This is a genomic window from Providencia sp. PROV109 (assembly GCF_033681625.1).
In the GTDB taxonomy this organism is placed as follows: Bacteria; Pseudomonadota; Gammaproteobacteria; order Enterobacterales; family Enterobacteriaceae; genus Providencia; species Providencia hangzhouensis.
This window is the reverse complement of record NZ_CP096320.1, coordinates 1,384,117-1,614,802: the sequence shown is the minus strand read 5'-3', so window position 1 is coordinate 1,614,802 and position 230,686 is coordinate 1,384,117. Positions and strand designations below refer to the sequence as shown.

Annotated in this window: 211 protein-coding genes, 9 tRNA genes, 1 pseudogene, 1 riboswitch and 1 other annotated feature (1 of these 223 cut by a window edge); of the genes and pseudogenes, 93 read left to right on the top strand and 128 right to left on the bottom strand. The window is 40.3% G+C overall.

The genetic code is table 11. From position 1 onward, the window contains the following. The first annotated feature begins 36 nt into the window (after positions 1-36). The 5 genes from M1F25_RS07420 (at position 37) to artM (ending at position 4,525) form a co-directional block, all read left to right on the top strand. The gene (locus tag M1F25_RS07420; RefSeq protein WP_004256403.1) at positions 37-1,518 is read left to right on the top strand and encodes a DUF2867 domain-containing protein; all 1,482 of its coding nucleotides are present in this window, start codon (positions 37-39) and stop codon (positions 1,516-1,518) included. A gap of 98 nt (positions 1,519-1,616) precedes the next feature. Continuing rightward, complete coding sequence (gene artP, locus M1F25_RS07415; RefSeq protein WP_004256404.1) at positions 1,617-2,345, top strand: arginine ABC transporter ATP-binding protein ArtP; 729 nt, start codon at positions 1,617-1,619, stop codon at positions 2,343-2,345. A gap of 18 nt (positions 2,346-2,363) precedes the next feature. Further along, the gene (artJ, locus tag M1F25_RS07410; protein ID WP_004256405.1) at positions 2,364-3,107 is read left to right on the top strand and encodes an arginine ABC transporter substrate-binding protein; all 744 of its coding nucleotides are present in this window, start codon (positions 2,364-2,366) and stop codon (positions 3,105-3,107) included. Positions 3,108-3,119: 12 nt separating this feature from the next. Next, the gene (gene artQ, locus M1F25_RS07405) at positions 3,120-3,860 is read left to right on the top strand and encodes an arginine ABC transporter permease ArtQ (protein WP_004256406.1); all 741 of its coding nucleotides are present in this window, start codon (positions 3,120-3,122) and stop codon (positions 3,858-3,860) included. Beyond that, positions 3,857-4,525, top strand: coding sequence for an arginine ABC transporter permease ArtM (gene artM / locus M1F25_RS07400; protein WP_110591389.1), 669 nt, complete (start codon positions 3,857-3,859; stop codon positions 4,523-4,525). The genes artQ and artM overlap by 4 nt, the downstream gene beginning before the upstream one ends. Positions 4,526-4,584: 59 nt before the next feature. On the opposite strand, the gene rlmC is transcribed toward artM, so the two are convergent. The 3 genes from rlmC to M1F25_RS07385 form a co-directional block, all read right to left on the bottom strand. Then, the gene (gene rlmC / locus M1F25_RS07395; RefSeq protein WP_181489540.1) at positions 4,585-5,718 is read right to left on the bottom strand and encodes a 23S rRNA (uracil(747)-C(5))-methyltransferase RlmC; all 1,134 of its coding nucleotides are present in this window, start codon (positions 5,716-5,718) and stop codon (positions 4,585-4,587) included. Positions 5,719-5,727: 9 nt separating this feature from the next. Further along, positions 5,728-6,243, bottom strand: a complete 516-nt coding sequence (locus M1F25_RS07390; RefSeq protein ID WP_096864157.1) for a YbjN domain-containing protein — start codon at positions 6,241-6,243, stop codon at positions 5,728-5,730. Between the two features lie 139 nt (positions 6,244-6,382). Further along, on the bottom strand, positions 6,383-6,709 hold the full coding sequence (locus tag M1F25_RS07385) for a YbjC family protein (protein ID WP_004256421.1): 327 nt from the start codon (positions 6,707-6,709) through the stop codon (positions 6,383-6,385). Positions 6,710-6,869: 160 nt separating this feature from the next. Here M1F25_RS07385 and M1F25_RS07380 point away from each other — a divergent pair, with 160 nt between their 5' ends. After that, positions 6,870-7,133: a GrxA family glutaredoxin gene (locus M1F25_RS07380; RefSeq protein ID WP_004256424.1), complete on the top strand. Its 264-nt coding sequence runs from the start codon at positions 6,870-6,872 to the stop codon at positions 7,131-7,133. 247 nt (positions 7,134-7,380) lie between these two features. Here the strand turns inward: M1F25_RS07380 and M1F25_RS07375 are convergent, their stop codons facing one another. Then, on the bottom strand, positions 7,381-7,809 hold the full coding sequence (locus M1F25_RS07375; RefSeq protein ID WP_094960656.1) for a secondary thiamine-phosphate synthase enzyme YjbQ: 429 nt from the start codon (positions 7,807-7,809) through the stop codon (positions 7,381-7,383). 197 nt (positions 7,810-8,006) lie between these two features. On the opposite strand from M1F25_RS07375, the gene ybjG reads away from it, so the two are divergent. The 3 genes from ybjG to M1F25_RS07360 all read left to right on the top strand — a co-directional run bounded on the left by ybjG (position 8,007) and on the right by M1F25_RS07360 (position 12,226). Beyond that, positions 8,007-8,615 (top strand): undecaprenyl-diphosphate phosphatase, encoded by a 609-nt coding sequence (gene ybjG, locus M1F25_RS07370; RefSeq protein WP_004256430.1) that lies wholly within the window; start codon positions 8,007-8,009, stop codon positions 8,613-8,615. Positions 8,616-9,466: 851 nt separating this feature from the next. Beyond that, complete coding sequence (locus tag M1F25_RS07365; protein WP_004256437.1) at positions 9,467-10,783, top strand: serine/threonine transporter; 1,317 nt, start codon at positions 9,467-9,469, stop codon at positions 10,781-10,783. A gap of 75 nt (positions 10,784-10,858) precedes the next feature. Beyond that, positions 10,859-12,226 carry an L-serine ammonia-lyase gene (locus M1F25_RS07360; RefSeq protein ID WP_096864155.1) on the top strand — a complete coding sequence of 456 codons (1,368 nt, stop codon included), beginning with the start codon at positions 10,859-10,861 and terminating at the stop codon, positions 12,224-12,226. Positions 12,227-12,307: 81 nt separating this feature from the next. Here M1F25_RS07360 and M1F25_RS07355 read toward each other — a convergent pair whose 3' ends face one another. Continuing rightward, the gene (locus tag M1F25_RS07355) at positions 12,308-13,513 is read right to left on the bottom strand and encodes a serine hydrolase (protein ID WP_094960653.1); all 1,206 of its coding nucleotides are present in this window, start codon (positions 13,511-13,513) and stop codon (positions 12,308-12,310) included. 217 nt (positions 13,514-13,730) lie between these two features. Between M1F25_RS07355 and M1F25_RS07350 the strand changes: the two genes are divergently transcribed. After that, complete coding sequence (locus M1F25_RS07350; protein WP_004256447.1) at positions 13,731-14,354, top strand: glutathione S-transferase family protein; 624 nt, start codon at positions 13,731-13,733, stop codon at positions 14,352-14,354. On the opposite strand, the gene M1F25_RS07345 is transcribed toward M1F25_RS07350, so the two are convergent. Continuing rightward, positions 14,355-15,182, bottom strand: a complete 828-nt coding sequence (locus tag M1F25_RS07345) for an SDR family oxidoreductase (RefSeq protein ID WP_004256449.1) — start codon at positions 15,180-15,182, stop codon at positions 14,355-14,357. A gap of 268 nt (positions 15,183-15,450) precedes the next feature. Then, positions 15,451-15,578: a sequence feature (His leader region), on the top strand. 54 nt (positions 15,579-15,632) lie between these two features. Between M1F25_RS07345 and hisG the strand changes: the two genes are divergently transcribed. Genes hisG through hisIE form a run of 8 tightly spaced genes read left to right on the top strand, consistent with a single transcriptional unit; the run spans position 15,633 to position 22,709 of the window. Further along, the gene (hisG, locus tag M1F25_RS07340) at positions 15,633-16,532 is read left to right on the top strand and encodes an ATP phosphoribosyltransferase (RefSeq protein ID WP_004256451.1); all 900 of its coding nucleotides are present in this window, start codon (positions 15,633-15,635) and stop codon (positions 16,530-16,532) included. 6 nt (positions 16,533-16,538) lie between these two features. Next, entirely contained in the window at positions 16,539-17,855 is a 1,317-nt protein-coding gene (gene hisD / locus M1F25_RS07335) for a histidinol dehydrogenase (protein ID WP_004256453.1), read from the top strand. A gap of 3 nt (positions 17,856-17,858) precedes the next feature. Then, on the top strand, positions 17,859-18,929 hold the full coding sequence (hisC, locus tag M1F25_RS07330) for a histidinol-phosphate transaminase (protein ID WP_004256456.1): 1,071 nt from the start codon (positions 17,859-17,861) through the stop codon (positions 18,927-18,929). A 13-nt stretch (positions 18,930-18,942) separates the two neighbouring features. Then, positions 18,943-20,010 carry a bifunctional histidinol-phosphatase/imidazoleglycerol-phosphate dehydratase HisB gene (gene hisB / locus M1F25_RS07325; RefSeq protein WP_004256459.1) on the top strand — a complete coding sequence of 356 codons (1,068 nt, stop codon included), beginning with the start codon at positions 18,943-18,945 and terminating at the stop codon, positions 20,008-20,010. Next, the gene (hisH, locus tag M1F25_RS07320) at positions 20,010-20,603 is read left to right on the top strand and encodes an imidazole glycerol phosphate synthase subunit HisH (protein ID WP_004256463.1); all 594 of its coding nucleotides are present in this window, start codon (positions 20,010-20,012) and stop codon (positions 20,601-20,603) included. The genes hisB and hisH overlap by 1 nt, the downstream gene beginning before the upstream one ends. Positions 20,604-20,608: 5 nt before the next feature. Beyond that, on the top strand, positions 20,609-21,346 hold the full coding sequence (hisA, locus tag M1F25_RS07315; RefSeq protein WP_181489539.1) for a 1-(5-phosphoribosyl)-5-[(5-phosphoribosylamino)methylideneamino]imidazole-4-carboxamide isomerase: 738 nt from the start codon (positions 20,609-20,611) through the stop codon (positions 21,344-21,346). Next, a complete protein-coding gene (gene hisF, locus M1F25_RS07310; RefSeq protein ID WP_094960647.1) occupies positions 21,328-22,104 on the top strand; it encodes an imidazole glycerol phosphate synthase subunit HisF in 777 nt (258 codons plus the stop codon). Before hisA ends, hisF begins: the two co-directional genes overlap by 19 nt. Further along, positions 22,098-22,709 carry a bifunctional phosphoribosyl-AMP cyclohydrolase/phosphoribosyl-ATP diphosphatase HisIE gene (gene hisIE / locus M1F25_RS07305; protein ID WP_004256466.1) on the top strand — a complete coding sequence of 204 codons (612 nt, stop codon included), beginning with the start codon at positions 22,098-22,100 and terminating at the stop codon, positions 22,707-22,709. The genes hisF and hisIE overlap by 7 nt, the downstream gene beginning before the upstream one ends. Before the next feature lie 34 nt (positions 22,710-22,743). Here hisIE and M1F25_RS07300 read toward each other — a convergent pair whose 3' ends face one another. Together M1F25_RS07300 and M1F25_RS07295 are read right to left on the bottom strand one after the other, a co-directional pair. Then, positions 22,744-23,718: an ABC transporter substrate-binding protein gene (locus tag M1F25_RS07300; protein WP_405127823.1), complete on the bottom strand. Its 975-nt coding sequence runs from the start codon at positions 23,716-23,718 to the stop codon at positions 22,744-22,746. A gap of 67 nt (positions 23,719-23,785) precedes the next feature. Further along, positions 23,786-25,963, bottom strand: coding sequence for a TonB-dependent receptor (locus M1F25_RS07295; RefSeq protein WP_181489538.1), 2,178 nt, complete (start codon positions 25,961-25,963; stop codon positions 23,786-23,788). Between the two features lie 349 nt (positions 25,964-26,312). Between M1F25_RS07295 and M1F25_RS07290 the strand changes: the two genes are divergently transcribed. Continuing rightward, a complete protein-coding gene (locus M1F25_RS07290; RefSeq protein WP_136134480.1) occupies positions 26,313-26,789 on the top strand; it encodes a YbaK/prolyl-tRNA synthetase associated domain-containing protein in 477 nt (158 codons plus the stop codon). Between the two features lie 49 nt (positions 26,790-26,838). Here the strand turns inward: M1F25_RS07290 and M1F25_RS07285 are convergent, their stop codons facing one another. Continuing rightward, on the bottom strand, positions 26,839-27,480 hold the full coding sequence (locus tag M1F25_RS07285) for a CatB-related O-acetyltransferase (RefSeq protein ID WP_110591381.1): 642 nt from the start codon (positions 27,478-27,480) through the stop codon (positions 26,839-26,841). A 301-nt stretch (positions 27,481-27,781) separates the two neighbouring features. On the opposite strand from M1F25_RS07285, the gene M1F25_RS07280 reads away from it, so the two are divergent. Then, complete coding sequence (locus M1F25_RS07280; RefSeq protein ID WP_181489537.1) at positions 27,782-29,074, top strand: hypothetical protein; 1,293 nt, start codon at positions 27,782-27,784, stop codon at positions 29,072-29,074. Between the two features lie 8 nt (positions 29,075-29,082). Next, positions 29,083-30,933, top strand: coding sequence for a M66 family metalloprotease (locus M1F25_RS07275; RefSeq protein ID WP_336298031.1), 1,851 nt, complete (start codon positions 29,083-29,085; stop codon positions 30,931-30,933). Between the two features lie 87 nt (positions 30,934-31,020). On the opposite strand, the gene M1F25_RS07270 is transcribed toward M1F25_RS07275, so the two are convergent. Together M1F25_RS07270 and gndA are read right to left on the bottom strand one after the other, a co-directional pair. After that, positions 31,021-32,202 (bottom strand): multidrug effflux MFS transporter, encoded by a 1,182-nt coding sequence (locus M1F25_RS07270; RefSeq protein WP_181489535.1) that lies wholly within the window; start codon positions 32,200-32,202, stop codon positions 31,021-31,023. Between the two features lie 190 nt (positions 32,203-32,392). Continuing rightward, positions 32,393-33,799 (bottom strand): NADP-dependent phosphogluconate dehydrogenase, encoded by a 1,407-nt coding sequence (gene gndA, locus M1F25_RS07265; protein WP_004256481.1) that lies wholly within the window; start codon positions 33,797-33,799, stop codon positions 32,393-32,395. 242 nt (positions 33,800-34,041) lie between these two features. Between gndA and M1F25_RS07260 the strand changes: the two genes are divergently transcribed. Beyond that, on the top strand, positions 34,042-35,625 hold the full coding sequence (locus M1F25_RS07260; RefSeq protein WP_094960641.1) for a TerC family protein: 1,584 nt from the start codon (positions 34,042-34,044) through the stop codon (positions 35,623-35,625). A 183-nt stretch (positions 35,626-35,808) separates the two neighbouring features. Next, positions 35,809-36,354: a hypothetical protein gene (locus tag M1F25_RS07255; RefSeq protein ID WP_112307685.1), complete on the top strand. Its 546-nt coding sequence runs from the start codon at positions 35,809-35,811 to the stop codon at positions 36,352-36,354. Positions 36,355-36,436: 82 nt separating this feature from the next. On the opposite strand, the gene asmA is transcribed toward M1F25_RS07255, so the two are convergent. From asmA to apbC, 6 genes are all read right to left on the bottom strand, one after another. After that, the gene (gene asmA / locus M1F25_RS07250) at positions 36,437-38,275 is read right to left on the bottom strand and encodes an outer membrane assembly protein AsmA (protein WP_181489534.1); all 1,839 of its coding nucleotides are present in this window, start codon (positions 38,273-38,275) and stop codon (positions 36,437-36,439) included. Positions 38,276-38,402: 127 nt separating this feature from the next. Further along, entirely contained in the window at positions 38,403-38,984 is a 582-nt protein-coding gene (gene dcd / locus M1F25_RS07245; protein WP_004909269.1) for a dCTP deaminase, read from the bottom strand. A 38-nt stretch (positions 38,985-39,022) separates the two neighbouring features. Beyond that, positions 39,023-39,667, bottom strand: coding sequence for a uridine kinase (gene udk, locus M1F25_RS07240; protein ID WP_112307683.1), 645 nt, complete (start codon positions 39,665-39,667; stop codon positions 39,023-39,025). Between the two features lie 178 nt (positions 39,668-39,845). Beyond that, positions 39,846-40,802: a zinc metalloprotease HtpX gene (htpX, locus tag M1F25_RS07235; protein ID WP_181489533.1), complete on the bottom strand. Its 957-nt coding sequence runs from the start codon at positions 40,800-40,802 to the stop codon at positions 39,846-39,848. Positions 40,803-40,888: 86 nt separating this feature from the next. Next, positions 40,889-41,449, bottom strand: coding sequence for a LemA family protein (locus M1F25_RS07230; protein WP_004256501.1), 561 nt, complete (start codon positions 41,447-41,449; stop codon positions 40,889-40,891). Between the two features lie 206 nt (positions 41,450-41,655). Further along, on the bottom strand, positions 41,656-42,768 hold the full coding sequence (gene apbC, locus M1F25_RS07225) for an iron-sulfur cluster carrier protein ApbC (RefSeq protein ID WP_004256506.1): 1,113 nt from the start codon (positions 42,766-42,768) through the stop codon (positions 41,656-41,658). A gap of 259 nt (positions 42,769-43,027) precedes the next feature. Here apbC and metG point away from each other — a divergent pair, with 259 nt between their 5' ends. From metG to cdd, 4 genes are all read left to right on the top strand, one after another. Beyond that, on the top strand, positions 43,028-45,055 hold the full coding sequence (gene metG / locus M1F25_RS07220; protein WP_004256509.1) for a methionine--tRNA ligase: 2,028 nt from the start codon (positions 43,028-43,030) through the stop codon (positions 45,053-45,055). Positions 45,056-45,198: 143 nt separating this feature from the next. Continuing rightward, entirely contained in the window at positions 45,199-45,666 is a 468-nt protein-coding gene (locus M1F25_RS07215) for a CidA/LrgA family protein (RefSeq protein ID WP_004256512.1), read from the top strand. Next, positions 45,666-46,361: a CidB/LrgB family autolysis modulator gene (locus tag M1F25_RS07210; protein WP_004256514.1), complete on the top strand. Its 696-nt coding sequence runs from the start codon at positions 45,666-45,668 to the stop codon at positions 46,359-46,361. The genes M1F25_RS07215 and M1F25_RS07210 overlap by 1 nt, the downstream gene beginning before the upstream one ends. Positions 46,362-46,566: 205 nt before the next feature. Continuing rightward, positions 46,567-47,454, top strand: a complete 888-nt coding sequence (cdd, locus tag M1F25_RS07205; RefSeq protein WP_181489532.1) for a cytidine deaminase — start codon at positions 46,567-46,569, stop codon at positions 47,452-47,454. 157 nt (positions 47,455-47,611) lie between these two features. On the opposite strand, the gene M1F25_RS07200 is transcribed toward cdd, so the two are convergent. The 9 genes from M1F25_RS07200 to M1F25_RS07160 all read right to left on the bottom strand — a co-directional run bounded on the left by M1F25_RS07200 (position 47,612) and on the right by M1F25_RS07160 (position 52,713). Next, positions 47,612-48,001 (bottom strand): hypothetical protein, encoded by a 390-nt coding sequence (locus M1F25_RS07200; RefSeq protein WP_036957927.1) that lies wholly within the window; start codon positions 47,999-48,001, stop codon positions 47,612-47,614. A gap of 152 nt (positions 48,002-48,153) precedes the next feature. Then, positions 48,154-49,008 (bottom strand): hypothetical protein, encoded by an 855-nt coding sequence (locus M1F25_RS07195; protein ID WP_004256519.1) that lies wholly within the window; start codon positions 49,006-49,008, stop codon positions 48,154-48,156. Positions 49,009-49,015: 7 nt separating this feature from the next. After that, positions 49,016-49,273 carry a hypothetical protein gene (locus M1F25_RS07190; RefSeq protein ID WP_004256521.1) on the bottom strand — a complete coding sequence of 86 codons (258 nt, stop codon included), beginning with the start codon at positions 49,271-49,273 and terminating at the stop codon, positions 49,016-49,018. 15 nt (positions 49,274-49,288) lie between these two features. Beyond that, positions 49,289-49,540, bottom strand: coding sequence for a hypothetical protein (locus tag M1F25_RS07185; RefSeq protein ID WP_004256523.1), 252 nt, complete (start codon positions 49,538-49,540; stop codon positions 49,289-49,291). An 8-nt stretch (positions 49,541-49,548) separates the two neighbouring features. Then, a complete protein-coding gene (locus tag M1F25_RS07180; protein ID WP_110591372.1) occupies positions 49,549-50,271 on the bottom strand; it encodes a hypothetical protein in 723 nt (240 codons plus the stop codon). Between the two features lie 31 nt (positions 50,272-50,302). Then, positions 50,303-50,446: a hypothetical protein gene (locus tag M1F25_RS07175; protein WP_153673646.1), complete on the bottom strand. Its 144-nt coding sequence runs from the start codon at positions 50,444-50,446 to the stop codon at positions 50,303-50,305. Next, on the bottom strand, positions 50,439-51,188 hold the full coding sequence (locus M1F25_RS07170; protein WP_181489531.1) for a hypothetical protein: 750 nt from the start codon (positions 51,186-51,188) through the stop codon (positions 50,439-50,441). Before M1F25_RS07170 ends, M1F25_RS07175 begins: the two co-directional genes overlap by 8 nt. 143 nt (positions 51,189-51,331) lie before the next feature. After that, the gene (locus tag M1F25_RS07165; RefSeq protein ID WP_181489530.1) at positions 51,332-52,030 is read right to left on the bottom strand and encodes a hypothetical protein; all 699 of its coding nucleotides are present in this window, start codon (positions 52,028-52,030) and stop codon (positions 51,332-51,334) included. A 59-nt stretch (positions 52,031-52,089) separates the two neighbouring features. Further along, positions 52,090-52,713, bottom strand: coding sequence for a hypothetical protein (locus M1F25_RS07160; RefSeq protein WP_112307675.1), 624 nt, complete (start codon positions 52,711-52,713; stop codon positions 52,090-52,092). A gap of 430 nt (positions 52,714-53,143) precedes the next feature. On the opposite strand from M1F25_RS07160, the gene M1F25_RS07155 reads away from it, so the two are divergent. Together M1F25_RS07155 and M1F25_RS07150 are read left to right on the top strand one after the other, a co-directional pair. Beyond that, on the top strand, positions 53,144-54,841 hold the full coding sequence (locus tag M1F25_RS07155) for an NAD-dependent malic enzyme (RefSeq protein WP_004256541.1): 1,698 nt from the start codon (positions 53,144-53,146) through the stop codon (positions 54,839-54,841). A 161-nt stretch (positions 54,842-55,002) separates the two neighbouring features. Then, positions 55,003-55,884: a rhomboid family intramembrane serine protease gene (locus M1F25_RS07150; protein WP_094962442.1), complete on the top strand. Its 882-nt coding sequence runs from the start codon at positions 55,003-55,005 to the stop codon at positions 55,882-55,884. A gap of 65 nt (positions 55,885-55,949) precedes the next feature. Here the strand turns inward: M1F25_RS07150 and M1F25_RS07145 are convergent, their stop codons facing one another. The 5 genes from M1F25_RS07145 to M1F25_RS07125 all read right to left on the bottom strand — a co-directional run bounded on the left by M1F25_RS07145 (position 55,950) and on the right by M1F25_RS07125 (position 60,794). Beyond that, on the bottom strand, positions 55,950-56,732 hold the full coding sequence (locus M1F25_RS07145) for a sulfite exporter TauE/SafE family protein (RefSeq protein WP_181489529.1): 783 nt from the start codon (positions 56,730-56,732) through the stop codon (positions 55,950-55,952). Next, positions 56,732-57,577 carry a MurR/RpiR family transcriptional regulator gene (locus M1F25_RS07140; protein ID WP_181489528.1) on the bottom strand — a complete coding sequence of 282 codons (846 nt, stop codon included), beginning with the start codon at positions 57,575-57,577 and terminating at the stop codon, positions 56,732-56,734. Before M1F25_RS07140 ends, M1F25_RS07145 begins: the two co-directional genes overlap by 1 nt. Before the next feature lie 15 nt (positions 57,578-57,592). Further along, a complete protein-coding gene (locus M1F25_RS07135) occupies positions 57,593-58,954 on the bottom strand; it encodes a PTS transporter subunit EIIC (RefSeq protein WP_004256550.1) in 1,362 nt (453 codons plus the stop codon). A gap of 56 nt (positions 58,955-59,010) precedes the next feature. After that, positions 59,011-59,931 carry an N-acetylmuramic acid 6-phosphate etherase gene (gene murQ / locus M1F25_RS07130; protein WP_004256554.1) on the bottom strand — a complete coding sequence of 307 codons (921 nt, stop codon included), beginning with the start codon at positions 59,929-59,931 and terminating at the stop codon, positions 59,011-59,013. 167 nt (positions 59,932-60,098) lie between these two features. Further along, positions 60,099-60,794: a sugar-binding protein gene (locus tag M1F25_RS07125; protein ID WP_094962439.1), complete on the bottom strand. Its 696-nt coding sequence runs from the start codon at positions 60,792-60,794 to the stop codon at positions 60,099-60,101. A 367-nt stretch (positions 60,795-61,161) separates the two neighbouring features. On the opposite strand from M1F25_RS07125, the gene sanA reads away from it, so the two are divergent. Continuing rightward, positions 61,162-61,866 carry an outer membrane permeability protein SanA gene (sanA, locus tag M1F25_RS07120; protein ID WP_094962438.1) on the top strand — a complete coding sequence of 235 codons (705 nt, stop codon included), beginning with the start codon at positions 61,162-61,164 and terminating at the stop codon, positions 61,864-61,866. Between the two features lie 188 nt (positions 61,867-62,054). Here sanA and yeiB read toward each other — a convergent pair whose 3' ends face one another. After that, positions 62,055-63,200: a DUF418 domain-containing protein YeiB gene (gene yeiB / locus M1F25_RS07115; RefSeq protein WP_181489527.1), complete on the bottom strand. Its 1,146-nt coding sequence runs from the start codon at positions 63,198-63,200 to the stop codon at positions 62,055-62,057. A gap of 3 nt (positions 63,201-63,203) precedes the next feature. After that, the gene (folE, locus tag M1F25_RS07110) at positions 63,204-63,863 is read right to left on the bottom strand and encodes a GTP cyclohydrolase I FolE (RefSeq protein WP_004256561.1); all 660 of its coding nucleotides are present in this window, start codon (positions 63,861-63,863) and stop codon (positions 63,204-63,206) included. A 449-nt stretch (positions 63,864-64,312) separates the two neighbouring features. Between folE and moeA the strand changes: the two genes are divergently transcribed. The 3 genes from moeA (at position 64,313) to M1F25_RS07095 (ending at position 66,857) form a co-directional block, all read left to right on the top strand. Next, positions 64,313-65,554: a molybdopterin molybdotransferase MoeA gene (gene moeA / locus M1F25_RS07105; protein WP_181489526.1), complete on the top strand. Its 1,242-nt coding sequence runs from the start codon at positions 64,313-64,315 to the stop codon at positions 65,552-65,554. Between the two features lie 5 nt (positions 65,555-65,559). Further along, entirely contained in the window at positions 65,560-66,312 is a 753-nt protein-coding gene (gene moeB / locus M1F25_RS07100) for a molybdopterin-synthase adenylyltransferase MoeB (protein ID WP_172412275.1), read from the top strand. A 209-nt stretch (positions 66,313-66,521) separates the two neighbouring features. Next, positions 66,522-66,857 (top strand): zinc ribbon domain-containing protein YjdM, encoded by a 336-nt coding sequence (locus tag M1F25_RS07095; RefSeq protein WP_004909208.1) that lies wholly within the window; start codon positions 66,522-66,524, stop codon positions 66,855-66,857. Between the two features lie 67 nt (positions 66,858-66,924). Here M1F25_RS07095 and M1F25_RS07090 read toward each other — a convergent pair whose 3' ends face one another. The 3 genes from M1F25_RS07090 to M1F25_RS07080 form a co-directional block, all read right to left on the bottom strand. Beyond that, complete coding sequence (locus tag M1F25_RS07090; protein WP_036957930.1) at positions 66,925-68,523, bottom strand: ABC-F family ATPase; 1,599 nt, start codon at positions 68,521-68,523, stop codon at positions 66,925-66,927. 234 nt (positions 68,524-68,757) lie between these two features. Then, a complete protein-coding gene (locus M1F25_RS07085; protein WP_094962434.1) occupies positions 68,758-69,216 on the bottom strand; it encodes a GNAT family N-acetyltransferase in 459 nt (152 codons plus the stop codon). A 30-nt stretch (positions 69,217-69,246) separates the two neighbouring features. Next, a complete protein-coding gene (locus M1F25_RS07080; protein WP_094962433.1) occupies positions 69,247-69,822 on the bottom strand; it encodes a TIGR00730 family Rossman fold protein in 576 nt (191 codons plus the stop codon). Between the two features lie 323 nt (positions 69,823-70,145). On the opposite strand from M1F25_RS07080, the gene rhtA reads away from it, so the two are divergent. Both rhtA and dps read left to right on the top strand, forming a co-directional pair. Continuing rightward, positions 70,146-71,033 (top strand): threonine/homoserine exporter RhtA, encoded by an 888-nt coding sequence (gene rhtA, locus M1F25_RS07075; RefSeq protein ID WP_181489525.1) that lies wholly within the window; start codon positions 70,146-70,148, stop codon positions 71,031-71,033. Between the two features lie 338 nt (positions 71,034-71,371). After that, positions 71,372-71,875, top strand: a complete 504-nt coding sequence (gene dps / locus M1F25_RS07070) for a DNA starvation/stationary phase protection protein Dps (protein WP_181489524.1) — start codon at positions 71,372-71,374, stop codon at positions 71,873-71,875. 123 nt (positions 71,876-71,998) lie between these two features. Here the strand turns inward: dps and dinG are convergent, their stop codons facing one another. After that, positions 71,999-74,110 carry an ATP-dependent DNA helicase DinG gene (gene dinG / locus M1F25_RS07065; protein ID WP_181489523.1) on the bottom strand — a complete coding sequence of 704 codons (2,112 nt, stop codon included), beginning with the start codon at positions 74,108-74,110 and terminating at the stop codon, positions 71,999-72,001. A gap of 257 nt (positions 74,111-74,367) precedes the next feature. Here dinG and M1F25_RS07060 point away from each other — a divergent pair, with 257 nt between their 5' ends. Next, positions 74,368-74,529, top strand: a complete 162-nt coding sequence (locus M1F25_RS07060) for a hypothetical protein (RefSeq protein WP_004256593.1) — start codon at positions 74,368-74,370, stop codon at positions 74,527-74,529. A gap of 38 nt (positions 74,530-74,567) precedes the next feature. Further along, the gene (sseA, locus tag M1F25_RS07055; RefSeq protein ID WP_181489522.1) at positions 74,568-75,407 is read left to right on the top strand and encodes a 3-mercaptopyruvate sulfurtransferase; all 840 of its coding nucleotides are present in this window, start codon (positions 74,568-74,570) and stop codon (positions 75,405-75,407) included. A gap of 80 nt (positions 75,408-75,487) precedes the next feature. Here sseA and M1F25_RS07050 read toward each other — a convergent pair whose 3' ends face one another. The 3 genes from M1F25_RS07050 to rhlE form a co-directional block, all read right to left on the bottom strand. Further along, on the bottom strand, positions 75,488-75,736 hold the full coding sequence (locus tag M1F25_RS07050) for a GlsB/YeaQ/YmgE family stress response membrane protein (RefSeq protein WP_004256598.1): 249 nt from the start codon (positions 75,734-75,736) through the stop codon (positions 75,488-75,490). A 159-nt stretch (positions 75,737-75,895) separates the two neighbouring features. After that, entirely contained in the window at positions 75,896-76,837 is a 942-nt protein-coding gene (gene dusC, locus M1F25_RS07045) for a tRNA dihydrouridine(16) synthase DusC (RefSeq protein ID WP_181489521.1), read from the bottom strand. Between the two features lie 168 nt (positions 76,838-77,005). Next, positions 77,006-78,334: an ATP-dependent RNA helicase RhlE gene (gene rhlE / locus M1F25_RS07040; RefSeq protein WP_181489520.1), complete on the bottom strand. Its 1,329-nt coding sequence runs from the start codon at positions 78,332-78,334 to the stop codon at positions 77,006-77,008. Positions 78,335-78,619: 285 nt separating this feature from the next. Here rhlE and cecR point away from each other — a divergent pair, with 285 nt between their 5' ends. From cecR to M1F25_RS07015, 5 genes are all read left to right on the top strand, one after another. Further along, positions 78,620-79,318 carry a transcriptional regulator CecR gene (cecR, locus tag M1F25_RS07035; protein ID WP_181489519.1) on the top strand — a complete coding sequence of 233 codons (699 nt, stop codon included), beginning with the start codon at positions 78,620-78,622 and terminating at the stop codon, positions 79,316-79,318. Between the two features lie 153 nt (positions 79,319-79,471). Further along, positions 79,472-80,467, top strand: a complete 996-nt coding sequence (gene hlyD, locus M1F25_RS07030) for a secretion protein HlyD (RefSeq protein ID WP_181489518.1) — start codon at positions 79,472-79,474, stop codon at positions 80,465-80,467. 9 nt (positions 80,468-80,476) lie between these two features. Next, a complete protein-coding gene (locus M1F25_RS07025; protein WP_181489517.1) occupies positions 80,477-82,216 on the top strand; it encodes an ATP-binding cassette domain-containing protein in 1,740 nt (579 codons plus the stop codon). Beyond that, entirely contained in the window at positions 82,213-83,352 is a 1,140-nt protein-coding gene (locus tag M1F25_RS07020; protein WP_181489516.1) for an ABC transporter permease, read from the top strand. Before M1F25_RS07025 ends, M1F25_RS07020 begins: the two co-directional genes overlap by 4 nt. Positions 83,353-83,361: 9 nt before the next feature. Next, positions 83,362-84,468: an ABC transporter permease gene (locus M1F25_RS07015; RefSeq protein WP_181489515.1), complete on the top strand. Its 1,107-nt coding sequence runs from the start codon at positions 83,362-83,364 to the stop codon at positions 84,466-84,468. Between the two features lie 211 nt (positions 84,469-84,679). Here M1F25_RS07015 and M1F25_RS07010 read toward each other — a convergent pair whose 3' ends face one another. The 5 genes from M1F25_RS07010 to moaA form a co-directional block, all read right to left on the bottom strand. Then, complete coding sequence (locus M1F25_RS07010) at positions 84,680-85,387, bottom strand: Bax inhibitor-1/YccA family protein (RefSeq protein ID WP_004256664.1); 708 nt, start codon at positions 85,385-85,387, stop codon at positions 84,680-84,682. Positions 85,388-85,520: 133 nt separating this feature from the next. Beyond that, positions 85,521-85,973: a molybdopterin synthase catalytic subunit MoaE gene (gene moaE / locus M1F25_RS07005; protein ID WP_004256668.1), complete on the bottom strand. Its 453-nt coding sequence runs from the start codon at positions 85,971-85,973 to the stop codon at positions 85,521-85,523. 1 nt (position 85,974) lies between these two features. Continuing rightward, positions 85,975-86,220 (bottom strand): molybdopterin synthase sulfur carrier subunit, encoded by a 246-nt coding sequence (gene moaD, locus M1F25_RS07000; protein ID WP_181489514.1) that lies wholly within the window; start codon positions 86,218-86,220, stop codon positions 85,975-85,977. Next, complete coding sequence (moaC, locus tag M1F25_RS06995; protein ID WP_094962424.1) at positions 86,220-86,696, bottom strand: cyclic pyranopterin monophosphate synthase MoaC; 477 nt, start codon at positions 86,694-86,696, stop codon at positions 86,220-86,222. The genes moaD and moaC overlap by 1 nt, the downstream gene beginning before the upstream one ends. 24 nt (positions 86,697-86,720) lie before the next feature. Then, the gene (gene moaA / locus M1F25_RS06990; RefSeq protein ID WP_102138365.1) at positions 86,721-87,701 is read right to left on the bottom strand and encodes a GTP 3',8-cyclase MoaA; all 981 of its coding nucleotides are present in this window, start codon (positions 87,699-87,701) and stop codon (positions 86,721-86,723) included. After that, a riboswitch (molybdenum cofactor riboswitch) is annotated at positions 87,691-87,830 on the bottom strand. Its footprint overlaps the gene before it by 11 nt. A gap of 657 nt (positions 87,831-88,487) precedes the next feature. Here moaA and M1F25_RS06985 point away from each other — a divergent pair. Next, the gene (locus M1F25_RS06985) at positions 88,488-89,396 is read left to right on the top strand and encodes a gluconeogenesis factor YvcK family protein (protein ID WP_094962422.1); all 909 of its coding nucleotides are present in this window, start codon (positions 88,488-88,490) and stop codon (positions 89,394-89,396) included. A gap of 221 nt (positions 89,397-89,617) precedes the next feature. Here the strand turns inward: M1F25_RS06985 and uvrB are convergent, their stop codons facing one another. From uvrB to bioB, 5 genes are all read right to left on the bottom strand, one after another. Continuing rightward, positions 89,618-91,636: an excinuclease ABC subunit UvrB gene (gene uvrB / locus M1F25_RS06980; protein ID WP_004256681.1), complete on the bottom strand. Its 2,019-nt coding sequence runs from the start codon at positions 91,634-91,636 to the stop codon at positions 89,618-89,620. A gap of 627 nt (positions 91,637-92,263) precedes the next feature. Continuing rightward, entirely contained in the window at positions 92,264-92,941 is a 678-nt protein-coding gene (gene bioD / locus M1F25_RS06975) for a dethiobiotin synthase (protein ID WP_181489513.1), read from the bottom strand. Then, a complete protein-coding gene (bioC, locus tag M1F25_RS06970) occupies positions 92,934-93,719 on the bottom strand; it encodes a malonyl-ACP O-methyltransferase BioC (protein WP_094962421.1) in 786 nt (261 codons plus the stop codon). Before bioC ends, bioD begins: the two co-directional genes overlap by 8 nt. Further along, the gene (gene bioF / locus M1F25_RS06965) at positions 93,697-94,854 is read right to left on the bottom strand and encodes an 8-amino-7-oxononanoate synthase (RefSeq protein WP_164565416.1); all 1,158 of its coding nucleotides are present in this window, start codon (positions 94,852-94,854) and stop codon (positions 93,697-93,699) included. Before bioF ends, bioC begins: the two co-directional genes overlap by 23 nt. Then, positions 94,854-95,891 (bottom strand): biotin synthase BioB, encoded by a 1,038-nt coding sequence (gene bioB / locus M1F25_RS06960; protein WP_180312068.1) that lies wholly within the window; start codon positions 95,889-95,891, stop codon positions 94,854-94,856. Before bioB ends, bioF begins: the two co-directional genes overlap by 1 nt. A gap of 93 nt (positions 95,892-95,984) precedes the next feature. Between bioB and bioA the strand changes: the two genes are divergently transcribed. After that, positions 95,985-97,253, top strand: coding sequence for an adenosylmethionine--8-amino-7-oxononanoate transaminase (gene bioA / locus M1F25_RS06955; RefSeq protein WP_181489512.1), 1,269 nt, complete (start codon positions 95,985-95,987; stop codon positions 97,251-97,253). Positions 97,254-97,416: 163 nt separating this feature from the next. Here the strand turns inward: bioA and pgl are convergent, their stop codons facing one another. Continuing rightward, positions 97,417-98,403 carry a 6-phosphogluconolactonase gene (pgl, locus tag M1F25_RS06950; protein WP_094962417.1) on the bottom strand — a complete coding sequence of 329 codons (987 nt, stop codon included), beginning with the start codon at positions 98,401-98,403 and terminating at the stop codon, positions 97,417-97,419. Between the two features lie 299 nt (positions 98,404-98,702). Here pgl and M1F25_RS06945 point away from each other — a divergent pair, with 299 nt between their 5' ends. Further along, a complete protein-coding gene (locus tag M1F25_RS06945; protein ID WP_004256692.1) occupies positions 98,703-99,521 on the top strand; it encodes a pyridoxal phosphatase in 819 nt (272 codons plus the stop codon). 121 nt (positions 99,522-99,642) lie between these two features. Here M1F25_RS06945 and M1F25_RS06940 read toward each other — a convergent pair whose 3' ends face one another. From M1F25_RS06940 to M1F25_RS06925, 4 genes are all read right to left on the bottom strand, one after another. Beyond that, positions 99,643-100,818: an ROK family protein gene (locus M1F25_RS06940; protein WP_181489511.1), complete on the bottom strand. Its 1,176-nt coding sequence runs from the start codon at positions 100,816-100,818 to the stop codon at positions 99,643-99,645. A gap of 229 nt (positions 100,819-101,047) precedes the next feature. After that, positions 101,048-102,079 (bottom strand): N-acetylglucosamine-6-phosphate deacetylase, encoded by a 1,032-nt coding sequence (locus M1F25_RS06935; protein WP_181489510.1) that lies wholly within the window; start codon positions 102,077-102,079, stop codon positions 101,048-101,050. Positions 102,080-102,103: 24 nt separating this feature from the next. Continuing rightward, complete coding sequence (locus M1F25_RS06930) at positions 102,104-102,847, bottom strand: glucosamine-6-phosphate deaminase (RefSeq protein WP_004256714.1); 744 nt, start codon at positions 102,845-102,847, stop codon at positions 102,104-102,106. Between the two features lie 40 nt (positions 102,848-102,887). Next, complete coding sequence (locus M1F25_RS06925; RefSeq protein WP_004256715.1) at positions 102,888-104,225, bottom strand: MFS transporter; 1,338 nt, start codon at positions 104,223-104,225, stop codon at positions 102,888-102,890. A gap of 467 nt (positions 104,226-104,692) precedes the next feature. On the opposite strand from M1F25_RS06925, the gene M1F25_RS06920 reads away from it, so the two are divergent. Continuing rightward, entirely contained in the window at positions 104,693-106,177 is a 1,485-nt protein-coding gene (locus M1F25_RS06920; RefSeq protein WP_094962415.1) for a mannitol dehydrogenase family protein, read from the top strand. A 118-nt stretch (positions 106,178-106,295) separates the two neighbouring features. Here the strand turns inward: M1F25_RS06920 and modC are convergent, their stop codons facing one another. The 3 genes from modC to modA are packed head-to-tail and all read right to left on the bottom strand — an operon-like array spanning position 106,296 to position 108,856. Beyond that, the gene (gene modC / locus M1F25_RS06915) at positions 106,296-107,363 is read right to left on the bottom strand and encodes a molybdenum ABC transporter ATP-binding protein ModC (protein WP_181489509.1); all 1,068 of its coding nucleotides are present in this window, start codon (positions 107,361-107,363) and stop codon (positions 106,296-106,298) included. Between the two features lies 1 nt (position 107,364). Continuing rightward, complete coding sequence (gene modB, locus M1F25_RS06910) at positions 107,365-108,054, bottom strand: molybdate ABC transporter permease subunit (RefSeq protein WP_094962413.1); 690 nt, start codon at positions 108,052-108,054, stop codon at positions 107,365-107,367. A gap of 25 nt (positions 108,055-108,079) precedes the next feature. Then, positions 108,080-108,856 carry a molybdate ABC transporter substrate-binding protein gene (gene modA / locus M1F25_RS06905; RefSeq protein WP_096864111.1) on the bottom strand — a complete coding sequence of 259 codons (777 nt, stop codon included), beginning with the start codon at positions 108,854-108,856 and terminating at the stop codon, positions 108,080-108,082. Between the two features lie 276 nt (positions 108,857-109,132). On the opposite strand from modA, the gene M1F25_RS06900 reads away from it, so the two are divergent. Beyond that, the gene (locus tag M1F25_RS06900; RefSeq protein WP_181489508.1) at positions 109,133-110,176 is read left to right on the top strand and encodes an ElaD/SseL family deubiquitinase; all 1,044 of its coding nucleotides are present in this window, start codon (positions 109,133-109,135) and stop codon (positions 110,174-110,176) included. Positions 110,177-110,260: 84 nt separating this feature from the next. On the opposite strand, the gene M1F25_RS06895 is transcribed toward M1F25_RS06900, so the two are convergent. After that, the gene (locus M1F25_RS06895) at positions 110,261-110,413 is read right to left on the bottom strand and encodes an AcrZ family multidrug efflux pump-associated protein (RefSeq protein WP_004256731.1); all 153 of its coding nucleotides are present in this window, start codon (positions 110,411-110,413) and stop codon (positions 110,261-110,263) included. Between the two features lie 218 nt (positions 110,414-110,631). Between M1F25_RS06895 and modE the strand changes: the two genes are divergently transcribed. The 3 genes from modE to M1F25_RS06880 all read left to right on the top strand — a co-directional run bounded on the left by modE (position 110,632) and on the right by M1F25_RS06880 (position 114,067). Next, on the top strand, positions 110,632-111,420 hold the full coding sequence (gene modE / locus M1F25_RS06890; protein ID WP_181489507.1) for a molybdenum-dependent transcriptional regulator: 789 nt from the start codon (positions 110,632-110,634) through the stop codon (positions 111,418-111,420). Positions 111,421-111,566: 146 nt separating this feature from the next. Continuing rightward, entirely contained in the window at positions 111,567-113,036 is a 1,470-nt protein-coding gene (modF, locus tag M1F25_RS06885; RefSeq protein ID WP_004256733.1) for a molybdate ABC transporter ATP-binding protein ModF, read from the top strand. A 203-nt stretch (positions 113,037-113,239) separates the two neighbouring features. Next, positions 113,240-114,067, top strand: coding sequence for a CPBP family intramembrane glutamic endopeptidase (locus M1F25_RS06880; protein WP_181489506.1), 828 nt, complete (start codon positions 113,240-113,242; stop codon positions 114,065-114,067). A gap of 120 nt (positions 114,068-114,187) precedes the next feature. Here the strand turns inward: M1F25_RS06880 and M1F25_RS06875 are convergent, their stop codons facing one another. The 7 genes from M1F25_RS06875 to M1F25_RS06845 form a co-directional block, all read right to left on the bottom strand. Beyond that, a complete protein-coding gene (locus M1F25_RS06875) occupies positions 114,188-116,305 on the bottom strand; it encodes a metallophosphoesterase family protein (protein ID WP_094962408.1) in 2,118 nt (705 codons plus the stop codon). 32 nt (positions 116,306-116,337) lie between these two features. Further along, positions 116,338-117,045, bottom strand: a complete 708-nt coding sequence (locus tag M1F25_RS06870; protein WP_094962407.1) for an oligogalacturonate-specific porin KdgM family protein — start codon at positions 117,043-117,045, stop codon at positions 116,338-116,340. Between the two features lie 176 nt (positions 117,046-117,221). Continuing rightward, on the bottom strand, positions 117,222-118,772 hold the full coding sequence (locus tag M1F25_RS06865) for a fructose PTS transporter subunit IIA (protein WP_181489505.1): 1,551 nt from the start codon (positions 118,770-118,772) through the stop codon (positions 117,222-117,224). 17 nt (positions 118,773-118,789) lie between these two features. Then, positions 118,790-121,375: a glycoside hydrolase family 38 C-terminal domain-containing protein gene (locus M1F25_RS06860; RefSeq protein WP_181489504.1), complete on the bottom strand. Its 2,586-nt coding sequence runs from the start codon at positions 121,373-121,375 to the stop codon at positions 118,790-118,792. 91 nt (positions 121,376-121,466) lie between these two features. Beyond that, a complete protein-coding gene (locus M1F25_RS06855; RefSeq protein WP_181489503.1) occupies positions 121,467-122,585 on the bottom strand; it encodes a PTS fructose transporter subunit IIC in 1,119 nt (372 codons plus the stop codon). Then, complete coding sequence (locus tag M1F25_RS06850; protein WP_004256746.1) at positions 122,572-122,892, bottom strand: PTS fructose transporter subunit IIB; 321 nt, start codon at positions 122,890-122,892, stop codon at positions 122,572-122,574. Before M1F25_RS06850 ends, M1F25_RS06855 begins: the two co-directional genes overlap by 14 nt. A gap of 21 nt (positions 122,893-122,913) precedes the next feature. Beyond that, positions 122,914-123,360 (bottom strand): hypothetical protein, encoded by a 447-nt coding sequence (locus tag M1F25_RS06845; protein ID WP_004256749.1) that lies wholly within the window; start codon positions 123,358-123,360, stop codon positions 122,914-122,916. Between the two features lie 931 nt (positions 123,361-124,291). Here M1F25_RS06845 and gpmA point away from each other — a divergent pair. Then, entirely contained in the window at positions 124,292-125,044 is a 753-nt protein-coding gene (gpmA, locus tag M1F25_RS06840; RefSeq protein WP_004256752.1) for a 2,3-diphosphoglycerate-dependent phosphoglycerate mutase, read from the top strand. Positions 125,045-125,208: 164 nt separating this feature from the next. After that, positions 125,209-125,955: a hypothetical protein gene (locus tag M1F25_RS06835; RefSeq protein ID WP_004256754.1), complete on the top strand. Its 747-nt coding sequence runs from the start codon at positions 125,209-125,211 to the stop codon at positions 125,953-125,955. 47 nt (positions 125,956-126,002) lie between these two features. Here the strand turns inward: M1F25_RS06835 and M1F25_RS06830 are convergent, their stop codons facing one another. The 6 genes from M1F25_RS06830 to M1F25_RS06805 form a co-directional block, all read right to left on the bottom strand. Further along, positions 126,003-126,947 (bottom strand): hypothetical protein, encoded by a 945-nt coding sequence (locus M1F25_RS06830; protein WP_096864102.1) that lies wholly within the window; start codon positions 126,945-126,947, stop codon positions 126,003-126,005. 202 nt (positions 126,948-127,149) lie between these two features. Further along, on the bottom strand, positions 127,150-128,205 hold the full coding sequence (aroG, locus tag M1F25_RS06825) for a 3-deoxy-7-phosphoheptulonate synthase AroG (RefSeq protein ID WP_036957937.1): 1,056 nt from the start codon (positions 128,203-128,205) through the stop codon (positions 127,150-127,152). A gap of 353 nt (positions 128,206-128,558) precedes the next feature. Beyond that, positions 128,559-129,281: a nicotinamide riboside transporter PnuC gene (pnuC, locus tag M1F25_RS06820; RefSeq protein WP_136135598.1), complete on the bottom strand. Its 723-nt coding sequence runs from the start codon at positions 129,279-129,281 to the stop codon at positions 128,559-128,561. 66 nt (positions 129,282-129,347) lie between these two features. Beyond that, complete coding sequence (nadA, locus tag M1F25_RS06815) at positions 129,348-130,388, bottom strand: quinolinate synthase NadA (RefSeq protein ID WP_181489502.1); 1,041 nt, start codon at positions 130,386-130,388, stop codon at positions 129,348-129,350. Between the two features lie 503 nt (positions 130,389-130,891). Beyond that, the gene (locus tag M1F25_RS06810) at positions 130,892-131,374 is read right to left on the bottom strand and encodes a hypothetical protein (protein WP_181489501.1); all 483 of its coding nucleotides are present in this window, start codon (positions 131,372-131,374) and stop codon (positions 130,892-130,894) included. Next, positions 131,371-131,559, bottom strand: a complete 189-nt coding sequence (locus tag M1F25_RS06805) for a hypothetical protein (RefSeq protein WP_181489500.1) — start codon at positions 131,557-131,559, stop codon at positions 131,371-131,373. The genes M1F25_RS06810 and M1F25_RS06805 overlap by 4 nt, the downstream gene beginning before the upstream one ends. A gap of 420 nt (positions 131,560-131,979) precedes the next feature. Between M1F25_RS06805 and M1F25_RS06800 the strand changes: the two genes are divergently transcribed. Continuing rightward, positions 131,980-132,849 carry an aminoglycoside 6-adenylyltransferase gene (locus tag M1F25_RS06800; protein ID WP_094962399.1) on the top strand — a complete coding sequence of 290 codons (870 nt, stop codon included), beginning with the start codon at positions 131,980-131,982 and terminating at the stop codon, positions 132,847-132,849. A gap of 682 nt (positions 132,850-133,531) precedes the next feature. On the opposite strand, the gene M1F25_RS06795 is transcribed toward M1F25_RS06800, so the two are convergent. The 22 genes from M1F25_RS06795 to sdhC all read right to left on the bottom strand — a co-directional run bounded on the left by M1F25_RS06795 (position 133,532) and on the right by sdhC (position 153,568). Then, positions 133,532-133,607 (bottom strand) — tRNA-Lys (locus M1F25_RS06795). A gap of 37 nt (positions 133,608-133,644) precedes the next feature. Further along, positions 133,645-133,720: transfer RNA gene (locus M1F25_RS06790), tRNA-Lys, on the bottom strand. A gap of 36 nt (positions 133,721-133,756) precedes the next feature. After that, positions 133,757-133,832: transfer RNA gene (locus tag M1F25_RS06785), tRNA-Lys, on the bottom strand. Positions 133,833-134,016: 184 nt separating this feature from the next. Then, entirely contained in the window at positions 134,017-134,808 is a 792-nt protein-coding gene (gene cpoB / locus M1F25_RS06780) for a cell division protein CpoB (protein WP_004256777.1), read from the bottom strand. A gap of 22 nt (positions 134,809-134,830) precedes the next feature. Further along, positions 134,831-135,328 (bottom strand): peptidoglycan-associated lipoprotein Pal, encoded by a 498-nt coding sequence (gene pal / locus M1F25_RS06775; RefSeq protein ID WP_004909091.1) that lies wholly within the window; start codon positions 135,326-135,328, stop codon positions 134,831-134,833. Positions 135,329-135,372: 44 nt separating this feature from the next. Next, positions 135,373-136,665: a Tol-Pal system beta propeller repeat protein TolB gene (gene tolB, locus M1F25_RS06770; protein ID WP_004256782.1), complete on the bottom strand. Its 1,293-nt coding sequence runs from the start codon at positions 136,663-136,665 to the stop codon at positions 135,373-135,375. Between the two features lie 146 nt (positions 136,666-136,811). Next, positions 136,812-137,930 carry a cell envelope integrity protein TolA gene (gene tolA / locus M1F25_RS06765; protein WP_004256784.1) on the bottom strand — a complete coding sequence of 373 codons (1,119 nt, stop codon included), beginning with the start codon at positions 137,928-137,930 and terminating at the stop codon, positions 136,812-136,814. Between the two features lie 51 nt (positions 137,931-137,981). Then, on the bottom strand, positions 137,982-138,404 hold the full coding sequence (gene tolR, locus M1F25_RS06760) for a colicin uptake protein TolR (RefSeq protein WP_004256786.1): 423 nt from the start codon (positions 138,402-138,404) through the stop codon (positions 137,982-137,984). A gap of 18 nt (positions 138,405-138,422) precedes the next feature. Continuing rightward, positions 138,423-139,106, bottom strand: coding sequence for a Tol-Pal system protein TolQ (gene tolQ / locus M1F25_RS06755; RefSeq protein ID WP_004256787.1), 684 nt, complete (start codon positions 139,104-139,106; stop codon positions 138,423-138,425). Continuing rightward, positions 139,103-139,498, bottom strand: a complete 396-nt coding sequence (gene ybgC, locus M1F25_RS06750; RefSeq protein ID WP_004256789.1) for a tol-pal system-associated acyl-CoA thioesterase — start codon at positions 139,496-139,498, stop codon at positions 139,103-139,105. Before ybgC ends, tolQ begins: the two co-directional genes overlap by 4 nt. A 134-nt stretch (positions 139,499-139,632) precedes the next feature. Then, positions 139,633-139,920 (bottom strand): cyd operon protein YbgE, encoded by a 288-nt coding sequence (ybgE, locus tag M1F25_RS06745; protein WP_004256791.1) that lies wholly within the window; start codon positions 139,918-139,920, stop codon positions 139,633-139,635. Between the two features lie 5 nt (positions 139,921-139,925). Then, positions 139,926-140,039, bottom strand: coding sequence for a cytochrome bd-I oxidase subunit CydX (gene cydX / locus M1F25_RS06740; protein WP_004256792.1), 114 nt, complete (start codon positions 140,037-140,039; stop codon positions 139,926-139,928). Between the two features lie 11 nt (positions 140,040-140,050). After that, positions 140,051-141,190, bottom strand: coding sequence for a cytochrome d ubiquinol oxidase subunit II (gene cydB / locus M1F25_RS06735; RefSeq protein ID WP_096865175.1), 1,140 nt, complete (start codon positions 141,188-141,190; stop codon positions 140,051-140,053). Positions 141,191-141,204: 14 nt separating this feature from the next. After that, a complete protein-coding gene (gene cydA / locus M1F25_RS06730; protein WP_004256799.1) occupies positions 141,205-142,773 on the bottom strand; it encodes a cytochrome ubiquinol oxidase subunit I in 1,569 nt (522 codons plus the stop codon). Between the two features lie 839 nt (positions 142,774-143,612). After that, positions 143,613-144,485 (bottom strand): succinate--CoA ligase subunit alpha, encoded by an 873-nt coding sequence (gene sucD / locus M1F25_RS06725; protein WP_004256808.1) that lies wholly within the window; start codon positions 144,483-144,485, stop codon positions 143,613-143,615. Further along, positions 144,485-145,651, bottom strand: coding sequence for an ADP-forming succinate--CoA ligase subunit beta (gene sucC, locus M1F25_RS06720; protein WP_004256812.1), 1,167 nt, complete (start codon positions 145,649-145,651; stop codon positions 144,485-144,487). The genes sucD and sucC overlap by 1 nt, the downstream gene beginning before the upstream one ends. A 132-nt stretch (positions 145,652-145,783) precedes the next feature. Further along, the gene (gene odhB / locus M1F25_RS06715) at positions 145,784-146,995 is read right to left on the bottom strand and encodes a 2-oxoglutarate dehydrogenase complex dihydrolipoyllysine-residue succinyltransferase (protein WP_004256815.1); all 1,212 of its coding nucleotides are present in this window, start codon (positions 146,993-146,995) and stop codon (positions 145,784-145,786) included. A gap of 14 nt (positions 146,996-147,009) precedes the next feature. After that, positions 147,010-149,823: a 2-oxoglutarate dehydrogenase E1 component gene (gene sucA, locus M1F25_RS06710; protein WP_004256820.1), complete on the bottom strand. Its 2,814-nt coding sequence runs from the start codon at positions 149,821-149,823 to the stop codon at positions 147,010-147,012. Positions 149,824-150,321: 498 nt separating this feature from the next. Beyond that, complete coding sequence (locus M1F25_RS06705) at positions 150,322-151,038, bottom strand: succinate dehydrogenase iron-sulfur subunit (protein WP_004256824.1); 717 nt, start codon at positions 151,036-151,038, stop codon at positions 150,322-150,324. 35 nt (positions 151,039-151,073) lie between these two features. Further along, positions 151,074-152,840 carry a succinate dehydrogenase flavoprotein subunit gene (gene sdhA / locus M1F25_RS06700; RefSeq protein ID WP_042848296.1) on the bottom strand — a complete coding sequence of 589 codons (1,767 nt, stop codon included), beginning with the start codon at positions 152,838-152,840 and terminating at the stop codon, positions 151,074-151,076. Beyond that, on the bottom strand, positions 152,841-153,185 hold the full coding sequence (gene sdhD / locus M1F25_RS06695; RefSeq protein WP_004256832.1) for a succinate dehydrogenase membrane anchor subunit: 345 nt from the start codon (positions 153,183-153,185) through the stop codon (positions 152,841-152,843). After that, complete coding sequence (sdhC, locus tag M1F25_RS06690) at positions 153,179-153,568, bottom strand: succinate dehydrogenase cytochrome b556 subunit (protein WP_004256840.1); 390 nt, start codon at positions 153,566-153,568, stop codon at positions 153,179-153,181. The genes sdhD and sdhC overlap by 7 nt, the downstream gene beginning before the upstream one ends. A gap of 672 nt (positions 153,569-154,240) precedes the next feature. Here sdhC and M1F25_RS06685 point away from each other — a divergent pair. Beyond that, positions 154,241-155,527: a citrate synthase gene (locus M1F25_RS06685; RefSeq protein WP_004256842.1), complete on the top strand. Its 1,287-nt coding sequence runs from the start codon at positions 154,241-154,243 to the stop codon at positions 155,525-155,527. 85 nt (positions 155,528-155,612) lie between these two features. On the opposite strand, the gene M1F25_RS06680 is transcribed toward M1F25_RS06685, so the two are convergent. Further along, positions 155,613-156,374, bottom strand: coding sequence for an AraC family transcriptional regulator (locus M1F25_RS06680; RefSeq protein WP_181489499.1), 762 nt, complete (start codon positions 156,372-156,374; stop codon positions 155,613-155,615). Between the two features lie 130 nt (positions 156,375-156,504). Between M1F25_RS06680 and M1F25_RS06675 the strand changes: the two genes are divergently transcribed. Then, positions 156,505-157,638 carry a multidrug effflux MFS transporter gene (locus M1F25_RS06675; RefSeq protein ID WP_181489498.1) on the top strand — a complete coding sequence of 378 codons (1,134 nt, stop codon included), beginning with the start codon at positions 156,505-156,507 and terminating at the stop codon, positions 157,636-157,638. Positions 157,639-158,254: 616 nt separating this feature from the next. On the opposite strand, the gene M1F25_RS06670 is transcribed toward M1F25_RS06675, so the two are convergent. The 8 genes from M1F25_RS06670 to M1F25_RS06635 all read right to left on the bottom strand — a co-directional run bounded on the left by M1F25_RS06670 (position 158,255) and on the right by M1F25_RS06635 (position 165,368). Beyond that, positions 158,255-159,433, bottom strand: coding sequence for a TPM domain-containing protein (locus M1F25_RS06670; protein WP_181489497.1), 1,179 nt, complete (start codon positions 159,431-159,433; stop codon positions 158,255-158,257). After that, on the bottom strand, positions 159,430-160,026 hold the full coding sequence (locus tag M1F25_RS06665) for a LemA family protein (protein WP_181489496.1): 597 nt from the start codon (positions 160,024-160,026) through the stop codon (positions 159,430-159,432). The genes M1F25_RS06670 and M1F25_RS06665 overlap by 4 nt, the downstream gene beginning before the upstream one ends. Positions 160,027-160,143: 117 nt before the next feature. Further along, the gene (locus M1F25_RS06660; protein ID WP_112307263.1) at positions 160,144-160,413 is read right to left on the bottom strand and encodes a type VI secretion system PAAR protein; all 270 of its coding nucleotides are present in this window, start codon (positions 160,411-160,413) and stop codon (positions 160,144-160,146) included. A gap of 14 nt (positions 160,414-160,427) precedes the next feature. Next, positions 160,428-161,420, bottom strand: a complete 993-nt coding sequence (locus tag M1F25_RS06655; protein WP_181489495.1) for a hypothetical protein — start codon at positions 161,418-161,420, stop codon at positions 160,428-160,430. 11 nt (positions 161,421-161,431) lie between these two features. Beyond that, positions 161,432-161,899 carry a hypothetical protein gene (locus tag M1F25_RS06650; protein WP_004256890.1) on the bottom strand — a complete coding sequence of 156 codons (468 nt, stop codon included), beginning with the start codon at positions 161,897-161,899 and terminating at the stop codon, positions 161,432-161,434. A 154-nt stretch (positions 161,900-162,053) separates the two neighbouring features. Continuing rightward, positions 162,054-162,842 (bottom strand): hypothetical protein, encoded by a 789-nt coding sequence (locus M1F25_RS06645; RefSeq protein WP_004256893.1) that lies wholly within the window; start codon positions 162,840-162,842, stop codon positions 162,054-162,056. Positions 162,843-162,847: 5 nt separating this feature from the next. Beyond that, positions 162,848-163,597: a hypothetical protein gene (locus M1F25_RS06640; protein WP_004256898.1), complete on the bottom strand. Its 750-nt coding sequence runs from the start codon at positions 163,595-163,597 to the stop codon at positions 162,848-162,850. Further along, on the bottom strand, positions 163,578-165,368 hold the full coding sequence (locus tag M1F25_RS06635) for a lipase family protein (protein ID WP_232368726.1): 1,791 nt from the start codon (positions 165,366-165,368) through the stop codon (positions 163,578-163,580). Before M1F25_RS06635 ends, M1F25_RS06640 begins: the two co-directional genes overlap by 20 nt. A gap of 113 nt (positions 165,369-165,481) precedes the next feature. Between M1F25_RS06635 and M1F25_RS06630 the strand changes: the two genes are divergently transcribed. Continuing rightward, positions 165,482-166,650 (top strand): IS3 family transposase gene (locus tag M1F25_RS06630; protein WP_094963266.1). Its coding sequence is split into 2 segments (ribosomal slippage): positions 165,482-165,731 and positions 165,731-166,650, totalling 1,170 coding nucleotides; the frame shifts between segments, so codons are not numbered across the junction. Between the two features lie 135 nt (positions 166,651-166,785). Here M1F25_RS06630 and M1F25_RS06625 read toward each other — a convergent pair. The 8 genes from M1F25_RS06625 to M1F25_RS06590 form a co-directional block, all read right to left on the bottom strand. Continuing rightward, a complete protein-coding gene (locus M1F25_RS06625) occupies positions 166,786-167,550 on the bottom strand; it encodes a hypothetical protein (RefSeq protein ID WP_004256906.1) in 765 nt (254 codons plus the stop codon). Then, positions 167,531-169,477, bottom strand: coding sequence for a lipase family protein (locus tag M1F25_RS06620; protein ID WP_004256910.1), 1,947 nt, complete (start codon positions 169,475-169,477; stop codon positions 167,531-167,533). The genes M1F25_RS06625 and M1F25_RS06620 overlap by 20 nt, the downstream gene beginning before the upstream one ends. Next, positions 169,461-170,321, bottom strand: a complete 861-nt coding sequence (locus M1F25_RS06615; RefSeq protein WP_004256913.1) for a DUF4123 domain-containing protein — start codon at positions 170,319-170,321, stop codon at positions 169,461-169,463. The genes M1F25_RS06620 and M1F25_RS06615 overlap by 17 nt, the downstream gene beginning before the upstream one ends. Then, the gene (locus M1F25_RS06610) at positions 170,321-172,294 is read right to left on the bottom strand and encodes a type VI secretion system Vgr family protein (protein WP_004256915.1); all 1,974 of its coding nucleotides are present in this window, start codon (positions 172,292-172,294) and stop codon (positions 170,321-170,323) included. The genes M1F25_RS06615 and M1F25_RS06610 overlap by 1 nt, the downstream gene beginning before the upstream one ends. 34 nt (positions 172,295-172,328) lie before the next feature. Continuing rightward, positions 172,329-172,604 (bottom strand): PAAR domain-containing protein, encoded by a 276-nt coding sequence (locus M1F25_RS06605; protein ID WP_181489494.1) that lies wholly within the window; start codon positions 172,602-172,604, stop codon positions 172,329-172,331. A gap of 73 nt (positions 172,605-172,677) precedes the next feature. Beyond that, positions 172,678-173,196, bottom strand: a complete 519-nt coding sequence (locus tag M1F25_RS06600; RefSeq protein ID WP_004246976.1) for an Hcp family type VI secretion system effector — start codon at positions 173,194-173,196, stop codon at positions 172,678-172,680. A gap of 853 nt (positions 173,197-174,049) precedes the next feature. Further along, on the bottom strand, positions 174,050-174,793 hold the full coding sequence (locus tag M1F25_RS06595) for a type 2 GTP cyclohydrolase I (RefSeq protein ID WP_181489493.1): 744 nt from the start codon (positions 174,791-174,793) through the stop codon (positions 174,050-174,052). Positions 174,794-175,027: 234 nt separating this feature from the next. Next, on the bottom strand, positions 175,028-175,234 hold the full coding sequence (locus tag M1F25_RS06590) for a YbfA family protein (RefSeq protein ID WP_036957942.1): 207 nt from the start codon (positions 175,232-175,234) through the stop codon (positions 175,028-175,030). Between the two features lie 452 nt (positions 175,235-175,686). On the opposite strand from M1F25_RS06590, the gene kdpF reads away from it, so the two are divergent. The 7 genes from kdpF to M1F25_RS06560 all read left to right on the top strand — a co-directional run bounded on the left by kdpF (position 175,687) and on the right by M1F25_RS06560 (position 184,053). Next, positions 175,687-175,776: a K(+)-transporting ATPase subunit F gene (kdpF, locus tag M1F25_RS22455; protein ID WP_071585860.1), complete on the top strand. Its 90-nt coding sequence runs from the start codon at positions 175,687-175,689 to the stop codon at positions 175,774-175,776. A gap of 1 nt (position 175,777) precedes the next feature. Further along, positions 175,778-177,481 (top strand): potassium-transporting ATPase subunit KdpA, encoded by a 1,704-nt coding sequence (gene kdpA / locus M1F25_RS06585; RefSeq protein WP_181489492.1) that lies wholly within the window; start codon positions 175,778-175,780, stop codon positions 177,479-177,481. Between the two features lie 13 nt (positions 177,482-177,494). After that, complete coding sequence (gene kdpB, locus M1F25_RS06580; RefSeq protein WP_181489491.1) at positions 177,495-179,558, top strand: potassium-transporting ATPase subunit KdpB; 2,064 nt, start codon at positions 177,495-177,497, stop codon at positions 179,556-179,558. A 10-nt stretch (positions 179,559-179,568) separates the two neighbouring features. Then, on the top strand, positions 179,569-180,162 hold the full coding sequence (gene kdpC / locus M1F25_RS06575; protein ID WP_036957946.1) for a potassium-transporting ATPase subunit KdpC: 594 nt from the start codon (positions 179,569-179,571) through the stop codon (positions 180,160-180,162). An 8-nt stretch (positions 180,163-180,170) separates the two neighbouring features. Next, positions 180,171-182,858 carry a two-component system sensor histidine kinase KdpD gene (gene kdpD, locus M1F25_RS06570; RefSeq protein WP_181489490.1) on the top strand — a complete coding sequence of 896 codons (2,688 nt, stop codon included), beginning with the start codon at positions 180,171-180,173 and terminating at the stop codon, positions 182,856-182,858. Positions 182,859-182,874: 16 nt separating this feature from the next. After that, positions 182,875-183,561, top strand: coding sequence for a two-component system response regulator KdpE (gene kdpE, locus M1F25_RS06565; RefSeq protein WP_080544454.1), 687 nt, complete (start codon positions 182,875-182,877; stop codon positions 183,559-183,561). A gap of 96 nt (positions 183,562-183,657) precedes the next feature. Continuing rightward, a complete protein-coding gene (locus tag M1F25_RS06560; protein WP_165880299.1) occupies positions 183,658-184,053 on the top strand; it encodes a DUF5329 family protein in 396 nt (131 codons plus the stop codon). A gap of 207 nt (positions 184,054-184,260) precedes the next feature. Here M1F25_RS06560 and glnS read toward each other — a convergent pair whose 3' ends face one another. From glnS to nagE, 5 genes are all read right to left on the bottom strand, one after another. Next, complete coding sequence (gene glnS / locus M1F25_RS06555) at positions 184,261-185,928, bottom strand: glutamine--tRNA ligase (RefSeq protein ID WP_181489489.1); 1,668 nt, start codon at positions 185,926-185,928, stop codon at positions 184,261-184,263. A 168-nt stretch (positions 185,929-186,096) separates the two neighbouring features. After that, entirely contained in the window at positions 186,097-186,912 is an 816-nt protein-coding gene (locus tag M1F25_RS06550; RefSeq protein WP_181489488.1) for a sulfite exporter TauE/SafE family protein, read from the bottom strand. Between the two features lie 212 nt (positions 186,913-187,124). Beyond that, positions 187,125-187,895, bottom strand: a complete 771-nt coding sequence (locus M1F25_RS06545) for an SEL1-like repeat protein (RefSeq protein WP_181489487.1) — start codon at positions 187,893-187,895, stop codon at positions 187,125-187,127. Positions 187,896-188,090: 195 nt separating this feature from the next. After that, complete coding sequence (locus tag M1F25_RS06540; protein WP_004256948.1) at positions 188,091-188,345, bottom strand: colicin E3-like toxin immunity protein; 255 nt, start codon at positions 188,343-188,345, stop codon at positions 188,091-188,093. Between the two features lie 248 nt (positions 188,346-188,593). Next, positions 188,594-190,621, bottom strand: a complete 2,028-nt coding sequence (gene nagE / locus M1F25_RS06535) for an N-acetylglucosamine-specific PTS transporter subunit IIBC (RefSeq protein ID WP_164565432.1) — start codon at positions 190,619-190,621, stop codon at positions 188,594-188,596. A 416-nt stretch (positions 190,622-191,037) separates the two neighbouring features. Between nagE and nagB the strand changes: the two genes are divergently transcribed. The 3 genes from nagB (at position 191,038) to nagC (ending at position 194,315) form a co-directional block, all read left to right on the top strand. Continuing rightward, on the top strand, positions 191,038-191,841 hold the full coding sequence (gene nagB, locus M1F25_RS06530) for a glucosamine-6-phosphate deaminase (RefSeq protein ID WP_004256954.1): 804 nt from the start codon (positions 191,038-191,040) through the stop codon (positions 191,839-191,841). Between the two features lie 75 nt (positions 191,842-191,916). Next, positions 191,917-193,080, top strand: a complete 1,164-nt coding sequence (gene nagA / locus M1F25_RS06525) for an N-acetylglucosamine-6-phosphate deacetylase (protein WP_004256957.1) — start codon at positions 191,917-191,919, stop codon at positions 193,078-193,080. An 11-nt stretch (positions 193,081-193,091) separates the two neighbouring features. Beyond that, positions 193,092-194,315 carry a DNA-binding transcriptional regulator NagC gene (gene nagC, locus M1F25_RS06520; protein ID WP_181489486.1) on the top strand — a complete coding sequence of 408 codons (1,224 nt, stop codon included), beginning with the start codon at positions 193,092-193,094 and terminating at the stop codon, positions 194,313-194,315. 133 nt (positions 194,316-194,448) lie between these two features. Here the strand turns inward: nagC and M1F25_RS06515 are convergent, their stop codons facing one another. Both M1F25_RS06515 and M1F25_RS06510 read right to left on the bottom strand, forming a co-directional pair. Beyond that, positions 194,449-195,324 (bottom strand): AbaSI family restriction endonuclease, encoded by an 876-nt coding sequence (locus M1F25_RS06515; protein ID WP_110591320.1) that lies wholly within the window; start codon positions 195,322-195,324, stop codon positions 194,449-194,451. 115 nt (positions 195,325-195,439) lie between these two features. After that, complete coding sequence (locus tag M1F25_RS06510) at positions 195,440-196,108, bottom strand: hypothetical protein (RefSeq protein WP_181489485.1); 669 nt, start codon at positions 196,106-196,108, stop codon at positions 195,440-195,442. A 545-nt stretch (positions 196,109-196,653) separates the two neighbouring features. On the opposite strand from M1F25_RS06510, the gene M1F25_RS06505 reads away from it, so the two are divergent. From M1F25_RS06505 to M1F25_RS06475, 7 genes are all read left to right on the top strand, one after another. After that, positions 196,654-196,730: transfer RNA gene (locus M1F25_RS06505), tRNA-Met, on the top strand. A 7-nt stretch (positions 196,731-196,737) separates the two neighbouring features. Next, positions 196,738-196,822, top strand: a tRNA-Leu gene (locus M1F25_RS06500). 31 nt (positions 196,823-196,853) lie between these two features. Continuing rightward, positions 196,854-196,928: transfer RNA gene (locus M1F25_RS06495), tRNA-Gln, on the top strand. A gap of 31 nt (positions 196,929-196,959) precedes the next feature. Next, positions 196,960-197,034: transfer RNA gene (locus M1F25_RS06490), tRNA-Gln, on the top strand. A gap of 50 nt (positions 197,035-197,084) precedes the next feature. Beyond that, a tRNA-Met gene (locus tag M1F25_RS06485) sits at positions 197,085-197,161 on the top strand. A 10-nt stretch (positions 197,162-197,171) separates the two neighbouring features. Further along, positions 197,172-197,246 (top strand) — tRNA-Gln (locus tag M1F25_RS06480). Positions 197,247-197,792: 546 nt separating this feature from the next. Then, positions 197,793-199,148, top strand: coding sequence for a dicarboxylate/amino acid:cation symporter (locus M1F25_RS06475; protein WP_036957950.1), 1,356 nt, complete (start codon positions 197,793-197,795; stop codon positions 199,146-199,148). A 70-nt stretch (positions 199,149-199,218) separates the two neighbouring features. On the opposite strand, the gene ubiF is transcribed toward M1F25_RS06475, so the two are convergent. Further along, positions 199,219-200,406 carry a 3-demethoxyubiquinol 3-hydroxylase gene (gene ubiF / locus M1F25_RS06470; protein WP_181489484.1) on the bottom strand — a complete coding sequence of 396 codons (1,188 nt, stop codon included), beginning with the start codon at positions 200,404-200,406 and terminating at the stop codon, positions 199,219-199,221. Positions 200,407-200,885: 479 nt separating this feature from the next. Between ubiF and miaB the strand changes: the two genes are divergently transcribed. The 5 genes from miaB to lnt all read left to right on the top strand — a co-directional run bounded on the left by miaB (position 200,886) and on the right by lnt (position 206,911). Next, positions 200,886-202,316 carry a tRNA (N6-isopentenyl adenosine(37)-C2)-methylthiotransferase MiaB gene (miaB, locus tag M1F25_RS06465; protein WP_096864953.1) on the top strand — a complete coding sequence of 477 codons (1,431 nt, stop codon included), beginning with the start codon at positions 200,886-200,888 and terminating at the stop codon, positions 202,314-202,316. 39 nt (positions 202,317-202,355) lie between these two features. After that, the gene (locus M1F25_RS06460; RefSeq protein ID WP_110592563.1) at positions 202,356-203,414 is read left to right on the top strand and encodes a PhoH family protein; all 1,059 of its coding nucleotides are present in this window, start codon (positions 202,356-202,358) and stop codon (positions 203,412-203,414) included. Continuing rightward, complete coding sequence (gene ybeY / locus M1F25_RS06455) at positions 203,415-203,882, top strand: rRNA maturation RNase YbeY (protein WP_110591317.1); 468 nt, start codon at positions 203,415-203,417, stop codon at positions 203,880-203,882. A 615-nt stretch (positions 203,883-204,497) separates the two neighbouring features. Continuing rightward, on the top strand, positions 204,498-205,382 hold the full coding sequence (gene corC / locus M1F25_RS06450; protein ID WP_036958175.1) for a CNNM family magnesium/cobalt transport protein CorC: 885 nt from the start codon (positions 204,498-204,500) through the stop codon (positions 205,380-205,382). Continuing rightward, entirely contained in the window at positions 205,382-206,911 is a 1,530-nt protein-coding gene (gene lnt, locus M1F25_RS06445) for an apolipoprotein N-acyltransferase (RefSeq protein WP_004256995.1), read from the top strand. The genes corC and lnt overlap by 1 nt, the downstream gene beginning before the upstream one ends. 47 nt (positions 206,912-206,958) lie before the next feature. On the opposite strand, the gene M1F25_RS06440 is transcribed toward lnt, so the two are convergent. Both M1F25_RS06440 and M1F25_RS06435 read right to left on the bottom strand, forming a co-directional pair. After that, complete coding sequence (locus tag M1F25_RS06440; protein WP_094961808.1) at positions 206,959-207,882, bottom strand: sugar kinase; 924 nt, start codon at positions 207,880-207,882, stop codon at positions 206,959-206,961. Beyond that, a complete protein-coding gene (locus tag M1F25_RS06435) occupies positions 207,882-208,901 on the bottom strand; it encodes an SPFH domain-containing protein (protein WP_181489483.1) in 1,020 nt (339 codons plus the stop codon). The genes M1F25_RS06440 and M1F25_RS06435 overlap by 1 nt, the downstream gene beginning before the upstream one ends. A 151-nt stretch (positions 208,902-209,052) precedes the next feature. On the opposite strand from M1F25_RS06435, the gene M1F25_RS06430 reads away from it, so the two are divergent. Beyond that, the gene (locus M1F25_RS06430; protein ID WP_144140788.1) at positions 209,053-209,766 is read left to right on the top strand and encodes an NUDIX hydrolase; all 714 of its coding nucleotides are present in this window, start codon (positions 209,053-209,055) and stop codon (positions 209,764-209,766) included. A 48-nt stretch (positions 209,767-209,814) separates the two neighbouring features. Here M1F25_RS06430 and M1F25_RS06425 read toward each other — a convergent pair whose 3' ends face one another. From M1F25_RS06425 to M1F25_RS06405, 5 genes are all read right to left on the bottom strand, one after another. After that, entirely contained in the window at positions 209,815-210,342 is a 528-nt protein-coding gene (locus tag M1F25_RS06425; RefSeq protein ID WP_181489482.1) for a protein K, read from the bottom strand. Positions 210,343-210,452: 110 nt separating this feature from the next. Then, positions 210,453-210,953: a redoxin domain-containing protein gene (locus tag M1F25_RS06420; RefSeq protein ID WP_181489481.1), complete on the bottom strand. Its 501-nt coding sequence runs from the start codon at positions 210,951-210,953 to the stop codon at positions 210,453-210,455. 402 nt (positions 210,954-211,355) lie between these two features. Continuing rightward, positions 211,356-212,087, bottom strand: a complete 732-nt coding sequence (locus tag M1F25_RS06415) for a DsbA family protein (RefSeq protein WP_181489480.1) — start codon at positions 212,085-212,087, stop codon at positions 211,356-211,358. Next, positions 212,084-214,156 carry a protein-disulfide reductase DsbD family protein gene (locus tag M1F25_RS06410; protein WP_181489479.1) on the bottom strand — a complete coding sequence of 691 codons (2,073 nt, stop codon included), beginning with the start codon at positions 214,154-214,156 and terminating at the stop codon, positions 212,084-212,086. The genes M1F25_RS06415 and M1F25_RS06410 overlap by 4 nt, the downstream gene beginning before the upstream one ends. A 48-nt stretch (positions 214,157-214,204) precedes the next feature. Continuing rightward, positions 214,205-214,615, bottom strand: coding sequence for a metal resistance protein (locus M1F25_RS06405; RefSeq protein WP_096864958.1), 411 nt, complete (start codon positions 214,613-214,615; stop codon positions 214,205-214,207). 580 nt (positions 214,616-215,195) lie between these two features. On the opposite strand from M1F25_RS06405, the gene M1F25_RS06400 reads away from it, so the two are divergent. From M1F25_RS06400 to M1F25_RS06385, 4 genes are all read left to right on the top strand, one after another. After that, entirely contained in the window at positions 215,196-216,089 is an 894-nt protein-coding gene (locus tag M1F25_RS06400) for an amino acid ABC transporter substrate-binding protein (RefSeq protein WP_181489478.1), read from the top strand. Positions 216,090-216,204: 115 nt separating this feature from the next. After that, the gene (locus M1F25_RS06395; RefSeq protein WP_004257036.1) at positions 216,205-216,945 is read left to right on the top strand and encodes an amino acid ABC transporter permease; all 741 of its coding nucleotides are present in this window, start codon (positions 216,205-216,207) and stop codon (positions 216,943-216,945) included. 4 nt (positions 216,946-216,949) lie between these two features. Further along, positions 216,950-217,627 carry a glutamate/aspartate ABC transporter permease GltK gene (gene gltK, locus M1F25_RS06390; RefSeq protein WP_036958176.1) on the top strand — a complete coding sequence of 226 codons (678 nt, stop codon included), beginning with the start codon at positions 216,950-216,952 and terminating at the stop codon, positions 217,625-217,627. Next, positions 217,624-218,349: an amino acid ABC transporter ATP-binding protein gene (locus M1F25_RS06385; protein WP_004257041.1), complete on the top strand. Its 726-nt coding sequence runs from the start codon at positions 217,624-217,626 to the stop codon at positions 218,347-218,349. The genes gltK and M1F25_RS06385 overlap by 4 nt, the downstream gene beginning before the upstream one ends. A gap of 76 nt (positions 218,350-218,425) precedes the next feature. Here M1F25_RS06385 and M1F25_RS06380 read toward each other — a convergent pair. Beyond that, positions 218,426-218,836, bottom strand: a pseudogene (locus tag M1F25_RS06380) (GFA family protein). A gap of 452 nt (positions 218,837-219,288) precedes the next feature. On the opposite strand from M1F25_RS06380, the gene leuS reads away from it, so the two are divergent. From leuS to nadD, 4 genes are read left to right on the top strand one after another with little or no spacing between them, the layout of a single operon-like run. Continuing rightward, positions 219,289-221,871 (top strand): leucine--tRNA ligase, encoded by a 2,583-nt coding sequence (gene leuS / locus M1F25_RS06375; RefSeq protein ID WP_004257043.1) that lies wholly within the window; start codon positions 219,289-219,291, stop codon positions 221,869-221,871. Positions 221,872-221,901: 30 nt separating this feature from the next. Further along, on the top strand, positions 221,902-222,441 hold the full coding sequence (gene lptE, locus M1F25_RS06370; RefSeq protein ID WP_096864959.1) for an LPS assembly lipoprotein LptE: 540 nt from the start codon (positions 221,902-221,904) through the stop codon (positions 222,439-222,441). After that, positions 222,441-223,472: a DNA polymerase III subunit delta gene (gene holA, locus M1F25_RS06365; protein WP_004257053.1), complete on the top strand. Its 1,032-nt coding sequence runs from the start codon at positions 222,441-222,443 to the stop codon at positions 223,470-223,472. Before lptE ends, holA begins: the two co-directional genes overlap by 1 nt. After that, positions 223,465-224,130 (top strand): nicotinate-nucleotide adenylyltransferase, encoded by a 666-nt coding sequence (gene nadD, locus M1F25_RS06360; RefSeq protein ID WP_181489477.1) that lies wholly within the window; start codon positions 223,465-223,467, stop codon positions 224,128-224,130. Before holA ends, nadD begins: the two co-directional genes overlap by 8 nt. Here the strand turns inward: nadD and M1F25_RS06355 are convergent. Beyond that, the gene (locus M1F25_RS06355; protein ID WP_181489476.1) at positions 224,118-224,843 is read right to left on the bottom strand and encodes a YbgA family protein; all 726 of its coding nucleotides are present in this window, start codon (positions 224,841-224,843) and stop codon (positions 224,118-224,120) included. The two genes, nadD and M1F25_RS06355, sit on opposite strands and share 13 nt — an antisense overlap. A gap of 263 nt (positions 224,844-225,106) precedes the next feature. Here M1F25_RS06355 and rsfS point away from each other — a divergent pair, with 263 nt between their 5' ends. From rsfS to dacA, 6 genes are all read left to right on the top strand, one after another. After that, positions 225,107-225,433 (top strand): ribosome silencing factor, encoded by a 327-nt coding sequence (rsfS, locus tag M1F25_RS06350; RefSeq protein ID WP_004257063.1) that lies wholly within the window; start codon positions 225,107-225,109, stop codon positions 225,431-225,433. 2 nt (positions 225,434-225,435) lie between these two features. Then, positions 225,436-225,906, top strand: a complete 471-nt coding sequence (gene rlmH / locus M1F25_RS06345; protein WP_036957956.1) for a 23S rRNA (pseudouridine(1915)-N(3))-methyltransferase RlmH — start codon at positions 225,436-225,438, stop codon at positions 225,904-225,906. Positions 225,907-225,938: 32 nt separating this feature from the next. After that, positions 225,939-227,828, top strand: coding sequence for a peptidoglycan DD-transpeptidase MrdA (gene mrdA / locus M1F25_RS06340; protein WP_181489475.1), 1,890 nt, complete (start codon positions 225,939-225,941; stop codon positions 227,826-227,828). Between the two features lie 37 nt (positions 227,829-227,865). Next, entirely contained in the window at positions 227,866-228,978 is a 1,113-nt protein-coding gene (gene mrdB / locus M1F25_RS06335) for a peptidoglycan glycosyltransferase MrdB (protein WP_004257071.1), read from the top strand. A gap of 13 nt (positions 228,979-228,991) precedes the next feature. Then, on the top strand, positions 228,992-229,966 hold the full coding sequence (gene rlpA / locus M1F25_RS06330) for an endolytic peptidoglycan transglycosylase RlpA (RefSeq protein ID WP_036957957.1): 975 nt from the start codon (positions 228,992-228,994) through the stop codon (positions 229,964-229,966). A 172-nt stretch (positions 229,967-230,138) separates the two neighbouring features. Further along, positions 230,139-230,686, top strand: the 5' portion of a protein-coding gene (gene dacA / locus M1F25_RS06325; protein ID WP_094961795.1) for a D-alanyl-D-alanine carboxypeptidase DacA. It continues 664 nt past the right edge of the window; the window shows 548 of its 1,212 coding nt (coding positions 1-548); it begins with the start codon at positions 230,139-230,141; its stop codon lies beyond the right edge, outside the window.

Genomic DNA, 230,686 nt, shown 5'->3' with positions numbered 1-230,686 from the left:
CAATAGCTGTTAATTTGCGTGAATCAGGAAATTAACATGACAGATAAACAACGTGTTTTAGTGTTGGGCGCTAGTGGCTATATTGGTCAGAATCTGATCCCTAAACTCATTGAGCAAGGATATGACGTAACAGCAGGTGCACGTCGTGTTGATTGGATGTTATCTCAAGGCTGGCAAGATACCCAATGCATTTATGTGGATCTTCACGACCCTGAAACACTAAAAGGTGTCATGGAAGGCATCGATATTGTTTATTTCCTCGTTCATAGCATGGCCGACCAAGCCAATTTAGTCGAGCGTGAGCGTGCAGCCGCTCGCAACGTGCAACAAGCCCTTGAAGGCTCAAGCGTTAAACATGTTATCTATCTCAGTGCATTACAACATGGGCACACCTATTCACCACACCTAATTGCTCGACGTTTAACCGGTGATATTCTACGTGAAAGCCAAATCCCTGTTACCGAAATCCGCTCATCAATTATCGTTGGGTCTGGTTCTGCCGCATTCGAAATTATGCGTGATATGGTCTACAACTTAGCGATTTTAACGCCACCACGTTGGGTTCGTTCTAAATCGTCACCTATCGCTCTATCGAATATTTTGTATTATTTAACGCAACTGGCAAAAATACCAACAACTGAGAATCGGATTTTTGATGCAGGTGGCCCTGAGTTTATTAGCTACCAAGAGCTATTTAAGCGCTTTATTAAAGTCAGTGGTAAGCGGCGTTTACTTATTCCTATTCCGATCCCCATTAGTATGATTTCCGTGCATTTCATCAGTTTGATCACCTCCGTACCACCGTCAATCGCTAAGGAGTTAATTCAAGGCTTGCAGCACGACCTCCCCGCGGATGATAAAGCGTTACGAGAACTGATCCCCCAAACCTTAATTTCTTTTGATGATGCCGTTAGAACGACTTTAGCAGAAGAAGCCGATGCCGTTGATAACGCAGATTGGGGTTATGACCCAGAAGTCAGAAAACGCTGGCGTCCCGGCTATGGCTATTACCCAAAACAAGCGGGAGCAACCCTTGGAACAACAGCCAGTTCAGAATCGCTTTGGTATACAGTGCAACAAATCGGCGGAAAAAACGGCTATTTCTATGCCAATGGCCTGTGGAAAACTCGCGCCATCATGGACGATATGATGTTAAATAAAGTGAAGTACGGCCGCCCCGATCGTGAACAGCTCCAACTCGGTGATGAAATTGACGGCTGGCGCGTGATTAATCTTGAGCCTAATAAACAACTTAGCTTGTTATTTGGTATGAAAGCGCCAGGACTTGGCCGCCTAACTTTTACTATTCATGATAGCGGAAACCGCCGTTCAATCGATGTTCGGGCATGGTGGCACCCAGCTGGCTTTTGCGGCCTACTCTATTGGTTTGCCATGATGCCCGCACATTTATTTATCTTTAAGGGGATGGCAAAACGCATCAGCGAACTGGCTTATGAGCGAGATAAACAACTCGCTAAAGAACAGCAAGCAGAGCAACTGACCGTTAAATCGGAATAATTTTAGCGTAAAAACCAAATTTTTATGCAGAAATTATTGCATAAATATGCTCATAGGATTAATATCGCGGGTAGTGAAATAAGATATTATTGGTACACATGAGCATTCAATTAAAAAACATCAACTGTTTCTATGGTTCCCATCAGGCACTCTTTGATATCAATCTAGAGTGTTCTGCTGGTGAGACTATGGTATTACTTGGGCCAAGCGGGGCTGGTAAAAGCTCATTGTTACGTGTCCTCAATTTATTAGAAATGCCACGTTCAGGCCACTTGAATATTGTGGGTCAGCAATTTGACTTTTCTTCAGCTCCAGATGCGAAAGCGATTCGTGAGCTGCGTCAAAATGTAGGGATGGTATTTCAACAATATAATCTGTGGCCTCATCTGAGCGTTATGGACAACTTAATTGAAGCACCTTGCCGCGTGTTAAAATTATCAAAGCAAGAAGCGCAAGCAAAAGCGTCTAAGTTATTAGAACGCTTACGGTTGTCGCAATTTGCTGATCGCTACCCCTTACATTTATCGGGTGGTCAGCAACAGCGTGTTGCGATTGCAAGAGCGCTAATGATGGAACCAAAAGTTTTATTATTTGATGAACCAACCGCGGCACTTGACCCAGAAATCACCGCTCAAGTTGTTGATATTATTCGTGAACTATCTGCAACTGGGATTACACAAGTCATCGTCACTCACGAAGTGGAAATTGCTCGCAAAACCGCTAGTCGTGTCGTGTATATGGAAAACGGCCATATAGTAGAACAAGGGGATGCAAGCCATTTCACTGCACCTCAAACAGAAGCATTTGCAAATTATCTGTCACATTAATAGATATAGGATTAAGCAATGAAAAAAATTATATTAGCTGCACTGCTGGGCGCTGTAACCCTATCTGCAACTGCTGCGGAAAAAGAAACCATCCGTTTTGCAACAGAAGCGACTTACGCACCTTTTGAAATGTTCGATAAGAATAACCAAATCGTTGGCTTTGACGTTGATTTAGCCAATGCAATGTGTGAAAAAATGAATGCAACTTGTACATTTACTCACCAATCTTTCGACAGCTTAATTCCTAGCTTAAAATTCCGTCGCTTTGAAGCATTAATGGCAGGTATCGATATTACCCCTGAGCGCCAACAGCAAGTAGATTTCACTGAGACTTACTACCCTAACTCAGCAGAATTTATTGCTGTAAAAGAAAAAATCAGTTCAGTAGACCAATTAAAAGATAAAAAAATTGGTGTTCAAAACGGAACCACTCACCAAAAATACATCATGGAACAACATAAAGGGATGACAACCGTTCCTTATGATAACTACCAATCTGCTATTTTAGACCTACAAAATGGCCGTATCGATGCCGTCTTCGGTGATACCGCTGTTGCTGACGAGTGGTTAAAAGCTAAAGGTAACGAAAACTTAGCTGCTGTTGGTGAAAAAGTGACTGACCCACAATATTTCGGTATTGGTTTAGGTATTGCGGTTCGTAAAGGGAATAAAGAGCTGTTGGATAAAATGAATAAAGCCTTAGCCGAAGTTAAAGCAGACGGCACTTATGATGCTATCCACAAAAAATGGTTTCAACAGTAATTGATATAATTAATGAGCAACTTTCTATTTTTAACAAGTGCCGCCGGTATCACCGTCGGCCTTGCTGTTTCTGCACTGGTTTTGGGGCTGATCCTCGCCATGTTATTTACTGCGTGGGAGTCCGTTCGTTTTAAACCTATTGCCTTTTTAGGGACCTGCTGGGTTACCTTGATCCGCGGTCTACCTGAATTATTGGTCGTGTTGTTTGTTTATTTCGGTACATTACAACTGATCAATTTGTTTGGTGATGGGTTCGATATAAACCTTGGTTTCTGGCAAACCACTATTCAAATCGACCCCAGCATTTTTTTTGCTAATAGTGGCGAATTTGACTATACCCCATTTGTTTGTGGTGTTATTGCCCTTGCCTTGTTGTACGCCTCTTATGCATCACAAACATTAAGAGGAGCTTTAAAAGCAGTACCTTATGGCCAGTGGGAAGCAGGTTTTGCATTAGGTTTAAACAAACGCACTATTTTCTTTCGGTTCATTATGCCGCAAATGTGGCGCCATGCGCTTCCAGGCTTAGGCAACCAATGGCTTGTATTATTAAAAGATACCGCGTTAGTTTCACTCATCAGTGTTAATGATTTGATGCTACAAACAAAAACAATCGTCAATAGAACTCACGAACCATTCACATGGTACGCCATTGTGGGTTTGATTTACCTTGCCATTACGTTAGTCAGTCAAGTTATCTTAAAACGTATTGAATTGCGTACTACTCGCTTTGAGCGAGGTGAATCAAAATGATGGATTTAATTTTAGATATTCTTCCAGGGCTACCAACCAGCTTATCACTAACGTTTAGCGCACTCATTGTGGCTTTTATCTTAGCGATATTATTTACTTTAGTTCTCTCGCTGAAAACCCCTGTGGTTTCTCAAGCCGTTAAAGTCTATATCACGCTTTTCACTGGTACGCCGTTATTGGTACAATTTTTCTTAATTTATAACGGCCCAAGCCAATTTAAATCATTGCAAGATTATCCCATGTTGTGGGAGATTATTTCCACACCTTGGGTCTGTGCAATGGTTGCATTGGCCTTAAACAGTGCGGCTTATTCCACTTTGTTATTCCACGGTGCAGTTAAAGCCATCCCATCAGGCCAATGGCAGTCTTGCCAAGCCCTTGGTATGAGTAAAATGCAAACCATGCGTATTATTTTGCCTTATGCCTTTAAGCGTTCGTTATCGTCCTATTCCAATGAAGTCGTCCTGATTTTCAAGAGTACGTCACTTGCCAGTACGATTACAATGTTAGATGTCATGGGCTATAGCCAACTGATCTTTGGTCAAAGCTGGAATGTGATGGCGTTTGTTGCTGCGGGAATTATTTATTTAGTGGTCAATGCAATTTTGACCGTTCTAATGCGTTTAATTGAACGCAAAGCGTTGGAATTTGAGCATAGAGGCTAGTTTTATCTCACTTTAATAGAAAGCTTGGTATTAAAACCAAGCTTTTTTTATATTATCTATTAATGAGTTAACCGTTTTAATAAAGTCAATACCTCATAATGCGCCGTATGAGGAAATAAATCAAACAATCGTACCTTACAGACTTGATAGCCAGCCAACAGTTGTAAATCTTGCGCCATGGTTTGTGCATTACAGCTAGAATACAAAATATATTCAGGCTGCACATGGGAAAGGAAATCGCATAACTCTTTACCAATTCCTCGGCGTGGCGGATTGACTAAAATAAGCTGAGGGATATCCTGATTCGCCGTGGCAAAACGCGTTGAATCAAGGGCTTTAAACTCAACATGCTTTAATCCAAGTTCATCCGCTGATTGCTGTGCGCTGGCAATCGCTGGCGCACTGATTTCTATCCCTGTTAAGTGAGTGTCTTTTTCAGCACAGTGCAGCCCAAAGCCGCCCACGCCACAAAACAGATCCCACAAGCTATCGATATCTAACGCTTTAACCCATTCCCTCGCGGTTTGGTATAATTTTGCAGCCACTATAGGATTCGTTTGGAAAAAACTTTGCGGGCGGATAAACAGAGGAACTTGATTAAATTCTTCACGTAAAACGTGCTGCTCAGTTAGAAATACTTCCTGTTCCCCTTCCAATATTGCCATATGTATAGGTTGAATATTGGCGGTGATCACCTCAAGCTGTGGCAACTGTACTTGTAGCCATGGAAGTGCGTTTCTTAACTGCTCAATTTTTTTCTCTGAGCGCAAAACAAACCGCAGCATGAATTTCCCAGAGTAATGACTTTGGGTTAATAATAGGTATTTTAATTCACCGCGTTTGCGCTCAATGTTATAAGGCGTCAGCCCTGCCCTTGCAATAAAAGGAATAATGGCACTAAACACATCAGAAAAGGCATCTGGATACAACGGGCAGTCCGTTAAATCTACACCTTGCCCATCTCGCCCAACAATACCTAAAATTGGCTTCTCAACACTACCACTAACGACCATTTTAGCTTTATTGCGAAAAGCCGTTTGCGGCCCTGTAACTGGAGGCTTAAATAGGGAGGTATCAATAGCAGGTAAAAGAGCCTGTAGTTGGCTCTGCTTTTCAATAATTTGCTGTTCAGGAGTTAGTGTCAGCCATTGGCATGAATGGCATTGCCCAGTGGCATATTTTTCACAATGCATAGCAAAAACTTAGTGGAGAATAACTGAAGGTTTGTCATCAAGAGAAAGCTCAGAGCCTTCTTCAGAGCTGTCATCATCTTCACTAAAGTCATCTTGATTTGCATACAACAAATTATTGCTAAAGATTTCAAAGACAATAGCTGAAATTTGCTCTTCCGCTTGCTGTAAAAAATGGCAGAATTGACGATACGTCATTCCTGCTTCTAATGAAAATGATTGGCTAACAATCAATTTAGGCAAGTTTTCATTGTTTATTTCAAGGAAAACTTTTGCCGTTAATGAGCTGGCATTAATTTGGCTGATATTCGCCACTAACGTCACAATCGCTGTCGGTTTGAGTTCAGCTAATGCAGACAACACCAAAACATTATTTAAAATATCGAGCTTTGCATCAAAAATACCGTCTATATTTTGCATATGAGGTAAATGTAATGCAGAGCAGGAATCACACTCGAAATAAGAGGTTTTGAGTTGGTCTAACCATTCACGTAACTTAGTGATGTCAGGGTAACAAATAGAATCCATGGATAGTAACCTTCTTCAACTCAAAATAGTCGTGCAATATCGATTTGTTAGGGTTCTGGCACATTTCCCCCCTAACTAAAAAACGAATAATTCTCACACATTGTAGAGTGAAACACCAGTAAAACCACGCTCAATCTACTTATTCATCTGGTTTATTATCTGTAGAGTCTGGCTTTTTAGATACATTCTTTTCTGGTTGTTTATTATCAATGCCCAAAAAACTCAGGCCATGAATTGCTCGCCAGACAATATTGACCATTGCGGGGACCAAACAGCCAATGCCGACCATAATCATGCTCACGATCGCCCCTGGCTGCATTAAAGGCTCCGGCAATGTGATATAGTCATTTGTTGCTAACAAAACAATAATAAGCAGAATGATACCCACACCTTCTAACACGATAATGGGCTTTGGCATGTCCGCTAGTGAACGCATTGTCCCTTTAGACTGAGGTTTATTGCTCATTCTTTTTCTCCTCTCATTATTGTGTCACTTTCTCAAACTGAGAATTATATGTCATACCTATAGGTATAACAGGAAAATTCGACTTTTATTTCATAACTTATGTAGGCATAGTATTGAGCATTGCAATTAGAATCTGAGCTCAAGATAAAAAGGAGATACTATGTATACTGTTATTTTTGGTCGTCCTGGCTGCCCATACTGTGTTCGTGCAAAAGAACTCGCTGAAAAACTGAAAAATGAACGTGAAGATTTTGACTACCGCTACGTTGATATTCAAGCTGAAGGTATTTCTAAAGAAGATTTATCTAAAACTGTTGGCAAACCTGTTGAAACCGTTCCACAAATTTTTATTGATGAGCAACATATTGGTGGATGCACAGATTTCGAAGCTTACGCAAAAGAAAATTTGAATCTATACAAATAATTAGCCCCTTCTGTTTTTCATCTCAACAAGCAAAGTTGTTCACTTATTTATAGGTGTTAACACTTTGCTTGTTCTTTTTGTGCTATTTAAGCCAAATTTAATAAAAATATTGTACTTTTTTTCATCTAGGTGAGAACTTTCTTTTTTAGACGGGGTCTTAATTAGTGCCACTGCTTTTCTTTGATGTCCCCATATTGAGGAGCCCGATAGCCAACTATTTGTTTTCATGCTATCGGGTTTTTTGTTTCTAACGGCTGGGTTCGCCTTGCAATGTAATGATTAATCTACGTTTTCCACCATAATTTCGGTGCTCACATAAATAAATCCCCTGCCACGTCCCCATGTTTAAACACCCTTTAGTAATTGGAATAGTCAAACTTGCACCCAATAAACTGCTTTTTAAGTGCGCAGGCATGTCATCACTTCCTTCATAATCATGCTTATAATAAGGTTCATTTTCAGGAACGGCCTGATTGAAAAAGCTCTCGAAATCTTCCCTGACAGTGTAATCTGCATTTTCATTGATTGTTAAAGATGCTGATGTATGTTGAATAAAAATATTCGCTAAACCAACCTTGATTAAGCTAAGTTCAGGAAGTTGCTTGAGAATTTCTTCTGTCACTAAATGAAACCCTCTCGCTTTTGCGCTAAGTTGTATCTCTTTTTGCCACCACATCACTTTTTCTCCCTTGACTTATCTAAACTCATTACTGCACTAAATAATTATTGGGTAAATGTTAAACCGCAAGTAAATTTGTCGCATATAGCTTTCAATAATAAGACAAAGGGACTTTACCTGCTCATTAAGAAACTTTAATCTCCCCCTTTTATATCTATTCTGTCTCACTAACCATCTGACCGAGGTACTGAACTGTGCTGGAACAACTTAACCTTGATCTATTCAATTTGATCAATGCGACTCCAGAAACCGCTAGTGGAACCATTGCTGTAGCGAACGTGATTGCGAAACGCTTAATTCTATTATTTCCACTATTTACTGTTGCTTGTTGGTTTTGGGGCGCCCAGCCAAATATGACTCGCCAACGTGCCTTTGCTTGTAAAGCAGCCATTGCTATCGTCATTGGCTTAACCATTTCATGGCTAGTGGGCTATTTCGCGCCGCATGACCGCCCATTTGTCATGGGAATTGGCACTAATTTCTCCGAGCATGAAGCCACGCCTTCATTCCCAAGTAACCATGGCACGATTGTCTTTACATTCGCTTTTGCATTTCTTTTCTGGCTAAGAACTTGGGTTGGCCTCGTGATGATGATCCCCGCTGTCGTTATTGCTTGGTCACGTATTTACCTCGGTGTTCATTGGCCTTTAGATATGGCAGGTGCCTTTATACTGGCGATTGTCGCATGCGGTTTGGCCCAGATCCTCTGGTCTGTTGGTGCGTATAAAATTCAATTACCTATCACTCGGCTATATAGTTTTATTTTTGCCTCTCTTATTCGTAAAGGTTGGTTTCAACCATAACAACGTATATTCAAATACTGGCATTAATTAATGCCAGTATGTTTAGCATTATAAAAATTGCGCTAAATCAAAGTTTCTGTTTATTTCCATTCTCATGATTAAAACTTTTTTGAAGTTATCAATAAAATTATTAAAACAATTACTTAACAAATATCTTGTTACCTATTTTAATTATTTTTTTCGTTGCAAAAAAAGTGGCAAATATAAGCACAAAAAAAACGTAAAATAATTAATATATAGTTATCTTTCCTCCAATTTTTAAACTAATTAGTTACGCAATAAATCAATCTAAAAAATAAAAATATTTTATTTATTTTCAATAACTTACACCACAACCCTAACAATTAACTTGTACTATTGTTACAGTACAGTTCAATATTTATATTGATATGGATGATATTTTAATCAGCTCAATTTTAATCATTAATATAATAATATTTTTCTAACAGAATTTAATTCTGCTCACATTTAAGTAAAGCTTAACTTATTCACCCACTATTTAATTGCTAATAAAAACAAACTTAACACAAATTTATTTAACATTTTTATAAAATATAATTATATCTCGCAATCTTGGGGGATATTTCTCTTTTGAGATAATAATCACGGCATTTTATTCTGGTAAACTATAAATTCACACACTCAAAATCCAATGTTAAAATTTAATGATAAAAATACAAAACTGATTGAAAATCAATTTACCGTCAATTTTAGTTTTATTTCCAATCAGATTGTTACGCAAAAGAAAACAATTGTTATTGAGTAATTGTTCGTACCAAAAGATTAAAAGGTCGTAACGCATTTGCAGTTACGCTAAATGATTTTTTTGACTTATATTTTCGGAGACTATTATGGATGCAACAAAAGTTGGTTCCATCGACAAAACGGCCTCGCAAACAGTAAATAGTAGTGCTTGGCGCAAAACTGACACAGTATGGATGCTGGGTTTATATGGTACAGCTATCGGTGCTGGGGTATTGTTTTTGCCAATCAATGCAGGTATGAGTGGTTTATTACCTGTTTTACTGATGCTGGTATTAGCCTTCCCAATGACATTTTTTGCTCACCGTGGGTTAACACGCTTCGTTCTTTCTGGTTCAAAACCTGACGGTGATATCACTGAAGTTGTAGAAGAACATTTTGGTCGCACAGCAGGAAACTGGATCACCCTACTCTACTTCTTTGCTATTTACCCTATTCTTCTTGTTTATGGTGTTTCCATCACCAATAACGTCAATAAATTCTTAACCGAATTATTGGGCGTTGGCGCACCACCACGCTGGTTACTTGCCTTGATCCTTGTAGGCGGAGTGATGGCGATTGTGGCATTCGGTGAAAAATACATCGTAAAAGTCATGAGTATGTTAGTGTTTCCATTTATCGCCGTGCTGGTTGCATTCTCACTGTATATGATCCCACATTGGTCTGGTGATGTACTAAATACATTAACTTGGGAAGGTATCACTGAAGCAACAAAAAATACCGGCGGACAAAGCATCTGGGTCACTATTTGGCTAACAATCCCAGTGATGGTATTCGCATTTAACCACTCGCCAATTATCTCCGCTTTCTCCGTTGCAAAACGTGAAGAATACGGTGATGCAGCTGAACAAAAATGCTCACGGATCCTTGCTTCTGCACACATTCTGATGGTGCTGACAGTTATGTTCTTCGTGATAAGCTGTGTCTTTACCTTATCTTCAGCGGATCTTGCACAAGCTAAAGCACAAAATATCAGTATTCTTGACTACCTGTCTGGCTATTTTGACCAGCCATTCATTAAATATGCAGCTGCAATCATTGCCTTTATTGCAATTATTAAATCCTTCCTTGGTCACTATTTAGGTGCTCGTGAAGGTTTCAATGGTCTAGTTGAGCGTGCTTACCGTGCAAAAGGTAAAACAATTGATGTTCGCAAGTTAAACCGCGGTACTGCAATCTTCATGTTAGTCACAACTTGGTTAGTGGCAACATTGAACCCAGGTGTGCTAGATATTATTGAAAGCCTCGGTGGCCCAGTTATCGCTATCTTACTGTTCTTAATGCCAATGTATGCAATTAGCAAGGTACCAGCAATGCGTAAATACTCAGGTAAAATTAGCAATGTATTTATCGTAATTATGGGTCTGGTCGCTATCTCTGCGGCAACATATAAGTTATTCTTCTAATTGAAGCCACTAGGTAGCGACCAACAACGGAAGCTACCTAATTTCAATGACTTTCTACAAAAGGAAGCACTGAATATGATTAGTGTATTTGATATCTTCAAAATTGGCATCGGCCCTTCTAGTTCCCATACCGTCGGCCCAATGAAAGCGGGCAAACAGTTTGTTGACGACCTTATCCAGCAAAAATTACTCTCTCGCACAACACGAATTGCAGTTGATGTATATGGTTCGCTCTCTTTAACGGGTAAAGGCCATGCAACGGATATGGCGATTATTATGGGTCTTGCGGGTAACTTACCGGATACCATTGATATTGACGCTATTCCTGCTTTTATGCGTAATGTTGAGCAAACTGAAAGGCTCTCCCTTGCACAAGGGCAACATGAAGTTGATTTCCCTACTGAAGGGGGAATGAATTTTCATACAACCAATCTCCCCCTCCATGAAAATGGAATGAGTATTACGGCATTCAGTGGTGATGATGCTATTTACAGCAAAAATTACTATTCTATCGGCGGTGGTTTTATTGTCGATGAAGAACATTTTGGCCAGTCAGACGAAAATGCAGTTCAAGTCCCTTACCCATTTAAATATGCAGCCGACCTGCAAAAACATTGTAAAGACACAGGGTTATCACTTTCCGCACTCGTGATGCAGAATGAATTAGCGTTACGCAGTAAAGAAGAAATTCAGCAATATCTCTCGTCCGTATGGGATGTCATGAAATCCGGCATTGAACGGGGAGTGACAACCGAAGGTTTACTACCCGGACCATTACGTGTACCGCGCCGAGCAGCCGCATTACGCCGTCAACTCGTGACAACGGATAACACCAATATGGACCCAATGGCCGTCATTGATTGGATCAATATGTATGCGCTTGCCGTTAACGAAGAAAATGCAGCGGGTGGTCGTGTTGTAACGGCACCAACGAATGGAGCCTGTGGCATTATTCCTGCGGTATTAGCTTACTATGACAAATTCATTCGCCCTGTGAATGAAAATTCCTATACCCGTTATTTTCTAGTTTCCGGTGTCATTGGTGCATTATATAAAATGAATGCGTCAATTTCCGGTGCCGAAGTGGGCTGCCAAGGAGAAGTGGGTGTTGCTTGTTCGATGGCCGCTGCGGGGCTCGCCGAATTAATGGGCGGTAGCCCTGAGCAAGTGTGTATCGCAGCAGAAATTGCCATGGAGCATAACTTAGGTCTCACCTGCGACCCTGTTGGAGGGCAAGTTCAAGTACCTTGTATTGAACGTAACGCCATTGCTTCCGTTAAAGCCGTAAATGCCGCACGCATGGCATTACGCCGTGTCAGTGACCCACGTGTTTGCCTCGATAAAGTCATTGAAACCATGTATGAAACTGGTAAAGATATTAACGCTAAGTATCGTGAAACATCCCAAGGGGGATTAGCGATTAAATTGGCTCACTGCGAATAGCATTTGTTTATCTATCGTCTCTATAAAAATGCCTGCTAATGCAGGCATTTTTTTGTTCACATCATTTTCATTTAATCATTATTAACCGAAAATGGCACTCCACCAGCCGCTAATCGTTTTCATGATGTAATCCCAAATACGACCGAAGAACCCAGCCTCCTCAACGGCACTTTTTGCAACTAGAGGATGCTGTTCGACGATTTCATCATTCAGAATAAAGTTAATCGTTCCTACCGCTTGGTTTTTAGCAAGAGGCGCTTCAAGTGAATCGTTAGTTAGTTGAATATCCACTTTCAAGTTTTGCAATTGCCCTTTAGGAATCGTAATTGAAACATCATCGGCAACCCCTAAATCAACTTCTGAAGTATCACCAAACCAGACACGCTGCTTTTTCAGTGTGGCATCTGCCTTAATTGGCGTGACTGTTTCAAAGAAACGGAAACCCCAAGTGAGTAATTTTTCGCTTTCAGAAAAACGCACACGGTCACTTGGCGCTCCCAACACAACTGAAATCAAACGCATATCGCCTTCTGTTGCAGAGGCGACTAGGTTATGGCCTGCTCCACTCGTGTGCCCAGTTTTTACGCCATCCACTTTTAAATTTTGGTTCCATAACAGACGGTTACGGTTTGGTTGACGAATTTTATTAAAGGTAAACTCTTTTTCCTTGTGCAGTGCGTATTCATCGGGAACATCACGGATCATTGCTTGGGTTAACAATGCCATATCCCGTGCAGTACTATATTGCCCCTCTGAATCGAGGCCATGAACGGTTTTAAAATGGGTATTCTTTAAACCAATCTTTTGCACGTATTGATTCATTAAACTCACAAATGAGTCTTGGCTACCTGCAACATAATCGGCAAGAGCAATACTGGCATCATTCCCTGACTGGATCACAATCCCTTTATTTAAATCCAATACGGAAACACGATCTTTTGGCTTTAAAAACATCAAAGAAGAGCCTTTAAGAACAGGGTTTCCCGTTGCCCATGCATCTTCACCTACCGTAACCATATCCTGTGGGGTAATTTTCCCCGCATTCACCGCTTGCCCAATCACATAGCTGGTCATAATTTTTGTTAAACTTGCGGGATCTAAGCGTTCATCTGGATTCCCAGACGCTAAAATTTTGCCGCTATTATAATCCATCAAAACAAACGCTTTTGCATCGACTTGAGGAGCAACCGGTGTCTGCGCCGCATAAGCACTGGTACTTACGGCAACCAAAAGACTCAACCCAATACCAGCTCGGCGGGTTTTTAAAGACAACATTTTCTTACTCATCGGTTATTCCTTCACTTAATTCTACACATTTAAATTACTGTCATTGACTCAACATCACTAAACGAGAACCCATCGCTGTGACAAAATTTGATAACTAGACCTAATATAAGACTTTAATTTCACTGAGGCCACTGATAACAAATAAACATTTGCCTCTGAGTAAATTTAATCTATCTTAACCATGGTCGATGCCAAAAAATCAATTTAGGAGACTGCCATGTTAACTGTTTGGGGACGCGTCAACTCTTCCAATGTCAAAAAAGTACTTTGGTGCTTAGAAGAATTAAATATCGCTTACAATCAAAAAGATGTGGGTGGCCCATTTGGTGGGCTAGATACACCTGAATATATAAAAATGAATCCAAACAGCACAATTCCAACTCTACAGGATGATGACTTTGCGCTGTGGGAATCGAATGCGATTTTACGTTACCTTACGGAAAAGTTTGATCATTCTCACTTATTGCTCGCACAAGACCTACAAGAACGAGCTGCCGCAGATAAATGGATGGATTGGAGTGGTGCTAATTTATTCGACCACATTAAACAGATGATGAACAAAATTGTTCGTGTCCCAGAAGCGGATAGAGACCCAGAACAAGCTAAAATTATTTATGGCAATATCAATCGGTTACTAACCATTGCTGATAATGCATTAGCTAACCAAGCCTATTTCAGTGGTGATAAATTTGGTATCGCTGACATTGCTATCGCACCACTATTTTACCCTTGGCATGAAATTGTCACTGAACGCCCCGAATTTAACAATTTGGAACGCTGGTACCAGCAACTGACCACACGCCCTGCGTTCCAAAAAATTGTCATGATCCCGATTAAATAATCACAGGGTCATATTCATCAAACTTGGGTTTGGGTACTGGTATTCAAACCCGAGTTCTTGGCAAATTCTATTACCGTTAATGGTTTTCCCCACTAACGTATTCTTCTCTTCAATAAATTGAGGCGGGGTTAACCCGATAGATTGTGCTGCATGAGTATAAAATTCGGCTCGTGTTGGGTGGACTGGCGCACAGAGGTTATAAATATGTCCCCCTTGCGGTTGCTGGAGCAATAATAAAATGGCGGCAATCACATCATCTTGATGCACCATATTCACAGGTTGGTTTGCCCCCTTCACCCCGGTTTTCCCCGCTAAAAAACGCCCTGCATGGCGTTTTTCACCGACTAATCCCGCTAATCGCAGAATATCCACCGATATGTTCGGTAACTGATGCAACCACTGTTCTGTCGCCACCAAGGCTTTAGCTGATTCAGTTACCCCATCCAATGGGCTGTTTTCGGTCATTTCACCATTTTGTTCCCCATAAACCGCAGTAGATGACGTGAAAATAACTTTAGGCACCTGAAAGGCTATTGCGCTATTCACCAGTGTTTCAATCGCCATCACATAGTATTCGGTATTAATTTTAGAGGGCGGAAGCAAGATAACGATAGCATCACTTTGTTCCATCAACTGCGCTAAATCGTCGTCATCACATTCAAGTTCTGGGGTTAATTTCAATGCATAACACTCAATTCCAACCGCTTGAGCGGCTTCAATACCATCTGGTGTCGTTTTAGTTCCAACCACATGAATGCCTTGAGACAATAAGGCTTGGGCGAGCGGTAACCCAACCCACCCTAACCCGATGACAGTGACTTTTTTCATATGAAAACTCCCCAATCGTTCAACTGACTGAAATTAATCACAGAGTAGCTGAAAACCATAAAACTTCCGAATACAATTTCTGAGGGATTTATCACTATAAAAGCGCATCAACTAATTATTATTGGTTATTTTTTAAAAAAAGGTTGCATTCATAGGGGGAAATCGGATAGGTTGAATACCAATGAGTATTTAGTTAGCACAGTGAATGTTTAGTCATTCACTTAAATAACAGAACGGAAGACATTATGAATCGTATTTCACACAACCATCATCACCACCATCATCCTGACTAGTCTTTCGGGCGATGTGTGCTGGAAGACGTTCAACGAATCTTCCGGTGGCTGAAATGCGAATTGAGAGAACCCTCGGAAGATAATCTTCCGAGGGTTTTTTTATTCTTGAACAAAGAGTTACTAAACAAAAAATTTTAAAAGGGATAAGGGTAAAGTCATGTTGGATAAATCACGTTTACGTATTGCAATACAAAAATCAGGCCGTCTGAGTGAAGAATCAAGAGAATTGCTTTCTCGCTGTGGCATCAAAATCAATTTACAACAACAACGTTTGATTGCTTATGCAGAAAATATGCCTATTGATTTACTCCGCGTTCGCGATGACGATATTCCGGGGCTGGTCATGGACGGTGTCGTTGACTTAGGGATCATCGGTGAAAACGTTCTTGAAGAAGAGTTATTAAACCGCCGTGCTCAAGGGGAAAACCCGCAGTATAAAACCCTGCGTCGTCTTGATTTCGGTGGGTGCCGCTTATCTCTCGCTGCCCCATTAGATTTCAACTATACTGGTGCTGAGTGCTTAAATGGCTCACGCGTTGCAACTTCCTACCCTCACTTGTTAAAACGCTATTTCGACCAAAAAGGCATTCAATTTAAATCATGCTTGTTAAATGGTTCAGTCGAAGTTGCCCCGCGTGCTGGCCTTTCCGACGCTATCTGTGACCTCGTCTCTACAGGTGCAACACTTGAAGCAAACGGTCTAAAAGAAGTGGAAGTTATTTATCGCTCTAAAGCCTGTTTAATTCAACGTGATGGCGAGATGTCGCCGGAAAAACAACAGCTTATTGACCGCATGATGACCCGTATCCAAGGTGTTATTCAAGCACGTGAATCCAAATACATCATGTTGCACGCGCCAAGTGAAACACTGGAAGAGATCATTGCCTTGCTGCCGGGCGCTGAACGCCCAACAATTCTACCGTTAGCAGGCGAACAAAGCCGTGTGGCGATGCACATGGTGAGCTCAGAAACGCTGTTCTGGGAAACCATGGAAAAACTCAAAGCTTTAGGTGCAAGCTCTATTCTTGTCCTGCCAATTGAAAAAATGATGGAGTAAGCCGTCATGAAAATGGGATTTAACCAACCTGTTCGCTGGTCGGCTTGTAACCAAGAGCAACAAAGCGCTTTATTAATGCGCCCCGCAATAGCGGCTTCTGGTAGCATTAGTACTGCGGTTAGCCAAATTATTGACCAAGTCCGTAACGAGGGCGATATCGCTCTCAAAGCACTGAGCCGTCGTTTCGATAAAACTGAAATCGAAACAGTGCGTGTACCTGCAAATGCTGTTGACGCGGCAGAGGCTCGTCTTGGTGATGAAATCAAAACAGCAATGAAAACCGCCATTGGTAACATTCGTCGTTTTCACGAAGCCCAAAAACCCACTCCGATTACAGTAGAAACACAGGCAGGCGTCGTGTGCCAACAAGTCACACGCCCAATAGATGCGGTCGGTTTATATATTCCGGGAGGGTCTGCTCCCTTGTTATCAACGGTCATGATGTTGGGAACCCCTGCGAATATCGCAGGCTGTCGCAAAATTATTTTGTGTTCGCCCCCACCTATTGCCGATGAAATTTTGTATGCTGCGAAACTGTGTGGCATCAGTGATATTTTCCAAGTAGGCGGTGCGCAAGCGATTGCTGCAATGGCATTTGGTACCCAAAGTATTCCTGCAGTTGATAAAATTTTTGGCCCCGGTAATGCCTATGTCACTGAAGCAAAACGCCAAGTGAGTCAAAGCCATGATGGAGCCGCTATTGACATGCCTGCGGGGCCTTCCGAAGTGTTAGTCATTGCTGATAACGGTGCAAACCCAGCATTTACCGCATCTGATTTGCTATCTCAAGCAGAGCATGGCCCTGATTCACAAGTTATTTTATTAACTGATGATGAAAACTTTGCCCAACGCGTGATCGAAGAAACAGAAAAACAATTAGCGCAACTTTCACGTGCAGAAATTGCTCGAGAAGCATTGAGCGCCAGCCGTGTCATTATTGCTGATTCGATCGAACAATGCGTTGAAATTAGCAATCGCTATGGACCTGAGCACTTGATTTTACAAACACGCAATGCCGATGACCTAGTCGATTCTATCACTAGCGCAGGTTCCGTGTTTGTCGGAGACTGGTCACCCGAATCTGCAGGAGACTACGCTTCAGGCACAAATCACGTATTACCCACTTACGGGTATACTGCAACCTATTCAAGCCTTGGCCTCGCTGACTTTATGAAGCGAATGACGGTGCAAAAACTGTCGCAGCAAGGCTTATTAGGCTTAGCCAACACCATCGAAACTTTAGCGCAAGCAGAGCAACTCACCGCTCACAAAAATGCCGTTACCTTACGCGTTAACGAACTAAAAAAACAAAATCAGGAGTAAGTCATGAGCCAACCATTTAATGCCGCCAGTCTTGCACGTGAAAATGTTAAAACCATGACGCCTTATATGTCTGCACGACGTTTAGGGGGAAATGGCGACGTTTGGCTCAATGCCAATGAATACCCAATTGCACCTGATTACCAATTCAGTGAACGCAACCTTAACCGTTATCCTGAATGCCAACCGGTTGCGGTGATCAATAACTATGCAGCTTATGCCAAAGTTAAACCAGAACAAGTGCTCGTTTGCCGTGGGGCCGATGAGTCCATCGAGTTGTTAATCCGCGCATTTTGTGAGCCGGGGAAAGATGCGGTGATGTTTTGCCCGCCAACCTATGGCATGTACAGCGTCAGTGCAGAAACCTTTGGTGTTGAACAAAAGAAAATCATGGCGTTGCCAGACTGGGCATTAAACGTTAACGCGATCCGTGAAAATCTATCCAATACCAAACTGATTTATATTTGCAGCCCGAATAACCCAACAGGCAATATCATCGACAATAAAGATTTACGCGAAGTGCTAGATATGGCTGCAGGCCGTGCATTAGTCGTTGTCGATGAAGCCTATATTGAGTTCTGCCCACAATACAGTGTGGCAAACTGGTTAGCACAATACCCAAACTTGGTAATTTTAAGAACCTTATCCAAAGCCTTTGCATTAGCAGGTTTACGTTGTGGTTTTACTTTAGCATCCCCTGAAGTGATTGAAGTGCTATTAAAGGTTATCGCCCCTTACCCGTTATCAACCCCTGTTGCGATGATTGCAGCTCAAGCCCTTGAGCCCCAAGGTATCGAGACGATGAAAAGCCGTGTAGAAACGGTAACAGAAAACCGTATTGCACTTCGTGAAGCGCTACGCGACTTATCAGTGGTTGAACATGTTTATCCAAGTGAAACCAACTATATTTTGGTGCGTTTCACTGATGGAAATAAAGTCTTTAAAGCCCTGTGGGACCAAGGCATTATTTTACGTGACCAAAGTAAACAACCCGGTCTCATTAATTGCCTGCGTATTACTATTGGGACAGAAATAGAAAATACCCGTGTTATTGAAGCTATTGCAGCACTTTGCTAATTAGGAATGATTCATGAGCCAGAAAATTTTATTTATCGACCGTGATGGAACATTAATTACCGAGCCGCCAACTGACTTTCAAGTTGATAGTTTAAGTAAACTCGCCTTTGAAAAAGCAGTTATTCCTAGCTTACTTGCTCTGCAAAAAGCCAATTACCGTTTAGTGATGATAACCAATCAAGACGGCTTAGGCACCGATAGCTTTCCAACAGCAGATTTCGAACCCCCTCATAATTTAATGATGCAGGTATTTGAGTCCCAAGGCGTTAAATTTGATGAAGTGTTAATTTGCCCACATAAGCCCGAAGATAACTGCGCTTGCCGTAAACCTAAATTGCAGTTAGTTGAGCGCTATTTAGACAGCAACGTATTAGACAGCGAAAACAGCTATGTGATTGGTGACCGTGAAACAGATATTCAATTAGCTAAAAATATGGGTATCAAAGGGTTACGTTATAACCCAGCTGAACTTGACTGGGAAGCTATCACCCAGCAATTAACCAAACGCAACCGCCATGCACTGGTGAAGCGTGTAACAAAAGAAACCAATATCCAAGTTGAAGTGTGGCTGGACCAAGAAGGCGGCAGCAAAATTAGCACTGGCGTAGGCTTCTTTGACCACATGTTAGACCAAATCGCGACTCACGGCGGTTTCCGATTAAACATTGAAGTGAATGGCGATTTATTTATCGATGACCACCACACGGTTGAAGACACTGGTCTTGCACTAGGTGAAGCACTGAAAGTGGCGCTGGGTGATAAACGCGGTATCGCACGTTTTGGTTTCGTTCTGCCAATGGATGAATGCCAAGCGCGCTGTGCACTGGATATTTCAGGTCGCCCGCACCTTGAATACAAGGCCGAGTTTAAATACCAACGCGTCGGTGACTTAAGCACAGAAATGATTGAGCACTTCTTTAGCTCACTTTCCTATGCCATGGGTTGCACATTACACCTGAAAACCAAAGGGAAAAACGATCACCACAAAGCCGAAAGTTTGTTTAAAGTTTTCGGCCGCACATTGCGCCAAGCAATTCGTGTTGAAGGGGATACGTTACCTAGCTCGAAAGGGGTTCTGTAATGAACGTTGTCATCCTTGATACCGGCTGTGCAAATTTAGCCTCCGTGGCTTATGCGGTGAAACGCCTAGGCTATAACCCTGTGGTGAGCCGTGATACCAATACTATTTTACAAGCTGACAAAGTCTTTTTGCCGGGGGTTGGTACTGCTAGCGCAGCCATGGAAAAGCTCACTGAACGTGAATTAGTTCCGTTAATCAAAGCACTTACCCAACCGGTGTTAGGTATCTGTTTAGGCATGCAGCTACTCGGCTCTTTTAGTGAAGAAGGCCAATCTACAGTGCCACTACTGGGGTTAATTGATAGCCCTGTACAAAAAATGGATGCCAATGGACTTCCAGTTCCTCATAGCGGTTGGAACCAAGTCAAAGCCTTAGCAGGAAACCCCTTGTTTAGGGATATCCCTGATAATGCCTATTTCTATTTTGTACACAGTTATTCGATGCCTATTTCCAGCAATACCATCGCGCAAACGCAATATGGCAATCCGTTTAGCAGTGCCGTGAATTGCGATAACTTCTATGGTGTCCAATTTCATCCAGAACGTTCTGGCGCAGCAGGTTCACGTTTGATTCAAAACTTTTTGGAGATGTAATTACCATGATCATTCCCGCATTAGATTTAATCGATGGCACTGTGGTGCGATTGCATCAAGGGGATTACGCCAAACAAACTGATTATGGCAATGACCCACTCCCACGTTTGCAGCAATATGAAAAAGAAGGGGCAAAACTATTGCACCTCGTGGATTTAACGGGTGCGAAAGACCCGCAAAAACGCCAAATTCCACTGCTCAAAAAATTATTAGCTGGCGTGAGTGTTCCCGTACAAGTTGGTGGTGGTATTCGTACCGAAGAAGATGTTAAAGCCTTACTGGAAGCCGGAGCGGCTCGTGTTGTCATTGGCTCAACTGCGGTGACCAAACCTGAATTGGTTAAAACATGGTTTGAAACCTATGGTGGGGAAGCCATTGTACTTGCGTTAGATGTACGAATTAATGACAAAGGCGTAAAAGAAATTGCCATTAGCGGCTGGCAGGAGAATTCAAATTTAACCTTAGAGCAAGCCATTGAAATATATCGCCCTTATGGCTTAAAACACGTCCTTTGTACTGATATTTCCAAAGATGGAACATTGGCGGGTTCTAATGTGAATTTATACCAAGAAATTAGCCAAAAATTCCCTGATATTGCCTTTCAGGCATCAGGGGGAATTGGCGATCTAGATGATATCGCGGCTATTCCGCCATCTGGTGCAGCTGGCGTGATTGTTGGTCGTGCACTATTAGAAGGTAAATTCACCGTTACGGAGGCAATCAAATGTTGGCAAAACGCATAATTCCTTGCTTAGACGTCCGTGATGGGCAAGTGGTTAAAGGTGTCCAATTTCGTAATCACGAAATCATCGGTGATATTGTTCCATTAGCACAACGCTACGCCCAAGAAGGCGCAGACGAGCTGGTGTTTTATGATATTACCGCCTCTTCTGATGGCCGAGTGGTAGACAAAAGCTGGGTTGCCAAAGTCGCCGAAGTGATTGATATTCCTTTTTGTGTTGCAGGTGGGATTAAAAGCGTTGACGATGCCGCGCAAATTCTGTCTTTTGGCGCAGATAAAATTTCCATCAACTCCCCGGCATTATCCGACCCTACATTAATCAGCCGTTTAGCTGAACGCTTTGGCGTACAATGTATCGTTGTCGGTATTGACACTTGGTTCGATGAAAGCTCAGGTGAATATCTCGTTTACCAATTTACTGGCGATGAAAAACGTACCACACAAACCACGTGGAAAACCCTTGATTGGGTAAAAGAAGTACAACAACGTGGCGCGGGTGAAATTGTGTTAAATATGATGAACCAAGATGGTGTACGCCAAGGGTATGATCTACAACAACTCAAAAAAGTCCGTGAAGTCTGCCAAGTGCCCTTGATTGCCTCTGGCGGCGCAGGTGAAAAAGTGCATTTTCTTGATGCCTTCACTGACGCAGGTGTTGACGGTGCTTTAGCCGCTTCTGTATTTCATAAACAAATTATTAATATCGGTGACTTAAAACAATACCTAGCCGAAAACGGAGTTCAAATTAGAGTATGTTAACCACAGAACAATGCAGCCAACTTGCATGGCAAAAAGTCGATAACCTGATGCCTGTTATCGTACAACACGCCGTTTCAGGTGACGTGCTAATGCTTGGGTATATGAACCCAGAAGCATTGCAAGTCACCTTAGACAGCCGTAAAGTCACTTTTTTTTCTCGTACAAAACAACGTTTGTGGACGAAAGGCGAAACCTCCAATCATTTTCTAAATTTGGTGGATATCTACCCTGATTGTGACAGTGATACGCTACTGGCTCTCGCACTGCCGGATGGCCCAACTTGCCATAACGGTACACAAAGCTGCTTCGCGCCCGCACAAAGTGACTGGGGCTTTTTATTTGAGTTAGAAACATTACTAAAAGAACGCAAAACTGCCTCTCCTGAAAGCTCCTATACCGCGCGTTTATATGCTAGCGGTACTAAACGTATTGCTCAAAAAGTGGGTGAAGAAGGTGTTGAAACCGCTCTGGCGGCAACCGTTAATGACCGCGCTGAATTGACTAACGAAGCCGCGGATTTGATGTACCACTTATTAGTCTTACTACAAGACCAAGAGCTGGATTTAAGCACGATAATCAAACGTTTAAAAGAGCGTCATCAATAAATAACAGGCTGCCAGCCTCGCTGGCAGTTTTATTTTATGGGTGCAAAATATTATCGATTTGCGCATCGCTCAATGAAATACCAAAGAATTTCAGATAGAAATCAGCCGTTTCTTGTTGCATATCGATATCCACAAAGCGCTCTGGGTACAGTGTTTGTGCTAGCCACAGAAACTGCAATGCCTCCTCTGACGTTTCTCGGCACCACCAAAACATTCCCTTTGGGTTCACATATACCTGCTGGTTTTTTACCGCGCTAATTGCTTTCCATTGAGGAGATGTGAGTATGATATTAGCATCTTCTTTATTCATCGCAACAATCACATCAGGGTTCGCAGTAATAATGCTTTCCAACAAGACCTCACCTGAATTATTTTTTTTATCCGAAAACCAAGTCTCAGCCACATTTTTTGCCCCTGCTAAATCCATCCAATCTTGATTTAATGATGGGCGGCCAGACGTAAATAACACGTTCCCCATACTGTGGTATACCGTCCGTTTTTCTGCATCAGTGAGCCCTTTTAGTCGTTCATTAACTAATACGATATTACGGTCAAAATAGCGTTGATATTCAATAGCTTTACTTTGCGCATCAGGGCCCAGCTCTTTTGCTGTGGCTTGAACCCTTTCTTGTAACGATTTTAATGAATTCGCTGGGTATTCAACCAGTTTCATCCCTGCATTTTCTAATAAATCACGTTGTGGGACTTCCATTCCTTTAGCAATGAACAGTAACTCCGTACGTAATGAAATGATTTGTTCTGGGTTTAATTGATTGCTAATACTGATCACTGGAACATCATCAATATTGGGTAACATTTGGCGAAATAATGGAATTTTTTTCGCGATCATCGATGTGCCGACAATTTGCTCACCGTAACCTAGCATCATAATAATAGTATTTTGTGCTGGCCACGGTGTTGCAATACGCAATTCGGGGTTATCTGTCTTCGCCTGTATTGCGCTACTCATTAGTAGTCCAAACAGTAAAATGACCGATTGCAGAAAAATGGTTTTTCTCATATTTTTCACGCCGTTTCACCTTAACGTAAAACGGCATACTCCTAGACTGTTATAATTAGAAATCAAACGTAACCGTTGCGCGAACTTCACGCCCTGAACCTAAAAAAGCACTTCCCCCTTTCCCTTCTCCATTGATACCTGATGGAAAAATGGAAGCCCAATAGCGCTCATCCGTTACGTTATTGACGGATAATCTGACCGTCGTTGGAACTTGATTGATTTTTGTACTATAACGAGTTCCTAAATCCAATGTTGTGTAGCTACCTGCCCAACTAGTATTGGTGTCATTAGCAGCTCGTTTTCCTGTATAGTGCACATTAGCGCTGTACACCAGTTCTGGCATTGTCGGTAAACTGTATTCCACTAACATATTGGCTTGAACTTTCGGCACACCAACAACACGTTTATCACGCGTTGTCGTGAACTTGGTATCTTTGAGTTTTGGATCTAAGAAAGTCACGCCGCTATAGACATTTAGCCCTTGCCAAACATGGCCGGTTGCCGTGAGCTCTAGCCCTCGGTTTACTTGTTCACCTTGTTTGCGGAACACGTTGTCATCCCCCGCGTAGGCAAATGGCCGCTCCAAATGGAATACCGCAGCACTAAGGTTTAAATCTGCTACATCGGCTTTAATACCCAATTCATATTGTTTGCTACGATAAGGGTCTAAAGTCTGCCCTTCATTTTTCAGGTTTTGATTCATCGGCGCGGTATCCCCCTCTTCTAACGAATCAGCATAGCTAATATAAGTCATCACCTGAGGGGTAATTTTATACATCAATGCTGCTTGAGGGCTGAGGCCATGGTCATTGGTCTGGCTGGTTTTGTGGTTTTGTTTATCAAAGCTACGGCTTTCAATCCAACTTTGGCTGAGATAAAACATGGCTGACCATTGTGAATCAAACGTGATTGTGTCACCGACAGTGATACTTTGTTGGCTATTTTCAGCTGATTTATAACGTGAACCTCCCGTATGAATTTTGCCATCCGATGGCTCTTCCATTGGCGACGGGCGGTGCATATTGGTTTGCCCCAAATCACGTCTCACGCTCTTGTCTTTTGCACTATAAATCGACCAAACATAGCCATTCGTCGCTAATGATAAATCATGACCAATAGAGCCCGTGTCTACATGACCATTAATTACCACTGAATTACTCAACACACGAAAACGTCCCGATGCGGGGGAATCACTTAATGAGCGGCTAATGGTTCCATTGTTATCTTGAATGGCACTCGTCACCGTACGCATCGCCCTATCCGCTTGCTGATAACCAATTGCCGCTTTTAGTGTCCAATCCTCATTAAAATCATGAATTAATCGAGTACTAACGGTATCAGTGGTTAAATCATTTCCTGCGGTATGCAATGCTAAATTTTTATCTTGTGGATTAGGTGATTTTGGTAATTTGATAGCAGAGCCATAACTAAAACTACCCACATAACCTTTTTGCACAAAATTATAGTGGCTGGCATTAAACTGAAGCTGTGTACCCGGTTGAATATTCCAATCAAGCGCCACAGAGGCTAACTTACGGCGTAATGTGCTCTCTTTAAGGCTGCCTGTTCCCTCTTCATCCAACAAATTAAGGCGATATCCAAAACGTTTATCAGCATCAAAATAACCACCTAAATCAGCATGGCCACTATAGGCATTACGGCTTTGGTAACCTAAAGAAAAACGCTGAATATCCTCAGGGCGTTTTGTGGTGAAATTAAACTGCCCTGCGGGACTTGCAGGGCCATACAATGCTCCCGTCAAGCTATTAATAATGTCCACTCTATCCAACATTTCCACGGGAAATGCCGTTGTTGACACCATATACAGATCATCAATCCGGCTATTCGTTACCACGCCACCTTGCATGCCTCGGCTTTGTGGACGCCCTACATCCATCCCTCCACGGGCTTGCATTTGTGTACTTGGCGCATATTTCAATAACTCACTCAAACTTTTAGCTTGTTGATTATTAATCATTTCGCGGCTAATCGTGGTTGTAGAATACGGCGTATCAATCCACTCACGGTTGCCTAATGGACCAATATCAATTTGCGATGTGAAAAAGCCAGCACCAGCCTGTGCTTCCATGATTACATCACTTGGTGCTGCGGTGACTAACATTCTATCTTGCCTAGGTTTAGCCAGTTGCTCAGAAACTTGTGCTGCAACAATAGACGGTGCGATCCCTGCAATAAGCGGCATAATGAGATATAAATTAAATTTACGAGTCATATTATCTTTTCGTTATATAAATTTTTATATTACCTATAATAAAATGCAGCGTAAATGATCAAACTCAATTCTTAATAAGATGTATTCTCAACCATGATAAAAAAAAGGAAAAATAACTCATTGATTTTATTTTGAATAATTAATTCACCAGAAGATATGACAATAAAACCCAAGAATAGATTAACAATATAGTTAAAAACCGCATCTGATATGCAATTTATAATATTTCCCAAATTTATGTTTTTGACTCGCTATATTTCACGGTTGTATCTCTTAATTAACTTGTTATCATTTCTTATTATTGATGTGGTTTTAAAGGGAAAAAACAGTGTCTGAAAATTCTATTTTTATGCAACTCACACAATTACTTGATAAAAATAATGCAAAATATCGTGTGATGGAGCACCCCACAGCAGGGAAATCGGAAGAAGTGGCAAAAATACGTGGCACACAGCTTGGGCAAGGGGCAAAAGGACTAGTATGCCATGTAAAAGGAAATGGCGTTCGCCAACATGTACTGGCGATTTTACCCGCTGATAAACAGGCTGATTTAAATAAGGTTGCCACGGCCATTGGTGGAACCCGCGCATCTTTAGCAAGCCCAAAGGAAGTCGATGAGCTCACTCAATGTGTGTTCGGGGCTATTCCGCCTTTTAGTTTTCACCCTAACTTAAAGTTAATTGCCGACCCACTATTATTTGAACGTTTTGAGGAACTAGCTTTTAATGCCGGTACATTAGAGCGCTCTATTATTTTAAATACAGAAGATTATCAAAGAATAGCCGCACCGACTTTAGTTGAGTTTATTCGCACAGAAGAAAAATAGTTTTGTATTAAAAAAGGGTATTCCACAGAATACCCATCAATAAGTAAAATTAACCAATCAATCGCTGATCATATTCCTGACTGGCATTTTTTAATGCCACAAAATCTGATCCACAAATAAACCGCTTTAATGCGGTAAATTTATCCTCCGACCAATCATAGATTTTCAATGCTAATAGTTCAGTAATTACATCGTGTGAGAAGCGGTAGTTAATCGGCTTTGCAGGGTTCCCTCCCACAATGGAGTAAGGCTCGACATCTTTGACCACTACACTATTAGCAGCAATTACAGCTCCTTCACCTATTTTAACTCCGGGCATGATAAAGGCTCGCATGCCAACCCAGGCTCCGTCGCCAATCACTGTGTCGCCTTTTCCTACATAAGCTTCTTCAATAAATTCAAGAAAAGGATATAAGCAAAACCAATCCATTCGGTGAGTATGATTCCCTCCCATTAATATCACAGCTTCGCTACCAATACAGACATAATCACCGATATAAAGTTGGTCAACATTCCATGCTAGCTGCCAATCTCGGCTTTGTTCATCACCTTGTAGATAACGCACAACTGACCGCTCAAACCCGTTATCCCAGCAGTCGCTATAATAACTATGCTTACCTTTAATATGGATATTGGGATTTTGTACAACCTCATGAAGGAGCTCGTATTTTGACCAATGCTTTTGATTCATGGTACTAAACCTTTTAATTCGTTTATATTTACCATAGAACGCATTCTATGGTGATGTATCCGCGTTCAAAATACATCACACTAAGTAATCATTGGCTTTTTTAGTAATGAGTTATTCATTTTAACCTCACTAGTTCAAATAATATTAATTTCCTCACTCATGGTGAGCTTTCCAATACTTAGAGTATCATTTAGGAGTAACTATTAAACAATTCATCTTTTTTTTAAAGATATTTTATCTTACCATCAACTAAAAATTTGACCAGCTTCTACGAAACAACAAATAGATAAGATAATATTTTATGCCAAATAAAAACTTAAGTACGACTTCACCATCATTATTGATTAACAGTTTAAAAAGCCATATTTTATCAATAGGAAACAATGATTATTATATAGATACTATAAATAAGTCTAACTCCATTCTAGATTATTGGCATTTAATAACAGAAATAAACAAATCCTTCGGTAATCTCTCATTTTTTGAAAATGGGAAAACTAATCATTACTTTAATAATAACCTGCACTCTAGTGATGTAGATGGTGAATTAAAAGGAAATGTATTTTTCGCCCAAGCTAATATTATTCCATCTAAACTCCATATAGATGGAGATAGTAAGCCAAAACTAGTTAAGGAACGTAAGACTTTAATTATGTTTAAACCGCATACTCATATTCCAGAAGAAAATCCAATTCAATTAAATATTTATGATAAAAATAATAATTTAATCATGCAAAAACCGCTATCTCCCCCATCTAAACTACCAAAAATTGCAGATAATAGTATAAGAGAAACTAATTTATTACCTCGTGATTTCAAATCACCGGTAAATTTCGACCTTGTCATGAGATCTAATAGTGAATTAATTGAAATATCCAAAAATCAAAATTACTTACACGAAACAATTTTAGATAATAACAAAATAAATTTAAAACTTAATCATAACAATATAAAAACACCTTTCATTCTAAATAATAGCATCAAATATAAAGGTAAAACTATAAAATTACACAACACTGACAATAACGATATTGAAGTTAATTATGGCAATAACACTTCTATACTACCGTCAAAATCATCCACCCTTTTTATATGTGATGAAAATGGACATTGGCTAACAAAAAATGATGCTAAACAAATAAAATATTACAGCCCCCCTAGAAAAGCACCCTCAAATACTCTTCCAATTATTTATTTTGAAATTGGAAACCTGCCAGATATCGATATAAATAAAATAGACGCAGATTTTTTTGAGAAAAATCTAGAAGAAAACTCCACCTTAAAAATAATGAAAATGGATTATGATAGAGTCAAAAAATTCACACTAAAAAAGAATAAAAAATTCACATCTAAAAAAATCATTTTCACATCAGAAGCTAAAGAGTCAACATTCATCCACACTACAAATAAAGTTTTCGAGCTAAAAAAAGACAGTGTATTATTATTCCATTGTAATTCAGATGGCAAATGGGAAAACATTCCTATTTCTTCTAGTCACACATCAAAAATCAACAACTCATACCCTAATAAATTTGATATAACTTTAGATGAAAATGAATTAATCATTGAGGCTTCGAAAAAAAAAATTATTTAAATAATCTAATAAAGAATAATGACTCAATAAAAATATTGACTAGTGATGGTAATTGGAGTCGTGACTTCACATTAAATAAAAATGATGCATTCCATAATAAGAAAATACTGTTTAGCTCTAATGCATCGTATAACAGTTACATTCATTATGGAAAAAACACTATAAAGTTACAAACAGGTGAAAACGTCCTTTTTGTCTATGATTTAGATAAAAAATGGATCCCTATTAATCAGAATAACAAAGAAAATTTCATTAGCAACTTGGAATATATAGATAAAACATGGTCTACTACAATCCCAAAAGAATATATCCATCCAGAAATAAAACTTGAATTTAATTATCAAGGTCAGAAAAGCATATTATCTAACATTGATGTAGGTGCACCAAATGAATTACTCATTAATACTTTTGATATAGGGTTGCTTACACCACCAAGAGATACACTTCTATTTCTAGATAAATTTGAATTAAATCGCCAATATTATCAAACGATCCCAGTAAAAAAATTAATTGTCTCCCGCTACGAACCTATCCATTTGTTAAAAGTGGTCATGCCTAATGGCCAAGTATTTACAGATAATGCACCGGATGAAGGAGGAGGCCATAGTGGCAGCATGCGAGAGTGGATCACTAAATCTTTTTATGCTAATGGTGTTAACACCGCAAATTATGGCATAAATAGTTCAGCTCCAGATGCTGATTCCTTTGTTCCAACCTCCCAGATAACTGCCTATAACTCTGTCGGAATGTATAAAAATGGTAGAGTCGTCCACGGCTGGTCTGGTGGTGGAGGTAAAGCAACATTAAATAGGACAGATAGTAATGAGCTTAGCCATGAATTCGGTCACAATTTTGGTTTAGGTGATTATCATGGGGGAGATGAAGGCGGCTCCCATGCAGTTGCAAATAAAAAAAATTCAACCTGGCTATGGGATTCAGATAATAACTATTTTATTCCCAATATATACCAAGATGGTAAATTAAATCATGACGCAATGAGTGGAGGTGAATTTTATGATACTCGTTACAACGCTTATACTGCTTATACGCCTAACTCTTTCATTGCAATTCAAAATAGATTAGAAAGTAAATATGTATTTAGTACAGAATCAAAAACAGGATATAAAAAATGGGATCCAAAAACAAAAGAGATGGTAGATGCATATTTAGAGCTATCACAATTCAATACCGTCGAGTTTACTGCAATAAATGGCTCAGATATTACAACTAACGATTTAAATTCACTATTGAAAAAAAATAAAAATATTATTATTTATAATGGAAATGGTTATCACGCCCCAAAAATTAACATTCCATTAGCAAATGAAAATAATAAAAATGCTATTTTAAGAATAGAATCAGGCGCAGATTACAATAGTGAGCTTCATATTAACAACAAGATTGAATTAATTAAAAAAAATGATTCAATTTGTTATATTTCAGATGGCTACACTTGGAATCGAAAAGATAACAATGAAACAATCCTCTATAAAGTTCCCTATAAACAAGGAGTACCTGTTGTGACCTTAATGGGGTTCTATGACCCTAAAGACGTAATCGATAGCTATATCTACCCTTCTTTATATGGTTCTTATGGTATGGTTTATAGCCATGATAAAAAAATAGACACTCAAATGCCATATTTAGAGGTTATTTTTGAAGATGGGACAATAAGCCAGTACCAACTTCATAACTTCCGTTCAAATGAAGAGATGATGAATAAATTTCATGTTAATATTGAGCGAAGTTTAAACCCCATAAAAGCTAATCTTTATATTAATAATAAAATTGTCCATTCTAGAGAAATTGAAATAAAGAAGAATAGACTCCTAACAACGATTAATGGTGATATTGCATAATTTTATCTAAGTTATCACTAATTACTAAATTAATTAGTGATAACTATATACGACATAATGAAAAATAAAATCTTTAAACGATCTACTCTATGCTGATTTAACAAGAGATAAACTCGCTTTTCTTGCAAGTAATCCAAACAAACAACCAACCAGCATAACTAATGCTAATGATATTTTTGGTGCGATAGGCAAACCGATTGCACAAAGTCCGAGAGTTGCTCCTCCTGCCATTTGAACAAAACCCACTAAGGCAGATGCGGTGCCTGCTTCATTACCAAACGGTTCTAAAGCATAACTGGTTGCCGTTCCCATCATAAAGGCCAGCCCTGTACAAGCACAAGCGACAGGCAACATATAGACTAACCAATGGCTTTGTATTTCTATCGGTAATACGACAAAACCTAGCAATAATCCTAAGCAGCCAAGTGCCATCATTGAACTACCAACCAATAAACAGGTTGGCCGCCCTATTTTATGAATAAAATAATTAGCGATATAACTGGCAAACATGATCCAAAAACCATTAACACCAAATACTATAGAAAACGCGAGCGGAGTTAACTGGGCATCCCCCATCAGTACAGTTGGTGCAAGTGATACATATGTTAATGCCATACCCATCGTGCCTGCGTTCACTAAGGCAAAAATAATAAATTGAGGATTCCCCAAAATTCGCCAATAGGTTTTCAGTGGGATAACTTTTGCTTTTGGCAAATTAGCTGGGCGAGTTTCAGGTAAAAAGGCAACAATCAGCACTAATATGACTAACGCATACAAAGCAAGAAACCAGAACGGAGCTCGCCAGCCCCACGCTTCTGCTAACAGGCCTCCGAGCAGCGGAGCTAACGCAGGAACAATATTCAATGTCCCATTTAAGAAGCCAAAGGCACGAGCCGCTTCCGTGCCATTCATACGGTCACGTACACAACTAAATGCCACCACCGAAGAACAACAGACTGCAACCCCTTGCAATAAACGCGAGGCAATAAATACCACGGGTGTTGTTGCTGCAATAGCAACACCTGCCCCAATGATGTACAGCACTATGCCCAAAATCGCGATAGGTTTTCGGCCATACCTATCCACTAATGGGCCTGAAATTAACTGCCCTAAGCCTAAAACTAAAATAAACAAGGCAATTGTAGATTGAATCACCGACTCACTGCTACCTAAATCCTTCGCAATATCAGGTATTGTTGGTAAATATAAATCAATCCCTAGTGGACCAAGTAATACCAATAAAAGTAATAAGATAAGAAAATTACGCATAAACCATGCCCAGACTCGATAAAATTAATTTTTAAAATATTAGATACAATAAATTATAGAAAAGCTAAAGCCACCGTCGAATTAATGATTTACTTATAATGATAAATTAAATATTTTATGGCTCTTCAAAGTCAAAAAAGGCGCTAAACCTAGCGCCTTTTGTGTTATCAAAAATTAATGATAACGAATTTTATTCCATCCACTCAGTGTGGAAAACACCGTCTTTATCCGTACGTTTATAAGTGTGAGCACCGAAGTAGTCACGCTGGGCTTGGATTAAGTTTGCAGGCAACACCGCTGAACGGTAGCTATCATAATAAGAGATAGCCGCTGAGAATGTCGGTGTTGGGATACCATTTTGTACGCCATAGCAGACAACATCACGCAGTGCTTGCTGGTATTCGTCAGCGATTTGCTTGAAATATGGCGCTAACAGCAAGTTGGCAATTTTCGCATCTTGGTTATACGCATCTGTGATTTTTTGCAGGAACTGAGCACGAATGATACAACCTGCACGGAAGATTTTTGCGATTTCACCGTAGTTTAAATCCCAATTATATTCTTCTGATGCTGCTTTCAGTTGTTGGAAGCCTTGCGCATAAGACACAATTTTACCTAAATACAGTGCACGGCGAACTTTTTCAATAAAGTCTTTTTTATCACCTTCAACGGCTTTCAGAGTTGGACCGGTTAATACTTTAGATGCCGCAACGCGCTGGTCTTTTAAGAAAGAAATATAACGCGCAAATACAGATTCAGTAATTAAAGTCAGAGGGATACCTAAATCCAGCGCACTCTGGCTAGTCCATTTACCTGTACCTTTATTAGCCGCTTCATCGAGGATCACATCAACGAGATATTTACCATCTTCATCTTTTTTCTTGAAAATATCTGCTGTAATTTCAATCAAATAGCTGCTCAGCTCACCTTTGTTCCACTCAGCAAAGATACCAGCTAACTCTTCGTTGCTCAGGTTCAAAGAACCTTTTAATAATGAATAGGCTTCTGCGATTAATTGCATATCACCGTATTCAATACCGTTGTGAACCATTTTCACATAGTGGCCCGCACCATCTGCACCAATATAGGTCACACAAGGTTCGCCTTCGGCTTGTGCTGCGATTTCTTTTAAGATTGGCGCAACTAATTCATAAGCTTCTTTTTGCCCGCCCGGCATAATTGAAGGGCCTTTCAGTGCGCCTTCTTCACCACCTGAAACACCAGTACCGATGAAATTAAAACCTTGTTCGGATAATTCACGATTACGACGGATAGTATCAGTGAATAAGGTATTACCGCCGTCAATTAAGATATCCCCTTTGTCCAGATGAGGAGTCAGCGAGGCAATGGTTTTGTCCGTCGCTTCACCCGCTTTAACCATCAACAAGATGCGGCGAGGTTTTTCCAGAGAGTCAACAAACTCTTCAATTGTATAGTTGGGAACTAATTTTTTCCCTGGATTTTCGGCAATCACTTCGTCTGTTTTATCTTTAGAACGGTTAAAGATAGACACTGAGTAACCGCGGCTTTCAATATTGAGCGCAAGGTTACGCCCCATGACTGCCATTCCGACAACACCAATCTGCTGCTTTGACATGAACAACTCCTGTCTGATTAGGACCAAGTCAGCCTCGACCGTGCTGACATTCTGTTAACGGGATCACATATTAACCTAGGATTGGGCAGCATGGTAGTTATTGATGCAATCGATGACGTATACAAGGCCATTTTTGTCAAGAATTGTCCAATTAGCGTGATTTTTTATTGATATTTCATTCAACAAACCGCATTATTCATTCGTCGGTATAAGCCGTCATATCAGAAGGTAAAACAAACTGTATGGAATGGATCGCAGATCCTTCGATTTGGGCGGGCCTCGCTACCCTTATCGTTCTAGAAATCGTTCTTGGTATTGATAACCTCGTCTTCATCGCCATTCTGGCAGATAAGCTCCCGCCAAAGCTGCGTGATAGAGCCCGTGTAACTGGACTTTTATTAGCCCTGATTATGCGTGTTGTGCTTCTATTTAGCTTGTCATGGCTCATCACCCTCACGAAACCAATATTAACTCTCTTTGAGCATCCTTTTAGTGCTCGAGATTTAATCATGTTGGTGGGTGGTCTATTCCTCTTGTTTAAAGCCACAATGGAACTAAACGAGCGGCTGGAGGGGAAAGACGAACACACCAATACTCAAAGAAAGACATCGAATTTCTGGGCTGTTGTTGCACAAATTATTGTTCTTGATGCCGTATTCTCACTGGACTCCGTGATCACTGCTGTTGGTATGGTTGACCATATCGGCGTAATGATTGCCGCTGTAACCATTGCTATGGTATTAATGATTTGGGCAAGTAAACCGTTAACTAGCTTTGTTAACCAGCACCCAACCATTGTCATACTGTGTTTAAGCTTCTTACTGATGATTGGTTTCAGCTTAGTTGCCGAAGGGTTTGGCTATGCCATACCAAAAGGTTACTTATATGCTGCAATTGGCTTCTCTATCATGATTGAAGTCCTAAACCAATTTGCCCAATTTAACCGTCGTAAATTCCTTAAAGGCTCACGCCCACTACGTGAACGTACGGCAGAAGCGGTATTACGTATTCTTAGCGGTAATAATGAGCGTGGGGAATTAGACCCGCATACTTCTGACCTTATCGCTGATAATCAATCGGTTTTTGACCCACAAGAGCGCTTGATGATTGCTCGTGTGTTAGGTATGGCACAACGTAACGTAGAAAGCATCATGACATCACGCCATGATGTGGATTACCTCGACATTAATAAGTCTTCTGCAGATTTACTGCAATTAATGGAGAAAAACCCACACTCACGTTTAGTTGTCATTGATGAAACGATCAGTGATGAACCTGTTGGGGTGGTACATGTAATGGATTTGGTTAAACAGCAATTAAAAGGCCAGCCATTAAACTTACGAGCACTGATTACCCAGCCATTGATATTCCCTGAAGGGTTGTCTCTGTTAAAAGCGTTAGAGCAGTTTCGTAAGGCGCATACTCACTTTGCCTTTGTTGTGGATGAGTTTGGTTCTATCGAAGGTATCGTGACATTGACCGATGTAATGGAAACGATCGCAGGTAACTTGCCGGTTGGTGATGAAGAAAATGACTCACGCCACGACATTCAAAAACTGGATGATGGTACTTGGATTGCCAACGGCTTTATGCCACTTGAAGACCTGATCATGTTTATCCCTATGGAATTAGACGATAAACGTGAATATGAAACGATTGCAGGCCTTTTAATGGAGCACTTGCAGCGTGTTCCTGAAGTGGGAGAGCAAGTCACTATCAATGGTTGTATTTTCCAACCATTGGAAGTCAATAGCCACCGAGTCAATAAAGTGTTAATCACGCCACCTGCCCCTGAAGGTGATGGCTATGAATTTGAAGATGATTAATTAGTTTTATTTCTTTACTACAATACCGGCCTATAGAGCCGGTATTTTTTTGTCTAAAAACCGCAGATGTTATCTCTTTACCCGTTAACAATAAAAACAGTAGCGTTTTATTAAAGAAAATAGCATTGAAACACTGAATAATTCGACCAATGAAATACAATTAACTTTAATAAAGGTCATATCATGACAAACGTAAATAATAGCTCAAAAACAGTACTGCGACCGAATCCGTCTGCGATTAAAAATACAAATAACTCACCGAAAGGCCTGAGTGGAAATACTCACAGCGTTAGCAATGATAATCAAAAATGCCCCATTACTACATCAAAAAAAACCGTTCATAAAAAAGATGTTAAACAACTAAAGAATGCCATGACAAAGCTGTTAAGTGATATTACTTCAAAAATTAACGATATTAAAAACAACAAAGCAAATGGGGCCTTCTCTCAGGATAATATCAGAGAGTTAGGGGACAGATTAGATGCTGTACAAAAAAACATCGTTACATATCAAGGTCTGTTAAATAGCTCTTCATACAAGCATCATAGTTCGAAGCAAAAAACACTCGATGATGCACCAGGTCAAGTAAAAAACCTGAAGGCTCAGATAGCAGAATTAGAAAAACAAGATAATGACAAAATGAATCAAACTCACCAAGCTTACAAGAATAATAATCAAAAACACAAGGAATTTCTGATGGGCAGAAAAACACCATCCAAATTTGAATAATAAATTATTACCATCAAATGGAGCCACCTATTTTAAGCGGCTCCATTTTTATACTATTCATATATGAAATATGCATTTATCTTCACAATGCATTCAATAAATCATTAAGCCCTTTATTTTCTTCTTTCTTTAAGAAATTACCAAGGGCTTCTTTGGCTTGAGTCCGTAGCTCATTACGCAGTAGTTTTTCCACATCTAATTGGTATTTTAAATTATTCCAACTACCATAAATACGCAGTGGAATGGTCATCGCTTGCAATTGCTGGACTAAACGTGAATCACCGCCCCAGCCGTTAGCAATATTAACCCCTAAATTGACATCAATGGTTTCATTAAGGATATTTATACGGCCTTGCCCACTAATATTCACTAAGGATGACATTGCATTCATAGAGGAAATGTTCAAATTACCTTTATTTAATTTCCCTGCTACAGTGAAGGAATCAACCTCAGTGACGTTACCCGTATTCACTGGTGCATTAATTTTATTGGTTACTCTGGAAACGGATTGCTGAATTAATAAAGGAATATTCAACCCCTGCAATTTTGCATTTCTTAACTCAAAATTAACAGGCCCCTGCCATTGATTTTTTACTGCATGGTCATCATAACCTACACCCGATAATGTAGCATTTAACGAAATTACCCCACTTAATTTTTGTGGCATATTGAAGGCTTTTAATAGTGGTGTTAGGTCGATATTTTTAAAATCCGGCCTTGCGGAAACGTATGCAGGCGTTGAACTGTAATTAAACGTCACTGGTAATGAGAAGGCACCACCAAATGCCTTACCCTGTAATTTTGAAACCGTCAAACGAGGTGTTTGGTTTTGTGCCTCAAAAACTACGTCACTAACCATCATTCCACGATAGATTAACTGGTTAATGGCTAAATTGATATTGGCGGAAAATACCTGCAAGCCAGATAAATCATATTGTTGAGGATTTGCACCAGAAATAACCGGTTTAACACCAACACGGTTATTATTCACCTCTGATTCGATACGGGTACTGCTAGGCACAGTCCCCAGTAAGTTATCTAAATCTAATTTTTCGGCCACTAAATTGACCATTATTTTGGGGGTATCGGCTAATTGTATACTAGCATCGCCTGACAGGGCACTTTCATTAGCCGTTATCACCAAATGGCTTAAACTTGCACTTTCTACTTTCCCTTTGGTGTATAGAAAATCACTTGTTATTTGCCCTTCAATTCCACTTTCAGGCAAATCAACACCACTCAATTTATAATCAAATTGCGTTAATTGCCCACTAATCTTTTGATTAATATCCGATAAATCGATATCTGCACGTAGATTAAATACAAACTCTTGTTGGTTTTTATTTAGATTTCCACTGAATTTAACAGCGACCTGTTTTTTATCACTTTTCTTCAGTGATAGATCAATGTTACGTAGGTTAAACTCATCTTTAGATGTTTGCCAAATCACTAAGCTATTAGAAATATTAATTTTTTCTATATCTAATAACCAGCTATTTTTCTCTGGTAAAGGGGAGGATGTAGGCACACCACCTGGCGCGACAGGAGCATTACGGTGAGTTTGGATTTCGCTATCTGGTGTTTTGCGGATAACAGCACCATCAATCACAATTTGCTCAACAGAAAGCTTGTGGGAGATAAGTGGCCATAATTCAACATCTAAGCGCATATTATCTGCACTTAGTATGGGTTTAGCGGCATTCGGTGCAGTAAGGGAAACAGGGCCAGTAATAATGCTTAAAGTTGGCCATACATGCCAACGCATATCACCGTTGAATTCAAGTTGATAACCGCTTTTTTTCTCTACCTGTTCAACAATATAATGACGAAAATCATTCGGGTTCACCAACATTACAAGTGTGGTTAACCCTGCAACAATTACCACGAGTAAAATAATCAGTGTCGTCAAAAAACGTTTCATCCTTCCCTCTCTTAAATTCCGCTTGCGCTCGCCACAAAAATGAACTCACACCTATCCCTGAAAATGGGCGGAAATTACCTGTTTAATCTCCATTAAACACTGCAATTTCCGCAAAGTTCACCGGTTATCAGTCTTCGCTGATACGGCTACCAACAGCACCTTGTTGGTTTTTATATTTAGCGTCTTGTCGGCTATTATAAGGGCGATCAGCACTACCAGATAACGGCTCAAAACTTAATGCGCCAATCACCATGCCAGGACGCAACGCTAACGGTAATTTACCTGAATTGTAGAATTCTAGCACGATTTGCCCATGCCAACCGGGGTCAATTCGATGTGCTGTTACGTGCACCATCAAACCTAACCTCGCTAATGAAGAGCGCCCGTCTAGCCAACCGACAAGGTTATCAGGGAGCGTAACAGACTCAAGCGTCACTGCAAGTGCTAATTCACCTGGATGTAGGAAAAAGGGCTCATCTTCATCAAGCACAATTTCATCACTCATGACGCGATCTAATGCGGCATTAACCTCATCTTTAGGGCCACTAAGGTCAATAAATGCAGCCGTGTGTCCTCGAAAAACACGGAATTGATTTCCTAAACGAACATCTGCAGTTGCACCATTGATTCGTTCAACTGGTGGGCGTGGGCTAATAACTAATTTACCATCATCCATCCATTGAATAATATCGCGGTCACAAAGACGCATGGTTGTTTCCCCCTTCATTATTTTAATTTCTGCGCAGTTTAATCTTGACAGAACTCGCCAATTTTCGCTTTCAAGATATCAATCGCAACACGGTTTTTCCCCCCGCGAGGGACTATGATATCGGCATATTGCTTTGATGGCTCAATAAATTGCAAAAACATTGGGCGAACCGTTTTATTATATTGGTCAATAACGGAGTCGAGCGTTCTGCCCCTTTCATTTACATCACGTTTAATACGGCGCATCAAGCAAATATCAAGTGGCGTATCGACAAAAATAGAAAAATCCATTTCACCACGTAAGCGCTTATCTGTTAATAATAAAATACCTTCAATGATAATAACTTTTTTAGGTTTAAACTTGATGGTTTTCTGTTTACGGGTATGAGCGACATAGTCGTATTGCGGAATTTCTACTGCTTGGCCACTTTTCAGTGATTTGAGATGTTCATAAAGCAAGCTGTGGTCCATCGAGTTAGGATGGTCATAATTTACTTTAAGACGCTCTTCCATTGGGACATCGGCTTGGTCTTTGTAATAACAATCTTCTGGAATAACACCGATATTATGATCACCAACCTGTTCCCTTAATTCACGGTATAACGTGCTGGCAATTAAGCTTTTGCCAGATGCAGAGGCTCCCGATATACCTACAATGGTACAGTGATGCGCTATGTCAGTCATAAAATGATAACCTGGTTAAATATTAGAAATGAAAATACACAACAACAAAATGTTATGTTGGCGGAATTATAGGGGGTAATGGCGTGTTGTTCCAGCATACCTCAACAAAGTTCGCTAAAAAAACACCCATTAGATAGGAAATGCCGTAAATCAAAGCGTACAAAATGTCATTTATACACTAAAACTGTTTTTTTCCTTCTAATACCGCAATGCGATTTTCAATCGAAGGGTGAGTTGAAAACACAGAATCGCCCTTATTAAAAATATAAGCGGCCTTACGGTAAGCTTGGCCTGTACTCGTTTCATCATAATCATGGGTTTCATGCTTCCCTGATATTTTTTTCAATGCGCTGATCATCGCTTGGTTATCAGAAGTCAGATCAACCGCTGCGGCATCCGCCATATATTCACGGGTACGCGATAAATAAAAATAGAGAATTTGTGTTATCCACGGTAAAACAAAATTCAGAACTAATAGGATCATTTGCGCTTTGTTCGCCGCATTATTGCGACTGCGCCCTGCTGTTCGAATAAAAATCTGACTAAATAAATTGGTCACGGTTAAAATCACATTCGCCAAAATCCCCACGTACAGAGTTAATTTTGAATCACCGTGAATAATGTGCCCAACTTCATGAGCAAGAACGGCTTGAACCTCTTGCCGATTAAGTGTCTGTAATAAGCCTCTTGTCACCCCCACAAGTACATTACGATTATTCCACCCTGCTGCGAAAGCATTAGGCTCGTCCGTTTCTAAAATATATAAGCGAGGAATATAGCCTAAGCTGGCACTTAAACTTAATTCTTCAATAATATTAAAAAGTTGCTTTTCTTGGGGGATATTCGCATTTTCTTGGGTGATTTCTCTGGCATTCATCCCAGCTAACATCATTTTATGGCCTCTAAAATGAATATAAATTAGCCCAAGGAAGGTTAAACCTAAAACAATGAAAGTGGCGATAGGTAATTCATGAAGTGTCACAAACATCATCGCATTGTCGACCAAATCCAATTGTTCATTTGGATGTGTTGCAATATCCGCCAGTAATCCAATGATTAGCATTAAAAAAATATAGCTCATCACCACCAAACGTGTGCGAATATTATTTTTACGAATGACGTTTCTAAAATCCATAATGTAACCTGTTATCTACTACTCATAAAATATCGGAACACCATAAGGCATCCCGATGATTTATCACTTCAAAGGTTTAAAGGCTTTTAATCAAAATTAATTCGACGTGATTCCTCAGTCTTAATGGTTTCTTCATCAAGACGCCAATATTCCTTTGAAATTTTTAAGCTAGGAATAATGCCAACAATGAGTGCCGCAGGCATAGAAGCGATATACGCATTATAAGTTTCTAATGAACGGTTATAACCACGTTTAGCAAATGACAATTTATTTTCTGAAGAAACGATTTCTTCTTGTAAATTTGCCATAATTGCATCGGATTTTAGCTCAGGATAAGCTTCCACCGCGACATTAATTGCCCCACTTGTTACCATTTTTGATAACGCATCTTCGGCTTCACGGGCTTTATCCCCAGTCGCCGTTTGTGCTTGCGTCCGTAGCTCAGTAATTTTACTGAACACCTCGCTTTCATGGCTTAAATATTTTTTAACTGTTGCCAATAAGCTATCAAATACTTTTCCACGACGATCTAATTGAACTGAAATTTCTGTTTCACTCGAAATAACAGCTTCTCGCAATGCGACGATACGGTTATAAAAATAAATAACGATCAGCACCACGACAACAATAAAAATTAAAAATTTCATAGTCACCTTTTCGGGTTGCCCGTAGAAAGAAAACTGATTAAATAAAAGATGTGGTTATTCTACGCGAACATGACTCAATAAAGAAATGTTCCGCAAACAATTCAGAAAAATAGAAGGTTAAAAAAACACGTTTAGTAAAGAAAAGTATCAACAATAAATAAGGCTATCTAGTGATAAACTAAATAGCCTTTTTTCTCTATAACCGATTAAACGGCGCGGAAAGAAATCTCTGTTGGGATTTTATCCCCTTCCCAATACATCAAAGCTGAAATACCCGAAGCAATTTCACGGTAGATATCTGCAAATTCACCTTCAGGATCACGCATAACAGTAGGCTGGCCACGGTCAAGGTCTTCACGTAAAGAAATATGCAGAGGAACCTGCCCCAATAATTTAGTATGGTATTTTTCGGCTAATTTCTCAGCACCACCAGTACCGAAAATTGGCTCAACATGGCCACAATTACTGCAAATATGTGCGCTCATATTTTCAACAACACCCAGCACTGGGACATTGACTTTCTTAAACATCACAATGCCTTTCATGGCATCGACCAAGGCGATATCTTGTGGAGTCGTCACCACAACAGCACCGGTTACTGGGATATTTTGAGAAAGTGTTAGCTGGATATCACCTGTTCCCGGTGGCATATCGATAACTAAGTAATCCAAATCAGGCCATAACGTATCTTGCAACATTTGCATCAACGCTTTGCTTGCCATTGGGCCACGCCAGACCATCGCGTTATCATCAGTCACTAAGTAACCGATTGAGTTTGTCGCCAAGCCATACGCCATAATTGGCGCCATGTGCTGACCATCTGGGGAGGTTGGGCGCTCTAAAGTTGTGCCTAACATATTTGGAATTGATGGGCCGTAAATATCCGCATCAAGGATCCCCACTTTCGCCCCTTCTTGTGCCAGTGCTAGCGCTAAGTTCACAGAAGTACTGGATTTACCAACACCACCTTTACCCGAACTGACGGCTAAGATATTACGAACACCATTAATACCCGGCAAATCATTTGCACGTTTTAATGTGGTGATGTCATGGCGCAGTTTCCATTCAACAGCATGAGCCCCTGTTTGTTGCTTTAATTCAGCAGTTTTTTCGCTAATTAAAGTTTGAAACGGCCCTTTCCAAACGAATGGCATAACTAATTCGACATGCAGCACATTGTCCAACATTGCACAATGATGTAACGCTTTGATAGAAATCAAATTACGTTGCAGTGTTGGGTGTGTAAATGAAGCCAAAACTTTGGAGACTTGTTCAGTCAGCAGTTCTGGTTTGTTCTGCTCGGGGGATTTATCGTTCATCCCGGCTCCTTTATTTATATTTTTGAACTATGTATATCCTAGAATAAGTTACAGAAAATTGGGCGGATATACTTTGACTGAGATTAATCATAACAGAGAACAGGAAGAAAGTTATTATATCGAGATAGGAAAAGCCACGAAGAGGTAAAAATTCTTTTTCAAACAAATTTCCAATTAATATTTTATACCCCTAGCAGCGATGGTTTTGATCGGTTAACATCAAAGACCCTTTTCAAATAATGGAAGTAAGAAAGTTACTATGTCTCAAGTCGCGAATAAATTACTGGTAACCTGTGCGTTACCCTATGCTAACGGTTCAATCCATCTTGGTCATATCCTGGAACACATTCAGGCTGATATTTGGGTCCGTTATCAGCGAATGCGCGGCAAAGAGGTTCACTTTATCTGTGCCGATGACGCGCACGGAACTCCAATCATGCTTAAAGCTCAACAACTTGGCGTAACGCCAGAAGAGATGATTGCGGCAGTGAACCAAGAGCATCAGAACGATTTTGCTGGTTTCGCCATTAGTTATGATAACTACCACTCCACACACAGTGAAGAAAACAAAGTTTTATCAGAGCTGATTTACGGGAAACTAAAAAATAACGGTTTTATTAAGAACCGTACTATTTCACAGCTTTTCGACCCAGAAAAAGGCATGTTCTTACCGGATCGCTTCGTTAAAGGCACTTGTCCAAAATGTAAAGCCGAAGACCAATATGGTGATAACTGTGAAGTCTGTAGCGCAACCTATAGCCCAACAGAACTGATTAACCCACGTTCAGTGATTTCTGGCGCTACACCTGTAATGCGTGATTCAGAACACTTTTTCTTTGATCTTCCTGCATTTAGCGACATGCTTCAAGCGTGGACTCGCTCAGGCGCATTACAAGAACAAGTCGCCAACAAAATGCAAGAATGGTTCGAATCAGGCCTACAACAATGGGATATTACCCGTGATGCACCTTATTTCGGTTTTGAAATTCCAGATGCACCGGGTAAATATTTCTATGTTTGGTTAGATGCGCCTATCGGTTACATGGGCTCCTTTAAAAACCTGTGTGACAAACGCGGCGATCTTGATTTTGATGAGTTTTGGAATAAAAATTCGAAAACCGACCTTTACCACTTCATTGGTAAAGATATCGTCTATTTCCACAGCCTGTTTTGGCCTGCTATGTTAGAAGGTAGCCAGTATCGTAAACCAACAAACCTGTTTGTTCATGGCTATGTCACGGTTAACGGGGCAAAAATGTCTAAATCGCGCGGAACATTTATTACTGCGCGTTCGTATTTAGATCATTTAGATGCTGACTGCTTGCGCTATTACTATGCAGCAAAACTGTCTTCGCGTATTGATGACATCGATTTTAATTTGGAAGATTTCGTCCAGCGCGTCAACAGCGACATCGTCAATAAAGTGGTTAACTTGGCATCACGTAATGCGGGCTTTATTGCTAAACGCTTTGATGGCAAATTATCAGCAAACCTTGCTGAGCCAGAGTTATACCAACAATTTGTTGATGCCGCTAAAGTTATCGGTGAGGATTATAACAACCGTGAATATAACAAAGCGATCCGTGAAATCATGGCATTAGCCGATATCGCAAACCGCTATGTTGATGAAAAAGCACCTTGGGTTGTCGCCAAACAAGAAGGTAAAGATCAAGAACTGCAAGATATTTGCTCGATGGGCATCAACTTATTCCGCGTTCTGATGACGTACCTGAAACCTGTTTTACCAGGCCTTACTAAGCGTGCTGAAGCCTTCTTAAATAGTGAATTATCATGGGATGCGATTAACACCCCATTACTGAACCACAGCGTCGCACCGTTCAAAGCGCTATTTAACCGCATTGAAATGGCAAAAGTTGATGCAATGGTTGAAGCCTCAAAAGAGAGCATCAAACCCGTTCAGCAACTTACGGGGCCACTTGCCGATGACCCAATTCAAGAAACCATCACTTTTGATGATTTTGCGAAAATTGACCTGCGAATTGCGTTAATCAAGCAAGCTGATTTTGTTGAAGGCTCAGACAAGCTACTGAAATTGCAATTGGATATCGGTGGTGAAACGCGCCAAGTATTTTCTGGTATTCGCTCCGCTTATCCAGACCCTAAAGCTTTAGAAGGCCGTTTAACGGTGATGGTTGCCAACCTTGCGCCACGTAAAATGCGTTTCGGTGTTTCTGAAGGCATGGTAATGGCAGCAGGTCCTGGCGGTAAAGATATCTTCTTACTCAGCCCAGACAGTGGTGCACAACCCGGTATGCAAGTTAAATAACCCATACTTGCTCTAGTCTGTTATTCATCAAAAGTGGGAAGCTAAATACTTCCCACTTTTTTATTGGCTTTTTATTGTGATCGGTAGCACAATAATAAAGTTAATTGTATGATGAATAGATATTACATTACAGGACCAGTCTCATGTCATTTAAACAGGTACTGATAACGGGATGGCAATATTTGCGAGCTTTCGCAATACTCTACCTTTGCCTGATTATTGGAAACCTTATCTCAACACTACTTCCATTCTCCATCCCTGGCAGCATTGTCGGCATGTTAATTTTATTCATATTGCTTGCGTTACAAATTATCCCCGCGAAGTGGGCACAACCCGGTTGCAGCATTTTGTTGAAAAATATGACCATCCTGTTTGTTCCTATTGGTGTTGGCATAATGAATTACTATGAATTACTCAGCCAACAAATGGTTCCTATCATCGTTTCCTGTGTAGTTAGTACCTTAATCGTTATGGTGGTTGTCGCCATCAGTTCCAACTATATTCATAAGGAACGCCCTGTCGTTGGGGCTCAACCTGATGACGTTCCTTTACCCCCCGAAGACCCAATTTCTTCGGTCATTAATAATGATAAAACTAAGGGGAATGAATAATGTTAGAACATATTTGGTGGTCATTACCGCTGACCATTGTGGTGTTTTATTTAGCGCGTAAGTTGTCGACCACATTTAAGTTACCGATTTTAAACCCACTATTAATTACTATTGCGGTATTGATTGCACTACTAGTGATCACGAATACCTCTTATGAGCACTATTTTGCAGGTAGCAAAATACTCAATGATTTACTACAACCCGCAGTCGTTGCGCTCGCTTTTCCACTTTACGAACAAATGCACCAAATTCGTGCCCAGTGGAAATCTTTATTAAGCATTTGTTTTGCAGGTAGTTTAGTGGCCATGTTCAGCGGTGCTGCCATCGCACTATGGTTGGGGGCAACCCCAGATATCGCGGGTTCTATTTTACCTAAATCAGTAACTACTCCTATTGCGATGGCTGTCGCTGATTCTGTTGGTGGGATCCCTGCGATTAGTGCCGCTTGCGTGTTGTTTGTTGGGATCTTAGGCGCCATGTTTGGCCATAGCTTATTTGATGTGCTACGTGTACGAACCCACGCCTCAAGAGGGCTCGCGATGGGAACCGCTTCCCACGCCCTAGGTACTGCCCGCTGTGCCGAAGTGAATTACATTGAAGGTGCTTATAGCTCTCTTGCATTAATGACCTGTGGGGTTATCACCTCGCTTATTGCCCCGTTTATATTCCCTGTCATTTTACATCTTTTTAGCTAAGCTTAATTCATTAAACCAATAACCAAATATATGGGTAAGAGGAGTTCAATAGCCTCTTGCTCATACGCACACTGATAAAATATGAGATATATCTCACAACAAAAGAATATGTTTCACGTATTACATCCAAAATGGTGACAATTATCACACATAGTTCTACGTATTATTGAATAGAATAAAAACAATTAAATAGGGAGAGTAACTCATGCATTCAAGATTTAAGGCCGCTTGGGCCGAGCTTCCAGAAAAGTTACAGTCAGTACTTAGACCTATCATTGATAAATCTGATTTTCAAGGCATGTTAAAGGCGGAACAAGTTGAACAGATTAAAGCTGAAACAAGTGTAGACGACGCTGAGTTAGCCTTTGCATTATTGCCTTTCGCTGCTGCCTATGCCCTCACTCCTATTTCCCATTTTAACGTGGGTGCAATCGCACGTGGAGCAAGTGGTAACTTGTATTTTGGTGCCAATATGGAATTTAGCCATGTATCAATGGGCCAAGTGATCCATGCAGAACAGTGTGCGGTGACACACTCTTGGATGAAAGGTGAAACGCAGGTTACCTCAATTACTGTAAATTACACACCTTGTGGCCACTGCCGCCAATTTATGAATGAATTACGTGAAGGTGGTAAAATTATGGTGAATTTACCAGGTCGCACACCTGCGGTACTACACCACTATTTACCCGACTCATTTGGGCCGTCTGACCTCAATATTACCACTTTACTGCTAGACCCTGTTGACCATGGCTATAAAAACCAAAGCCGTGACCGGTTATTAAGTGCAGCAATTGAGGCTGCAAACCAATCCCATGCACCTTATAGCCAATCCCATTCGGGTATTGCGTTACAGTTAAAAGATGGCTCACTGTTTACAGGCCGCTACGCAGAAAATGCCGCATTCAACCCAAGTTTACCACCACTGCAAGCCGCTTTAATTATGATTAACCTTGCAGGTAAAGATATTCACGCCATCGACCAAGCTAAGTTTGTTGAAAAGCAAGATGCCATTATCAAACATTGGTATGTTACCGAAAATACATTACAGGCATTGGGTTGCCAAAATATTGAATTAGCTTATTTGGATTAATTTTATATTTATTTAAATATAACGGTTATTGCTGGGAGCTTGAATAAACAGCAATAACCGTATAGTTGCTATTAGAACTTTAATCTTGTTCACAAAACCATTTACCTGCAAAGTGGCCATCCATAATAGAACTCACTAGTGTTGATTAATATATGCTCTAGTAAGTGAATTCATTAAACAATTTTTCTGTTTCATTTATCGTCTCTTCTAATGTAATAACTAAAGGGATCTTTCGCATTTTCTCTAGCCAAGCTTGGCTTTGTTGCTGTTTTATCGATGCAGATTGCGCGGCTTCTTCTTTCATGCCTAGCCAAATGCTAGCAAATAACGCTGATTCACCATTAAGTGATTTATTAGAAAAGCTATTTAATAGTTTCCCTATAATTTTATTCTGTTTATCTATAGATAATACTTCAAATACATCTTTAAATAACCAACCTTCATAAGGAATTCCTGAATTTAACATCGCTTCTTTTTTTATTTTAATAAATTCTTGATGCGTAATATCACCAATTGGAATGTTATCACTTTCTTTCCGATTTTTCATAATTCGTCCATATGCTAATTTTACTTCTTTTTGATACCGACTCCGTTTTTCACTGGTAAATGACTCACCCCGTGCCTTCATATGATTATTTAAAAATTCTTTTTCTAGATAAATAAAATAATTTATTTTATTATAAGTAGACTTTTTAAATATTAATTAAAACTAAAAGATCCTCCAGAAGAATAACCACTATAACTAAATTCAGGTATACTTGGCATTGAGGGTATTGAGTATTTATCATCAAATGAGTCCATTGAATTATTCATTGATGACATATTATCTCTTAAATTATCAATCATATTTTCAAAATGAGGGTTATTTCTTATGGTATCTGTAGGGAAGTCTTTAAATCCTGGCGTTCCCGGAAGAACAACACTTGGGCGTTCTAGATAATAATTTGTTGGTGTTTCATTATCCTTAAACCTATCAAGTAGGTTTGTTGTACGAGGTGCTAATTGTCTATTCGGTTCGGCTTTTGGATAAGAGCTTTCCAATATTGATTTATCAACCATATTATGTGAATACTTAATTGGAGGTGTTGACTTGTTGTTTATTGATGGCATATTTCCCCTTAAATCATCAATCATACGGTCATAATGAGCAACATCTGGTTGATAATTAACTGATGGTGAATCAAATAAGCCTGCTTCTGGTAATATATAATCAGGTCTTTCTAAATAATATTCAGATAATAAATTTTTATGTGTAAATTCCGTTTGACCACGCCAATCTGTTTGTACTTGAAATGGTTCTAAATGTTGTGAAGGATAATCCCAAAATGAAAAACGCTCTGTTCCTCTATCGATTAAAGGGTTTCCTGTATTATAAATAATTGTATTTATTCTATCCATATTATCTTCTTCTATATGAGATATAATATTTTGATAAGATTTTTTGGCTGTAACCACCACGCCATCTACTACATTATCAATATCCAGAACTCGTTTAGTCCAACTATGTATTTTAGGCTGCATATGCGCTGGAGCTTCATATAATGCTCTAGACATTATATCTTTAGTATTTATACATTAATAATGTTTCACTTTCTATATCACCTACAGAATTTAAAGCTCTCTGCCAATAACTCTCTCTTTGTTCTCTAGGTAACACAAAAAATACAGGTTCTAAAGTCCATGCATCAGAAGGAAGATTATAATAAGAAAATACACTACTATGAAATAATTTAGCCTCTATGTGATTTATATCACCATAGATTACATCCTTTCCATCATCAAATCTATTTTTTAGGGTTTGAACATAAGCTATTGCCATATCATAGCGAATACGCTAAATTATAAACTCATCTTGCACTCCAATATGCTCTAAAATAGCTTCATCTAAATAATTAAGCGCAAAAGCACCTGAAAGAGAATCACCTTTAACCACACTATTAGCTAATTTAGCATATCGGTCTCCTTTACTTTCCAAATATTCATACATCAACTTTGGTTCTTTGGTTACGTATAAAATTTTAATTGCATTAGAAACATCACTACGAGTTAACTTTAAATCACCCTTTCTAATTTCTTGATTTCTCATATCATCTCCTAATTTTTAACATGGTCGAGTAAAAAAATTCGTATTTTTTCCCTCATTATATTGCTATTAGATAATTCTTTAGCATCAAAATAAAATTTAACCTTAGTTCCTATTTCTGGAATCAAAAAATATTGAAAACACTTATGATACTTCTCATCAATTGGTAACCATTCACACTCAATTAAAAAAATCACTTCATTATTAATTTCCTTCCAATAATATCCTTTTTTATTAAAATACATATCATCTTTATGACCAATACTTCTCCGTATTGTCACAGTCACTTCAGTAAAATAAAGATCCAACTCTTCATCATAATATAACTCCCCCTTTCTTTTGAGGTACCCCATATCTAAATACACGTGTTTTCTATAACTCAAATATTTTTCAGGGTTTCCTTTTAATGGTTCAGCATAAACCTCTATAATTTTAACATCATTACTTACCTCATTAGATGGTTTCAAATCAGACCAAGACATTCGCATTGGCAGCACTCTAAAATTAGCCTCACACCCTTTTTTATTTTCAAGAAACCTTGGGTCAAAATAGCTATACCCTTCATATTCAGCAAATGGAAAAACATACTCGCCAGGAACTTCTATAATATTCTTATTAAACTGCCCACAGACAAAACCGGGGCGATTATCAGCGAAACTATTTATGGAAATCAATAACACAAGACAATTAACTGTAAATTTAATTAGATAATTAATTATCATTTCAAATTTCATACTTGCACCTGTTGAAATAAATCAATATATTTTAAATTATAAAAACATCCTCACTAGGTATACTTGAAAAATTTTCTTCGCCCATAGAATTTGCAAATTTACTTTCTAATAAAATAACATTTAAACTTGCGATATCATTATAATTAATTGAAAAACTAGCCATATCTTTACTCATAATATTCATCCTTAATAAAACCGAAGACAAAAACCTTAGCTTCATTCATTATATCTCTCCATTGATTATACTTATCAAAACTAAATTTAATCTCTGCAAGTATACCTATTTCTGATATTGAAAAAATCATATTACAACTTGAATATTTATTTTCCAATGGTAGCCATAAGCATTCTAAGATAGCAATAATTTCATTTTCATTTTCGAACCAAAAAAAAGTTCTTTTCTTTTGAGTTCTTTTTCCACTATATAGTTTTTCAGATACATTATATTCATCAAAATAGTCAACATATTGAAGTTCGGAATCATCGTCATAAAATATTTGACTTCGCTTTCCTAAATATGATGCATTAAGATAATTTTTCATTTTTTGTGTTAATGAATAATCTTTCTCTCTAATTGGTCTCAATATAATTCTTATCGTTTTTTCATCTATTTCAAGATGAAATTTTTTTTGGGGATCAACACTTGTCATATAAGGCCAATGCGTTATTAATGTTAACTCTCTAAAATTAGCATCACATCCTTCTTTATTTTCAATAAACCTTGGATCAAAATAGCTATACCCTTCATATTCAGCAAATGGAAAAGCATACTTGTCAGGAACTTCTATAACCGTTCCGTTAAACTGCCCACAGACAAAACCGGGACGATTATCAGCGTAACTATTTATTGAGATTAATAGCATAAGACAATTAACTGTAAATTTAATTAGATAACTAATTATTAGTTCAAATCTCATACTTACACCTATTAAAATAAACTAATCATACATAAGCTCTGGATTTTTACTAACTATTAAAATTCGGGTAACATTAGATAAATCTATTGATATTAATTCTAAGTCTCCCTGCCTACGATCACGACCATTCATATTTTTAGCCCCTAATTTTTAATATATTCAGATAAAAATAGCCTTACCTTGTCTTGAATAGCTTCCCAATTAACAAGATTTGAAAATTCAAATGAAACACTATATTTAAGACCAAACTCAGGCATTAATGATAATAATTTACAATGCCGATAACTATCATCTAACTGTCTCCATGAACATTCCATTAAAATATTGACTTCATCATTATCTTCATCCCAATAGTAACCATACTTTATAATATTGACATGCACTTTATTTCCATTAATATGTTTAGACTCAATAAAAACCTCATTAAAATACAACTCTAGTTCTTCATCATAATATAGTTCACCTTTCCTTTTAATACTCCCCATATTTAAATATATATCTTTCTTATGACTAAAATACTTTTCAGGATCACTATTTAATGGCTCAACATAGACTTCTATCATTCTAACATCATGACTGACTTCACTAAATGGTTTTAAGTCTGGCCATGACATCCTCATTGGCAGAATTCTAAAATTAGCCTCACACCCTTTTTTGTTTTCAACAAACCTTGGGTCAAAATAGCTATATCCTTCATATTCAGCAAATGGAAAAACATACTTACTAGGAACTTCGATAATATTCCTATTAAACTGTCCACAAACAAAACCGGGGCGGTTCTCGCCATTAACAATGCAGGAAAATAATAATAACGGTAGAATTAAACAAAAATATAATTTCATAATAATTGACACCTTAATACTTATATAACATTTAGTTTTCAAACTTATTTAAATGAAAACTATGATTTAGCAGAAGCTAATGTTTTACTCATACGTTCATACCATTTATTAATAATGATCTTCTGTTTTTTAGTGGCCTTCTTTTCCTTTTCTAACATCACTTTCATCAAGCTGTATATTACCGATAATTCATGGCCACGGTCTCCGGAAGCTGCCATAATTTTTTGCCAATAAAATTCTTTTTCTTTTTCATCTAATACAGAAAATACCACACCTAAAACCCAAGCTTCTTCGGGTATTTTATTACGTAACATGACCAGATAGTGTATTTCATCTGCTTCTTTATAAGTCATATCATGAGAGACTTTTTCACCTGTACTCTGTTTCTTCGCTTTTCGCTTCAATACTTGAAGCATTTCTAATGCATGGTCATAATTTATTTTGTCTATCAATGTTTTATTAATTGTTTTGTTTTTTTCTTTCATCACCAAATAAAAATAATCTGTTATAACTCGACCAAAAATTGATGAACCATATTTGTTTTCATAGAAATAGCTGTCAATATTCCTTAGTGTTTCGATTGGGTTATAGTCTGCTCTTGAATGATTCATTCCTCCTAGAAATGCCATAATAAGTAATATATAAATACGCTTATTTCTTAACACCCCATTAATTAAATTCATAAAACTCCTTAGTGAAAAATGAAATATAAAATAAAATAAAATTCAACTTATATAAATTTAAAACTTGCAGCAATATATGATATTTAAAAATATAATTTAACTTTCAGTGAATCCGTTTTTTCTCTCTGTAACTGACTAAAAATAAGAAAAAACATGAAAAAATTGAACCCGCAGCAAAGCTAAACTAACGTTTGAAAACGTAAAAATAACGATGAGACATTCATTATTTGCCTAAGCGTGATCTACCTACCGTAATGCGTATGCCGTTATCGGCTTTCATTCCCTTCCGCGCATAAACTCCTTATCATATGCACAATATTTTTCAGTAAATTTTTTAACGCTTTTTTATCATTATTTACTGTACATATTTGCTGTTTAGCTTAGGATCTACCCTGACTTTGTTGATTAATCGTCCGAAGAGTGATATTTCATGGAACATGAGTACGAAACAAAACGCCCTCTCTATATACCCTACGCTGGCCCAATTTTGCTTGAATTCCCTTTGCTGAATAAAGGAAGCGCCTTCACCGAAGAAGAGCGTGCAAATTTTAACTTGCATGGTTTACTTCCTGAACAAGTAGAAACCATCGAAGAACAAGTTGAACGTGCCTACCGCCAATTAATTGATTTTAAATCAGATATTGATAAACACATTTATCTGCGAAATATTCAAGACACCAACGAAACCTTATTTTATCGCCTTATCGATGCTCACCTCACTGAAGTAATGCCTATTATCTATACCCCAACCGTGGGTGAAGCTTGTGAGCATTTCTCTGACATTTATCGTCGTGCACGTGGTTTATTTATTTCTTATCCAAATCGTGAATACATCGACGACATGCTACAAAACGCCACCAAACAAAATGTGAAAGTGATTGTTGTTACTGATGGCGAACGTATTTTAGGCCTTGGTGACCAAGGTATCGGTGGTATGGGCATCCCAATTGGGAAACTCTCTCTCTATACCGCGTGCGGGGGTATCAGCCCTGCTTATACCTTACCTATTGTTATTGACGTAGGAACCAACAACCCACAGCGTCTGAATGACCCTCTGTATATGGGATGGCGTCACCCACGTATTACGGGTGATGAATACAACGAGTTCCTTGATGAATTTGTTCAGGCAGTTAAACGCCGCTGGCCAAATGTATTATTACAATTTGAAGATTTCGCTCAGAAAAATGCGATGCCTTTATTAACCCGTTACCGTGATGAGCTATGCTGTTTCAATGATGATATTCAAGGCACCGCATCGGTTGCATTAGGTAGCTTAATTGCCGCCAGCCATGCCGCAGGCAGTAAGCTAAGCGACCAACGCGTGACTTTCTTGGGTGCAGGCTCAGCAGGCTGCGGTATTGCAGAACAAATCATCGCCCAGATGAAATCCGAAGGCTTGAGTGACGAAGAAGCGCGTTCACGTATTTATATGGTTGACCGCTTTGGTTTATTAACCGATAAACTACCTAACTTACTCGATTTCCAAGCCAAATTAACCCAAAACAGTGGGAATTTAACCGACTGGGATGTTAACAGTGACTCAATTTCACTGTTAGATGTGGTACGCAATGCCAAACCAACCATATTGATTGGTGTGTCTGGCCAAGCTGGATTATTCACAGAAGAAATCATTAAAGAGATGCATAAGCACTGTGAACGTCCTATCGTGATGCCGTTATCTAACCCAACATCACGCGTCGAAGCTCGCCCTGAAGACATTATCAATTGGACTGATGGCAAGGCCTTAGTCGCAACAGGAAGTCCATTTAGCCCTGTATCTTACAAAGACCAAGTGTTCCCAATTGCACAATGTAACAACTCCTATATCTTCCCGGGTATCGGTCTTGGTGTGATTGCCTCTGGTGCTAAACGCGTTACTGATGGCATGTTGATGGCCGCCAGCCGTGCGCTTGCCAGCTGTTCACCACTTGCCAAAAATGGTGAAGGTGCGCTATTACCTCTACTGTCTGATATTCAAGATGTATCTCGCATTATTGCTAAACAAGTGGCAAAAGAAGCACAGATCCAAGGTGTAGCAACGGTCACCTCTGATAGCGCATTGGATGAAGCCATTGAGCGTAATTTCTGGAAACCAGAGTACCGTACCTATAAACGGACCTCGTTTTAATTTGTCATAACGGTATTGATTGAAAGGGGCTCTTTAGAGCTCCTTTTTTGTTTTTTATAGATCCGAAAAAACGAATGTCTGTTTTCTCAGATAATGATAAATTGCGCTAAACAAATCACTTATTTAAGATAACGGCCATGACTGATTAATAGGATATTGACATGACTGGCGACCTCAATGCTGCTATTCCACAGAAACCTAAGTTTTCCCTATGGGCAATAGCCCTAACGCTTTTTATTGCGGTGCTGAATATTGTTGTTTATTTTTACCAGCTCAATTATGCCGCCCCACTCGATTCCCAAGAAAATAACTTATTATTATTTGGTGCCAATGTTTACCAACTTTCATTAACGGGGGATTGGTGGCGTTATCCAGTCAGTATGGTATTGCACTCAGGTGGTATGCACCTTGCTTTAAATACATTGGCCTTGTTTGTTATTGGGATTGAATGCGAACGCACCTATGGAAAATTTAGGATGCTCGCAATATACCTATTTTCAGGTATTGGCGCGGCATTTTTTAGCGCTTATTGGCAATACAGTGAAGCCATTAACGCCGCAGCAAACCGCGCGTCAATGAATGCATGGAATAGTTTATATTTACCTGATAACACGGTATATATTACCGTTGGTATTGGCGCATCTGGAGCCATTATGGGGTTAGCTGCCGCTTCCGTAATTTATTTATTAAAAGGGATAAATAACCCAAACCTCTCTCTTGAAGAGCGCAACCAATTAAAACGCCCGCTATATAATATTATTGGAATGATTGCGCTAACTCTCATCAATGGTTTGCAGTCAGGTATTGATAACGCTGCTCATATTGGTGGAGCAGTACTTGGCGCTGTTATTAGTGGCGCTTTTGTACTTGCGCCCCAAGCAACCGTCCGGACAAAACTACTCTCTAGCGGTGTCATTGTACTTATAGCTGCCGCCTTACTGGCCATAACACTAAGCCAGTTTTCTTCCCTACAAGACGAAGACCTGAACTATGAGCGCCAGTTTATTTACCAAGAAATGGCAAAAGAACTTAATCAGCGATAAAAATACCGTTTTTTCGTAAGAGATTAGTCCTATTATTGATACCGTCAATAATAGGACGCGTAAATCTAGAAAGTGAATAAATTCATTGTCATCATTACTGCACTACAGATAATTAATAACAATGTAATGTATTGGAAAGTACGTTCAGATAAACGGACCAGTAAATATTTAGCTAATGGCATCACAATCAATGCCCCTGCACACAATATCAGCGCCAGTTTTAAATCCGTATAGCCATCTTGCGCATAAGCTAAAGCAGAGGAACCAGACAACACGGTTGTTACAAAAATCGATGTACCAATTGCTTGCTTAATATTCAGTTGCATATAGCGCAGCAACATAGGGAGAACAACCACCCCACCACCAACTCCAGTTGCACCAAGTACAACACCCGCTAGGATAGCCGGCACAGCCATGGATTTTAGCTGATCCCCTTTTGCCGCTTCTTGCTTGATAATCGAAACAAAAAACATTCGCTGAACAAATAAATATAGCGAAAAAATAATGGCAGCAGCCACTAACAGGTTAATACCCCACTCGACTTGTTTTTCATACCCCGGTAATCCCCCCAACCATGTAACAAACAGACTTGAGAGAAATGTGCTCGGCAACATAATCGCTAATACAATCATAGCGCCTTTAAAGGGGATATTGCCTAATCGAAAATGCATATAAGAAGAAGAAACCTTCATTAGCATCGAAAGGAAATTGGCAGTGGCTACTGCTGCTAGTGCATTTAGCCCCAAAAAATAGGTCAGTATCGGTAAGACAATCACACCACCACCAACACCCGTTGTGCTGATAATCAGCCCAATAAGTGCGCCTATCGCTAACTCCGTTACAATCATTAACTCTTGCCTTGTATCAGTGCTCGTCGCCCTTTTTGTAATGCTTCATTTGCATCACTATCTGCTAACGTGAGGTATTTAAAAAATAATGTATCGAAAGTAATCATCTGTAACACTTGGGGGGTGATGATGCCTAATTGGGAATGTTGCTCATCATAAAAATAAGGCAAGGCGAAGTCCGCTAACTTTATCGCTTCATCTTGACCAAAACGTGTCAGTGCGACTGTCGGGCAACCTGTTTCTTTTGCAGCACGAAGCATACTATTGATTTCTTGAGTATTTCCACGCGCCGTTACTGCAATAGCTAGGTCTTCCGGCCCCAAATTTGCCGAGTAACTTAGCTGAACATGCAAATCATAACTAAACAGTGCGTGTTTATTAATGCGAATTAATTTATGGAAAATATCACTGGCAACAATGGCTGAAGACCCGACACCAAACAGCACGATACGTTTGGCCTGAAACATTTTTTGCGCGATGGTATCTACGACAGAGGGCTCAAGTAAATCCAGTGATTTTTCAATAGCCGAAATAAACATTTGCCCTGTTTTGGCGATAATCTGAGAGGTATCATCGTGACAACTCAGATTACCGTATAAACTTTCTGCTTTGTGTTGCTTCTCATCCGACAAATAATCAACTTTAAATTCAGGATAGCCACGGTACCCCATTTGGCGTGAAAAGCGGATAACAGATGCACTACTGACCCCAGCCGCCTGAGCCAATTCCGCTGCATTCATTGCGATAAGACTTTCGCGATTATCAAGCAAAAATGTGGCAATACGTTGTTCTGTGCCTTTACCTCGTGTCTGCAAGCTTTCCAGTTTTACCGTCAGTGTCGACATGGCTTTTCCTTCTAATTATTTTTCTGGATCAGTGAAGCCTATTATCATACTGGCAATGAACCCGACAATCCATGCACCTGCAACAGCAATTAAGAAATCCAATATTTGGCCATCACCCACTAATGGAATTAGCGATAACCCTGCTGTTCCAAAAGGAATGATGATCCCGACATGAAAGAACGCCATTAATGCCCCACCAGCTGCGCCGCCAATGCAACCTGCGATGAATGGTTTACCTAATGGTAATGACACACCAAATAAAAGCGGTTCACCGACACCAAAAATACCCACAGGTAACGCACCGACTAAGGTTTTCTTCAAGCGTTGGTTTTTGGTTTTTAAATAAACCCAGAAACACGAACCCACTTGCCCCATTCCCCCCATAGCTAAAATTGGGAACAAGTAATTCAGACCAAAAGTTTGTAAAATTTCAGCGTGAATTGGGATCAAACCTTGATGTAAACCCGTTAGTAATAAGAATAAGAAACTCCCCCCCAAGATACCGCCAGTCGCCACGGCACCACCGCCACTATTTAATAAAGCGACAGAAACACCTTGAGCCAAAATTTGGTTTAAGTAATGTCCTGCGGGTTGGAACACCACAATTGCGACCATCGCAGAGACTAAAATGGTCACAAATGGCGTCACGATAAGGTCTAAGCTTTCTTTAATAATGCTCCTAAACCACACTTCAAATTTAGAAGAGAAAACGACCACCATGAGCACTGCAAAAATACCCCCGCTACCCGGGACTAATTTCGAACCAAATAAGGTGATATCCGCTAACCCCGGCATCGAAAGTAACCCAGCCATGACCGCACCAATTGAGGTAGATGCACCAAGCTCTTTCGCGGTATTCACCCCAATCATAATTGAAAGATAAACAAAGACTGCGCTACCAATCAATTTTAATAACTTAAATAACTCAGGGAATTGGTCGACAACCCCCGGAGCAACCAAGCGGACGATATTGATTAGCCCCATAATTAGACCACAACCAATCAACGCTGGAATAGTAGGAACAAATATAGCGGCTAACGTATTCAACGTACGGCGAATGGAAAACGCTTTTTTCTCCGCCGGTGCTGCATTTTCTGATGTCGTAGAGGTGCTACCTTGCATACGTTTGTTCATCACCGAAAAAACTTTCGCTGCGGTTCCCATCCCAACAATCACTTGTTGCTGTTCACCATTAAAAATAACACCTTTTACGCCCTCAATTTGTTTCAAGGACTCAGCATCAAATTTACTGTTATCTTTTAAAACTAAACGGATACGCGTCATACAATGAGTTAATGTTGCCACGTTCTCAAAGCCGCCCGCATATTTTTCTATTTCTCTGGCGAGTACTTCCAGATGTTCTATCTTATTAGCCATATGATCCCCCTGATGTTGACTGAGCCAATAACCCTGCTCTTCAACATGCTATCCCATTACTTAACGGTAATTGCTAACATGCTATCCAAGGTGGTATTTGGATGTTGTTGAACGATATCCGTCGCTTGCTGTGCATTAATTTGTAGCTCATGCATTAAAATTGCGCGTCGTGGATGATAATCCACTTGCGCTAATAACCCTGCCGCGGTGTGTTCATCAATACCGCAGACTTCACTCACAATCCGTTCTGCGCGGCGCAGTAATTTGATATTACTGGCAACAACATCAACCATTAAATTAGTATGAATACGGCCTAGTCTCCCCATCACACAAGTACTTAGCATGCCTAAAATCATTTTTTGCGCAGTACCACTTTTCATACGAGTCGAACCCGATAACACTTCAGGGCCAACATCGGGGGCAATTGCCAATTTTGCTACGTCACTTAATAACCCTCTTCCTCGCGTGGTGATAGCCACCGTTAACGCACCGATTTCATTAGCGTATTCAATACCCGCTAAGGTAAATGGTGTACGTCCACTCGCAGCAATGCCCACCACGACATCTTTGGCACAAAGTTGGCGTTTTTTTAGCTCAGCAATCGCTGATTCTGCTGAATCCTCAATATTTTCAACCGCTTTTAGCATTGCATCTTGGCCACCCGCAATAATCGATTGCACCATTTCAGGTGAAGTACCAAATGTGGGTGGACATTCTGCACTATCTAATACGGCTAACCTACCGCTAGTCCCCGCGCCAATGTAAAACAAACGTCCACCTTGCTTTAAGCACTCAGCAACAGCGTCAACCACTTGAGCAATCGCAGGTAGAACAGCCTGAATGGCACCTGCAACCGTGCTATCAGCTTGGTTAATGACGTTCACCATCGATAGCGTATCCAAACGTGAAAACTGCTGCGTTTCCTGATTGAATTCATTGTGTAGACAGTTACTCAGAGTATTTTCGGCTAGAGACATTCAAATGCCCTCATGAAATTTAATTTCATTAAAAAATACATTAAATGAATTTTAATTTCAATTCAAATCACAGCAATTTCGTACCACTTAATTGCGGGTTATGATCTTACTCACAATAATAGGTTTGTATTGAAAAATATCGGTGACAAAAGCCACCGGCGATAATGCTATTTTACGAACTTACAGGTTCCGAAGGCTGATGGGATGTGAAAATCAGGTTTAACGGAATCAGGTTTGATCCAGCTAATCCATTTACGCACTTGCTTAGGTTCACCCGCGCTGAACTCTCCACGCAAAATGGCACACATTAGTGTCTGTTTGTCTGCGTCTTGCCATAAATCGAGTTTAGTGAATTCATCTAAATCAATTTTTCCCGTTAATACATAACCATTTGGCGTTATTTCACCCACGGTTTGTAATGTTTCCCAGTTCCAACTCGGGTCAACTTCACGGTAATAATTAGCTTTTGCATCGAAAGTACGCCCTTTCGGGTCCATTTCAGCCGTGTAATAAGGTTTTAATTCAGGGCTAGTCGCGAAAAAGAGTTCGACTCGGTCAGAATCTAACACCGCTTGGTCTTTATCTGGGTTATCACCTAACTGAATATCTTTATCATCTGCAATAAAACGGAAATATAGTGCGTCATCACTCCATAAAGCGCGAAAATCTGTTTTGGGAGCCACTTCCTTTTCCCATGGGTAAGTAAAATCGGTTAATACTTCTGCTTTTTCCCAGACTTCAGTACTTTTAGTCGCATCATTGAGTGATTTTAACTGATCGGTATGATTGATTTGGTACTCTTTTGCCGCCACACTTGCTGTAACAAGCACAGCGCTCGCGGCTAGTAATGTCGTTAATTTCATACTTTCCTCACCTATCTGATTAGAGAGCTGTTATTCACAAAAAACCGCCAAAGAAACAATATTTCATATAACATACAAAATATAGAATTAAAATTTCATAATATATAGCTTCATTCTATAAAAACTATCATGATGTGAAGCCGCTCACTCTTTAATGAGAATGTGATTTATCTTTTTCATTCAATGTCTGATTAATTTTAATTCAATTATTAGGCTTAATATTAGTCAACTTCGATTGGTATTCAGACATTGACATGACTTTACGTTACGCGACTTGCGTCACTAATTTAAGTCAAGTAGCCTAAAGACACAGGCCTATTGGGGCTGACAATTTCGGATTATGACTTTTTATTATCAAGGCTAGGACATGAGGAAACGTCTGTTTTTTGGTCTTATTATTATTGCAGGGATCGCATTTACGACCATAATGTTGCTTGATCGCTGGATAAGCTGGGATACCGCCCCCTATATCTATGAAGATGTAGAAAAATTGCCTGCACGCGATGTTGGGATGGTACTTGGCACATCCAAATATTATGCCTCTGGTGTTAATAACCTCTATTATACCTATCGCATTAAAGGCGCAGCAGAGGCATACCACAGTGGAAAAGTTAAATATTTGCTCCTCAGTGGTGATAATGGCGCTCATAATTACAATGAGCCAATCAACATGCGTAAAGATTTAATTAAAGAAGGGGTTCCAGCCTCTAAAATCGTGCTCGATTTCGCAGGTTTTAGGACATTAGACTCCGTAGTACGCACTAAAAAAGTGTTTGATACCGATAATTTTACGATTATTACCCAGCGTTTTCATTGTGAACGCGCAGTCTTTATCGCCAAACATAAAGGTATTGATGCACAATGTTTAGCAGTTCCGACACCTTCTGGGATGTATAGAGTGAGAGTGCGTGAAGTGTTTGCACGGCTAGGCGCTCTGGCGGATTTATATATCTTAAAACGGGAACCTAAATTTTTAGGTGAACAAGAATCCATCCCTGCCCCCATTAAGATGCCAGCAGGAATTAAAGGCTATCCGGCGGTTTCACCGGATGAAGTCAATAAATTGAAGTAGATATAGGTAGATGAATACTCATCTACCTATGAGGTTGTTGACAAAGCGGGATAAAAGCGTGGTTTTTCCCGCTTTGTGTTATCAGCCGAAAATCAATAAATTGATTTTCCTAGTTTATTTTCAATAACCTATTCGACTTGCCGCCAAACATAATATGTTTGTCAGCAGTCTGATAGGTAGATGAATACTCATCTACCTATCAGCTTTCTCGTTAATTTGCGCCAACACCATTCAAGTGGGCCTTGCCTGAAAAACATCAACCAATAATAAGAAAACAATAAATTTGCTCCCCAAATAATGGGAACCAAGACAAGTAATTCAACCCGCGTAAATTGACCAAAATAGCCGAATTGGTAAAACAACATGGTGCAAATTAGCGTTTGCAAAATATAATTACTTAGCGCCATCCGCCCCACATATTGCAAGCCAAGAGCGACTTTGCTGTTTGCCAGTATCGTCCAAAAGCCATACACCAGAGCTATGTATCCTAAAGATTGAAATGGAATAACTAGCTCATTAATAATGTAACCAATGATTGATGTTGAAAAATAACTCCAATTGAATTGGCTTTGCATGTATAGCGAAACTATTTGGACCAATATAGATGGCAAGATAAATATGTAGGCTACCTTGCGGTAGTGTTGAGCGCTAAATTGCCCTCGTAACCAACCATTTTTCATTAGCAGTGCGCCAATAATCATCAATGCCGCTAATTGCCAGCCATATTGGATAACCAACATTTCAACCATTTTGAGCATCTCTGACGCTCGATAAAGCACGCCATCCATTCCCCCTGAGGTATGTATCGCATATTCAAATGCCAGTTGCTCATCAGAGGTTTGCCAAAAACCGGAGGGGTCTACACTACTACCCAACACGAGCAAGATAACTAACCCAATCAAATAGATTGATAGTGCTATTTTCAATAAAAAACCATCTTCATATTGATTAAGCAGATAGGTTACCAACAAGCCCGTCAATGCATAAGCCAAAAGAATATCACCATCCCAAAAACCAACCCCATGAATCACCCCAAACAGGGCTAAAACGAATAGACGGCACCGGTTCCAACGAAGAGAACGGGGTTGTAATAAAGCAAGGGTTGCCCCAAATAGGATTGAAAAAATAGCGAGAACTTTGCCTTGGAAAAGGACATTGAAAATCCCCCAGAGGTAAGCCTCTGAGTCGGGTGTTTTATTGGTGTAATAAGGGTTTAAATACGCCGCTTGTGGTAAAGCAAAAGCAAAGATATTCATTAAAAGAATACCTAAAATCGCCATACCACGAACAGCGTCAAGTTGGCCAATGCGACTTGACGGCGTCGTTGCTGTCATAAATTATAAGTGACGCACTGCACGTAAAAATTCTTGCCGTGTATTTTGGCTTGATTTAAATAACCCGCCTAATGACGTTGTTGTTGTTGCACTTGTCGCGTCACGAATACCACGTGCTTTCACGCAATAATGCACTGCATCGATACAAACAGCTACATTTGTTGTTCCCAATAATGTTTGCAAAGCAACCAAAATTTGCTGTGTTAAGCGCTCTTGCACTTGTGGACGCTGTGAGAAAAATTGCACAATTCGATTAATTTTCGATAAACCAATGACTTTATCTTTTGGAATATAGGCAACCGTAGCCTTTCCATCAATCGTAACAAAATGGTGTTCACAGGTACTTGTCAACGTAATATCACGCACAGTGACCATTTCATCCACTTTCATTTTATTTTCAATTAAAGTGATTTTTGGAAAGTTTGCGTAATCAAGCCCTGAAAAAATTTCATCAACATACATTTTTGCGATGCGACGAGGGGTATCAGCTAAACTGTCATCGGTTAAATCCAAATTCAGTAGCGTCATGATCTCTGTCATGTGCCCTTCAATCAGTTTCTTACGTTCGTCGCCTGATTTTGGCTGGATACGTAAAGGCGTTTCTAAGCCTCTAGCCTCCAGCGCGGCATGAACTAATTCGGCCTCTTTACTCAGAGATGACATGTGATCCTCCACAAATGGTATAACTATTTTTATAAAATGCAGGTGTGCGGTACTCTAAAACAGCAGGTAGAGATAATCCAGTACAACATCGTTAATCGCTGTGAAATATTTGCATTTAGCCCTGTAATTTATTCACAAGATGAATACATACATTAAAAGGTTTTACACCTTATATAAGGTGATTAGTAGCACATTTTTTATCAATGTTTTAACCTTGAATGGCGATAAACGAATAAACTTGAAATGATTAACGCAATAAATAATCTAAAAATTGGTCATTTCATGTGTAATTTTGTCTACGTTAATGCCTCCCTGTTCGTTAAATCTAACCAAAAGCTATCTGTAATCAATTTCTATTCATTCACGCACTAATGGATTTCTGCCATAATATGCATCACGAACACATTTTAAAGCCTCAAGGCAGATAACAATAATGAGGGTCATTATTTATGGATCAGTGTCATACTAACGATTTGATTTCTCTAGATGTTGCATTGGAAAAATTACTATCTCAAACGAAAACCGTCACAGATACAGAAATCATTCCACTGACCTCCTCTGCACAACGTATCATTGCGACAGACCTGATTTCCCCTATCAATGTTCCACCATTTGATAATTCTGCTATGGATGGTTATGGCTTACGTTTCGCCGATTGGGATAGTAAAACGCCAATGCCTGTAGCAGGTAAATCTTTTGCGGGTAACCCGATGGAAGGTGAACTAAAAGCAGGTTGCTGCGTACGTATTATGACAGGCGCACCAATTCCACAAGGAGTGGATACCGTTGTGATGCAAGAATCTACACAACAAACGGACCAAGGTATTGTATTCACCCAACCAATTAAACAAGGTAGTAATATCCGCAAAGCAGGGGAAGATATCACCCAAGGCAGTGCCGTATTCCCTGCAGGCACCTTACTAACGACCGCTCAGCTACCTTTAATTGCTTCACTGGGTATTGCTGATGTCACCGTATATCGCCGCCTTAAAGTTGCCGTTTTTTCAACGGGAGATGAGCTACAAGCCGTCGGCCTTCCTTTAGCAGATGGGCAAATTTATGATACTAACCGTTTTACCGTTCGTCTGATGCTGGAAAAACTTAATTGTGAAGTGCTTGATTTAGGCGTAATACCGGACTCGCCCGAAAAACTCAAGCAAACCTTTATCGAAGCTAACCAACACGCTGATTTAGTGATCAGTAGTGGCGGTGTTTCCGTAGGTGAAGCCGACTATACCAAACAAATTTTGGATGAATTAGGCACCATTGGTTTTTGGAAGTTAGCCATTAAACCAGGAAAACCTTTTGCTTTTGGTAAGCTGAGCGACGCTTGGTTTTGTGGGCTGCCGGGGAACCCTGTTTCCGCCGCACTCACCTTCTATCAATTGGTTCAACCGCTGATTGCCCGCCTTTCAGGGCACAGCCAATGGCGTGCTCCGCTACGCTTCAAGGTTCCAGTGACCACCATGTTGAAGAAAAGCCCGGGCCGTTTAGATTTTCAACGAGGAATTCTAAGCACCAATGAGCAAGGGCAGTTGCAAGTCGCCACGACGGGTCACCAAGGCTCACATGTGTTTAGTTCATTTAGTTTAGCCAACTGTTTTATTGTCCTTGAAAGAGAACGTGGGCGCGTTGAAGCAGGTGAAATGGTTGAAGTCGAAATGTTTAACTATTTATTAAAAAGTGAATAATAACAGTGCAAGAGCTTAGCGATCCGGAAATGTTGCGGTACAACCGCCAAATTATCCTCCGTGGATTTGATTTCGATGGGCAGGAAAAACTTAAAGCTGGCAAAGTACTGGTTATTGGCCTTGGCGGTTTAGGCTGTGCCGCAACTCAATACCTTGCTGCTGCTGGTGTCGGTCATCTGACATTGGTGGATTTCGATACCGTGTCATTGTCTAACTTGCAACGGCAAATTTTGCACCGTGACGTCACCATTGGTACACCGAAAGTTGATTCAGCTAAAGCGCAACTTGCTGCCATTAACCCATATATTCAAATTGACACCGTCAATGCACAACTTGATGATGCACAACTTGATGAATTAATTATGCATCATGATGTGATCTTAGACTGCACAGATAACGTTGCCATTCGTGAACAGCTCAACCGCTTGTGTTTACCACGAAAAAAACCACTAGTTTCAGGTGCTGCTATTCGCATGGAAGGGCAATTATCTGTTTTCACTTATGAAGAAAACACCCCTTGCTATCACTGTTTAAGCCGTTTATTTGGTGAAAATAACTTAACTTGTGTGGAAGCAGGGGTTATGTCCCCTTTAGTCGGTACCATTGGTACGCTAGAAGCGATGGAAACCATTAAATTATTAGCTAATTATGGGAAAGTTAATTCAGGAAAAGTATTGCTATTTGATGCAATGACCATGGATTTTCGCCAATTTAAACTTAGCAAAGACCCGCATTGTGAAGTCTGTGCTAAAAGCTAACTGCTAAATTTTCGGGCAAGTTGGCTTTTCTCATCATTCAGGCGAGGCTTTTCTCGCCTTTTTCCTATTTTTATTACATCAAAATTAAGAATAATCCGAAAAAATAATTTAATTGCCCTTTCACCTTATACTATCTCTCTTTTGTGGTGCTTGATGGTTTAAATATCACCACTGTTTATTCTTTTGATAAAGTTACTGAGAGTATGAATATGCAATTCCCTCCTTGCCCGAAATGCCAGTCTGAATACACCTATACTGATAACGATATGTATATCTGCCCTGAGTGCGCGCATGAATGGAATGATGCCGAACCTGTAGCTGATATTGATGAATTGATTGTAAAAGATGCCAATGGCAACCTGTTAGCTGATGGTGATACCATCACGGTTATTAAAGATCTCAAAGTCAAAGGCAGCTCTTCTATGCTAAAAATTGGTACCCGTGTTAAAGGTATCCGTTTGGTCGAAGGCGACCACAATATCGACTGTAAAATTGATGGTTTCGGTCAAATGAAATTGAAATCTGAGTTTGTGAAGAAAAACTAAGTTTACTTCACCCATTAAAAAGCCCTCAAAATTTGAGGGCTTTTTGTTTCTAATCTAAAAACTCTATTTAGATAACCACACCTTGGCTTGTCAGGTATTCATCATAAGTACCTTTGAAATCAATGACTTTATCTTCTTTGATTTCTAAAATACGGCTCGCTAATGAGCTAACAAACTCACGGTCATGAGAAACGAAAATTAACGTACCTTTGTATAATTCGAGGGCTAAGTTTAATGACTCGATAGATTCCATATCCAAGTGATTGGTTGGCTCATCCATAATCAAAATATTTGGCTGTTGCATCATTAACTTACCAAATAACATACGCCCTTGTTCACCACCGGATAACACTTTAACTTTCTTTTTAATGTCATCTTGAGAAAACAGTAAACGGCCTAAAATACTGCGCACCGCTTGCTCGTCATCCCCTTCACTTTTCCACTGACTCATCCAGTCAAACACGGTTAAATCCGTTTCAAAATCTTCTGCGTGGTCTTGGGCATAATACCCAATGCTGCTGTTTTCTGACCATTTAACCATTCCACTCGTTGCAGGCTGTTCGCCCACCAGCGTTTTTAAGAATGTGGTTTTACCGATACCATTAGCACCAATAACTGCCATTTTTTCGCCAACTTCCAGTAATAAATTGACGTTTTTGAATAATGGCCCTTGGTCATAACCGTTCGTTACAGCTTCTAATTCAAGCGCATTTCGGAACAATTTTTTCTCTTGTTCAAAACGAATAAATGGATTTTGTCGGCTAGAAGCTTTCACTTCATCCAATTGAATTTTATCAATTTGACGTGCGCGTGAAGTCGCTTGTTTCGATTTAGATGCGTTAGCGCTAAAGCGGCTAACAAAAGATTGCAGTTCTGCAATTTGTGCTTTTTTCTTCGCGTTATCTGCCAGTAAACGCTCACGTGCTTGAGTTGCCGCGATCATATATTCATCATAGTTACCAGTGAATAAACGCAATTCACCGTAATCTAGATCAGCCATATGGGTACATACGGTATTTAAAAAGTGCCTATCATGGGAAATAATGATCATAGTACAGTTACGATCGTTCAGCACTTGCTCTAACCAACGAATCGTATCGATATCCAAGTTATTCGTCGGCTCATCGAGTAATAAGATATCAGGGTCAGAAAATAGGGCTTGAGCCAACAGTACCCGCAGCTTCCAGCCTGGCGCGACTTCACTCATCGGCCCATAGTGTTGTTCAACAGGAATACCCACACCCAGTAATAATTCACCTGCGCGCGCTTCCGCACTATAACCGTCCATTTCACCATAAGCGACTTCTAGGTCAGCCACACGGTAGCCGTCTTCTTCGCTCATTTCAGGTAAGGCGTAGATTCTATCGCGCTCTTGTTTGACGTCCCACAGCTCGCTATGGCCCATAATCACGGTATCAAGTACGGTAAATTCTTCAAATGCGAACTGATCTTGGCGAAGTTTACCAATACGCTCATTTGGATCAGTCGTGCTCACATTTCCAGCTGTAGGGGTTAAATCTCCCCCTAAAATCTTCATAAACGTGGATTTACCCGCGCCATTTGCGCCGATCAAACCATAACGGTTGCCTGTGCCAAATTTAACTGAAATGTTTTCAAACAGTGGCTTACTGCCAAACTGCATAGTGATATTGTTCGTTGTTAACACTGCTATGCCTTAAATTAAACGGTGTAAAATAGCCTGCGATGATTAGGGGTCTATGACTACAGCGTGCAAAACAACCCAAAATAGTGATTTGAGCAGCAAAATACACTCCATGTATGGTCATTAGAGTATGGCAGGTATAAATAGCGGCGCATTATGCCATATTACACCGCTTAGATCTTGTGCTGTTTTCAGCAAATTGATTAACACGAAAGGAAAGGCTGACTAAATGCCAAACTAAAGAGCGATCCCCATAGTACGGCTGATCTCGGTTAGCCCTTCTCGCTCATAAAATTTAATCGCTTTATGGTTTTGCGCTAACACTGACAACTCCAAGTGGCTTAGTTGTCGACTTTTTGCCCAGGCTTTCATCGCATTTAGTAATTTTTGCCCTGCTTTTTCACCACGGAAATTAGGAGCAACCACTAGGTCAAAGATATAACCAAAATTTCGAGGAACAACACAGTTATAAGGGTCAGCAGCTTGTTGTTGTGCAATACAAAACCCTTTAATCTCACTGTTAAATTCAGCAACTAATAAACAAAATTTATCGTCAATAATCGCATTTTCAATAAATTCCCTAGTCTGCTCCGCTGGTTGTAAACGTTCAGGGTCGAATAATGCCATTTCCGAAAACAAAATTTGGTAAAGCGATAAAATGGATTCTACATCACTTTTAATAGCTTCCCTTATCATGCATTCCTCTCTGTGATTTTAATATTAACGCTAGTCGTAGGTTTTAATTGGTGGGGCGACATAAGATTCAAAACTTTCTAATAACTCAGCGGGAGAATCATTCACAATCGCCATATGACGGTATTTTTCATGGAGGAAACCTTCATCTGCCATCTTATTTGTCATATCAATCAATGGTTGCCAATAATTATTAATATTAAATAAAGCGCATGGCTTAGCATGTAAACCAATTTGGCTCCAAGTAAATACTTCTGCATACTCTTCAAGCGTGCCATAACCGCCAGGCAAAGCGACAAAGGCATCCGCAAGCTCAATCATTTTACTTTTACGCTGATGCATCGTTTCAACTTTATACAACTCAGTTAAATTCTTATGAGAAATTTCACGTTCTTCTAGCAATAATGGGATCACCCCAATCGCTTTTCCCCCTAATGACAATACGGTATCAGCAACTGTCCCCATAATTCCCACGCTCGCTCCACCATAGACTAACGTGATATCACGTTTAACCATTTCTTTAGCAAACTCAATGGCTTTTTGCTGATAGACCTCATTTTTTCCCATACTGGAACCACAATACACTGCAATACTTTTAATTTTTCCCATTTGTTCCTCATTTTCCATTTTTATTGTGACTTTTTAGTTAAAGCACTGAATTATACGAGCCTAATACAGAAGCTCAAGCTTCACTCTTCGCCATAATAAAATGAGACTTACTCATGTTTATAGCACTGCTATTCACCTAAACCAACATGTTGACAACCAATAGAGCACATTTACCCCCTTATTCTCTATAGCTAAACCATAAACAAATATAAAGCCGTGCTGTTTTATGAGATAATCTTTAAGAAATTATTTTTCATCACTGAATACTTATTTTCTAAATATTTATTATCAATTAAGTTACGTTTTCCGAGGTTTACTTATTTATGTCTGCCGACACTAAAAAGAGCGCATTTCCGCTATTACCTATAGGGTTATTACTGCTTGCAATGACCTCTATTCAAAGCGGAGCTTCTTTAGCTAAAACTTTATTTCCTGTTATCGGCGCTCCCGGTGTTACTGGTTTACGTTTATTCCTTGCCACTATTATTTTGTTTGTTATTTTTAAGCCTTGGCGTTTAAAATTCAGAAAAAATTCGCTAGTTCCATTGCTTGCTTATGGATTATCCCTAGGTACGATGAATTATTTGTTTTACCTATCTCTTGAACGAATTCCATTAGGGATAGCTGTTGCTTTAGAATTTACTGGCCCTTTAGCCGTTGCGATGTTTTCTTCTCGCCGTCCGATTGATTTTTTATGGATAGCCCTTGTTATTGTTGGGTTATTATTCTTACTCCCAATCGGCGATAATATTGATTCCATTGATACACTCGGTGCTCTCTATGCTCTCGGAGCCGGTGTCTGCTGGGGGTTATATATTATATTCGGGCAACGTGCAGGAGCGGGTTACGGTGCAGCAACCGTTGCAATAGGTTCATTTATTTCTGCCATGATCTTCTTCCCTATCGGCTTAATGCAAACAGGTGTCGAGGTGATGTTCGACCCCTCAATTTTACCTATTGCACTAGCAGTCGCGATTTTATCAACCGCATTTCCTTATACATTAGAAATGATAGCGCTAACGCGTTTGCCTGCCCGAACTTTTGGTACATTGATGAGCCTTGAACCTTGTATGGGCGCATTTTTAGGAATTGTTTTCCTAAATGAGCACTTAACGATGACTCAATGGTTGGCATTATTATGTATTGTCTGTGCTTCTATTGGTTCCACCTCAACAGCGGTACCAAAGTCAAAAATCGAAAAAGTGTCCTAGCCACTAAAAACTATAAGCAAACAAAGACAATCAAGGTTAATAAATTCGATATATAGATATTTATTAACCTTTTTTCGTGTAAAGTTTTATTCACCAATTTGAAATAATCTATTTTTATTTCTAGTTTATGCTTTAAATAAAAATTTATTATCTCTATCGCACTTATTGTCAAAAACGATTAGTATCGAAGATCCACAATTAATTAACGGTTAATAAAGTATATCGAATAGACCTATTAAATTAATCGTTTATTACATTATGACAAATTAGTTCGGTTATTTTATATTTATTGACAGATGAGGTTACTAAACAAATTAATATTTAAGAGAGGATGAATCATGAGTACAGCTAAATTATTTAAAGCATCTTCAAATGAACTTTTATATACACGTAATGATATGGAAGACAGCGTAAAATTGGAAACCATTGGAATTCTTAATGTTATGGTAGTCCATTTTACCGATCTCTCTCTAATGACTAAACAAGCCCACTGGAATATGCGTGGCCGTAATTTTATTGCTATCCATGAAATGCTAGATGGCTTTAGAACCACGTTAGTTGAACATTTAGATGAATTCGCAGAGCGCGCGGTTCAATTGGGAGGCGTTGCTATTGGTACAACGCAAGAAGTTCACCGCTTCACCTCGTTAGAAGCTTACCCAATTAATATCCATAGCGTACAAGACCACTTAAAAGCGTTAGCCGACCGCTATGCTATTGTCGCGAATGATATCCGCAAAGCCATTGATGAAGTGGAAGACGAAGACACTGCGGATATGTTTACCGCGGCTTCTCGCGATATGGATAAATTCCTCTGGTTCTTAGAAGCAAATATTGAGTAATGTCGTAAATAGAGTCAATTAAAATTGACCAATGGCCACTGTAAAGTGGCCATTTTATTAGCGAGTCATTTACTATAATCAAACTGTTATTCAAGTACCTAAAAATAAAATGAGTTAACTTAGTTAGTTACTGTTTTTAGGTATTTCAGGTTGTTCTATAGGAAATACAGGTAATGCATTTAATAGCCTTTTACCATAGTTTTTAGTTAGCAAACGTTTATCATAAATAATAATTTCACCATAGCACTCATGACTGCGAATTAATCTACCTGCTTGCTGTATCAAGTTAAATGAGGCGCTAGGTAAACTTTGTACTTCAAATGGGTATCGCTTCAATGATTTCAACCAATCCCCTTCAGTGATAATCACAGGGTTTGTTACTGGTGGAAATGCAATTTTATGAATATGGACCTGAGTTAAATATTCCCCTTTTAGGTCTAACCCCTCAGCAAACGATTGTAAGCCAATTAAGGCACTAGATTGCCCTTGGTTAATTCTTTCGCAATGTGTTTCGACTAACCGATAACGTGGTTGATCTCCTTGAACTAAAAGCTGCAAACGCAAATCTTTTACATGCTCAAGAAAACCTTCCATCGCTCTTTGGCTACTAAATAAAACCAGTACTCCACGGTGAGTATTTTTAGCGAATTGTTCACGAAAAAATACTGCCATTTCCGCTAAGTGTTCAGCTTCATTGTTTATCGTTGGCTCATATTCCATTTTAGGAATAATAATTTTTCCCTGCTCAACATGGTTAAAAGGCGAAGATAATGTCACAAAGCGGTCATCACTTTTTTCGGATAACCCAGTGAGTTCCATAAAACGTGAATAACTGTTCAATGACCTCAGTGTTGCCGAGGTAATCACAATATGAGGAACATTTCTCCATAACAAATGTTGTAATTGTTCGCTCACTCGGATCCCTGCACAATGCATAAAGAAGCGAGATTGGTTTTTCTCATAACGCCGACTTAACCATTTTGATACAGGGGCACCTGAACTTTGTTCTAATGCCGCCAACCGCCAAAGCTTCGACATATTTTCAAAGTACCCCATAGCCCTACTAGTCACAATAATGGAGCGATGTAAGCGGACAATATCTTGCTTCGCAGTTTGTTCCGTCAAATCATTTAAGATTGCTTCCGCCAGCCCCTGTAATGCATCAGTTTGCTTAAACAAGGCCTGACAGCTCAGTTGCATTGCTTCAGGCAATACACCAAGCGGAAATAAATATTCAGTTTCTTTTGATGTTTCTGGTAATAATGCATTCGCTAATAATGAAAAATCACGAAATGTTTCACGTAATTTTTCTGCATGTTGCTGTAACCGTTCGGGGTTAGCTAACTTTGGTGGCTTCGCCGGACGAAATTGCCCCATGTACTGCCCAACATGCTGAATAAAGCTATCAAGCTGTGCCGTTAGTTGAACTAACGTAATTTCGCCTTCAACTTCAAGGGCATCCCTTGCAACATCCGGAACATGATGGCCTTCATCCAGCACTAATAATAAATTTTTCGGGTCAGGTAATACCGATTCACTTTCCATTGCAGCCATAACTAACGCATGATTAGCAACCACTACATCAGCATCTTCGATTTCCCGCCTAGCAATAAAAAATGGGCAACGCTGATAAAATTGACAATTACGGCCTAAACAATTCATTTTATCTGTGCTGACTTTGCGCCATAAGCTATCACTAAATGCACGTTTGTGGTGATCCCTTAGCCCATCCCATGCAAAACTCTGAAAGTCATGCCGCAGTTGCTGACAAATAGCCCGCTCTTCACTATTCGCAATTTCTGTTTTATCTTCCACCAATAACATTAAATCTATTTGTTCGCCTTCTGCGGCACAAATAGCTTCTAAATTACGAGGGCAAACATAACGAGCACGCCCAAATGCTCCTGTATATTTTAAGTCAGGAATAATTTTGCTTAATAAGGGTAAATCTTTACTATAAATTTGATCTTGTAATGCCACATTCGCTGTACTAACCACTAAGGTTTTACCTTCTTCCCTACCAACCGCTATCCCCGGTATTAAATAAGATAGCGTTTTACCCACCCCAGTAGGCGCTTCTATGACCAAATGGCGGCCGTCATCATCTGCTAAATTTTTTGCAACTTGCGCGATCATCTGCCGCTGCGGGGCTCGGGAAACAAACCCGTCAATTTGTACGGACAACCCTTTATACCACTGAGTTATTTGTTCTTTAGTTTTATTCGACAGGGACATAAATTATGCAGGTGACCAAAGTTAAAATGAAAGATAACGAAACTGACAACAATACGGAATATGTAAAAAACGCTTTTGCCAACCGCTTCGCAAAACTACTGTATTAATACCCATTATACATAAAAATTGGGAAGCTTTTTGCAAAACGCCCATTCTGCAACAGAAAAAATAGCTTTTAACTTGTTTGCAACACTCATCCGGTTATACTTTGAGTTCTTATATCATTTGGATTTTTATCACTAGGCAGGCTATAGAAAATGAAAAAGGTTGTTATCGCACTTTGCGCATTATGCGCTTTTGGTTCTGTAGGCGGTATTGTTTTAGCGGGTATGAACATTTATACACGTTCAACCACACCACTTGAGCAAGGGCAACCGCAATCCCCTTCAGCACTGCCAGCCCCCAATCAAATTCAATAATTTTAAAATAATTTATCAGCCCAGGATGGAGATAGCTTATGTACAACGATTATTTCGTAACCCCACAATGGTTAAATTCACATCTATTTGATAATAACATCATTGTACTCGATGCTTCTTCTCCACCACCGACCGCACCTTATGATTGCCGCCAACAATATTTAGAAGAACATATTCCTAACGCTCAGTTCTTTCATCAAGATGAAATTGCAGACAAAAGCTGTGATTTACCCCATATGCTGCCAAGTGCCGATGTTTTTAGCCAAGCAGTTAGTGCCATGGGCATAGGTAATGACACCCAAGTTATTATTTATTCACAGAATAACTTATTTTCATCCCCAAGAGCTTGGTGGACTTTCACCACTATGGGCTGCAAAAACGTTAAGATTTTAGCCGGTGGCATCGATGCTTGGAAAGCAGCAGGGTTTGATGTTCAGTCCGGGGAAGTCACTCCGCCAGCTACGAAACAATTCCATGCCATACGTAAAGACAGTAACGCACTGAATCAAGAGCACATGCTTGATATTGTAAATCAAGGAAAAATTCAAATTATTGATGCTCGTGCAGAACCACGCTTTCTTGCCCAAGCACCAGAACCACGTCCGGGTTTACGTATGGGGCATATTCCTGGGAGCAAAAACGTCCCATGGGATCTTCTCGTTGAAAAGGGTGAATTCAAATCACCGGAGCAACTTAAAGCTATTTTTACTAAGCAAGGTGTGGATATCCATGCACCTTCAGTGACGACCTGTGGTTCAGGAATGACCGCAGCTGTGGTATTAATGGCATTAACATTACTAGGTAACCAAAACGTGCGTTTGTATGATGGTTCATGGGCCCAATGGGGGCAAGATAACGGCATGCCAATCGAGTCGTAATCCTCTTCTTCCATAAAAATATAAGCCACTTGATATTTAAGTGGCTTATAGAATGAAGATTTACCAAGTAGAGGAAATGGTTATTTGGCAAATATCCCGGCTAAAAACAGTACGACAATCGCACCGATAACCGCGACAACAAAACTCCCAAAGTTGAAACCATCAACTTTTCCTTTACCAAAGAAAGTACTGATGTAACCACCCACAACAGCACCAACAATCCCCAGCACGGTGGTCATAATGAACCCCATGTGATAAGTACCTGGCATCAGCCACTTAGCTAAAACACCTGCAATTAGACCAAAAATAATCCAAGCAATTACACCCATCTTACGCCTCCCAGACTAGGTAATTTCACTATAATGTCAAAATGTTCTCATATAATAGTAGAGCTTTAAGTAAGTTAAATCGCTCTCCTACCAATTAAGTAAAGACCCTATAAGTTAATTTCGCAACTATAAAATTTTGCCAATCAATATTATTCATAATTAATTGCTCACAATTTCAGTTATCACTTGCGCAATCTGTTGAGCATTTTTTAACGATCGAACCTGAGAAAACAGTTCATCTGCTTGATGATATTCTTTACGTAAATAGCCTAGCCATTGCTTAATTCGAGCAGCATGGTAATGGCCTGTATCCCCTTGTTTTTCAAGTTCTGTATACTTTAATAACAATCTACCAACTTGCTCCCAAGGCATTTTAGATTCATTAAATTTGACTACCCGGCTAAGGTTTGGGGTATTTAGTGCCCCACGGCCAATCATCACAGCATCACAACCTGTGATTTCAAGGCAGCGCTGTGCACTTGCATAATCCCATATTTCTCCATTAGCAATCACAGGGATCGATAATTTACGGCGAATCTCTCCAATGGCAGACCAATTAATACTCTCTGCTTTATAACCGTCTTCTTTGGTTCTACCATGGACAGTAAGTTCTGTTGCCCCCGCCTGTTGAACCGCATCTGCAATTTCATAAGCAAATTCAGCGCTATCCCACCCCAAACGAACCTTAACAGAAATAGGTAATTCTTTTGGAACTGCTTCACGCATTGATTTCGCAGCTTGATAAATCAAATCAGGTTGCTTCAATAACGTCGCACCTCCACCGTGGCCATTAACTGTTTTTGATGGGCACCCGCAATTTAAATCAACCCCCCAAGATCCTAACTCGACCGCTCGGTTTGCGTTCTCTGCCAACCACTTAGGGTGTTGCCCTAATAACTGCACGCGAACTAATGTCCCTGAAGGGGTACGACTGCCATGTTTTAGTTCAGGACATAAACGGTAAAAAGTTTTTGCTGGTAAAAGGGTATCAACCACGCGAACAAACTCTGTTATGCACAGGTCATAGTCATTAACTTCGCTTAATAGACAACGTACTAAAGGGTCTAAAACTCCTTCCATAGGAGCTAATAAAACGCGCATAAATGGCTCGCAAAAAACGTAATAACACCTGCTTATCATACCGTTTATTGAATAGATGAGCAGGAAAATTCTAAGATGGGGGTGACCAGTTACAGGCTTGAAATAGTTTAACAAGTAGCTCTAGTTAATGCCATTAACATTAAAAAGAGCTACAAGCTTTATGGAATATTAGCTGTCACTTCGCCCTTGTTTGACTTTTTTCTGGGCGTTTTTCCATGGGGAATTTTCCCCCTTCCCTGAACTAGGCTTTGACGATGGCGAATTGCTGCGACGTGGTGGTTTACCTTGGTTTCTATCACCTGAACGACGTTCATTGCGTTGTGGTGTTTTTTGAATAGGCTCCGCCTTTATGGAGGGGTCGGGCTCATAACCTTCTATCGCCATCAATGGAATCGATTTTTTCAATAATTTTTCGATATCCTTGAGTAACTTAGCCTCATCGATACATACTAAGGAAACTGCCATACCAGTTGCTTCTGCACGGCCTGTACGACCGATACGGTGAACATAGTCTTCTGCAACATTAGGAAGCTCAAAGTTCACCACATAAGGAAGCTGTTCAATATCAAGGCCACGGGCTGCGATATCCGTTGCCACTAACACACGAATATCCCCAGATTTAAAATCAGCTAATGCACGAGTACGAGCCCCTTGGCTCTTGTTGCCATGGATAGCAGCAGCTTTGACACCATCTTTATTTAAATGCTCAGCGAGACGGTTTGCACCATGTTTTGTACGCGTAAAAACAAGGACTTGTTGCCAGTTTTCACGGCCAATCATAAACGAAAGTAATTCCGCTTTTCGTTTTTTATCAACCAGATGAACATACTGAGTCACTTGCTCAGAAGCTGAGTTTCGCGGAGCAACCTCAATAGTTACAGGGTTATTGAGTAATTTATTCGCCAGTTGTTTGATTTCGTCAGAAAACGTCGCTGAGAACAATAAGTTTTGACGTTTCTTGGGTAATTTATTAATCACCCTACGAATATCATGAATGAACCCCATATCTAACATACGGTCAGCTTCATCCAGAACAAAAACTTCGACTTGGGAAAGATCTACTGCATTTTGGTGTTCTAAATCTAATAAGCGCCCCGGAGTTGCAATTAAGATATCAACCCCGCCACGTAACTTCATCATTTGTGGGTTAATACTCACCCCACCAAAGACGACAAAAGAACGAATACGCAGGTGGCGGCTATATTCTTTTACATTTTCAGCAACTTGCGCTGCAAGCTCCCTTGTTGGCGTCAAAATTAACGCACGAATAGGCTTGCGATCCTTTCCTGCTCGAGGAGTTGTAATAAGCTTCTGTAAAATTGGCAATGTAAAACCCGCTGTTTTACCTGTACCAGTTTGGGCGCTAGCTAAAAGGTCGTTTCCTGCGAGCACGGCTGGGATAGCTTGTTGTTGAATAGGCGTAGGGCTTTCATAACCTAATTCATTAATGGCAAGCAAAATTTCCTCGTTTAACGCGAGGTCTGAAAAAGTAGTCAAATTAAATTACTCCGGGCTTCACCGCTTCAAATTGAATGTGGCAGTTATGGGGGAAGTGAGTCAGAAGAAAAAGCGCAAACTGCCGTGCGACACTGTGTAAAATTCTAACATTATTTACAGATGATAAATATATTAATTTAGTTTGGTTAATAAATTAATATAAAATCTGACTCACATAGTATATATACTTACATAGTACTATGAGATGTCGTTTTTTACTTTTTATAAAAATGAAAATCCATTAAGAGCTAATTAGGTGTTATTTAATTCTGAATTTTTAAAGGAATGGTTATGAATACAGGTTCATCGTCAACATTGCGAGGAGAAAATGCGAAAATGCAATTGCTTCTCACTGCTGCTGATGTATATGGAGAACAAGGGCTTGATGGCGCTACTACACGCAAGATCGCACAGGCATCAGGGCAAAATATTGCCGCAATTTCTTATTATTTTGGCTCAAAAGAAGGTCTTTACTTAGCGGTAGCTCAGCTTATCGCAAAAACTATTCGGGACGATTTCCATGATGTTTTTCAAGCAATTGACAACTTTCTAAATCAACCTTTGTCAGTACAAGTAACTGATGATGCACTTGATTTACTACAAAAAACAGTCATTGCCTATAATCATTTTCAGTTGGAAAAGAAAAATTTAAGTTTTTCTCGGATATTAGCACGTGAACAACTCAACCCGACCGAAGCCTATACGGTAATCCATGAACAGGCTTTAGGCCCAATACATTCGCGCCTAAACCGCTTGATTGCGATTTACATTGGTGCTGACCCCAATCATTTAACAACGCTAATCCACACACACGCAATCCTTGGCGAAACACTTTTATTTCGTATTGCACGAGAAACTTTGTTACGCCAAACGGGTTGGAAACATATCAATGAAAATGAATTTAAAATTATTAATCAAGTTCTTATTGAACATACAAATATATTATTAGCAGGCTTACGCCATCGCAAACAATATGAAAAGTGATATGATAAAATAATTAAAGTGATTCATTCACATTGATAATAACTAGAGGCTGGTGATTTTATTGCAGCTAGTGCCACATTTCTCCATTAAAAACAGCGGCCTCTAACAACAAAATTTGTTTTCATATCGTTGATTCTTTAAGTAAGGTTAGCTATGAGCAATAAAAACCGTTCTGTTGTTGTTTTCATTATTCTCATATTAATCGGTGCTGCAATTGGTGGTTATTACTACTATCAATCACAGCAAGACAAAACATTAACACTCTACGGCAATGTTGATGTCCGAACGGTAAATCTTGGTTTTCGAGTGTCAGGTAAGCTCAAATCCCTAAGCGTTGATGAAGGTGCAAAAATTATTGCAGGCGAGCAACTTGGTCTACTGGATGATGCTCCTTACATTAACGCGTTAAATAAAGCCAAAGGAGTACGTGACAGCGCCAAAGCCCAACTTGCTTTAAAAGAAAGTGGTTACCGTACTCAAGAGGTTGCACAAGTTGAAGCTGAAGTGGCTCAAAAACAAGCGGCTTGGCAATATGCCGATAACTTCTATAAACGTCAGCAAGGGCTTGCTGCCTCCCGCGTTATTTCAGCTAATGATTTAGATAACGCGAAGAATAATCGAAACCAAGCATTTGCCGCCCTTCAAGCGGCACAAGATAAATTGAATCAATACCAAAGCGGCTTTCGCCAAGAAGAAATAGCTGCCGCTCGAGGCGAATGGTTACAAGCTGAAGCAGCTGTCGCTCAAGCTGAACTCGACTTACAAGACACCGTTTTAACTGCACCTTCCTCTGGGACTATTTTAACCCGAGCAATCGAACCTGGCACAATCATCGGTGCAGGTAATACCGTATTTAGCGTCACTTTAACAAATCCTGTTTGGGCCAGAGCTTATGTTAGCGAACCACACCTCGGTGATGCCATTCCCGGTAGAGAAGTCTTGCTGTATACGGATAGCCGCCCAAATCAGCCTTACCATGGTACCATCGGGTTTGTTTCCCCTACCGCCGAATTTACCCCTAAAAGCGTACAAACACCGGATTTACGAACCGATTTAGTCTATCGACTACGTATCGTCGTCAATGATGCAGATGATGCGTTACGCCAAGGTATGCCTGTGACTATTCAATTTGCTGATAATAAACAGTAAGAGTTTGCTATGAGTGATGATTACAGTATCCGGCTATACAATGTCGAGAAAACATTTGTTGGCTTGGATACTCCAGCCGTTGAAAGCTTAACAATCGATATTCATGGGGGCTCTGTAACAGGCCTTGTCGGCCCTGATGGTGCAGGAAAAACAACTTTAATGCGCATGATTGCAGGGCTATTAAAACCAGATGCAGGGAAAATTAGCGTGATGGGGCTCGACCCTATCGACGACAGCATTGCTATGCGAGCTGGCCTTGGCTATATGCCCCAAAAATTTGGTTTATATGAAGACCTGACCGTACAAGAAAATTTAAATTTGTACGCAGATTTGCGTGGCGTACTCGGCGAAGAGCGCCAAAAAACCTATCAGCAACTGCTTTCATTCACCAGCCTAGCCCCTTTTACCAATAGGCTAGCCGGTAAATTATCGGGGGGGATGAAGCAAAAACTCGGGTTAGCCTGTACATTATTAGGAAAACCCAAGGTTCTTTTACTCGACGAACCCGGTGTTGGTGTTGACCCCATCGCTCGACGCGAACTATGGCAAATGGTTCATACTCTTGCCGATGATGGAATGCTCATTCTTTGGAGTACTTCCTATTTAGATGAAGCTCAGCAATGTAAAAATGTGCTGCTATTAAATAAAGGCAAACAGCTTTATGCAGGCAAACCCGAGTTATTAACTGAAAAAATGGCGGGACGCTCGTTTTTACTTGATGTACCAGCCACACAAAAACGCACTGTATTACAAAACGCACTCGTATTACCAGAAACCACCGATGGAGTAATCCAAGGCCGCTATATTCGCTTAATTTTGAAGCCTAATGCGTCACAGACAAATTTATTAACCGCATTAAATATGGCAGATGGAAAACTCATTGAAGCACAGCCACGTTTTGAAGATGCGTTTATTGACTTATTAGGAGGGGGCCCATCTCATCGTTCGGAATTAGCCGCTATCGTACCGCAAATTCCACCTAATCCTGAAGAAACCGTCATAGAAGCACGTAATTTAACCAAAAAATTTGGCCAATTTGCGGCAACTGATACCGTAAATTTCCAAGTTAAACGCGGGGAAATTTTTGGTTTATTGGGGCCAAATGGTGCGGGAAAATCGACAACTTTTAAAATGATGTGTGCGTTAATGAAGCCAACAGATGGGCAAGCACTCGTTCTTGGAATGGATTTAAAAACGAGTTCAAACAAAGTCAGGCAGCACCTTGGCTATATGGCACAAAAGTTCTCGCTATACGGTAACCTAAAAGTGGGGCAAAACCTGAAATTTTTTTCGGGTGTTTATGGTTTACATCATCAACAACAAACCCAAAAAATCCAAGAAATGGTTGAGGCCTTTAATTTCAAACCGATTATCAATCAGGTAACTGAATCCCTTCCTCTGGGGTATAAGCAGCGTTTAGCCCTCGCCTGCTCATTAATGCATGAGCCTGATATCTTATTTTTAGATGAGCCAACCTCAGGCGTTGACCCACTAACTCGTAGAGAATTTTGGTTACATATCAATGGAATGGTTGATAAAGGCGTTACCGTTATGGTCACGACTCACTTTATGGATGAGGCAGAGTATTGCGACCGTATCGGGCTAGTTTACCATGGAAAAATCATTGCGGCAGGAACCCCTGATGAACTGAAACAGCAAGTTGCAAGTGCTGAAAACCCTGACCCATCCATGGAAGATGCATTCATTGAGCTCATCATAAATTATGATAAGCAACAGGAGGCACAATGACTCACACCGCTTCTCATTTTTCATGGCGTAGGCTTAAAGCACTATGCTGGAAAGAAAGTAAACAAATTGTGCGGGATCCTAGCAGCGCTCTTATAGCTGTGCTTATTCCATTGATGTTACTATTTATTTTTGGTTATGGTATCAATTTAGACTCAAGTAAATTACGTATTGGTATTTTACTTGAGCAACAAAGTTCGCAAGCTCGTGAATTGGTTGATACCTTCACAGGCTCTCCATTTATCGATGCGACTATTAGTAATAACCGCCATTTATTAATCGATAAAATGCAAGCGGGTGAAATTCGCGGCATTATCGTCATTCCTGTAAATTTTTCAGCCCAATTGCTGCAAAAACAAGGTCATGCCGCAATTCAAGTCATTACTGATGGCAGCGAACCGAATACGGCTAACTTTGTGCAAGCTTATACCCAAGGTGTGTGGCAAACGTGGCTGGTGCAGCAAGGGGAAAATAAAGGCTACCCAACAGACCCACTAATTGAGCTCAATATGCGCTATTGGTTTAATGAAGCGGCAATTAGTCAGCATTTTATTATTCCAGGGGCAATTAGCATCATAATTACCGTAGTTGGTGCTATTTTGACCTCTTTAGTTATTGCAAGAGAATGGGAACGTGGCACGATGGAAGCATTGCTTTCAACCCAAATCACTAAAACTGAGTTATTGCTTTCAAAATTATTGCCTTACCAAGTGCTTGGTACTTTTGTGATGGTGTTATGCATGTTTGTCACCACTTTTGTCTTAGGAGTACCTTATCGTGGCTCTCTATTGGTCTTATTTGTCATTACCAGCCTTTATTTAGCAACCGCACTAGGGATGGGGTTATTGATTTCAACAATTACTCGTAACCAATTTAATGCAGCGATGGTTGCTCTGAATGCCGCTTTCTTACCTGCCATTATGTTATCTGGGTTTATTTTTGAAATTGATAGTATGCCAGCCATTATTCAAGCTGTGACTTATTTTATCCCTGCCCGGTACTTTGTCAGTAGCTTACAAACTCTCTTTCTTGCGGGTGATATCTATATTGTTTTATTGATAGATTTCCTGCTACTAATCGCTTCTGCAATACTATTTATTGGACTGACGGCGCTAAAAACTCGCCGTCGTTTGGATTGAGGTGACGTTATGTTTTATCGCCTATACACCTTAATTATGAAAGAGCTTCAATCATTACTTCAAGAACCACAAACACGAGTTATTTTAATTTTGCCCGTGATATTTCAGATGATTTTATTTCCTCTGGCTGCCACTCTTGAGGTCACTAACACCACCATTGCAATTTTTGACCAAGACAGTGGTGAGCATTCTATCGAGTTAACTCAACGTCTCGCCAAAGCCAGTGCATTTTCTCAAGTTTTATTATTGAAGAATGAACATGAAATTCGTGAAACACTCGATAACCGCAAGGCTCTGCTGGTTGTTCGTTTTGGGCAAAACTTTAGTGCTGATATTGCAAGCCGCCATAACGCTAATATGCTGTTACTCCTTGATGGACGTAATTCAAATAGTGCGCAAATTGCAGCAAATTATATTGCACAAATTGTCACTCAATACCAACATGAGCTAACGCAATCACAGACTCTGCCGAACAACAGTGAATTAATCGTTCGTAATTGGTACAACCCCAATTTAGATTATAAATGGTTTATTGTGCCTTCATTAGTAGCTTTGATAACTACGATCGGGGTACTGATTGTGACATCCCTTTCTATCGCGAGGGAAAGAGAACAAGGCACTCTGGACCAATTGCTCGTTTCTCCCCTTACCACTTGGCAAATATTTATTGGTAAGGCGGTGCCTGCATTGATAGTAGCGACTGCACAGGCAAGTTTGGTCCTAGTTATTGGGATCTTTTGCTATCAAATTCCTTTTGCTGGCTCCCTACTCCTCTTTTATGCCACCATGTTATTCTATGGGTTGTCCTTGGTGGGGTTTGGTTTACTTATTTCAGCACTGTGTTCAACTCAGCAACAAGCGTTCATTGGGGTATTTGTATTTATGATGCCAGCAGTGCTGCTATCAGGTTATATTTCCCCAGTCGAAAACATGCCAATTTGGCTGCAACAAATCACTTGGATTAACCCAATTCGTCATTTCACTGAAATCACCAAACAGATATACCTAAAAAATGCTGATTTTTCAGTTATCTTCCATAGTTTATGGCCATTATTCATCATTGCGATAATCACCAGTTCAGTGGCCTATTACTTATTTAGGAAGAAAATAGCGTGATCAAAAGAAATAATATTACACTTTGAAAATACAATTAAAAGCATTGGAACTATCATTAACGCCTTGAATCACAAACAAGTTAATAATATTCAAATCATATTTTACGATAGTATTTAGATCAAAAAACCCTTGTTACCGAAGTAACAAGGGTTTTCAATTTTAACGACTTCTATCCCCTCATTTCACTGAGTAATGAGGAAAGCCACTCAAATTAGCGACGGTCACCAAAGATACGCAGCAACATTAAGAACAGGTTAATGAAGTCTAAATACAGAGATAACGCACCCATAATAGAGTATTTACGCATTGTTTCTCTGTCATCTTCATCAATTTGTGAACCCATTTCTTTCAGTTTTTGAGTGTCATAAGCAGTTAAAGCAGCAAACAGTAAAACACCACCGTAAGTGATCACCCAATACATCATGGTGCTTTGCAGCCAGATGTTAACCAAAGAAGCGACAACAATACCAATCAGCGCCATAAACAGGAAGTTACCCATACCTGTTAAGCTACGTTTAGTGGTATAGCCGTAGAAGCTTAATGCACCAAACATTACCGCAGTAATGACAAATGTGCCCGCAACGGACTCACCAGTATATGCGGCAAGAATAACTGAAATCGTTAAGCCTGTGAGCAATGAATAGAGCATAAACATGCCCGTTGCTGCCATGCCACTAATTTTTTGCAGCAGGAATGAAATGCCCATCACTAAACCAAGTTCAGCAATAATCATTCCAAAAAAGAGAATTTTATTGGTTGCAATGGTGTAGTACAACCCACTGCTAACAGAATACCATGCCACAAAAGCTGTCAACAGCAGACCGACTGTCATCCAGCCGTATACTTGCGACATAAATGCCTGAACGCCAGTATTGGCACCCTGGACAAGAGAATCATTACGTTGATCAAACTGACCCATGATGGTTACCCTTTCGCTAAAAGAAAAATCGACCCAGTAAAAATACTGCAATCGGAGAAATTAACCAAAGTCTAACACATTCTTTTGACAATACCATTCAGCAAATTCGTATTTTTTAGCGGAAAAAATGCGATTACCAGCGGTTTGCAGACGCCTCGTCAGTTTCTTTCGCTTCCACCCAACGTTCATTTTCAGGTAAGGTTTCTTTTTTCCAAAATGGTGCTTTGGTCTTTAAGTAATCCATAATAAATTCAGCCGCTTGAAATGCAGCATTACGATGAGCACTCGTGACCCCAACAAAAACAATCTCTTCGCCGGGTTGTAAGGTACCAATACGGTGGATCACACTAACTCTCTGCAATGGCCAACGCTCTTTTGCTTCTATGACTATATTCGCTAACGCTTTTTCAGTCATTCCTGGGTAGTGTTCGAGTGTTAATGCCGCAACGCTGTCACCTAAATTATGGTTACGCACTTTCCCTGTAAAAGTCACCACTGCGCCATCACTATCACACTGTGCAAGCCATTGATATTGCTCACCAACACTAAAATTTTCAGTTTGTACTGCAATATGGGTATTTTCCATATTACCCCCCAGTGACAGGTGGGAAAAATGCCACTTCATCCCCTTCAGAGAGAGGGTGGTCTAGTGAAACAAATGATTGATTAACAGCGGCAAGTAATTTGCCATCTTCAAGTGCCAACGCCCAGCGATCCCCTTTTTGTGAAAGTGCTTGGCGTAAGTCTTCAACTTTTGGGTACGAGTCTGTGAGTTCTAAACGTTCCGTTCCAACTAGCTCACGTACCTGAGCAAAAAATAATACTGTGATCATTATTCCACCTTAAAATGTCCAGACTTACCGCCTGTTTTCTCTAATAAACGAACAGGGCCAATCACCATATCTTTTTGCACGGCTTTACACATGTCATAAATCGTCAACGCAGCAACGGATGCGGCTGTTAACGCTTCCATTTCTACCCCTGTTTTCCCTGTTAACCGGCAACAAGTTTCAATACGGACACGATTATGTTCAGGTTCCGCTTTCAAGGTCACTTCCACTTTGGTTAACAACAATGGGTGGCATAATGGGATAAGCTGCCAAGTGTTTTTTGCCGCTTGGATACCCGCAATACGTGCCGTGGCGAACACATCCCCTTTATGATGGCTACCATCGACAATCATTGTTAAGGTTGCTGGGTTCATGGTGACATAAGCTTCTGCGCGAGCTTCACGGACAGTTTCAGCTTTGGCTGAAACATCAACCATATGCGCCTCGCCCGACGCATTGAGGTGAGTCAGTTGGGACATATTTTCTCCTGAAATAAAAAAGAGTTAACCGCCGATTACGGATAAATTTGGTGTAATTCCGCTATCGCCCATATGCAGAAAATGGGTTTCTCGTTTATGGTGTAAGCCCCGTTGAATACGAGCTTTTAACGCCTCGTTTTGGTCATCTGCGCCCAATAAATCACGAAGTGGAATGCCATTTTCACCAAATAAACATAAATGGAGATTTCCTAGTGAGGAAACGCGTAAGCGGTTACAACTTTGGCAAAAATCTTTTTCGTAAGGCATGATAAGCCCAATTTCGCCTTGGTAATCTGGATGACTAAAGACTTGAGCAGGCCCATCACTACGAGAACGAGGAAGCATATACCAGCCTTCTTCGATTAAACGTTCGCGAATAGTTTCGCCTGAAATATGAAAGCGTTGGAAGATATCACTACCATCACCGGTTTCCATGAGTTCAATAAAACGTAATTGAATTGGTCGGTGCTTGATCCAATTTAGGAATGACTTCAACGCAATATCATTGACATTTTTCATGAGCACGGCATTGACTTTTACTTTTTCGAAGCCTGCTTCAAAGGCGGCATCAATGCCTTTCATCACCTGAAAGAATTTGTCTTGTCCTGTAATGGCCGCAAATTGGCGTGGATCTAAGCTGTCAACGCTCACATTAATCGCGTTCAACCCTGCTGCTTTCCATTCTTGTACGTCTCGCGCCATACGATAGCCGTTAGTTGTCACGGCTATTTTTTTGATTGATTCATTTTCATTGATGGCAGCAATGATATCGCTGAAATCTTTGCGCATAGTTGGCTCACCGCCAGTAATACGCACTTTTTCTGTACCTAATTCTGCGAATGCCGTACTGATACGACGAATTTCATCTAATGTTAAGAATTCATGACGACCGCTTGGCTTGTAGCCATCGGGTAGGCAGTATGTGCAACGAAAGTTGCAAACATCTGTTATAGAAAGCCGAAGATAGTAAAATTTTCGGTCAAATTGATCGACAAGTTGCTGCATAATCACACCTTTCCAAGTACGGGAGATGCAGACATTTCTATCTTGCACCCTGGTGGCTCTAGGCCACGGCCAGTGCATCATATTCAGTCGTTCAAACTTAGACGCAAAGGCTAGGAGTTTTATTTGGAACCGAGTTACTGATTTTAAACTATAAAATACGCCACTCTGTTCACTTAATTTATGTAAGGATTCTAGCCGATAGAAATTGAAAAAGCGAATTGCAATTCGATATATACCATTATATACAACGACTTACAAAAGACATAGTTGAATCACCGAAGCTATTATTATCAATGACAATTTTCCATTTTGAGTGGTCTCAAACCGTATAATTTCATACTAATTGATTAACATCTCTAACTATTTAATTAAACATTTATTGATATAGATCTAAAATGGGGAGCAAGCTCCCCATCTGATTGTTTACGTTATAAATATCAGCACTTAACGCTTATCAAAACCGATATTTCAAATTGAATAATTGGCATATCAATTAAAAATAAATAGTGAAGCACAGAATTCATTAATCAAAACGCTAAATAATTTGCGTTGTTAGTTGTGATTAGGCGACAGATGAGGATACCTTGGAAGTACACACCAATACAGAATCGTCTCTTTTATTGTTTTTTGTCACGGTACTTAAGCCAAGAATGATGTTTTATGGTAGATTAACGCCCAATTTATTTTAGTCGCCATAAAACGGGCATTAGCGTAAAAAACGTATTTCGTAACTCGCTGGTTTACTTGCTTTTATAAGTACTGAAAATTAACTGATATAGGAACACTATGCCGAATTGTAGTCTGGCGGATCTCAAACATGTTGTCGCTTTAGGTGGCGGCCATGGGCTTGGTCGCGTGATGTCTTCACTTTCTTCTTTAGGTTCTCGTTTAACGGGTATTGTCACCACAACCGATAATGGGGGCTCGACTGGTCGTATTCGTCGCTCTGAAGGTGGGATAGCTTGGGGAGACATGCGTAACTGTTTAAATCAGCTAATTACTGAGCCGTCCATTGCTTCAGCGATGTTTGAATACCGTTTTAGCGGAAATGGTGAGCTTTCAGGCCATAATTTAGGTAATTTAATGTTAAAATCATTAGATCACTTAAGTGTGCGCCCACTAGAAGCCATAAATCTTATCCGTAATATGCTAAAAGTCGATGCGCAATTGATCCCGATGTCGGAATCTCCTGTTGATTTAATGGCTGTCGATGAAATGGGTAATGAAGTGTACGGTGAGGTGAATGTTGATGCCTTACATGAAATCCCACAAGAGTTACGTTTGTATCCAACAGTCAAGGCAACTAAAGAAGCCTTGCAGGCTATCCACCAAGCAGACTTAATTATTATCGGCCCTGGCAGTTTTTTTACTAGTTTAATGCCATTATTACTTTTGGATGAAATTGCGGCTGCACTACGCGAATGTAAAGCCCCGATGATTTATATTGGCAATTTAGCGAAAGAAATTAGCTCCCCTGCTGCAAACCTGTCTTTACCTGACAAACTAAAAATGATGGAACAGTATATTGGCTGCCAAAAAATTGATGCGTTAATCCTTGGCCCACGCACACAAACCAATAATATCAGCCCTGACCGCAAAATAATCCAACGGGTACTCGAAGCTGACGATATTCCGTATCGCCATGATAGAAAGCTGTTACTGCAAGCCATCGAAGAAACCATCAACTTGTTATAATCCCCAACCGCCATTCCGCTGCTAAATACCCGCAGCGGAAAACCTTCCCTAAAATTAGCCCTTTGTTTCCCGTATTTCCACAAAATCTATTTTCAAAATACTTTGCGTTGTGGGTAGGCGGCAAGTGAAGGCAGCTCGGGGAGCATACATAAATATGTGACCCGAGTGACTGAACGAAGCCAACCCCCCCACAACGCGAAGTATGAAGAAAATGATGAAAATTAGGAATTAGCGATAAACTGGGAGCGTATCTCCTGCAATTCGTCTCTGACTCGCGCAGCCGCTTCAAATTCAAGATCTTGAGCATGTTTATACATTTGCGCTTCAAGTTGCGAAATCCGTTGCTCCAATTCTTTTGTTGACATTGATTGAATATCAACCGAATTATTATTTTTGGTATTGTCTTTCGTGCGGCTTTTTCCTTTGCCACCCACTTTGTGACCAATTTGCAGAATATCACCGATTTTCTTATTCAACCCTTGTGGAACAATGCCATGTTCTTCGTTGAACGCCATTTGTTTAGCACGGCGACGCTCTGTTTCTGCAATCGCTTTTTGCATGGAGTTGGTGATCCTGTCTCCATAGAGGATTGCCTTACCATTTAAGTTACGAGCCGCACGCCCTATGGTTTGAATAAGCGAACGTTCCGAACGCAAGAAACCTTCTTTGTCCGCGTCTAAAATAGCCACCAGAGATACCTCTGGCATATCCAAGCCTTCTCTTAATAAGTTGATCCCAACCAGCACATCAAACTCACCAAGCCGTAAGTCGCGAATAATTTCCACGCGCTCGACTGTATCGATATCTGAGTGAAGATAACGAACTCGCTCCCCGTGTTCTTCGAGATATTCCGTTAAATCCTCGGCCATACGTTTAGTTAATGTGGTGACTAACACACGTTCATTTTTCTGCACACGTATACGAATTTCAGACAGTAAATCATCTACTTGGGTAGAAACTGGGCGAACTTCAATTATCGGGTCAAGTAGGCCTGTAGGCCTAACAACTTGCTCAATCACCTCATTGCCTGATTTATCAAGCTCATAGTTACCCGGTGTTGCTGAAACATAAATAGTTTGCGGCGCTAAAGCTTCGAATTCTTCAAAACGCATTGGCCGGTTATCTAATGCAGAAGGAAGACGAAAACCATATTCAACTAAGGTCTCTTTTCTTGAGCGGTCCCCTTTGTACATCGCGCCTATTTGTGGGATGGTAACGTGAGACTCATCTACCACTAGCAAGCCATCTGCAGGCAAGTAATCGAATAATGTCGGAGGTGGTTCACCGGGCGCACGACCCGATAAGTAGCGCGAATAGTTTTCGATACCTGAACAATAACCGAGCTCATTCATCATTTCTAAGTCGAATTGTGTTCGTTGGGTAATACGCTGTTCTTCAAGTAGTTTATTGTTTTCCAGTAATACTTTTCGCCTATCCGCTAATTCAACCTTAATTTGTTCCATTGCTTCAAGGATACGTTCTCTCGGTGTGACATAGTGCGTTTTTGGATAAACGGTAAAGCGAGGAACACGATGTTGTATTTGACCTGTCAATGGGTCAAATAATGATAACCGTTCAACTTCGTCATCAAATAGCTCAACGCGTAAGGCATATTCGTCTGATTCCGCTGGGAAAATATCGATAACTTCGCCGCGAACACGGAAAGTCCCTCGCGTGAAGGCTTGGTCATTACGCGTATATTGTAAGTCCGCTAAACGCCTTAAAATTGAGCGCTGGTCGATGATCATGCCATCCGTTAGGTGCAACATCATTTTTAAATAGCTGTCAGGGTCACCCAAACCATAAATAGCTGACACAGAAGCCACCACAATTACATCGCGGCGTTCGAGTAAGGCCTTAGTCGCAGATAGACGCATTTGCTCAATATGTTCGTTTACAGAGGCGTCTTTTTCAATGAAAGTATCTGAGCTTGGGACGTAAGCTTCAGGCTGATAATAGTCATAGTAAGAAACGAAATATTCCACGGCGTTATCTGGGAAGAAGGCTTTCATTTCACTATAAAGCTGTGCCGCTAAGGTTTTATTATGCGCCATTAGCATGGTTGGCCGGTTCTCTTGCGCAATGACGTTGGCAATAGTGAACGTTTTACCGGACCCCGTTACGCCTAATAGAGTTTGATGAGCAAGTCCATCTTGTAGCCCTTCCCTTAATTTATGGATAGCTTCGGGTTGGTCCCCTCCCGGCTGAAAATCAGAATACAGCTTAAAATCCTTACTCATATTAACGCCCCTTAACAAGTTTCTTCCAATATGATACTGGATAAAAAACCAGCTTCAAGTATTGAAGCTAAATTTTCTGTTAATCTCCGCTCTGATATGTTTATAAAAATGTTATCCCCAAAAAAGTACTTGACCTTTTTGAAACTTTATATTTTATGCTATTGCATTTTTATGCCATACCTCAAATACAAATTGAAGGCTTGATTTTATTTAACCATTTGTATTTATTATAGATTAATTTAAAGTCCAGAATCACATCAAATAAACCCAAAGCCGCTTGTCACCTAGCGTAGAACTTGTTTTATAACGTTAATACACAAGGTTATCCACAGAAATGGTGGATAACTCTTGAAGCCCTTAGAGCTCATGGATTCACAGGATCTCTAAGATTTGCTCGATGGAGGCAAAATGACAAAAAGATGGCAGTTTAATGAAAAAATTTTTAAGTAGTAACTGCTATGAAAAACAGATTTTATATTTTTTATTAAGATCTGAGTGGTATTTTTACTGAAATACTTGACAGTATTTTAGTTGAGAACGTTAAAAAAGATCGGCTCCCTATTTAACAATTGATCAGCCCCAAGCATTGAGTGTGGCTTGGGGAAAAGTATTGATATTTTTATATAATCAAATAGTTAATAAAGAAAGATCCAAATAGCTTCCTAATTTACCGTTGAGTGTTTTTTGGTGTGGGATCACCCCTAAACAAGGTGCTTTGATCATTCGGTTAAGTGTTGACAAATATTGCTCTTGGAAAATACCTGCGGGTTCAACTTCATTGGCAACCCAGCCGGCTACGGGTAAACCTGCAGCTTCGATAGATTCCATGGTTAACAATGCATGGTTTATACAGCCTAACTTAACACCAACAACTAAAATAACGGGGAGTTGCTGTTCAATCACCCAATCTGCATAAGTTTTTTCTACAGATAACGGGGTATACCATCCACCAGCCCCCTCGACTAATAACCAATCCGCTTGGGACTTCAAATAAGCCAACCCTTTATTTATCACTGAAAATTCAATGGGTTGATTTAATTTCTCACTGATAATTTGCGGTGAAGTTGGCGCTTCAAATACAATAGGATTAATCGCCTCATAGGGTAATTTTACTCGGCTATTGGCTTGTAATAACAACGCATCGCTATTACGTAGGCCATCCGCCGTGAGCTCACTCCCAGATGCGACAGGCTTATAGCCCACCGTATTCAAACCTTGATAACCCGCAGCTTGCAATAAAGCACAACTTACAACGGTTTTCCCTACTTCTGTATCCGTTCCTGTTACAAAATACATTTTAGTCACGGTAAATCGCTCCAAACACCGTATGATAAGTTAGAGGTAAGCCTTGCTCTGTCATTGGATAGAGCAAAGCAAGTTGCTGCAAATGCTGGCGGGTCATTAACCCTGCTTTACGCCCAGCAGTCAAATGTGTCGCCCCAATGCCTTTCAATGAATGAAGCAACGCTATTAATTCAGGAAAATAGACGGTATCCTTCTGAAAAATAAGTTTATGTCTCCATGACTGACAACTATTTTGTATCTGCTGAACACTGAGAAAGGAATTCACATGTGAATAGCCGTCAAGTGAATGCCAAGCTGAAGACAATTCTGCGAGAGAATGCTCTGCAAGTGTGGTGAACACCACAACTCCCCCCGGTTTTGTCACTCGATATAATTCACTTAATGCTTTGCTGAGATCTTGGCACCATTGGACCGATAAATTGGAAAAAACCACATCAAAGGTTTGTGAATCTAACGGAATGGATTCTATGTCAGCACATAAATAATGATCAGCCACAGCTTTCGTTTGCGCCATTTCGAGCATACCAGCAGAAAGATCTAAAGCCGTGATGTGATATCCTTGATTTTTCAGTTTATGGCTAAAATACCCCGTACCGCACCCTGCATCTAAAATATGTAATGGTACTGTGAGTTCTGAACTGTTTAAGACTGAAGTCAGTTGACCAAGCAGTTGTGTTCCTGTTGATCGTTGATAACTTGCCACTGAGTCATAACTTTTAGCCGCACGGCCAAATGCCGCTGCAATTTTATGCTTTTCACGACTGAGCGATAAAGTCATGTAAAGCCTCCAATAATTGATCGATATCTTGACGTTGATGCGCAGCGCTTAATGTGACTCGTAACCTAGCACTCCCAGGCGGAACCGTTGGCGGCCTGATCGCTTGCACCCAAATATTTTTTTTGCGTAAGAAATTGGCTAACTGTTGGCTAGCTTGGTTTTCCCCGATAATTAATGGTTGAATAGCCGTCATTGAATTAGCCAGCTGCATGCCATTAAAATCAGCATTATTTCTAAAATACGCAATATGTTGGTTAAGGTCTTCTCGTGCTTGATCTGCGAGCTGAATTTGCTCAACTGCCGCTAGAAGCGCGACAGCCTGAGCCGGAGGCATTGAAGTGCTATAAATTAAATGGCGTGCGGATTGGACAAAAAATTCAGCCGTTGGCTCATCACACAATACCGATGCACCACTTAAACCAAACGCTTTACCAAATGTCACGACTAAAATTTCAGGTTTAACCCCATTCGCGAAGCAACTACCACGGCCTTGTTCTCCGATAACGCCAATACCGTGTGCATCATCAACCATCAGCCAAGCATGCTGATTTCTAGCGATTTCCTGCAATTGTTGAAGTGGAGCACTATCGCCATCCATACTAAAAACGCCTTCTGTGACGACAAGCGTTTTTCCCGAAACCGGTTTTTGGATTAAGTTATCAAGTGATAGAGGGTTATTATGCTTAAAGCGCCTCAATTGAGCCCCTGAATGAATCGAGGCCTCCATTATTGATGCATGGCTAAGTTTATCCGCTAAAATACGATCATTTGCCGTCATTAATGCCGTGATCACCGCATGGTTCGCGGCAAAACCTGAAATAAACAATAAAGCTTTTGGGTAGCCGAGCCAATCAGCGAGAGCTTGCTCTAATTTATCATGTGCTTTGGTGAACCCTGTAATATGGCCCGATCCTCCACTACCCACACCATATTCATCAGCCCCACGTTGCCACGCGGCAACCACTTGAGGATGATGGGCTAATCCCAAATAATCATTGGATGAGAAATTAAGAAATTCTTTTCCAGCCAGAAAAAGCGAACGACCATTGGCACTATCAATACACTGCCGTTGACGCCAGATAGAAGCCTGCTTACGCTGCTCTATCTGGTTTTGTATAAATGATTGCCAAGTCATTATACTGCTGCGTTATAAAATTGAGGGTTATCGGCGGTTAACAACGTTTCGGCTAACTTAGCGGCTTGATGGTTATCCCCTTCGTCAGTTTCAATTCGCTCAGGGTTAATATCCAGTTTTCTAAATAGTGCTAAATCTTTGTTTTCATCAGGATTTGGCGTCGTTAATAATTTACACCCATAGAATACTGAGTTCGCACCAGCCATAAAACATAATGCCTGAGTTTGCTCATTCATGTATTCACGGCCTGCCGACAGCCTAACGTATGACGTTGGCATCATGATACGTGCAACGGCAATAGTACGAATAAAATCAAACGCATCGACATCTTCGTTATCTGCCATCGGGGTTCCTTCAACCTTCATCAACATGTTGATCGGCACACTTTCTGGCGGTTTAGGTAAATTTGCCAGTTGCACCAATAAGGCCGCTCGGTCACTGACTTTTTCGCCTAAGCCTAAAATCCCACCAGAGCAGACTTTGATCCCTGCGTCTCGGACATTTTCGAGTGTATTTAAGCGGTCTTGATAACTGCGAGTCGTAATAATATTGCCATAGTATTCAGGAGAGGTATCAAGGTTATGATTATAATAATCTAACCCGGCTTCTGCTAAGCGTTGAGCTTGAGAATTATCAATCATCCCTAAAGTCATACAGGTTTCCATCCCTAATAACTTCACTTCTTTTACCATCATTTCAAGATAAGGCATATCGCGTTCTTTCGGATTCCGCCATGCCGCGCCCATACAAAAACGCGTTGAACCTGCTTGCTTAGCTTTTTTCGCAGACTCCAGAACTTGCTGAACTTCCATTAGTTTTTCAGTTTCTAGTCCTGTTTTATAGCGCGCGCTTTGCGCACAATACTTACAATCTTCTGGGCAAGCCCCAGTTTTAATCGATAGCAAAGTACTGACTTGCACTTGCTGGGGGTCGAAATGTTGGCGATGAATTTGCTGTGCCTGAAATAATAATTCAAAAAAAGGCATTGAAAACAGTTCATTAGCTTGTTTTATTGTCCACTGTTTTAATTGGCTCACGGAAACTCTCCAGTTGAAAAAGTTGTTGCCAGTTTAAATATTGCGATTATCATGTCAACTAAAATGATCTAAAAAAGTTGACGATGATAGCAAATGGATAACGTAGATATTCAGTTTGATGCCAAACATATTTGGCACCCTTATACCTCGATGAGCCAGCCAATTCCGGCTTATCCGATTATTGAAGCCCATGGAGCCGAGCTAGTCATGGCCGATGGAGTAAAATTAATTGATGGTATGTCTTCATGGTGGGCAGCCATTCATGGTTACAATCACCCTGTATTAAACCAAGCGGTAATAACGCAATTAGCGAAAATGTCCCATGTGATGTTTGGCGGGATTACGCACCCACCCGCAGTGAATCTATGTAAACAGTTGGTTGCCATCACACCAGAGCCACTCGAATGTGTCTTTCTTGCCGATTCCGGGTCAGTGGCGGTTGAAGTTGCTCTGAAAATGGCATTGCAATATTGGCAAGCCAAAGGGGAAAAGCGTCAACGGATCCTCACATTACGTCATGGATATCATGGTGATACCTTCGGTGCGATGGCCGTTTGTGACCCAGATAATTCAATGCATGGCCTGTATAAGGGGTATTTACCTCCACATATTTTTGTGGAAGCCCCTCAATGCGGTTTTTACGACGAATGGGACAGCGCCGATTTGCATCCTCTTGAAGTTCAACTTGCCGAAAATAGCGACAAAATTGCGGCGATCATCCTTGAACCGATCGTTCAAGGGGCTGGTGGAATGCGTATCTATCACCCTGAATATTTAAAGGGAGTCCGCCATTTGTGTGATCAATATGGTCTACTGTTGATCGCTGATGAAATTGCGACTGGTTTTGGTCGTACGGGTAAATTGTTTGCTTGCCATCATGCTGATATATCACCCGATATTATGTGTTTAGGTAAAGCACTAACTGGGGGCTATATGACACTTTCTGCCACTCTCACAACTCGCCATGTGGCAGAAACCATTAGCAATGGTGAAGCAGGTTGCTTTATGCATGGACCAACCTTTATGGGTAACCCTCTTGCCTGTGCGGTGGCGGATGCCAGCCTGAGTTTGTTACTCAATAGTCCTTGGCAGAAAATAATTGCCACTATCGAACAACAACTTAAGGCTGAACTGATGCCTTTAATATCCCACCCTAGTGTTGCAGATGTACGTGTTCTTGGTGCAATTGGCGTGATTGAAATGAAGCAGCCAGTCAATACAGCCGCTTTACAAAAAGTATTCGTGGAAAATGGTGTTTGGGTTCGCCCATTCGGCAAACTTATTTATGTTATGCCACCGTATATCATCACCCCCGAGCAACTCAGTAAAGTAACAAATGCAATGGCAAAAGTGTTGGGATAGCACAATAAATGCAATGATAATCGAAGTGATTGTTACTGAATTTTTAATCTAGAGTATTTCATAAATCATTTGAGCTGTAACAAGGCGGCAAGTGAAACTAAGCCCTAGGAGCATACACAAGTATGTGACTAGGGTTAGTAAACGTAGCCAACACAGTTACGGCTCAAAGGATGACTGAAATAACCCACATAGGACCTTTCCCGACCATATACCTTCCTATTTGTGTCAATTTCCCTGTAATCGGGTCAATTTCAGAAACTGAAATATGGTCTGATTTTTGCCCACTCGAAATTAAAAAGCGCCCTGTTGCATCGATATTAAAGCCCCTTGGGTGCGTCTCTGTTGGGTAACGTGCTTCTAATGTTAGCTCGCAACCGTCATCAGAAACCAGATAGTGGCTGAGGTAACTTTCAGAACGTTCACTAACATACAAATGGCGGCCATCTGGCGTAATGTGGATATCTGCAGCCCAGCGCTGACTTTCGTTACCTAATGGGTAATTTGCCAAAGTTTGCATGTTACGATAGCGAGTAAATTTACGATACACGCCTACCGTTGAGTCTAACTCATTCACACAATAAATGACTTTTTCAGTAGGATGGAAAGCCAGATGACGGGGGCCGGATTTCGCAGCTGTGGTAATTTGATCTGCGGTTGCTTCGGTTAAATAACCATTTTCATGTAAATCGAATAAACGGATATGATCTTCGCCTAAACAAGGAACCCAAAGCTGTTGGTTATCAACATCAACATGGGAAGAATGTGGATTACGCAAGCCTTCAATCACTTGAACAACGCGATCTGGGACGCCTTCTTCATTAATGGTTAACACTGACAAGTTATGTTGATGATATGAAGGAACAAATAGATATTTGCCATTGTTATCAAGGGATAAATGAACCGGTGTACCTGGAATTGATGTCTCCGCTTTTAAACGTAGTAACCCTTTCTCTTCAATTTCATAGGTTACGACACGGAAATTCGGGCGCACACCAATATAAAGGTGTTTTTTATCATGGCTTAATACCATAGGTTGCACTTGGCCCGGTGTTTTTACCGTTTGCAGAAGAGTAAGCTCCCCAACCTCATTCATCGACCACACGTGAATTTGCTGACTCTCGGGGCTCGCAATATAAACAACCTGATTCATCCTGACTCCTTAATTCATGATAAAAATACAAAACCGCATCTATAATCCACTATATTGGCTTCACTATACTTTATATTATGCAAATTACACTGGGTAAATAGCACTGACGCGGCTGTTACATATCGTACCAAGAACAAATAATAATGATACTAAAACGGTTCAGTTAACGTTATGATGATAAAACATATCAAGTTGACTATTTTTATAGCAATAATTTCTCATTATTCGTTAAATTCATCATCTCCCTATCTCTACCCCTTTAGTAAGATAGGTAACAACTAAATCACGTGGAGCCGTTTATGTCATACCGCGTTATTGCGCTCGATCTTGATGGAACACTGCTTGATCACCAAAAGAAAATTCTGCCTGAATCTTTAGCAGCCTTACAAGAAGCACGCCGCCAAGGCGTCAAAGTGATCATTGTCACAGGCCGCCATCATGTTGCGATTCATCCGTTTTATCAAACTTTAGATCTCGATACTCCAGCCATTTGTTGTAATGGAACCTACCTATACGACTATTTAGGCAAAAAAGTTCTAAAATCAGATCCTATGACCCTCGATTCTGTCACACAAATGATAGACAAACTGCGTGGAACAGATATTCAGCATTTAATGTATGTTGATAATGCAATGCTCTATAACGCACAAACAGAAGGCATTAAACGTACATTGAATTGGGCCGAATCCTTACCTGTTGCACAGCGCCCAACCATTGAATTTGTTGAAGATTACGCTGATGTGATGCATAACTATGATTCTATTTGGAAATTTGCTGTTAGCTCGCCAAATACGGAGCAACTTCATCGAGTCGTTAGCGAAATTGAAAATGATTTTGGTTTGGACTGTGAATGGTCTTGGATGGATCAGGTTGATGTCGGCCGCAAAGGCAATAGCAAAGGCCAACGCTTAAAAGAGTGGGTCGAATCCCAAGGGATGACGATGAATGATGTTGTGGCTTTCGGTGACAATTTTAATGACTTAAGTATGCTGACAACCGCAGGTTTAGGTGTAGCGATGGGCAATGCGGTTGATGAAATCAAGCAACAAGCCAAGCTAGTCACTCGCATCAACACGGAGCCGGGTATTGCTGAAGTTATCCGTAAATACGTTCTCTAACGGGGTTATGAAATAACAAGAAAACTTAGTTCAATTCAGGTTACTGACACTCTCCATACTTTTCGGTTAAAGATTGTCAGTAACCGGAAAAAACTCTACATAATTGATGAATCAATACAACTTATTGGGTAAGTAATTCGATTAACGCTTGCTCTAATACAGGTAAGGCCGCGCCATAAATTCGTGAGTTTCGGCTCATCTGACTCATTGAGAGTTCCGGTAATGATTGGCCAAAAAAACGATTTTGCTGTTGGAAGCTCTCACAAAACGCAGCCCAAATTTGCGGGTTTTTCACAAAAGGCCCCGACACAATTAAACGTGAAGGGAAAAATACACGACAAATATTTGATGCTGCATTTGCCATATGAGAAACAGCTTGCTGCATCGTTGCATTATTAACTAGATCATGAGTAGCCAAAATTTCTGCCACATTTTCTTCATCATCATGGGCTTTAAATTTACCAGCAAGCACATCTGGACCAATTGCCCATAATGCAGTAACCGTTTCTAAGCACCCAACTTGCCCACACTGACACGGCTTATTTTGCCCTGGGATATGCCAATGCCCTATTTCACCAAAAGCATGTCCACCTATATTGATGTAATTATCTGCGGTACTAAAGGCAACCCCGACACCGTACCCCCAATGCAGTAATAACGTACTTTTGCGACGCTCAAGTACATGTAGCATTAACTCGTCGTCCAAAGTTCTTGATAAAACAACACGATACTCAGGGGGAAATAAACTTTTGATATCTAAATCATTCATTCTAGGCCAACGAGATGCATGTATCCAATGATAAGTTTTGCGATCAAATAACCCCCCTAAAGAGAAGACACACCCCGAAACTTCCGCTGTTCTCGGTATTTTTTGCAGAATATTTTTGTGAAGTTGGCTAATTTTGCTGGCTAATGCTTGGCTATCACACTCAGGTGATGCTTCAAGCTGCTCATGCGCAATGACATTAGAAACTAAATTGATAGCAAAAACATGTAATGACAAACTAATGACTTGGAAAACTAATGTTACTAAACGATTAGGATTCACTACCAGTATCATTGATGGCCGACCTCGCCCTGAATGTTGGCTGATTGTTTCGGTCAATAAACGGTTATCTAAAAGCTCAGTAACATGTTCTGATACGGTAGTTGAGCGGATATTCAGAAATTTTACTGCTTCACGACGTGTCGTGATTTGGCCATTTAAAATGGCATAAAAAATACGTTCCTTATCATTTGTAATAGACTGAGTGATCGGTAAATGTGATAAAAAGCCAGTCGTTGTTTTTAATATCATAATAATTCGATATAAAGCCGTTTAATCTAGGTCCCTGCACCATTCATCAAATAGGAATAGGCAACCTACCTACAGCTTACCCCTTCTCAAGTCAGAAAAATGGTAAATAACTATCGATAAAGTATGCCTCAAGGGTCTATCGTCAATCAATCCTTATTAATAAAAGAAAAAAGCCAGAACGCGGTAAGGCAGCCTGGCTTTTGCTGGTTAAAACAATACGCTAAAGTAATTAATATGTATATTCACGCACAACTTCACGATTGATAGTGCTCTTTACAATATTTAGTTGATCATCCCAGGTAATTGCTGATACTGGAGGGGTTATTCCACACCTCATCAATGCGGGCTGTAAATAATGGCGTGGATTAGTGGTCGCCATCATAATAGCTTCATCAAAGCTTGCTATCTTATTGTTCACTATATTACGTACCGCTTGGTCTAATGTCAGGCTAGACCCCGCTAAATTAGCTTCCCCGGGAACCCGCACGGTGCCATCATCAGTACGTTCAATTGACATCGCTGCAAATTGGTAATTCCCTGCTTTATTACAACCTGCAGCGCTGACAGCGTCTGTCACTAAAATTGACCTAGCGACCGTCTTAGTTCGTAATAAATTTTTTAATGCGGGAAATGGAATATGTATTCCATCAGCAATAAAACTGGCACCAATAGCATCGCAACTTAATTGAGCTTGAAGCGTATTTTCCAATTTATGTAAATATTGAGGAATACCATTTCCTAAGTGTGTACTCATGCAAACACCCTCTTTGGCCGCTTCCTCCATTTGGCTAAAATTGATATTAGAGTGCCCTACCGCCACACACTTCCCCATGACAACTAACTGTTTTACAAATTGAAATTGCCGGTCAAACTCTGGAGCATAAGTCACTAGCAATATCGGCTTGCTAACCTTTCTTTCTAAACTAGCAACCAAATTAATATCTGGTTTAATAATATCGCAGGGAGGATGACATCCCGCATACCCCACTTCTGGATTAATAAATGGCCCCTCCAAATGGTAACCAGGAACCATAAGTTTACCAAGATGGCTTTTCGATACGGCCTTATCTAATGCCCGAAAACGCTCTATAAGAGAAGACTCCGATGCTGTAATTAACGTTGGCAAACAAAATGTTACTCCTGTTTTTAACATTTTATCTAGTGCATAATCTAATGCTTCTGCAGTAATATTTTCATCATTAAAATCAATACCTGCAAAACCATTTACCTGAATATCAAATAGTCCACTGGTTACCTTCATCGTTTGATCCCTCAATACTTTTCCTTAATAGCGCCCTGTTAACAAGGAAGCAGAATCTTTATCCAAGAATATTCGGCAATCTTGATGTTGTTGAATAATTGACGCAGGAACTTGGTTGGTTATTTCACCTTCTATTGTATTTTTTACTGCAATAGATTTACGTAAGTCAGGTACGCTAAGTATTAAAGTTTTTGAACTTAAAATATGCGAAATACTCATAGAAATAGCTTGCTTAGGTACTTCATTCAAATGGGCAAACCACTTTTCGCCCAATTGCTGTTTTCTACATGCTTCATCAAGGTTAACCACAAGATAAGGCGAGCTCACGTTAAAGTCTGCAGGTGGGTCATTAAACGCTAAGTGTGCATTTTCTCCTATTCCTGCAAAACAGACATCAATGTCATACTGGCGAATAATATGATTTAGCCTCTGAATTTCTTTTTCTATATTCTCAGCAGAACCATTTACCCCAATAAATTGCTTCAGTGATGGCAATTTATTGACAAGTCGTTCTTGTAAATAACGGCGAAAACTAGCCGGATGTCCTTCATTCAGGCCAATATACTCGTCTAAATGAAAAATAGTAATGCGAGACCAATCAATATCTTCATTAATTAAATTTTCCAGCATTTCAAATTGGCTAGCTCCTGTTGCGACGATAATGGCGACATCTGCTTTTTTACTAAGCGCCTGTTTAATCGCAAGTGCTCCCGCTTGGCTGGCCTTTTTACCTAACATTTGTTTATCTTCAGAAACAATAATATCCATATGAACCTCATACTAAATAAGTAAAAATTTAATCTGTATCTTATTGGTGTTGTTTTAATTTTCTGGCCATTTGCACGGCGATTAATGTCAGCACACAGCAGAAAATCAAGTAGTAAACAACATAAGTCGGTTTTCCATCTCCAACAGAAACTAAAGCAGCTGCAATAACTGGGGTTGAGCCTGCAAAAATAACACTGTTTAGTTCACGAGAAAGTGCAATACCTGAATAACGATATTGTGTTGGGAATAGATTAGCTAAGAATGCGCCTTGAGCTCCTGATGTCGCGCCATGGCCAATACCATAAGCAATACACATACCCAGTGTTGCCAGTACTAAACTACCACTGCCAAGGAACCAAAATAATGGGAACGCAAAAGCCCCTAAGAAAATAGCGCCGAATGAGAAGATTGTAGTTGTGCCATATTTATCAGTTAATTTCCCCATAACAGGCGTCATGACTGTATTAACAAGTACAGCGACCATTAATGCCATCAATCCATCAGATTTTTCCATTCCTAACGTATTAGTGAGGTAGCTAATACTGAATACACTAAGTACATAACCATTTGCTTGATGCCCCGCCAAACTAAAAAAACCACAGAGTAAATTTTTTCGACTATGAATAAATAATTCTTTAATCGGAATTTTTTGCTCTTTTTTATCTTTCTCTGCTTTTTCGACTGATTTAACATATTCAGGGGTTTCATCCAATTGCTTGCGAATATAAATAGCGACAATAAATAAAACGATAGATAGCAAGAAAGGAACACGCCAACCCCAGCTCATAAAGGCATCATCAGGGAGTTGTGATACAGCAAAAAAAGCGGCAGTCGACAATAGAATGGCGATCCCTGTAGATGCATTAATTAACGAGGTATAAAACCCCCGCTGCTTCATAGGGACATATTCCGCAACAAAAGTTTGGGCACCTGCTAGCTCAGCGCCTGAACCAAAACCTTGCATTAATCTGATTACAACTAATGCAATCGTGGCCCAAATGCCAATGTGGTAATAAGTCGGAAGTAATCCAAGAGCGAGTGTTGCGATCCCCATTAAAACAATGGCAAAAATAAGAGCTGGTTTGCGCCCGTATCTATCTCCTATATGAGCTATTATTACCCCCCCTAAAGGACGTGAAATAAAGCCTACAGCAAAGGTAAGAAACGCTGCTAATGTTGCAATTGTGGGTGATAGATTCGGAAAGTAAAGTTTATTGATCACTAGCCCTGCTGCTGCACCATACAATGAATAGTCGTACCACTCTATGACCGTTCCTGACACGCTAGCCATCATCACTTTTCTAATCGTTTTTTTATCTGCAGCTGGCTTATCAGCTGCAGTATCGGTAGCTAATTGTTCTGAAATAGTGTCACTCATACTGCCCCCTACATTTATTTTAGGAATACATTATTTGAGGTATGTTTTGTTCAAACAAAACGGACAAAAAGCGCGCACTATTGAAATTAGCACTATTAAACTGAATTTAGAACATGATCGTTCTTAAATTATTTAGAAATGAGATCGAAATCATATTTCAATGAGAAAACATATACTTTTATTTAAAATAATTTATTTTAATTTTATTTTAATTTTTTATTAAAAACACAAACAAACAATTAACATTATAAGCAAAATCAAATATATACAACAAAGAAGACATTGTAACCATTAAAATAACCCCTGCTCAATTAAAAATATATTTATAATATAAAAGATATTTGATTATAAATAATCTCTCTATAACCGCCAATCAATTTAAAAACAGATTTGTTTTTTAATTATTAATTTGCCATATTGAGATGTCTTTACTCTACATTGATTGCTTCTATTATAAGGACCGAGTTATGCCACATACCCCTCACTTAAATAATCAAACTTTCCAGCCCGTTCAAGAAGTTAAACCATTGCTCATTCCCCGTATCGTTCACCTTGGTTGTGGTGCATTTCATCGAGCTCATCAAGCTCTTTACACTCACTTATTATTTGAACAATTTCTCTCTAATTGGGGATATTGTGAAATTAATTTGATGTCCGATAGCGGAGCTGTGTTAATTAATCAATTAAATAAATATAACGGCCATTACACTTTACTTGAAAAAGACGAAGAAAAATCGACCGTTAGAACGATTAAGGTGATAAAAGAAGCAATGCATCCACGCATTGATGGCATAGATGCTGTGGTAGAAAAGATGGCTTCCCCTGATACAGCAATTATTTCATTAACGGTCACAGAAAAAGGCTATTGCCTTTCTCCTGCAACAGACCTGTTGAATTTGTCACACCCCAACATACAACATGACATCGCACACCCAACAAAACCACGATCGGTTTTAGGTTATATCGTCGCGTCACTTCGTTTACGTTTTCAACGACAACAACCCCCTATTACCATTCTTTCTTGTGATAATATTCGTAAAAACGGTGAGGCCGCACGGCGTGCTATTGTTGGTTTAGCCGCTCAACAAGATAAACAACTAGCGCAATGGATTGATCAACACATTTCATTCCCAAGTACAATGGTTGATCGAATTGTCCCAGCCATGACTCAAGAATCATATGCAGAAATTAAACAATTAATTGGCAGAGATGACCCATGTGCCATCATTTGTGAATCATTTCGCCAGTGGGTTATTGAAGATAATTTTGTGAATGGTAGACCAGACTGGCAGCATGTCGGTGCTCAATTTGTGCCTGATGTCACACCCTATGAAATGATGAAATTACGTATGCTAAACGGAAGCCACTCTTTTCTTGCTTATCTAGGTTACTTAGGTGGCTATGAATTTATTTCCGATGCTATGCAAAACTCTGATTACAGTAGAGCGGCGTACAGCTTAATAATAAACGAACAAGCACCTACACTTTTCATCCCTGACAATACAACCCTATTACAATATACACAAACTTTAATAAAGCGTTTTTCTAACAAGACAATCAAACATAAAACTGCACAAATTGCGGCTGATGGGAGCCAAAAATTACCTCAACGCTTACTAGACTCAATAATGTGGCATCAAAAGCACGGCTCAGACTATACATTTCTCGCTCTCGGAGTTGCTGCCTGGATGAAATATGTCAGTGGACAAGATGAGCAAGGTAATGCAATAGATATTAAGGATCCTTTACAACATAAATTTGCTGAAATCTATCACCTATGTGGGGTTGGTTTGGAAGCTGTTGATAGGCTTTTAGCGATTAACGCTATCTTTCCACTTGAGTTTTCTCAAAATCAAGATATCGTCAAAAATGTAAAAACAGCCTATCAGCAGCTAATCTCTGTTGGCGCTCGTGAAACAGTTAAGCACTATCTACAGCAAACAGTAAAGTAGAGATTAACTTTATTTATACATAAAAATTAATCTATGAAAGGAGATATCGTATTTTATACGTAAGCTGCGATATCTCTTATTGATTACTTTTTGGATAGAAGAGAAAAATATGTCCTTGCTATAAATGGCGGGAAAGTGACACCGACTTCACTTGCGCATAAACTTTACGCCCTTTGCGAATAGAAAGCTCATCCCTTGCCCAGCGAGTGATCCGCGCCCATAAATAATGTTCTTCGCCTAAATCTAGCTTCACATCTACTTGCTCGCCATCTTCAATCCATTCAACCACTTCTGCGGCTAAAATATTACGAATACTGCTCACTTGCGGTTTTTCAAGCACCAAAGAAACATCAGCGGCGTCAATACGTATACGCACATCAACACCTTGTTGGGCTTCAACGCGTGGGATCCACAGTTTTTGGCTACCTACAATCACCGCTGTCATTTCATAATCAGGGTGTTGGCTATGCACCTTTGCACTTACCACACTGCTTAACGTTTCTTGCTGTAACCAAGGGCGCAAAGCACTGCTTGCCCAAACATCTTCCAAAGCGCCAAAAGCTTTAACTTTTCCTTGCGCCATGACAATCACTTTGTCAGCCAGACGCAAAATTTCATCCAAACTATGGCTAACATATAAAATGGGAATTTTCACGTCTTGAGAAAGCTTTTCTAAATACGGCAGCAATTCACGCTTTCGAGGTAAATCCAAAGAGGCTAACGGCTCATCCATTAGGAGAATTTCAGGGGCTGTAAGTAATGCGCGGCCAATGGCGACTCGTTGTTTTTCACCACCAGAAAGGGTTATCGGGTAGCGATTGAGTAATTTTTCAATCCCTAATAATTCAACAATATCATCGAAGCGATCTTTCATTACGGGTGACATGCCATAACGCAAATTGCTTTTCACCCGATAATGGGGAAATAGCCGTGCATCTTGAAATACATAACCGATATGGCGTTGTTCAGGTGGTAAGCAAATACCTTTTTCCATATCCACCAATGTGCGGCCATTTAATACAACACGCCCTGTATTAGGTTTAGTTAACCCACCTATCACATTGATAAGCGAGGTTTTACCAGCGCCTGAAAGCCCAAAAACGGCAGTAATACTTTCCGTTGGCAATTGCGTTGTGACTTCAAGCTGTAAGTCCCCTAGTTTTTGAGAAAAGTCGAGTTCTAACATGCTAAGCCACCCCCAAACGCTTTTTACCCCAACGGGTGAGCCACTCTGAAATCAGTAATGAAATCAAGGCTAAAATAATCGCAATCACACATAATCGCGCAGCGTCTACTTCCGCCCCTGGCGTTTCAATTAAGGTGTACATCGCTAATGGGATGGTTTGTGTTTCACCTGGTATATTCGAAACAAAAGTAATTGTGGCGCCAAATTCACCAAGTGAACGTGCAAATGCTAATACTGTTCCGACAATAATACCGGGAAGAGAAAGCGGAATGGTGATCGTGAAAAAGACACGTAACGGTGTTGCGCCTAATGTCCTCGCGGCTAATTCCAATTTTTGGTCAACCGCTTCAAGCGCTAAACGGATCGCACGTACCATCAGTGGAAACGCAACCACGGCAGACGCAAGCGCAGCCCCCCGCCAACTAAAGGTAAAACTAAATCCAAACCAGTTATATAGCCATTCACCGATAAAACCGCGTTTACCCATACTGATCAATAATAAATACCCCACTACCACTGGCGGCAATACCAGTGGTAGATGAATAATACTATCGAGCAGTGTTTTTCCAGGAAAATTACAGCGAACCAATACCCATGCCATTAAAATACCCAATGGCAAACTGAAAATTACAGCCACACTGGATACTTTTAGACTTAGATAAATCGCTTCCCATTCATAAGGACTTAACATCTGCAAAAAAATACTCTCTTAACATTTATTTAGTACGAGGTTCAAAACCATAACGTTTGAATACTTCTGAAGCCGCTGGGGTTTTCAAGTATTCATAATAATCACGGGTTGCTTTGTTATCTTGATCTTTAACAATTGCCATTGGGTATTCAACAGGTTTATGGGTATCAGCAGGGAAGACACCTACCACTTTGACTTTTTGGCTAGCGACAGCATCAGAGCCATATACAATGCCTAAAGGCGCTTCTTGGCGCTCAACCAATGCCATACCACTACGCACGTTATTTGTACGTGCTAACAGCGGGTCAACCGTTTCCCATGCACCTAAGTTGCTTAATGCTTCTTTGGCATAAATACCAACAGGGACATGGTCAGGGTCACCAACGGCTAAACGGCCACCATCTAACAGTTTTTTCCAATCAGTTTGTTTATTAATTTCAACTTTATCAATTTTGGCATCTTTCGGTGCAATTAACACCAATTCATTACCTAATAATGTATAGCGCGTATCTTCTACCATCAATTTTTTATCGATGGCGTAATCCATCCATTGCTGGTCAGCAGAAATAAATAAATTAGCGGGTGCACCTTGCTCAATTTGACGAGCCAGCGTTGAAGAAGACGCATAGGATGCAACAACCTCTACTTTAGTGTCTTTCTTATATTGCTCAGAAATTTCATTCAGTGCATTAGTTAGAGAAGCCGCTGCAAAAACCGTAATTTTATCAGCTGCAAAGCTATTGCTAGCCATCGTTAACGTTAATGTTGCGCCAGCGAGAAGTGATACCAAACCTTTTTTCATTTTTATCTACCCTAGTATTAATCGACACGTTATATATAACAGGACACAGCGATAACTTAAAGTCAAACTCGTGATAAAAGTGTGCTGGCGCAAGAAATGATGCAATTTTGTTGCATGTTTTCTCTAAAACCCCACTAACGATGAAAAATTCCTCAGCCGTAAAATCGTTTTTATATAGAGAACAATTTATATCCTTTGTAACTTTATCGGCACAAATCGTACACAATTGAATATTTTATCCAACTTTTGCAGATAGATAAAAACAGAGGAGATAATATGGCTATTCAACCGACAGCGCTTTCTCCAACCCAAGCTCACTATATGAGTGGATTAACCATTGAGCAATTTAATGGGTTATTTGAAAAAAATATTTCCCCTGAAGCTTTAGCTTCCTTAGCAGAATCAGCGGGTAATGGGAACTTAGAGAGTATCGATTTATTACACAATATCGCTCTACGGCAAGACAACGAAGGAAGAAAAGCAGAAAATATTCTGTTTGATTTATTTAGTGGAAAGCTGCCTGCAAAGAAAGGTATAGATAAAGAAATACAAGAAACTAGCAAAAAATTATATCAATTACACCTTAATACAAAAATCAAAAAACACCTAAAAGATTCGAAACTAACGACCCCTTCTAAGCTCCTTTATATTGTCGGATCTGCAATAGAAAAAGTTATTGATAAAATTAGTTTAACTAAACTATTGATGAAAAATGAACCCGCGGAATCTACTCTTTGGGATAATAACAGGATGACAACAAGTGATGAGATTGATTCAAGTAATAAAAATAACCCAACTTTGCCATCAAACATGACCATCAATTGCTCAATAGGACTCATGCAAAATGGCTACAACTTATTAGCCGATGTAATTGAACAAAAAATTTTAAATAATAAAACATTAGATAAATGTGAGTTATTTCCTATCAATATCAATGATAACCATTGGGTCTTAGTTGTGTTCTATCAGCCGGAACATAAGCAAGATATGAAATGTGTCGTCTTTAATTCATACCAAAATGTCAGCCCTGAAATTACTAATGAAATAGCAAAAGCCGCAGAAAAGGCAGGTATCATAGAAAAAGATATAACCTATATTGAAGGGAATATCCAACAACAAGTCCCTAACGGATGTGGATTATTCGTTGTTGAAGCTATTAAGCAACTCACTGAAAATACTCAGCAAGATCCTTATGATACATTAAAAGAATTTCAAGAAAGTTTTATAAAAAAGACGATGGCTGAACAAAAAGAGTTTAATATTCAAAACCGCAGACAGCTATATTCAAATTACCATGATAGCAAATATCCATCATTATAATGCCCACTGCTATATGAAAAACCCCCTGACTGCATTTACAATCAGGGGGTCTATAATCAGTCAGACAAGAAATTTTGTTAAAAATTACTTGTTTTCAGTATTATGATGATGAGGTACGTGTGCTTTAGACAGTAAGTTAAAGAACGCGCCCAAACCATAGATCAAACCCATGATCAAAAACATAACAACTGGAACCATCATCAGGGCAAAACCCAAACTTTTAATTAGTTCTAACATAGGAAAAAGCCTCTTCAGTGATACTGTACCCACCAGCCTACAAGATACGCTGACGAGGGAAAACTTGACTCTCAGTATATTGAGTATAAATCAAATCAAAATAATAACGCACAATTACGTTATAATGGAGACTATTTTAGACAAAATATTATACTAACGACATACTAAACGTGCTTTTTACGTCTGTCATCACCAGCCACGCCGGAAGGGAGAAATTTATGCAGGCCGAAATTTTACTCACACTGAAACTACAGGGCAGTTTATTTGCTGATCCTCGCCGTATCGCGCTACTAAAACAAATTAAAGCGACAGGGTCAATCAGCCAAGGCGCTAAACTCGCAGGGATCAGCTATAAAAGTGCTTGGGATGCCATCAATGAAATGAATCAACTCACTGATGATATCCTTGTTGATAGAGCAACAGGTGGTAAAGGCGGTGGCGGCACAACACTCACCCACTATGGTGAAAGATTACTTCAACTTTATGATTTACTGGCGCAAATTCAACAAAAAGCCTTCGATGTACTCAAAGAAGATAATCTCCCTTTAGACAGCTTATTGGCGGCTATTTCACGGTTTTCATTGCAAACCAGTGCCCGTAACCAATTTTTTGGTACTTTAATTTCCCGTGACCATATGCAAGTTCAACAACATGTACAAATTCGCTTAGCCGATAACAGCACTGTGATTAATGCCGCACTAACAGAGCAAAGCGCTAACCGTTTAGGGTTAGCCGAAGGAAAAGAAGTGCTTGCATTGATTAAAGCACCTTGGGTCAAAATTACTAAACAACCTAACCCAACAGGCTTTGATAACCGCCTTGAAGGCAAAATTACCACTTTAGAGCGGGGTGATGAGAACAGTGAAGTGATTGTGACACTCACAGGCGGTGAAACTTTATGTTCAACTATGCCAAATAGCGAAATCGATGCCCAATCTTTGAAAGTGAATAATAGCGTTATGGCATTATTCAATGCGGACCAAGTGATTGTTGCCACACTTTGCTAATTTGCTAGTTTGCCCTGCTTACTTACAATAAAAGTAAGTAAGCATTCACCTTTTTTCCTTATCATATCGTTCTGTTGTTGACTTTAGCTTCAATCCTGATTATTTGTGATAGATGACAAGGTAAATAATCATGATAAGGAAGCTTGATGAGCACAATAACAATACAACATGGCAACTTTAAGCTCAGCGAAATTCAGACTTTAGACATTCAGCAACTTAACATCGAAAAAGGGGAAAATTGGGCTTTTATTGGTGCCAATGGTAGTGGTAAATCATCACTTGCTCGAGTACTTTCCAATGAGCTCCCTCCTCTTTCTGGTGTCGTAAAAAATACATTCACCTCTCCTGTTCGTCTATCATTTGAACAATTACAAAAAATCATTAATGAAGAGTGGCAGCGCAATAATACAGATATGCTCAGTGATGATGAAGATGACACGGGATATACAGCAGCTGAAATCATTCAATTTAACCATAAGGACAATGAATACTGCCTTGAGCTTGCCGCTCGCTTCGGTATCAGTGACTTGTTGTCTCGTCGGTTTAAGTACCTTTCTACGGGTGAAACTCGCAAAGTACTGTTATGCCAAACATTGATGGGTAATCCTGACTTACTGATCCTTGATGAGCCATTTGATGGCCTAGATGTTTATTCAAGAAGTCAGCTCAGCGAACTACTATCAAGTTTGTCTGAAAAAGGCTTAACTTTAGTGTTAGTGTTGAACCGCTTTGATGAACTCCCTGATTTTATTGAAAACATAGGTGTTGTCGCTGATTGCAAACTAGCAATGGTGGGAAATAGGGAGTCAGTACTTGCTAACACGCTAATAACGCAATTACAGCATAGTGAGAAAATTAAACAGCTTTCTATCCCTGAAACTGAGGCTCCAACCGCAGATGAAAAACTGGATGACACGACACCTCGTATTATTTTGAAAAATGGAACTGTTAGCTACAATGACAAACCGATCTTGCACGGTTTAAATTGGCAGGTAAACCCAAACGAACACTGGCAAATTATCGGTGAAAATGGCGCTGGAAAATCCACCTTATTGAGCTTGATTACAGGAGATCACCCTCAAGGGTATAGTAATGACTTAACCTTATTTGGTCACCGTCGTGGGTCAGGAGAAACCATATGGGATATTAAGCGCCACATTGGTTACGTCAGCAATAGCATTCACCAAGAATACCGTGTCGCAACCAGTGTACTCAATGTCATTATTTCCGGTTTTCATGATTCTATTGGCTTGTACCAAACCCCCTCTGATCGTCAAATACAATTAGCGTATGAATGGCTAGCGCTGTTAGGTTTTTCTACGCAAACAGCTCAACAACCTTTCCACAGTCTTTCGTGGGGGCAGCAGCGCTTAGTCTTGATAGCTCGAGCACTAGTTAAACACCCTGCTATGCTTATTCTAGATGAGCCATTGCAAGGGCTTGATGGCCTTAACAGGTTGTTAGTTCTGCGGTTTATTGATGTAATGCTAAGACAAGGTAACACACAACTCTTATTCGTCAGCCATCATCAAGAAGACGCCCCTGCTTGTATTACACATCGGCTCACTTTTGTCCCTGATAATGGGAAATACCGTTATGATATTGAAAAACTTTAATTTTTGACTTATTTGCCAATAGACACGATGAAACTGTTGGCAAATTAATCTAATGTTTAATAGATGGTAACTAAGTTATACACAAATAACTCTTTGATTTTATTTTATTTATATTTTTTAGGTTATTTTAAATTAGAAAATTCACATAAAATCATTACACTGCGCCTATTCTAATAATTTAGACATCATAATGGATATTTTTTATGGCTTGGTTAATGTTAGCCTCTTCACTTGCAGTACTTGCAACACACCGTTTAATTGCTCTTTTTTTACTCGCTTGCACAATTATTACCGCAGCACTTACACACGTTATTGATTGGCAAGCGGTTCTACTATTGGTTTGTATTACAATAATTGCCATTATTCGTTTGCGTTTCCAACACTATCTATCCACCAAAATTATTAGTGAAATCATCTTACTAATCTGTACGATTGGGTTATTTATTCACTTATTCCCTGGGTTTAATAACCTGAGATATCTCGATAACGTTACCGTAGGGGAACATAGCGCCCCTTTCACAATGTATTTTAATTTTGATAAGGCACTCGTCCCTTTTATTTTACTCGCCTGCTTACCAACGTTATTTGTCTGTCGGCCAGCCAAGCATGCAGCTAAAATTCAATGGGCACTGCTGGTTATTTCTATGCCACTTTTATTGCTGGTCGCAACTGCTGCTGGCGGATTAGCCTTTGAATGGCATTTTCCTAGTTGGTTACCTGCTTTTGTGCTCTGTAACCTACTTTTTGTTTCATTAGCTGAAGAAGCGCTATTTCGTGGCTATTTGCAACAACGTCTAACCCTTTGGTTGAGGTCTCCTTACCTAGCACTAGTGATTACCTCACTGTTATTTGGCGCCGTGCATTTTGCAGGTGGAGCACTGTTAATTCTCTTTGCTACATTAGCGGGTTTGATTTATGGCCTAACTTGGATGTGGAGTGGTAAATTATGGCTGGCTGTATCGATTCACTTCGGGTTAAATTTGGGACATCTGTTATTTTTTACTTATCCAATTAAGTTGGTTTCTAATTAATGTTAACTAATTAAAAATTCATAATCACTCAAAAATTGGATGATCTTCACCGTAAAAAATCACTAACACGAATAATGTTAGTGATTTTTCATTATTATAACCATGTTATCTATCGTTAATCTAATGACTAGTTTGATTAACATTCATTGGCTTAATTTCCCCAGACTCAATATTAAGATAAAAATCTCGACTTGGATTTCCTTGTAGATATTTATCAATTACAGTGAAAATACTGCCAAAGCGTAATTTAAAAATATTCTCAAATGAACTATCCGCGTTAATTTTATCAGTCTCATTTGGTAATGACGATAACAAGGTTCCTGTGAGGAATCGATATTGGTTTAATCTTTCTACAGGTATATCTTGCAACGCAAGCTCGTCTGCATTACGTAAACGATAAAAATCCACAGCAAGGTCAAAACCATTCCATTTTGCAAAATCATTTAACTGATACCCTGTATTTTTAGCAAGAGTAGCAGCTTTATCACTGGCTTTTTTCCATGCATCGGAGTCTTTATTCAAGTAGATTTCGGTGACATTGACAGTTCCCGGGTCTTTAGCGCAAATTTCATGATTTTGACTCAATGGTGCCGTTAATACTTCATTATAAGCTTTCTTAGTATCTAACTGGCTTAAAATAAGCATCTCTTCGCCATTCAAACTAAATAACATTTGACGAATTTCACATGGCCATTCCTCAGGAATAAAACGTAAACGTGTCAGTTCAGTAATATGCCAGTTAGTGAAGTCATAATAATTATTTGCGCTTAAGATATCTTTATTCCAAAGATGCGACGAATTAGTATTTTTGAGGTGTTCCCACTCTTGCTGATAGTGCTCAAATAACTCATCAAACCGAGGAACATCTTCTATTACAATGGTTTGTACATCAATTTCATTCGCATTTCTAAAATTCAATATTTTATAAGCAGGAACATATGCGGCCATTGAAGGAGCTTGAATATTAAAAAGTAAGCTGCCATCCGAATACTTACGTACACCTGTATCATTAAAATGCATATGACCGCCAACATGAACACCGATACCTGTTTTTGCCATTGCATGGCTAGTGTCTTCTTTTGGTGCCCTTTCTAACTGAAATTTACCTTTGCCAAAAATGGTTTCAAGGTCATCTGCTGCACCATTATCAAATTCAACCATCGGGAAATGGCTAAACGTGATTAATGTTTTATTTTGCTCTTTCGCGCGCTTTGCAACATCCGCCATCCACTCAACAGTCTGTTGTTTATGTGTCAACATTTTGTTGTAACCCGCATTCCCCGACCCTGCAAAGTTTTTAGCTGCTTTAGGGTGATTAATATCTGCTTTTTCAGAAGGAACATAGACATTGGCATCAACGGCCATTAACCACAAATCAGGAATAGGCTCAACAAGGTAACTGCTGTCTGCAACATTAAAACAAGGCCCATATCCCTCTTGTTTATATTTACCGCCTGTTCCTTGAGTACAAATTTCATACTGCCTTTGGTTAAAATCACTGGCTTTTAAGGCTGCTTCATAGTTGTAACCTTGAGAACCATAGTTTGAGTATGGTGTTTCCCAATAAATATCTTCTGGTAACGGATTAATACCAAATGATTTCATTGCATCCATCACTCGACCATAACCACTATATACCATCTCTTCAGAGCAAATTGTTGGCAGCTCAGCTCCCGTTTCTATAACGGCAGTCTTTCCTTTATATCCCGTACACTCACTTGCCCCTAAACTAAAGATACGCTGCGTTTTACCATCAGTTCCAAGAAAATCTTCTTTTCCTGCTGGCATATCAAATGGACGGTTCGGATCATGATTCCCTGGTGTAGCAAAGAAACGCATACCATATTTTTGCTCGTACTCTTGCAATACTTTTACTAACCCACGTAAGTGAATAGGTTGGCCGTCATCAGTAAAATCACCAGGTAATGCAATAAGTTTAATACCTTTCTTACCTGCATCATCAAGTGCAGCACGTAGAGCAAAATAGTTTTCATTAAATAAACGCGTAGATGTTAATTGTGCATACATAGAACGAATAACGGCATTTTGACCACTTTTACTATTTTTTAATCCTTCAAATGCATTATCAGCAAACTGCCCATATACATCATGAAAATGGATATCAGGCATAAACGCGACGCGATAATTATAAGGTTGAGCCGTAGGGGCATTTGCCATTGCGACAGTTCCAATGGACATTAATGCAAGGGCAAAACTATATTTTAATTTATTGTTCATATTTGTTCCCTTTAGATAATTAACTATTTCTATCAGAAGTTATATGCAATGCCAACGCGATAACGCCACTGCCATGCATCACGGTAAGTTTGTCCATTTTTGACATATGAACCATCATCATAGGACACATACCCTAATTCAACATAAGGAACCCATGTCTTATTACCAACCCAAGACACATTCAGATTATGTGCATAATCCTTTTCTTTACCTTTATATGCAGGATAATCAGTATTAAATTTATATTCAAAGTCATAACTTAATGAAAAATCTTGCAGCTTATAACCTAAATAAAAATTACTCTGCCAATAATGCTGATTATCTTTTTTAGGCTTATTAGAGTTATCATAATGTCTTACGCCATAACGTAAACGAGTTCCAATATTAAAATCATCCGTTAAATTATAGGCAGCTTTGACACTGAATTTATAAGCCGTATCTTTATCTCCTGAATCTAAAGCAAAAGAAGGTGTTAAAACAAAATCTTTTGTGGCTTTATATTTATAACCAACTTCAACCTCATTTCCTTTTGATGATAGGTTTTCACCAAAACCACCATCTCGACTTCTCCATTTTCCTTCAAGGCTAAAATAAGTTCCATTTTGCATGCTATGGCCAATTTTGACACGGTCTTCATGGCGATGTTCATCCCCTAACCATTCATGACGATAGTCAATATATGTCGCATTCGCTGCTGTGCAAAATAATAATGTAGAGATACCTAGAGTTAAGTTTTTCATAAACTGATTCCTATAATTAATATTTATTTTTTATTTAATCGTTAAAACAATGATTCATTATCTATCTTTTATTTATAGATATACCCCTTATATTTTTAGAAAAAAACCTTCCCATCCTTTTAAATAACTTAAAAGAAAATTAATTTATTAAAATTTTAATTTTTTATATTCTTATCTCATAATTCTAATTCCAGCTTCAATAATTCAACAATATCCTCTGATTTTTTAGCATTTAACATTTCATTTCTAAAAGACTCATGCATTAATTTACGTGCGAGAACAGAAAAGATTCGCATATGCTGATTTTCATCTGAATCATTAATTGTTAGCATAATTACTAATTTAACATTAACACTATCTCCCCACGCTAACTCATTCGGTAAACGTAATACAGAAATACTACTGTGTTTAACAAAAGGTGATTTACAGTGCGGTATTGCAATTGAGAAACCTAATGCCGTACTAAAAATCTCTTCTCTTTGCCATATTGCTTGTTCAACTTGTGATCCAGAGTCAGTTCGGTGATTAACTTCTAAATTATCAGTTAATCGTTTAATAACTTCCTCTTTACTTTCCATTCTTTCATCAAGAAAAATTAAAGACGGATCCAATACTGAATAATCATTTTTTGGCGTATTAGCAGAGATAGACAAACGAGATAGTTTATCTTTTTCAAACTTGAACCAATTATCTGCATATGTATCAGGCTCAATAATTAATAAATCGTATTGCGTATCTAATAATAAAACATGAGCAGATTGAATTGATTCAATTATGGAAGATGAAAGACATATTAAAGGAAGAGAGAAAGATTGTGCTAAAATAGCGGTATGTGATGTTTCTGCCCCTGAAGCCATCACAATACCTTGCAAATACTCCCCTCTCAATGCCAATAATTCGCTTGGTGTCAGTAATCCTTGGCAAATAATAATCGAATCTTCTGTTAATTTAGGAAGTTGTATTTTAGATTCGATACCAAGATGCCTTGCTATACGCAATCCCAGATCCTTAATATCTAACTCACGTTGGCGTAAATATTCATTACTACTGCTTCGAAATGGTAAGCTGAGCTCTTCAATTGCCATTGATAACGCAGCAATCGCATTATTTGCCTCTCTTGGTTCAAGTAAGCACGCTTCAATATCCTCATCATCCAATAATTGGCTTTGTGCCTCTAAAATATCAACCGCTGTTTTATCAGCTTGCTGAATATCTAGACTAAATTGTTGACGAGCACTTTGTAACGCACGTTTTAGTATTTCACATTGTTCTGATTGTGAATTTGATGGCTCTAATAATGAAATCTTTTGTAAATCAAAAGATTTCATATAGATAGCCCTACCTTTTGCAATCCCTTGGCTAACACCATAACCCTGAATAATTTGAGATGATGTCCGACTCAGATATATAGGGATCATTCCTTGCTCTGGTTTATCTTTTTTTGGCATTAATCCATCACAATGAATAAATTCTTGTTCAATAAATACCTTTAGTTTTTCATAAGCCAGATTTTCATCATCTCCACTGATTGTAAAATAACATTCATCACCAACAGCGACATCTGCCCCAACAAGAGCCAAAACACTTTTTGCATTGGCTTGGCGTAGTTTGCTTTTATTAAAAAGTAAAATATCTGATTGAAAACAAGCTGTTTTTTGCTCAATTGCACTCGCTGGTCTTGCATGAATACCATTAGGTAACTCACAACGAAATGGAAGTATTTGCATAATTTTTCCTTTATTAATTAGTCAATTAACCAAGACACAGGTGTACAAGGAGCTGCTTTATCTGTGTTTATGCATATAGACTCCGATAAAGTAACTTGATGTATCAACGTATTCGACTTAGGTTCTGTATAGGTTTTGGTTTCACTACTTGGGTTCCACCCACGTAAAATCAGTGACTCTTGATTCTGTGCTTTTTTCAACGTGCTGAAGTGCAGCTCACTATCCCACGTCAATAAACTATAATTATCAGGAAAAACAATATAATGAGGATTCGTTTTAAATTGAGACCAACCGGAATCTAGGTAACCAAATGCAGGTAAACGCCAATGCTCAATATCACGCCATAGTTGAGCGCTTTGGCCATTTTCTATCGGCAATATAGCAAAATGGAAATGATGAAGCCCCTGAATTTGTGATTCCGGTGACGGCAAAACCATACCTGATGCACGCCCTGGCCGCCAAGTTAGTTCTGCTTGGCCTAGCCAACCCACACTGCGCAAAAGTGTTATTCTTATCATGTCAGGTTGATTGGCTGGGATTTCATACTCTCTTAGTCCTTCAGTAACGATACAAATACCTTTTTTATCATCATGTTGCATTACCAGACTTTGCATTGGATAAAGCGCTGTTGGTGCCTCTACCCAATTTTCACTTTGCCAAATATCCATATTGGCTGGATTATTTTCTCGCTGAATTAAACCAAAAGGTTGGTCTGCAAAGTGAAATGTCTGTTGAATTTCCGTAGGAATTTCAACCTGAATTCGATGGTCTTCAATGGTATTATCAATTGTGATTTCAACATCTAGCCATGCCTTATCATGAGGTAAAGAAACCTGCATTGTGGCAGATAAATGCGCATTAACCTGTTTGGTTTGGCGAGCAATTGCATTCTGTGGTACTGGAATTCGCCAATTTAGAATAAATGAATCCATTAACGATGCTCTTACACAGTTAAATTGCTGTAAGTGTCCATCACTACTAATTAACCAATCATCTTCAGGTGGCGAATAGTTATAATTATCTCCTTCGTCTCCACCATCAATTAATCTAAGAATATTTGGGTATTGTTGTTGATTACGTTTATCAGTTAATAACAATCGTCCTTGGTGCAGTTCAAGTTTCAGCCATTCATTCTCTAATGTATTTTCAGTTTGAATGTTTTGTTGAATTTCAAAACCTGAATTTTCCCCTTCAACCAAATAAAAAGTCTGATAACCGCATGAAGGTAACTCTTTCACTTCAAGCAAGACTTCGCATTTCCGGTACCATGTCGTTGTCGTGCTATTCGCCAATTCTTGTACAATCAAAGACATATCTTGTTTTTCTTCATGAATAAGTTGCCAGCGGCAAGGTTTTCCTGCATCGTCTTTAATACAAAAATCATTTTCAGGTGTATAAAGTGTAATACAAACTTGAGCATCTCTTTTATGTGGCAACGAATTGAAAATGATAATTTTTTTACCATCTTGTTTTGCTTCAATCCCGCGAGCAAGCATCTTCATATTAAGGTCAAACAGTTGATTTGCACTTTCTAAACCATCTTGTAAGCGTGCTTTCACCATGCTATTAACACGATCAGAATTACATCCGCCGATACTATCATGAGCGTGTGACTGCATAGCTTTACGCCAAATATTATCAATCGCAGTTTGTGGATAAGGTAAACCAAGCCGCCAGTTAATGGATAGAAGAGGCTCAAGTTGTTGACTAACAAATTGTTCTAATTTTGCATTTAATAATTTAATGTCCATTCGAGTAGAAAAAATACCACGATGTACACGCATATATTTCGGGCTCAGCAATTCACCATTAAATTCAGGTAGTTCAGTGCTATTTACTTGTAAAGCATCAAAAAATGCACTGAAACTACTTTTGACAAAATAATATTCCTTTTGAACTTTATTTAATTGCTCAAGCATCGCAGGTACGGCATATTCAAAAGGGGATTGGTCATTACCATTAGGTAGTAATATTTGGTCTGAGTGAGCAAAACGGGCTTGTTTTTCCAAGATAGCAGGTAAAACGGCAGAGGCTTTTTCTGGATTATCAGGTAACCATTTCGCGCAGCCGTAGCCCCAAGGTAATACAGCAGTAGCCACACTATGACCTGACTGCGATTTCCAAATAAATTCACTACTTGCGACATCATGTTCACACCATCCACGCCATACGACCGCATGTTTGATACCAAACTCTTGCAAAAACATAGGTAGCTGTGCACTTTGTCCAAATGAATCAGGCACATAGCCTATTGGCATATAACCGCCCCATTGCTCACAATCTACTTTTCCCAACAGTAAGTTTCGCGTGATAGATTCCGCTCCAACGACTAAAAAATCAGTTTGTGTGTACCAAGGGCCAATAAGAATTCGGCCTTGTTTAATTAATTTCTGTAAGCAATCACGCCTTTCTGGTGCAACCTGTAAATAATCTTCCAGCACCACGGTTTGCCCATCTAAAACAAAGGGGCCAAGAGAAGGATCTTCTTCTAAATGTTTAATTAAATCATTCATGAAATAATAAAGAACAATTTTTGAATCATTCTCAGTGAAATACCATTCACGATCCCAGTGCGTATGTTGAATTAAATGTACCGTTTTCATTTTATGACCTTAAAATATTTTTAGCAGAACAGCCCCGTCACGTTATTCACGCTAATTAACACTGTACGACATTATTAAAATAACTCTCTAATTAACGACCGACTTTAAATTTAGGAATAGCTGTTTCTGTTTTTTTAGTTTCTATCGTTTCATTACCACGAAATATTAATAAAGAGCCAATAGTAATAATTGCAGATCCCACAGCAACCGATAATATATATATCGGCCATTTATCTACGGCTAACCACCCATAAAATCCCGAAATAGGAGCATGATTTATCGCACCTAGACCGACCGCCATAGCTGCACCTGTTGCTGCACCAATAATGTTAATGATAATAGTCTTTGGATTAGCAAGAGCAAATGGGATCGCGCCCTCAGAAACGCCAATTAACCCCATTAGCGTAGAAGCTTTTCCTGCTTCTCTTAATGATTCAGGAAAACGTTTTGACCAAATTAGCGTTGCTAAACCGATCCCAATTGGGGGAATAATAATAGCAACTTGAGCTGCTGTATTTGGCTCGTAAATTTCCGATGCTAATAATGCCATTGCAGTGGTTACTGCGGCTTTATTAACCGGGCCACCAAGGTCAAATCCAACCATTGCGCCAATAACGGCAGCAAGAATTACTTTATTAGATCCCGACATTGATAAAAGCCATTGCTCCATACCATGATTAAGTGCCGCTAAAGGTGCACCAATCACAAATGCCATAATAATACAGGTGAGTAATGTACCACCTACTGGCAAAATAAAAATCGGTCCTGCTGATGCAAGTGATTTTGGTAATTTCGTATATTTAGCTAATAAACGTACAATATAACCAGCAATAAACCCTGCTGCTAAGGCCCCTAAAAACCCGGTGCCTAAATTACTTGCCAACAAACCACCGACCATTCCAGGCGCTAAACCAGGCTTATTCGCGATAGCAAAGCTGATATACCCCGCGACGATAGGTAACATAAGAGAGAGTGCTAATCCTCCAAAACCATCAAATTTATGAAGCACTTGGACGACGAAATTTGTAGCTTCCAGATGGCTAGAATCCCAAATATTATCAATACCATATAAAGATGCACCAATACGAGATATCCCCATAATCACTGCACCTGCGATAACAAATGGCAGCATCCATGACACACCCGTCATAATGGCATTTTTTATTTCCGTACCAATGCCTAGTTTCGATGTTCCATTAGACTGCCCCATTTTTCATTTCCTCCTCAATTGCATCAATAATTGCATCGCCATACTTGATTGGGTCTGCAACACTGCATTCAAGCTTAATCATCCCATTAAATCGCTCCTTATTAATAACAGCGACATCAGCAGCCAAAATGACCGCATCTGCTCTTGCTAAATCGTCACTGGTAATCTCATTTTCAATTCCCATACTCCCTTGAGTTTCAACTTTAATTTCATGGCCTCTTTTTTTTCCTATGATATCCAACGATTCAGCAGCCATATATGTATGAGCAACACCAGTAGGACAAGCCGCAACACAAACAATAAACATAACAACTCCTTAAAATTTAATTCAGACAATAAAAAAAGCACAATGGCATAAATGCGCATTGTGCTTTTTAAAGGCAGCTAAAGGTAAAGAAATAATATTTCCAGGTGCACCACTAGAATGACGACAAATCATTATGTGGCGCAAACTGGACACAAGGAATAAAAAGATCAATTCGTGACGTTTACGAATATTTAATGATATTAAAGGATTAACATAAGCATTTCTTTCTAATTTAGTTAAATCGCTATCAAATACAGAAATATAAAGCTTCTGTGCACTCTGCCATAACTGCGACCAATTAACTGAGAAATCATTTTCAGATTGATTAGAATTCTCAGATTCATCTTTTTCAAGGGAAGCAATTGGTACAAACCAGCAAATTTTGCTTAATAAAGCTTTCATTTTGCTATCAAGTGATAGCAAAAATAAAATGCAGCCTTTAAAAAATAAAGCAAAATGTAAAGACATAGTGTCCCCCTTTAGAAACTAGTACCATTCTAAACGTATAAAATAGAAAATTACTGTGATTCCACCCTCATTTATTAAATTAAATAAAAATTAAAATGCTAAAAATATTAATGGCTATTTTCATTCTTCAATAAAAACCTGATTATCAAAGATTTATCTAAAATAAATTTTTTAGATAAATAATAACCTCACTGAAAGCCTAAAAGTATAATAATCTAAGAATTTCGCAATACTATTAATTATTAATCTGAGCTTTTTATATTAATCCAATAGAAGCTATTTTTATATGTTTTTATATAGAATGCCATTTTTCTTATTGGCTAAATTTAAAGAGATACAATGAAACAAAAAAATCAAAAAACAATTAATTTAGGATAGAGAAATATAATAATTCGATTGATACCCCTAAAGCACCTAAATGATATTACTCAATATAAGATTATAAAATAACGCATAAATAAACATTAAAAAATTCAACCTTATCAATCCATTAGTCACTTTCATGCTCATTTTTCTTAGCTATATCATTAAAAAATTTAGAGTGAATGCATCCTTGAACAAAAATCATACGAAAAGAGAATCTAATGCTGTAAAATTATAGATAGAAGCAATAATCTCCAATAACTCGTAAAAAATAGCCATTACCGGTTCTTCTTGTTAGAGGTAATTGAGTGCTTAGATTGATATCTATCATGGGAATGCACAAACAATCATTTTACCACTTGCTGTATCGATTCAATTCGAGTTAAATTTAGAGTATCCACAGGATCTATGAACCTAGAAAACAAGTCATCACTCTCGTGTAAAATTTGTTTTTCGCATTGATAGGGAGAAAATGCAAGTTGCTACTAGCGTTCGAGTTGACTATCCCTATAATGTAGGTCAGCAATAATTCATTTTTAATTTGAGTGTACTGATAGGAGTTTTAGCTATGGCTGTAACTAAACTGGTTTTAGTAAGACACGGTGAAAGTGAGTGGAACAAAGAAAACCGCTTCACAGGTTGGACTGATGTAGAACTGTCCGATAAAGGCCGCGAAGAAGCAAAAATTGCAGGCCAACTGCTAAAAGACGAAGGTTTTGTGTTTGATTTTGCTTACACTTCCGTTCTGAAACGCGCTATTCATACTTTATGGAATATCCTTGATCAAGTTGAACAATCATGGCTACCCGTTGAAAAAAGCTGGAAATTAAATGAACGCCACTACGGTGCTCTGCAAGGTTTAGACAAATCAGAAACCGCGGCAAAATACGGTGACGAACAAGTTAAATTATGGCGCCGTGGTTTTGCTATCACACCTCCAGACCTAGAAAAAGATGATGAGCGTTACCCAGGGCACGATCCTCGCTACGCGAAACTGTCAGATAAAGAATTACCCGTTACTGAAAGCTTAGCAACCACTATTGAGCGTGTCGTTCCTTACTGGGAAGAAGTCATCAAGCCTCGCGTTACTAGTGGCGAGAAAGTCATTATTGCCGCTCATGGTAACTCTCTGCGTGCTTTAGTGAAACACTTAGACAACTTAAGTGAAGATGAAATTTTGGAATTAAACATCCCAACTGCGGTACCAATGGTTTATGAGTTCGATGAAAACATGAAACCAATCAAACGTTACTATTTAGGTAACCAAGATGAAATTGCTGCAAAACAAGCCGCAGTAGCAAACCAAGGTAAAGCGAAGTAATTATTAACTTTATCTCTAAATATTGAAGGGCTAAGCCATATGCTTAGCCCTTTTTTCTTATCCATTTACTTCTATTCCTCAAAAAAACTTAACTCACAGTGTAAGAAATCCCAATAACCGATTATTATAGGGAAAACACATTGAAAGGTTGATAAAACAATAAAATGAACAAATTTAATATGTATGTTTGGGTTGGCCTTGTACTTAGCGCCAGTATCTTGGGTTCCCTGCTGTATATGATCCAAGGTGGCGAATTAGTCGTTGATGGTTCAAATGGTGCTGCTAATGCCGAGCTGATGAAAACCTTAATGATCATTGCTTGTATCAGCTTCCCAGTACAAATTATTAGTATGATGGTGATGACTTATAAACCTCGGTTATCCATTGTCCTTGCCGTACTCAGTAGCCTAGCATTAATGCCAATCACCATTGTATTTACCATGGGAATGATTTTCTCTGCGATCCGCTGGCGTTACCATCAGTTAACCCAATTTGATACCTCTTTAAATGTTCAATTTGACCAACGCGTTGAGTTCAACAAACGCAATAACCGTATTTTAGTTGTTGCACTTGGCTTAATCAGTATCACCTTTATTATATTAAGCCAAAGCTTAGGGATGTTCCTGTTTGTTTTCACCATTTTCCTTGGTTACTTTGGCAAAAAAGCGGGTGATGGTGTCTATTTAGCGATTAAAGACTCATATTTCTATATTCGCCCAAACATTTTCGCTTACTGTTATCGTATTCCATTAAAAGAGGTGGAATATACAAAAGGCGAGAAAGGCAAAGTACATTTTGATGTCCAGACCGATACTGAACGATTGCAATTAACGGCAACTCCGGCAAATGCAACACCTGAAGAACAGTCAAAATTGAATACCTTCATTAACCAAATTCAAAAAAAACAGTAAGTGGGCGACACAATGACTGCCGCTTGACAAGCCGGCAGTCGTTACGATTAATTTGCGTTAGGTATCATAGGCATTACAGGTGGAGTCAAGTTAATAATATTCACTTCATTAGGAGAACCTATACTAATAAAGTGATTATCTATGAACGAAACAGTCCATTCTCCCAAAATATCTACTGGAGAAAAACCACTATTCCCACTTAAATGAATTGTACTATTAGGATTTTTAATTACATATTCTTTAATAGTTTCATTAATAATAGAAACTATTCTTTTATCTTCTTTAACTTTATCTTTTAAACTTGATATAAATTCATTGTAATATTCAGCGCTAGGAAATGATTCTTTGTCCGATACATAGTCTGCCTCATATTCTAAAATTGATTTCTCAATGCGGGGGATTCCTTCCCGAATATATTTAACATCCTCCATATAATTATAGACATTATTGGAAATATATCCATTATCGTTATCTATTTCTGCATTCATTAAATTAAATATATATTCAACTTCATACTTGAAATCATTATTTAATTTAGGTCCAGAAATATTCGCTTTCAAATCATACCAAATTGCTGAATTCATTGAAGGATAATTTTTGCGAGACAAAATAGGCACTTCATCTAATTGACTTACCTTTTCAGCGAGAGGGCGGATTTGTTCTAAGATAGCCGTTCTTTTATCTGGGTTTTCAATGTACTCATTCATTAACTCAGATACCTTAATATTATCCTTATATTCACTTGCTCTTATGTTAAGATAATCATTTAACGAATCAATATATTTAAATGAATCGGTTTTATCTTTATCATTCCCCCAGCCTCCTCTAATGCTAATATCAATATCATTATTCAGTCTTACACGATCTTCCTCTAACTCTTTTCTAGCATTCATAATACTTTCTTGCATTATTTCTGCATTCTCTTTCAATTTATTAGAAAGTACTCTAAGATTGATTTCATAATTAATTCTTGATTTATCAGTTAATGCCATTTTATATACTCCTTTATATGAAAACTTAACTAACTTTAAAGAATGCCATTAATAAAAATGACAAAAAAATAATAATGCAGCTTAGAATAAAAAACTAATTTATTTTTTGTATAATAAAAAATATAAAATTCCATCGTGCTGTATATATATAAAAAAAGCCAGATATTAAAATATCTGGCTTGATGTACTTATTATTCTTAAATTATTTATTTCGACGAGCGATCACCGCATCTGATAACTGACGCAATACTTTTTCAGTATCACTCCAACCAATACACGCATCCGTCACACTTTTACCGTAAACTAATGGCTCATCAGATTCGAGATTCTGGTTACCTTCAACAAGATTACTTTCAATCATAATCCCTGTAATCGAACGGTCACCTTGGCGGATTTGCTCGCTAACGTCCGTCGCCACTTCCATTTGTTTTTCGAATTTTTTGCAGCTATTTGCATGGCTAAAATCAATCATGATACTAGGCACAAGCCCCGCTTTCTCTAGCCCTTCACGGACTTCTTGCACATGCTTAGCACTGTAATTTGGTTCTTTACCACCACGTAAAATAATATGGCAATCTGGGTTTCCGCTGGTGTTCACTATCGCAGAATGGCCCCACTTAGTCACTGACAAGAAACAGTGGGCTGAACGCGCTGAGTTAATTGCATCAATGGCAATTTTAATTGTGCCATCTGTACCATTTTTAAAACCAACAGGGCAAGATAAACCAGACGCTAGCTCACGGTGAATTTGTGATTCCGTGGTTCGAGCACCAATAGCTCCCCAACTCATCAAATCTGCCACATATTGTGGGCTGATGACATCTAAGAACTCACCCGCAGTTGGTAAGCCTTGGTTATTGATTGTCAGCAATAATTCACGAGCAATACGTAAACCTTCGTTAATATCAAAGCTACAATCCATTTTAGGGTCATTAATTAGCCCTTTCCAACCTACCGTTGTGCGTGGCTTTTCAAAATACACGCGCATCACAATTTCCAGAGAACCTTTTAATTCCTCACGTAATTTACCCAAGCGCTCTGCGTATTCTAAAGCCGCTTTAGTATCATGAATCGAGCAAGGGCCAATAACTACCACTAAACGGTCATCTTTACCGGCTAAAATATTGTGGATTGCCAGGCGTGCTTCATGAACGGTAAACGCAGCTTTGTCGGTTGCTGGAAATTTTTCAAGTAGAGCAATTGGTGGTAATAATTCTTTTATTTGTTTTATTCTGACGTCATCGTTCTGATAATTCATACCTGTATATCCAATGTTTATTATTTTTACTGTAGTTGATTTACATGCCAAATTTATCCAAGTTGGTTTCGCCCGAACAAAGCGCAGAGTAGACAGCTGAATTCCTTCACTGTACTCGAAAGGATAAAAGATAATTAGCATCGAAATTTTAATCTAACCGTTCAACAGACATCTGTAAACAGGCAAGCGCACGATAAAACTAGGACTTTATTAGTAGCCAATTATAAAATGAGGTGAAATGTTGAAATTTAGCATGATAAGTAGGCAAAACTGGCATTTTTCAGAGCAAATAATAACTAAAACAGCTAAATGACGATAATGCCACTTTAGCTGTTTTAGATGATTTTTTCTGTCTAAGTACGAGAAATGGGCATGGAGCCGTTTTCTTTTGCTGATTTTATCCAAAGCCTAGAGCCATTTAGGGCGATACCTAATAAAATTAAGTATTCTAAGGACATGGCATAAACACCTTGAATAAAGAAAATCACAATACTGATGACGTTAATAATGACCCACAACAACCAGTTTTCTACATATTTACGTGTCATTAAAATCATCGCGACAACGGAAAGAATGGTCATCGTCGAATCCCAGAATGGGAAGGCATCAGGTTCTATTGCAGGCATTGCGAGGTTAGCGCCAAATAGATTTAATAACTCGACGGCCCATTTCGCCAACACACCAAATACCGCATCAATATTAAATGTCAGATAAATAATCGCGATAATTGAAATAACCAGTGCTATAGCTGCTTTTGGTAAGCTCAACCAACGAATTTTTAGCTCTGCTTGCTGCGAACTAGTAACTCTGCTCCATGCGTACCAGCCATAGATATTGGCGGCAAAGAAAAATATCTGTAATAATAGATTTGCATATAGCTGAATTTGAAAGAAAATAACTGCAAACAGAGAAACGTTAATTAACCCAAATAGATAATTAATCGTTTTTTCTAGACTCGCAAGTAGAATACAAAGTAAACCAGCAATGGTCCCCACGGCTTCAATGTAAGATAAATCATAAACTGATCCCCAAAGCGGGATCTGCACTAACGTATTGGCTGTACTAAAGAAATCCATCCCAAAATCCTTTATAAGTGATCGTTAATGTTGTATTGCTCAGTATTTCATTCAAATTATATTTTATTATTTTAGACTCTCTGCAAAATCTAGCATTTTATTTAATGGTCGTAATGCTTTTTCTCGTAATATCTCACTGACATGAATTTGATGGTCTTGCGAATTCCCTTCCAAAGCATCAGCAATCGCTTTTAAGCCATTCATTGCCATCCAAGGGCAATGTGCGCAAGTTCGACATGTTGCGCCCTCACCCGCTGTTGGAGCGATGTAAAGCGTCTTCTCCGGGCAAGCTTGCTGCATTTTGTAAAAAATACCTTTATCCGTCGCCACTATCATCAATGGGTTAGGCAAATTTTGTGCTGCTTTAATTAACTGACTTGTAGAACCGACCGCATCTGCAAGGTCGACTATCGCTTGTGGTGACTCAGGGTGAACCAATACCGCAGCTTCAGGGTATAGAGCTTTCATTTTTTCTAATGATTGTGTTTTAAATTCATCATGAACGATGCAAGCCCCTTGCCAACACAGAATATCAGCCCCAGTTTGTTGTTGGACATAACGCCCAAGATGGCGGTCTGGGGCCCAAATTATTTTTTCACCTAAGCTATCAAGGTGCTCTATTAATTCAACAGCAATACTGGATGTGACTACCCAATCAGCCCGAGCCTTTACTGCTGCTGAAGTATTAGCATACACCACCACAGTTCTATCTGGATGCTCATCACAAAAACGGATAAATTCTTCTTCAGGGCAACCTATATCAAGGGAACATTGGGCTTCTAATGTTGGCATTAAGACTTGTTTTTCTGGACTGAGAATTTTTGCGGTTTCACCCATAAATTTCACTCCAGCAACAACTAAGGTAGATGCCGAATGTTTAGCCCCAAAACGCGCCATTTCAAGTGAATCTGCAACACAGCCCCCAGTTTCTTCTGCAAGTGCTTGAATTTCAGGATCAGTATAGTAGTGTGCAACGATTACCGCATTTTTCTCCACCAATAGCGACTTAATCTTCTGCCGATAAAATTCTTTTTCATCCGAGCTTAATCGTGCTGGTTTTGCTGGGAACGGATAAACTGACTGGTCAAAATCGATAAACACGCTCATTGGTTGCCTCTGTTTAGCAAAAAGCGATTTTATTACCTTATGCAAGTTTAAAACCGCAAGTTTACACACATTTTGTTTTATATACTAAACACGATACGCTAGTTTGCTCAATAAGTCTTCACTATTTTTACTTATCTAGCATCATTTCCTCCCTATTACCGATTTACCTCAAAGGATATACCAGACATCAAAGTAAAAGTTGATTGATCTTTGATTTATCAATAAATGGTGTTTAATTAGAAGGTTAATTTGTATATGTAATAGGGAGCGTACAAGTTAATTTTACATAACCCAAATAATTCGAACTGTGATATGCGACAAAGGAAATAGACGGGATGCATAGATAAACTCTGTGACTCGGCGAGCGTAGCCCAGTCACTTATACCTCAACTAAAAGCGCTGCAACTTGAAGAATTACGGTTATAAATGTCATGAAATGAAAAAGTAACAACCTACCTACTTGCATTGTAGGCAGGTATGATGAATCAAAGGAAGATATGCAACTAATATATTGGTATAGGTAGAAGAATGGATTCTACAATATTATCATGACTTACTACATTAGATAGAATTTGCTCTCTGCTATAAAGTCCTGCAATATTATCTGTTAAATTACCACCATCAATATGCCATTCTGATTTTATTTTATTTTTATTACTAATAACCTCACCTTCTTTAGTATTATCTTGTATTAATTTATCACTCGACATGTCCATTTCTTGTCTACATTCATCAACAATTTTAAGTTCATCATTCTCAGAATTACTAGTATTTAAACTCTCATCTAATTGGTTATTATAATGTAAATATCCTACCATATAAGATATATCATTTGCAGTGTATCTTACTTTAGCCAAGGAACCGTGAAAAGCTAAAGTATCCCCTTTAGCATCAATGACCAACTGGCTAACCCTGGCATCAGACTTGGATAACAGTCGGTGTAATCTAGAGCCAATATATGGATAATTACGAATTTTTTCTGTCACATTATCATAATCCTCAGCGATGTTTGGTGTAATGTTTTTTTTCTCTGCTGGGTTTTTAATATTTTTTCAGCTAACTCACCTAGTTCTGCATGAAGTTCTTGTATAATTCCATTCATATATTCATAATGTTTTTTTAATTCCAAAAAACATTCATCTCCGTTTAGTTCCTTTGTTCTCATTCCCATTTTAATTCCCTCTTAAAAAAACAAATAATAATTTGTTAAGCAATTAAATACAAATTTCATTTTAATATATAACAAAGTAAATTATACCTTATAAATATAGATGCAAATAATAAAACACAGAATAATTTCAGAGTGCTTTCAAAAAAAAATAGAATTTAAAGTAAATTTAGATTAGTTATCATCATTGTAATCTTTCCCATCTTCATGTTTAATGCAATATACTTTTAACAATTAAGACAATTTTGGTACTAACACTGCTGAATTTCTGATACCTCTCCTATAAATGTTAACGACTTTCCCTCACTTTAGAAAAAACTTAGTCATTTAAGTACTCTTTTCATACTTTTTACGTTTGAACCTTCGCTTTTCTACCTCTTTATCGGTATCGTAGCCATCCTTACTTAATTCATTAGGTCAGTTATGGAATCACCTGCATTATTAATAAATAAAATTATTTCAGTTTCATTGCTCGATCCAAGAATTGAAGCCGTGGTATTAACCGGCTCTCGAGGGCGAGAACAACATATCGATAGTTATTCTGATATTGATATCGAATTGATTGGCCACGGGGTGACAGAGCTATTCCAACAAACACATTGGATTAATAACTTTGGTACCCCCTTGGCTGCTCTTCATTTACTTAACGAAGAAAATGATGCGCCAGACTGGCCTACTTGCTTGGTGATCTATGAAGAAGGCCGCAAAGTTGATTTCACTTTTGCAGAACCTGAGCGTCTCGAAAAAATGAAGTGTGAAGGTTTAGATGCGACATTTTCACGGGGCTTTACTGTTTTATTGGATAAAACAGGGATCGCTAATGGACTACCTGAAAATGCCAACTCAACATCTTTACAGCCAAAGCCTGTTAGTGCCTCTGAATTTGCCGAGATAATCACCGATTTTTGGCATGAGGCTCATCAAGTCGCCATCGCACTCACACGAAATGAGTTATGGGTGGCATGGTCGCGAAGTGCAGATATGAAGCAGTATTTTCTCACACTAGTTGAAAACCTAGTTTCTCTGCAAGGTAAGCATGTTTGGTATAAAGGCCGTCAATATCACGAATGGATGCCTAAACCCTATATCGAGGCATTGGAGGTTATTTTTAATTGTGGAACGGCTCACAGCGCTTCATTGTCTCTTCAGTGTTTGATGCGCTGCTTTAATGAAGTAGCTACCGAGCTCGCTAGCCTTCAAGGCTTCAATGATATGCAGCTTATGGCAGAAAAAATGCAAGAACTGCTTATTGGCATTTTGCAGGATAACGCCCTACTCCCTGAAACACTGTAAAATAAGATAAATATAAATGAAGCACAGCAAAGGAATGCGGTGCTTTTATTGTTGTGAGCGATTAGACAACTAAGTACTTACTTAGGTAAATATTACTTGGATTGCTTGCTTGATAATGGCTTGAAATGGTGGGTCGTGCAGGATTGAAATCCTTCGGATTTGCCCTACGGGCTGAACCTGCAACCAGCTTGTCGAGGTCTGGCTTAACGACTGAATGTTTACTTAGGTGATTGTTAAATTGGATTATTTGCTTAGGAATGCCTTGAGATGGTGGGTCGTGCAGGATTGAAATCCTTCGGATTTGCCCTGCGGGCTAAACCTGCAACCAGCTTGTCGAGGTATGGCTTAACGACTGAGTGTTTACTTAGGTGATTGTTAAATTGGATTATTTGCTTAGGAATGGGTTGAGATGGTGGGTCGTGCAGGATTGAAATTCTACGAATTTAGCCTTCGGCCTGAACCTGCAACCAGCTTATCGAGGTATAGCTTGGCGACTGAGCGTTTGCTTGATTCGGAGTTAGCTTAGATTTAATGCTGAGATGGTGGGCCGTGCAGGATTTAAATCCTTCGGATTTACCCTACGGGCTGAACCTGCAACCAGCTTGTCGAGGTATGGCTTAACGACTGAGTGTTTACTTAGGTGATTGTTAAATTGGATTATTTGCTTAGGAATGCCTTGAGATGGTGGGTCGTGCAGGATTCGAACCTGCGACCAATTGATTAAAAGTCAACTGCTCTACCGACTGAGCTAACGACCCATCTAAATTGCTTTTTTTTACTACAATAGGTTTTAGATGGTGGGTCGTGCAGGATTCGAACCTGCGACCAATTGATTAAAAGTCAACTGCTCTACCGACTGAGCTAACGACCCATCTAAATTGTTTTTTTTACTACTATAGGTTTTAGATGGTGGGTCGTGCAGGATTCGAACCTGCGACCAATTGATTAAAAGTCAACTGCTCTACCGACTGAGCTAACGACCCATCTAAAACTAAATTTCTTTCTGTTTTTCGAGATTTTCGGCTAACCGTATTCTCGTATCAACGGCGGCTTATATTACTGATTTCTGACGAGGGTGCAATGATTTTTTTGCAAAAAAAGATTAAACGCACACTTATCATACTGATAACCCCGAAATATTCGGTAATATTGCTTCGGGGCCATAAATTAAAGTGTACTCAGCTTTTTTTCGGCTAATTTTGAACCAGCACTGTTTGGATATTGTTTCAATACCTGTTGGTAAACAGCTTTCGCTTTATCTTTTTGTCCCTTATCTTGCATGATCAGCCCAACTTTATATAAGGCTTCGCTGCTTTTTTGGGATTTAGGATACTGCTTAACTACAGTGGCGAAATAAAAAGCAGCATCGTCTTTGCTACCTTTATTGTAGTTTAACTGCCCCAGCCAATAGTTGGCGTTAGATTGATACCCAGACTTAGGGTAGGCTTTAATAAAACCTTGTAATGCACCTATTGCTTGGTCAATTTGAGCTTTGGATTTGCTTTCCATCGCTAATTTGACTGCAGCATTGTAATCATCTTTCTCATTTCCACCTGTATTGGCCGCTGCCGTAGGTGTCGCTGAGGAAGATGATCCATTTGATGCGCTAGTGTCAGGTGTTGCTGTATCGCCTGAGGTTGCTGAATTACCACCGCCCGCATTGTCTAATTGCATGTATAAATCTTTCTGACGCTCAATGACTTGATTCAATTTATATTCACTTTCTTGAATCTGACCACGTAACATGTCGATGTCGCGTTGATTGTCAGCGAGTTGCTGTTGGATTTGATACAGAATTTGACCTTGAGAGCTAACTGCTGTCTCAAGTTGGGTAAGGCGGTCTGCTGTTGAACCAGATCCGACATTGTTGATTGGCGCTTGGGCAATAGCGGCCCAAGGGGCCGCTACGCCAACCAATAACGACAGACCGACTAGTAAGTGTCTGAAGTTACTGTTCATAATAGATAATTTCGCTTATCTATTAGTATGCAATGACTGCACGACGGTTTTTCGCGTAGTCTGCTTCAGTGTGACCTAACACAGCTGGTTTTTCTTTACCGTAAGAAACCAGTGAAACTTGGTCACCAGAAACACCTTTGCTTTGCAGGTACATTTTAACTGCATTAGCACGACGCTCGCCCAGCGCGATGTTATATTCTGGAGTACCACGCTCATCCGCATGACCTTCAACAACAACACGTACAGATGGGTTGCTACGCAGGAATGCTGCGTGTGCATCTAACATTTCAGCGTATTCTGGAGATACGTTGTATTTGTCAAAGCCAAAGTAAACAGTGTTGTTTTGTTGCAGCTGTTCCATTTGCTGACGTGCCAGCTCTTCCGCAGACAGACCAGTATTAGTTTGGTTAGTAGAAGTATCTACGCCATCTTGGTCATTGTTTTTGTTAGAGCTACAAGCTGCGACTGCCATGATTGGTAACGCGATCATCAGCCCTTTAAGCACTTTATTCAGTTGCATCGTTTTGATCCTTAATATTTTTTGCCACACATTATTATTATGCATCACAGATACGGCGACCAGGCAGGAAATTTAACCTGTCCATCGGTAGCCGGAAGACGCGCTTTGAAACGCCCGTCGGTCGAAACTAGCTGCAATATAGTCCCCAAGCCTTGAGAGGAGCTATAAATTACCATAGTGCCGTTAGGTGCGATACTCGGCGTTTCATCTAGGAACGTTTTCGTTAAAAATTCAACGTTATTCGTTGCCAGATCTTGTTTGGCGACATGTTGCTGACCGCCACCGGAGCTGACCATCACTAAGAAAGTACCATCCGGGCTAACATCAGCGTCCTGATTTTGTGTTCCTTCCCAGGACACACGCTCAGGGCTGCCACCATTAATATTCATTTTATAAATCTGCGGACGTCCTGCCTGATCTGAAGTATAGACTAAAGTTTGGCTATCTGGCATCCAGCTTGGCTCGGTATTGTTACTACGACCATCGGTTACCTGACGAATTTGCCCACTCGCTAAGTCCATTACATATAAATTCAAGCTGCCTGTTTTAGACAATGCAAATGCCAGTTTAGTCCCATCCGGAGAGAATGCAGGTGCCCCATTGTGACGAGGGAATGATGCTACCTGACGAACCGCTCCTGTCGATAAGGTTTGAATGACAAGTGCTGAACTGCCGCTTTCAAATGTAACATAAGCCAGTTTTTCACCATCTGGTGACCATGCTGGCGACATCAAAGGTTCTGGTGAACGGTGAACCGTAAACTGGTTAAAACCGTCGTAATCAGAAACACGTAATTCATATGGATACTGACCGCCTTTGTTGACAACAATATAAGCAATACGTGTACGGAATGCACCACGAATACCTGTCAATTTTTCAAAGACTTCATCACTTGCAGTATGCGCTGCATAACGTAACCATTCTTTTGTTACTTTATATTGGTTCTGAGATAAAACAGCACCTGGATTAGCCGCGACATCGACTAACTGATAGCTAACAACAAAGCTACCATCTGCTGCAGGCTGTACTTGCCCCACAACAACTGCGTTAATACCTAACGCTGTCCACGCTTCAGGAATCACTTCAGAAGCGGTACCTGGTTGTTGAGGCATACGGCTTGGTTCGATAGGGTTAAATTTCCCGCTATTGCGTAAATCAGCACCGACTATTTGGCCGACTTCTTGTGGTGGTGCACCAGCACCTGACCATTTAAACGGAACAACACCAATAGGTTGAGCTGAGTTAACGCCTTCAGTGATCTCAATACGTATTTCAGCCTGAGCCACTGTCGCCCATAGCATTAGGAACCCTAAAACTACTTTAAAAGCCTGCTTCATTCTTATCTCCCTTACTGCGGATTATTTACTACCGCAATAATTCGCTGAATTTTAACAAAGGTATAATAACAAAACTAGATACCACACAAACTATTTATGCTATTGCCTTAATAATATCAATACAGACTGCTCTGAGTTATTGAATATTAAGGTTTAAACACAACCGTGCTACCTGCTTTATTAAACGTATCATAGACTTCTCTGCTAGGTGGTTTAGGCATCGTTGCAAGTTTTGCTGCTCGGATTGCTGCATCACAGAGTGCCGCGTCATTGGCCGGGCTATTTTTTGGTGTAATACTCACCAATAACCCATCTGGCGCGAGCTTCAATTGAAGTTCACAAGTACGCCCACGGAAAGTATCTGAATCATAAAACTTACTTTGGATAGCCGCTTTGACTTTACCAGCATAGCTGTCCACATCAGCATTGGATGCCCCTGATTTTTTACCGCCACCTTTTCCAGCTGCAGCTTCGCCACCTTGCTTGCTAGGGCCTGATGCCGTTAAATCACCAAGCAAATCGTCAACGGAAGCCGCATTTTTTGCAGCCTCAGCCTTAGCTTTTGCCGCTTTGGCTTTCGCTTCTTTATCTGCTTTTTCTTTGGCTTCCTTATCGGCTTTAGCTTTAGCTTCTTTCTCAGCTTTTACTTTAGCGTCCTTTTCTGCTTTTTCCTTGGCTTCTTTTTCGGCTTTCTCTTTAGCTTCTTTTTCAGCTTTGGCTTTCGCCGCTTCTGCTTCTTTCTGAGCTTGTGCCTCAGCTTTTGCCTTTTCAGCGGCTTGCTCTTTAATTAATTTTTCTTTTTCTGCTTTCGCTTTCGCGGCAGCTTCTTCAGCTATTTTTTGCTCTTCCTTCGCTTTTTTAGCCGCTTCTAACGCTTTTTTCTGTTGTTCTTCGGCTTGCTTTTGTTGCTCTGCCGTTGCACGCTCAGTTTTAATACGCTCTTCTTCAAGCTGCTGAAGACGCTTTTGTTCCTTTTCTTGCTGCTCTCTAAGCTCAGCCTCTTGCTTTTGTTCTTGCTCTTTACGCTCTTTCGCCGCTTGTCTGACGTTATTTTGCTGCCTTTGCATTTCTTCATATTGCTCAACAACCACGCCAGGGTCAACCATCACCGCATCGATGACAGTTCCCTCTTCCCCGCCACCACCAAGTTTGACGACGGAAACTAAAGAGCCTATAACAATCAAGCCGATCAATAGGACGTGCAATACAATTGACATCACTAATGATCGATTTAAGTTATCTTTTTTCTCTTTTGTCTTTCCCACTCTGGTATCCAAAAAAAGAATTGTGACTTATTCAAACGACAATAACCCAGCCTAAATAGGCTGAGTCATCAAGCCAACCGATTTTATCCCTGCGCTGTGTAATATATTCAGCGCCTTAATCACTTCTTCATAAGGGACTTCTTTTGCTCCACCAATCAAGAAAATCGCTTTTGGATTTTTCTCTAATTGAGATTTTGCTTCTGCCGCAATTTGCTCTGGTGGTAACAATTCTAAAACCTCACCATCAAGACGCATATTATATTGGCCAACCCCCGACACTTCTAAAATAATCGGTGGGTTATCACTTGATGAGACGGTTTGTGTATCTGTTGCATCCGGCAATTCAACTTCCACACTTTGAGAAATAATCGGTGCTGTTGCCATAAATATCAGCAACAGTACCAACAATACGTCCAGTAATGGAACAATGTTGATTTCGGATTTCAGCTCACGTCTGCGACTTGTGCGCGCCATTCGCTTATCTCCCCCGTCTTATTTCTTATCAGCAGAGAAAGCTTGACGATGCAAGATGGCTAAAAACTCTTCCATAAAGTTATCGTAGTTTTGCTCTAATTTGCTGACACGTAAGTTCAAACGGTTAAATGCCATAACTGCAGGGATCGCTGCAAACAAACCAATTGCGGTTGCAATCAATGCTTCAGCAATACCCGGTGCAACCATTTGTAATGTTGCTTGTTTTACCGCGCCCAATGCAATAAATGCATGCATAATCCCCCAAACGGTACCAAATAAACCAATATAAGGGCTAATTGAGCCAACAGTACCTAAAAATGGGATATGCGCTTCAACTGATTCAAGTTCACGATTCATTGAGATACGCATTGCACGAGAAGCCCCCGTGACTACCGCATCTGGCGCATGAATATTCGCTTGGTGTAAACGAACGAACTCTTTAAAACCAGAATGGAAAATTTGTTCGGCACCACTCAATTCATCACGGCGAGCTTGACTTTCTTTATATAAGCGCGATAACTCGATACCTGACCAGAACTTATCTTCAAATGCTTCAGCCTCACGAGTTGCCGCATTTAAAATTTTCGTTCTTTGAATAATGATCGCCCATGATGCGATAGAAAAACCGATCAAAACGAACATAATGAGCTGAACCAAAAGGCTCGCTTTAAGGAATAAATCCAGGATATTCATGTCAGTCACTGTTTAAACTCCGCGACAATAGACTTAGGAAGCGCAATCGGCTTCATTTTTGATGTGTCCACACAAGCAATAAGGGCATTTGCCCCACAAAGCAGGTTACCTTGCGAATCAACTAACCTTTGCTGAAAAGTTAATGACGCGCGTTTCATTTCAATAATTTGCGTTTCAACTTCCAGCAGGTCATCTAGCTTAGCGCCTTTGACAAAATCAATTGTCATGCTTCGCACAACGAAGCCAAGGTTTTCAGCAAGCATACTTTGTTGATTGATACCTTTATTTCGCAGCATTTCGGTTCTTGCTCGCTCAAAAAAGGCTAAATAGCGTGCATGATAAACAACACCGCCCGCATCTGTATCTTCATAATACACGCGAACAGGCCAGCGAAATAACATAACAATCACTCCGTCTTAGGTTAAATTAATTAACGGTGCCACTATACGCAAGACAGTGCCAGTTTGGAATCACTTTGAAAGTAAAGATATCAAAAATAATTATGGGTCCATTGACCCATAATTAGCAATTAGAATTATCTAAAGACCTGAAAAAGTCCCCAAATAAGAATGATGGCAGCTGGCAATGGATGGAAAATTGCACGGAAGATAACTTTTTTAGGTTTAAAACCCACACCAAAAATCATCGCGGTACATGTTGCCCATATTAACAACAGCCCTTGCCATATCTGAAATGAACTCGTTTTCGCAGCAAATAGGGTTGGATCCCACATGACTGCACCTGCAGTTACTAAAGCTAAAATAAGGATAAGGGCCCTTATCGGCCCCTTATCCAATAGCTGATAGGTTTTATCCACCAGCATTTTTATTACTCACCATCTTTAGCTGTTTTAGAGTCTTCTGAGTGCTCTAATGCTAATGCTGCAATCACTGCAAAACTACAAGCTAACAGCGTGCCGAGGATCCAGGCGAAATACCACATAGTTATGCTCCTTAATACAGTGAGTGCTTGTTGCCTTCGATGAAGTTTTTGTCCAAACGACCGAACATTTTATAGTAACACCATGCGGTGTATGCCAGTACGATTGGAACAAAGATAATAGCAACAACAGTCATCACTTGCAGTGTAAACAAGCTAGATGTTGCATCCCACATGGTCAAACTTGCGTTTGGCATGATGCTTGAAGGCATGATGAATGGGAACATTGCTACACCACAGGTTAAAATGATACAAGCGATAGTTAATGAAGAACTCACAAACGCCCAACCATTTTTGTCTGCTTTACTAAACAGCATTGTGACTAACGGTAGTGCTACACCCAGAGCAGGCAACGCCCACAGAATTGGGTAAGTGTTGAAATTAGTCAACCAAGCACCTGATTCAACTGCGACTGTCTTGTTTAGTGGGTTAGAAACACTCAATGTATCGATAGTTGAAGTAACAACATAACCATCAATACCCATTACTAACCAAACACCTGCGCCTGCGAAAGCAACTAAAGTAACTAATGCACAGATATAAGTCGCTTTACGAACACGTAAGTACAGTTCACCCGTGGTACGCATTTGCAAATAAGTTGCACCTTGCGTCACAATCATCATTAAGCCGACAACACCCGCTAACAGACCATATGGGTTTAGCAGACCAAACAGGTTACCTGTATAAGTCAGGTACTGCTGGTTATCGATTTGTAGTGGAACACCTAATAACAGGTTACCAAACGCAACACCGATAACTAATGGTGGAACGAAACCACCAATAAACAGACCCCAGTCCCACATATTACGCCATTTTGGGTTCTCCAGTTTTGAACGGTAGTCGAAACCAACCGGACGGAAGAACAATGCTGCTAATACCAAAATCATAGCGACATAAAAGCCGGAGAATGCCGCAGCATAAACTTGTGGCCATGCAGCGAACATAGCACCACCCGCAGTGATTAACCAAACTTGGTTACCATCCCAGTGAGGTGCAACAGCGTTAATCATGATACGGCGTTCAGTATCTGTTTTACCTAAGATAGGTAATAAGAAGCCAACGCCCATGTCAAAGCCATCTGTGACAGCAAACCCAATCAGTAATACACCGATAAGGATCCACCACACAAATCGAAGAACTTCATAATCAAACATAAGTGGACTCCTATTTACTGAACGTCGTGTGCAGAAGTGTTTTTCTGTTCAAAGTGGTAACGACCGGTTTTCAGGCTACTTGGCCCTTTACGAGCGAATTTGAACATTAAGAACATTTCAGCAATTAAGAACAGTGTGTACAGACCACAGATCAATACCATAGAGAAGATCAGGTCATGGGTTGTCAAGTTGGAGTGTGCAACCGAAACCGGTAACACTTCACCAATTGCCCATGGCTGACGACCATATTCAGCAACGAACCAACCCGATTCAATTGCAATCCATGGTAATGGAATACCGAGTAGTGCAATACGCAGCAATAGTTTATTTTGACCAATACGGTTACGAACTACTGACAGGAATGCCCAGCCAATAATCAACAGTAACAGGAAGCCAACACCAACCATGATACGGAATGCCCAGAACAGAGGCCCAACGTTAGGAATACTATCTTTCACTGCTTTTTGGATTTGAGCTTCAGTTGCATCAACAACATTTGGTGCATATTGTTTTAACAGAAGACCATATCCAAGATCTTTTTTGCTTGCTTCGAATGCCGCACGCAGTTCAGGATCTTTATTACCTGCAAGAAGTTCTTGTAACTGACCGTATGCAATCATACCGTTACGAATGCGAACTTCGTGTTGTTTCATTAGGTCTTTCAAGCCTAAAACAGGTGTGTCGACAGAACGGGTTGCAATGATACCCATCGCCCAAGGAATCGAGATAGCAAATTTATTTTCTTGTTTCTCGGTATCTGGCCAAGCGATTAAGTTAAACGCGGCTGGAGGAGCATGAGTTTCCCACTCAGCTTCAACGGCTGCAAGTTTCGTTTTTTGTACGTCACCCATTTCGTAACCTGATTCATCACCAAGAACGATAACAGATAGAACCGCTGCAATACCAAAACTTGCCGCAATTGCAAAAGAACGCTTAGCAAAAGCAACATCACGACCTTTAAGCAGGTAGTAAGAGCTAATACCTAAGATAAACATTGCACCGGTACAATAACCTGCAGCAACTGTGTGGACGAATTTAACTTGTGCGACTGGGTTCAAGACTAGCTCAGAGAAGCTAACCATTTCCATACGCATGGTTTCAAAGTTGAAATCAGCAGCGATTGGGTTTTGCATCCAACCGTTCGCGACCAAAATCCACAGAGCAGAGAAGTTAGAACCTAAAGCAACTAACCATGTTACAGCAAGGTGTTGTTTTTTGCTTAAACGATCCCAACCAAAGAAGAATAAACCAACAAAGGTAGATTCTAAGAAGAACGCCATCAAACCTTCGATTGCAAGAGGTGCACCGAAGATATCTCCAACGTAGTGAGCGTAGTAAGACCAGTTAGTACCGAATTGGAACTCCATGGTCAAACCCGTTGCAACACCCAGAGCAAAGTTAATACCAAATAACTTACCCCAGAACTTAGTCATATCTTTATAAATTTGTTTGCCTGACAGTACATATACCGTTTCCATGATCGCAAGCAAAAACGCCATACCTAGCGTTAATGGTACGAACAGGAAGTGATACATCGCAGTTAAGGCAAACTGTAATCGTGACAGTTCGACAATATCAAACATCTTGACTCCTTGCTCCTAGCAGGAAGACACCGACTTGCGGCAACCCAGCTTCCAGTTTTAAATACTTAGAAAGCCTCTTAACTACCAGCAAAAAATGCCTCAAAACAACAAATAATTAACAAAATTAAAAGAACAAACGTTACTATAATAATAGTACGCCTATCTTCACACACAATAAACTTCTTTTACGTGACTCATATTTGAATTCTGAATTTACATCAATAATTATACCCTTTAATAGAAAACCGAGTATTTGATCGAGCACCAATTTAAGCAATTTGAACAAATAAAGCCAGAGGCAATGAATTGATTTACGTCAATTTTTTTCCTGTTGTTAATTGATATACCTGTCAGTCAATTAATGGTTATTTACTTGTTAAAATGCTGTTATTGATAATGATACAAATGTTCTTAATTTTTCCAAAGATTAACAAAAAATATAATCATTGAATTAAAGCCTCGAAAAAAGAATATTTAATTTGTAATAGTATCTTATTTTAAACTTATTATGAATTTTATTAATATAGCCGTTTTTATCAACTAAACGGTTATATTGGTTTAATTGAATTGTCGTCAATATTATAAAATTGACATGCCGCAATTTTGCTATTTTTTGCACAAAATGCGATTAGCGCCCCCTACTCGTCTAGTTGCCCCTCATTATCAATTTTCCTTCATATAAGCCTGTAATACGCATTTTTAAGTATAGACACTCTTTTCAGAAAACCGCATAACCACATAAAATTTGTTTGAAATGTTTTTGTAAACCATAAAAAAACCCGCGCTCACATGAGCACGGGCTTTCGTCTCTTACTCTTGCTAGTTGCCTAGCGAATCACTTATTTGTTCAGTAATGATTTTACTGCATCACCGATGTCTGCAAGGCTACGAACGGTTTTCACACCAGCCGCTTCTAATGCAGCAAATTTCTCATCAGCTGTGCCTTTACCGCCAGCGATGATTGCACCTGCGTGCCCCATACGTTTGCCTTTTGGCGCAGTTACACCTGCGATGTAACCGACAACAGGTTTAGTGACGTGCTCTTTAATATAAGCCGCCGCTTCTTCTTCTGCGTTACCACCGATTTCACCGATCATGACGATAGCTTCAGTTTGCGGATCCGCTTGGAATAATTTCAGGATATCAATGAAGTTTGAACCTGGGATTGGGTCACCACCAATACCTACGCAAGTTGATTGACCTAAGCCTGCATCTGTTGTTTGTTTAACAGCTTCATAAGTCAACGTACCTGAACGCGAAACGATACCGACTTTACCTGGCATATGGATATGACCAGGTTGGATACCAATCTTACATTCACCCGGAGTGATAACACCTGGGCAGTTAGGCCCAATCATACGAACGCCTGCTTCGTCTAATTTCACTTTCACTGTCAGCATATCCAACGTTGGGATACCTTCAGTGATGGTGATGATCAGTTTAATGCCTGCATCGATAGCTTCTAAAATAGAATCTTTACAAAATGGTGCTGGAACATAGATAACAGAGGCTGTTGCCCCCGTTGCTTCTACAGCTTCACGAACAGTGTTAAACACAGGTAGACCTAAGTGAACAGTGCCACCTTTACCTGGAGTCACACCACCGACCATTTGCGTGCCATAAGCAATCGCTTGTTCTGAGTGGAATGTACCTTGACCACCAGTGAAACCTTGGCAAATTACTTTAGTGTTTTTATCGATTAAAATAGACATTATTTAGCCTCCGCTGCTGCTACTGCTTTCTTAGCTGCATCTGTCAGGCTATTTGCAGCGATGATGTTCAAGCCGCTATCTGCCAGTTTTTTAGCACCTAACTCTGCATTGTTACCTTCTAAACGCACAACTACCGGTACATTTACGCCAACTTCTTCAACTGCACCAATGATGCCGTCTGCAATCAGGTCGCAACGAACGATACCACCAAAGATGTTAACAAAAACCGCTTTCACGTTTTCATCAGAAAGAATGATTTTAAATGCTTCAGTTACACGCTCTTTTGTCGCGCCGCCGCCAACATCTAAGAAGTTAGCTGGTGCGCCGCCGTGTAATTTAACGATGTCCATCGTACCCATTGCAAGGCCTGCACCGTTAACCATACAACCGATGTTGCCGTCTAATGCAACATAGTTCAGTTCCCACTGAGCTGCTTGTGCTTCACGCGCATCTTCTTGTGATTCATCACGCAGTTCACGGATTTCAGGTTGGCGATATAACGCGTTGCTATCGATACCTAATTTACCATCTAAGCAAACTAAATCACCCGCAGTGCTGATAACCAGTGGGTTGATTTCAGCTAATGCTAAATCACGTTCTAGGAATAATGTTGCTAGACCCATGAAAATTTTTGCAAATTGGCTAACTTGTTTGCCAGTTAGACCTAATTTGAATGCTAACTCACGACCTTGGAAAGGCATTGGGCCAGTCAATGGGTCGATAATCGCTTTGTGAATTAACTCTGGGGTCTCTTCTGCGACTTTCTCAATTTCCACGCCACCTTCGGTAGAAGCCATGAACACAACGCGGCGAGTGCTACGGTCAACAACAGCACCTAAATAGAGTTCTTTATCAATGTCAGTCGCAGTTTCAACTAAAATTTGGTTTACTGGTTGGCCATTAGCATCTGTTTGATAGGTAACTAAGTTTTTACCTAACCAGTGTTCTGCAAACGCTTTAACTTCATTGATATCGCTAGTGACTTTCACGCCACCCGCTTTACCACGTCCACCAGCGTGAACTTGGCATTTAATTACCCATGGGCCGTTACCAATTTTTTTAGCTGCATCGACGGTTTCAGCAACTGATGAACAGGCATAACCTGTCGGTGCAGGCATCCCATAACGTGCAAACAACTGTTTTGCCTGGTACTCGTGTAAATTCATGATGTTCTATCCATAATTGAGTCTGAAGAGGCGTTTATTCGCCTCCTGCAATTGTTACTGATTTAGCAACCCGCGAACGGGTTGCATCGGTTACTTCAGACCGGGCAAGTTGTACCCTGCCCTGTTATGTTGCTATACGTCCAGCAGTAAACGAGTTGGGTCTTCCAGCATATCTTTGATAGCGACTAAGAAGCCAACTGACTCACTACCATCGATTAAACGGTGGTCGTAAGACAGTGCTAAATACATCATAGGAAGAATTTCTACCTTACCATTTACAGCCATAGGGCGGTCTTTAATCGCATGCATGCCTAAAATCGCGCTCTGTGGTGGGTTAATGATAGGTGTAGACATCAGAGAACCGAATACGCCACCGTTAGTGATAGTGAAGTTACCACCACTTAAGTCTTCGACAGTTAATTTACCGTCACGACCTTTGACAGCCAGTTCTTTAATTTTCTTCTCGATATCAGCCATGCTCATTGCATCGACATCACGCAGCACTGGCGTTACCAGACCACGTGGTGTTGATACAGCAATACTGATATCGAAATAGTTATGGTAAACCACATCATCGCCATCAATAGAAGCATTCACTTCTGGGTAGCGTTTCAGTGCTTCAACCGCAGCTTTAACATAGAAAGACATAAAGCCTAAACGGACACCATGACGTTTTTCGAATACTTCGCCATATTGTTTACGTAAGTCTTTGATTGGTTGCATGTTGACTTCGTTAAACGTCGTCAGCATTGCAGTCGTATTTTTCGCTTCTAACAGGCGCTCTGCGATACGTTTACGTAAACGAGTCATTGGAACACGTTTTTCACTACGGTGCGCTAATGGCGCTTGTGGCGCTTCTGGTGCTTTCGCCGCAGGTGTCGCAGATTTATTTGCCGCTAAATGTTTTTCAACATCTTCACGAGTTAAACGACCTCCAACGCCAGTCCCTTTGATATCCGCAGGGTTTAAATCGTGCTCTGCAATTAAACGACGAATAGCTGGTGTCAGCGCATCGTTGCTTTCTGTTTCTAAACTTGCAGTTTGACGTTGTGCAGGTGTTGACTCTTGTGCTTCTTTCACTTCAGCTGGAATGCCAGTGCTATCGCCTAAACGAATGCGACCCAGTAACTGCTTAGACAATACTGTTGCACCTTCATCTTCAACGATAGCTTCTAATACACCCGCTTCGCTTGCAGGAACTTCTAAAACGACTTTATCTGTTTCGATCTCAACCAGTACTTCATCACGCTGAACACTGTCACCTGGTTTTTTATGCCATGTGGCAACCGTAGCATCTGCAACGGACTCAGGAAGATCGGGAACAAGAATTTCTACGCTACTCATTTTCTATCCTTTAATTATTCAATGTTCAAAGCGTCATTAACCAGGGCTTTTTGTTGTTCCTGGTGTACGGACGTATAGCCAACTGCTGGAGATGAAGAAGCAGCTCGACCTGCATAACGTAAAGTTGCCCCAGCTGGGATAGCTTCACGGAAATTATGTTGACTGCAATACCAAGCACCTTGGTTTAATGGCTCTTCTTGACACCATACAAAGTCTTTTACATCAGTAAATTGCGCCAACGCTTTTTGGATATCTTCGTGTGGGAACGGATATAGCTGTTCGATACGCACGATAGCAACGTCAGTTTGTTCATTTTTACGACGCTGTTCTAACAGATCGTAATAGACTTTCCCTGAACACAGAACGACGCGTTTCACATTTTTCGGATTGATTTCATCGATTTCACCGATAACTGGCTCAAATGTACCATTAGCCAATTCTTCCATGCTAGAAACCGCTAACGGGTGACGCAGCAGAGATTTTGGTGACATCACAATCAGAGGACGGCGCATGCCACGTAAGGCTTGGCGACGTAACATGTGATAAACCTGAGCTGGTGTTGATGGCACACACACTTGCATGTTTTGGTCAGCACACAGTTGCAGGTAACGTTCTAAACGTGCAGATGAGTGCTCTGGCCCCTGACCTTCATAACCATGAGGCAGTAGCATTACCAGACCACACATACGACCCCATTTTTGCTCACCAGAGCTAATGAATTGGTCGATAACCACTTGCGCACAGTTAGCGAAGTCACCGAATTGTGCTTCCCAAATAGTCAATGCGCGTGGTTCTGTCGTTGCATAACCATATTCGAATGCTAATACGGCGTTTTCAGTCAGAACAGAGTCCCAAACATTAAAAACACCTTGCCCGTTATGGATATTCTGCAGTGGGACGTAAACTGAACCATTCGTTTGATTGTGAATAACTGCATGGCGATGGAAGAATGTACCACGGCCCGCATCTTCACCCGATAAACGTACAGGAACACCTTCATCAACCAATGTTGCGTACGCTAAAGTTTCAGCGGCGCCCCAGTCGAGAAGTTTTTCACCTTTCGCCATTTCGGCACGGTCTGCATAGATTTTCTCAACACGAGATTGCGCAACCACGCCTTCTGGAATAGTACTGACTTTAGTTGCCAGTTCAGTTAGGCGTTTAATATCAACGGTTGATTTGTATGATGCATCCCATTCATGGTTTAAATATGGAGCCCATGTGTATGAGTTCAGACCCATTTCACGGTATTCTTCAACCACACAGTTACCCGCATCTAACGCATCACGATACAGATTAACCATTTCAGTGACATCATTAGCACTTAACACATTTTCTGCAATTAAACGGTCTGCATAAATTTTACGTGGTGTTGGGTGCTGTTTGATTTTTTGATACATCACTGGCTGAGTTGCACTTGGCTCATCCGCTTCGTTATGACCATGACGGCGATAGCATACTAAATCAATCATAACATCGCGTTTGAACGTGTTACGGAAATCCAGTGCCAAACGTGTTACAAATGCCACTGCTTCAGGGTCATCTGCATTCACGTGGAAAATTGGCGCCTGCACCATTTTAACGATGTCAGTACAGTATTCGGTTGAACGTGTATCTTTTGGATTTGAAGTAGTGAAACCAATTTGGTTATTAATTACGATACGTACAGTACCGCCAACTTCATAACCACGTGCTTGAGACATATTTAATGTTTCTTGCACAACGCCTTGGCCAGTTACTGCTGAGTCACCATGAATGGTAATTGGCAGAACCATATTGCTGCGGCCTTCATCCAGACGGTCACGACGAGCACGTACTGAACCAATAACTACAGGGCTAACAATCTCAAGGTGAGATGGGTTAAATGCTAATGCTAAGTGAACACGAGAACCTGCGGTTTCAAAATCAGAGGAGAAACCTTGGTGATACTTAACGTCACCCGCACTAGAGTGGTCTTTATGTTTCCCCGCGAACTCATCAAATAATTCGCCAGGTTTTTTACCTAAGATATTAACTAGAACGTTTAAACGACCACGGTGAGCCATACCCAAAACAACTTCACGGGTATCTTGCTTGCCTGCGTGGTGGATTAAATCTTTCAGCATTGGGATTAGTGAATCACCACCTTCCAATGAGAAACGCTTGGCACCTGGGAATTTAGCCCCAATGTAACGCTCAAGCCCTTCAGCTGCCGTTAATTCTGCTAAGAAGCGTTTTTTCTCTTCTACTGAGAAAATTTTAGATACGTCTACAGATTCAAGACGCTGCTGAATCCAACGTTTTTCTTCTGTATTTGTGATATGCATATATTCAGCACCGATAGAACCGCAATAAATACGTTTCAGGTGCTCATATAGCTCACTCAGCTTCATAGTTTCTTTGCCAATAGCAAATGAACCCACATTGAAGGTTTCGTTGAAGTCTTCTTTCGTCAGGTTGTGGAATGCTGGGTCTAAATCTGGAACAGATTCACGTTTCCAAAGACCTAACGGGTCAAGATTCGCATTTTGGTGCCCGCGGAAGCGGAACGCATTGATTAATTGCAAAACTTTGACTTGTTTTGCGTCGATAGCTGGATCGCTAACAGAGGTGTGATAACGTGTAGAGTCTTTTGCTAAGCGACGGAAGTAATCGCGCGCTTGGGAGTGGAATTGTTCACCGCTAGTACCTAATGCCGCACCAGGTAGTTGATCAAAAATTGCTTTCCACTCGGCATCGACAGAGTTAGGGTCAGTCAGATAATCTTCATAGAGCTGTTCTATATAAGTCTGGTTCGCGCCTGCCAGAAAGCTTGAATCCAGCCAGTCCTTCATTACGCCGTTCTGCATTGTGATCCCTTAAGCTTTTAAAGCTTTAGTTTTCGCCGTGGTTAACTAATCGCCGCATTTAAGCGACCTCGATAAAGGTTCTCTTGGACGTGCTTTATGCATGTTCTCTCTTTGGGAGGCCCTTTATCAGTAAGGGTTTCCCTTTTAAGGAACCTTTAAAAACTGGCTGCGGTTTTTAAAGGCCCCTATGCTTGGGCTGTCGTCTTCATCTTTTTTTGCAGTTGGCTATTTTTTCTACTTTTTGCTGTTACTTTCTTTGCTTTCACTTTTTTACGCTTTTGTAATGACAACGTTTTAATAAGTACTACTTTTTATGGGTGACAATGTTACTTTCTGACGCTCTTTGTTGGTATTTCGTTTTCGCGCTTTTGTGAGCTTCCGCGCATTTAAATCATGTCATTGTTTTTACTTTACGCGCTTCTTTTAACTTATGTTTTTATTTTGTGCTATTTCATTTTAACCCACAGCACCTGAGCACTGCGGGTTAAATATGCATCATTAAGCACTATGTTTTAGTAACATAGATTTAATATGACCGATAGCTTTCGTTGGATTTAGTCCTTTAGGGCATACATTGACACAATTCATGATGCTATGACAGCGGAAGACACTAAAAGCGTCGTTCAGATCATCTAATCGCGAATCGGTTTCTGTATCACGGCTATCAATTAAGAAGCGATACGCCGCCAGCAAGCCTGCAGGCCCGATAAACTTGTCCGGATTCCACCAGAAAGATGGGCAAGAAGTCGAACAACATGCACACAAAATACACTCATATAAACCATCGAGTTTTTCACGTTGTGCAGGAGTTTGTAAATTCTCACGCGCCGGTGGGTTCTTATTATCATTAATAAGATATGGACGAATTTTTTCATATTGGGTATAGAATTGTGTCATATCGATAATCAGGTCACGTACAACAGGCAGACCTGGTAATGGACGAATGACAATTTTCTTCCCACCACGGATTAACGCGGATAATGGCGTAATACATGCCAACCCGTTTTTACCGTTCATGTTCAGACCATCAGAACCACATACCCCTTCACGACAAGAACGACGGAAGGATAATGTTGGGTCTTGCTCTTTAATTTGGATTAACGCATCCAGCAACATCATGTCACGCCCTTCAGGAACTTCTAGCGTGTAATCTTGCATACGTGGTGCGTTGTCCACATCAGGATTGTAGCGATAAATCGAAAATTGTAATTTCATAGTTTATTTCTCCGCAACTGGATTAACACCACGCATTAGTAGGTACGAATTTTCGGTGGGAAGGCTTCACGCAGTTTTGGCTGCATGTTGACTTCACGACGCGTCATCGTTTCAGATTGCGGTAAATATAATGAGTGACATAACCAATTCGCATCATCTCGCTCTGGGTAGTCAAAGCGGCTATGCGCACCACGGCTTTCTGTACGGAAGTTTGCAGCTTGTGCCGTTGCATAAGCCGTTTCCATCAGGTTATCCAGTTCTAAACATTCGATACGCTGAGTATTAAACTCAGTCGAGGTATCATCAAGACGTGCATTTTGCAGGCGCTCACGAATCACTTTCAGCTCTTCTAAACCTTTCGCCATGGCATCACCTTCACGGAATACCGAGAAGTTATGCTGCATACAGGTTTGCAGTGCTTTACGGATTTCAGTTGGGTCTTCACCAGTACGTGCACCTTCCCAACGGTTAAAACGAGTCATCGCTGCATCGATATCAGATTCAGACGCATCACGCATTGAACCTTGTTCCATGATGGACTCTTTCAAATGCAGACCCGCTGAACGACCAAATACCACTAAGTCGAGGAGTGAGTTACCGCCTAATCGGTTAGCGCCGTGTACTGATACACAGGCAATTTCGCCGACTGCAAACAAGCCAGGAATGACTTCATCTTCACCTTTTTCGTTATAACGAATGGCTTGGCCTGTAACTTTAGTCGGAATACCGCCCATCATGTAGTGGCAAGTAGGAATTACTGGGATTGGCTCTTTGATTGGGTCAACGTGAGCAAAGGTACGAGATAACTCAAGAATACCCGGTAAACGAGATTCCAGAACTTCTTTTCCTAAGTGATCCAATTTCAGTTTAGCATGTGGACCCCATGGGCCATCGCAACCACGACCTTCACGAATTTCAATCATGATAGAACGCGCAACAACGTCACGCCCCGCAAGGTCTTTCGCATTCGGCGCATAACGTTCCATGAAACGCTCACCGTCTTTGTTCAGCAAGTAACCACCTTCACCACGGCAGCCTTCAGTAACGAGAACACCCGCACCTGCGATACCCGTTGGGTGGAACTGCCACATTTCCATATCTTGTAGTGGAACACCTGCACGAGCAGCCATCCCCACACCATCACCTGTATTGATGTGTGCGTTAGTGGTTGATTGGTAAATACGCCCAGCACCACCGGTTGCTAAAATAGTTGCTTTCGCTTTGAAATAAACTAATTCGCCTGTTTCCATACAAATTGCAGTACAACCTACAACATCGCCATCTTGGTTTTTAACTAAATCAAGGGCATACCATTCAGAAAAAATGGTCGTGTGGTTCTTTAAGTTCTGCTGATACAAGGTATGTAACAGTGCGTGGCCAGTACGGTCAGCCGCAGCCGCAGTACGTGCAGCTTGCTCACCACCGAAGTTTTTAGACTGACCACCAAATGGACGTTGATAAATACTTCCGTCATCAAGGCGAGAGAATGGCAACCCCATATGCTCTAATTCAAGGATAGCCTCTGGCCCTGTTTTACACATGTATTCAATAGCGTCTTGGTCACCGATGTAGTCGGAACCTTTCACGGTATCGTACATGTGCCATTCCCAGTTATCAGGGTGAGTATTACCTAACGCAACAGTAATACCGCCTTGCGCTGAAACAGTATGAGAACGGGTTGGAAAGACTTTTGACAGCAGAGCACATGACAGACCCAACTGTGAAATTTGCAGTGCAGCACGCATACCTGCGCCACCAGCACCGATAACGATAGCGTCAAACTCTCTGATTGGCAGATTCATTTATGCACCCCACACAACAATTGTTCCGTAAATTAAATAAGCCAACAGACCTACAACGATAGCCAGTTGCAACACTAAACGAATTGCTAAAGGCTTAACGTAGTCAGTCAGCACTTGCCACATGCCAATCCACGCATGGACAAGAATCGAGAACAACGTGAGGATAGTGAATACTTTCGTCACAGAAGAGGCGAAAAAACCACGCCAGACGTCATAGGTAATGTCATTAATAGCAACAAAACCAACAATGTAGAGTACATAGAGCGCGATGACAATCGCAGAACCACGGATTAATAGCCAGTCCTGGATACCAGTACGGCCTAAAGCTGAAGCATTACTTACCATACTAAAACCCCCGCCAGAATTGCTAAAATCACGGTAATGACAAATGTAATTTTTGCAGATGAGTTACCAGCAGCAAGCGTTTCATCAACACAACCGAAATCCATTAGCATATGACGAATACCACCACAGATGTGGTAAGCCAAAGCCGTCAAGATGCCCCAAAGAATGAACTTAGCAAAAAAGCCAGTCATTATTTCAGACGCGTATTGAAAACCTTCTGGAGAGGAGAGAGATGTCCCTAACAACCAAAGCAGAATACCAACTGCGATGAGAGTAATGACGCCAGAGACACGGTGCAAGATCGAAGATATTGCAGTGATCGGGAAGTGAATCGTCTGCAAATCAAGGTTGACAGGTCTTTGTTTTTTCACAATTTTGCCCACACAGCTCTTTATTATTTTCCATCCTCCGGACCTGGGGTGGAAATCAGACAGCGACAGGGGGTACAAAATGCAACTTAACACAAACTCTAATCCATCATGTTTAAATAAAGTTGCATACTGATCACGCTGGGAACTCCTACTACAGGGTAATCCGGAGACCTGCCGCTAGTATAAAGTCTTCACAATGCCATTACAATTCCCACACAAAATGTTTGGAGACATTTAGCCCGAACAGTGAGAAGGATCACGATTTAAACATTTTGTATAAATGTGCTTATCTTATTTGACAATGATTCAACATTTATCTTACATATAGGTCTGGCAGAATTATCTTAACGGTGCTGTTGACACTTCATCGTAAAAGAAAAAAACGTGAATATTGCAATGTTAAATACTCTTCAATTTGAACTATGATGGGTATTAATAACAAAAGTTATGAAAGTTGTTCCTCTTACCACAAATAATGATATTGTAGGGAAAACAACAAAAAGAACATAACATCTACACACTCATAAACAACCTAACTACATTGTCATCGGTCTCAGATTTCAGGTTTTATGTGATAGCTAGCTGATTTCCAAAGCATACCGGTAGAACAATGCACGAAGACGCAGTATAACGCTGAGCTTCTGGGTTGTTGGGTGTCGATTATCAAGCGCTAAGGAGACCGTAATGGCTGATAACAAAGCTAAGCTAACGACTGGTAGTAAGGGTGATATTGACCTAGATATTTTAAGCCCAACGATTGGTCAAGACGTTATCGATGTCCGAACTTTAGGTTCTAAAGGGTTCTTTACCTACGACCCTGGTTTTACTTCTACTGCATCCTGTGAATCAAAAATCACCTATATCGATGGTGAGCAAGGCATTCTGTTACACCGTGGTTTCCCTATCGATCAACTCGCTACTGAAGCCTCTTATCTCGAAGTTTGTTATATCCTGCTATACGGTGAAGCACCGACTCAAGAACAATATGACGTATTTAAAAATACGGTGACTCGCCACACCATGATCCATGAGCAAATTACTCGCATGCTTAATGGTTTCCGCCGTGACTCACACCCAATGGCTGTATTATGTGGTGTTACAGGCGCACTAGCTGCCTTCTATCACGATGCATTAGACGTGAATAACCCACGCCACCGTGAAATTACGGCTTATCGTCTGCTATCAAAAATGCCAACAGTTGCAGCGATGTGTTACAAATATTCAATTGGCCAACCTTTTGTTTATCCACGTAATGACCTGTCATACGCGGGTAATTTCTTGCACATGATGTTCTCTACACCATGTGAAGAATACACAGTTAATCCTGTTTTAGAACGCGCAATGGATCGTATTTTGATTCTGCACGCTGACCATGAACAAAACGCCTCAACATCGACAGTTCGTACTGCGGGTTCATCTGGCGCAAACCCATTTGCTTGTATCGCAGCGGGTATCGCTTCACTGTGGGGGCCTGCTCACGGTGGTGCTAACGAAGCTTGCTTACGTATGTTGGAAGAAATCCAAACTGTTGAGCACATCCCTGCATTTATCGAGCGCGCTAAAGACAAAAATGACTCTTTCCGCTTAATGGGCTTCGGTCACCGTGTTTATAAAAACCATGACCCACGTGCAACCGTAATGCGTGAAACTTGCCATGAAGTTCTAAATGAACTTGGCTTGAATGACAGCTTGCTGGAAGTCGCTATGGAGCTGGAACGTATCGCATTAAACGACCCGTATTTCATTGAGAAAAAACTGTACCCGAACGTTGACTTCTATTCAGGTATCATCTTGAAAGCAATGGGTATTCCATCTTCAATGTTTACTGTTATTTTTGCCATTGCACGTACCATTGGCTGGATTGCACATTGGAATGAAATGCACGATGACGGCCTGAAAATTGCACGTCCTCGCCAGCTATATACCGGCTATGACAAACGTGAATTCAACTCTGAATTATCAAAAAAATAATATTTAATTAAATCTGAACCCCTACATATGCTAAGGCCTCGAATTTTCGGGGCTTTTTCATGTTTGTTTACCAAAGTCATTTAGCTTACTGCTGCTGATATTCCCTTGGGGTCATCCCACTCATTTTACGGAAAAAACTAATAAACGCACTATCACTTGTTAAGCCAAGTTCTTGAGTAATATAATGATATGGCTTTTCTTGTGCGAGTAATTCAATGGCTTTAATATAACGCCACTGTTGGCGCCATGCTTGATAACTCATTCCTGTTTCTTTAAAAAAAATCCGTGTAATCGTCTTCTCACTCGCACCGATAGTTTGCGCTAATTGGTTTAAATTCGGTGGTAATTGTTCGATATCAACCCCTTTAAAGCGCCTATCTTGCGGTAGTGCTAACAGTGTTGGTTCTAAAGCAGCACTCTGTAATTCATCAATAAATACCGGTAATAAGTTGGCCAAACGCCCCTGCTGCCAATCACTATCAAACGGAGCAATAGCAATACGTTCTAACACTTCCCTTAGCAATGGGGAAATATTTAAAATAACCACATCGTTCCCGATTTCTTTGGCATATTCTTCTGATAAATAAACCGAACGATACCCCACTGATGCCCTCATTTGCGCCCGATGAAGAACAAATGGTGGGATCCAAGCCATCCTACCAGGGGGAAGCAAAGACAGGCGATTTTCCAGTGAAATCCGTATACACCCTTGTTGTGTAAACAAAAGCTGTCCCATTTCATGTCTATGAAAACCTGAGTCATGCTGCCCCATTTTTGCTGCAATTCCCAATACTGGGGCATGGTACCAGTGAGTTTGAAATTCATCTGTTTGATTTAACCAAGCCATAATGTCTCTTTTTTGATATTTATAGTCTTTATTATTGTAATAAGACAATAAAAATAACACTAAACTGCCTGCTATTAAATAGTTGTATCCGATTAGCCCCTTTATTTTTAGTAGATTGGCAGGAAAAAGTATGAAACATCCTCTCTCATTATGGCTTGCTGTTGCCTTAATGATGTTTCCTCAAATTGTGGAAACCATATACAGCCCCGCTCTCACTGATATCGCCAGTGCTTTCTCAGTAAATGCGGAACAAGCTTCACAAACACTGTCGCTTTATTTCTTTGCTTTTGCATTAGGCGTGGTGTTTTGGGGGCGTATGTGTGACACCTTAGGGCGCCGCCCGACTATTTTGGCGGGTTTATTGATTTATGGTATTGCCTCTGTTGGCGCGTTATTTGTCACACATTTTTATTTATTATTATTAATGAGAATGTTGTCAGCATTTGGCGCTGCCGTAGGTTCAATTGGCACACAAACTGCCATGCGCGATAGCTACCAAGGCCATGAATTAGCGAAAGTTTTTTCTATTATGGGAGTTGCTTTAGCAATTAGCCCCGCTTTGGGAATGTTATCTGGTGCTGGGTTAGCCAATTTTGGTGGCTATCGTGCCGTTTTTATCGGCTTAGCGATTTTAGCAGCGGTGCTTTTTCTCTGGTCCGCCTGCCGTTTACCTGAGACCAAGCCTGAAAATGTGACGCAGATCTCATTTATTGAGACATTTTTACGCATGATTGCAGATAAAGAAATTATTAGAAATGTGATCTTGATTGCATTTTTCAACATTAATTTATTTAGCTATTATCAGCTGGCACCTTTCAGTTTTGAACAATTAATGCTCACTCAACAACAGTTTGGATTAACTGGGATATTATTAGCGCTTGGGGTCGGTTTAGGTTCGATATCAAATCGCTATTTATTGGCTAAAAAACACACATCTGAACAACTTGTTAAGCTATCGAGTATCATTTCTTTAGTTAGTGGCTGCTTAGTTTTTGCTCTAATGGACTCTATTTGGTTTGTTTTACCAGTTATTGGTGTCGTTATTGGTTACGGAATTGCGATCCCGAACATACTTGCCCATGCATTAAACCGTTATGGTGAGCAAAAAGGCACCGCCGGAGCAATTTTAGGTTTATTTTACTACATCGGACTCGCCATCGGTCTAATGGTCGCTGGTTGGAGCCAACACTTAGGTTTAGTACTAACTATTTCGGGTTTGGTGTTGGTTTTTTCGTCACTAAGGTGGAGTAGCCAAGTACACTAAATAGATTTAGAGAAGCCCTTTTAGGTAGCTGTACAGCTCAAAAATTAGCCAGGCAATTATTAAAAATATTTCTGCCTGGCTATTACGGCTAAGCTCACCAGTATAATATGCTTTATTATAGACCCATATACTTATTTTTCTTTGTTAAAGTATGGAACATATTTATCTAAATATTTTGGAGGGCTACTGCCTTGTTCATTATACGAGTCATAAATGCTTTTGTTATAATTAATTGCATCCTGAAATGCATACATTTTAGATGAGTGTCTATCCATAAAACCCCAAAGTGTATAAAAAGCCATAAAGAGTAACACGATAAAAAATGGGATCGTATTGGTTAGTTGACTATTACGCTGTGGTAAGTTATCACTCAATGCTGTTTATTGACCGCATCTAAAAAATACCAGTTTTTGAAGCTCCAACGGATCATCGTAGCGATGACCTTCCTCATCAATGGAGGTATTCAAAATTTACTGAAATACATGACAAGATTATTGGTACTCTTACTGAAAGGGAACATTAATTTAACCAAATCAATACATTTAATACACGACCAGCTAGGTGGGATTCACCTGACGCTTACTTATAAACCTAAATCAAGACCTTAGTAGACACTTTACCAATGCCCCGAAGCACCGCCACCACCGCTAGAACCGCCTCCCCCACCGCTTGATGAACTTGACGAACTTGATGAACTTGATGAACTTGATGAACTTGATGAACTTGATGAGCTGAAATCGTGACTGGAAGTAAAATTAGAAGCGTGTTTATGGGATGTGTTTACTGAATATGAAGGTTGATAAAAAGGTGAACCAAATCGACTGAACTCACAAATCGCTTTCCATTCTTTTCTCTGCTGTCGATAAATCGGAAATAAGATATTGATGCCAATAAACAACACGGTTAATGAAATAAGGTTAAAGAATAATGATAACACCACCATCAGTAATAAGATAAAAGGGTTAACAATACCACTAAGAATTATTTGTGTATAAAAAATGACAACGACTGAACAAAACACTACAGGGAAATACAGCGAAAATGATGTTGGAAAATAGAATGAGTAATTCAGATAATTTTTTAACCGTTTTAGCTGATTTGCACCTATCTTATATCCTCGCTTTTCTGAATTTTTCTTTTTTTTACCTGACGGCGCTATCACTTGATTAATTTTTCTTTTTAATTTTTTCGTTGAAAATACAAGCTGAAAACAATAAATTAGCCCTAATATTATCACATAAATTAAAATAAAATGTGTTTGTAATATTTTAAGAGGAATAAGATCTGTCAAAGAATTCGTTGAGCTTATTGGCCTATCATTAGCTACATGAATGGCATTTATAATCCCTTGCTCAATCCCCGTATAATAGTTTTCTGCTCTAAAATACGGCAACATATTTTTTCGAATAATTCTCCCAGCAAGAACATCGGTAAATGTCCCCTCATAGCCGTACCCGACTTCAAAGCGAACACTGCGGTCATTTATTGCCACAACAAGCAGTAATCCATTATCAAGCCCCTTTTTACCTATCCCCCATTGATTAAAAACACGATTTGCGAAAGTTTCGATATTTTCACTCCCAGTAGTCGGAACGATATAAACAACAAATTGTGAACCATCATTCCGATTATTTTCAAAATTAATCAATAAATTATTTAGCGTTTTGAATTGCTGCGCCGTTAATAAATTTGCACGATCAATGACCCTATCTATTTTTAATGGGGGTGTATTATTCACTGATGCGCTCGCAATAGCACTAAATAAAAGCAAGGAAAATAAAATATTACGTATCATGAGTTAAAATCCACCGTTGGTGTTCTTTTGATTTCATGCCCATTCTCAACGTTAAAATTAATTTTTTTATCATACCCCATAGATTCCGCAATTAAGTTATAGGGGAATTGCCTAATTTGAGTATTATAATGGCGTACCGCCTCTATATACCGCCCTCTCGCAACTGAAATACGATTTTCAGCTCCCTCCAACTGTACCATCAGGTCTTGATAGAGTGAGTTTGCTTTCAATTCAGGGTAATTTTCTGAAATGACTAATAGACGTGATAGAGATTGCCCTAAATTATCTTGAGCTTTTTGATAGCTCGCAGAAATTTCAGGATCATCAAATACGCGACCATCCACATTAATTTTCCCGACAGACGCTCTCGCCGTTACAATTTCTTGTAACACATTGCTTTCATGACTTGAATATCCCTTAACTGTACTGACCAGATTAGGGATCAAATCAAATCGACGCTGATATTGGTTTAATAATTCTGACGCTGCCGCAGAGACTAACTCATCATTTTTTTGGATTGTATTGTAAGAATTAACTAACAGAGTAAAAATTACAATCATCACTAATACTAAACCTATCGCTAACTTGCGCATTAAATATCCTTATATTAACCACTTAATGTTAATATTGACTATCTGATATAACACTAATTTCTTTACTATCATCAATCCTAGCGAACTCAATTATTATCCGTCAGAACATCGTATTTTCTAACCAATTTTTACCGTTGAATTACCAATTAATACGCCACCGCAACTTACTGTATCACCTGTTCTGGCCGCAGGCTTGCCATCAATAAATACACTACTTGAACCATCAACGATAGTTCTTGAATGCCCACCGTGAGGCGCTAATGCGTCTCCTTGCCGAGCAACCGCCTTACCATCGACTTTTACTGTTGGAGAACCTGTAATCACTTGGGTTGGGCCATGTTTACCATGGCCTGTATCAGAATCACCAATAAGAATAATGTTTGGCATATAATAGTACCCGACTATATGACTGGAATGAATTTTCCATTAACAAATGAAAAGATAGGAGAAAAGCTATATAATAGCTCATCACCATTCTCATCTTTATATGTCATAGTGATAGGTGAATAAGAAAAATCCTCTTTGTAAACAAGTTTAACCATTCTTCCTTTATTCATCAAGATTACTTTAAAATTATCCCAATCAATGGGAATCATTTTTGATGAAGGCTCATTTATTAATTCAATTATATCATAAGACTTAAAAATAGCTTCTTCAGTCGAGTTATTAGAAATAGCCCACGCATTATTAGCTGCAGAGTTTAGTTCTTTAATTTTATTAATATCCTTATCATTAAAGGAATGCCATAACTCCTCATATGCAGATTTCAAACTGTTAATTTTTGATTCATCATAAGGTTCAGATTTTACCCATAACCAATCTGGGATATTATGAAAAAGTATATCTTTTTTGAAAGTCACAACCTCCATATCCTTAGGGTATTCAAACTCACCTACAACATACCTAATTTTATTATTAGTAACTTTTTCAGTATTATCTAAATAAGCAACACTTTTCTTAATAGAATCATCAGTTTTATTAAATGAATAAGCTATAGGATTTCCTTCTTTATCAATTTCTATTTTTATTTTAGCTACATAATTTAAATCGTCTGTTGAGTTTTCCGTAATATATAAACTAACATTGCAAACAGCATCTTTATCAAATTCTTTATTGCCATTGTTATCACTAAACCAAGATATTGGAGCAACTTCCAACTCGATATTATTAACACCATTTTCAATAAGCATTTGAACGTTTGTATTGGTTGTAACAATACCTTTATCAAAAAAAACGTACTGCCTATTATCAAAACTCGATACTCCATTCACCTTAAAATCACAAAACATATAAGCGACATCAATGCTCGCTCTAACTGTATAGTTATTACCCTGCGCATGAACCATGTTAACCCCTCCTAAAACAAATAAAATAAATAATATAATATTTTTCATATTTACACACCCTAGTATTTAAGCTTAAATCCTGGATTTGCCCCAGGAGGAATAACAGTTTTAATATGCTGACGTTCTCTCTTAGGAACTTGTTTTATTGCACCAATTAAATTAAATCTTAAATCTGAATCCTCTCTCTTCAAAGGATCTGCGAGAGCGTAAAACTCATAGTTTTTAGGTTTAGCTGAATATTGTTTTCTAACTCTTGATTGACCTCTAGTTTCCTTTTTTATATCAGCTGACAACCCTAACCCTAGAACAATACCATCATGGCAAACAACTAGGTCAATTCCATTTTTATGAGATTCAAGTTCAATTGATGCAGCTGTTTTTAATTCTAATTCAAAATTAAAAGATGCTGTCATGAAAAATACATTCGCTTCTGCATGGGCTTTGATGCCGCCACTAATTGTAATTTTAAAATTATTATCTCCATCAATACAAAACTCAGTACTATTACTACCTGATAATTGAGCCATTCCAATGAAACAATTAATTTCACAGGATAAAACTAGATCAATATTAAATTCAGCGCTAACGGCTTGGCCTTCTCTTTTTTCAACGCATCTTGCAAAGTGTTCACTAACTTTTTGGTCAGAACACCTCCATAGCTTGCGGCAATTTGCAATACATCTATTTTAATTTCGCCGATATAGTTTCAGATATCTCGATCAGTTTGTTGTATTCAGGAAAAAGCCATCTGGTTTTTTCTTGTTCTCCGTTAGGGTAAATAAAGGTTGCTATTGAATTTTTATCTTTAGGTCCAACATTATAAGTTTTCATGTCTGATTTATAATCAATATTAACATTGATATTCTTTGTGTTTTTTACTTTATAGGTCATGGTTTCGTATTTTGCGATTAGCCAGAATGACTTCTCGTGACCACCAATAAAATCTTCTGTAATTAAAGGGAATAATGTTAATGTTTCATTAAAATCCCCAGATTTTTTTTCATAACCACCATCAAATGTAGCGGGGGAGTTATTATCCAACACAAAGGTGATTTCTGTGCCTAAACTATCTGATATCAATGGATCGATTTTTGATGGCTCCTTGAGTTTTATTTCAAATTTAATATTACTGAGTTTCCAATCGCATTGACCGCCACCTGATTCAGGAATAGTCGTTTCTACTTGGTTTGATTGCACGATTTTCAATGGATAGCTGGCTCGATGAAATCCTGGGATAGTATACGTTTCCATGATTGAGTTTCGACGTTCTTTACGACAAACCTCAGAACGATAAGTGGCTAAAATGGGTAAGGCCTCTAATTCGTTAGGCACAGTAGCTGTAAAATGAATATTTTCTCCGTCTAATGGGGGTGAAAACGTACTATTATTGGCTGCACAGCCATGTAAAAACAAACTCAGAAAACTGAGGCTTAATATAATGAGTAACCACATCTGCTTGCAATAATTCATACAAATTAGTCCAAATACTCAGAGTAGGAAGTATATTCTTTTTTATTGCTATTTTTTATAATTTCATCAAAGCTAACAAACTTACTATATACTTCAGACCCACCGTGCTTAGTACTTCCATTAGGAAAAATAATTTCATTTTTATTCGATACAATTGTTTTTAAATCATGATCAACATTATAATTAAAATATATTTCTCCATTTTTTTTATTTGAAATTTCCCTAGCATCCCTCTTTGATAACGAATAATGAATAGTATCTTTACCCTTAGTCTTAGTTATTATTGGAGCCATGGTTATAAAATATTTAATTTTAGATTTCTCATTATCAATTACAGGAATTCTAATATAGGTTATTGATGAACTTTCACTTACCACTGAAATTGGGGCTAATTCTATTTCTATTAACTCCCAATTACACCACCCCCCACCATTAATGGGTAAAAAAGAAGCTGATTTTTTATTATCAATATCGTCTACACTTTCTATCACAACTTCTTTTTTTATCGGTGAGTACGAAACTTTTGTGTAGGCGGCATTAAAGTGTGAACGTTCACACTTAGTCGAAGCATACGTTCCTCTAACTATAACCTTTGTTTCTGGCGTTACATCTGCATAAATGGAAATTTTATTCCCATCATTTTTTGTATTAAGCGGAAATTGACCATCAAGAAAATTATCCAAAATCTCACCACAGCCTGTTAATAAGAAAAACGAGGTTGCAACGATAACGAACTTAATAGATGTTATTTGCATATTTGAACCTCTCCAATGAGTGAGCCCCTTCTGACTGTAACAAAGTTGGGAGTAACGTATCTGCAACCATTAAATCTAAATCAAGTAAATAACTGGATTCATCGTATTCTGATTTTGATATCCCCTTTTGTTTTATCAACTCAGCTCGAATTTCATAAGCAGAATCTGTTAATACTTCATCTTTAAGCAAATTTATCAGCCTATATATGATAAAATTCGCATAGTTAACACTTGAGTGGTCAAGCGCCCCAAGTAAGTCTGGAGAAGCTTTCTTCGGCAGCCGATACAGTTCAAAAAACTCTTGCTTAAGCCTATGATCTTCCAATAACTCGGAGACAAGGTATAACTTTTCTTCAGTTTTTATAGGGATAATATTACCATGCCCGCCGTACGAGTACCTTGAAAACGTTTTTTTATAAAAATGTACCGCATCTCCATGATGAACAAACTTATCGTTCTTTGCACTGAGTCGTTTCTTTTGATAATCAATCGCTTTACTAGATAGCCCTTCTGTTTTCCAATCTGCATATGTTAATGCTATTTCAATGGAATACCCTAACCAATCACTATCTTCTTTAAATGCAAAATTGTTCATATCCTTTTCAAAAGGAAGGGCTGGTACTGCATCATTTTCATTTACATGACGGTGGTGAATTATATCTTTTAATTGTTCTGCAACTGAAATCGTGAGCACCCTAGGCATTCCAACAGTATATAACACTGGGTTATAATTTTTTAATTGAACCGCATGCAATAACGCCAATGCGCCCCCTAGACTGTGCCCTGCAATGAATAATTTTCGATTTGAAGCTAAATTGTCTATAAAAGCTAATATATTTCCCCCATCTACATCGCTACTATCTGAATTCATATCTTTTCTTAGCAAATAAGAATTATCCATTGTTTTAAACGAATTATAAAATCCCGAGTGAACATAACCTTGAACCCCCATGTCATCTTGTAGCTTTACAGGTTTGAATCTCATATCGGTAAATACATCATTCATACTTGCCGTTCCCCGCCAAACAACGATCATCTCTTGACTATTGGCAATATAAAACAATTGGGTATCTAAATTCTTCCCAGAATCAATAAATTCGATTTCAGTGTATCTATCCTTAAATGGCACATCATAAACCACTGGTGTGAAAGAATTCATTTCAAATTGAGTAGGGATTTTGGATAAATCAAAAAATTGATTCAAGAAAACATCTTCAATGGAACCAATGTAGTTGCCTGAATCGGGCTCTTTATCATTATTTGATGTTAAACTCGCATAGGACAATACCGATAATATACTCAAATTACACGCATTAGTAATCGAATAATCTTTTTGATGGTGCAGCATGAATGACCATGCCCTAAATGGGCACACTTCAAACACCCAACGTTCATTACGAAACATTACACGATACCCATTCGGATTTTGTGTTTTAAAATGGTGTTTCGGTAATTCAGGCTCATTCCAATTCAATATGTTAGGCTTAGAATCACATAAATCACCCACCGTAACATATCGATAATTATCCTTTCGTTGAATCGCTTCATGGTGGGGTTTAGAGCGCCCATCCCTACGCACCCTTAAGGGGCGTGTTTCCATTTCATCCACAAGAGATTGAGCATCAATAGAGAAACGCCCCACCGTAGGGGGTAAATTCTCTTCTCTTGCAATACCGTTATGGTCTGTTCTCCCCGTTCGGGTAGCACCTCTCGACACCTCCAGAGTATAAGGCATATTGACTATTGGCTTATTTAACTCATCCACTAACACAATTTCAATCCATGCTTGATGCTTAGAACAATCTGCACAATTGTAGTGGTTTAATAAATTTGGCCACCTGAACAGAGGTGATATGCTCACCTCAGAACAACACAGGTGCCTTAATGAAAAAACGAAATTTCAGTGCAGAATTCAGACGTGAATCAGCCCAGCTGGTTGTGGATCAGAACTATACAGTTGCAGATGCCGCGAAAGCCATGAATATCGGGCTTTCCACCTTGACGCGGTGGGTAAAGCAATTACGGGACGAACGGGCAGGCAAAACACCGAAAGCATCCCCTATCACGCCGGAACAAATTGAGATACGTGAGCTGAAGAAAAAAATTCAACGTATTGAAATGGAAAACGAAATATTAAAAAAGGCTACCGCGCTCTTGATGTCAGACTCCCTGAACAGGTCTCGGTGATCGGGAAACTCAGAGCGCATTATCCTGTGGCCACTCTTTGCTGCGTGTTCGGAGTTCACCGCAGCAGCTATAGATACCGGGAAAACCGGCCTGACAATCCGGACGGCAGGAGAGCCGTATTACGTAGTCAGGTTCAGGAGCTGCACGGCCTCAGTCATGGCTCAGCAGGTGCAAGAAGTATCGCTGTAATGGCAACACACAGGGGCTTCCGGATGGGACGATGGCTTGCCGGACGGCTAATGAAGGAGATGGGGCTGGTGAGCTGTCAGCAGCCTGTTCACCGGTATAAACGTGGCGGTCATGAACACATTGCTATCCCGAACCACCTTGAGCGACAGTTCGCAGTGACAGAGCCCAATCAGGTATGGTGCGGCGACGTAACGTATATCTGGACCGGTAAACGCTGGGCATACCTGGCCGTTGTACTCGACCTGTTCGCAAGGAAACCCGTGGGCTGGGCAATGTCATTTTCTCCGGACAGCAAACTGACAACCAAAGCGCTGAAAATGGCATGGGAAATACGAAATAAGCCATCCGGGCTCATGTTCCACAGTGATCAGGGTAGCCACTATACAAGCAGGCAGTTCCGACAGTTACTGTGGCGATACCGGATAAAACAAAGTATGAGTAGGCGTGGTAACTGCTGGGATAACAGCCCGATGGAGCGCTTCTTCAGAAGTCTGAAAAATGAGTGGGTGCCGGTGACCGGCTACATCAGCTTCAGTGAAGCAGCCCATGCAATAACGGATTATATCGTCGGGTATTACAGCGAAGTCAGGCCGCATGAATATAACGGTGGATTACCACCAAACGAATCAGAAAACCAATACCGGAAAAACTCTAAAACCGTGGCCAATTTTAGTTGACCACTACAAATAGGGGGCATTATAGAAATAGAGCGGCTTTACCGCGATGCTCACGCCAACGGCGTGCTTATGTTCTTTAAGTCAAAACACCCCATAACGTCTTCTTATGGGAACTTGAAAATGTACGTCCTATTTTTATTTAGACGGCATAGACTCTGATATCTTGAGCAGTTTTTTGTATTGAGGTCTAACTTCACCATAAACGATATCTCCATTCGGGTAAGTCATAAATGGTCTATTATTATTAAGCCTGCCTGTCCAAACTGAAAGGTATTGTTTTTTATAATTAACATTTATATTAACTCGCTTGGCATTGGTTATTTTATATGTTAAAGGATCATTTTTCCCTATGAGATAAAATGTCCCTTCATATCCATCTAAATAATTTTTTGTTAAAAGAGGGAAAAAAAGTAACGTTTCGTTAAAATCTCCTGATTTTTTTTCATAGCCACCATCAAATGTGGCTGGCGAGTTATTGTCTAATACAAAGCTAACTTTTTTACCTAAATTATCTGATATTAAAGGATCAATTTTTGACGGATCTTTGAGTGTGACTTCAAAAACAAAATTGCTGAGTTTCCAATCACATTTTCCTCCCCCAGATTTCGGAATATCCGCATCTACTTGATTCGAGGCATTCATCGTTAACGGATATTGCTCGCGATGATATCCCGGGACCGTGTAAACCTCCATATTGGAGGTTCGGTTTTCTTTGCGGCAGACTTCAGAACGATATACCGCATAAATTGGCGATGATACTAATTCTTGGGGGATAGTTGCTGTAAAGTGAATACGTTCCCCATCGGTTGGGGGTAAAAATGACTGATTTTGCGCACACCCTTGTAGAGTAATGATACTGAGCAATGCCGCTAATCCAGTTCTATGACACAGGTAGTTCATGAGTCTCTTCCTTATAACGTTCTAGCGCATCTTTTAAACGGGAATTTTGGTTTATTTGCTGGGTAACACCCTTGGTAAGTTTACTTTCAAGGGAAATAAATGTGGTATTGCGTTCGGCATTTAATTTGTAAGCGTCTTGATGATGCGTGAGCGCTTCAAATCGTTGTTTTGATGCGACGTGTTTGGGGGTTTTCTCAGGAGAAACAGTAAAGAGTAACTGATTATTGATAATCGCTTGATATTGACTCCCCATAAAATGATCTAGCGGCATGGTGATAATCGTGTCTAGATTGGGGTTATTACGCTGAGGAAATGTATCATCTAATCGTTGTTTATCAATGCCTAACGATTGTACCAGTCCGGTTTGTTCTTTCTGTAATTTATCATTTAATACGTTCGCTATATTTGGCACGAGATAAAATTTATATTCGCCATTCATGCGCCAGCGTTTTTTCCCGACAGTCACGCCAGTGTGCGTGTATTGTATTTCTTCACCAATTTGTCGGGCTTTAAAGAGACTGACTGGATTACCTTGGTGAGAATACACTTCACCAAAATCCGGTAGGCTTTTTTGCAATGGAACGGTGGGAAGGGTGGCGACCGTCCAGAGTACGCCTAATGTGGTCCCTAATCCGCCGCCTATTTCGAAGAGCCAACTGTCCATATTGGTATCAAACGGTACGCTGGTGACCGAGTCAGCGTCGTTGACGTGGCGGTAATGATTGAGTGAACTAAGTGATTTAGCCCCGCTGATGGTGAACACGCGAGGCATCCCGTAGGTGTAAAGCAGAGGATTGTTTTTTCTTAACTCAGAACTATGCAGCAAAGCTAGTGCTCCACCTAAACTATGACCGCAAATATATAATTTTTTATTATCAACATCTTGTGATAAGTCTTTAATTTTATTTGTATTTTCTTTAAAATACTTTTCAACACATTGATAGGCTTCTAAAAAACCACGATGGACGTTAGATTTTCCTTCGGGGATTAATGTGGTTGGGCAAGGGATCGGTTGATACGTCGTATCGGTGAGAACACTCCGCAAACTGGCTGTTCCTCGCCATGCGACAATGATTTGAGTCTCATTTTCCACAAAAAAGAGTTTTGTATCATGATCGCCTTTTTGGTGATTTTCCGATTGAGTGACATCTAAAAATATCACTGGACGATAACGTTGGTTAAAGGGCACATCCGTCACAATAGCGGGGTAATCGTGACTGTCTTTAATCACAGGGGATTGAGACAAATCAAAACACTGCTGATAGAAAAAGGACGTGGTGGTATCCGGTGTGTTGATAAAATCCCGCATGTCTTCGGTTTTATCAGGATCAACCATGACCTCGTTTTTATACACAAGCAATGACATTAACCCTAAATTATAAGCATTGACCATGTCATACTCTGGGGTGTGATTGAGAATTAACGACCAGGCTCTAAATGGACAGACTTCTATCACATGACGTTGGTTAAAATCTTCGCCCATCAACTTCAATCCGTTGAATTCATTTTCTTTCGGAAAATGATAATACGGCAGCCCAAAACGAGCGGATTCCCATTTATCGATATCCGGGGCTTTATCGCATAATTCCCCGATAACCGCATACCGATAAGAATAGCCTTGTAATAGTGCATCCGGTTTGACGGTCGAGTGAGCCTCCCCTCGAAGGGTTCTCAGTGGGCGTTTTTCCATTTCATCGGTGAGTTTTTGAGACTCAATGGTCAATGTCGCCACCGTACGAGGTAAGTCTTCTTGCCTCAAATACCCTTGTGCATCAGTAACACCTTTTCTAATGACACCGTTGCGAACTTTTAAAGTGTACGCCATTTCTGCTAACGGTTGGTTAAATTCATCAACCAGCACGCATTCAATCCATGCCTTGCGCTTAGAACAATCTGCACAATAGGGGTCATTATACTGATACGGCATTGGTACTCCTTGTCATGTCGGGTAAATAGCCTTTTTCATCAAGGTAACGCAAAAACAAATCATCAAAGAGGTGAGCAGTGTCTAAGCGCTTTTGTTGGCACTCGTCCATCCATTCACGGATAAGCGCAATTAAACGCCCCTCTGGCTCATCTAACGGGTCAGCTAAGGTCGGATGGTTTTCCCAAAATTGAATATAAAAATTATCAATCACATTAATATACGCCTGCTCTGAATTTCGCCAGACCTTAATCAACGCTTCACTGAGAATATAATCAGCAGGGCTAATGAACGGCTCCGCATATGGGGGGCGCGAATAAATGGTATTTGTCTCCCCACACTCAATAAAGCAATCCTCAATCGGCATCATCAAAAGTGACCAATCCCCTCTATCCAAATTGGGTAAAAGCGTACGCGCAATACGCGCATCAAAGAAGCGAAAAATGATTTTATCCTCACCCATCAAGGCAAATTGGTATTTTTGCCAGTGGGTAATTTGGGTACGCCAATCCAATTGACTTTGATACGCCCAGCCCCAACTGGGGTCGCTGAAAGGCTCACTGTCTAACATTTTACCGAGGTGAAATAATTGTGACCGCTTGACTTTCACGAGCCATGGGCTCACCTCGACCAAATGTGCTAATGCCGTTCCGTGGTAAATCGGGAAGGCTTCCTCAATCCAATCATGGGCATAAAACCGTTTAACCGGATTGGGGTCTGATAGGGTATTAATCAAAAAATACACATCATTTTGTGGGGTAGCCGTTAACCAGGATAACCAGGTTGAGCATGGGGTCGAAATTGATGTTTGTGTGAGCATATGCTGTTGTATAAGTGTCTGTGGCATTACTCATCCTCACTCGGCTTCACGGTTAATCCCCCCGCTTGCTGCGCTGCCATGGCACAGTATTTTTTGACGGGGTACGGTGGCAGTTCAAACGGTGCGACGCCTTCTGGCAATTCCAAAGCAACTGGGGCGCCACTGCCTGCACTGCCACCACCGACCACCATATCGCTAGAAGTAAATATCGTGCCGGGGGTAATACGAATAAAACTGCCCCCCACTTTCAATGTGATTTCCGTATTCGCTTCCAGAACGATTTTCCCGCCACTGACTAAATGGGTTTGTTGACTACTTTCATGCACCGTTTTCCCGTCAACTTGTGTCTGCTGGTCACCTTCGATATGCAAAGAGGCATTGCCTGTAATATTTTCTTTTTGGCTGCCTTTAAGGACTAAGTGCTCATTGCCCGCAATTTCTGTAAATCGGTCATTATCAATACGATGTTTAGCGTCATGCTGAACATGCCAATGCGTATCGTGTTCAATGTGCACATTCATGTCGCGCTGGGCATGGAAATAAATTTCCTCTTGGCCGGCTCTGTCTTCAAAACGTAACTCGTTAAAACCATCCCCTTTGTGGGTTTTGGTTTTAAACGTAGTGCGGGTCATCTCATCAGGGAGATTTAACGGCGGTGCATTGCGCCCATTATAAGTACATCCCGTGATAATCGGCCTATCAATATCCCCATTTAGATAGCTGACAAGCACTTCCTGACCGATTCTGGGTATCGCCATAAACCCATATCCATCCCCATTCCAACCTTGTGCGACACGTACCCAGCAAGAGCTGCTTAAATCAGGTTCACGATATCGGTCCCAGTGAAAATAGATTTTCACTGCCCCGTCTTTGTTCGTGTAAATTTCTTCCCCATCCGGCCCAACCACCGTCGCCAATTCATCACCATCTGCGGTGGGTTTATGAATAAACGGCGGGCGCCAATCTAGCTCACTCGGAATAAAAGTCAGTTGATTGGATAAAGTCGTACCTTCGCCACCACTGTTATCTGCTAAAGGTTGGACTCCGTGATGAGAAACCGACACCACTTGCCAAGGGCGGTTCATATCAAGGCTCGGGTGGGATGACAACGAGAAAATTTTACCCGGCATCAAAGCAAAGCAGTTAGTGGTCGCACTACCTACACAACGGTATTGCTGACTCCCTTCATGACGAAGTGCCGTAAAGCGGTCTGCATCCTCTTGGGTTTGAAAACGTCCATAACTTTCGTAAAAGGGGTGCTGGCCATGGATATCCCCTTTTATTTCATGTTCTAATGGGTAAGAGGGGCGCTCAGGATTGTAATCCTTATAGAGGGTTTTGCCCGATAGCAACGACTCGCGATAGCGCCAGTGATACGCCGTATGGTCATGGGTATCGGTATCGTATTGGGGGTTATACACCAAATCAATTCCCGCAGTCACCCCTAAATGAGAATCGCTGTAAAACAGCTGAGGCTCTCGTCCTGTATCCTCAAACCAAAAACTAATCCCTTCCTCAGCGGCTAAGCGACAAAAAAATTGGTAATTGGATTCACGTTTCTGCGTGATGTAATCGCGTTGTGGGTAAGGCGTTTTTGCGTAAAACTTGCAACTTGCTTTAATGTGCGATTCTGACAATAACTGTTGAAGCAAATCCGGCACGGTCATCCGACGAAAAATGCGACTATTTTGCCCTAATGACATGACCCAAATTTCAGGGCGAATAACAAAATGATACCACGTTCGATTACCGTCCGTATTTTGTTGCTCTGCGCTGGCTAATAACCCGCGTACAGTGCGTACTGGTTTACCATTACGCGTCACAGTTAATGAACAAGCAAACCCCAACATGTCATCAAACGGAATGGAAGGAAGCGCACTGACGGCAGTGAGCGATAAGGTGAACAACTCTGACAAGTGCTCTGTCAGTTGAAACTCAGTCACCGCAAACGTATCGGGTGGCACACCTTTAAATTGACAGGTAAAAACCAATCCATCCATACCGAAATACCTTTATAAATTCAACAGAAAAAACTCAACACACCAAGCGATTAGCCCCGTAGGGACAGCCACATTGCACAATCGAACCTTCAACGGCAACACGACATCCATGCAATATCATGCCTTCCTCTCCCGTTACCAACGTCCCCTCTTTTTTACAGTGTGGGCAACGTGTGGCTTTATCACCGACCCGTAATACACGAGTGCCATCATTGGTAACCGTTGAGATACTGGCTAGGCAAGTTGCCCCTGTGGTCGTTTTGTCTTGATGTAACCCGACTTTTTTTCCTTGGACAATGCTTCTTGCCATGCAAACCCTCCCGCGTAAAATGCGTGGGCCACATAAAAATCATCGCTCACGCATTGGAAAACGCTATTGTCAATTACGCTTCGAGCGGTGCGCGCCAGTCATCGGCACCGGATGTGCCTGCAACGGTGTGTTCCCAATCGATTTTGCGGTAAGACAGAGACACTTCGATTAACTGTGTAAAGTCCGCTTTGGCCGGGTCTTGGCAGTGCGGCATTTGGCAATCGATATTGACGATGGTTGCATCGGTTAACGTGGTGGTGAAGAAATGCTCTTGCTTCCCTTCAACCGATGTGCGGTACCATTTCAGTTCCACTTTCGGCAACATTTCACCGGAGGCTAATGCGTTATACAGCAGCGGAACGGCTTTATTTAACGCCACGGTGAAACGGAACGGCTTGTGCGCACGTTGGCCTGAAGGTTGGCCGGATTGTGGGTCTGTCGGTACAGTCACAACGTGAGAAAACTCTTGCACTAACATTTGGTCTTCATGACCTTGTACATAGATGTTACCGACAGAATCGGCAGTAAATGCACCGGCAGTGATGTTACCTTGGGTTTTTCCTTCAATGGAAATATAACATGGAGTTGGCATAGCGATATCCTTTATCCAGAATGACAAATTAGGTTAGGTAAATATAATTACCCGTTAATTTCCGTCATCTCAGCCAGTGCGCACGGTAAGATTTCAGTTAAGGATAATAAAAGCTGATGAATGAACTGTAAACCGGAGGGCCAGTTTGTATCTCCCTAGGATAAGTGACTTCGCGTAAACGGGTTGAAATATCGCTATATAATTCCAGAAAAACACCAAAAACGAATCATAACAAAACAATCATCGAGCAAAAAATAGACCAAACTGCGATAAGCCCAGTAAGTTCTAATGTACATAGAAATAAACTATGTAACCAAATATTTCAGCTTAAGAGGTTATCGCAACCACATGATTTAAAATAAATAAAATAGAAAATTTAAGCCATCTTCACTGACAGTGAAATTATCGGCCTAATTTTATAGTGTATTTAACTATTTATCATGAAATTACTAGTGATTAATATTGATAAATATGCTAACCAACTGTAAGTTTTACGTTTTTCCTGTGTGACATAGGAGCGGTACAATAATTTAGCAAGAAAGCACTATATTAAAGAATAATAGTAAAAAAACAAAGGGATACTTATCTAAGCTTATGATAAGTATCCCTCATATTGATAATACGTTCAAATATCAAACTAAATCTTAGGTACATACATATTAAGTGAAGCCAACACCGCCACCGCTCGAATAAAACGAAAATTTAATTCTATAAATATATTATTAATCCATCTTCTATGCTTTTCGAATCACAGCTAGGCGGCAAGAGAGCGAAGCCCTAGGAGCATACATAAGTATGTGACTAGGGTTCGTGAATGCAGCCAACAACGCAGTGATGTAAAAGGCGACGAAAATTAAGCCGGATTATCGATATCGATAAATTCGGCATCTAATCCATGTTCATCCACCAGCCACTGAGTCAGTGCTTTGATCCCATAACGCTCTGTTGCGTGATGCCCTGCACTATAGAAATGGATACCCATTTCTCTTGCTATATGAATGGTTTGCTCGGAAACTTCCCCTGTTACAAAGGCATCTACGCCAAATTCCGCCGCTTGTAGGATGAAACCTTGCCCTCCTCCTGTACACCATGCAATTTGGCGAATTTCTTCTTTTGCATTATCACCACAATGAAGAACTTTACGGCCAAGGCGAGTTTCTAAGCGAGACGTTAATTCTGAAGGTGTAATGGGTTGATCAAAAAAACCAAATGGCATTAATGGGTCAATTTGGCCGTTCACCTGCACCCCCATAATATAAGCAAGCTGGGTATTATTACCTAACTGGTGATGTGCATCTAATGGGAGGTGATAACCATACAGGTTTATATCATTCGCTAATAATGTTTTTAAGCGATTTCTCTTCATGCCTTTGATAATGGCTGGCTCATTTTTCCAAAAATAGCCATGATGAACAATGACGGCATCAGCTTTCTTTTCAACAGCAACATCCAGCAATGCTTGGCAAGCTGTCACCCCTGTGATGATTTTATGTACATGGGGTCGCCCTTCAACTTGCAATCCATTCGGTGCAAAATCTTGGAACTCACTAACTTTCAATTCTTCATTAATGATTTCTTCTAATCTTAAATTATGCATTATGTTGTCCTTTTTACTGCACAGCTAAACGGTTTATCCACCAGTTTGAACGTAATTGACTGATAATCAATAAGCATAAACGGAAACATAATTTTTTTCTGTGTTATTTAAAGCAAATCGAGGGCATTAATCGATAAAAATTCAGCTGGATAGTAAATGAAAGTAAGAAAATAAAAAAACAAAACCCCCACAATTCAACATCGTAGGGGTTATTACTCGCCATTAAGTACTAAATTAGCGGTGGCTTTCCAGCGTTGTCTCTGAACGTTCTAGCCAAACCGGTTTATCACTGGTTTTTGCCCAAACTTTATGTAAATGGCTATAAAACTTTGCTCTTTTTGGATAAAAAACCATAACCGGAAACGCAATAATGCCAGCTGTTACAGCAGCAGTGCGGCGTGCAAGTACCTGATTACGGGAATATTCGCGATATGTGGACATCGGTATCCTCCTTCAGTTGCCACTTTATTTGTCGATTCCAGCTTTGCTCTACCATTCCCCATTAACACACATTTCCCATTAACACAGTAGTAAAGAGCGACTAAAACCGAACAGATAATATGAAATATATTGACTGTAGATAGGATATCGCAAATTGTGTAATAAAACTACTCATCTGACCACTTAGTATGTAAATTTTTCTAAAAAATCTGTTCATTCCGTATTTTTATTACATTTTTTAACCAATTAATGTTTTATTTGTACATTTAAATTACAATTATTTAACAAATAAATTAATAAAACCACACGCCACTTTCTCTATTAAGCACTCTCTTCTTGCTCGACAAATAACCATTTTTATGCTTTTTTTACACCCTACCCGTGATTTTTATCAGCTTCTTTACAACGAACTCTTTAGCCTTATCTCATGGAAATAATAAGGAGAAAATACTGTGTCATTACTTTCCATTATTGGGGCAGTTCTCGTTGTTTTACTGCTGGCGTATCTGATTTATGCCCTGCTTAACGCGGAGGATTTCTGATATGACTACCACTACATTGTTATTTTTAGGTAGTTTTTTACTGATCTTATTCATCTTAGCAAAACCTTTAGGTAACGGTATTGCTCGGCTAATCGACAATGATATACCTCGTCGGTTAGCAAGCAGTGAGTCCTTACTTTGGCGCCTTGCTGGAGTCAAACAACCAGGGCGTGAAATGGCTGAGATGAATTGGCGACAATATGCCTTAGCAATTGTATTATTTAATCTTTTAGGCTTTGTTTTATTATTCGTTATTTTAATCTGCCAAGGCCGTTTACCTCTTAACCCTCAACACTTTGAAGGGATGAGCTGGGATTTAGCCTTTAATACCGCGGTTAGTTTTGTTACTAATACTAACTGGCAAGCCTATAGCGGCGAAAATACATTAAGTTATTTAAGCCAAATGGCAGGGCTGACTGTACAAAACTTTCTTTCCGCAGCGACAGGCCTTGCTGTGGCCTTCGCAATTATTCGTGCTTTTTCACACCATGGCAATAAAACTGTCGGTAATGCGTGGTTAGATATTTACCGCATTACTGTGTATTTGCTTTTCCCTTTAGCGATTATTTTTGCGCTATTTTTTGTCAGCCAAGGTGTGATCCAAAATTTTTCCAATTATTTACTTATTCATCCTTTAGATAGCAGTGAACAGCTATTACCGATGGGGCCAGTTGCGTCCCAAGAAGCGATAAAATTGCTCGGCACAAATGGTGGCGGGTTCTTCGGCTCTAATTCATCGCACCCTTTTGAAAACCCAACTGCACTGAGTAATTTTGTGCAAATGTTAGCGATTTTCCTAATCCCTACTGCACTTTGCTTTGCCTTTGGTCGTGTCGTTGGTAACAACAAGCAAGGCCATACCTTACTCTGGGTTATGGGGATCATTTTTGTGGTTGCTGCCATAGTCGTAGTTAAAGCGGAATATGTGGGAAACCCATTTTTAGCCGAACTGCATGCCACTAGCTCTGCCAATATGGAAGGAAAAGAGAGTCGTTTTGGGATTGTCGGCTCCGCTTTGTTTGCCGTCGTCACCACCGCAGCCTCTTGTGGAGCGGTTAACGCCATGCATGACTCCTTTACTGCAATGGGTGGAATGGTGCCGATGTGGTTAATGCAAATTGGTGAAGTGGTATTTGGCGGTGTCGGTTCCGGTTTATACGGCATGTTGCTATTTGTATTACTCGCAGTCTTCCTTGCTGGTCTCATGATTGGCCGTACACCTGAATACCTGGGTAAAAAAATTGAAGTGCGTGAAATGAAAATGGTCGCACTGGCGATTTTAGTCACCCCAACCTTAGTGCTACTTGGTACAACTATTTCATTAATGACCGAAGCTGGGCGTGTAGGGATTTTAAACTCAGGCGCGCATGGGTTTAGTGAAGTGCTATATGCCTTTTCTTCTGCCGCCAATAATAATGGTAGCGCTTTTGCAGGGCTCAGCACGAATACGCCGTTCTACAATGTGCTACTTGCAATAGCCATGTTTATTGGTCGTTTTGGTGTGATCCTTCCCGTCTTAGCGATTGCAGGCTCAATGGCCAATAAAAAGCCACAAGCCCAAAGCCATGCCACTTTACCCACAACAGGACCTTTATTCATTGGGTTACTTATTTTCACCGTGCTTCTCATTGGCGCACTCACCTTTGTGCCGGCTTTAGCATTAGGGCCAATCGCTGAACAATTACACATTGGCTTTGCAGGATAATGAGGGGAAAAAAATGAAAAATAAACAAACTAAATTATTCAATAATCAATTAATTAAACAATCTATTATTGAATCAATAAAAAAATGTACTCCGCAAGCGCAATGGCGTAACCCAGTGATGTTTGTAGTCTTTATTGGCAGTATTATCACTACGTTACTTTGGTTAGCCATGGTAATGGATTACACACAAGATAGTGCTTGGTTCAGTGGAATGATCACCCTTTGGCTGTGGTTTACGGTTATTTTTGCCAACTTTGCGGAAGCACTCGCTGAAGGGCGTAGCAAAGCACAAGCCCAAAGCTTAAAAGGCGTAAAGCAACAAAGTAGCGCAACGCGTTTAGCGTCTGCTTCGCTGGATGCCAATCAAGAAATAGTGAATTCAGATCAGTTACGTAAAGGCGATATTGTGTTGATCCGTGCCGGAGATACCATTCCTTGCGATGGGGAAGTCATCGAAGGCGGCGCCTCTGTGGATGAAAGCGCAATTACAGGGGAATCCGCTCCAGTGATCCGTGAATCTGGTGGTGATTTTTCCTCTGTAACAGGGGGAACTCGCGTACTTTCCGATTGGCTGATCGTGGAATGTACGGTCAACCCCGGTGAAACCTTCTTAGATAGAATGATTTCCATGGTGGAAGGTGCGCAACGCCGTAAAACACCCAATGAAATCGCACTCACCATTTTGTTAACTGCATTAACGATCATTTTCGTCCTTGTCTGTGCAACTTTGTACCCCTTTACCTCTTTTGCCGCAGATTATGCCGGTGCTGGCGATGCAGTTTCTATTTTAGTGTTGATTGCCCTATTAGTTTGTTTAATCCCAACCACCATTGGTGGCTTGCTTTCGTCTATCGGTGTAGCAGGGATGAGCCGCATGCTAGGAGCCAATGTTATTGCCACCAGCGGGCGTGCCGTAGAAGCTGCGGGAGATGTTGACGTTCTATTACTCGATAAAACGGGGACAATTACACTGGGAAACCGCCAAGCCTCAGAGTTTTTACCGCTAACGGGTATCACTGAACAGCAACTGGCTGATGCAGCACAATTATCTTCTTTAGCCGATGAAACACCAGAAGGCCGCAGTATTGTGATACTGGCAAAACAAAAATTCAATTTACGTGAAAGAGATATTCATGCCCTGAATGCGACTTTTGTTCCTTTTTCTGCAATGACGCGTATGAGTGGAGTCAATATTGGCGAACGGATGATCCGCAAAGGCTCTGCGGATGCGATCCGTCGTTATATTGAAGCTAACCACGGTAAATTCCCAGTAGAAGCCGATCAACTGGTCGAAAAAGTTGCTCATTTGGGAGGAACCCCACTCGTTGTCGTTGATAACCAAACTGTATTAGGGGTTGTGGCACTCAAAGATATCGTTAAAGGTGGAATGAAAGAGCGTTTTGCTCAAATGCGCAGTATGGGCATAAAGACCGTGATGATCACGGGGGATAACCATTTAACCGCAGCTGCTATTGCGGCAGAGGCTGGGGTTGATGATTTCCTTGCTGAAGCCACACCGGAAGCCAAACTGGCGTTGATCCGCCAATATCAATCTGAAGGCCGCTTAGTTGCCATGACAGGTGACGGCACCAACGATGCGCCAGCACTGGCGCAAGCGGATGTCGCAGTGGCAATGAACTCTGGCACCCAAGCGGCAAAAGAAGCCGGTAACATGGTTGATTTAGACTCTAACCCAACCAAGCTAATCGAAGTCGTGCATATTGGTAAACAAATGTTGATGACTCGCGGCTCATTAACCACCTTCAGTATTGCCAATGATATTGCTAAATATTTTGCCATTATCCCTGCAGCTTTTGCGGTGACATGGCCACAATTAAATGCATTAAATATTATGCAATTACATTCACCTGCGTCCGCTATCCTTTCTGCGGTTATCTTCAACGCATTGATTATTATCTTCTTGATCCCTTTAGCCATTAAAGGTGTCCATTATCGCCCAATGAGTTCCCAATCATTATTGCAACGTAATTTAGGCATTTATGGCTTAGGCGGGTTAATTGTGCCATTCGTTGGGATCAAACTGATTGATCTGCTTATTAGTTTTTTTGGAATATAAGGAGTTGATTATGAATATGATCCGTTCGTCGATTATCATGTTACTAGTACTCACCATTTTTACCGGTATTGCTTACCCATTAATGGTAACTGGTCTCGCTAACATCTTTTTTCCATGGCAGGCTCACGGCTCTCTACTTATGCAAGATGAACGTACTGTTGGCTCAGCCTTGATCGGGCAAAATGTGGGTGATGTCCGCTATTTTCACGGTCGCCCCTCTGCGACGGTTGATAGCCCCTACAACGCATTAGCTTCTGGCGGAAGTAATTTAGCGGTCAGTAACCCGTTATTACAACAAACGATGATTGAGCGTAACGAACAACTGCGCGCAGCAAACCCCGATGCAGATAACGCCACCCCAGTGGATTTACTCACGGCGTCTGCCAGCGGCTTAGACCCCAATATTTCTATTGATGCAGCATTATACCAAGCTCCACGCATTGCAAAAAGCAGGCAAATTCCTTTGGATGCGGTAAAATCATTGATAGAAACACATACTGAACAGGCGCTGTTACCCTTTTTAGGCGAATCAGTCATTAATGTGCTAAAACTGAACCTAGCACTTGATGAATATCAACAACAAATAAACAGTCAAACTCACTAGGGGCTGTGATGAACAATCAGGAACCTATTCGCCCTAACCCCGATGAACTCTTGGTCAAAGCCAATGAAATTGGGCGTGGCAAATTAAAGATTTTTTTCGGTGCCTGTGCAGGTGTTGGAAAAACGTATGCCATGCTGCAAGAAGCGCAAAGGCTTAGAGCCCAAGGGCTAGATGTTCTGGTTGGCGTGGTAGAAACCCATGAAAGAGAAGAAACAGCCGCGTTACTTGACGGCCTTTCTCTGTTACCACCCAGACGCATTACCCATCACGGCCGCCGCCTAAATGGCTTCGATATTGATGCTGCAATTGCTAGGCATCCTGCCATAATTTTAATGGATGAATTAGCATTTAGTAATCCTAATGGCAGCCGACACCCTAAACGTTGGCAAGATGTCGAAGAGTTACTTGATGCTGGAATTGATGTACTGACGACCATCAACGTTCAGCACATTGAAAGCCTGAATGATATTGTTGGAAGCATTACAGGTATTCGAGTCCGTGAAACGGTTCCAGACCATATTTTTGATGCCGCTGACGAAGTGGTGTTAGTCGACCTTCCCCCTGACGACCTACGGCAACGTCTTAAAGAAGGTAAGGTATACATACCAGGGCAAGCCGAACGCGCCATTGAGCATTTTTTCCGCAAAGGAAATTTAATTGCACTTCGTGAACTCGCACTTCGTCGCACTGCCGACCGAGTTGATGACCAAATGCGTGAATTTCGTGGCGGTAAAGGCCAAGCGCCCGTATGGCACACTCGCGATGGGCTATTGTTATGCGTTGGCCATAATACGGGAAATGAAAAGTTAGTTCGTACCGCGGCTCGGCTTGCCGCAAAATTCGGTAGTGTCTGGCATGCTGTTTATGTTGAAACCCCTTCGCTTCATCAGCTACCTGAAACACAGCGTAGAGCTATCTTAAAAGCATTGCGACTTGCTCAAGACTTAGGGGCAGAAACAGCGACCTTATCAGATCCTTCTGAAGAAAAAGCCATATTGCGTTACGCACGAGAACATAATTTAGGGAAGATATTAATTGGCCGACGTAATAAAACAAATAAATGGTTTAAGTTCAATTTACGCCCCGGTTTTGCCGATCGCCTAGGTAAGCTCGGCCCAGATCTAGACCTAGTGATCGTCGCACTTGAAGAAAAAAGTGAGTGGGACAAAGAACCCGAAAGAAAACCGTTCTCTGAAAAATGGCGATCGGATATGAATGGCTATTTAATGGCCATTGTGATGTGCGCCGCTATCACCTTATTTTCACGTACCTTTTTATTAGCACTCGATAAAGCCAACCTCGTGACACTCTATCTATTAGGTGTCGTGTTAATCGCATTATTTTATGGTCGACGCCCCTCTGTCTTTGCCGCCTTGGTTAACGTGATCAGTTTTGACCTGTTCTTTGTTCAACCCCATTTTTCCCTTGCTATCATGGATATGCAATATTTAGTCACTTTTACGGTGATGCTAATTGTTGGGGTTGTTGTGGGGAATTTAACTGCGGGTATGCGCTACCAAGCTCGTATTGCTCGGTATCGCGAACAACGGACCCGTCATTTATATGAAATGACAAAAGAATTAGGCCAAGCCATCACCACTGATGATATTGGAAAAACAGGATATCATTTTCTCAATAATGCCTTCCAAGCCAAAAGTTGCTTGTTATTACCTGATGAGGATGGGCAATTAACACCGTTGCAATGTGATGGCTACACGGCAATGCAAATTGATAAAGCCATTGCTAAGTGGAGTTTTGATAAACGCCAGCCAGCCGGTGCTGGTACGGATACTTTGCCAAGTGTTCCTTATCAATTACAACCTATCACTACTGCCGACCAAACCCTTGCCGTTCTTGCCATTGAGCCAAGAAACATGCGCCAGTTATTGATCCCAGAGCAGCAACGCATGCTGCAAACCTTTACGGGGCTGATTGCAAGCTCGCTTGCTCGTCTACAATTGACCAAACAAGCTGAATTAGCCAAATTAAACATTGAACGTGAACAACTGAGAAACTCGTTACTTGCCGCACTTTCCCATGATCTAAAAACGCCACTTACCGTTTTGTTCGGGCAAACTGAAATTTTAATGTTGAACTTATCAGCGGAAAATTCACCATTAACAGAGCAAGTCAACCAAATGCGCCAACAAGTACTAAGCACCTCTCGCTTAGTTAATAATTTACTGGATATGGCTCGTTTGCAATCTGGCAGCATTCAACCCAACTTAGCGTGGGAATCACTACAAGAAATTACCAGTAGTGCCGTTAGAACCTTAGATTACACCTTACACAGTCACCCTTTAGAGATTGATATTCCAGCAGATTTATTGCTTTATTGTGATGCCAATTTGATTGAACGAGTGCTAATCAATCTCTTAGAAAATGCCGTAAAATATAGCAATAACAATACCCCGATTGGTATTCGAGCCGCAGTTGAAGGGCAAAAAATTCATATTGAAATATGGGATGCCAGCAATGCGATCCCAAACGGGCAAGAAAAAACCATTTTTGATAAATTTTCTCGGGCACAAAAAGAATCAGCAATCCCAGGCGTTGGCTTAGGGCTTGCCATTTGTCGTGCTATTATCCAATTGCATGAAGGCGAAATTTGGGCGCAAAACAATAATAAAGGTGGAGCCAGTTTCCATTTTGTTTTACCTTTAAAACAACTGCCTGATATTGAGGCAGAAATATAGAAGGACCCTCGATATTGTGAGTACTAACCATCAAATACTGGTTATTGAAGATGAAAAAGAAATCCGTCGCTTTGTTCGTTTAGCGTTGGAGGGTGAAGGCTGGAAAGTGTTTGAAGCCGAAAATTACCACCGCGGCCTAATCGAATCGGGTACTCGGCAACCTGATTTATTGATTTTAGACCTTGGCTTGCCCGATGGTGATGGGCTTGATTTAATTCGTGACCTACGTCAGTGGAGCAGTATTCCGATTATTGTTTTATCCGCTCGCGAAGAAGAATCACAGAAAGTGGCTGCATTGGATGCAGGCGCTGATGACTACCTCACAAAACCCTTTGGGATTAGCGAATTACTGGCTCGTGTTAGGGTTGCTTTACGGCGTTTCGGCAAATCCACCCAAGAAAACTCAAAATGCCAGTTTGGGGATATCACTATCGATTTTATTAATCGAATTGTTACCAAGCAAGGTGAAGAGCTCCACCTTACCCCGATTGAGTTCCGTTTACTCAGTGAACTCGTGGCTAATAGCGGTAAAGTATTAACTCAACGGCATTTATTACTGCAAGTTTGGGGGCCTAATTATGTGGAACATAATCATTACTTACGCATCTATATGGGCCACCTACGGCAAAAATTGGAAAATGACCCTGCTCGCCCTATTCACTTATTAACCGAAACAGGGATTGGTTATCGGTTTATGCCCTAATGGATTACCATTCATTGAATTCTAGGAATCTTACCGATAGTTTAAATTAAAAGGCTGCCTATAATTTACTCACCTTTTTTCTATGGAGAGAAATTCGTGCAGTCACTCACAGCCCAACTATCAAACCGTTTTTCATCTGCTTTAGTTCTTTTTTTGAGCGTTTTTGTTACCACCCAAGCGCTTGCGCTAAGCCCTGAAGAAAAAATTCGTACTGAATCATTATTAGCAGAGCTTGGTAAGCAACAGAATCTTACTTTTACTCGTAACGGAACTGAACATTCTGCTGCCGACGCAGAATCTCACTTACGTTTAAAACTACGTAAAACAGAAAAACGTCTCAAAACTACAGAACAATTTATTGATAATGTTGCCTCAAAATCGTCCATTACTGGCGAAGAGTACCAAGTCAAAGATGCTCAAGGTAATGTGATCCCAGCCAATAAATATTTGCATGGTTTACTGAAAGACAAAGTGGATAACAAATCTGAGTAAATTCTGTAGGTTCTGTTGATTACGATAAAAAACGCTGGCAAATAAATGTCAGCGTTTTTTGTTCTAATACTCGATCTAGCCCCTAAATAATTTGTACCACAGGTAGGCGGCAAATTAAGTTATCCCGTGAGTATACATAAGTATGTGACTCGGGTAACTTAATGAAGCCAACACCCCTGTGGTGCAAAGTATGACAGGGACATCAAGTTAAGAGTTCTCAATCTTAGCCCAAGTATCACGCAACCCAACAGTGCGATTAAACACTAAATGATCTGCACTACTTAACTTATTATCCGCACAGAAATACCCTTCACGCTCAAACTGATACGCTTTTTCTGCCTCTGCATTTTTCAGGCTTGGCTCAACAAAACCGTGGCGAATAATTAACGATTCAGGGTTGATAACGGATAAGAAATCGTCTTCTGCACCTGGGTTTGGCACAGTGAATAAACGGTCATACAGACGAATTTCTGCAGGTAATGCATGCGCTACGCTAACCCAATGAATAACGCCTTTCACTTTACGGCCATCTGCTGGGTCTTTATTTAATGTGCCTGCATCATAAGTACAGTAAATGGTTGTAATATTACCATCCGCATCTTTTTCAACACGCTCTGCTTTAATGATATATGCATTACGCAAACGAACTTCTTTGCCTAATACTAAACGCTTATATTGGCGATTTGCTTCTTCACGGAAGTCCGCACGGTCAATATAAATTTCGTTACTAAAAGGCACTTGGCGTGTTCCCATCTCCGGTTTATTTGGATGGTTTGGCGCTGTTAAAATCTCTTCACCAGCAGGCATGTTTTCAATGACAACACGAACTGGGTCGATAACCGCCATAGTACGTGGTGCTGACTCATTCAGATCATCACGAATACAAGATTCTAAAGAAGCCATTTCGACGTTGTTATCTTGCTTCGTCACACCAATACGTTGGCAAAATTCACGAATAGATGCTGCGGTATAACCACGACGACGCAAACCTGAAATGGTTAACATCCGTGGGTCATCCCAACCATTTACGTGTTTTTCGGTCACTAATTGGTTCAGTTTACGCTTAGACATCACCGTATATTCCAGATTCAGACGAGAAAACTCATACTGACGAGGGTGACAATCAATCGTGATATTATCTAAAACCCAATCATATAAACGGCGATTGTCTTGGAATTCTAAGGTACATAAAGAGTGAGTAATGCCTTCTAATGCATCAGAAATACAATGCGTGAAGTCATACATTGGATAAATACACCATTTATTGCCAGATTGGTGATGTTCCGCAAATTTAATACGATATAAAACTGGGTCGCGCATCACCATAAATGGCGAAGCCATATCGATTTTCGCGCGTAAACACGCTTTTCCTTCTTCGAAGCCGCCCGCACGCATTTTTTCGAATAGTGCTAAGTTGTCTTCAATTAGGCGCTCACGGTATGGGCTATTTTTACCAGGCTCTTTGAGTGTCCCACGATATTCGCGAATTTCGTCTGGGCTGAGCTCATCAACGTAAGCTAAGCCTTTTTTGATCAACTCGATCGCGTATTGATACAAGGTATCAAAGTAGTCAGAGGAATAACGAACATCGCCGCTCCACTCAAAACCAAGCCATTTAACGTCTTCTTGAATAGAGTTAACGTATTCGACATCTTCTTTTACAGGATTTGTATCATCAAAACGTAAGTTACATTGGCCCTGATAATCCTTGGCAATGCCAAAATTCAAGCAGATTGATTTCGCATGACCAATATGTAAATAGCCATTCGGTTCAGGTGGAAAACGCGTATGCACTGACGTGTGTTTTCCAGTCGCCAGATCTTCATCTATGATCTGACGGATAAAATTTGTTGGGCGAGCATCTGCCTCATTCATTGTCATCATTCCTCAATGCCAAAAGCGCGCAAAAGCGTATAGTAATTAAATATATTCTACCATAATCAATCAGGAAACAACCGTTTGATTGCGCGAAGTGCAGCAAAAGCGATGATCAGAAGGAATTTAGGGTAAAAACCTCATCTTTACCCACCGATATACGCGATTCTAAGCCAGTATCATGACGGCTAAAACGACGAGTAACAGTAACGGATAGCTTTGGGCATGACGTTTATCGCTCAGGTAAGGCATTAATAAAGAAGCAAAACGGATCCCTAACCACGATGTCACAATTAAAATTAATGCCCCTTTGATATAGATCATCCCCAGAAATCCTGCTCCGAGATCAATGTGCTTATCAATAGCGAAATAAAAATAGGTTAATGTGCCCGTGATTGCCATTGGTAATGTCAATGGGTTCGCAAATGCGGCTGCTTGGATCATACTGGCACCACGGCGCCGCATTAGTGGAACAGTCATCACACTGCCGCCAACACCTAAAAATGCCGCCACCGCACCAATCACCACGCCAATCGGGGTATCGGCAAAAATACCGCCACGGGAGGCTTGTATACCTATAGATTCTGTTTTCATAAAACCGGGACGAATAAAGCAATCTAAAATAGTGATAATTAAATAACCAATAAATATCCAATGAATTAATGCACTATCTACGGATAGCGCCACTATTGCCCCTAGAATTCCGCCAATTGAAATAGGGATAATAAAAGGGCGAATAATTGGCCAACTCAGGTTGCCTTTAAGGTAATGAGCACGACTCGAAAGCGTCGATGAAAAGATCATCACACAGGTTGATGTTGCCACCGCAATTTGCATTGCCACACTGCCTGCATCGCTTTGCGGCCCCCACACTAAGGTAATCAAGGCATATAACAGTGGAACCGTAATAAAACCGCCACCGAAGCCGAATAGTGCGGTGGTGATCCCCGAAATAAAGCCAAATAAACACAGAAGCAGTTCCACAGATAACCCCTCTCAGTAATTGAGAAAATATTTTATCGATGAAAAAAGCCCCTTGCTTATGCAAATTTGACAACCTTGTTTGAGATTTCGCCAATGTTATTAACAAATGCAACTTTTTTAACACAGAAAATTAAAGTATTCTTTGTACTATACTTTTAACTTATTATTTATAATGACCTTTCACACTAGTCATAAAATAAAACTTTACTAAATCAACCAATCGCATCTTTCTCTTTCTGATTTCCTCTATGTTTTTTTAGGTATGTCTCTATTTGTTTTTCTACTTTATCATTACATTCTTTAACCCAAATACGATTATTAGGATCCTGTTGTTTACATTTATCACCCTCATTTGATATTTTGAGTAAATCAACATAGGTATCAAAATTCTTGAGGTAATATGCATCTTGCCCCTTTGGATTATCTCTTGCTACCATTTCTAAGTAGTATTTTGCTTTATTAAAGTCCTGAGGGATCCCGCCGAGTCCATGTAAATAAATCGTCGAAAGATTTTTTCCTGCTACAAGTACCTTATTACCATAAAGGTGATAAGCGCGTTTATAATATAAAATTGCTTCTGACATATTTTTTTTCGAGCCTTCATTACCATGCTGATGGTTTACCCCTGTAAATAACAGAGCTAACCCATTATTAGAATTAATTTCTAATACTCTCTTCAAAAAGAAATTAGCCAGAGCACACTCCTCTTTTGCACCTTTCACATTATGTAAATGCTTAAAATCGGTACAACCAATTCTGAAAAAAGAAAATAAGGCATAATTATCATCTTCATTATTGTTTTTTAATGCCCGATGATATAACTCAACCACTTGTTGTTGGTTTTTGGGATAAGGAACTCGCTTAGGTAGGTCTGGATCATAACGAAGTTCTGTTTCATTATATTCAATGGTATATAGACGATCCCTCACAGTTGGAATTGAAGGAGGATTTATATTTCCCCCCCAAGTTGGAGTCCCGATCATGAACGCTCCTATAACGATAAACCATGAAATCAACCTCACGAAATTTCTCCTAAATCATAAGCCGAGAGTGAAGTTATAAGTATTTCACTAATTCAGTAATATTACATATTCCTTATGTTTTTGTTTTAGATAAATATTAATTTGTATAAAACAAGTAAATTAAATTATTTACTAATAATTTATAAATATAGATAATTACCATTCATCTCGATAATCGAATGAAACTTGATAATCATATTTACTAAATTCAATGTTATGTTTTATATGATTTTGAAGATTAGAAACCCAGTCAGAAACCATATCAAAACAACCATTATTAATAATATTTTCCTCAGGATTAATGGTTTCCTCTATAATGCTATCATTATCGCCTAGATCTAGAGAATACTCTTCACCAACATATTCCTCTGTTTGTTTATCAAACCAAACCAAATGAATTTTTAATCCCATTTCTTTCTCCTTATAGATACTTTTTTATAATTATTTTAGGCGCTTTAATTTTAATTATTCGCGTATTTTAGAAAAAACACCTCCCCACAAAGCTAACAATTAATTATATTTTCTTTATAAACTAAACTCAATTGATAGTGATTATCATTATTTGTTATACCCTGTATGATTATCTTTTTCTTATTTAACCACCATAAAAAAAGGGTGGCCTAAGCCACCCTCTTACTAACTTATAATATTAAACTGAACTATTTCAGAACATTATAAATAACCGTTTCGCCTGCTTTTACTTCACCGTCAACTAAAATCTCGACGCCAGCAAAATCATCGATATTACTAATGATGACAGGGCTAATCATTGATTTGGCATTAGCTTCAAGGAACGCGAGGTCGAGGTTCAGAATTGGTGTTCCAGCAGTCACTTCCGCACCTTCTTCCACTAAACGTGCACAACCTTCACCTTTCAGTGCAACAGTATCAATACCCATATGAACTATGAGCTCAACACCGTTTTCTGTTTCAAGGCAGAATGCGTGGTTAGTTTCGAAAATTTTCACCACCGTACCTGATGCCGGCGCTAGCACTTCGCTGCTTGTTGGTTTAATGGCAATACCATCGCCCACAATGCGGCTAGAGAACGCTTCATCTGGCACATCGTCAAGGGAGAACACTTGACCACTGACCGGCGCAACCAAAGATAAAATCACATTGCCCTTTGCTTTTGTAGGCTCTGCGGCTTTTTTCTCTTCTGCTGCTGCAACTGGTGCAGAACCGGCAATAGGGCCTTTTGCAATTACTTCAGTCATTGCTTTTGCGACCAATTCAGCACGTGTACCGACAATCACTTGCACATTTTGTTTGCTTAAGCGGATAACACCTGAAGCGCCTAAACGTTTTGTCATGGCGTCATTAACAATCGCTGAATCTTTAACGCCTAAACGTAAACGTGTAATACAGGCATCAATACTGACGATGTTGTCACTACCACCAACCGCTGCAACATATTGGCGAGCTTCTTTTTGAATATCGCTGTCACTGTTATCGGCAGGGCTAATGCTTTCGTCATAACCATCAATCGTTTCATCACCTGCGCTCTCTTCACGGCCTGGTGTTAACAGGTTGAATTTACGGATCATGAAACGGAAAATGACATAGTAAATGCAGAAGAAGACTAAACCTTGGACAATCAACATATACCACTGAACGGCTAATGGGTTACGTGACTGCAATAGCATATCGACTAAACCTGCGCTGAAGCCGAATCCAGAGATCCACTCCATCGTCGCTGCAATATAAACAGAGATACCCGTTAATAATGCGTGGATTACGTACAGAATTGGTGCCACGAACATGAAAGAGAATTCGAGTGGTTCAGTGATACCTGTAAAGAATGCCGCAAACGCACCGGCAATCATAATACCAGCAACTTTCGCTTTATTTTCTGGACGTGCGCAGTGGTAAATCGCTAATGCCGCGCCCGGCAGACCAAACATCATAATTGGGAAGAAACCAGCTTGGTAGCGACCTGTAATACCTACCGTTGCCAGACCTGCATCAATTGACTTAGCGCCGCCTAAGAAGTTTGGAATATCATTGATTCCTGCAACGTCAAACCAGAACACCGAATTGAGTGCGTGATGCAGACCGACAGGAATTAATAAACGGTTGAAGAAGGCGTAAATACCCGCACCCACAGAACCTAAGTCTTTAATGCTTTCACCGAAAGAGACTAAACCGTTGTAAACCACCGGCCAGACATACATCAGTATGAAGGCTAAGATGATCATTAAGAACGAGGTCAAAATCGGTACGAGACGACGGCCGCTAAAGAAAGACAACGCTTTGGGTAGCTCTACGCCACTATAACGGTTGTACAATTCAGCTGATAGAACCCCAACTAAGATACCCACGAACTGGTTATTAATTTTACCGAATGCCGCAGGAACGCTTTCCAGCGGAACATTCATGATCATGGAATAAGATGCAGGCGAACACAGTGTTGTCACCACTAAAAAGCCGACAAAACCGGTCAGTGCAGCCGCACCGTCCTTATCTTTTGACATCCCATAAGCAACACCAATAGCAAATAGCACGGACATATTATCGATAATAGCCGCACCCGATTTAATCAGTAACGCCGCGATTGCACTATTGGCTCCCCAACCATCTGGGTCAATCCAATAGCCAATCCCCATCAGGATTGCTGCGGCTGGTAGTACAGCAACTGGCACCATAAGTGCCCTACCAATCCGCTGTAAGTAGCTAAGAATATTCACAAACTCCCCCTTTATCGCCCTATTTTTGCCCCATTTACGGGATCTTATTGTTCACACACCTAAATCATAATTTAGGTTATTGAGAGTATCAATTTTATAGTCTAAATTAATTGTTTCGCGATGCAAAATAAATAGGTTCGATTTGTGATAAATGTCAACGAAAGAGTTACCGATATGACTAAATTACTAGCTATTATCGAAAACTTATTTTATGATTAAAATAACTTATTTATGTTATTAACCTGTATATTCTCAGCGCGTTTAAAATGCAGGTGTAGCCGTTAAAACGGCACTGTGTACCAACACCAGCGCGTAATAAATTTGTAGTATAACGAGTATTCCTATATCTAATGAATAACATCAGGGATACATATATACATGAAAGATTTCACAGACTTATTAGAGGTAATTGAGACATGAGGCTAATTCCACTTAACAATGCGCATGATGTCGGCATTTGGTCCGCACAGTATATTGCTGACAAAATTAACGCATTCAACCCAACTGCTGATCGCCCTTTCGTTCTTGGGTTACCAACAGGCGGCACTCCTCTTGCCACTTATAAGGCATTGATTGCTTTATATAACGCAGGAAAAGTCAGTTTTAAGCATGTGGTAACATTTAATATGGATGAGTATATTGGTATTCCCGCTAATCATCCTCAAAGCTATCACACATTTATGCATGATAATTTCTTTAACCACATCGACATTCAAGCGCAAAATATCAATTTACTGAATGGTAATGCCCCTGATGTTGATGCGGAATGCCAACGTTATGAAGATAAAATTAAATCTTACGGCAAAATTAATTTATTTATGGGCGGCGTAGGTAACGACGGTCACATTGCTTTTAATGAACCCGGTTCTTCATTGAACTCTCGTACCCGCATTAAGACATTAACACCAGAAACGCGCCAAGCTAACTCACGTTTCTTTGATAATGATATCAATCAAGTACCAAAATTCGCTTTAACTGTGGGTGTAGCCACGTTAATGGATGCTGAAGAGTTAATGGTACTCGCTACGGGTGCGAATAAAGCGAACGCAGTTCATGCAGCAGTTGAAGGTTCAATTAACCATATGTGGACAGTAAGTTGCGTGCAAATGCACCCAAAAGCACTGGTCGTTTGTGATGAACCCGCAACACTCGAATTAAAAGTTAAAACGCTTAAATATTTCAAACAGCTAGAATCTGAAATTATTGAAAAGTTTAACTAAGATTATGTTTATCAATCACCCGGTCAGCGAAAGCTGATCGGTGACCCACCTTCCAGAGGTCAGGAGTTTTAAGCCATGTATGCATTAACAAATTGCATTATTTATACAGGTCATGAAAGACTGGATAACCATGCGGTCGTCATTGATGGTGAAATCATCAAAGATGTTTGTCCTGTCTCTGAATTACCTTCCCATATTCCACAGCATGACCTACAAGGTGCAATCTTATCCGCTGGGTTTATTGACCTGCAAGTCAACGGCTGTGGTGGTGTCCAATTCAATGATAATAAAGAAAATGTCACATTAAAGAATTTGGATATCATGCAAAAAGCCAATGAGCGTACAGGGTGTACCAGTTACCTGCCAACGCTGATTACTTGCTCTGACGAATTAATGAAGCATGGTATTGAGGTCATGACAGAGTACTTAAAAGACCACAAGAACCAAGCTCTAGGACTTCATTTAGAAGGCCCATATATTAATGTTATCAAAAAAGGTACGCATAACCCTGAATTTATCCGTCAACCATCCGCGCAGATGATTGATTATTTAGCCGCTCATGCAGACGCTATCACTAAAATTACTTTAGCGCCTGAAATGGTAGAACTTGATTACATTCACCAATTGAAAGATTCCGGCATTGTTATTTCTGCTGGACATTCAAATGCGACGTATGAAGAAGCCAAACTGGGTTTTAAAGCCGGAATTCGCTTTTCAACGCACCTTTTTAACGCCATGCCATATATTTCAGGCCGTGGCCCAGGTTTAGTTGGCGCTATTTATGACACTCCTGAAGTATATGCGGGAATTATCGCTGATGGCTTGCATGTCCAGTGGGCAAACATTCGTAATAGCAAACACTTAAAAGGTGATAAATTAATTTTAGTGACTGATGCCACAGCGCCCGCAGGAATAGATCCTCAAACTGGTGAAATGGATCATTTTATCTTCGCAGGTAAAACCATATACTACCGCGATGGATTATGTGTAGATGAAAATGGCACACTCAGCGGCTCATCACTCACAATGATAGAAGCAGTGAGAAACAGTGTAGAGTACGTGGGTATCCCATTAGATGAAACACTGAGAATGGCAACGCTCTACCCCGCAAGAGCCATCGGAGTTGATGAGACCTTAGGGTCTATTGCTCCGGGTAAAATTGCGAATTTAACCGCGTTTAACCACGACTTCGACGTCCTTGCAACCTATGTTAACGGAGCCGAAGTCTACAAAAAATGAGTAACTAGCTAATGAATCAAAGCCACTCGCTGAAGCAAATTGGTAATATTGATCTCGTCAAACAACTAAATAGCGCTGTCGTCTATAGTTTAATTGACCAACATGGCCCGATATCAAGAATTCAAATCGCGGAGCAAAGCCAACTTGCCCCGGCCAGTGTGACTAAAATCACTCGCCAGTTACTCGAACGTGGTTTAATTAAAGAAGTTGACCAACAGGCCTCCACTGGGGGCCGTCGTGCTATATCTATTGTTTCTGAGCACAAAAATTTTCATACGATTGGCGTCCGCTTAGGCCGCTATGATGCCACCATCGCCTTATACGACTTAGGTGGCAAAATGATCGTCGATGCTCATTACCCTATCACAGAGCCTTCTCAGCAAGCCGTAGAACAAAAACTGATTGCTGCCCTTGAAGACTTTATCGAACACAATCAGAAACGCTTAAAAGAGTTGATCGCGATTTCTATTATTCTCCCTGGGTTAGTTAACCCAAACAGTGGTATTGTTTACTACATGCCGCATATCAAGGTCCATAATTGGCATCTCATCGACAACTTGCAAGCACACTTTAAAATTACCTGTTACGCAGGGCACGATATTCGCAGCCTAGCCCTCGCTGAGAGCTATTTTGGTGCAACTCGTGATTGCGAAGACTCACTGCTCGTTCGTATCCACAGAGGCGCAGGGGCAGGCTTAGTCATCAATAAAGAGATATTGCTCAACCACCGAGGTAACCTCGGAGAAATCGGCCATATCCAAGTTGACCCCCTTGGCGAACTTTGCCACTGTGGTAATTTTGGTTGTTTAGAAACCATTGCCTCAAACCAAGCGATTGAAGCCCGCGTAAAACAGCGTTTAGAACAAGGCTATTCAAGTTCCCTTACATTGGAAATTTGTACGATTTCCCATATTTGCCAAGCCGCTAATAAGGGAGACCCACTTGCTACGGAAGTTATCCAACACGTTGGTCGGCAAATCGGTAAAGCGATTGCAATCTCTATAAACTTATTTAACCCTGAAAAAGTCGTTATTGCAGGGGATATCACGGAAGCAGAACAAATTCTGATACCCGCGATTCAAAGCTGTATTGACACACAAGCCTTAAAAGGATTTAGGGACAATCTCCCCATTGTTACATCGCAGTTGGTTCATAATTCGGCAATAGGCGCTTTCGCACTCACTAAACGTGCGATGCTTAATGGTGAATTATTACAAAAATTGTTTGAAAGCTAATTTTTGGCGTTATTTTCTTTACGGTAGGTAGGCATTGAAATCTAGCATGTCTACCTATATGTGACATCATTTTAAGATTAGGTGAACCTGTGATGAAGCAAAATAGGCTACAAAATACAGTACTATTTTTATCTTATGATGAATAAACCTTCACGCGAGTATCTACCCGTTTGAAAACATTAACCCCTTCGGTTGAAAGTTTCTCATCTTGAGTGAAAATGCCAAGAAATCGATACAGCGTTCGATTCAGTTCATCACGAGAATGAGCCATTACGATACGGTAATGCCATGTTTCCTTATAGTTACGCTCAGGATTAAGGCTTTTTTCGCTTATCAGATTGCCATCAAAGGAAAGTGCATTGTCCCACTCCCCCGCCTTATATAAACGCGGGAACCAAACCATTACATCCCCAGCCAGTCCTATCGCCTCGACAACTGCTCTGGGTAAACGCCAGCCTCCTGATTGATGGTGACCTTTATCTCCGTAACCAAAGCACTGTAAAGCATCCCTGTGATATCGAAAAACAGCGTAAGGACCCACCTCAATAAAACCTGCGTTAATATGTTTTTTAGCGGTATAACGGTCATCATAATCCCAGGGATGAAACAAGCCTTGTGATTTCAACTGGTCTTTTCTCTCCCTGACAAGAACGACGAATTCGTCAGCTAGGTGATTAACCTCCTCCAGAGTTACATTATTGGCAGGAATACGTTTCTCTATAAACCCCGTAGCTTCCATGATATCTAATCGGCGAACAGCGTCAGCTATTTTGGCTTCATCGCTGTCATGGTGCGCCTCATCTATCTCAAGGTACAGTTTAAGCTGTGGAAAAAACAGGTCTGCAAGGTAAATCTTGCCAGAATGCCCTTCCTTACGAATGCACTGCTGGCAAACGAACTCAAGTTCAGGGTCATCCAACTTGTGAAAAATTCGGTTGATGATGTAGTGTTCCCAGTTCTTGTGAGATATTTTTGATAATGCACGGAGTATGTAGTCTGTTCTGCTCATAAAAATACAAACAATTTTTTTAATAACAATTAGTTAATGATATTTTAAAAAATAAATCAGAATAATGTTTAATACTTAAATTACTCTGTTGCAAGCTGAAAAAACTAAATTTCTACTACCAGCGGAGAAAATTAGGTCTTTCACATTCATATACTTTTTTGTTTTTACTGGGATACGTAATTTTTACTTGATGCTCACGTATGTAATAGGTCTTCAAATAATCGATAGCTTTTTTATCGGTCAATGCAGTGCGTTGCTTAGTTTTGCAAAAATCCATAAGTTCGCTTTCCGTGCATATATTATTGAAACAGGGTCCACGAACAACCATATTAGCTTTACCTTTATCACCTAGCTTACCGCTTATCCTTGATGAATATGATTTCTTTTTATCGTTATATAATTGAACGGCCGCAGCTTGTGAACCAGTATAATCAAATGGAACAGTTAAAACGTTATTAGCCTTCCCTTGAGTATCAACATCAACATGGATTTTTTCAAAAATAACATCGCCAGTATTGAGTTTAGGGCATAAACTTTCAGCAAGAACATAATCTTCATTAATGGAATCTTCAGCATACCGCTCCGCTTGCTTTAAGATTTCCGTTTTAGCTTTCCAAGATAATTCTTTACCACTTGTATCTAAATAAACGGGATTGGCATAATCACTGTATGATTCAGTGTATGAATGCATGCCAAAAAGACACAACTCATTTTTTTTGGTAGAACACCCCGATAAAATAAAAGCCCCCATTATAAAAAGTATTATATATTTACATTTTAGCACTTTCACCTCTTGACAATTTGACTTGACAAACCATAACTCACCAATATTTATTCTAATTTAGATTAGACAGAGAATATAAATCAAAATCAAGAATGATGGGTATTAGTAAAGATCGACAATGAACAACCTAACGTAACTTCAGAAATCATCTTGTTATCACCTTTCACATTGCGACAATACAAGAAGCATAAGTCAAACCCATTGTTCCGTTGTTCCGTTGTTCCGTTGTTCCGTTGTTCCGTTGTTCCGTTGTTCCGTTGTTCCGTTGTTTTTGTTATCCCCTAATCTTACTCCTCTTGCAAATTCTTGAGCTCTTTCGATGTTTTATTTCGCTTCATCACCAAATTACATTTATCTAGCAGGTAAGACAAAAGTGATTTTTTTCAAATATGGGCTTGTTTTTTGCTGGCTTTATCGACAAAATGATTATTCATCAAACAAACAGACACATTTTCTGAAAAATAGTGCAAAAAGCTGTTGACTGTCGTGTCTGTAATTAGCATAATGCGCCCCGCAACGCCGACGAAGGTAATGCAAAAAAAGATGGCTATGTAGCTCAGCTGGTTAGAGCACAACACTCATAATGTTGGGGTCACAGGTTCGAATCCCGTCATAGCCACCATTATTTTGCGGGAGTGGCGAAATTGGTAGACGCACCAGATTTAGGTTCTGGCGCCGCAAGGTGTGCAAGTTCAAGTCTTGTCTCCCGCACCATTTTCCTTCTCGGTAGCATTGAATTTAAGATTGGGGTATCGCCAAGCGGTAAGGCACCAGGTTTTGATCCTGGCATTCCCAGGTTCGAATCCTGGTACCCCAGCCATCTTAAAACAATCAATAGTAGAATTCCCGGATGGGGTATCGCCAAGCGGTAAGGCACCAGGTTTTGATCCTGGCATTCCCAGGTTCGAATCCTGGTACCCCAGCCATCTACTATCCTACCTATAGTTGCACAATTCATTTTAAAGAAATCATATATGGCTATGTAGCTCAGTTGGTTAGAGCACAACACTCATAATGTTGGGGTCACAGGTTCGAATCCCGTCGTAGCTACCATTTCTTTTGTTGGGGTATCGCCAAGCGGTAAGGCACCAGGTTTTGATCCTGGCATTCCCAGGTTCGAATCCTGGTACCCCAGCCATTCTCTTTTCAACATCGCTTAAATTAACTCCCTGCTCTATCTTACTATGCTTAGGCAGTCTTAATTTTACTTATCGATTTTATTGATAAATTAAATAAAAAATAACAAATTAGCAGATAACTCCATTTTTTAAGCAGTAAAGTATCCCTCTCTACTGTTTTCTATATTTACATCCCTATTTTTAGTTTAAATGATTACTTTTTGGTCATTTGCTTATTTATTTAATCCTAATATTACCGATTAACCAATAGCTTAATCGTTTAAAGTGATGTTAAAGCAACATTTACCTCATAAAATTTACGTTTGCATAACTTTTCTATCAAATGTGTGACTTCAATCATTTCTATATAACCATCGAAAGTGGTAATCTGCGCTCGAATTGTAGTTAGGTATGATTATTACCAGTTAAATTATTATCAACCTCTGGTACTAATAAACTCAGTCCCTTCTTCCATTCCAACTAAATTAGTTCTCAGAAACTCTAATAAAAGTTTTAAACCTAATAATTATAAATTGCCAAACGCAACATTTTTACAGAGAAAATTTATGCGAAACATGATAAAGCAACCCATATATAAGATCTTATATGTTCAGGTGATCGTAGCCATCGTTCTGGGTATAGCACTTGGCCACTTTTTTCCCGACATTGGAGAGTCATTAAAACCGCTTGGTGATGCATTCATCAAAATCGTTAAAATGATTATCGCGCCAGTTATCTTCTTAACAGTTGTCACTGGTATTTCAGGCATGTCAAACATGAAGGCAGTGGGTAGTGTCGCAGGTAAAGCGATGTTGTACTTCATCACTTTTTCAACCATTGCATTAATTATTGGTCTTATTATTGCCAATATCATTCGCCCAGGCTCTGGCCTGAATATTGACCCTGCAACCTTAGACAGCACTAAAGTTGCTACTTACGTTGAAAAAGCCCACGAGTCTTCAATTGTTGGCTTTTTGATGAATATCATCCCCGATACCGTCATTAGTCCATTAGTAAATGGAAATATTCTGCAAGTTCTATTTATTGCGGTTATTTTTGGGTTAGCGCTAGCTGCAACGGGTAAACACGGCGAGCCTATCGTTAAGTTACTGCAAAACTTTTCTGAACCTGTGTTCAAAATGGTTGCGATGCTCATGAAACTCGCGCCTATTGGGGCATTTGGGGCAATGGCCTTTACCATTGGTAAGTATGGGATTTCATCTATTGGCAACTTAATGATGCTGATAATGACTTTCTACATTACATCCGTTCTATTTGTGTTGTTAGTGTTAGGAGCAGTTGCTAAATACAACGGCTTCTCCATCATTGCGCTAATTAAATATATCAAAGATGAGCTCTGGTTAGTTTTAGGTACCTCTTCTTCCGAAGCCGCACTGCCAAGCTTAATGCGCAAAATGGAGCATGCAGGGTGTGAAAAATCAGTTGTCGGGTTAGTTATCCCAACAGGTTATTCATTCAATCTTGATGGTACGAATATTTATATGACCATGGCTGCATTATTCATTGCTCAAGCTACCAATATTGAATTGACGATTTGGGAGCAAATTTCGCTGTTGCTCGTTGCAATGATTAGCTCTAAAGGTGCTGCTGGCGTTACTGGTGCGGGTTTCATTACATTAGCGGCAACCTTAATGGTTGTTCCAAGCATTCCTGTTGCAGGTATGGCCTTAATCCTTGGTATTGACCGCTTTATGTCTGAGTGCCGTGCTTTAACTAACTTAGTGGGTAACGCGTGTGCGTGTATCGTTGTTGCACGTTGGGAAAAAGAACTGGATACCGAAAAACTGGCTCATGCGTTTTCAGCAAAAAATGAAACATTGGATTCTGTGATTACTGAAGATGACAGCATCAATACAGACACAAGTAATATTCAACCGGTTGATTTAGCTAATAATAAATAGCACTAACTTCTTCACTTAATAATAAATAGGCCGCTAATTAGCGGCCTATTTATTATATTCAAGATAATTTCTATAAACCTAACGCATACTTCAACGCCAGCTTTTTCGCTTCTCCAGCACGCTGTGCCGCCATCAACCCAAGATTCCTAAATATTTTTAATCCTGGTAAGTTTTCACTAAATGCCATGTAAAAAACATCCATCCCAGCTTGCATAATTAAATTATCAGGCAAACGACGTCGTTGGTAACGTTTCAATACACCAAGAGAATTCCAAGGTTGTATATATTCACGCGCGTAAATCACTTCTTTCAACAGAGCATCAACATCTCGGTAGCCTAAATTCACACCCTGCCCCGCTAATGGGTTGATAGTATGAGCTGCATCGCCAATCAATGCTAACCCATCCATCACATAGCGGCTTGCATGATGACGAGTCAGTGGAAATGCCCCTGACGCAATTGCGATAACAGGCCCTAAACGTTCAGGAAAGGCTTCGGATATTGCTCCCGTCAATTGTTCCATTGACATACCTTGTAGACGCCTAATCTTTGCGGGACTGTCATACCAGACTAATGAGGCCCAATTATCATACAGAGGTAAAAATGCCCTTGGCCCTGATGGGAAAAACTGCTGCCATGTTTTATCTTGCTGAGGTTGCTGTGTTTGAATGCTAATCAACATACATGACTGGCGATACTGCCAGCCGCGGCTACCAATTCCTGCCATTTTACGGACTTGCGAATTAGCGCCATCGGCTCCGACCACAAGCTTAGCTTGTAAAGTACGGCCATCATCTAATGCTAACATCCATTCTTTTTGCTGCTTAGGTTGGTATAAATTGATGAGTTTCGCCGGGCAAACAAGGTCTAGATTGCTGTATTTTTCACATTCTTGCCATAACGCAAGCTGTAGTACTCTGTTTTCTACCATAAACCCAAGTTCAGGTAGCCCAAGGCTTTTAGCATCAAAAATCACATTGCTATCTGGTTCTTCCCATGTTTCTAACTGGCGATATGGGGCACTTCGCATTGCCTTAACATGTTGCCAAGCCCCTAATTGCTCCAACAATTCAACAGAAGCGCGGCTAATAGCAGAAATACGAACATCAGGGGCACTTTGTGGGTCAAAGGCCACAGGTTGTGCTTTTTCAAGCAAAGCAACTCTCATGCCTTCTTGAGCAAAGCCCAATGCTGCTGCCGCGCCAGTCATACCCGCGCCAACGACGACAACATCATAAGATTCGATTAATTTATTCATACGTTCGCTACTATTTACTGTTTAATAAAGGTTACTGTTTAATAAAGGTTATTGTTTGATAACAGTGACCACGTTGATAAAGGTATTGTACCGAAAAATGAGGGTTCTCACAGGAAATATAGGCATTGAAGTCTTAGAGGTCATTCATTCCTCCACCTTAATAACCTTACAAATAGTATATTTTGCTGAAAACACTTTGATTTGCACAAAAAACAACCACAATTTTGCAACATCCTCTGGTCACTGATGCCGCAAATGAATACAATACGTGCTAATTTTAAAACAATAGGCAAATTGCCTGCCCTTAGATTTCGTGTAGTGATATTATTTTAAATATCTTTGCATTTATCCCATCATACAATGATGTCCTTAATCAAAATGCATGCGAGTTCCCAAAAATATAAAGGGTAGGACTTTGGATTTACAACGCGTTTCGGAGTCCATTACACTAGCCGCTTCGAAAACACCGGATATACGACATGTCGACGAATAAAAAGCTATATATTAAAACTTGGGGTTGCCAAATGAATGAGTATGACTCATCCAAAATGGTTTCTTTATTAGAAAATACCCATGGTTATCAACTCACTGAAGTTGCAGAAGAAGCAGACTTATTACTGCTTAATACCTGTTCCATTCGTGAAAAAGCACAAGAAAAAGTCTTCCATCAGCTTGGTCGTTGGAAGTTTTTTAAAGATAAAAACCCTGACATCATCATTGGTGTAGGCGGCTGTGTTGCTTCGCAAGAAGGGGATTTTATTCGCCAACGTGCGCCAAGCGTTGACATCGTTTTCGGCCCGCAAACTTTGCACCGTTTGCCTGAAATGATTAATCAAGTTCAAGGTACGCGTAGCCCTGTTATCGATATCAGTTTCCCTGAAATTGAAAAATTTGACCGCTTACCAGAACCTCGCGCTGAAGGCCCGACCGCATTCGTTTCCATTATGGAAGGCTGTAACAAGTATTGCACTTTCTGCGTAGTGCCTTATACCCGTGGTGAAGAGGTTAGCCGCCCTTGTGATGATATTCTTTTTGAAATCGCACAGTTAGCCGCACAAGGTGTACGTGAAGTTAACCTACTGGGTCAAAACGTGAATGCGTACCGTGGTGAAACCTTTGATGGTGAAATTTGCTCATTTGCAGAATTACTGCGTTTAGTCGCGGCTATTGATGGCATCGACCGTGTCCGCTTTACCACTAGCCACCCAATTGAATTTACTGACGATATCATCGAAGTTTACCGCGATACCCCTGAATTAGTCAGTTTCTTGCATCTACCCGTGCAAAGTGGCTCAGACCGCGTTCTAACAATGATGAAACGCGCTCATACCGCACTTGAATATAAAGCCATTATTCGCAAACTGCGTGAAGCACGCCCTGGTATTCTAATCAGTTCAGACTTTATCGTGGGCTTCCCTGGTGAAACAACCGAAGACTTCGAAAAAACCATGAAACTGATTGCAGACGTGAACTTTGATATGAGCTACAGCTTTGTCTATTCCGCGCGTCCAGGCACCCCAGCTGCGGATTTACCTGATGATGTAACCGAAGATGAGAAAAAACAGCGTCTATACTTACTGCAACAGCGTATTAATCAGCAGGCATTAAGCTTCAGCCGCCAAATGGTGGGAACCGTTCAACGTATCTTAGTTGAAGGAACATCGCGTAAAAACGTCATGGAGCTGTCTGGACGTACTGAAAATAACCGTGTTGTGAACTTTGAAGGCACACCGGATATGATCGGTAAATTTGTGGATGTCGAAATTGTGGATGTTTATACCAACTCATTGCGCGGTAAAGTCATTCGTACAGAAGATCAAATGGGTCTTCGCGTTCATGAATCACCAGAGTCTGTTATTGCACGTACTCGTAAAGAAGATGAGCTAGGTGTTGGCAGCTTTCAACCCTAAGCCACAACCATAGGATATTCAGTGACCGAGACAAAAAATTTGCAAATCGCAACACAAGAAATCTTTCTAGAACCCGCAGATAACCAGCGTTTAATGAGCCTCTGCGGGCCATTTGACGATAATATCAAGCAGCTAGAACGCCGCCTTGCTATCGAAATTAATCGCCGCGATAACCGTTTTAAGTTATCGGGTAAGCCGCTGAATGTTCAAGCGGCGAGCAAAATTTTGCGTCAACTGTATGTCGATACCGCGCCTGTGCGCGGTGTTATTCCTGATATCGACCCTGAAAATATTCACTTAGCCATTCTGGATAGCCGTGTTTTAGAGCAATCTGCCGATAGCGTTCCTGACTACGGTAAAGCGGTGAATATCAAGACTAAACGTGGTGTGATCAAACCACGTACTCCAAATCAAGCGCAATATATCGCCAATATTTTAGACCATGATATTACATTTGGCATTGGCCCTGCAGGAACTGGGAAAACCTATTTAGCGGTAGCCGCGGCGGTAGATGCGTTAGAGCGCCAAGAGGTTCGCCGTATTTTGCTAACCCGTCCTGCGGTTGAAGCAGGTGAGAAACTTGGTTTTTTACCTGGGGATCTCAGCCAAAAAGTCGACCCTTATCTACGCCCACTTTATGATGCGCTATTCGAAATGTTAGGCTTTGAAAAAGTTGAAAAGCTGATTGAGCGTAATGTTATCGAAGTCGCACCGCTGGCCTATATGCGTGGCCGTACCTTGAATGATGCTTTTATTATTTTAGATGAGAGCCAAAACACCACCATCGAACAGATGAAGATGTTTTTAACACGTATTGGTTTTAATTCCAAAGCGGTTGTGACGGGTGATATTACTCAGGTTGACTTACCTCGTGGTAGTAAATCAGGGTTACGTCATGCCATTGAAGTGCTTTCCGAAGTCGATGATTTAAGCTTCAATTTCTTCCACAGTGAAGACGTAGTTCGCCATCCAGTCGTTGCAAAAGTTGTCATGGCTTATGAGGCTTGGGAAGAACAAGACAATAAACGTCGCCAGCAGTTACGTGAAGAAAAAGAAAAAGAACAACAAAAGCAATTTGAAAAGCAGGAAAATCTATAAATGAGTGACATTATTCTCGATTTACAAATTGCGTGTGAAAACCCTGATGGCTTGCCTTCGGAAGCCGAGTTTCAGCGTTGGCTAGCCGCTGTTTTACCGAAATTTCAAGCACTAAGTGAAGTCACTATTCGGGTAGTTGATGAGCAGGAAAGCCATCACTTAAATTTAACCTATCGTGGCAAAGACAAACCGACTAACGTGTTGTCATTCCCCTTTGAGGCTCCACCAGAAATTGAACTGCCTTTGCTTGGTGATTTAATTATTTGCCGCCAAGTCGTTGAGCAAGAAGCTATTGACCAACAAAAAACGGCAGAAGAGCACTGGGCTCATATGGTCGTTCATGGTTGCCTTCATCTTTTAGGCTATGATCATATTGAAGATGATGAAGCGGAAGAAATGGAAGGTTTAGAAACTGAAATTCTAGCTGAGTTGGGCTATGAAGACCCATATCTTGCAGAAAAAGAGTGACCTAACTATAATTTTTTGAGATATCTTTCTCAAAGAAAGCATTACTTTACAAAAAATTGACGGTTATTTTGCAGATAAACCGTCAATTTTGTGCTAAAAAAGAATGTAGTAAACTGTTTTTATTAACTAACCTAAGCTCCAAATACTTTGACTTGGGCTACTTTTGGTACCAAGTGCGGCCAACAACGCTGCGGTTCGAGATACGACGAGTGAATACTCTAAATAATTCGAATTGCAGCTAGGCGGCCAGCGAGGATATCTCGATGAGCATACATTAGTATGTGATTCGAGTAGCCGAGTGCAGCCAACAACGCTGCGGTTCGAGATACGACGAGTAAATACTCTAAATAATTCGAATTGCAGCTAGGCGGCCAGTGAGGATATCTCGATGAGCATACATAAGTATGTGATTCGAGTAGCCGAGTGCAGCCAACAACGCTGCGGTTCGAGATACGACGAGTAAATACTCTAAATAATTCGAATTGCAGCTAGGCGGCCAGTGAGGATATCTCGATGAGCATACATAAGTATGTGATTCGAGTAGCCGAGTGCAGCCAACAACGCTGCGGTTCGAAGTATGACGAGTATTTTTTGAGGAAAAAAAAATTAACCTCCATGAGCGACGATAACTCTTCGAGTAGCGATAACCCTGGTCCTAAGAAAGGGTTCTTTGCACTGTTAAATCACCTATTCCATGGTGAACCTAAAAATCGTGATGATTTGGTCGAATTAATCCGCGACTCTGAACAGAACGATTTGATCGATCCTGACACCCGCGAAATGCTTGAAGGGGTAATGGATATTGCGGATCAGCGTGTGCGCGACATTATGATCCCGCGTTCCCAAATTGTTACCTTAAAACGTAACCAAACGCTTGATGAGTGCCTTGATGTCATTATTGACTCTGCTCACTCACGCTTCCCTGTTATTAGTGAAGATAAAGACCATATCGAAGGGTTATTAATGGCAAAAGATTTACTGCCATTTATGCGTACTGACGCTGAGCCTTTTAGTATCGATAAGGTATTACGCCAAGCGGTTGTTGTCCCTGAAAGTAAGCGAGTAGACAGACTACTCAAAGAATTCCGCTCTCAACGCTACCATATGGCTATCGTTATCGATGAGTTTGGTGGTGTTTCTGGTCTAGTGACTATTGAAGATATTTTAGAGCTCATCGTGGGCGAAATTGAAGACGAATACGACGACCAAGACGATGTTGATATTCGTCAACTTAGCCGCCATTCTTATTCTGTGCGCGCCCTTACGCAGATTGAAGATTTCAATGAAGCCTTTGGGACTCATTTTAGTGACGAAGAGGTTGATACGGTCGGTGGCCTCGTTATGCAAGCCTTCGGTCATCTACCTTCTCGTGGTGAAACCATCACAATTGACAACTATCAATTTAAAGTTGCGATGGCAGATAGTCGCCGGATCCTTCTGCTTCACGTGAAAATTCCAGACGACGCGCCAGTTCCAACTTTGGAAGAAGAACAGACTTAATGAACTCAACGTCTATTTATCAAAGTCAGCGGTTGCGGTTACTGCTGGCTTTAATTTTCGGAGCCAGTGGAACGCTGGCTTTTTCGCCTTTTGACATCTGGCCTGCCGCACTTCTTTCTATCCTTTTTCTCCAATTACTGACCTTGCAGCGCACAGCCAAGCAATCTTTTGCTATCGGTTTCGCTTGGGGATTTGGCTTATTCGGTAGTGGCGTTAACTGGGTTTACGTCAGTATCGCGGATTTTGGGGGGATGCCAGGGCCTGTTAACGTCTTTATTGTCATTCTTTTGGCAGCATACCTTTCCCTTTATACAGGGCTTTTTGGGGCATTGATGGCTAAATTTGCCCCACATGCCAATATTTGGCGTTTAGTATTTCTTGCTCCTGCCCTATGGCAAGTCACTGAGTTTTTACGTGGTTGGGTTCTCACTGGTTTCCCATGGCTGCAATTTGGCTACAGCCAAATTGATGGCCCCATGAAATCGCTCGCTCCAATATTCGGCGTCGAAATGATCACATTGCTATTATTTAGCATTAGTGGTTTGTTAGTGCTCGCTATCCTACGTCGTAGCTTTATTGCATTAGCCACAGCGGTAGTTTTACTGTTTGCCCCATTAGTTGCCAAAAATATTCAGTGGTTTACCCCGCTTGAAGACAACAAAATGCAGGTGGCATTAGTTCAAGGTAATATCCCGCAATCAATGAAATGGGAAGCCAGTTTTTTACAGAAAACCAAAGATACCTATATGGAGTTATCTCGTCCTTATATTGGTAAAGCATCGCTAATTATCTGGCCTGAATCTGCCGTACCTTCTGTTGAACTGGATAACCAAGCATGGCTAAAATCCCTCGACCGGCTGTTAGCGGCTTCGAACACTCAATTAATCACAGGGATCGTTGATGCAAGGCCAATGGATGGGGAATATGAGTTCTTTAATACGATTATTGTATTAGGGGATAAAAACCCGTATCTCTACCCATCAAAAAACCGTTATAACAAACATCATTTAGTGCCATTTGGGGAGTTTGTTCCATTAGAAGATATCCTGCGCCCTATTGCACCGTTTTTTAACTTACCGATGTCTGGATTCAGCCGTGGTGATTACCAACAAGCCCAACTCGCTGTAGGGAATATTCACCTCACTGCCGCTATTTGTTATGAAATTATCTTAGGTACACAGGTCAGAGATAATTTTAAACCTGATAGCGACTACTTACTTACTGTTTCAAATGATGCGTGGTTTGGCCAATCTATCGGCCCATGGCAGCATTTCCAAATGGCACGTATGCGTTCGTTAGAATTGGGACGCCCATTATTACGTTCCACTAATAACGGAATAACTGCGGTGATCCGTGCGGATGGTTCAATACAAGATATGCTACCACAATTTAAAACAGCGACTCTTGCCACTGAAGTCACACCGACAACAGGGCTAACCCCTTACGCACGTTGGAGTAATCATCCAATGTGGGGAATCGCCATTATGTTTGGTATTCTTGGTTTTGCTATGAATAGACGTCAAAAGTAACGATGTTGACCCCACCTCGGTACCTGTAAATGAGGTGGGGAAATTAGCTAAGCAACCAATAACCCCTGTGTGTCCGCAATCTTCACCGTCACAATACAGCCTGAATTAAATTGTAAGAAATCATCTTCAATGCCATCAGAAAAAATAACGCCGTTATCTGGCATTAATGACTCAACAGCTAACGGGCTACTCGGCTCAATCGTGCCAAATACCCATCTGGTTCCTGTCGTTTTACTTAAAAACGGCTCCCTAACACTAAATTGTAATTTACTTTCCCCCCAACCAAATCCTTTTGCCAACGGGTGAGTACTTACTCCCATAATGGCCTGTGCTCCCGCTAAAATAGATTGAAACCACCCCGTTGACCCAAGTCCTGTGGATATAATTATTCCAGAAGATGATTGAAACTCTTGTTCCCCATTCCAGTTCAATAAATAGCGTGCCGAAGTGTGGCTTTTCGGGCCAATGAATAAATCGTTTACCGCTAATAGTGATTGCCCATCATTGGTTGTAGCTTGTGCAAAAGTCACTATTTTTTGCTCTATTTTTCCTTTTAAGGTATTTATCACGACTTCCTGCAATTGGCCTATTTCAAAAGGAAGTAGTTGGCCATCCCACCTTTTAGGATCAGGATTAATAGCAATAACTGGCTGTCCATTTAAGTATTTCAAGGTATTCGCCACTAAACCATCTTGGCCAATAACAACAACAATATCGTGTTTAGAAAATTGGTAACTAGGCAATAATTTTCGTTCCAATAATTGAAATCTACCCAATGATTTCAATACCGATTCGGCTTGCACTAATTGGCGCTGATATAAATCATGCTCATTTAAATAATCGCTCACTTCAACATGGTTATGCTCCAAGTAAAATTTGGCTTGAGGCCAGGTGTTAAAGCGTTCAATCAATTCCTGTAAACGCGTTTTACGCATAACTAATACAAATCGCACGTCATTATTCCTTTGCATTATTTACCTTCTTTTTTCATTAACTGGCTAAATAAATCAGGCGATATATTGAGCTCACCAATTTTTCCAGCATTTTGTGCCAATGATTCGAATGCCATCGCCATCAACTGCTCAGGTCCCATTTTAGCCAACGCTAACGCTTTTAAGTTTTCAACGGGTAATTGGCTATAAGCTTTCATTTTAGACTCAATGGAATAAGCATCTGCATCAGACTGTATACGTTGGTTTTCAACACTAAGCGCAACCAGCTCATTACGTTTTGCCTCTGCATTTACTTGTGCAATTAACTCTTCTTGCTCTATTTCGGCTCGCTCTCGCAATATTTTTCGCTCATTATCAAGACGAGCCTCTTCAATTTGTTGTTCTTTGGCCTGAACAGATAAATCTGTTTCTAATTCAGCTTCTTTAATTGTTCGTTCTTGTTCTACAGAAAACTTACGTCTTGCATAAATGGCATCATCAGCCTCTTTCAGTATGGATTCTCTCGCTTGTGCTTCTAACGCTTTGAGCGTTTCAGGTAATGGTGCGATGGCAGAAATAGAAACATCCAAAATTTCAATTCCCAGTGACTCAATAACCGCCTGCTCTGCTAATTGCTGGTTCACCAAAATCACTAATGATTGGCTAATTAGTAATGCATCTCGCAATGAAGTAGTTTGTATTTTGGCTTGAATCACTGTTTGAGCTGCTCGCACAACTCGGTCACTTAATTTAAGGGGATCTTCAGAAGAATAGCTTTTCCCATCCTTAGATAAATTAAAATTTAAGACGTCCGCGGTTTTTTCCGGCTGCTTTACCTGAAAAGAAATTTGCCCCTGTATACGTAAACTTTGGAAATCAGACGTTTGTAAATTAAAAATAAATGGGGCTTCTTGGGCATTTAATGGAAGTGCCGCAATGGAAGTTTTATCGGAGTTATACCAAAAACTGAGCCCCTTACCTTGCTTACGCACTTTCCCATTCACCGATTGAATAACAAAAGTTGATGAGTCTGCTTTGAAATATTTAAAGTTAATCATAGTGGATTCCTCATTATTGTCTTTATGACCTTAATTGATTATTGTCCTATAGACACAAACAAGTCAAGCATTAAATGTCTTAATGACAATAACTATTTTTACCTGTATGATTTAACCCTAAACTTCATCTTTAGCGTTGAGTGGTAACAATATGAATGAAAAAGAGTTTCTTGCTAGTTATGACAGAAAAGATTATTTATCGCCTTTACTCACTGTCGACGCCGTTTTATTTACTTACCATGAAAACACGTTGAAAGTATTACTGGTTGAGCGAGCAAGTTTCCCTGAAAAAGGGAAATGGGGCTTACCGGGAGGATTTATTAATGAGCAAAATGATCAAACCTTAGAAGAGACTGTTTTACGTAAACTAAAAGAAAAAACAGGAGTTATTCCTCCTTATGTTGAGCAACTTTGTACGGAAGGAAACCACCAACGAGACCCTCGCGGCTGGTCTGTCACTGTTTGCTACACAGCTCTAATTGCTTACCAAGCCTGCGAAGCCCATATTGATACCGTGGATTCTGTAAAATGGGTTTCTATTGATGAAATTGAACAACTGACTCTTGCATTCGACCACCTCAAACTTTATCAACAAGCGAGAGAGCGCCTAAAGCAAAAATCACTCTATTCGATAGTTCCAGGTTTTGCATTACCTGACGTTTTTACCTTAGCAGAGCTACAACATGTCCATGAAGTTTTGATTGGTAAGCCTTTACAAAATAAATCGTTTAGGCGCCGACTCGAACAAGCTGATTTGTTAATTGATACCGGAGAAAAACGCCACGAGCGTGGCCGACCCGCTAATTTGTATCGTTTAAAACCACAATCAGCGGACTACCGTTTTATTCGTAATTTAGAATTCTAATCATTGATATGCCTGATAAACAAATATTATCAGGCATTCCAATGAATGCTATTGGCAAATTGCAGGGGTAACAATATAGGTAAAAATGAGTTTGTTAGACTTATGATAATTATGCGTAATGCCTTCGGGAAACATTTCATGCAAAATATCCATACCTGCATTTTTACCGCAATAGTTGCGATTTAAAATCTCACGCATATTTTGCTGCCAGCTATCACCTTCCAATATATTGTCAGGGATCCCTTTGATAGTGTATTGGTAAAATAACATGCCATTTTTAGCAGTCACTTCCGTCAATAGTGTTATGTCATCAATCAGCATAGGTAAGGATTTAGCCATATCAGACAGAAAAATGCCCCGTAACATCGTTGGGTCATCATCTCCTTTTGCATTAAACGCATTGATTTTATCTTCTGTTGAATTAGCTTTTATTTCATCATAACGCTGTTCTATTTTTGAATTTTCTATTGTTCCTGATGGTTCTTTCGTTGTCGTTTTTTCTTCCACATCAGGGGAGCATCCCGTGATTAATACCGCGCCTAAAAATAATCCAACCACTTTTTTAAACATAGCCATCCCATTCACCTATTTTATTATTTATATAGCCGAATGAGTTTACCATAATGATAAATTAAACTTATAGGCAGAAAAGTCCCCTTTTTTAGGTCAAAGGGGATGGTGGAAAGTTAAAAGGATGCCAACCACATACGCATTTTTAGGCCATAAGAGCTAGTCCAACCCGATGTAAAGCTAACTAATTCACCGTTATCAATTACCATAAATGTGGGAGTTGCGCTGACCCCAACCGCATTGGAAAGCTGACCGCTGGTATCGTTAATCACAGGAAACGTTAATTCCTTGTTTTCCATTCCCTTGATTAAGCGAGATGTTTCACCTGAACGTATCGCGATCGAAATAATTGGCATACCTGATTGGCTTAACTTTGATACCGTTGGCGAAGTCAAATTACATACCCCACACCAAGTTGCCCAAAAATACACTAGAATCGGTTTTTCTTTACTTAACTCAGCTAATGAAACGCTCTCACCATTCACTAGAGTGTGCTGCTCCAATAATACGGGCGCAAGGGTTTGTGGTTTGCGCCATAAATCCATCACCGTAAAGGCAATAAATAAAATAATTGCCAAAACAATAATTTCTTTAGACCACTTTTTTATTTTATTCATATAGTTACTTACCTATTTGTTATCAAATAGTACAAATCAAAGATGTAAGAAACCAAAACATCCACTTAAAATGAATGCTTTAGCATTTAATTAAATATTTGTTTTCCTATCCTCTAATTCTAGAGTTTGGATTGTTTAATCTTTATCCTCTAAATAATTCGCGTTGTGGCTAGGCGGCAAACGAGACTATCGTGGGGTGCATACACAAGTATGTGACCCACGTAGTCGAGAGCAGCCAACAACGCTGCAGCGCGAAGTATGACGAGGCACAATCTATCCTCTAAATAATTCGTGTTGAGGCTAGGCGGCGAGTGAAACTAAGCCCTAGGAGCATACATAAGTATGTGACTAGGGTTAGTAAGCGAAGCCAACAACGCCACAGCGCGAAGTATGACGAGGATATTATTTGAGCTTAGCGAGCTGCTCCTTAACAATTTCCTCAAACTGCTGTGCATCAATAGCACCAGGGATCATTTCATCACCCACCAATGTTGCTGGGGTACCATTCACACCCAATTTTTCTGCCAATATCATATTGGTACGAATACCATCGCGGCTCTTATCACTCGCTTTTAGCTTATCATTGCCAGTGGCTTTGAGAGCATCTTTGATATTTGCATCTGATAGCATACCCTGTTTTTGCATAAATTTATGGTGTAAAGCTTCAAATGCTTTCGGGTCTTCTTGCCACAACGTCATGGTTAACTGAGCTGAATCCATTGATGTTTGGCCTTTAAATGGTAAATATTTGATTACCACTGCCACATCATTTGGATATTTTTTCACAATATCCATCAGTTGAGGGTCGAAACGCTTACAGAATGGGCAGTTAAAATCAGTAAAGTTAACCAAAACTAACTTGGCATCTTTTTTACCGATACGCGGGCTGGTTGGGTCATTGAATAAAGCATCGTGCTCCGATTTTAACGTTTCTTTCATTTGGGCTTGTTGTTTTTCCCCTTGTTTGGCTTGCAGGGCAACGATAGCTTCTTCAAGAATTTCTGGGTTTTCAACCAAAGTATCACGCACTAATTTACGCACTTGTGCTTCTTGGTCTGCACTCAAAGGTGCCGCCTGTGCTACTGAACCAATCATTAGTGACGAAAATAAAACAGCTAAAATTGTTTTTTTCATTTTGTGGCTCCTTTGGCCTGATTCATAACGGATATTAGCGATTCACGATCAAGTATCGTTGAAAGTACTTCGCCTTCGGCCAAGTTAGGGCCATAGATTTGATTAAATGGAACAGCGACCTGCCCACGTTTTTGTAAAAATGCAGTAATTTCAGGTGAAGGTTTGGTCCAATCACCCCGTAAAGCAACAACATCAGGTTCACTAAGCAGCTGTTGAATATCATCTCTTAGCAATACATTGTATTTATTTGCCTTACAGGTTACGCACCATTCCGCGGTAACATCAATAAATACGCGTTTATTATCCGCTAACGCATCATTAATTGCCTGTTCAGTTAGCGGTTGCCAATTCACCGTATCTTTAACGAGAGAGCGGCTACCAGAGTGCTGTTCTTGCGTCATCCAAACAAATCCACCAGCAAAAACAGCGAATAATATAAATGGCAAGATAGCTGCTCTTACACCACGTTTTATCGCGATAAAGACCACTAATAACACTAAGAAAATGACAGCAATCGCCGTCGAAGTAGGCACACCAAAATGAGGTATTAATAAGCTAATTAGCCATAAGCTGGAAACTAGCATCATGACTCCAAGTATTGCACGCAATTTGAGCATCCACATACCCGGTTTTGGTAACAACCTCGCAATGGCAGGAAAAGCGGCAATTAATAGCCAAGGTAAACTCATTCCGACACCTAATGCGGTGAAGATCAACCACAACTCTTCCATTGGCGCTGCCAGTGCAAAGGCCACTGCTGTGCCCAAAAATGGTGCAGAGCAAGGCGTTGCCAGTAATGTCGCAAATACTCCTTGCCAGAAATGAACACTATTGCCATGACCACCTGCGGTCGCCAAGCGTGTATTAGCCTTACTGCCAAGGTTGATTTCGAATAAACCAAATAAATTTGCAGTAAATAACGCCGTTACCACCACCATAAAGCCGATAAACCACGGGTTTTGGAACTGAATACCCCAGCCAACGGCTTGCTGACCGACCCGCAGTAAGGTCATCAGTAAGGCGAGTAACCAGAAGGAAACCAAAATCCCTGAAGAAGACAGTAAAAATTGGCGACGAATGGTTTTCTGCTCACCTTGCGGAACCATTAAGACTGAGCCCAGTTTCATGGCGAGCACAGGAAGAACGCATGGCATTAGATTAAGGATCAAACCACCTAAAAGTGCAAATAACACCACTTGCCATAAAGATGCACCGCTCACTTTTGACGCTATTGCGCCAGTAAATGTGCTAACTTGATGGCTAATTTGCTGGGAAATGTCACCATCAGAAACCACAAAAGAAATGGTTTTTCCGGTTAAATCAGGAGATTCGCCCCCCCAATCATCACCAACATCTATTGTTGCTGTTAAATGTTCTCCTGATGTTTCTATTACAGGTACGCCTAACGCCGCCCCTTCAACCACATCAGTGAAAATGTTCGGTTGTTCCCACGAGTTCCCTGTATTTTTTTGTAATTCAATGATTAGCTTATCATTAGCAAAACCAACTTTGGCTTGCTCAACTAAACCACTTGATGGTGGAACTGCACCTTTGGCTTGGTTAAATGCCCAAGTAAAGTCAGCAGGAACAGGTTCTGTTAAATCGAGCTCAAATGGGTAATCGGTTAAAATACAAACATTACTACATGTTGATAATGTTAACGTTCCTGCCAGTTTGTCCAACTTCTCATTACTTGTTACTGTTATAGGGAAAATCACATCGCCCATATAACCTTGAGTTGAAACACCCGCGACATCAAAGCGCCCTGGTGTTGGCCATTGCCAATCCGTTGATTCAACAGGTGACGACCATACGATTTCAGGCGCTACTCCGCCTTCGCCTGGCGAGCGCCAATAGGTTTTCCATCCCTCATCAAGTTTCACATCAAGCAAAACCTCAATTTTGCCATTTTCCTGTGCTGAACTTAATAACCTGACCTGCTCATGCCGTGGAGTGTTGTCATTCATCCACCCCGTATTCGCAGGTTGCAACCACCCCGTATCTGCAGCGTATAAACTGCTCGAAAATAGTGCAAAAAATATAAAAAATGAATTAATTAAAAAACGCATTGTTTCCTCCAGAATAAATTACACAAACGAATCCCTATTCGTTGTGTGTTAATTCCGAAGATTACAAAATTGTAAGTGTCTTCTGACTCTTGGAGGGGCATGCTTCTCTTCATTATTTGCTCTAGATATAAATAGATTAGTACAAAATAAAGTTAGCGCAGCCAAAGTAAGGAACATAAAGAAGAATGGTTCAAGCACAGCAGGTAACAAAGTCATTAATGACTTGGCGCTCAGTTCACAACTAGAAAGATGTGTACTACTGCCATCACCTTGTTTTACTTGTGATTGTTCGATATAGGAAAGGTTAGCTCCAGTATTAATTTGCACTTGAGCTAAGACGTCGGGCACAAAAAAATTGGCGAGCAGACGCTCTCCGACGGCGCGTTGATTCATACAAATCAATACCATCAGACAGGCGAATATCACTAATCCTTTACCTAATTTTAAATGCCTGTTCATGCGCACCTTGGTATAACTTCCTGAAATAATACTAATTATGCGACTTTGATAACCATAACGATAAAAACCAGTCTTTGATTAATACCGTTACACCGTCTATAAGTTAAATAGAGGTTACATCTTACACAGCAAAATATTCCGTACAAGTGTCATCAGCTAACTTTACAAATATTATTCTCTTCCCAATGAACAAAAATGCAGTTCCATCAAAACTAGGCACGTAAATTGCTTTATCCAATATATGACATGAAATGAAGATAGATTGCACCTTAACAGTGCGTGACTATCAGTTTAGGACAATATTAAGTGGCAAATCACCATGTTAGTGCGGTAATTCAAAAATTACCCAAATAATATGCGAGACAGCTCCCGAAATTGAAACAATTCGTTTTCATTAATTAACAAATTTAATTACTTTTTAACAACAATAAAACATATAGCGGATAATCGCGGTATTGTCTAAATCTGCGAAATATTTGCAAACACAACACTACAAAACCACAGTAATTCAGGCGTTATTTCGTGATAACCCCTTAAAATTACAACGGGTTTACACCGATGTTCTAAAGGAGTTGTAATTATGCGTATAAGTAAACTTGTATTATCGATGATGATTTTAGGTGCAACCTGCGCAGTCCAAGCAGAAGAATTAAACGGTACCCTGAAAAAAATCAAAGACAACGGTGTAATAGTTGTTGGTCATCGTGAATCATCCGTACCGTTCTCTTACTATGATAATAGCCAGAAAGTGGTTGGTTACTCACAGGATTATTCAAATGCCATTGTTGATGCAGTGAAGAAAAAATTAAACATGCCTGATCTGCAAGTTAAACTCATTCCCATTACATCACAAAACCGTATTCCACTCCTGCAAAATGGCACATTTGATTTTGAATGTGGTTCAACAACCAATAACGTTGAAAGACAAAAACAAGCGGCTTTCTCTAACACTATCTTTGTGGTCGGGACACGCTTACTCACCAAAGGTGATTCCGGTGTAAAAGACTTTGCTGACTTAGCCGGTAAAAATGTTGTCGTGACCTCAGGTACGACTTCTGAAATTCTGTTGAATCAGCTAAATGATGAAAAAAATATGAAAATGCGCATTATCAGCGCAAAAGACCATGGTGACTCATTCCGTACCTTGGAATCAGGCCGTGCTGTCGCCTTTATGATGGATGATGCATTGTTAGCGGGTGAGCGAGCAAAAGCGAAAAAACCGGATATCTGGGAAATCGTTGGCAAACCACAAACTGAAGAAGCTTATGGTTGTATGTTGCGTAAAGATGACCCTCAATTTAAAGTGCTTATCGACGAAACCATTGCGAATGCACAGACCTCGGGTGTCGCAGAGAAATCCTTTGACCGTTGGTTCAATCAGCCTATTCCACCAAAAAATCTGAACCTGAAATTTACTTTGTCCGATGAAATGAAAGCCTTATTTAAAGAACCAAATGACAAAGCATTAAACTAATAAAAAGACAAACAGGGTATTACTGAAGTAAGAATTGCAAGGCGGTCGTTCCCCGCCTTGCATCCTCTTTTACGACAGTATTCGGGAATTACATTGCCCACAGGAAGTCAATATCATGTCTATTAACTGGAATTGGGGGATTTTCCTTCAGGAAGCCCCATTTGGGAATACCACCTACTTAGGGTGGTTAATATCTGGCCTAGAAGTCACCGTAACACTTTCTATTTGCGCTTGGATTATTGCATTTCTAGTCGGCTCATTTTTCGGTATTTTACGTACCGTACCTAACCGTTTTTTAGCTTTTTTAGGCACCGCATACGTAGAATTATTCCGTAACGTGCCGCTTATTGTACAATTTTTTACTTGGTATTTAGTTATTCCAGAACTTCTCCCGCGTTCAATCGGGGATTGGTTTAAAATGGATTTAGACCCTAACTATCAATTCTTTATTTCCTCAATGCTTTGCCTTGGGTTATTCACCGCAGCGCGGATGACTGAGCAAGTGCGCGCAGCCATTCAGTCACTACCTAGAGGGCAAAAAAGTGCCGCACTCGCAATGGGGCTGACTTTGCCACAAACCTATCGCTACGTTCTATTACCCAATGCCTATCGGGTTATTTTGCCACCAATGACCTCAGAAATGTTGAACTTGGTTAAAAACTCAGCCATTGCGTCAACCATTGGCTTAGTCGATATGGCAGCACAAGCCGGAAAGCTATTGGACTATTCTGCTCACGCATGGGAATCCTTTACCGCAATTACGTTAGCTTATGTCGGTATTAACGTCATTATCATGATTCTGATGACGTTATTAGAGCGCAAAGTTCGCTTACCTGGCACTCTTGGAGGGCGGTAAAATGATGTATGAATTTGACTGGAGCTCAATTGCTCCGAGTATGCCCTTTTTAATCGATGGCTTTATTGTCACAGCAAAAATCACACTGACCGCGATAGTGGTCGGAATTTTGTGGGGAACAGTTCTGGCCGTGATGCGGTTATCCACATTCAAACCAATTAGCTGGTTTGCGGCACTGTATGTGAATACATTCCGTTCTATTCCGTTGGTTATGGTTTTACTGTGGTTTTACTTAATCGTACCTAGCTTATTACAAAATGTTCTAGGCTTATCACCAAAAAATGATATTCGTTTAATTTCTGCAATGATAGCCTTCTCTCTTTTTGAAGCGGCCTATTACTCTGAAATTATTCGTGCTGGTATTCAAAGTATTTCACGAGGACAAGCCTCTGCGGCATTAGCTTTGGGAATGACAAATATGCAAACTATGCGGCTCGTGGTGTTACCGCAAGCCTTTAAAGCCATGGTGCCTTTGTTGTTAACTCAAGGGATTGTGCTGTTCCAAGACTCATCCCTCGTGTATGTGCTCAGTTTGACAGACTTTTTCCGTACCGCCACCAATATTGGTGAGCGTGATGGGACACAAGTAGAGATGGTACTGTTTGCGGGTCTGGTGTACTTTATTGTCAGTTTTGGCGCTTCTATGTTAGTGAATTATCTTAAGAAAAGGACTGTTTCATGATAACCCTGAAAAATGTATCCAAATGGTATGGCCAATTTCAGGTGCTTACAGACTGCACAACTGAAGTTAAAAAAGGTGAGGTTGTGGTTGTGTGCGGGCCATCTGGTTCTGGTAAATCCACATTAATAAAAACAGTGAATGGTTTAGAGCCGATTCAACAGGGTGAGATTTTTGTGAATGATATTCAAGTTAATAACAAAAAAACTGACCTTGCAAAACTTCGCTCTAAAGTTGGGATGGTATTCCAACACTTCGAGTTATTTCCTCATTTGTCGATTATTGAAAATTTGACATTAGCGCAAGTTAAGGTATTAAACCGCGATAAAAAAGAAGCGGAAGCAAAAGGTTTGAAATTATTGGAACGCGTAGGTTTATCCAGCCATGCCAATAAATTTCCAGCTCAGCTTTCAGGTGGGCAACAACAGCGTGTCGCTATCGCTCGAGCACTGTGTATGGACCCTATCGCTATGCTATTTGATGAACCTACTTCAGCGCTAGACCCAGAAATGATCAACGAAGTACTTGATGTTATGGTTGAATTAGCCAATGAAGGCATGACTATGATGGTGGTTACCCATGAAATGGGCTTCGCTAAGAAAGTGGCTAATCGTGTTATTTTTATGGATGAAGGCAAGATAGTTGAAGACAGTAAAAAAGAAGACTTTTTTGCTAACCCACAATCTGACCGTGCAAAAGATTTTCTCGCAAAAATCCTGCACTAAGTTTATTTATTATGTGGCAGAGAACTATCAGGTTTTCTGCCACTATCTTGATTAAAACCATTCACCATTAACTGCGCTATTTTTCATTTACTTTTTTATAAATAATCTTCCCAATAACACCTCCCCCGCCGTCTTTCGGGTGATTTACGCCATCCATAACATTAACCTCTGCAAAATCAAATGGAGAAACACCTTCAATACACGCAACATTCACACCATATTACTCAGGATTAGAACGGCGCTGATGAAAAGTATAAATGCCACATACAGAGCAAAAAAAGTGAACGGCTTTCTGGGTATTGAAACGATACTCGGTGAGTTTATCAGCCCCTTCTATTATAGTGATCCCTGACAAAGGGGCTGAAACTGCAATAGCTCCACGCATTCGACAAAAAGAGCAATCACAGCGTCTTTTTGTATTGAGTCCATCTGTTGATACAACCTTAAACTTCACTGCACCACAGTGGCATTGAGCTCTTTTTTCCATAACAATTCCACAATTGTATAATTGTTGTCAGATAAATTAATAGCAGTCACTATAAAACAAGGATCCACTCACTCGTTTAATGATTTTGTGCCTTTTTCCATTTTTAATAGGGCACAAATAAAAATAAGAGCCCAATTGATGTTCATTGGATACATGCCGTCCACAATTAAAAACGGCACTATAAAATATTTGATAGTTCCGTTTTTTTTTGCGTAAAACACTACCAATCTTGCTGTTTTTTGGTTAAGTTTGATGGTCATTGGAATGTAAAATTCTGACTTCGCCCCCCGAAAACAAGATCCAGCTTCCCCTATCGGTTCAGCTAATCAACGATTGTTGTGATAAGGCATTGTTGTTTTCGGGTATGATCCGTTATGCTATGCGGATCTAATTTAAGAAAGACATTAATGCTACTTAATGTAGCCTTTACTCACCATAGGATTATCGGTGCCATGCAAGAACAATATCGTCCAGAAGATATAGAGCCTAAAGTACAGCGTCACTGGGATGAAAAAGCAACTTTCAAAGTGACTGAAGACAACAGCAAAGAAAAATACTACTGCCTGTCCATGCTACCTTACCCTTCTGGTCGACTACACATGGGCCACGTACGTAACTACACCATGGGTGACGTTATCTCTCGTTATCAACGTTTGTTGGGGAAAAACGTTCTCCAACCAATTGGTTGGGATGCGTTTGGTCTGCCTGCTGAAGGTGCTGCGGTTAAAAATAATACTGCTCCTGCGCCTTGGACTTATGCCAATATCGATTACATGAAAAACCAGCTGAAAATGCTCGGTTTCGGTTACGATTGGGATCGCGAAGTCACGACTTGTACCCCTGAATATTACCGTTGGGAGCAATGGTTCTTCACTAAATTGTATGAAAAAGGTTTAGTGTACAAAAAAACCTCTGCGGTTAACTGGTGCCCACATGACTTAACTGTTTTGGCGAATGAACAAGTGGTTGATGGCTGCTGCTGGCGTTGTGACACCCCTGTTGAGCGCAAAGAAATCCCACAGTGGTTTATTAAAATTACCGACTACGCAGAAGAGCTGCTCAACGACCTTGACAAATTAGATGACTGGCCAGAGCAAGTCAAAACCATGCAGCGCAACTGGATCGGTCGTTCCGAAGGGACTGAGATCACGTTCAATGTTGCAGACCGTGATGAAACCTTAACAGTCTATACCACTCGCCCTGATACTTTTATGGGGGCAACTTATGTGGCTGTTGCAGCAGGTCACCCTCTGGCTAAAGAAGCCGCGACAAATAACCCTGAATTAGCCCAATTTATTGATGAGTGCCGTAATACCAAAACTGCGGAAGCAGATATGGCAACCATGGATAAAAAAGGTATGGCAACCGGTTTATTCGTTATTCATCCATTAACCCAAGAAAAGCTGCCAATTTGGGTCGCTAACTTTGTCTTAATGGAATACGGTACTGGTGCTGTTATGGCCGTTCCTGCCCATGACCAACGTGACTGGGAATTCGCTCACAAATATAACTTACCCATCAAAGCAGTTATTGCCGATGCTGATGGCAATGAGCCTGATTTATCCCAAGAAGCGATGACCGAAAAAAATGCACTGATTAACTCAGGTGAATTCAGTGGATTAGACCACCAAGCTGGCTTCAATGCCATTTCAGATAAACTTGTCGCACTAGGTGCAGGTCAACGTAAAGTAAACTACCGCTTACGTGACTGGGGTGTTTCACGTCAACGTTACTGGGGGGCACCAATCCCAATGGCAACATTGGAAGATGGTACTGTCGTTCCTGTTCCTGAAGACCAGTTACCTGTCATTTTGCCAGAAGATGTCGTGATGAACGGCATTACCAGCCCAATTAAAGCTGACCCTGAGTGGGCAAAAATGACCATTAACGGTCAACCTGCATTACGTGAAACCGATACCTTCGATACCTTTATGGAATCTTCTTGGTACTATGCACGTTATACCTGCCCGCAATATGACGACGGCATGTTAGACCCCGAGGCAGCAAACTACTGGTTACCGGTTGACCAATATATTGGTGGTATCGAACATGCCATCATGCACTTAATGTATTTCCGCTTCTTCCATAAGTTGATGCGTGATGCAGGGTTAGTCAACTCAGATGAACCAGCAAAACGCTTACTGTGCCAAGGCATGGTGCTTGCTGATGCATTCTATTATACGGGCAGCGATGGTCAGCGTGTTTGGGTTTCTCCAGCAGACGCCATTGTTGAACGTGACGACAAAAACCGTATTATTAAAGCCGTAGATAATGAAGGCCATGAACTGGTGTATACCGGTATGAGCAAAATGTCTAAGTCGAAAAACAACGGTATTGACCCACAATTAATGGTCGAAAAATACGGTGCGGATACCGTTCGCCTATTTATGATGTTTGCTGCACCACCAGAGTTAACCCTTGAGTGGCAAGAATCCAGCGTTGAAGGTGCTAACCGCTTCGTTCGTCGCGTTTGGCGTTTAGTACACGAGCACTCACAAAAAGGTGCAACTTCACCTTTAGATATCAGCACATTAACACCTGAACAAAAAGACTTACGTCGTGATCTGCACAAAACAATCGCGAAAGTCTCTGATGATTTCAGCCGTCGTTATGCATTCAACACTGCTATTGCTGCTATCATGGAATTCATGAACAAATTAGTTCGTGCACCACAAGAAACGGAACAAGACCGTGCATTAGTCCAAGAGTCTCTTGAGGCTATCACGCTGATGTTATCACCAATCATTCCACACGCTTGCTTTGAAATGTGGAAAGCGCTCGGTCACCAAACAGACATCGATTTCGCACAATGGCCTGTTGCTGATGAAAAAGCCATGATTGACGATACCAAACTGGTTGTCGTTCAAGTTAATGGTAAGGTTCGTGGTCGTATCACCGTTCCGGCTGATGCAAACCAAGAATTTGTCCTAGATATGGCAAAAAATGAACCGAGCGTAGCGAAATACCTTGAAGGTGTTGGCATCCGCAAAGTAATCTATGTCCCAGGCAAATTGCTAAACCTTGTTGTAGGTTAATATTAGGTTGTTGGCTGATAAGGAGGCCAGGTGCGTTATCTGATAACTTTATTTTTGAGCCTGGCGGTGCTAGTCACCGCAGGTTGCGGTTTTCGTCTTCAAGGAACAACTCAAATTCCTGAGGAACTGAGAACTTTGCAGCTAAGTTCAAGTGATCCATATGGCTACCTTACAAGGGCGCTTAGGGAACAACTGCGGCTCAATAATGTGACCATTCTCGAAACTGGAAGAGCCGGTGTTCCCATTTTGAAAGTTCTGAGTTCTAATGAGAACACTGAAACTGTGTCCGTTTATCAAGATGGTAAAGCGGCAGAGAAACAATTAACACTGGTAATGAATGTGCAAGTGTTAATGCCTGATGGTGCTATCTATCCTTTACAAAGCCGTGTTGAACGCACTTTCTTCGACAACCCTTTAGAAGCACTGGCGAAAGATGCTGAAAAAGAAATTGTAAGGCAAGAAATGCAAGAACAAGCTGCACGCAATATCGTGCGTAAATTATTGCTTGTTCATTCAGCAGAACTTGAAAAAGCAAAAAACCAAGCGGCTGATACGAATACTCAACCATAATGACACGTATCTACCCTGAACAGCTGGCCTCTTCGTTACAAGAGTCTCTAAGAGGCCGCTATTTAATTTGGGGCAATGAGCCCCTTCTTCTTCAAGAAAGCCAAGATGCCATCCGCAAAGCGGCACAAGAGCAAGGCTTTGAAGAGCATTTTTCGTTTTCTCTAGAGCAAAATACTGATTGGGATGAGATTTTTAGCCTCTGCCAAGCTCTCAGCCTATTTGCTAGCCGTCAAACTCTCACGCTGTTGTTGCCTGAAAATGGCCCTAATGCCGCCATGGCTGAAAAGCTGAACCAACTGGCGCAATTACTGCATTCAGATCTCCTTCTTGTGTTACGTGGTCATAAGCTCACTAAAGCACAAGAAAACAGTGCTTGGTTTAAAGCAATTAGCCAAGATGCTATTTATATCAGCTGCCTAACGCCTGAATATCAGCGGTTACCACAATGGGTTTCTAAACGCGCCTACAGTATGCGGCTTTCGTTAGAAACCGAAGCTAACCAGCTACTTTGTTACTGTTATGAAGGGAATTTACTTGGTTTGGCGCAAGCACTTGAGCGGCTGTCTCTTCTTTATCCAGATGGTAAACTCACCTATCCTCGGGTTGAGAGTGCCGTTAATGACTCTGCGCATTTTACTCCCTACCATTGGGTTGATGCCCTATTGGCGGGTAAATCCCGCCGTTCATGGCATATTTTAGAGCAATTGCAGCAAGAAGATATTGAGCCTGTTATTTTATTGCGATCAATCCAACGCGATCTAATGTTGCTTATTACATTAAAACGCCAGTCTGCAACAACCGCGTTAAAGACATTATTTGATCAACACAAAGTGTGGCAAAACCGCCGAGGTGTGCTCACGGAAGCCTTACAACGTTTAACATTGCATCAATTACAATCTGCATTAATGTTATTAACGCAAGCAGAAATCAATATTAAACAAGATTTTAGCCATTCTCCATGGCCTGACCTGCAGTCACTGTCTATGCTATTATGTGGTAAAGCATTTGCAGAGAATTTTATTCATGAGTAACTCATTTTCAAAACAGCATAACTTGCTCGCATTATTCGGTGGGACGTTCGACCCCATTCACTTTGGCCATTTACGTCCAGTGCAAGCACTTGCTCAACAAGTTGGGCTCGAAAAAGTTATCTTGTTACCTAACCACGTTCCCCCCCATCGCCCACAACCAGAAGCGACGCCATCACAACGTTTAGAAATGGTGAAACTCGCAATTCAAAATGCGCCTTTATTTGCTATCGATACACGTGAATTAGAGAAAAATAGCCCTTCTTACACGATAGAAACACTGGTTGAATTACGCCAAGAAATTGGGCCAGAAAAACCTCTGGCGTTTATTATTGGTCAAGATTCCTTATTATCGATTAATAAATGGTACGGCTGGGAGCGGATACTTGATAACTGCCATTTATTGGTTTGTTCCCGACCGGGATATGCCACACAGTTTACCGATCCTAAAATGCAAAACTGGCTGTTAGAACATCAAACAACAGACCCTATTGCCTTAAGCCAAGTGGCGAATGGGTATATTTTTATTGGAGATACTCCACTGGTAAATATCTCAGCAACAGAGATCCGCGAAAAATTAAATTCAGGCGACTCTTGTCACGATTTAATTCCAGATGCAGTTCTGCAATATATTCATCAACATCACCTTTACCAGCAATAAGGGAGCTCCCTTATTGAACAACTATTCGGATATGGCTCAAAAATAACTTGCTCTATTAAATAGTTGTCTGGGTATTGAATAAGCAATTGTTTCATCATCTCTAACGGCCTGTTTAACGGAAAATTCCCCGCTAAATAGTCGTTAATCAGCCATAATAAGCGTTTTTTCTCATCCTTCGTGGCTTTGTGTTTGAAATAACCTTGCATATGGCTCAGCGCATTAACTTCCGTGTTTCTTGCTGGCACTGTCGCCAATATTTCCATTAAACAAGCTTTATATTGATTAAAAAAACACACAAGGTCGGTACTGCTTTTAATACTCGCCACTAAACGCCCTGTATACTGATAGCCAACAGGGGAATACGCCATAATGAGATATTTGTGGCAGCTATGAAATTGAATAATGTTGTGATGTGTTAATTCGTTGTATAAGCCATCTAACCTTTGTAACGTATACAATTTCGTCAAAAAGCAGTCCCAGAACGTTGTATCTTGTAGTTTATCACTGGTTAATATTGGAATGTTAGCAGGGAATAGCCCCTGTAATTCAGGGAGTTGCTGGCCAAAGCAAATAATACCATTAACTTTGTTTTGCCTGTCCTCATGGGAAAAATCCGTCATAAATTCAACCATGGAACTCACTTGTCGATGAATATTAACAGGAAGATGATTAATCCCTTCAAATATAAAAACTTTTGGCTTAATTATTTGCATAATACCTATCTCATCCTAAAATGTTTTTCAGGAGTACAGTTTCTAGAGTTATTTTGTAAAGTTAACACAAACTTCTTGCTCAAATGTACGGATATCCCTATAAATTTCACTCCACAATGAATAAAAAATAATTTAGCCGATTTTTCTTAAAATCTAGGGTAAAATAACAAGGCTGTTAATGTGTTTGATTCGTTATCAGCTATTATTTTATCTACAAACTACAAACAGTGTTTAACGTGATATTCTGTTTATTTGAATAAAAGGTGAACCTTTTGCAAGGAACTGAACTCCAACAATTTATTATCGATCAGCTTGATGATGCTAAAGCAGAAGATATCATTACTATCGATGTTCAAGGGAAATCAAGTATTACCGATCAGATGATCATCTGTACAGGGACATCAAGCCGCCATTTGATGTCAGTCGCTGACAGATTAATCGAAGCTTGCCGAAAAAATGGTTTAATGCCATTGGGTGTTGAAGGGCAAGGCATTTCTGATTGGATTGTCGTCGACCTTGGCGATGCCATTGTTCATATTATGCAAGAAGAAAGTCGTCGTATGTATGAATTAGAAAAGCTTTGGAGCTGAGTTTGAAATTACAGCTCATCGCCGTTGGAACAAAAATGCCGGACTGGGTCCAGACCGGCTTTATGGATTACCTCCACCGTTTTCCTAAAGATATGCCATTTGAATTAACGGAAATTCCAGCAGGAAAACGCGGGAAAAATGCAGATATAAAGCGCATTCTAGAAAAAGAAGGCGAATTAATGCTCGCAGCTGTAGGTAAAGGAAATCGCATCGTCACTTTGGATATTCCAGGGGATCGTTGGGATACCCCAAAACTTGCCGTACAGCTCGATAAATGGAAACAAGATGGCCGTAATGTTAGTTTATTAATCGGTGGTCCCGAGGGTCTTTCACCCGCTTGCAAAGCAGCCGCGGAGCAAAGCTGGTCGCTTTCACCACTTACGCTGCCCCATCCACTGGTTCGTGTCCTTGTTGCTGAAAGTCTTTATCGCGCATGGAGTATTACGACTAACCACCCTTATCACAGGGAATAGTCAGGTTTAAATATGTTCAAAATGGCAATGGGATGAAAACACAACGCACCCCTTTTCGCGACCATACCGCTGAATCAGTTTTGTTTATCCGCCGAGCGCTTATCGCCTTCGGTGTGATTGTCATTTTAACGTCTATTCTTGTGACGAATTTGTATCACTTACAAATTGTCCGTCATGAAGATTACCAAACGCGGTCAAACGATAACAGAATCAAATTGGTGCCTATTGCACCAAGCCGTGGGATTATTTATGACCGTCGAGGAACCCAACTCGCACTTAATAGCACGTTTTACCAGTTAGAAATCGTGCCCGAAAAAGTCAGTAATCTACAAGAAACCTTAGATAATCTTCGTAGTGTGGTCGATTTAACTGACGAAGACATCACTAATTTTGAAAAAGAGCGTAAGCGCTCACGTCGGTTTACCTCTATTGCACTAAAAACACAGCTTAACGAAGTCCAAGTCGCTCGTTTTGCTGTTAACCAGTACCGTTTTCCTGGTTTAGAGGTCAAAAGCTACCAACGTCGTTCTTACCCATACGGTTCTGCACTAACCCATGTGATTGGCTATGTGGCAAAAATTAATGACAAAGATGTTGAACGTCTTGATAAAGAAGGTTTATTACCCAATTATGCCGCTAGCCACGATATCGGTAAATTAGGTATTGAACGTTATTATGAAGACATCTTACACGGCAAAACAGGTTATGAAGAAGTTGAAGTGAATAGCCGTGGTCGTGTTATTCGCCAACTTCATGAACAACCACCGCAAGCTGGTCGGGATATCTACCTTACCATTGACCTCGAATTACAGATTTATATCGAAAAACTGTTAACCACTAGCCGTGCTGCCGTTGTGGTCACTGACCCACGTAATGGCGAAATTTTGGCTCTGGTGTCTAATCCAAGTTATGACTCTAACTTGTTTGTTAACGGTATCTCAAATAAAGATTATCAAGCGTTATTAAATAACCCTGATAGGCCGTTGATTAACCGGACAACTCAAGGGCTTTACCCCCCTGCATCAACAGTAAAACCCTTTATTTCTGTTGCCGCATTAAGTGAAAAAGTAATCACGCCAAATACGACTATTTTTGATCCTGGTTGGTGGCAATTACCGGGTTCAGAAAAACGCTACCGCGACTGGAAGCGTTGGGGGCACGGTAAACTTAACGTATCGAAATCCATTATTGAATCTGCGGATACCTTCTTCTACCAAGTCGCTTATGATATGGGAATTGATCGTATTTCTGAGTGGATGAGCCGTTTTGGTTTTGGCAATTATACGGGTATTGACCTGGCTGAAGAGCGCTCTGGCATCATGCCAACCCGTGAATGGAAACAAAAACGCTATAAAAAACCTTGGTATCAAGGTGATACGATCCCTGTTGGGATAGGACAAGGCTATTGGACAGCAACTCCAATTCAAATGTCAAAAGCATTGATGACATTAATAAATGATGGTCAAGTTAAGACCCCTCATTTACTCTACGGCACAAAGTTGGGTAATGCCATGGTGCCTTATGAAGACAAAGAAACCAAACAAATCGGCGATATTAACTCAGGTTTTTGGGAACTAGCTAAGCATGGAATGTACGGTGTAGCCAATGCACCAAATGGTACTGGCCGCCGCAGTTTCATTGGCACACCATATAAAGCAGCTGCGAAATCCGGTACCGCACAAGTCTTCAGCTATGAAACCTATAACGCCAGTAAGCTGGCAGAGCACTTGCGCGACCACAAGTTAATGATTGCTTATGCTCCGTATGATAAACCCACTATTGCCGTTGCGATTATTTTAGAAAATGGGGGCGTAGGCCCAGCAGTCGGTGATATTGTGCGGCAAATATTTGACCACGTTCTTCTTGGTGATAACCGAACCGAAGTCGCAGTGTCAGCAACCAATGCAGGAGAAGATCGCTGATGCGCAATTCCATGAATAACAATGAGCTATAAAGAATATGACAGACGATAAGAAAAAAATTTCGTTATCCACACGTCTGCATATAGATGTGCCTATGCTGCTAATTATTATCGCGTTGCTTGCATACAGCGCATTTATTATGTGGAGTGCTAGCGGCCAAGATCCTGAAATGATGGAGCGTAAATTAGGGCAGATAGCGACAGGCTTCGTCGTCATGATAGTGATGGCGCAGATCCCCCCTAGAATGTATGAAAACTGGGCACCTCACCTGTTTATCTTCTGCGTTATTTTACTGGTTTTTGTTGATGTCTTTGGGCAGATAAGTAAAGGGGCTCAGCGTTGGCTAGACTTAGGGTTCATTCGGTTCCAACCCTCTGAAATTGCAAAAATTGCCGTCCCTTTAATGGTCGCTCGTTTTATGAACCGAGACCTGTGCCCTCCTTCATTCAAAAATACCGTAATTGCACTAGTATTGATTTTTGTACCCACATTATTGGTGGCGGCGCAACCAGACCTTGGTACTTCAATTTTAGTTGCAGCTTCAGGCTTGTTCGTTTTGTTCCTTGCAGGAATGAGTTGGCGGCTTATTACTGTTGCAGCGATTGCGCTCGCGGCCTTCATTCCCCTGCTGTGGTTCTTTTTAATGCATGGCTACCAAAGAGCCCGTGTCATGATGTTATTAGACCCAGAAACTGATCCATTAGGGGCTGGTTACCATATTATCCAGTCAAAAATTGCAATTGGTTCTGGTGGGTTAATGGGGAAAGGTTGGCTACATGGCACGCAATCACAGCTTGAATTTTTGCCAGAAAGACATACCGACTTTATTTTTGCTGTGTTAGCAGAGGAACTTGGCTTAGTTGGGGTGCTCATTTTACTTGGCCTATACCTTTTACTGATTATTCGCGGGCTTTATATTGCTGCTAGCGCACAAAATACCTTTGGTCGAGTTATGGTTGGCGGCTTGATCTTAATCCTTTTTGTCTATGTATTTGTGAATATCGGTATGGTCAGTGGTATATTACCTGTGGTTGGTGTCCCCCTCCCTTTAGTGAGTTATGGGGGCTCCGCATTGATTGTTTTAATGGCTGGATTCGGTATTATCATGTCGATACATACACACCGAAAATTCCTTTCTAAAAGTTTATAAAATGAGGCTTAGTATGCGTTTACAATGGATAATGCTTGGCGTCACAGCCGCGCTACTCAGTGGCTGTGTGACAGATGAAGTTAAACAACCAGCCCAAGTGCCAACCAATGTACCCACTCAAGATGTATTAGGTGCAGAGCCTCATTATGAGCCGTATCATCCAACCGCAAATAATGATTACTCACGTAATGGTCAACAATACCAAATCGTACGTGACCCATCACAATTTAGCCAAGTGGGTTATGCATCCATTTATGGTGCTGAGTCTGCAGGTAATATGACTGCGATTGGGGAACGCGTTAACCCAGTGGAATTAACAGCGGCTCACCCGACTTTGCCAATCCCAAGTTATGTACGTATCACCAATATGATGAATGGCCGCATGATGGTTGTTCGTGTTAATGACCGCGGGCCTTATGTTCCAGGTAAAAGTATTGCTGTTTCAAGAGCTACCGCTGACCGCCTGAATTTAATGCCTACGACAAAAATTAAAATTGATGCCATTCAAGTTGCCCAAGATGGCTCCTTATCAGGGACAGGAACAGTAGGTTCTAACTTTGTGAAACAGAGCTATGCTTTACCGGGACGCCCACAATTAGGTTCTGGCCCAATGGGCACCCCTGTGATGGAAAACTTGCCAACTCCGGAAAATACATTGCCAGTTCAGCAGCCCAAAGAACCGATGCAGCCTACTATGCCAGACATGAACCTGCAAACACCAACACCGCCACCTGCAGCCGTTGTAGCTGAAGAACCGGTTCCAGAGCGTGGTTTTCTTGTTCAAGCTGGTGCCATTAGTAGCCAAGCCAACGCGCAAAATATGCTGAATGAGTTGAAAACACAATTTAATGTTCCAGGCCGTCTACAACCCTATAATGGTATTTACCGAGTACAGCTAGGGCCATTTAGTACAAGGCAACAAGCTGTTGAGGTTCAAGGCCGTTTGCAGTCTGAAAAAAACCAATCGTCAATGGTCGTTGCACCATAGAGCTATGTAACTTTAGGTTGCTCAATCATATTTTGGGCAACCTAAATACAGGCAATATTCAACTGACAAAAAAATCATTGGTACAGCGCAAAAGTCACTTTTTTCTTATCCCGTTCTTTTGCTAAACTGCGCCTCCTTGTGTTAACCGAATTTCGGATGTAATGGTAAAACCATGAATAATGTCGCTCCATCACGCATCGTGCGTCATACTGTGCTGGGTTCCGCACTCCTTCTTATGACTGCTAACATTGCGAACGCTAATGAAACCTTCCCAAATACATCAATTCCTGCAGCGCCCGCTATTGATGCAGAAGCTTATATCTTAATTGATTATAATTCAGGCAAAGTTCTCGCTGAAAGTAATGCTGACCAACGCCGTGATCCGGCGAGTTTGACAAAAATGATGACCAGCTATGTTATCGGTCAGGCAATTAAGTCAGGCAAAATTGGTGAAAATGATATTGTCACGGTTGGAAATGATGCGTGGGCTACTGGTAACCCAGTATTTAAAGGCTCATCATTGATGTTCTTAAAACCAGGCGATCGTGTTAGCGTTTCTCAGTTAACTCGTGGCATTAACTTGCAATCAGGTAATGATGCCTGTGTTGCAATGGCCGACTATATTGCGGGTGACCAAGCCAACTTTGTTCAGCTAATGAATGGTTACGTGAACAAATTAGGGCTGAAAAATACCCATTTTCAAACTGTTCATGGGTTAGA

Excerpts from the sequence above, each read along its gene's own strand:
- M1F25_RS07420 (WP_004256403.1), top strand. The coding sequence starts at position 37 with ATGACAGATAAACAACGTGTTTTAGTGTTGGGCGCTAGTGGCTATATT.
- artP (WP_004256404.1), top strand. The coding sequence starts at position 1,617 with ATGAGCATTCAATTAAAAAACATCAACTGTTTCTATGGTTCCCATCAG.
- artJ (WP_004256405.1), top strand. The coding sequence starts at position 2,364 with ATGAAAAAAATTATATTAGCTGCACTGCTGGGCGCTGTAACCCTATCT.
- artQ (WP_004256406.1), top strand. The coding sequence starts at position 3,120 with ATGAGCAACTTTCTATTTTTAACAAGTGCCGCCGGTATCACCGTCGGC.
- artM (WP_110591389.1), top strand. The coding sequence starts at position 3,857 with ATGATGGATTTAATTTTAGATATTCTTCCAGGGCTACCAACCAGCTTA.
- rlmC (WP_181489540.1), bottom strand. The coding sequence starts at position 5,718 with ATGCATTGTGAAAAATATGCCACTGGGCAATGCCATTCATGCCAATGG.
- M1F25_RS07390 (WP_096864157.1), bottom strand. The coding sequence starts at position 6,243 with ATGGATTCTATTTGTTACCCTGACATCACTAAGTTACGTGAATGGTTA.
- M1F25_RS07385 (WP_004256421.1), bottom strand. The coding sequence starts at position 6,709 with ATGAGCAATAAACCTCAGTCTAAAGGGACAATGCGTTCACTAGCGGAC.
- M1F25_RS07380 (WP_004256424.1), top strand. The coding sequence starts at position 6,870 with ATGTATACTGTTATTTTTGGTCGTCCTGGCTGCCCATACTGTGTTCGT.
- M1F25_RS07375 (WP_094960656.1), bottom strand. The coding sequence starts at position 7,809 with ATGTGGTGGCAAAAAGAGATACAACTTAGCGCAAAAGCGAGAGGGTTT.
- M1F25_RS07365 (WP_004256437.1), top strand. The coding sequence starts at position 9,467 with ATGGATGCAACAAAAGTTGGTTCCATCGACAAAACGGCCTCGCAAACA.
- M1F25_RS07360 (WP_096864155.1), top strand. The coding sequence starts at position 10,859 with ATGATTAGTGTATTTGATATCTTCAAAATTGGCATCGGCCCTTCTAGT.
- M1F25_RS07355 (WP_094960653.1), bottom strand. The coding sequence starts at position 13,513 with ATGAGTAAGAAAATGTTGTCTTTAAAAACCCGCCGAGCTGGTATTGGG.
- M1F25_RS07350 (WP_004256447.1), top strand. The coding sequence starts at position 13,731 with ATGTTAACTGTTTGGGGACGCGTCAACTCTTCCAATGTCAAAAAAGTA.
- M1F25_RS07345 (WP_004256449.1), bottom strand. The coding sequence starts at position 15,182 with ATGAAAAAAGTCACTGTCATCGGGTTAGGGTGGGTTGGGTTACCGCTC.
- hisG (WP_004256451.1), top strand. The coding sequence starts at position 15,633 with ATGTTGGATAAATCACGTTTACGTATTGCAATACAAAAATCAGGCCGT.
- hisD (WP_004256453.1), top strand. The coding sequence starts at position 16,539 with ATGAAAATGGGATTTAACCAACCTGTTCGCTGGTCGGCTTGTAACCAA.
- hisC (WP_004256456.1), top strand. The coding sequence starts at position 17,859 with ATGAGCCAACCATTTAATGCCGCCAGTCTTGCACGTGAAAATGTTAAA.
- hisB (WP_004256459.1), top strand. The coding sequence starts at position 18,943 with ATGAGCCAGAAAATTTTATTTATCGACCGTGATGGAACATTAATTACC.
- hisH (WP_004256463.1), top strand. The coding sequence starts at position 20,010 with ATGAACGTTGTCATCCTTGATACCGGCTGTGCAAATTTAGCCTCCGTG.
- hisA (WP_181489539.1), top strand. The coding sequence starts at position 20,609 with ATGATCATTCCCGCATTAGATTTAATCGATGGCACTGTGGTGCGATTG.
- hisF (WP_094960647.1), top strand. The coding sequence starts at position 21,328 with ATGTTGGCAAAACGCATAATTCCTTGCTTAGACGTCCGTGATGGGCAA.
- hisIE (WP_004256466.1), top strand. The coding sequence starts at position 22,098 with ATGTTAACCACAGAACAATGCAGCCAACTTGCATGGCAAAAAGTCGAT.
- M1F25_RS07295 (WP_181489538.1), bottom strand. The coding sequence starts at position 25,963 with ATGACTCGTAAATTTAATTTATATCTCATTATGCCGCTTATTGCAGGG.
- M1F25_RS07290 (WP_136134480.1), top strand. The coding sequence starts at position 26,313 with ATGCAACTCACACAATTACTTGATAAAAATAATGCAAAATATCGTGTG.
- M1F25_RS07285 (WP_110591381.1), bottom strand. The coding sequence starts at position 27,480 with ATGAATCAAAAGCATTGGTCAAAATACGAGCTCCTTCATGAGGTTGTA.
- M1F25_RS07280 (WP_181489537.1), top strand. The coding sequence starts at position 27,782 with ATGCCAAATAAAAACTTAAGTACGACTTCACCATCATTATTGATTAAC.
- M1F25_RS07270 (WP_181489535.1), bottom strand. The coding sequence starts at position 32,202 with ATGCGTAATTTTCTTATCTTATTACTTTTATTGGTATTACTTGGTCCA.
- gndA (WP_004256481.1), bottom strand. The coding sequence starts at position 33,799 with ATGTCAAAGCAGCAGATTGGTGTTGTCGGAATGGCAGTCATGGGGCGT.
- M1F25_RS07260 (WP_094960641.1), top strand. The coding sequence starts at position 34,042 with ATGGAATGGATCGCAGATCCTTCGATTTGGGCGGGCCTCGCTACCCTT.
- M1F25_RS07255 (WP_112307685.1), top strand. The coding sequence starts at position 35,809 with ATGACAAACGTAAATAATAGCTCAAAAACAGTACTGCGACCGAATCCG.
- asmA (WP_181489534.1), bottom strand. The coding sequence starts at position 38,275 with ATGAAACGTTTTTTGACGACACTGATTATTTTACTCGTGGTAATTGTT.
- dcd (WP_004909269.1), bottom strand. The coding sequence starts at position 38,984 with ATGCGTCTTTGTGACCGCGATATTATTCAATGGATGGATGATGGTAAA.
- udk (WP_112307683.1), bottom strand. The coding sequence starts at position 39,667 with ATGACTGACATAGCGCATCACTGTACCATTGTAGGTATATCGGGAGCC.
- htpX (WP_181489533.1), bottom strand. The coding sequence starts at position 40,802 with ATGGATTTTAGAAACGTCATTCGTAAAAATAATATTCGCACACGTTTG.
- M1F25_RS07230 (WP_004256501.1), bottom strand. The coding sequence starts at position 41,449 with ATGAAATTTTTAATTTTTATTGTTGTCGTGGTGCTGATCGTTATTTAT.
- apbC (WP_004256506.1), bottom strand. The coding sequence starts at position 42,768 with ATGAACGATAAATCCCCCGAGCAGAACAAACCAGAACTGCTGACTGAA.
- metG (WP_004256509.1), top strand. The coding sequence starts at position 43,028 with ATGTCTCAAGTCGCGAATAAATTACTGGTAACCTGTGCGTTACCCTAT.
- M1F25_RS07215 (WP_004256512.1), top strand. The coding sequence starts at position 45,199 with ATGTCATTTAAACAGGTACTGATAACGGGATGGCAATATTTGCGAGCT.
- M1F25_RS07210 (WP_004256514.1), top strand. The coding sequence starts at position 45,666 with ATGTTAGAACATATTTGGTGGTCATTACCGCTGACCATTGTGGTGTTT.
- cdd (WP_181489532.1), top strand. The coding sequence starts at position 46,567 with ATGCATTCAAGATTTAAGGCCGCTTGGGCCGAGCTTCCAGAAAAGTTA.
- M1F25_RS07200 (WP_036957927.1), bottom strand. The coding sequence starts at position 48,001 with ATGAAAAATCGGAAAGAAAGTGATAACATTCCAATTGGTGATATTACG.
- M1F25_RS07195 (WP_004256519.1), bottom strand. The coding sequence starts at position 49,008 with ATGTCTAGAGCATTATATGAAGCTCCAGCGCATATGCAGCCTAAAATA.
- M1F25_RS07190 (WP_004256521.1), bottom strand. The coding sequence starts at position 49,273 with ATGGCAATAGCTTATGTTCAAACCCTAAAAAATAGATTTGATGATGGA.
- M1F25_RS07185 (WP_004256523.1), bottom strand. The coding sequence starts at position 49,540 with ATGAGAAATCAAGAAATTAGAAAGGGTGATTTAAAGTTAACTCGTAGT.
- M1F25_RS07180 (WP_110591372.1), bottom strand. The coding sequence starts at position 50,271 with ATGAAATTTGAAATGATAATTAATTATCTAATTAAATTTACAGTTAAT.
- M1F25_RS07175 (WP_153673646.1), bottom strand. The coding sequence starts at position 50,446 with ATGAGTAAAGATATGGCTAGTTTTTCAATTAATTATAATGATATCGCA.
- M1F25_RS07170 (WP_181489531.1), bottom strand. The coding sequence starts at position 51,188 with ATGAGATTTGAACTAATAATTAGTTATCTAATTAAATTTACAGTTAAT.
- M1F25_RS07165 (WP_181489530.1), bottom strand. The coding sequence starts at position 52,030 with ATGAAATTATATTTTTGTTTAATTCTACCGTTATTATTATTTTCCTGC.
- M1F25_RS07160 (WP_112307675.1), bottom strand. The coding sequence starts at position 52,713 with ATGAATTTAATTAATGGGGTGTTAAGAAATAAGCGTATTTATATATTA.
- M1F25_RS07155 (WP_004256541.1), top strand. The coding sequence starts at position 53,144 with ATGGAACATGAGTACGAAACAAAACGCCCTCTCTATATACCCTACGCT.
- M1F25_RS07150 (WP_094962442.1), top strand. The coding sequence starts at position 55,003 with ATGACTGGCGACCTCAATGCTGCTATTCCACAGAAACCTAAGTTTTCC.
- M1F25_RS07145 (WP_181489529.1), bottom strand. The coding sequence starts at position 56,732 with ATGATTGTAACGGAGTTAGCGATAGGCGCACTTATTGGGCTGATTATC.
- M1F25_RS07140 (WP_181489528.1), bottom strand. The coding sequence starts at position 57,577 with ATGTCGACACTGACGGTAAAACTGGAAAGCTTGCAGACACGAGGTAAA.
- M1F25_RS07135 (WP_004256550.1), bottom strand. The coding sequence starts at position 58,954 with ATGGCTAATAAGATAGAACATCTGGAAGTACTCGCCAGAGAAATAGAA.
- murQ (WP_004256554.1), bottom strand. The coding sequence starts at position 59,931 with ATGTCTCTAGCCGAAAATACTCTGAGTAACTGTCTACACAATGAATTC.
- M1F25_RS07125 (WP_094962439.1), bottom strand. The coding sequence starts at position 60,794 with ATGAAATTAACGACATTACTAGCCGCGAGCGCTGTGCTTGTTACAGCA.
- sanA (WP_094962438.1), top strand. The coding sequence starts at position 61,162 with ATGAGGAAACGTCTGTTTTTTGGTCTTATTATTATTGCAGGGATCGCA.
- yeiB (WP_181489527.1), bottom strand. The coding sequence starts at position 63,200 with ATGACAGCAACGACGCCGTCAAGTCGCATTGGCCAACTTGACGCTGTT.
- folE (WP_004256561.1), bottom strand. The coding sequence starts at position 63,863 with ATGTCATCTCTGAGTAAAGAGGCCGAATTAGTTCATGCCGCGCTGGAG.
- moeA (WP_181489526.1), top strand. The coding sequence starts at position 64,313 with ATGGATCAGTGTCATACTAACGATTTGATTTCTCTAGATGTTGCATTG.
- M1F25_RS07095 (WP_004909208.1), top strand. The coding sequence starts at position 66,522 with ATGCAATTCCCTCCTTGCCCGAAATGCCAGTCTGAATACACCTATACT.
- M1F25_RS07085 (WP_094962434.1), bottom strand. The coding sequence starts at position 69,216 with ATGATAAGGGAAGCTATTAAAAGTGATGTAGAATCCATTTTATCGCTT.
- M1F25_RS07080 (WP_094962433.1), bottom strand. The coding sequence starts at position 69,822 with ATGGGAAAAATTAAAAGTATTGCAGTGTATTGTGGTTCCAGTATGGGA.
- rhtA (WP_181489525.1), top strand. The coding sequence starts at position 70,146 with ATGTCTGCCGACACTAAAAAGAGCGCATTTCCGCTATTACCTATAGGG.
- dps (WP_181489524.1), top strand. The coding sequence starts at position 71,372 with ATGAGTACAGCTAAATTATTTAAAGCATCTTCAAATGAACTTTTATAT.
- dinG (WP_181489523.1), bottom strand. The coding sequence starts at position 74,110 with ATGTCCCTGTCGAATAAAACTAAAGAACAAATAACTCAGTGGTATAAA.
- M1F25_RS07060 (WP_004256593.1), top strand. The coding sequence starts at position 74,368 with ATGAAAAAGGTTGTTATCGCACTTTGCGCATTATGCGCTTTTGGTTCT.
- sseA (WP_181489522.1), top strand. The coding sequence starts at position 74,568 with ATGTACAACGATTATTTCGTAACCCCACAATGGTTAAATTCACATCTA.
- M1F25_RS07050 (WP_004256598.1), bottom strand. The coding sequence starts at position 75,736 with ATGGGTGTAATTGCTTGGATTATTTTTGGTCTAATTGCAGGTGTTTTA.
- dusC (WP_181489521.1), bottom strand. The coding sequence starts at position 76,837 with ATGCGCGTTTTATTAGCTCCTATGGAAGGAGTTTTAGACCCTTTAGTA.
- cecR (WP_181489519.1), top strand. The coding sequence starts at position 78,620 with ATGGTTATGAATACAGGTTCATCGTCAACATTGCGAGGAGAAAATGCG.
- hlyD (WP_181489518.1), top strand. The coding sequence starts at position 79,472 with ATGAGCAATAAAAACCGTTCTGTTGTTGTTTTCATTATTCTCATATTA.
- M1F25_RS07025 (WP_181489517.1), top strand. The coding sequence starts at position 80,477 with ATGAGTGATGATTACAGTATCCGGCTATACAATGTCGAGAAAACATTT.
- M1F25_RS07020 (WP_181489516.1), top strand. The coding sequence starts at position 82,213 with ATGACTCACACCGCTTCTCATTTTTCATGGCGTAGGCTTAAAGCACTA.
- M1F25_RS07015 (WP_181489515.1), top strand. The coding sequence starts at position 83,362 with ATGTTTTATCGCCTATACACCTTAATTATGAAAGAGCTTCAATCATTA.
- M1F25_RS07010 (WP_004256664.1), bottom strand. The coding sequence starts at position 85,387 with ATGGGTCAGTTTGATCAACGTAATGATTCTCTTGTCCAGGGTGCCAAT.
- moaE (WP_004256668.1), bottom strand. The coding sequence starts at position 85,973 with ATGGAAAATACCCATATTGCAGTACAAACTGAAAATTTTAGTGTTGGT.
- moaD (WP_181489514.1), bottom strand. The coding sequence starts at position 86,220 with ATGATCACAGTATTATTTTTTGCTCAGGTACGTGAGCTAGTTGGAACG.
- moaC (WP_094962424.1), bottom strand. The coding sequence starts at position 86,696 with ATGTCCCAACTGACTCACCTCAATGCGTCGGGCGAGGCGCATATGGTT.
- moaA (WP_102138365.1), bottom strand. The coding sequence starts at position 87,701 with ATGCAGCAACTTGTCGATCAATTTGACCGAAAATTTTACTATCTTCGG.
- M1F25_RS06985 (WP_094962422.1), top strand. The coding sequence starts at position 88,488 with ATGCCGAATTGTAGTCTGGCGGATCTCAAACATGTTGTCGCTTTAGGT.
- uvrB (WP_004256681.1), bottom strand. The coding sequence starts at position 91,636 with ATGAGTAAGGATTTTAAGCTGTATTCTGATTTTCAGCCGGGAGGGGAC.
- bioC (WP_094962421.1), bottom strand. The coding sequence starts at position 93,719 with ATGACTTTATCGCTCAGTCGTGAAAAGCATAAAATTGCAGCGGCATTT.
- bioF (WP_164565416.1), bottom strand. The coding sequence starts at position 94,854 with ATGACTTGGCAATCATTTATACAAAACCAGATAGAGCAGCGTAAGCAG.
- bioA (WP_181489512.1), top strand. The coding sequence starts at position 95,985 with ATGGATAACGTAGATATTCAGTTTGATGCCAAACATATTTGGCACCCT.
- pgl (WP_094962417.1), bottom strand. The coding sequence starts at position 98,403 with ATGAATCAGGTTGTTTATATTGCGAGCCCCGAGAGTCAGCAAATTCAC.
- M1F25_RS06945 (WP_004256692.1), top strand. The coding sequence starts at position 98,703 with ATGTCATACCGCGTTATTGCGCTCGATCTTGATGGAACACTGCTTGAT.
- M1F25_RS06940 (WP_181489511.1), bottom strand. The coding sequence starts at position 100,818 with ATGATATTAAAAACAACGACTGGCTTTTTATCACATTTACCGATCACT.
- M1F25_RS06935 (WP_181489510.1), bottom strand. The coding sequence starts at position 102,079 with ATGAAGGTAACCAGTGGACTATTTGATATTCAGGTAAATGGTTTTGCA.
- M1F25_RS06930 (WP_004256714.1), bottom strand. The coding sequence starts at position 102,847 with ATGGATATTATTGTTTCTGAAGATAAACAAATGTTAGGTAAAAAGGCC.
- M1F25_RS06925 (WP_004256715.1), bottom strand. The coding sequence starts at position 104,225 with ATGAGTGACACTATTTCAGAACAATTAGCTACCGATACTGCAGCTGAT.
- M1F25_RS06920 (WP_094962415.1), top strand. The coding sequence starts at position 104,693 with ATGCCACATACCCCTCACTTAAATAATCAAACTTTCCAGCCCGTTCAA.
- modC (WP_181489509.1), bottom strand. The coding sequence starts at position 107,363 with ATGTTAGAACTCGACTTTTCTCAAAAACTAGGGGACTTACAGCTTGAA.
- modB (WP_094962413.1), bottom strand. The coding sequence starts at position 108,054 with ATGTTAAGTCCTTATGAATGGGAAGCGATTTATCTAAGTCTAAAAGTA.
- modA (WP_096864111.1), bottom strand. The coding sequence starts at position 108,856 with ATGAAAAAAGGTTTGGTATCACTTCTCGCTGGCGCAACATTAACGTTA.
- M1F25_RS06900 (WP_181489508.1), top strand. The coding sequence starts at position 109,133 with ATGGCTATTCAACCGACAGCGCTTTCTCCAACCCAAGCTCACTATATG.
- M1F25_RS06895 (WP_004256731.1), bottom strand. The coding sequence starts at position 110,413 with ATGTTAGAACTAATTAAAAGTTTGGGTTTTGCCCTGATGATGGTTCCA.
- modE (WP_181489507.1), top strand. The coding sequence starts at position 110,632 with ATGCAGGCCGAAATTTTACTCACACTGAAACTACAGGGCAGTTTATTT.
- modF (WP_004256733.1), top strand. The coding sequence starts at position 111,567 with ATGAGCACAATAACAATACAACATGGCAACTTTAAGCTCAGCGAAATT.
- M1F25_RS06880 (WP_181489506.1), top strand. The coding sequence starts at position 113,240 with ATGGCTTGGTTAATGTTAGCCTCTTCACTTGCAGTACTTGCAACACAC.
- M1F25_RS06875 (WP_094962408.1), bottom strand. The coding sequence starts at position 116,305 with ATGAACAATAAATTAAAATATAGTTTTGCCCTTGCATTAATGTCCATT.
- M1F25_RS06870 (WP_094962407.1), bottom strand. The coding sequence starts at position 117,045 with ATGAAAAACTTAACTCTAGGTATCTCTACATTATTATTTTGCACAGCA.
- M1F25_RS06865 (WP_181489505.1), bottom strand. The coding sequence starts at position 118,772 with ATGCAAATACTTCCATTTCGTTGTGAGTTACCTAATGGTATTCATGCA.
- M1F25_RS06860 (WP_181489504.1), bottom strand. The coding sequence starts at position 121,375 with ATGAAAACGGTACATTTAATTCAACATACGCACTGGGATCGTGAATGG.
- M1F25_RS06855 (WP_181489503.1), bottom strand. The coding sequence starts at position 122,585 with ATGGGGCAGTCTAATGGAACATCGAAACTAGGCATTGGTACGGAAATA.
- M1F25_RS06850 (WP_004256746.1), bottom strand. The coding sequence starts at position 122,892 with ATGTTTATTGTTTGTGTTGCGGCTTGTCCTACTGGTGTTGCTCATACA.
- M1F25_RS06845 (WP_004256749.1), bottom strand. The coding sequence starts at position 123,360 with ATGTCTTTACATTTTGCTTTATTTTTTAAAGGCTGCATTTTATTTTTG.
- gpmA (WP_004256752.1), top strand. The coding sequence starts at position 124,292 with ATGGCTGTAACTAAACTGGTTTTAGTAAGACACGGTGAAAGTGAGTGG.
- M1F25_RS06835 (WP_004256754.1), top strand. The coding sequence starts at position 125,209 with ATGAACAAATTTAATATGTATGTTTGGGTTGGCCTTGTACTTAGCGCC.
- M1F25_RS06830 (WP_096864102.1), bottom strand. The coding sequence starts at position 126,947 with ATGGCATTAACTGATAAATCAAGAATTAATTATGAAATCAATCTTAGA.
- aroG (WP_036957937.1), bottom strand. The coding sequence starts at position 128,205 with ATGAATTATCAGAACGATGACGTCAGAATAAAACAAATAAAAGAATTA.
- pnuC (WP_136135598.1), bottom strand. The coding sequence starts at position 129,281 with ATGGATTTCTTTAGTACAGCCAATACGTTAGTGCAGATCCCGCTTTGG.
- nadA (WP_181489502.1), bottom strand. The coding sequence starts at position 130,388 with ATGAGCGTGTTTATCGATTTTGACCAGTCAGTTTATCCGTTCCCAGCA.
- M1F25_RS06805 (WP_181489500.1), bottom strand. The coding sequence starts at position 131,559 with ATGGGAATGAGAACAAAGGAACTAAACGGAGATGAATGTTTTTTGGAA.
- M1F25_RS06800 (WP_094962399.1), top strand. The coding sequence starts at position 131,980 with ATGGAATCACCTGCATTATTAATAAATAAAATTATTTCAGTTTCATTG.
- cpoB (WP_004256777.1), bottom strand. The coding sequence starts at position 134,808 with ATGAACAGTAACTTCAGACACTTACTAGTCGGTCTGTCGTTATTGGTT.
- pal (WP_004909091.1), bottom strand. The coding sequence starts at position 135,328 with ATGCAACTGAATAAAGTGCTTAAAGGGCTGATGATCGCGTTACCAATC.
- tolB (WP_004256782.1), bottom strand. The coding sequence starts at position 136,665 with ATGAAGCAGGCTTTTAAAGTAGTTTTAGGGTTCCTAATGCTATGGGCG.
- tolR (WP_004256786.1), bottom strand. The coding sequence starts at position 138,404 with ATGGCGCGCACAAGTCGCAGACGTGAGCTGAAATCCGAAATCAACATT.
- ybgC (WP_004256789.1), bottom strand. The coding sequence starts at position 139,498 with ATGTTATTTCGCTGGCCTGTTCGCGTGTATTATGAAGATACAGATGCG.
- ybgE (WP_004256791.1), bottom strand. The coding sequence starts at position 139,920 with ATGCTGGTGGATAAAACCTATCAGCTATTGGATAAGGGGCCGATAAGG.
- cydX (WP_004256792.1), bottom strand. The coding sequence starts at position 140,039 with ATGTGGTATTTCGCCTGGATCCTCGGCACGCTGTTAGCTTGTAGTTTT.
- cydB (WP_096865175.1), bottom strand. The coding sequence starts at position 141,190 with ATGTTTGATTATGAAGTTCTTCGATTTGTGTGGTGGATCCTTATCGGT.
- cydA (WP_004256799.1), bottom strand. The coding sequence starts at position 142,773 with ATGTTTGATATTGTCGAACTGTCACGATTACAGTTTGCCTTAACTGCG.
- sucD (WP_004256808.1), bottom strand. The coding sequence starts at position 144,485 with ATGTCTATTTTAATCGATAAAAACACTAAAGTAATTTGCCAAGGTTTC.
- sucC (WP_004256812.1), bottom strand. The coding sequence starts at position 145,651 with ATGAATTTACACGAGTACCAGGCAAAACAGTTGTTTGCACGTTATGGG.
- odhB (WP_004256815.1), bottom strand. The coding sequence starts at position 146,995 with ATGAGTAGCGTAGAAATTCTTGTTCCCGATCTTCCTGAGTCCGTTGCA.
- sucA (WP_004256820.1), bottom strand. The coding sequence starts at position 149,823 with ATGCAGAACGGCGTAATGAAGGACTGGCTGGATTCAAGCTTTCTGGCA.
- M1F25_RS06705 (WP_004256824.1), bottom strand. The coding sequence starts at position 151,038 with ATGAAATTACAATTTTCGATTTATCGCTACAATCCTGATGTGGACAAC.
- sdhA (WP_042848296.1), bottom strand. The coding sequence starts at position 152,840 with ATGAATCTGCCAATCAGAGAGTTTGACGCTATCGTTATCGGTGCTGGT.
- sdhD (WP_004256832.1), bottom strand. The coding sequence starts at position 153,185 with ATGGTAAGTAATGCTTCAGCTTTAGGCCGTACTGGTATCCAGGACTGG.
- M1F25_RS06685 (WP_004256842.1), top strand. The coding sequence starts at position 154,241 with ATGGCTGATAACAAAGCTAAGCTAACGACTGGTAGTAAGGGTGATATT.
- M1F25_RS06680 (WP_181489499.1), bottom strand. The coding sequence starts at position 156,374 with ATGGCTTGGTTAAATCAAACAGATGAATTTCAAACTCACTGGTACCAT.
- M1F25_RS06675 (WP_181489498.1), top strand. The coding sequence starts at position 156,505 with ATGAAACATCCTCTCTCATTATGGCTTGCTGTTGCCTTAATGATGTTT.
- M1F25_RS06670 (WP_181489497.1), bottom strand. The coding sequence starts at position 159,433 with ATGATACGTAATATTTTATTTTCCTTGCTTTTATTTAGTGCTATTGCG.
- M1F25_RS06665 (WP_181489496.1), bottom strand. The coding sequence starts at position 160,026 with ATGCGCAAGTTAGCGATAGGTTTAGTATTAGTGATGATTGTAATTTTT.
- M1F25_RS06660 (WP_112307263.1), bottom strand. The coding sequence starts at position 160,413 with ATGCCAAACATTATTCTTATTGGTGATTCTGATACAGGCCATGGTAAA.
- M1F25_RS06655 (WP_181489495.1), bottom strand. The coding sequence starts at position 161,420 with ATGAAAAATATTATATTATTTATTTTATTTGTTTTAGGAGGGGTTAAC.
- M1F25_RS06650 (WP_004256890.1), bottom strand. The coding sequence starts at position 161,899 with ATGGCTCAATTATCAGGTAGTAATAGTACTGAGTTTTGTATTGATGGA.
- M1F25_RS06645 (WP_004256893.1), bottom strand. The coding sequence starts at position 162,842 with ATGAATTATTGCAAGCAGATGTGGTTACTCATTATATTAAGCCTCAGT.
- M1F25_RS06640 (WP_004256898.1), bottom strand. The coding sequence starts at position 163,597 with ATGCAAATAACATCTATTAAGTTCGTTATCGTTGCAACCTCGTTTTTC.
- M1F25_RS06625 (WP_004256906.1), bottom strand. The coding sequence starts at position 167,550 with ATGAACTACCTGTGTCATAGAACTGGATTAGCGGCATTGCTCAGTATC.
- M1F25_RS06620 (WP_004256910.1), bottom strand. The coding sequence starts at position 169,477 with ATGCCGTATCAGTATAATGACCCCTATTGTGCAGATTGTTCTAAGCGC.
- M1F25_RS06615 (WP_004256913.1), bottom strand. The coding sequence starts at position 170,321 with ATGCCACAGACACTTATACAACAGCATATGCTCACACAAACATCAATT.
- M1F25_RS06610 (WP_004256915.1), bottom strand. The coding sequence starts at position 172,294 with ATGGATGGATTGGTTTTTACCTGTCAATTTAAAGGTGTGCCACCCGAT.
- M1F25_RS06605 (WP_181489494.1), bottom strand. The coding sequence starts at position 172,604 with ATGGCAAGAAGCATTGTCCAAGGAAAAAAAGTCGGGTTACATCAAGAC.
- M1F25_RS06600 (WP_004246976.1), bottom strand. The coding sequence starts at position 173,196 with ATGCCAACTCCATGTTATATTTCCATTGAAGGAAAAACCCAAGGTAAC.
- M1F25_RS06595 (WP_181489493.1), bottom strand. The coding sequence starts at position 174,793 with ATGCATAATTTAAGATTAGAAGAAATCATTAATGAAGAATTGAAAGTT.
- M1F25_RS06590 (WP_036957942.1), bottom strand. The coding sequence starts at position 175,234 with ATGTCCACATATCGCGAATATTCCCGTAATCAGGTACTTGCACGCCGC.
- kdpA (WP_181489492.1), top strand. The coding sequence starts at position 175,778 with ATGACTACCACTACATTGTTATTTTTAGGTAGTTTTTTACTGATCTTA.
- kdpB (WP_181489491.1), top strand. The coding sequence starts at position 177,495 with ATGAAAAATAAACAAACTAAATTATTCAATAATCAATTAATTAAACAA.
- kdpC (WP_036957946.1), top strand. The coding sequence starts at position 179,569 with ATGAATATGATCCGTTCGTCGATTATCATGTTACTAGTACTCACCATT.
- kdpD (WP_181489490.1), top strand. The coding sequence starts at position 180,171 with ATGAACAATCAGGAACCTATTCGCCCTAACCCCGATGAACTCTTGGTC.
- glnS (WP_181489489.1), bottom strand. The coding sequence starts at position 185,928 with ATGAATGAGGCAGATGCTCGCCCAACAAATTTTATCCGTCAGATCATA.
- M1F25_RS06545 (WP_181489487.1), bottom strand. The coding sequence starts at position 187,895 with ATGATCGGGACTCCAACTTGGGGGGGAAATATAAATCCTCCTTCAATT.
- M1F25_RS06540 (WP_004256948.1), bottom strand. The coding sequence starts at position 188,345 with ATGGGATTAAAAATTCATTTGGTTTGGTTTGATAAACAAACAGAGGAA.
- nagB (WP_004256954.1), top strand. The coding sequence starts at position 191,038 with ATGAGGCTAATTCCACTTAACAATGCGCATGATGTCGGCATTTGGTCC.
- nagA (WP_004256957.1), top strand. The coding sequence starts at position 191,917 with ATGTATGCATTAACAAATTGCATTATTTATACAGGTCATGAAAGACTG.
- nagC (WP_181489486.1), top strand. The coding sequence starts at position 193,092 with ATGAATCAAAGCCACTCGCTGAAGCAAATTGGTAATATTGATCTCGTC.
- M1F25_RS06515 (WP_110591320.1), bottom strand. The coding sequence starts at position 195,324 with ATGAGCAGAACAGACTACATACTCCGTGCATTATCAAAAATATCTCAC.
- M1F25_RS06475 (WP_036957950.1), top strand. The coding sequence starts at position 197,793 with ATGCGAAACATGATAAAGCAACCCATATATAAGATCTTATATGTTCAG.
- ubiF (WP_181489484.1), bottom strand. The coding sequence starts at position 200,406 with ATGAATAAATTAATCGAATCTTATGATGTTGTCGTCGTTGGCGCGGGT.
- miaB (WP_096864953.1), top strand. The coding sequence starts at position 200,886 with ATGTCGACGAATAAAAAGCTATATATTAAAACTTGGGGTTGCCAAATG.
- ybeY (WP_110591317.1), top strand. The coding sequence starts at position 203,415 with ATGAGTGACATTATTCTCGATTTACAAATTGCGTGTGAAAACCCTGAT.
- corC (WP_036958175.1), top strand. The coding sequence starts at position 204,498 with ATGAGCGACGATAACTCTTCGAGTAGCGATAACCCTGGTCCTAAGAAA.
- lnt (WP_004256995.1), top strand. The coding sequence starts at position 205,382 with ATGAACTCAACGTCTATTTATCAAAGTCAGCGGTTGCGGTTACTGCTG.
- M1F25_RS06440 (WP_094961808.1), bottom strand. The coding sequence starts at position 207,882 with ATGCAAAGGAATAATGACGTGCGATTTGTATTAGTTATGCGTAAAACG.
- M1F25_RS06435 (WP_181489483.1), bottom strand. The coding sequence starts at position 208,901 with ATGATTAACTTTAAATATTTCAAAGCAGACTCATCAACTTTTGTTATT.
- M1F25_RS06430 (WP_144140788.1), top strand. The coding sequence starts at position 209,053 with ATGAATGAAAAAGAGTTTCTTGCTAGTTATGACAGAAAAGATTATTTA.
- M1F25_RS06425 (WP_181489482.1), bottom strand. The coding sequence starts at position 210,342 with ATGGCTATGTTTAAAAAAGTGGTTGGATTATTTTTAGGCGCGGTATTA.
- M1F25_RS06420 (WP_181489481.1), bottom strand. The coding sequence starts at position 210,953 with ATGAATAAAATAAAAAAGTGGTCTAAAGAAATTATTGTTTTGGCAATT.
- M1F25_RS06415 (WP_181489480.1), bottom strand. The coding sequence starts at position 212,087 with ATGAAAAAAACAATTTTAGCTGTTTTATTTTCGTCACTAATGATTGGT.
- M1F25_RS06410 (WP_181489479.1), bottom strand. The coding sequence starts at position 214,156 with ATGCGTTTTTTAATTAATTCATTTTTTATATTTTTTGCACTATTTTCG.
- M1F25_RS06405 (WP_096864958.1), bottom strand. The coding sequence starts at position 214,615 with ATGAACAGGCATTTAAAATTAGGTAAAGGATTAGTGATATTCGCCTGT.
- M1F25_RS06400 (WP_181489478.1), top strand. The coding sequence starts at position 215,196 with ATGCGTATAAGTAAACTTGTATTATCGATGATGATTTTAGGTGCAACC.
- M1F25_RS06395 (WP_004257036.1), top strand. The coding sequence starts at position 216,205 with ATGTCTATTAACTGGAATTGGGGGATTTTCCTTCAGGAAGCCCCATTT.
- gltK (WP_036958176.1), top strand. The coding sequence starts at position 216,950 with ATGTATGAATTTGACTGGAGCTCAATTGCTCCGAGTATGCCCTTTTTA.
- M1F25_RS06385 (WP_004257041.1), top strand. The coding sequence starts at position 217,624 with ATGATAACCCTGAAAAATGTATCCAAATGGTATGGCCAATTTCAGGTG.
- leuS (WP_004257043.1), top strand. The coding sequence starts at position 219,289 with ATGCAAGAACAATATCGTCCAGAAGATATAGAGCCTAAAGTACAGCGT.
- holA (WP_004257053.1), top strand. The coding sequence starts at position 222,441 with ATGACACGTATCTACCCTGAACAGCTGGCCTCTTCGTTACAAGAGTCT.
- nadD (WP_181489477.1), top strand. The coding sequence starts at position 223,465 with ATGAGTAACTCATTTTCAAAACAGCATAACTTGCTCGCATTATTCGGT.
- M1F25_RS06355 (WP_181489476.1), bottom strand. The coding sequence starts at position 224,843 with ATGCAAATAATTAAGCCAAAAGTTTTTATATTTGAAGGGATTAATCAT.
- mrdA (WP_181489475.1), top strand. The coding sequence starts at position 225,939 with ATGAAAACACAACGCACCCCTTTTCGCGACCATACCGCTGAATCAGTT.
- mrdB (WP_004257071.1), top strand. The coding sequence starts at position 227,866 with ATGACAGACGATAAGAAAAAAATTTCGTTATCCACACGTCTGCATATA.
- rlpA (WP_036957957.1), top strand. The coding sequence starts at position 228,992 with ATGCGTTTACAATGGATAATGCTTGGCGTCACAGCCGCGCTACTCAGT.